This window comes from Mesorhizobium monacense, from assembly GCF_056781675.1.
Map to the genome: position 1 here is coordinate 789588 of NZ_CM165567.1, position 226755 is coordinate 1016342.

At 62.2% G+C, this 226755-nt stretch carries 202 protein-coding genes, 1 tRNA gene and 12 pseudogenes (2 of these 215 running past the window's edge); 121 read left to right on the plus strand and 94 right to left on the minus strand.

The window, feature by feature from the left end; all coding sequences use genetic code 11:
- Positions 1-601, plus strand: the 3' portion of a protein-coding gene (locus tag AC1RUK_RS03750) for a hypothetical protein (protein WP_481836730.1). 368 nt of this gene lie to the left of the window's left edge; only the last 601 of its 969 coding nucleotides appear in the window; the start codon falls outside the window, past its left edge; it ends in the stop codon at positions 599-601.
- Here AC1RUK_RS03750 and AC1RUK_RS03755 read toward each other — a convergent pair.
- A complete protein-coding gene (locus AC1RUK_RS03755) occupies positions 598-897 on the minus strand; it encodes a SemiSWEET family sugar transporter (protein WP_436173036.1) in 300 nt (99 codons plus the stop codon). The two genes, AC1RUK_RS03750 and AC1RUK_RS03755, sit on opposite strands and share 4 nt — an antisense overlap.
- A gap of 268 nt (positions 898-1165) precedes the next feature.
- Here AC1RUK_RS03755 and AC1RUK_RS03760 point away from each other — a divergent pair, with 268 nt between their 5' ends.
- Positions 1166-1792, plus strand: coding sequence for a hypothetical protein (locus tag AC1RUK_RS03760; protein WP_481836728.1), 627 nt, complete (start codon positions 1166-1168; stop codon positions 1790-1792).
- Positions 1793-1802: 10 nt separating this feature from the next.
- Here AC1RUK_RS03760 and AC1RUK_RS03765 read toward each other — a convergent pair whose 3' ends face one another.
- Complete coding sequence (locus AC1RUK_RS03765; RefSeq protein WP_481836727.1) at positions 1803-2318, minus strand: hypothetical protein; 516 nt, start codon at positions 2316-2318, stop codon at positions 1803-1805.
- Between the two features lie 893 nt (positions 2319-3211).
- Here AC1RUK_RS03765 and AC1RUK_RS03770 point away from each other — a divergent pair.
- Positions 3212-4150, plus strand: coding sequence for a diacylglycerol/lipid kinase family protein (locus AC1RUK_RS03770; protein WP_481836726.1), 939 nt, complete (start codon positions 3212-3214; stop codon positions 4148-4150).
- A gap of 92 nt (positions 4151-4242) precedes the next feature.
- On the opposite strand, the gene AC1RUK_RS03775 is transcribed toward AC1RUK_RS03770, so the two are convergent.
- The 3 genes from AC1RUK_RS03775 to AC1RUK_RS03785 are packed head-to-tail and all read right to left on the minus strand — an operon-like array spanning position 4243 to position 7981.
- The gene (locus AC1RUK_RS03775) at positions 4243-5160 is read right to left on the minus strand and encodes an NAD(P)-dependent oxidoreductase (protein WP_481836725.1); all 918 of its coding nucleotides are present in this window, start codon (positions 5158-5160) and stop codon (positions 4243-4245) included.
- Entirely contained in the window at positions 5157-6368 is a 1212-nt protein-coding gene (locus AC1RUK_RS03780) for a mandelate racemase/muconate lactonizing enzyme family protein (protein ID WP_481836724.1), read from the minus strand. The genes AC1RUK_RS03775 and AC1RUK_RS03780 overlap by 4 nt, the downstream gene beginning before the upstream one ends.
- A complete protein-coding gene (locus AC1RUK_RS03785; RefSeq protein WP_481836723.1) occupies positions 6365-7981 on the minus strand; it encodes a GMC family oxidoreductase in 1617 nt (538 codons plus the stop codon). The genes AC1RUK_RS03780 and AC1RUK_RS03785 overlap by 4 nt, the downstream gene beginning before the upstream one ends.
- Positions 7982-8193: 212 nt before the next feature.
- On the opposite strand from AC1RUK_RS03785, the gene AC1RUK_RS03790 reads away from it, so the two are divergent.
- Positions 8194-8589 (plus strand): acyl-CoA thioesterase, encoded by a 396-nt coding sequence (locus AC1RUK_RS03790; RefSeq protein WP_404280287.1) that lies wholly within the window; start codon positions 8194-8196, stop codon positions 8587-8589.
- Positions 8590-9092: 503 nt separating this feature from the next.
- Here the strand turns inward: AC1RUK_RS03790 and AC1RUK_RS03795 are convergent.
- Complete coding sequence (locus AC1RUK_RS03795) at positions 9093-9461, minus strand: winged helix-turn-helix transcriptional regulator (RefSeq protein ID WP_436173028.1); 369 nt, start codon at positions 9459-9461, stop codon at positions 9093-9095.
- Between the two features lie 93 nt (positions 9462-9554).
- Here AC1RUK_RS03795 and AC1RUK_RS03800 point away from each other — a divergent pair, with 93 nt between their 5' ends.
- Positions 9555-10160 (plus strand): NADPH-dependent FMN reductase, encoded by a 606-nt coding sequence (locus AC1RUK_RS03800; protein ID WP_481836722.1) that lies wholly within the window; start codon positions 9555-9557, stop codon positions 10158-10160.
- A gap of 54 nt (positions 10161-10214) precedes the next feature.
- On the opposite strand, the gene AC1RUK_RS03805 is transcribed toward AC1RUK_RS03800, so the two are convergent.
- Positions 10215-10616, minus strand: a complete 402-nt coding sequence (locus tag AC1RUK_RS03805; RefSeq protein WP_481836721.1) for a winged helix-turn-helix transcriptional regulator — start codon at positions 10614-10616, stop codon at positions 10215-10217.
- Positions 10617-10708: 92 nt separating this feature from the next.
- On the opposite strand from AC1RUK_RS03805, the gene AC1RUK_RS03810 reads away from it, so the two are divergent.
- A complete protein-coding gene (locus tag AC1RUK_RS03810; protein ID WP_481836720.1) occupies positions 10709-11689 on the plus strand; it encodes a quinone oxidoreductase family protein in 981 nt (326 codons plus the stop codon).
- Between the two features lie 67 nt (positions 11690-11756).
- Here AC1RUK_RS03810 and AC1RUK_RS03815 read toward each other — a convergent pair whose 3' ends face one another.
- The 4 genes and pseudogenes from AC1RUK_RS03815 to AC1RUK_RS03830 form a co-directional block, all read right to left on the minus strand.
- Positions 11757-13058: a glucoamylase family protein gene (locus AC1RUK_RS03815; RefSeq protein WP_481836719.1), complete on the minus strand. Its 1302-nt coding sequence runs from the start codon at positions 13056-13058 to the stop codon at positions 11757-11759.
- Between the two features lie 378 nt (positions 13059-13436).
- Positions 13437-13724, minus strand: a complete 288-nt coding sequence (locus AC1RUK_RS03820; protein ID WP_006201471.1) for a hypothetical protein — start codon at positions 13722-13724, stop codon at positions 13437-13439.
- A gap of 473 nt (positions 13725-14197) precedes the next feature.
- A pseudogene (locus tag AC1RUK_RS03825) lies at positions 14198-14494 on the minus strand (substrate-binding domain-containing protein); the annotation flags it as partial.
- A 30-nt stretch (positions 14495-14524) separates the two neighbouring features.
- Entirely contained in the window at positions 14525-14794 is a 270-nt protein-coding gene (locus AC1RUK_RS03830; protein ID WP_481836718.1) for a hypothetical protein, read from the minus strand.
- A 209-nt stretch (positions 14795-15003) separates the two neighbouring features.
- Between AC1RUK_RS03830 and AC1RUK_RS03835 the strand changes: the two genes are divergently transcribed.
- Complete coding sequence (locus tag AC1RUK_RS03835) at positions 15004-16179, plus strand: aminopeptidase (protein WP_481839589.1); 1176 nt, start codon at positions 15004-15006, stop codon at positions 16177-16179.
- 240 nt (positions 16180-16419) lie between these two features.
- Positions 16420-18138 (plus strand): adenylate/guanylate cyclase domain-containing protein, encoded by a 1719-nt coding sequence (locus tag AC1RUK_RS03840; RefSeq protein WP_481836717.1) that lies wholly within the window; start codon positions 16420-16422, stop codon positions 18136-18138.
- 601 nt (positions 18139-18739) lie between these two features.
- Here AC1RUK_RS03840 and AC1RUK_RS03845 read toward each other — a convergent pair.
- The 7 genes and pseudogenes from AC1RUK_RS03845 to AC1RUK_RS03875 all read right to left on the minus strand — a co-directional run bounded on the left by AC1RUK_RS03845 (position 18740) and on the right by AC1RUK_RS03875 (position 25158).
- Positions 18740-19411: an HD domain-containing protein gene (locus tag AC1RUK_RS03845; RefSeq protein ID WP_481836716.1), complete on the minus strand. Its 672-nt coding sequence runs from the start codon at positions 19409-19411 to the stop codon at positions 18740-18742.
- Between the two features lie 227 nt (positions 19412-19638).
- Positions 19639-20247, minus strand: coding sequence for a 2-hydroxychromene-2-carboxylate isomerase (locus AC1RUK_RS03850; protein ID WP_481836715.1), 609 nt, complete (start codon positions 20245-20247; stop codon positions 19639-19641).
- 372 nt (positions 20248-20619) lie between these two features.
- Entirely contained in the window at positions 20620-21930 is a 1311-nt protein-coding gene (locus AC1RUK_RS03855; RefSeq protein WP_481836714.1) for a hemolysin family protein, read from the minus strand.
- 102 nt (positions 21931-22032) lie between these two features.
- Positions 22033-22741: pseudogene (locus tag AC1RUK_RS03860) on the minus strand (LssY C-terminal domain-containing protein).
- Between the two features lie 74 nt (positions 22742-22815).
- Positions 22816-23640 carry an extensin-like domain-containing protein gene (locus tag AC1RUK_RS03865; protein ID WP_481836713.1) on the minus strand — a complete coding sequence of 275 codons (825 nt, stop codon included), beginning with the start codon at positions 23638-23640 and terminating at the stop codon, positions 22816-22818.
- 113 nt (positions 23641-23753) lie between these two features.
- Positions 23754-24656, minus strand: a complete 903-nt coding sequence (locus AC1RUK_RS03870; protein ID WP_481836712.1) for an extensin-like domain-containing protein — start codon at positions 24654-24656, stop codon at positions 23754-23756.
- Positions 24657-24732: 76 nt separating this feature from the next.
- On the minus strand, positions 24733-25158 hold the full coding sequence (locus AC1RUK_RS03875) for a DUF3775 domain-containing protein (RefSeq protein ID WP_006202487.1): 426 nt from the start codon (positions 25156-25158) through the stop codon (positions 24733-24735).
- Positions 25159-25338: 180 nt separating this feature from the next.
- On the opposite strand from AC1RUK_RS03875, the gene AC1RUK_RS03880 reads away from it, so the two are divergent.
- Positions 25339-25884: a tetratricopeptide repeat protein gene (locus AC1RUK_RS03880; RefSeq protein ID WP_481836711.1), complete on the plus strand. Its 546-nt coding sequence runs from the start codon at positions 25339-25341 to the stop codon at positions 25882-25884.
- Positions 25885-26156: 272 nt separating this feature from the next.
- On the plus strand, positions 26157-26633 hold the full coding sequence (gene greA, locus AC1RUK_RS03885; protein ID WP_436173015.1) for a transcription elongation factor GreA: 477 nt from the start codon (positions 26157-26159) through the stop codon (positions 26631-26633).
- A 269-nt stretch (positions 26634-26902) separates the two neighbouring features.
- Here greA and waaC read toward each other — a convergent pair whose 3' ends face one another.
- From waaC to rfaD, 3 genes are read right to left on the minus strand one after another with little or no spacing between them, the layout of a single operon-like run.
- Entirely contained in the window at positions 26903-27877 is a 975-nt protein-coding gene (waaC, locus tag AC1RUK_RS03890) for a lipopolysaccharide heptosyltransferase I (RefSeq protein ID WP_481836710.1), read from the minus strand.
- The gene (gene waaF / locus AC1RUK_RS03895; RefSeq protein ID WP_481836709.1) at positions 27874-28881 is read right to left on the minus strand and encodes a lipopolysaccharide heptosyltransferase II; all 1008 of its coding nucleotides are present in this window, start codon (positions 28879-28881) and stop codon (positions 27874-27876) included. The genes waaC and waaF overlap by 4 nt, the downstream gene beginning before the upstream one ends.
- Positions 28854-29804 (minus strand): ADP-glyceromanno-heptose 6-epimerase, encoded by a 951-nt coding sequence (rfaD, locus tag AC1RUK_RS03900; RefSeq protein WP_481836708.1) that lies wholly within the window; start codon positions 29802-29804, stop codon positions 28854-28856. The genes waaF and rfaD overlap by 28 nt, the downstream gene beginning before the upstream one ends.
- A 166-nt stretch (positions 29805-29970) precedes the next feature.
- On the opposite strand from rfaD, the gene AC1RUK_RS03905 reads away from it, so the two are divergent.
- The 4 genes from AC1RUK_RS03905 (at position 29971) to AC1RUK_RS03920 (ending at position 33462) form a co-directional block, all read left to right on the plus strand.
- Positions 29971-30603 (plus strand): LysE family translocator, encoded by a 633-nt coding sequence (locus AC1RUK_RS03905; protein ID WP_481836707.1) that lies wholly within the window; start codon positions 29971-29973, stop codon positions 30601-30603.
- A 147-nt stretch (positions 30604-30750) separates the two neighbouring features.
- Complete coding sequence (gene rfaE1, locus AC1RUK_RS03910) at positions 30751-32238, plus strand: D-glycero-beta-D-manno-heptose-7-phosphate kinase (RefSeq protein ID WP_481836706.1); 1488 nt, start codon at positions 30751-30753, stop codon at positions 32236-32238.
- An 8-nt stretch (positions 32239-32246) separates the two neighbouring features.
- Positions 32247-32819: a D-sedoheptulose-7-phosphate isomerase gene (locus tag AC1RUK_RS03915; RefSeq protein ID WP_481836705.1), complete on the plus strand. Its 573-nt coding sequence runs from the start codon at positions 32247-32249 to the stop codon at positions 32817-32819.
- The gene (locus AC1RUK_RS03920; protein ID WP_481836704.1) at positions 32812-33462 is read left to right on the plus strand and encodes an HAD family hydrolase; all 651 of its coding nucleotides are present in this window, start codon (positions 32812-32814) and stop codon (positions 33460-33462) included. The genes AC1RUK_RS03915 and AC1RUK_RS03920 overlap by 8 nt, the downstream gene beginning before the upstream one ends.
- Here the strand turns inward: AC1RUK_RS03920 and AC1RUK_RS03925 are convergent.
- Positions 33449-33928, minus strand: a complete 480-nt coding sequence (locus tag AC1RUK_RS03925) for an Lrp/AsnC family transcriptional regulator (protein WP_481836703.1) — start codon at positions 33926-33928, stop codon at positions 33449-33451. The genes AC1RUK_RS03920 and AC1RUK_RS03925 overlap by 14 nt on opposite strands.
- Before the next feature lie 244 nt (positions 33929-34172).
- Between AC1RUK_RS03925 and trxB the strand changes: the two genes are divergently transcribed.
- Positions 34173-35147, plus strand: a complete 975-nt coding sequence (trxB, locus tag AC1RUK_RS03930; protein WP_436173006.1) for a thioredoxin-disulfide reductase — start codon at positions 34173-34175, stop codon at positions 35145-35147.
- 72 nt (positions 35148-35219) lie between these two features.
- Positions 35220-36116, plus strand: a complete 897-nt coding sequence (locus AC1RUK_RS03935) for a LysR family transcriptional regulator (protein WP_436173005.1) — start codon at positions 35220-35222, stop codon at positions 36114-36116.
- A gap of 134 nt (positions 36117-36250) precedes the next feature.
- Here AC1RUK_RS03935 and AC1RUK_RS03940 read toward each other — a convergent pair whose 3' ends face one another.
- The 4 genes from AC1RUK_RS03940 to AC1RUK_RS03955 all read right to left on the minus strand — a co-directional run bounded on the left by AC1RUK_RS03940 (position 36251) and on the right by AC1RUK_RS03955 (position 42172).
- Positions 36251-36748 carry a methyltransferase family protein gene (locus tag AC1RUK_RS03940; protein ID WP_481836702.1) on the minus strand — a complete coding sequence of 166 codons (498 nt, stop codon included), beginning with the start codon at positions 36746-36748 and terminating at the stop codon, positions 36251-36253.
- Between the two features lie 674 nt (positions 36749-37422).
- A complete protein-coding gene (locus tag AC1RUK_RS03945) occupies positions 37423-39474 on the minus strand; it encodes an elongation factor G (RefSeq protein ID WP_481836701.1) in 2052 nt (683 codons plus the stop codon).
- Between the two features lie 158 nt (positions 39475-39632).
- Positions 39633-41162 carry a putative bifunctional diguanylate cyclase/phosphodiesterase gene (locus AC1RUK_RS03950; RefSeq protein WP_481836700.1) on the minus strand — a complete coding sequence of 510 codons (1530 nt, stop codon included), beginning with the start codon at positions 41160-41162 and terminating at the stop codon, positions 39633-39635.
- A gap of 143 nt (positions 41163-41305) precedes the next feature.
- Complete coding sequence (locus tag AC1RUK_RS03955) at positions 41306-42172, minus strand: alpha/beta fold hydrolase (protein WP_481836699.1); 867 nt, start codon at positions 42170-42172, stop codon at positions 41306-41308.
- Between the two features lie 141 nt (positions 42173-42313).
- On the opposite strand from AC1RUK_RS03955, the gene AC1RUK_RS03960 reads away from it, so the two are divergent.
- Together AC1RUK_RS03960 and AC1RUK_RS03965 are read left to right on the plus strand one after the other, a co-directional pair.
- Complete coding sequence (locus AC1RUK_RS03960) at positions 42314-42862, plus strand: methyltransferase family protein (RefSeq protein ID WP_481836698.1); 549 nt, start codon at positions 42314-42316, stop codon at positions 42860-42862.
- Between the two features lie 150 nt (positions 42863-43012).
- The gene (locus AC1RUK_RS03965; RefSeq protein ID WP_481836697.1) at positions 43013-43408 is read left to right on the plus strand and encodes a (R)-mandelonitrile lyase; all 396 of its coding nucleotides are present in this window, start codon (positions 43013-43015) and stop codon (positions 43406-43408) included.
- A gap of 73 nt (positions 43409-43481) precedes the next feature.
- Here AC1RUK_RS03965 and AC1RUK_RS03970 read toward each other — a convergent pair whose 3' ends face one another.
- A complete protein-coding gene (locus AC1RUK_RS03970) occupies positions 43482-44684 on the minus strand; it encodes a pyridoxal phosphate-dependent aminotransferase (RefSeq protein WP_481836696.1) in 1203 nt (400 codons plus the stop codon).
- A 200-nt stretch (positions 44685-44884) separates the two neighbouring features.
- On the opposite strand from AC1RUK_RS03970, the gene AC1RUK_RS03975 reads away from it, so the two are divergent.
- The 3 genes from AC1RUK_RS03975 to AC1RUK_RS03985 all read left to right on the plus strand — a co-directional run bounded on the left by AC1RUK_RS03975 (position 44885) and on the right by AC1RUK_RS03985 (position 47332).
- On the plus strand, positions 44885-45781 hold the full coding sequence (locus AC1RUK_RS03975) for an EAL domain-containing protein (RefSeq protein ID WP_481836695.1): 897 nt from the start codon (positions 44885-44887) through the stop codon (positions 45779-45781).
- A complete protein-coding gene (locus tag AC1RUK_RS03980; protein ID WP_481836694.1) occupies positions 45778-46638 on the plus strand; it encodes an EAL domain-containing protein in 861 nt (286 codons plus the stop codon). The genes AC1RUK_RS03975 and AC1RUK_RS03980 overlap by 4 nt, the downstream gene beginning before the upstream one ends.
- A gap of 85 nt (positions 46639-46723) precedes the next feature.
- Entirely contained in the window at positions 46724-47332 is a 609-nt protein-coding gene (locus AC1RUK_RS03985) for a glutathione S-transferase family protein (RefSeq protein ID WP_481836693.1), read from the plus strand.
- Positions 47333-47659: 327 nt separating this feature from the next.
- Here the strand turns inward: AC1RUK_RS03985 and AC1RUK_RS03990 are convergent, their stop codons facing one another.
- Both AC1RUK_RS03990 and AC1RUK_RS03995 read right to left on the minus strand, forming a co-directional pair.
- Complete coding sequence (locus AC1RUK_RS03990) at positions 47660-47872, minus strand: cold-shock protein (RefSeq protein ID WP_006202464.1); 213 nt, start codon at positions 47870-47872, stop codon at positions 47660-47662.
- 23 nt (positions 47873-47895) lie between these two features.
- On the minus strand, positions 47896-48219 hold the full coding sequence (locus tag AC1RUK_RS03995; RefSeq protein WP_481836692.1) for a hypothetical protein: 324 nt from the start codon (positions 48217-48219) through the stop codon (positions 47896-47898).
- Here AC1RUK_RS03995 and AC1RUK_RS04000 point away from each other — a divergent pair.
- Complete coding sequence (locus AC1RUK_RS04000) at positions 48209-48538, plus strand: hypothetical protein (protein ID WP_481836691.1); 330 nt, start codon at positions 48209-48211, stop codon at positions 48536-48538. The two genes, AC1RUK_RS03995 and AC1RUK_RS04000, sit on opposite strands and share 11 nt — an antisense overlap.
- Positions 48539-48651: 113 nt before the next feature.
- On the opposite strand, the gene AC1RUK_RS04005 is transcribed toward AC1RUK_RS04000, so the two are convergent.
- Positions 48652-49218: a methylated-DNA--[protein]-cysteine S-methyltransferase gene (locus tag AC1RUK_RS04005; protein ID WP_481836690.1), complete on the minus strand. Its 567-nt coding sequence runs from the start codon at positions 49216-49218 to the stop codon at positions 48652-48654.
- 168 nt (positions 49219-49386) lie between these two features.
- Between AC1RUK_RS04005 and AC1RUK_RS04010 the strand changes: the two genes are divergently transcribed.
- The 3 genes from AC1RUK_RS04010 to AC1RUK_RS04020 all read left to right on the plus strand — a co-directional run bounded on the left by AC1RUK_RS04010 (position 49387) and on the right by AC1RUK_RS04020 (position 52655).
- Complete coding sequence (locus AC1RUK_RS04010; protein ID WP_481836689.1) at positions 49387-50295, plus strand: transglycosylase SLT domain-containing protein; 909 nt, start codon at positions 49387-49389, stop codon at positions 50293-50295.
- Between the two features lie 5 nt (positions 50296-50300).
- Positions 50301-50789, plus strand: coding sequence for a GNAT family N-acetyltransferase (locus AC1RUK_RS04015; protein ID WP_436172991.1), 489 nt, complete (start codon positions 50301-50303; stop codon positions 50787-50789).
- Positions 50790-50972: 183 nt separating this feature from the next.
- Complete coding sequence (locus AC1RUK_RS04020; protein WP_481836688.1) at positions 50973-52655, plus strand: peroxidase family protein; 1683 nt, start codon at positions 50973-50975, stop codon at positions 52653-52655.
- Between the two features lie 295 nt (positions 52656-52950).
- Here AC1RUK_RS04020 and AC1RUK_RS04025 read toward each other — a convergent pair whose 3' ends face one another.
- On the minus strand, positions 52951-53283 hold the full coding sequence (locus tag AC1RUK_RS04025; RefSeq protein ID WP_481836687.1) for a hypothetical protein: 333 nt from the start codon (positions 53281-53283) through the stop codon (positions 52951-52953).
- 247 nt (positions 53284-53530) lie between these two features.
- On the opposite strand from AC1RUK_RS04025, the gene AC1RUK_RS04030 reads away from it, so the two are divergent.
- Positions 53531-54274: a DUF899 family protein gene (locus tag AC1RUK_RS04030; RefSeq protein WP_481839588.1), complete on the plus strand. Its 744-nt coding sequence runs from the start codon at positions 53531-53533 to the stop codon at positions 54272-54274.
- Between the two features lie 82 nt (positions 54275-54356).
- The gene (locus tag AC1RUK_RS04035) at positions 54357-54821 is read left to right on the plus strand and encodes a cupin domain-containing protein (protein WP_481836686.1); all 465 of its coding nucleotides are present in this window, start codon (positions 54357-54359) and stop codon (positions 54819-54821) included.
- A 7-nt stretch (positions 54822-54828) separates the two neighbouring features.
- Here AC1RUK_RS04035 and AC1RUK_RS04040 read toward each other — a convergent pair whose 3' ends face one another.
- Positions 54829-55149, minus strand: coding sequence for a DUF1476 domain-containing protein (locus AC1RUK_RS04040; protein ID WP_481836685.1), 321 nt, complete (start codon positions 55147-55149; stop codon positions 54829-54831).
- 275 nt (positions 55150-55424) lie between these two features.
- Here AC1RUK_RS04040 and AC1RUK_RS04045 point away from each other — a divergent pair, with 275 nt between their 5' ends.
- The 4 genes from AC1RUK_RS04045 to AC1RUK_RS04060 all read left to right on the plus strand — a co-directional run bounded on the left by AC1RUK_RS04045 (position 55425) and on the right by AC1RUK_RS04060 (position 58003).
- On the plus strand, positions 55425-55814 hold the full coding sequence (locus AC1RUK_RS04045; protein WP_481836684.1) for a DUF6152 family protein: 390 nt from the start codon (positions 55425-55427) through the stop codon (positions 55812-55814).
- Positions 55815-56282, plus strand: a complete 468-nt coding sequence (locus AC1RUK_RS04050) for a hypothetical protein (RefSeq protein ID WP_481836683.1) — start codon at positions 55815-55817, stop codon at positions 56280-56282.
- Positions 56283-56354: 72 nt separating this feature from the next.
- Complete coding sequence (locus AC1RUK_RS04055; protein ID WP_183462264.1) at positions 56355-56747, plus strand: RidA family protein; 393 nt, start codon at positions 56355-56357, stop codon at positions 56745-56747.
- A gap of 80 nt (positions 56748-56827) precedes the next feature.
- Positions 56828-58003, plus strand: a complete 1176-nt coding sequence (locus AC1RUK_RS04060) for an FAD-dependent monooxygenase (RefSeq protein ID WP_481836682.1) — start codon at positions 56828-56830, stop codon at positions 58001-58003.
- Positions 58004-58032: 29 nt separating this feature from the next.
- Here the strand turns inward: AC1RUK_RS04060 and carB are convergent, their stop codons facing one another.
- The 4 genes from carB to AC1RUK_RS04080 form a co-directional block, all read right to left on the minus strand.
- Positions 58033-61536, minus strand: a complete 3504-nt coding sequence (gene carB / locus AC1RUK_RS04065) for a carbamoyl-phosphate synthase large subunit (protein ID WP_481836681.1) — start codon at positions 61534-61536, stop codon at positions 58033-58035.
- 297 nt (positions 61537-61833) lie between these two features.
- Complete coding sequence (locus tag AC1RUK_RS04070) at positions 61834-62631, minus strand: SH3 domain-containing protein (RefSeq protein WP_481836680.1); 798 nt, start codon at positions 62629-62631, stop codon at positions 61834-61836.
- 203 nt (positions 62632-62834) lie between these two features.
- Positions 62835-63593, minus strand: a complete 759-nt coding sequence (locus tag AC1RUK_RS04075) for a metallophosphoesterase family protein (RefSeq protein WP_481836679.1) — start codon at positions 63591-63593, stop codon at positions 62835-62837.
- A 60-nt stretch (positions 63594-63653) separates the two neighbouring features.
- Positions 63654-64013, minus strand: a complete 360-nt coding sequence (locus AC1RUK_RS04080; RefSeq protein WP_006200050.1) for an ArsR/SmtB family transcription factor — start codon at positions 64011-64013, stop codon at positions 63654-63656.
- Positions 64014-64231: 218 nt separating this feature from the next.
- Here AC1RUK_RS04080 and AC1RUK_RS04085 point away from each other — a divergent pair, with 218 nt between their 5' ends.
- Complete coding sequence (locus AC1RUK_RS04085) at positions 64232-65410, plus strand: MFS transporter (protein ID WP_481836678.1); 1179 nt, start codon at positions 64232-64234, stop codon at positions 65408-65410.
- Between the two features lie 24 nt (positions 65411-65434).
- Here AC1RUK_RS04085 and AC1RUK_RS04090 read toward each other — a convergent pair whose 3' ends face one another.
- Positions 65435-65890 (minus strand): MarR family winged helix-turn-helix transcriptional regulator, encoded by a 456-nt coding sequence (locus AC1RUK_RS04090; RefSeq protein ID WP_481836677.1) that lies wholly within the window; start codon positions 65888-65890, stop codon positions 65435-65437.
- 179 nt (positions 65891-66069) lie between these two features.
- Here AC1RUK_RS04090 and AC1RUK_RS04095 point away from each other — a divergent pair, with 179 nt between their 5' ends.
- Positions 66070-66864 (plus strand): SDR family NAD(P)-dependent oxidoreductase, encoded by a 795-nt coding sequence (locus AC1RUK_RS04095; RefSeq protein WP_481836676.1) that lies wholly within the window; start codon positions 66070-66072, stop codon positions 66862-66864.
- Positions 66865-66883: 19 nt separating this feature from the next.
- Here the strand turns inward: AC1RUK_RS04095 and AC1RUK_RS04100 are convergent, their stop codons facing one another.
- A complete protein-coding gene (locus tag AC1RUK_RS04100) occupies positions 66884-67483 on the minus strand; it encodes a LysE family translocator (RefSeq protein ID WP_436172975.1) in 600 nt (199 codons plus the stop codon).
- A 58-nt stretch (positions 67484-67541) separates the two neighbouring features.
- Here AC1RUK_RS04100 and AC1RUK_RS04105 point away from each other — a divergent pair, with 58 nt between their 5' ends.
- Positions 67542-68450, plus strand: a complete 909-nt coding sequence (locus AC1RUK_RS04105; protein WP_481836675.1) for a LysR substrate-binding domain-containing protein — start codon at positions 67542-67544, stop codon at positions 68448-68450.
- Between the two features lie 34 nt (positions 68451-68484).
- Here AC1RUK_RS04105 and AC1RUK_RS04110 read toward each other — a convergent pair whose 3' ends face one another.
- From AC1RUK_RS04110 to AC1RUK_RS04120, 3 genes are all read right to left on the minus strand, one after another.
- A complete protein-coding gene (locus tag AC1RUK_RS04110; protein WP_481836674.1) occupies positions 68485-69135 on the minus strand; it encodes a dihydrofolate reductase family protein in 651 nt (216 codons plus the stop codon).
- Positions 69136-69229: 94 nt separating this feature from the next.
- Entirely contained in the window at positions 69230-70075 is an 846-nt protein-coding gene (locus AC1RUK_RS04115) for a protein-L-isoaspartate O-methyltransferase family protein (protein WP_481836673.1), read from the minus strand.
- A gap of 54 nt (positions 70076-70129) precedes the next feature.
- Positions 70130-71497, minus strand: coding sequence for an Nramp family divalent metal transporter (locus AC1RUK_RS04120; protein WP_481836672.1), 1368 nt, complete (start codon positions 71495-71497; stop codon positions 70130-70132).
- A 240-nt stretch (positions 71498-71737) separates the two neighbouring features.
- On the opposite strand from AC1RUK_RS04120, the gene mntR reads away from it, so the two are divergent.
- Positions 71738-72193 carry a manganese-binding transcriptional regulator MntR gene (gene mntR, locus AC1RUK_RS04125; RefSeq protein ID WP_481839587.1) on the plus strand — a complete coding sequence of 152 codons (456 nt, stop codon included), beginning with the start codon at positions 71738-71740 and terminating at the stop codon, positions 72191-72193.
- A 48-nt stretch (positions 72194-72241) separates the two neighbouring features.
- On the opposite strand, the gene AC1RUK_RS04130 is transcribed toward mntR, so the two are convergent.
- On the minus strand, positions 72242-74308 hold the full coding sequence (locus tag AC1RUK_RS04130; protein WP_481836671.1) for a hypothetical protein: 2067 nt from the start codon (positions 74306-74308) through the stop codon (positions 72242-72244).
- A gap of 203 nt (positions 74309-74511) precedes the next feature.
- Here AC1RUK_RS04130 and ypfJ point away from each other — a divergent pair, with 203 nt between their 5' ends.
- Positions 74512-75444: a KPN_02809 family neutral zinc metallopeptidase gene (gene ypfJ / locus AC1RUK_RS04135; protein WP_481836670.1), complete on the plus strand. Its 933-nt coding sequence runs from the start codon at positions 74512-74514 to the stop codon at positions 75442-75444.
- Between the two features lie 153 nt (positions 75445-75597).
- Entirely contained in the window at positions 75598-76866 is a 1269-nt protein-coding gene (locus AC1RUK_RS04140) for a TCR/Tet family MFS transporter (RefSeq protein ID WP_481836669.1), read from the plus strand.
- 44 nt (positions 76867-76910) lie between these two features.
- Here AC1RUK_RS04140 and carA read toward each other — a convergent pair whose 3' ends face one another.
- The gene (gene carA / locus AC1RUK_RS04145) at positions 76911-78116 is read right to left on the minus strand and encodes a glutamine-hydrolyzing carbamoyl-phosphate synthase small subunit (protein ID WP_436172967.1); all 1206 of its coding nucleotides are present in this window, start codon (positions 78114-78116) and stop codon (positions 76911-76913) included.
- Between the two features lie 261 nt (positions 78117-78377).
- On the opposite strand from carA, the gene AC1RUK_RS04150 reads away from it, so the two are divergent.
- From AC1RUK_RS04150 to AC1RUK_RS04160, 3 genes and pseudogenes are all read left to right on the plus strand, one after another.
- Entirely contained in the window at positions 78378-78827 is a 450-nt protein-coding gene (locus AC1RUK_RS04150) for a GatB/YqeY domain-containing protein (protein ID WP_481836668.1), read from the plus strand.
- 131 nt (positions 78828-78958) lie between these two features.
- Positions 78959-79666 (plus strand): annotated as a pseudogene (locus AC1RUK_RS04155) (DNA helicase).
- A gap of 47 nt (positions 79667-79713) precedes the next feature.
- Positions 79714-80271 (plus strand): GNAT family N-acetyltransferase, encoded by a 558-nt coding sequence (locus AC1RUK_RS04160; protein WP_481836667.1) that lies wholly within the window; start codon positions 79714-79716, stop codon positions 80269-80271.
- Between the two features lie 6 nt (positions 80272-80277).
- On the opposite strand, the gene AC1RUK_RS04165 is transcribed toward AC1RUK_RS04160, so the two are convergent.
- The 3 genes from AC1RUK_RS04165 to AC1RUK_RS04175 all read right to left on the minus strand — a co-directional run bounded on the left by AC1RUK_RS04165 (position 80278) and on the right by AC1RUK_RS04175 (position 83699).
- A complete protein-coding gene (locus AC1RUK_RS04165) occupies positions 80278-81459 on the minus strand; it encodes an MFS transporter (protein ID WP_481836666.1) in 1182 nt (393 codons plus the stop codon).
- A gap of 82 nt (positions 81460-81541) precedes the next feature.
- Positions 81542-81802, minus strand: a complete 261-nt coding sequence (locus tag AC1RUK_RS04170; protein ID WP_481836665.1) for a DUF2061 domain-containing protein — start codon at positions 81800-81802, stop codon at positions 81542-81544.
- A gap of 235 nt (positions 81803-82037) precedes the next feature.
- Entirely contained in the window at positions 82038-83699 is a 1662-nt protein-coding gene (locus AC1RUK_RS04175) for a Na/Pi cotransporter family protein (RefSeq protein ID WP_481836664.1), read from the minus strand.
- A 389-nt stretch (positions 83700-84088) separates the two neighbouring features.
- On the opposite strand from AC1RUK_RS04175, the gene AC1RUK_RS04180 reads away from it, so the two are divergent.
- From AC1RUK_RS04180 to AC1RUK_RS04215, 8 genes are all read left to right on the plus strand, one after another.
- Positions 84089-84460: an RcnB family protein gene (locus AC1RUK_RS04180; RefSeq protein WP_481836663.1), complete on the plus strand. Its 372-nt coding sequence runs from the start codon at positions 84089-84091 to the stop codon at positions 84458-84460.
- 141 nt (positions 84461-84601) lie between these two features.
- On the plus strand, positions 84602-86545 hold the full coding sequence (dnaG, locus tag AC1RUK_RS04185; RefSeq protein WP_481836662.1) for a DNA primase: 1944 nt from the start codon (positions 84602-84604) through the stop codon (positions 86543-86545).
- Positions 86546-86909: 364 nt separating this feature from the next.
- The gene (rpoD, locus tag AC1RUK_RS04190) at positions 86910-88937 is read left to right on the plus strand and encodes an RNA polymerase sigma factor RpoD (protein WP_436172960.1); all 2028 of its coding nucleotides are present in this window, start codon (positions 86910-86912) and stop codon (positions 88935-88937) included.
- Between the two features lie 25 nt (positions 88938-88962).
- Positions 88963-89538, plus strand: a complete 576-nt coding sequence (locus AC1RUK_RS04195) for a hypothetical protein (protein WP_481836661.1) — start codon at positions 88963-88965, stop codon at positions 89536-89538.
- Positions 89539-89716: 178 nt separating this feature from the next.
- Entirely contained in the window at positions 89717-90010 is a 294-nt protein-coding gene (locus AC1RUK_RS04200) for a GYD domain-containing protein (protein WP_120014599.1), read from the plus strand.
- Positions 90011-90163: 153 nt separating this feature from the next.
- Positions 90164-91228, plus strand: a complete 1065-nt coding sequence (locus tag AC1RUK_RS04205) for a DMT family transporter (RefSeq protein ID WP_481836660.1) — start codon at positions 90164-90166, stop codon at positions 91226-91228.
- Positions 91229-91597, plus strand: a complete 369-nt coding sequence (locus AC1RUK_RS04210) for a thiol-disulfide oxidoreductase DCC family protein (RefSeq protein WP_481836659.1) — start codon at positions 91229-91231, stop codon at positions 91595-91597. It abuts the gene before it with no gap.
- Positions 91598-91755: 158 nt separating this feature from the next.
- Positions 91756-92421: a PadR family transcriptional regulator gene (locus AC1RUK_RS04215; protein ID WP_481836658.1), complete on the plus strand. Its 666-nt coding sequence runs from the start codon at positions 91756-91758 to the stop codon at positions 92419-92421.
- 79 nt (positions 92422-92500) lie between these two features.
- Here AC1RUK_RS04215 and AC1RUK_RS04220 read toward each other — a convergent pair whose 3' ends face one another.
- Together AC1RUK_RS04220 and AC1RUK_RS04225 are read right to left on the minus strand one after the other, a co-directional pair.
- On the minus strand, positions 92501-92761 hold the full coding sequence (locus AC1RUK_RS04220) for a YiaA/YiaB family inner membrane protein (protein WP_006200022.1): 261 nt from the start codon (positions 92759-92761) through the stop codon (positions 92501-92503).
- Between the two features lie 59 nt (positions 92762-92820).
- Positions 92821-93498 (minus strand): PspA/IM30 family protein, encoded by a 678-nt coding sequence (locus AC1RUK_RS04225; protein ID WP_481836657.1) that lies wholly within the window; start codon positions 93496-93498, stop codon positions 92821-92823.
- Between the two features lie 166 nt (positions 93499-93664).
- On the opposite strand from AC1RUK_RS04225, the gene AC1RUK_RS04230 reads away from it, so the two are divergent.
- The gene (locus AC1RUK_RS04230; RefSeq protein ID WP_481836656.1) at positions 93665-94312 is read left to right on the plus strand and encodes a TetR/AcrR family transcriptional regulator; all 648 of its coding nucleotides are present in this window, start codon (positions 93665-93667) and stop codon (positions 94310-94312) included.
- A gap of 52 nt (positions 94313-94364) precedes the next feature.
- The gene (locus AC1RUK_RS04235; RefSeq protein ID WP_481836655.1) at positions 94365-94661 is read left to right on the plus strand and encodes an HlyU family transcriptional regulator; all 297 of its coding nucleotides are present in this window, start codon (positions 94365-94367) and stop codon (positions 94659-94661) included.
- Between the two features lie 7 nt (positions 94662-94668).
- Here AC1RUK_RS04235 and AC1RUK_RS04240 read toward each other — a convergent pair.
- The 3 genes and pseudogenes from AC1RUK_RS04240 to AC1RUK_RS04250 form a co-directional block, all read right to left on the minus strand.
- Positions 94669-97243, minus strand: a pseudogene (locus tag AC1RUK_RS04240) (polynucleotide kinase-phosphatase).
- Positions 97240-98571 carry a 3' terminal RNA ribose 2'-O-methyltransferase Hen1 gene (locus tag AC1RUK_RS04245; protein WP_481840326.1) on the minus strand — a complete coding sequence of 444 codons (1332 nt, stop codon included), beginning with the start codon at positions 98569-98571 and terminating at the stop codon, positions 97240-97242. Before AC1RUK_RS04245 ends, AC1RUK_RS04240 begins: the two are co-directional and overlap by 4 nt.
- Positions 98572-98817: 246 nt before the next feature.
- Positions 98818-99453, minus strand: a complete 636-nt coding sequence (locus tag AC1RUK_RS04250; protein WP_481836654.1) for an FMN-dependent NADH-azoreductase — start codon at positions 99451-99453, stop codon at positions 98818-98820.
- 108 nt (positions 99454-99561) lie between these two features.
- On the opposite strand from AC1RUK_RS04250, the gene AC1RUK_RS04255 reads away from it, so the two are divergent.
- On the plus strand, positions 99562-100509 hold the full coding sequence (locus AC1RUK_RS04255) for a LysR family transcriptional regulator (protein ID WP_436172948.1): 948 nt from the start codon (positions 99562-99564) through the stop codon (positions 100507-100509).
- On the opposite strand, the gene AC1RUK_RS04260 is transcribed toward AC1RUK_RS04255, so the two are convergent.
- Complete coding sequence (locus AC1RUK_RS04260; protein ID WP_481836653.1) at positions 100451-101077, minus strand: TetR/AcrR family transcriptional regulator; 627 nt, start codon at positions 101075-101077, stop codon at positions 100451-100453. The two genes, AC1RUK_RS04255 and AC1RUK_RS04260, sit on opposite strands and share 59 nt — an antisense overlap.
- 66 nt (positions 101078-101143) lie before the next feature.
- Here AC1RUK_RS04260 and AC1RUK_RS04265 point away from each other — a divergent pair, with 66 nt between their 5' ends.
- Entirely contained in the window at positions 101144-101566 is a 423-nt protein-coding gene (locus tag AC1RUK_RS04265; protein WP_481836652.1) for a VOC family protein, read from the plus strand.
- A 17-nt stretch (positions 101567-101583) separates the two neighbouring features.
- On the opposite strand, the gene AC1RUK_RS04270 is transcribed toward AC1RUK_RS04265, so the two are convergent.
- On the minus strand, positions 101584-102534 hold the full coding sequence (locus AC1RUK_RS04270) for a S1C family serine protease (RefSeq protein ID WP_481836651.1): 951 nt from the start codon (positions 102532-102534) through the stop codon (positions 101584-101586).
- Between the two features lie 170 nt (positions 102535-102704).
- Between AC1RUK_RS04270 and AC1RUK_RS04275 the strand changes: the two genes are divergently transcribed.
- From AC1RUK_RS04275 to AC1RUK_RS04285, 3 genes are all read left to right on the plus strand, one after another.
- The gene (locus tag AC1RUK_RS04275) at positions 102705-103577 is read left to right on the plus strand and encodes a S1C family serine protease (protein WP_481836650.1); all 873 of its coding nucleotides are present in this window, start codon (positions 102705-102707) and stop codon (positions 103575-103577) included.
- Positions 103578-103585: 8 nt separating this feature from the next.
- Positions 103586-104239: a response regulator transcription factor gene (locus AC1RUK_RS04280; RefSeq protein WP_481836649.1), complete on the plus strand. Its 654-nt coding sequence runs from the start codon at positions 103586-103588 to the stop codon at positions 104237-104239.
- Between the two features lie 268 nt (positions 104240-104507).
- Positions 104508-105374, plus strand: a complete 867-nt coding sequence (locus AC1RUK_RS04285; protein ID WP_436172942.1) for an SDR family oxidoreductase — start codon at positions 104508-104510, stop codon at positions 105372-105374.
- A gap of 16 nt (positions 105375-105390) precedes the next feature.
- On the opposite strand, the gene AC1RUK_RS04290 is transcribed toward AC1RUK_RS04285, so the two are convergent.
- Entirely contained in the window at positions 105391-105849 is a 459-nt protein-coding gene (locus AC1RUK_RS04290; RefSeq protein ID WP_481839585.1) for a TIGR00645 family protein, read from the minus strand.
- Between the two features lie 346 nt (positions 105850-106195).
- Positions 106196-108526 carry an OmpA family protein gene (locus AC1RUK_RS04295; RefSeq protein ID WP_481836648.1) on the minus strand — a complete coding sequence of 777 codons (2331 nt, stop codon included), beginning with the start codon at positions 108524-108526 and terminating at the stop codon, positions 106196-106198.
- Positions 108527-108588: 62 nt separating this feature from the next.
- Here AC1RUK_RS04295 and AC1RUK_RS04300 point away from each other — a divergent pair, with 62 nt between their 5' ends.
- Together AC1RUK_RS04300 and AC1RUK_RS04305 are read left to right on the plus strand one after the other, a co-directional pair.
- Positions 108589-109035: a YcgN family cysteine cluster protein gene (locus AC1RUK_RS04300; protein ID WP_436173944.1), complete on the plus strand. Its 447-nt coding sequence runs from the start codon at positions 108589-108591 to the stop codon at positions 109033-109035.
- Between the two features lie 221 nt (positions 109036-109256).
- Complete coding sequence (locus tag AC1RUK_RS04305) at positions 109257-109607, plus strand: hypothetical protein (RefSeq protein WP_436172940.1); 351 nt, start codon at positions 109257-109259, stop codon at positions 109605-109607.
- 241 nt (positions 109608-109848) lie between these two features.
- On the opposite strand, the gene AC1RUK_RS04310 is transcribed toward AC1RUK_RS04305, so the two are convergent.
- Positions 109849-110574, minus strand: a complete 726-nt coding sequence (locus tag AC1RUK_RS04310; protein ID WP_481836647.1) for an SIMPL domain-containing protein — start codon at positions 110572-110574, stop codon at positions 109849-109851.
- Positions 110575-110707: 133 nt separating this feature from the next.
- Between AC1RUK_RS04310 and AC1RUK_RS04315 the strand changes: the two genes are divergently transcribed.
- Positions 110708-110783, plus strand: a tRNA-Ile gene (locus AC1RUK_RS04315).
- Between the two features lie 474 nt (positions 110784-111257).
- On the opposite strand, the gene AC1RUK_RS04320 is transcribed toward AC1RUK_RS04315, so the two are convergent.
- Positions 111258-111542 (minus strand): hypothetical protein, encoded by a 285-nt coding sequence (locus AC1RUK_RS04320; protein WP_481836646.1) that lies wholly within the window; start codon positions 111540-111542, stop codon positions 111258-111260.
- A gap of 104 nt (positions 111543-111646) precedes the next feature.
- Here AC1RUK_RS04320 and AC1RUK_RS04325 point away from each other — a divergent pair.
- From AC1RUK_RS04325 to AC1RUK_RS04410, 18 genes and pseudogenes are all read left to right on the plus strand, one after another.
- A protein-coding gene (locus tag AC1RUK_RS04325) for an IS630 family transposase (protein ID WP_436173611.1) occupies positions 111647-112595 on the plus strand; the annotation gives its coding sequence in 2 pieces (ribosomal slippage) (positions 111647-111982 and positions 111984-112595; 948 coding nt in all).
- A gap of 232 nt (positions 112596-112827) precedes the next feature.
- Positions 112828-113175, plus strand: a complete 348-nt coding sequence (locus AC1RUK_RS04330) for a hypothetical protein (RefSeq protein WP_481836645.1) — start codon at positions 112828-112830, stop codon at positions 113173-113175.
- 444 nt (positions 113176-113619) lie between these two features.
- Complete coding sequence (locus tag AC1RUK_RS04335) at positions 113620-113892, plus strand: hypothetical protein (RefSeq protein ID WP_481836644.1); 273 nt, start codon at positions 113620-113622, stop codon at positions 113890-113892.
- A pseudogene (locus AC1RUK_RS04340) lies at positions 113889-114304 on the plus strand (bifunctional DNA primase/polymerase); the annotation flags it as partial. The gene AC1RUK_RS04335 and the pseudogene AC1RUK_RS04340, both read left to right, overlap by 4 nt.
- Before the next feature lie 78 nt (positions 114305-114382).
- On the plus strand, positions 114383-115771 hold the full coding sequence (locus AC1RUK_RS04345) for a DUF3631 domain-containing protein (RefSeq protein WP_481839584.1): 1389 nt from the start codon (positions 114383-114385) through the stop codon (positions 115769-115771).
- Between the two features lie 245 nt (positions 115772-116016).
- Positions 116017-116526 carry a hypothetical protein gene (locus AC1RUK_RS04350; RefSeq protein WP_481836643.1) on the plus strand — a complete coding sequence of 170 codons (510 nt, stop codon included), beginning with the start codon at positions 116017-116019 and terminating at the stop codon, positions 116524-116526.
- Between the two features lie 800 nt (positions 116527-117326).
- On the plus strand, positions 117327-119168 hold the full coding sequence (locus AC1RUK_RS04355; protein ID WP_481836642.1) for a patatin-like phospholipase family protein: 1842 nt from the start codon (positions 117327-117329) through the stop codon (positions 119166-119168).
- A gap of 207 nt (positions 119169-119375) precedes the next feature.
- On the plus strand, positions 119376-120143 hold the full coding sequence (locus AC1RUK_RS04360) for a recombinase family protein (protein WP_481836641.1): 768 nt from the start codon (positions 119376-119378) through the stop codon (positions 120141-120143).
- 1494 nt (positions 120144-121637) lie between these two features.
- Positions 121638-122087 carry a nuclear transport factor 2 family protein gene (locus tag AC1RUK_RS04365; RefSeq protein ID WP_481836640.1) on the plus strand — a complete coding sequence of 150 codons (450 nt, stop codon included), beginning with the start codon at positions 121638-121640 and terminating at the stop codon, positions 122085-122087.
- Positions 122088-122251: 164 nt separating this feature from the next.
- The gene (locus AC1RUK_RS04370; RefSeq protein ID WP_481836639.1) at positions 122252-123184 is read left to right on the plus strand and encodes an NAD(P)-dependent alcohol dehydrogenase; all 933 of its coding nucleotides are present in this window, start codon (positions 122252-122254) and stop codon (positions 123182-123184) included.
- A 44-nt stretch (positions 123185-123228) separates the two neighbouring features.
- The gene (locus tag AC1RUK_RS04375) at positions 123229-123939 is read left to right on the plus strand and encodes a helix-turn-helix transcriptional regulator (RefSeq protein WP_481836638.1); all 711 of its coding nucleotides are present in this window, start codon (positions 123229-123231) and stop codon (positions 123937-123939) included.
- A gap of 533 nt (positions 123940-124472) precedes the next feature.
- Positions 124473-125132 carry a L,D-transpeptidase gene (locus AC1RUK_RS04380; RefSeq protein ID WP_481836637.1) on the plus strand — a complete coding sequence of 220 codons (660 nt, stop codon included), beginning with the start codon at positions 124473-124475 and terminating at the stop codon, positions 125130-125132.
- A gap of 10 nt (positions 125133-125142) precedes the next feature.
- Positions 125143-125655 carry an OmpA family protein gene (locus AC1RUK_RS04385; RefSeq protein WP_481836636.1) on the plus strand — a complete coding sequence of 171 codons (513 nt, stop codon included), beginning with the start codon at positions 125143-125145 and terminating at the stop codon, positions 125653-125655.
- Positions 125656-125985: 330 nt separating this feature from the next.
- A complete protein-coding gene (locus AC1RUK_RS04390; RefSeq protein WP_481836635.1) occupies positions 125986-127449 on the plus strand; it encodes an alpha/beta fold hydrolase in 1464 nt (487 codons plus the stop codon).
- 331 nt (positions 127450-127780) lie between these two features.
- Positions 127781-129709 (plus strand): adenylate/guanylate cyclase domain-containing protein, encoded by a 1929-nt coding sequence (locus AC1RUK_RS04395; RefSeq protein ID WP_481836634.1) that lies wholly within the window; start codon positions 127781-127783, stop codon positions 129707-129709.
- A 1063-nt stretch (positions 129710-130772) separates the two neighbouring features.
- Positions 130773-131669: an alpha/beta hydrolase gene (locus AC1RUK_RS04400; RefSeq protein ID WP_481836633.1), complete on the plus strand. Its 897-nt coding sequence runs from the start codon at positions 130773-130775 to the stop codon at positions 131667-131669.
- Positions 131670-131783: 114 nt separating this feature from the next.
- On the plus strand, positions 131784-132485 hold the full coding sequence (locus AC1RUK_RS04405; RefSeq protein WP_481836632.1) for a TetR/AcrR family transcriptional regulator: 702 nt from the start codon (positions 131784-131786) through the stop codon (positions 132483-132485).
- A gap of 839 nt (positions 132486-133324) precedes the next feature.
- Positions 133325-134239 carry an alcohol dehydrogenase catalytic domain-containing protein gene (locus AC1RUK_RS04410; RefSeq protein WP_481836631.1) on the plus strand — a complete coding sequence of 305 codons (915 nt, stop codon included), beginning with the start codon at positions 133325-133327 and terminating at the stop codon, positions 134237-134239.
- 107 nt (positions 134240-134346) lie between these two features.
- Here the strand turns inward: AC1RUK_RS04410 and AC1RUK_RS04415 are convergent, their stop codons facing one another.
- On the minus strand, positions 134347-134940 hold the full coding sequence (locus AC1RUK_RS04415) for a TetR/AcrR family transcriptional regulator (protein ID WP_481836630.1): 594 nt from the start codon (positions 134938-134940) through the stop codon (positions 134347-134349).
- Between the two features lie 151 nt (positions 134941-135091).
- On the opposite strand from AC1RUK_RS04415, the gene AC1RUK_RS04420 reads away from it, so the two are divergent.
- The 8 genes from AC1RUK_RS04420 (at position 135092) to AC1RUK_RS04455 (ending at position 146478) form a co-directional block, all read left to right on the plus strand.
- Positions 135092-136264 (plus strand): patatin-like phospholipase family protein, encoded by a 1173-nt coding sequence (locus tag AC1RUK_RS04420; RefSeq protein WP_481836629.1) that lies wholly within the window; start codon positions 135092-135094, stop codon positions 136262-136264.
- A 108-nt stretch (positions 136265-136372) separates the two neighbouring features.
- Positions 136373-137158 (plus strand): acetoacetate decarboxylase, encoded by a 786-nt coding sequence (locus tag AC1RUK_RS04425; RefSeq protein ID WP_481836628.1) that lies wholly within the window; start codon positions 136373-136375, stop codon positions 137156-137158.
- Positions 137142-137972: a 3-hydroxybutyrate dehydrogenase gene (locus tag AC1RUK_RS04430; protein ID WP_481836627.1), complete on the plus strand. Its 831-nt coding sequence runs from the start codon at positions 137142-137144 to the stop codon at positions 137970-137972. The genes AC1RUK_RS04425 and AC1RUK_RS04430 overlap by 17 nt, the downstream gene beginning before the upstream one ends.
- 225 nt (positions 137973-138197) lie before the next feature.
- On the plus strand, positions 138198-139280 hold the full coding sequence (locus AC1RUK_RS04435) for an efflux RND transporter periplasmic adaptor subunit (protein WP_481836626.1): 1083 nt from the start codon (positions 138198-138200) through the stop codon (positions 139278-139280).
- Positions 139280-142381, plus strand: coding sequence for an efflux RND transporter permease subunit (locus AC1RUK_RS04440; protein ID WP_481836625.1), 3102 nt, complete (start codon positions 139280-139282; stop codon positions 142379-142381). The genes AC1RUK_RS04435 and AC1RUK_RS04440 overlap by 1 nt, the downstream gene beginning before the upstream one ends.
- A gap of 67 nt (positions 142382-142448) precedes the next feature.
- Complete coding sequence (locus AC1RUK_RS04445; protein ID WP_481836624.1) at positions 142449-142991, plus strand: hypothetical protein; 543 nt, start codon at positions 142449-142451, stop codon at positions 142989-142991.
- 169 nt (positions 142992-143160) lie between these two features.
- Positions 143161-143595 (plus strand): hypothetical protein, encoded by a 435-nt coding sequence (locus tag AC1RUK_RS04450; RefSeq protein WP_481836623.1) that lies wholly within the window; start codon positions 143161-143163, stop codon positions 143593-143595.
- A gap of 2103 nt (positions 143596-145698) precedes the next feature.
- Entirely contained in the window at positions 145699-146478 is a 780-nt protein-coding gene (locus tag AC1RUK_RS04455) for a DUF4238 domain-containing protein (protein WP_481836622.1), read from the plus strand.
- A 451-nt stretch (positions 146479-146929) separates the two neighbouring features.
- On the opposite strand, the gene AC1RUK_RS04460 is transcribed toward AC1RUK_RS04455, so the two are convergent.
- The 11 genes from AC1RUK_RS04460 to AC1RUK_RS04510 form a co-directional block, all read right to left on the minus strand.
- The gene (locus AC1RUK_RS04460) at positions 146930-147685 is read right to left on the minus strand and encodes a hypothetical protein (RefSeq protein WP_481836621.1); all 756 of its coding nucleotides are present in this window, start codon (positions 147683-147685) and stop codon (positions 146930-146932) included.
- Entirely contained in the window at positions 147682-148971 is a 1290-nt protein-coding gene (locus tag AC1RUK_RS04465) for a tyrosine-type recombinase/integrase (protein ID WP_481840186.1), read from the minus strand. Before AC1RUK_RS04465 ends, AC1RUK_RS04460 begins: the two co-directional genes overlap by 4 nt.
- A gap of 339 nt (positions 148972-149310) precedes the next feature.
- Positions 149311-150501 (minus strand): tyrosine-type recombinase/integrase, encoded by a 1191-nt coding sequence (locus tag AC1RUK_RS04470; RefSeq protein ID WP_481836620.1) that lies wholly within the window; start codon positions 150499-150501, stop codon positions 149311-149313.
- A complete protein-coding gene (locus AC1RUK_RS04475; protein ID WP_481836619.1) occupies positions 150501-150743 on the minus strand; it encodes a helix-turn-helix domain-containing protein in 243 nt (80 codons plus the stop codon). The genes AC1RUK_RS04470 and AC1RUK_RS04475 overlap by 1 nt, the downstream gene beginning before the upstream one ends.
- 66 nt (positions 150744-150809) lie before the next feature.
- On the minus strand, positions 150810-151061 hold the full coding sequence (locus AC1RUK_RS04480; RefSeq protein WP_481836618.1) for a hypothetical protein: 252 nt from the start codon (positions 151059-151061) through the stop codon (positions 150810-150812).
- Positions 151062-151371: 310 nt separating this feature from the next.
- The gene (locus tag AC1RUK_RS04485) at positions 151372-151698 is read right to left on the minus strand and encodes a hypothetical protein (RefSeq protein WP_481836617.1); all 327 of its coding nucleotides are present in this window, start codon (positions 151696-151698) and stop codon (positions 151372-151374) included.
- 85 nt (positions 151699-151783) lie between these two features.
- Positions 151784-152794: a tetratricopeptide repeat protein gene (locus tag AC1RUK_RS04490; RefSeq protein WP_481836616.1), complete on the minus strand. Its 1011-nt coding sequence runs from the start codon at positions 152792-152794 to the stop codon at positions 151784-151786.
- Between the two features lie 4 nt (positions 152795-152798).
- The gene (locus AC1RUK_RS04495; RefSeq protein WP_481836615.1) at positions 152799-152984 is read right to left on the minus strand and encodes a hypothetical protein; all 186 of its coding nucleotides are present in this window, start codon (positions 152982-152984) and stop codon (positions 152799-152801) included.
- A gap of 552 nt (positions 152985-153536) precedes the next feature.
- On the minus strand, positions 153537-154592 hold the full coding sequence (locus AC1RUK_RS04500) for a lipocalin-like domain-containing protein (protein WP_481836614.1): 1056 nt from the start codon (positions 154590-154592) through the stop codon (positions 153537-153539).
- Positions 154582-156990 (minus strand): ABC transporter permease, encoded by a 2409-nt coding sequence (locus AC1RUK_RS04505; protein WP_481839582.1) that lies wholly within the window; start codon positions 156988-156990, stop codon positions 154582-154584. Before AC1RUK_RS04505 ends, AC1RUK_RS04500 begins: the two co-directional genes overlap by 11 nt.
- Positions 156990-157646, minus strand: a complete 657-nt coding sequence (locus tag AC1RUK_RS04510; protein WP_481836613.1) for an ABC transporter ATP-binding protein — start codon at positions 157644-157646, stop codon at positions 156990-156992. The genes AC1RUK_RS04505 and AC1RUK_RS04510 overlap by 1 nt, the downstream gene beginning before the upstream one ends.
- Positions 157647-157797: 151 nt before the next feature.
- Here AC1RUK_RS04510 and AC1RUK_RS04515 point away from each other — a divergent pair, with 151 nt between their 5' ends.
- From AC1RUK_RS04515 to AC1RUK_RS04525, 3 genes and pseudogenes are all read left to right on the plus strand, one after another.
- On the plus strand, positions 157798-158472 hold the full coding sequence (locus AC1RUK_RS04515) for a protein-L-isoaspartate(D-aspartate) O-methyltransferase (RefSeq protein ID WP_481839581.1): 675 nt from the start codon (positions 157798-157800) through the stop codon (positions 158470-158472).
- A gap of 664 nt (positions 158473-159136) precedes the next feature.
- Positions 159137-159256, plus strand: a pseudogene (locus AC1RUK_RS04520) (IS6 family transposase); the annotation flags it as partial.
- Between the two features lie 302 nt (positions 159257-159558).
- Positions 159559-159996, plus strand: coding sequence for a hypothetical protein (locus AC1RUK_RS04525; protein ID WP_481836612.1), 438 nt, complete (start codon positions 159559-159561; stop codon positions 159994-159996).
- A 121-nt stretch (positions 159997-160117) separates the two neighbouring features.
- On the opposite strand, the gene AC1RUK_RS04530 is transcribed toward AC1RUK_RS04525, so the two are convergent.
- On the minus strand, positions 160118-160357 hold the full coding sequence (locus AC1RUK_RS04530; RefSeq protein ID WP_436172913.1) for a hypothetical protein: 240 nt from the start codon (positions 160355-160357) through the stop codon (positions 160118-160120).
- 556 nt (positions 160358-160913) lie between these two features.
- Between AC1RUK_RS04530 and AC1RUK_RS04535 the strand changes: the two genes are divergently transcribed.
- The 10 genes and pseudogenes from AC1RUK_RS04535 (at position 160914) to AC1RUK_RS04580 (ending at position 167563) form a co-directional block, all read left to right on the plus strand.
- The gene (locus tag AC1RUK_RS04535; protein ID WP_436172912.1) at positions 160914-161228 is read left to right on the plus strand and encodes a co-chaperone GroES; all 315 of its coding nucleotides are present in this window, start codon (positions 160914-160916) and stop codon (positions 161226-161228) included.
- 50 nt (positions 161229-161278) lie between these two features.
- A complete protein-coding gene (gene groL / locus AC1RUK_RS04540; RefSeq protein WP_481836611.1) occupies positions 161279-162922 on the plus strand; it encodes a chaperonin GroEL in 1644 nt (547 codons plus the stop codon).
- 42 nt (positions 162923-162964) lie between these two features.
- Positions 162965-163039, plus strand: a pseudogene (locus AC1RUK_RS04545) (NADH-quinone oxidoreductase subunit D-related protein); the annotation flags it as partial.
- A 49-nt stretch (positions 163040-163088) separates the two neighbouring features.
- The gene (locus tag AC1RUK_RS04550; RefSeq protein WP_481836610.1) at positions 163089-163454 is read left to right on the plus strand and encodes a 4a-hydroxytetrahydrobiopterin dehydratase; all 366 of its coding nucleotides are present in this window, start codon (positions 163089-163091) and stop codon (positions 163452-163454) included.
- 37 nt (positions 163455-163491) lie between these two features.
- Positions 163492-163818: an antibiotic biosynthesis monooxygenase family protein gene (locus tag AC1RUK_RS04555; protein ID WP_436172909.1), complete on the plus strand. Its 327-nt coding sequence runs from the start codon at positions 163492-163494 to the stop codon at positions 163816-163818.
- A gap of 76 nt (positions 163819-163894) precedes the next feature.
- Positions 163895-164806 (plus strand): complex I NDUFA9 subunit family protein, encoded by a 912-nt coding sequence (locus AC1RUK_RS04560; RefSeq protein WP_481836609.1) that lies wholly within the window; start codon positions 163895-163897, stop codon positions 164804-164806.
- A gap of 14 nt (positions 164807-164820) precedes the next feature.
- A pseudogene (locus AC1RUK_RS04565) lies at positions 164821-165337 on the plus strand (Mu transposase domain-containing protein); the annotation flags it as partial.
- A gap of 239 nt (positions 165338-165576) precedes the next feature.
- A complete protein-coding gene (locus tag AC1RUK_RS04570; RefSeq protein ID WP_481836608.1) occupies positions 165577-165777 on the plus strand; it encodes a hypothetical protein in 201 nt (66 codons plus the stop codon).
- A complete protein-coding gene (locus tag AC1RUK_RS04575; protein WP_481836607.1) occupies positions 165761-165988 on the plus strand; it encodes an RNA-binding protein in 228 nt (75 codons plus the stop codon). Before AC1RUK_RS04570 ends, AC1RUK_RS04575 begins: the two co-directional genes overlap by 17 nt.
- A gap of 369 nt (positions 165989-166357) precedes the next feature.
- A complete protein-coding gene (locus tag AC1RUK_RS04580; protein WP_481836606.1) occupies positions 166358-167563 on the plus strand; it encodes an NAD-dependent formate dehydrogenase in 1206 nt (401 codons plus the stop codon).
- Between the two features lie 1382 nt (positions 167564-168945).
- Here AC1RUK_RS04580 and AC1RUK_RS04585 read toward each other — a convergent pair.
- The 9 genes and pseudogenes from AC1RUK_RS04585 to AC1RUK_RS04625 form a co-directional block, all read right to left on the minus strand.
- Positions 168946-169206: pseudogene (locus AC1RUK_RS04585) on the minus strand (acetyl-CoA C-acetyltransferase); the annotation flags it as partial.
- Between the two features lie 120 nt (positions 169207-169326).
- Positions 169327-169551 carry a helix-turn-helix domain-containing protein gene (locus tag AC1RUK_RS04590; protein WP_031257363.1) on the minus strand — a complete coding sequence of 75 codons (225 nt, stop codon included), beginning with the start codon at positions 169549-169551 and terminating at the stop codon, positions 169327-169329.
- Positions 169552-169982: 431 nt separating this feature from the next.
- A pseudogene (locus AC1RUK_RS04595) lies at positions 169983-170097 on the minus strand (DUF3363 domain-containing protein); the annotation flags it as partial.
- Between the two features lie 218 nt (positions 170098-170315).
- A complete protein-coding gene (locus AC1RUK_RS04600; RefSeq protein WP_481836605.1) occupies positions 170316-170774 on the minus strand; it encodes a Ros/MucR family transcriptional regulator in 459 nt (152 codons plus the stop codon).
- A 513-nt stretch (positions 170775-171287) separates the two neighbouring features.
- Positions 171288-172103, minus strand: coding sequence for an oxidoreductase (locus AC1RUK_RS04605; RefSeq protein WP_481836604.1), 816 nt, complete (start codon positions 172101-172103; stop codon positions 171288-171290).
- A gap of 70 nt (positions 172104-172173) precedes the next feature.
- Complete coding sequence (fabF, locus tag AC1RUK_RS04610; protein WP_481836603.1) at positions 172174-173475, minus strand: beta-ketoacyl-ACP synthase II; 1302 nt, start codon at positions 173473-173475, stop codon at positions 172174-172176.
- 1 nt (position 173476) lies between these two features.
- Positions 173477-174736: a multidrug effflux MFS transporter gene (locus AC1RUK_RS04615; protein WP_481836602.1), complete on the minus strand. Its 1260-nt coding sequence runs from the start codon at positions 174734-174736 to the stop codon at positions 173477-173479.
- Entirely contained in the window at positions 174736-175224 is a 489-nt protein-coding gene (locus AC1RUK_RS04620; RefSeq protein ID WP_481836601.1) for a PaaI family thioesterase, read from the minus strand. The genes AC1RUK_RS04615 and AC1RUK_RS04620 overlap by 1 nt, the downstream gene beginning before the upstream one ends.
- Entirely contained in the window at positions 175224-175829 is a 606-nt protein-coding gene (locus AC1RUK_RS04625) for a TetR/AcrR family transcriptional regulator (protein WP_481839580.1), read from the minus strand. Before AC1RUK_RS04625 ends, AC1RUK_RS04620 begins: the two co-directional genes overlap by 1 nt.
- Before the next feature lie 86 nt (positions 175830-175915).
- Between AC1RUK_RS04625 and AC1RUK_RS04630 the strand changes: the two genes are divergently transcribed.
- Together AC1RUK_RS04630 and AC1RUK_RS04635 are read left to right on the plus strand one after the other, a co-directional pair.
- Positions 175916-177025: an efflux RND transporter periplasmic adaptor subunit gene (locus AC1RUK_RS04630; RefSeq protein ID WP_481836600.1), complete on the plus strand. Its 1110-nt coding sequence runs from the start codon at positions 175916-175918 to the stop codon at positions 177023-177025.
- Positions 177025-180134: pseudogene (locus AC1RUK_RS04635) on the plus strand (efflux RND transporter permease subunit). The gene AC1RUK_RS04630 and the pseudogene AC1RUK_RS04635 overlap by 1 nt, the downstream one beginning before the upstream one ends.
- Before the next feature lie 144 nt (positions 180135-180278).
- Here the strand turns inward: AC1RUK_RS04635 and AC1RUK_RS04640 are convergent.
- Positions 180279-181271, minus strand: a complete 993-nt coding sequence (locus AC1RUK_RS04640; RefSeq protein WP_481836599.1) for a LacI family DNA-binding transcriptional regulator — start codon at positions 181269-181271, stop codon at positions 180279-180281.
- Between the two features lie 207 nt (positions 181272-181478).
- Here AC1RUK_RS04640 and AC1RUK_RS04645 point away from each other — a divergent pair, with 207 nt between their 5' ends.
- From AC1RUK_RS04645 to AC1RUK_RS04680, 8 genes are all read left to right on the plus strand, one after another.
- On the plus strand, positions 181479-182426 hold the full coding sequence (locus AC1RUK_RS04645; RefSeq protein WP_481836598.1) for a sugar ABC transporter substrate-binding protein: 948 nt from the start codon (positions 181479-181481) through the stop codon (positions 182424-182426).
- 129 nt (positions 182427-182555) lie between these two features.
- On the plus strand, positions 182556-183674 hold the full coding sequence (locus tag AC1RUK_RS04650; RefSeq protein ID WP_481836597.1) for an ABC transporter permease: 1119 nt from the start codon (positions 182556-182558) through the stop codon (positions 183672-183674).
- Positions 183675-183676: 2 nt separating this feature from the next.
- On the plus strand, positions 183677-184477 hold the full coding sequence (locus tag AC1RUK_RS04655; protein ID WP_481836596.1) for an ATP-binding cassette domain-containing protein: 801 nt from the start codon (positions 183677-183679) through the stop codon (positions 184475-184477).
- 74 nt (positions 184478-184551) lie between these two features.
- Complete coding sequence (locus AC1RUK_RS04660) at positions 184552-185298, plus strand: TIM barrel protein (protein ID WP_481839579.1); 747 nt, start codon at positions 184552-184554, stop codon at positions 185296-185298.
- A gap of 27 nt (positions 185299-185325) precedes the next feature.
- The gene (locus AC1RUK_RS04665) at positions 185326-186348 is read left to right on the plus strand and encodes a Gfo/Idh/MocA family oxidoreductase (RefSeq protein WP_481836595.1); all 1023 of its coding nucleotides are present in this window, start codon (positions 185326-185328) and stop codon (positions 186346-186348) included.
- Positions 186349-186376: 28 nt separating this feature from the next.
- Entirely contained in the window at positions 186377-186661 is a 285-nt protein-coding gene (locus AC1RUK_RS04670; protein WP_481836594.1) for an RpiR family transcriptional regulator, read from the plus strand.
- A gap of 178 nt (positions 186662-186839) precedes the next feature.
- A complete protein-coding gene (locus AC1RUK_RS04675; protein ID WP_481836593.1) occupies positions 186840-186935 on the plus strand; it encodes an NAD(P)-binding domain-containing protein in 96 nt (31 codons plus the stop codon).
- Between the two features lie 884 nt (positions 186936-187819).
- On the plus strand, positions 187820-189976 hold the full coding sequence (locus tag AC1RUK_RS04680; protein WP_481836592.1) for a DUF3363 domain-containing protein: 2157 nt from the start codon (positions 187820-187822) through the stop codon (positions 189974-189976).
- A gap of 220 nt (positions 189977-190196) precedes the next feature.
- Here AC1RUK_RS04680 and AC1RUK_RS04685 read toward each other — a convergent pair whose 3' ends face one another.
- The 5 genes from AC1RUK_RS04685 to AC1RUK_RS04705 all read right to left on the minus strand — a co-directional run bounded on the left by AC1RUK_RS04685 (position 190197) and on the right by AC1RUK_RS04705 (position 197750).
- The gene (locus tag AC1RUK_RS04685; protein WP_481836591.1) at positions 190197-191330 is read right to left on the minus strand and encodes a substrate-binding protein; all 1134 of its coding nucleotides are present in this window, start codon (positions 191328-191330) and stop codon (positions 190197-190199) included.
- Positions 191331-191403: 73 nt separating this feature from the next.
- Positions 191404-191676, minus strand: a complete 273-nt coding sequence (locus tag AC1RUK_RS04690; RefSeq protein ID WP_091581466.1) for a hypothetical protein — start codon at positions 191674-191676, stop codon at positions 191404-191406.
- A 90-nt stretch (positions 191677-191766) separates the two neighbouring features.
- Positions 191767-193170 carry an HD domain-containing phosphohydrolase gene (locus tag AC1RUK_RS04695; RefSeq protein ID WP_481840187.1) on the minus strand — a complete coding sequence of 468 codons (1404 nt, stop codon included), beginning with the start codon at positions 193168-193170 and terminating at the stop codon, positions 191767-191769.
- A gap of 381 nt (positions 193171-193551) precedes the next feature.
- On the minus strand, positions 193552-195348 hold the full coding sequence (locus AC1RUK_RS04700) for an adenylate/guanylate cyclase domain-containing protein (protein ID WP_481836589.1): 1797 nt from the start codon (positions 195346-195348) through the stop codon (positions 193552-193554).
- Positions 195349-196004: 656 nt separating this feature from the next.
- Entirely contained in the window at positions 196005-197750 is a 1746-nt protein-coding gene (locus AC1RUK_RS04705; RefSeq protein ID WP_481836588.1) for an adenylate/guanylate cyclase domain-containing protein, read from the minus strand.
- 903 nt (positions 197751-198653) lie between these two features.
- Here AC1RUK_RS04705 and AC1RUK_RS04710 point away from each other — a divergent pair.
- A complete protein-coding gene (locus tag AC1RUK_RS04710) occupies positions 198654-199124 on the plus strand; it encodes a cupin domain-containing protein (RefSeq protein WP_481836587.1) in 471 nt (156 codons plus the stop codon).
- Positions 199125-199525: 401 nt separating this feature from the next.
- Here the strand turns inward: AC1RUK_RS04710 and AC1RUK_RS04715 are convergent, their stop codons facing one another.
- On the minus strand, positions 199526-200320 hold the full coding sequence (locus AC1RUK_RS04715; protein ID WP_258118459.1) for a methyltransferase domain-containing protein: 795 nt from the start codon (positions 200318-200320) through the stop codon (positions 199526-199528).
- 464 nt (positions 200321-200784) lie between these two features.
- Positions 200785-202323 (minus strand): winged helix-turn-helix domain-containing tetratricopeptide repeat protein, encoded by a 1539-nt coding sequence (locus tag AC1RUK_RS04720; RefSeq protein WP_481836586.1) that lies wholly within the window; start codon positions 202321-202323, stop codon positions 200785-200787.
- Positions 202324-202326: 3 nt separating this feature from the next.
- Between AC1RUK_RS04720 and AC1RUK_RS04725 the strand changes: the two genes are divergently transcribed.
- The 6 genes from AC1RUK_RS04725 to AC1RUK_RS04750 all read left to right on the plus strand — a co-directional run bounded on the left by AC1RUK_RS04725 (position 202327) and on the right by AC1RUK_RS04750 (position 215083).
- Positions 202327-203256 (plus strand): class II aldolase/adducin family protein, encoded by a 930-nt coding sequence (locus AC1RUK_RS04725; protein ID WP_481839578.1) that lies wholly within the window; start codon positions 202327-202329, stop codon positions 203254-203256.
- Positions 203257-203284: 28 nt separating this feature from the next.
- Positions 203285-204328 carry a methyltransferase gene (locus tag AC1RUK_RS04730; RefSeq protein WP_481836585.1) on the plus strand — a complete coding sequence of 348 codons (1044 nt, stop codon included), beginning with the start codon at positions 203285-203287 and terminating at the stop codon, positions 204326-204328.
- A 419-nt stretch (positions 204329-204747) separates the two neighbouring features.
- Positions 204748-209283: an nSTAND1 domain-containing NTPase gene (locus AC1RUK_RS04735; protein ID WP_481836584.1), complete on the plus strand. Its 4536-nt coding sequence runs from the start codon at positions 204748-204750 to the stop codon at positions 209281-209283.
- Between the two features lie 1617 nt (positions 209284-210900).
- Positions 210901-211983 carry a substrate-binding domain-containing protein gene (locus AC1RUK_RS04740; protein ID WP_481836583.1) on the plus strand — a complete coding sequence of 361 codons (1083 nt, stop codon included), beginning with the start codon at positions 210901-210903 and terminating at the stop codon, positions 211981-211983.
- 75 nt (positions 211984-212058) lie between these two features.
- Positions 212059-214308, plus strand: coding sequence for an ABC transporter permease (locus AC1RUK_RS04745; RefSeq protein ID WP_481836582.1), 2250 nt, complete (start codon positions 212059-212061; stop codon positions 214306-214308).
- Positions 214301-215083 carry an ATP-binding cassette domain-containing protein gene (locus AC1RUK_RS04750; RefSeq protein ID WP_481836581.1) on the plus strand — a complete coding sequence of 261 codons (783 nt, stop codon included), beginning with the start codon at positions 214301-214303 and terminating at the stop codon, positions 215081-215083. The genes AC1RUK_RS04745 and AC1RUK_RS04750 overlap by 8 nt, the downstream gene beginning before the upstream one ends.
- A gap of 545 nt (positions 215084-215628) precedes the next feature.
- Here AC1RUK_RS04750 and AC1RUK_RS04755 read toward each other — a convergent pair.
- Both AC1RUK_RS04755 and AC1RUK_RS04760 read right to left on the minus strand, forming a co-directional pair.
- Positions 215629-216052: pseudogene (locus tag AC1RUK_RS04755) on the minus strand (SLC13 family permease); the annotation flags it as partial.
- A gap of 122 nt (positions 216053-216174) precedes the next feature.
- On the minus strand, positions 216175-216369 hold the full coding sequence (locus AC1RUK_RS04760; RefSeq protein ID WP_481836580.1) for a hypothetical protein: 195 nt from the start codon (positions 216367-216369) through the stop codon (positions 216175-216177).
- Positions 216370-217113: 744 nt separating this feature from the next.
- On the opposite strand from AC1RUK_RS04760, the gene AC1RUK_RS04765 reads away from it, so the two are divergent.
- Positions 217114-218022, plus strand: a complete 909-nt coding sequence (locus tag AC1RUK_RS04765) for a LysR family transcriptional regulator (RefSeq protein ID WP_481836579.1) — start codon at positions 217114-217116, stop codon at positions 218020-218022.
- A 792-nt stretch (positions 218023-218814) separates the two neighbouring features.
- Here AC1RUK_RS04765 and AC1RUK_RS04770 read toward each other — a convergent pair.
- Both AC1RUK_RS04770 and AC1RUK_RS04775 read right to left on the minus strand, forming a co-directional pair.
- Positions 218815-219045, minus strand: a complete 231-nt coding sequence (locus tag AC1RUK_RS04770; RefSeq protein WP_481836578.1) for a KTSC domain-containing protein — start codon at positions 219043-219045, stop codon at positions 218815-218817.
- A 100-nt stretch (positions 219046-219145) separates the two neighbouring features.
- Complete coding sequence (locus AC1RUK_RS04775; protein WP_481836577.1) at positions 219146-219943, minus strand: hypothetical protein; 798 nt, start codon at positions 219941-219943, stop codon at positions 219146-219148.
- A 51-nt stretch (positions 219944-219994) separates the two neighbouring features.
- On the opposite strand from AC1RUK_RS04775, the gene AC1RUK_RS04780 reads away from it, so the two are divergent.
- The 3 genes from AC1RUK_RS04780 to AC1RUK_RS04790 all read left to right on the plus strand — a co-directional run bounded on the left by AC1RUK_RS04780 (position 219995) and on the right by AC1RUK_RS04790 (position 221761).
- Entirely contained in the window at positions 219995-220291 is a 297-nt protein-coding gene (locus tag AC1RUK_RS04780; protein ID WP_481836576.1) for a helix-turn-helix domain-containing protein, read from the plus strand.
- A gap of 121 nt (positions 220292-220412) precedes the next feature.
- Positions 220413-220865, plus strand: coding sequence for an adenylate/guanylate cyclase domain-containing protein (locus AC1RUK_RS04785; protein ID WP_481836575.1), 453 nt, complete (start codon positions 220413-220415; stop codon positions 220863-220865).
- A 68-nt stretch (positions 220866-220933) separates the two neighbouring features.
- Complete coding sequence (locus AC1RUK_RS04790) at positions 220934-221761, plus strand: tetratricopeptide repeat protein (RefSeq protein WP_481836574.1); 828 nt, start codon at positions 220934-220936, stop codon at positions 221759-221761.
- 88 nt (positions 221762-221849) lie between these two features.
- Here AC1RUK_RS04790 and AC1RUK_RS04795 read toward each other — a convergent pair whose 3' ends face one another.
- Positions 221850-221951: an excalibur calcium-binding domain-containing protein gene (locus tag AC1RUK_RS04795; protein WP_481840188.1), complete on the minus strand. Its 102-nt coding sequence runs from the start codon at positions 221949-221951 to the stop codon at positions 221850-221852.
- On the opposite strand from AC1RUK_RS04795, the gene AC1RUK_RS04800 reads away from it, so the two are divergent.
- Both AC1RUK_RS04800 and AC1RUK_RS04805 read left to right on the plus strand, forming a co-directional pair.
- Positions 221914-222120 carry a hypothetical protein gene (locus AC1RUK_RS04800; RefSeq protein ID WP_481839622.1) on the plus strand — a complete coding sequence of 69 codons (207 nt, stop codon included), beginning with the start codon at positions 221914-221916 and terminating at the stop codon, positions 222118-222120. The genes AC1RUK_RS04795 and AC1RUK_RS04800 overlap by 38 nt on opposite strands.
- Positions 222121-222456: 336 nt before the next feature.
- The gene (locus tag AC1RUK_RS04805; RefSeq protein ID WP_481836573.1) at positions 222457-222714 is read left to right on the plus strand and encodes a hypothetical protein; all 258 of its coding nucleotides are present in this window, start codon (positions 222457-222459) and stop codon (positions 222712-222714) included.
- Positions 222715-222915: 201 nt separating this feature from the next.
- Here the strand turns inward: AC1RUK_RS04805 and AC1RUK_RS04810 are convergent, their stop codons facing one another.
- Both AC1RUK_RS04810 and AC1RUK_RS04815 read right to left on the minus strand, forming a co-directional pair.
- A complete protein-coding gene (locus AC1RUK_RS04810; protein ID WP_481836572.1) occupies positions 222916-223701 on the minus strand; it encodes a hypothetical protein in 786 nt (261 codons plus the stop codon).
- 12 nt (positions 223702-223713) lie between these two features.
- Entirely contained in the window at positions 223714-225711 is a 1998-nt protein-coding gene (locus AC1RUK_RS04815) for a CHASE2 domain-containing protein (RefSeq protein ID WP_481836571.1), read from the minus strand.
- Positions 225712-225894: 183 nt separating this feature from the next.
- Here AC1RUK_RS04815 and AC1RUK_RS04820 point away from each other — a divergent pair, with 183 nt between their 5' ends.
- Positions 225895-226755 carry the 5' portion of a caspase family protein gene (locus AC1RUK_RS04820; RefSeq protein ID WP_481836570.1) on the plus strand. The gene runs 789 nt beyond the window's last position, so 861 of the gene's 1650 nt are visible here — the first part of the coding sequence; it begins with the start codon at positions 225895-225897; the stop codon falls past the right edge of the window.

Below are 226755 nucleotides of genomic sequence, written 5' to 3' on the forward strand. Positions count from 1 at the left end.
GAATTCGTTCGACCGGTTGCCCCGTGAGACGGTTGGTCCCTTCAACCGGCAATCGTTCGACGATGTCTTTTCCGGCCGCTACGAGGGGTTTGCGTTCGAGCTTTATGAGGCAGAGTTGCGCGAAGGGACGGGCAAGGGCTCGTCCACGGCTTTCAGAGGCGTCATCGTCGCTTTCGAGACGATCACACCATTTGCCGGCACGCTGGTGGCGACGCGCCGGGCCAATGTGGTCGTCGGCTTTTTCCGCGGCATTTTCGCCAGCAGGATGGAAGAGCTGTCCTCCGGCGTTCCGGAACTCGATGCCGCCTACGAATTCCGCACTGACAATGTCGAAGCGGCGCGGCCGCTGGTCAGCGGCCGCCTGGCGCAGGCACTGAAATGGCTCGGCGAAACCTGGCCCGACGATCCGGCGCGCGTGGCGCTCAATGGCAGCGACGGGTTCCTGCTGCTGCCGCAGCCTAAGGATTTCTTCGAGTTGCCCGATATTTCGGTGTCGCTCGACTACCAGACCCATGTCGCGCCGATGATTGCGGACATGGGCGCGATGCTGGCGACGGCGGCACTGGTGCGCAAGATCGGCGCGACGGATGAAGAGGCTTAACCGAAGCGCAGCTTCATGCCGAGGATGGCGACCACGAACAGGAAGGTGACGCCGTTGGCCAGGATGACCGGCCAGGAGCCGATCAACAGGCCGTAGAGCGTCCACAGGAAAACGCCGGTGGCGATCGAGCCGGTGGCGAACAGCGAGATGTCGCCGGCCCGGCGCTCGCGCGCCACCTTGGCGACCTGCGGAATCCAGCCAAGCGTGGTGATAAGCGCGGCAAACGCGCCGATGATTTCGATCGTGGGATGCAAGATGGCGACTTTCGAAGGAGCAGCGATTGTGCGGTGCACCATATGCCAGATCGGGTCAGCCCTGGGAAGCGGGCAGATCGGCTGGACCAATGAACAGACCAATCCGGGTCGATCGCATCGCGGATCACCTCCGGGCTACCGGTTCTGGGCATGCCGTTCCCGCAGCGGCCTGTGCTTTTCGCGAAGCGGCCACGTTATCCGTCACGAGGGGATGGTATGTAGTTGAACGAAGGCGGCTTCGGCTGTCGCGATGTTGGGCTCGGCGATCGAAGGCGTTCAGCGAAACCGCTTGAAGAGGATAGGACAAGCCATGCGAACGAGACTTGCGGCTGCAGCGCTTGCCGTGACTGTGTTTTGCGCGGTTCTGGCCCGCGCCGATGACCTGAAAGCTTTCAAGCTGACGATCGATGGCGTGGTGGTCGACATCGACCCAGGCGAGGACATGGACGTGACCTTGCCCGGCGGCAAGACGAGCAAGGTGCGGATCGACCGCAATGACTTCGCCACCTTCTCCGGCGCCACTTTTTCCTTCGTTCATCCAAGCAACATTTCGATCACCAAGAGTGATCTCAGCGACAGCATCACCCAGTATCTCATGGCTTCGGCCCTTGGCACGATCGTCCTGGTGCAGGAATACGACAAGATGAACCCGGTGTCTCTCAACCAGCTGATGCTGCAGGAGATGGCGAAGGAATCCGTTCAGGCGGGTGGAACGCTGACGCAGAAGCCGACGACCCGCAAGCTCGCCGACGGCAAGGAACTGACGGGTATCAAGGCCACCGTGAAGACACGTACCGACAGTGCCGACTTCGAGATCGTCGGCTTCGGCCTTGCCGATCAGGGGCTGCTGTTCATCACGCGAATAGGCGATCAGGACGTTGCAACCGAAAAGCCGCTGATCGACAAGTTCTGGGCGAACCTCAAGGTCAAGCTGTAGGAAAGTTGGATTACAGTCCGCTCGGCATCATCCCCGCCAGCCAGTTTGCCGACCGTTTCGCCATGCCGACCGTCGCGGAAGCGGCACGGCTGAGATCGGTCTTGACAACGGCGTAGCCGGCCTTAGTGCGGTACAGCACGGCGCGGCCGCCATCGACCGCCGCTTCATAGGCGACGGGTCTTGCGGCCTCCGTTTCCATCGCTGTCGCCGGCGATCCGACGGGAATGCTCGGCCTGTGGCTGAGTTCAGGCGGCAGCGGATCGCTCGCGGCTTGCCTCGGCGTCGTCAACTCGGGTCCTGAGGCTATCGCCGCCAACTCGGAGGACGACACCGAACCCTTGGCGCGGCAAATGCCGGAGACCAGCGGATAGTTGAAATTCTCCTGGTGCAGCATCTGGCTTTTCATCGCCGCCTCGCAGTCGGCGATGGTCGCCCACTTGGCCGGCGTCTCGCCGATATATTCGCAAAGCTTGGCGTCGCAGTCGCAGCCGACGATGGTCATGGCGACAAGGGCGGTCTTGATCACGGTCTTGTCCCTTTATGTTGCCTCCCCCCACCAGCACCAATCGCTGCGGAACAAGGCGGGAATTGGCCGCGATTGTGAAATGTGCATGACGGAATGTTTCTGAGATGCCGGCTGTGACCGAAAAACGTCAGTCGTCGTAGACGCGCTCCTGGCGCCGGCCTCGATCTTGCGCACGGCGACGGTTAGCCCGGCGTGGCGCATGGCCGAGTCGGCCGGCAGCGGGAGGCTGAACAATGTGCGTGGGGGTGGCCCAAAAAACAGTCGGCGCTGGGATTTCTCCCAGCGCCTCCCTGTCAGATCAGGACACGGTCACGGCAGCAACTTCCGCAAAGTCGTCGCGCCAAGCCGGCCTTGATTTTGACGGTCCTGCCAGTCACCGCCCGAAAGCAGTGTCCGTTCCGGACCACGCCGATCTCCACCCTTGCGAGCTTCGCTCAGCGTACCATCGAAGGTGTTTGCCGTCCTTCATGGCAGCATCGGTCCGCCGTCGGCGTTCGCACGCTTTCCGCGGCCCCGTAGGTCTCGGCTTCCGTCCCTCTAGCAGGCGAGCCTGCTATCGCTCAGGGCCGTACGGGCCTCAGGAAATCCGCCTTTTCGCTTTGCCTTTCGGCTTGGCGATCGGTAGCCGCCTGAGATGGGTTCAATGTACGCCGGGTAAGTGTCCGGGGGAACCGCCCCGGGCCTGTGGATAGCGGGATTATCGGGGACCAAGCCGGTGGCGAGGCATTTCTTCGACGGAGCGCCCCGATCGGCTAGCTGAAGTAATCCGGCCTTGTCTGCCGCAATCGTGCGTTGCCGGACAATCGGCGCTTGCTCCGCAAGGCAGCGCGGGCTTCAATGCCGGCAAAGTAGTTGAGACGCAAGCGTTTCCGAAAGCCTTTGGGGGAGGTTGCTTGAAAGTCGGGGTGGTTCTCAATCCGATTGCCGGCGGCGGCAGGCTGAAGCGGCACTGGCCGGAGGTCGCGGCATCGCTGAAAAAGCATTTCGGCGATTTCGAGATGCGTGAAACCCAGGCCGAGGGCGACGCCGAAAGGCTGGCGCTCGACCTCGCCGCCAGCGGCTTCGATCTGGTGATCGCGGCGGGCGGCGACGGCACCGCCAGCGAAGTCGCCGACGGCCTGCTGCAGGCGTTCGATGAAACCGGCCGGACGACCGAGCTTGGCCTGCTGCCCTGCGGCACCGGCATCGATTTCGCCCGCGGGCTCGGCCCGGTGCGCGAGGTCGATGCCACACTCAAGCATCTTGCCGAAGCCAAGCCGCGCAAGGTCGATGCCGGGCGCATCTGCTACATCGACGATCATGGCGCGCTGGCCAGCCGCCATTTCATCAACATCGCCAGCCTCGGCATGTCGGGCGCTACCGACCGCGCGGTCAACGCCGACAAGCGCAAGGGCAAGGTCTCGGCCAAGGCGCTGTTCTTCTGGCGCACCGTGGTGGAGTTCATCCGCTATCGGTTCCAGGACGTCAGGATCACCGTCGACGATGGCCCCGCTGTCGAGGCGCGTATGGCGCTGGTGGCGGTGGCCAACGGCAAGTTCTTCGGTGGCGGGATGATGATCGCGCCGGATGCCGAACTGGACGATGCGCAGTTCGACATCGTCATCCTGCGCGCGGCGAGCAAGCTGCAACTGATCCGGGATCTCAGGCTGCTCTATGGCGGGCGGCACCGCAACCATCCGGCAATCACCATCCTGCGCGGCAAGAAAGTGGTTGTGGAACCGCTCGGCGATGTGGAAAAGAACGGCGCGCTGGTCGACATTGACGGTGAGTCGCCAGGGCGCATACCCGCCACCTTCGAGATCCTGCCCGGCGCACTGACCTTAAGGTATTGATTCAGGCGGTTAAGGAATTGATCCAGGCAGTTGCGGACATGAGTCCGCTGGTCCGCTCAGTGGTCTGAAATCGTTTGTAAAATTTAGCCGTCTCAGATTTCCAGCTTGGCCGGAAAACCGGGGGCGCGCAGGTCGGTGCCGACCGCATCCTCGAGCAGTTTGACGATCTGGGTCGACCAGGCGTCGCCGCCATAGGCGTCTTTGCCTTGCTGAAAGATCGCTTTTACGCGCGACGCCAGGTCGAGCGGCACGCCAAATGTCTCACCCATGCTCAACGCGAAGCCGAGATCTTTCAGCGCCAGGTCCATGGTGAAGCCGATGTCGTAGGAGCCGTTCAGGACGAGCTGACTTTCGGTCTCGTGGACGAAGCTGTTGCCGGAGGAAGCGACTATGGCGTGATAGGACTGAGTGAGGTCGAGCCCGCCCTTTTTGGCCAGCATCAGCGCTTCGCCGGCGGCGACAAGATGGATGAAGGCCAGCATGTTGGTGATGACCTTGATGACCGCCGCCGAGCCGATCGGCCCCATCAGAAACGACTTCGAGCACATCGCCTCTATGGCTGGGCGATGGCGCGCGTAGAGTGCTGGATCGCCGCCGACCAGCGCCGTGATCTTGCCGACGGCCGCCAGATGGACGCCGCCGGTCACCGGGCACTCCAGCGTCTCGACGCCCTTTGCCGAAGCGAGGGCTGCGAGCCGCAGAATCTCGTCACGGCCGTTGGTCGACATCTCGATCCAGGTGCCGCCGCTGAGCAGGCCTTCGAGCAAGCCTCCGGGACCGGCCAGCACGGCTTCGCTGACCACCGGCGAGGGCAGGCACGTAATTGCATTGCCGGCGCGGGCGGCGGCCTCTGCGGGGCTCTTGGCGGCAACAGCGCCGAGCGCTACCAGGCGCTCGACGGCGGCCGGGTCGCGGTCGAAGACGGTGACGGCGAAGCCGTTGCGGACCAGGCTGGCGGCTAGGTTGCCGCCGAGATGGCCAAGGCCGATGAAGGCGTAGTTTTCGCTCACGGCATCAACGGCGTCTGCATCATCTGCAGATGCAATTCCTTGCCGTCATAGGGATGCGCCTCGCAGACGGCCTCGTCGAGCTCGACACCGAGACCGGGCTCCTTCGACGGGATGACGTTGCCGTCCTGCCATTCGATCTTCTTCTTGAGCAGCGTCGCGTGAAAACCGTCCCACTGCTTCAGCGATTCCAGGATGAGGAAGTTGGGCAGCGTCACGGCAAGCTGGATGTTGGCCGCACCGACGATCGGCCCGCAATAGCAATGCGGCGCGACCTGGATGTGGTAGGCCTCGGCCATGGCGGCGATCTTCTTGGTCTCGAGAATGCCGCCGGAGCGGCCGAGGTCGGGCTGAAGGATGGTGGCGGCGCGGTTCTCGATGACGCGGGCGAATTCGAATTTGGTCGTCAGCCGTTCGCCGGTGGCGATCGGGATCGACGTGCCGCGAGCGACCTGCGCCATCACCTCGGGCATGTCGGGCGGCACCGGCTCCTCGAACCACAGTGGATCGTAAGGCTCGATGGCGCGGGCGAGCCGCAGCGCGCCCGAAGCGGTGAACTGGCCGTGGGTGCCGAAGAGGATGTCGGCGCGCGTGCCGACCGCCTCGCGGATCGCCTTGATCATGCGGGCGGAGAGGTCGATGTCGACAAGGCGCGGCTGGTGGCCGTCGAAGGCGGTGTAGGGGCCGGCCGGGTCGAGCTTGACCGCATTGAAGCCTTGTTCGACATATTCGAGCGCGCAGGCGGCGGCGAGGTCCGGATCGTTGTAGACATTCTTGCCGTGCGCATCCTCGGAATGGACGCTGCCGGTGTGCGGATAGAGATAGGTGTAGGAGCGCAGCGTCTCGTGCACCTGGCCGCCGAGCAGCTTGTAGACCGGCTTGTCGGCCTCCTTGCCGATGATGTCCCAGCAGGCCATTTCGAGCGCCGAGAAACAGCCCATGCCGGAAACGTCGGGGCGCTGGGTGAAGCCGGACGAATAGGCGCGGCGGAAGAAGTTCTCGATGTCGTGCGGATCGCGGCCGACGAGATAGCGCTCGGCCATGTCCTCTATCATCCTGGCGGTGACATGGCCGGAGAAGGTGGCGTTGTAGGCCTCGCCATAGCCGACCACGCCGCCATCGGTGATGAGCTTGACGAAGATGAAATATTTGCCGCCGATGCCGGGCGGCGGGTTGCCGACAACCCAGGTCTTGACGTCGGTGATTTTCATTTCTGATCCTCCAGAACCAGTTCGGCGCCCTTCCATCCGGTCAGGATCGAAGCGGCGTTGGTGTTGCCGGTGATGTTGTCGGGAAAGGCCGAGGCGTCGATGACGCGAAGGCCTTCGAGACCATGCACCTTGAGGCGCGGGTCGACCACGGCGCGCGCGGCGTCCGGCCCCATGCGGCAGGTCGAGACCGGGTGATAGACGGTGCCCGAGCGCTTCCGGAAATCCGCAATCAGGTCGGCGTCCGAAGTGATTGATGGACCGGGCAAAACCTCTTCCTCGATGATCTCGGCCATCGCCGGCATCGAGGCGATCTTGCGCACGAACTTCACCGCCGCCAGCATTTCGTCGACATCGGCGTTGGTCGAATAGGCGTTGGCCGTGATCCGCGGATAGTCGCGCGGATTCTTCGAACGGATCATGATCTCACCGCGGCTCGATGGCCGGCAGTTCGACAGGCCGATGGAGAAGCCCGGCCACGGATCGGGCGTCAGGATCGGGCGCTCGCCGCTCTTCGGAATGACGGTCGAGAAGGCCTGGAAATAGAGCTGCATGTTGGGGCGTGCAGCGGTCGGGTCGGTGCGGAAGAAGCCGCCGGCATTGTTCATCGACAAGGACAGCGGCCCGGAGCGCAACAGGATGTATTGCATGCCGACCATGAGCTTGCCCCACCATGGGCGCAGGACCTGGTTGAGCGTCGGCAGCCTGCCCTTGAAGGTGTAGTTGATGCCGACATGGTCCTGCAGGTTCGCGCCGACATTCTCGTTGGCCTGAACGACCGGAATGCCCAGCCCCTTGAGCAGCGCCGAGGGGCCGATGCCGGAGAGCTGCAGAAGTTGCGGCGAGTTGATCGAACCGCCCGACAGGATCACTTCGCGGCCCGCTCGTACCGTCCTGGTCGAGCCGTTCTGCAGATATTCGACGCCGACTGCGCGCCTGCCTTCGAACAGGATCCTTGTGGCCAGCGCATTCGTCTCGACGCGGACGTTCTTGCGCTTCATCGCCGGGCGCAGGAAGGCGCGGGCGGCCGACATGCGGCGGCCGTTCCTTGTGGTGATCTGGTAGATGCCGACGCCATCCTGGGAGGCGCCGTTGAAATCGGGATTGAGTGGCAGGCCGGCCTGCTGGCCAGCGGCGAGATAGCGCCGGGTCAGTGGGTGGACGGCGTTTGAACAATCGGTGATATGCAAGGGACCGCCGACGCCGCGCCATGTGTCCGCGCCGGCCTCATTGTCTTCCAGCGCCTTGAAGGCCGGCAGCAGATCGTCATAGCCCCAGCCGGGGTTGCCGGCGGCCGCCCAGGCGTCGAAATCCTCGCGGGCGCCCCTGATATACACCATGGCGTTGATCGAGCTGGAACCACCGAGCAGTTTGCCGCGCGGCCAGTGGTCGGCATTGCCGGCGAAGCCGGGGTCGGGTTCGGCCTTGTAGTTCCAGTTGACCGCGGGATCGAAGAAGGTCTTGCCGTAGCCAAGCGGCATCTGGACATAGAAGCGCCGATCGGTGCCGCCGGCCTCGAGCACCAGCACCGAGAAGCGGCCCGAGGCCGATAGTTTGTCGGCGAGCACCGAGCCGGCCGAGCCGGAGCCGACGATGATGAAATCAAAGGTCTGCATGATGGGTTGGGCGGCTCCGGAAACTCAGGCCGCAGCCTAGACGTGGCGGCGTTCCAAAGTCGCCGTGCCTTCCGGCATTCCTTGTGAAAAAAGCGACCGCTACCGGGACGCGCTTTTCGCAATGACCGGCACTTGCGACATTTCGAGCGCGTTGACGCCTCGACGGCATGCCGATACGTGATTGGACCTGTCGATCTTGAGGGGATTTCCGCATGGTGCATTACGCTGAAGGACGGCCGATCGGCGATCTGACGCTGCGGACGCTGGCCATGCCTTCGGACGCCAATGCGGCCGGCGACATTTTCGGCGGCTGGGTGATGGCGCAGATGGACCTTGCCTGCGGCATCCGTGCCGCCGAGCGCGCCAAGGGGCGCGTGGTGACGGCGGCGGTGAAGGAGATGTCGTTCGCCAAGCCGATGAAGATCGGCGACACGCTCTGCATCTACACCCATGTCGAACGTGTCGGCCGCACCTCGATGACGCTCAAGGTCGAGGCCTGGGCGCAACGCTACCTGTCCGACCTCATGGAGAAGGTCACCCACGCCGATTTCGTCATGGTGGCGCTGGACGGCGAGGGCAAGCCGAAGGCGGTTCCGGCGGAAGGCTGACCGACGCGATTCACGCAGATACCCGACGACAGAAAAGCTCCTGCCGGGCACCACCAATGGCGACCTCGGCGCAGGTCCTTGGCGCGCTGCCCGTGAATGCGGCGAGAGCAGGGCGACGCGGTCGGAAGACAATGCGTCAACACATGCTGAACGGTGCTGTGATGAGTGCCCTTGCGACCCTGGTCTGACAGCCTGGTGCGATCTCTGTTGGCGAGGTCCAGGGAGGCTTTGCGGGGGCGCAAATTGCTCATCGGAAAACCGCGCTACCTTCGGTAGTCGGCTAAATTCTTGACTCGCATCCGTGATGGCATTTGATGCATCCGCGAAACCGCCGCGCCACCGCCATGATCAGACAGCCACCTCCGCCGTTCCGCCGAAATTGCTTGATCCGAAATCGATCCGGGAGCCGGCCGGTTCAGGAAATTTCCGCAGGGCCAGACACGACTGCAACAGCAGGGTACATCACTTGAATAGGGTGCAGAACGTCTTGCAGAGCAAGGGTTTCAGGCGTGCATCCCGTCGAACTTTTCGCGTGCTGCCCTGACTCGCTCTGTGTTCTTGCGCGCCCATTCGCCGAGCGCGCTGACCGGGATAAGCAGCTCGTGGCCAAGCTCGGTCAGCTCATAGTCGACGCGCGGCGGGATGGTCGGAAACACGGTGCGGGTGACGAAGCCGTCGCGCTCCAGCCCGCGCAGAGTGGTGGTCAGCATCTTCTGCGAAATGCCGCCCACGGCGCTGCGCAATTCGTTGAAGCGCAGCGGTCCGTCGCCGAGCTTGCCGACCACGAGCACGGTCCATTTGTCGCCGACACGCTGCAGGATTTCCGAGATGGCGCGGCAATCCTCGGAGCGGTGTGGGTGCCTCAGTAACAAAAAAGTGCCTCCTTGCGCTTCGCGCGGACAGTCACTCATATATCTCAGGTATCTAAACGATACCACTATTTCCTGACATGGAGAGCCTCCCAAATGTCCAAGCCCAAAATCGCTATTGTCGTCGGTTCGACCCGCGCTGCGCGTTTCGCCGATGTGCCCACTCAGTGGATCGCCAAGATCGCCAAGTCGCATGCCGACATCGACGTCGAAGTCGTCGATCTGCGCGATTTCCCACTGCCGTTCTTCGACGAGGTCGCCTCCTCCGCGTGGGCACCGTCGCAGAACGAAGTGGCGCAGCGTTGGCAGAAGAAGGTCGCCGAGTTCGACGGCTTCATCTTCACCGCCGCCGAGTACAATCATGGCCCGACGGCCGTGCTGAAGAACGCCATCGATTATGCCGCCAATGAGTGGAATAAGAAGCCGGCCGGCTTCGTCGGCTATGGCAGCGTCGGCGGCGCGCGCGCCGTCGAGCAGCTGCGCCTGCATGCCGTCGAACTGCAGATGGCGCCGGTCAAATCGGCGGTCCATATCGCCTGGGGCGATTTCCTTGCCGTCCGTCAAGGCGAGAAGAAGCTCGAGGAGCTGGAGCACCTGAACCAGGCTGCTGCCGCGCTCGTCAACGACGTTGCCTGGTGGGCCAAGGTCCTGAAGGCAGCGCGCAACGCCGATGCGATCGACCAGGAAGCCAAGGCGGCCTGATCGCCTCTCGAATTATCCTCCCAGGGATATGGGGCGGCGCTTGCGCCGCCCTTTTCAATTTCCGGACGCTGCCGGAGCGTGCTGCGCCTGTCTTGGCCTGATGATACAATCGGCCAAACGTTCCTGCTCGTCCAGCTCGTCGGCATGGTGCTGCCCCCATTCGCAAAGCGCCAGCAGGATGGGCTCGAGGCTGAAGCCAAGCGGCGTCGCGGAATATTCGACGCGCGAGGGGATTTCGGCAAAGATTTCACGGCTGACGAGGCCGTGCTCCTCCATTTCGCGAAGCTGCTGGATCAGCACTTTTTGGGTAATGGCGGGCACCTGTGACTTCAGCGCCGACAGCCGCCTGGGTCCATCGAAGAGATGATAGAGGATGACCGCCTTCCAGCGGCCAGAGATCACTTTCAAGGCGCGTTCGGCCGGCAGCATCGGCAGTCTCTTGATAGGGCCGGTCATGGTCACCTCTTGGTCAGCAGGGGACAAATGAGTTTGTAGTCCGAGCCTCGCAGATAGTGGCAAACAGCTGCTGTTGCCATAGCGAGGTTGCCATGCGAGCCATTCAACTCAACCGTTTCGGCGGTCCCGATATTCTTGATGTCGTGGAGCTGCCCAAGCCCGAGCCGCAGGCCGGCGAGGTGCTGGTCCGCGTTCATGCGGCCGGCGTGAATTTCTTCGAGGCGCTGATGCGTGCCGACCGCTACGCGGTCACGCCGCAACTGCCTCTCATCCTCGGCGTGGAGGCTGCAGGGATCGCCGAGGCCATTGGGCAGGGCGTGGACGCAAAGCTGCTTGGCGCACGCGTCGCGGCGCCGCTGTTTGCGTCAACCCACCCCTTTGGCGGCTACGCCGACTATGTGACGATCGATGCCGGCCTTGCCGTATCCTTGCCGGATGCGCTCTCTTTCGAGGATGCGACGGCCTTGATGGTGCAGGGGCTGACGGCCCTGCATCTGCTGCGACAAAGCCCGCCCGCCGGCAAATCGGTGCTGGTTGGCGCTGCCGCCGGCGGTGTCGGGTCGCTGCTCGTCCAGCTTGCCAAACGAAGCGGCGCCAGCACTGTGATCGCTGCCGCCGGCAGTAGGGCCAAGCTCGATCTTGCGATGTCGCTCGGCGCCGATGTTTCGGTCGACTACAGCAGGGCGGATTGGGCCGCCCAGATCCGGGAAGTGACAGGCGGGGTTGGCGTTGACATCGTCTACGACACCGTGGGCGGTGCGATGACGGCAACGGCGCTAGACGCGCTGGCACCTTGCGGCGAGCTGGTGTTTGCCGCGCTTGGAAGATACGCACTGAGAGCGGCGGAGATGGAAGCGATGATCGGCCGCAACCAGTCGCTCAGGGGGTTCGCCCTGCTGCCGCTGTTTACGCCCGCCGGGCTGCGTGAAAACCTGTCGGAGCTCTTCCAGCTCGCCGCTAGCGGCGCGCTTGTCGTGACCGCTGGCGCACGCTTCCCGCTCGCCCAGGCGAGCGACGCGCATCGCCTGCTGGAGGATCGTCGCTCCACAGGCAAGGTCGTGCTGGTGCCTTGAGTATCGCCGATCAAATCGTCCAGAGTCCGGTCGCGGAATCTGCTCTCCGTCACCAGAAGTGGACTTGCTATAGCCAACCGCCCGAAAAGCCGGCTCGGCGCAGTCCCGCGGCGATGGCCGGCACGCGGCGCATCAGTCGCCACAGGAAGTCCGATCGGTAGTTCTCGATCATCAGGGCGATCGGCCCCTGATTGATGCCGACATGGTCCGGCGATACCCAACCGCAAGAGCGGCCGTCGGCGGCGGCGATTGTCGGATTGAAGCTTGCGGTGAAACCGTAAGGGTTGCCCTGGTGCAGGTCGATCTCGTGGAAATGGCGCAGCGCCGGCAGAACGATCTCCGGCGCAAAGGGCAGTGAAGTAATCGCCGCCCACGGCGACAGCGTGCCGTCATCCGGGCCGAAAGGCGCGCCGCGCGCCAGATAGCTGTAGAAGCGGCGGCCACTAACCGTCTTTTGACGTTTTGTCGGGCCCGGGCCGTCGCTGGCGGTGATGCCCCAGCAATTCTCGCCGTAACCGCTGAAACCCTTCGGATTGCGGATGGCGTAGTCGCGCTGCAGATAGGTCGCCTGGCGGCTGTTCTCGAAATAGTCGCTGCCGTGATTGCGCATGAACGCATCGCGGATGCCGCGAAAATCGATCCAGATATGCGAGAACTGGTGGACGAACAGAGGACCGGCATAAACCAGTTCCCGGCCATAGATCTTCTTCCACTTGTAGGTGGACAGCCAGGCCGCGTAGCTCTCGGGCGGCAACGGATGGGTCGGCGAGCCGAGACCCAGCACATAAAGGATCACCGCCTCGTCGTAGCCTTGCCAGCGGTAGCGCAGGAAGCCTTTTTCAGGCCGCCAGCCATGGGTGACGGTGGCGCCGCCGTTCTGCGCCCAGCGCCAGTCGGCGCGGCGGTAAAGCGCATCGGCGAGCCGGCGGATTTCCAGTTCAGATTCGTCGTCCGCATCAAAATAGGCGCCGGCTGCCAGCATACCGGCGAGCAGAAGCGCGGTGTCGACCGTCGACAACTCACACTTCCAGACGCGGCGGCCGGTCTCCATGTCGAGGAAATGATAGTAGAAGCCCTTGTAGCCGGTGGCGTCGGGTTCTGGTCCGTGCGGCGCGTTCCAGAAGAAACGAAGCGTGGCGAGCGTCCGTGCAGCGGCGGCGGCGCGCGTCATGAAACCGCGCTCGACACCAACGGGATAGGCCGACAAAGCGAGCCCGACGGCGGCTATGCTGGCAGGCGACGCTTGCGTGTTGCGGTCGGCGACCAGGCCATTGGCCGGGTTGGCCTCCTTAAGGAAATAATCGAAGGACAGGCGCTGGGTGTTCGAGAGAAGCTCGTCATTCAGCTTGTGGTCGCTCGATGCATCCATGGCTGCCGATATAGAGGTTTTCGCTGCGCTTCCCACCTTTTTCGGTGATCAATCATAGGTGAGGAAGGCGAAGGCGGATAGCGATAGGCGTCAAAAATTCACACTGAAACACTGCTCCTTCTGTCGCAAAACATGCCGAGCCAATCATCACTGCTGAACACTTGGCGACAAGATTAGCGAAGCATCGACAACGATGGAGACGGCGAAATCGACGAGGAAGATGAAGGCTGAGCAGTCAGCGACATCGGCAGCTTCGGCCGTCCCTTCCCGACGTTTGATGGCAACGGATGACGTTCAGGGCGCTCACCACGGCGGCGGCGAGCCCGACACCATACCGCAGGCGATCGACGCGACGGGCGCCAAGGGCCGTACCTGACCCTATGTTCCCTTCACGATTCTCGGTTTAGTCGGTCGGCGGGATTGAGCCGCGCTCTCGAGGGCCAAGGCCAACCGCTTCTCGTCTTCGATGGCGCGATCGACTGCCTCAATTTCCTCCTGGAGCGCCTTCAGCTCGGCTCCGTAGCTGGAGCCGTCGCTGTCCCCGATCTGAAAGCCACTTGCCCGCATTGCGTCGCGGGTATGGTGCACGTTACGGACTCCTTCGCGTCGAGTCGCGACCAGGATTTCCCTGAACTCTCCAAGACGTTCAACGTGATTGCGAGTCATTGCGTTCTCCTATTTCGTCGTCATCCTCGCCGACGGCGATTCAGAACGGCTTACGGCGCAGAAGGTTTAAGGAGATACTCTCGACAAAGCATGAGTGCGGAAGCTCAAATTTGAACGTCTTGCAATAACGTGGAGCGCGGGAGCCGGAAATTGGCTTGGGACCCGACCGATCACCGACCAGATGCTAGACTCTTCGGCCGAGCGCGTCTGCTGCTCGGCGCGCTTGCTCGTTGGCGCGCTTGGTGGTCCTCCAGCTGCCGATTCTGGATCGCAAGGGTCCGTTTCTGAGCGCACAGCGACGCTGGTCTCAATGTCCGATAAGCGGCGCGAAGCGGCCATTCACAGTGCGCGGGACAAAGGTGTCCTTTAGCTTAAAAACGGCCATTCCGGCACAACCAGCCTTGGCCTCAAAATACAACAAGGCCCCTTCCGGGGCCTTGCGTATCAACATCAGTGCCGGGCCAGTCGCCCCCTCATTTCCCCATCATCTGCTTGGCATTCTCCGCCGTGATCGCCGTCGTTTCCACCGTCACCGTCGTGTCCACGGAGGTCGCGCAGTCGAGCAGAATCTTCTTCGACATCTCTATCGCTTCCTTGGCGCCTGTCGGGTAGGTGAAGGTCGCCGCCCAGTCGCTCTTGGCCACTGCCTCGATGCCGCCAGCCGGACCCGGCAGGCCGTCGGTGCCGATGATCTTGACGTCCTTGCCCGCGACCTTGGCGGCGATCAGCGCGCCGGCCGCCATCATGTCGTTCGAGGCATAGAGCACCTGTCCCGCACCCAGGCGGCGGGCGCGGTTCTACTAGTCCGAAAACCTCACGCTCACGCCGCGCTGGCGAAAATAAGCCTGCATCAACTTGCGGCCCGAGCGGTTGTTCTGCGCCAACTTGGTCGGATCGAACACCGCCTGTTTTATCCCTTCCAGTGCCAGCGCCGCCTTGAGCGTCGCGATATGGGCGTCGATGTCGGCATTGTCGGCCCGGAGCGAGGCATAGATGCTCTCGGTCGCCTGGGCCACGGTCGGTTCGCTCACAGCTGTCGTCCTTTGGTTGGTTGAGCGGCGGCTTAACATAGATTCGTGGCTCCGCCGATACCGCGGTGGACTTCCGTCAATCTCAGGCGAATGGCCGCATTGCCAACCCTGCCAAAGTCGAAAGTCCGACCCGCTGCCCCGCAGCTCTTGACGAAAATTGGTGCGCCTGTTTGAGAGCGGGGGATCGAGACGTTTGCTGCATGGGGAGATGAGCAAGGGGTGGGCAAACAGTGAAGCGCGTTCTTCGGATGCTTGCTGCGGTGACTATGGCGTCCGGCGTGACCGGCTGCACAAGCATTTCCTACTACGCGCAGTCGCTGGAGGGCCATGTGCAGATCATGGCGGCGCGCGAAAATGTTGGAAAACTGATTCATGATTCTTCGACGCCTGAGGCATTGCGTGCCAAGTTGACGTCGGCGAGCGCCATAAGACGGTTTGCGACATATGAACTGGCACTGCCCGAAAACAACAGCTACCGCAGCTATGTCGACATCCATCGCGACGCCGTGACCTGGGCCGTTTTTGCCGCGCCGCAATTCTCGCTCACGCCACGAACATGGTGCTTTCCGGTTTTTGGCTGCGTTCCCTACCGGGGTTACTTTGCCCGAAAATCCGCGACTGAGAGCGCTGTCGAGCTTCATAAACAGGGGCTGGACGTCTATGTCACGGGCGTCACCGCATATTCCACGCTGGGCTGGTCCAGTGACGCGCTACTAAGCACCATGCTCCGTCAGGATGACACGTATCTCGCAAGCCTCATTTTTCATGAGCTGGCGCATCAGCGCATCTATGTCGATGACGACTCAGCATTCAATGAGGCTTTCGCAGTTGCTGTCGAAACCACCGGTGTAAGGAAATGGCTCCGCGCAGCTGGCGATTACGCCGGATTGCGCCGCTACGAAGCCGATCGCAAGCGCAGCGCCGATTTTCTCGGACTGGTGTCGGAAACTCGGGACGAGTTAAGGCAGGTCTATGAAAGCTCCCGTACCTCGGAGCAGATGGCGGCTGCCAAAGCAGCTACGATCGACAAGCTGCAGATGCGCTACCGGCAAATGCGCGTCAAGCTCTGGGCAGGATACCGGGGATACGACGCCTGGTTCGATGCCCCGATCAACAACGCAAAGCTCGCCGCGACTGCTGTCTACGGCGAACAGGTTCCGGCGTTTCTTCGCTTGTTCGACTTGTGCTCCGGCGATTATCCCAGGTTCTACGCTTCTGTTCGACGGATTGCGGATATGCACGAACCTTCCCGTGCCAAAGCGCTCAAGGCTGTCGCTACGTGTGATCGACTTCAACAAGCAGGGGAGCCCTGTCTCTGGAATGCTCCGGTGTCAGATTGGGGGCCGTTGGCGGACTTGCGGCTTAGAGGCTCGGAATGTCAGAAGCGGACCCACAGTCGGGCTGCGTGCATCGACGTGAACTGACCCATTCCGGTCATCGCCTCATTCCACCTGAAGGTCGCGAAAAGGGTGCGAACCCGGGCTTCACACAAACGCCCATCGTCTCAGCGTTTAAAGGTTTGGCGATCTCCTCGAGACGTTCGCAGGGCGCGTTTCCCCATGCGGCCGGCTTTGCAATGCGCTACACTCCCAGACCGCCGCGTCCGCGACGACGGCACCGCCTGCTGGGGTGATGATTGGTCGCCCCTTGAAGGAGCTTCGCCCATGAAGCGCAGAATGGCCGCCCTGATGGTAGGCGATATCGTCGGCTATTCCGGAATGATGGAGCGAGCCGAGGAGCAAACCGCGGAACGCTTGGCTAGCTGTCAGGCCCTCATTTCAGAAAAGGTCGATCTGCTCGACGGCCGGGTTTTCAAGACGACGGGTGACGGGGCCCTCGCCGAATTTCCGAGCGCCGTAAACGCCGTGCGCAGTGCATTCGAGATCCGCAGCGCGCTTGCAGGCGCGCAAGAGCCCGACACCGAACCTTTGAGGATGCGGTTCGGTCTCCATATCGCGGATGTCGTGGTGCAGGGCGATGATCTGGTCGGAGACGGCGTCAACCTCGCGGCGCGCATACAGGCGGCAGCCGAACCAGACTCGATCTATGTGAGCGGTGCGCTCTTCGATCATGTCCGCCGCAATTCTGCGTTCATATTCGACGATATGGGCGAGCGGGCGTTCAAGAACATTACGGAATCGGTGCACCTCTATCGGGTCCGCGGCGAGATCGGAGCGCATCGGCTGCAGTCGGCGCCGACGCAACTGGTCATCACGACGGAACGGCGGCCGGCATCGGTCGCGGTGCTCCCTTTCCGGGTTTCGGGCGACGACGAGAACCAGCGCTATCTCGCTGAGGGCCTCACCGAGGAGCTTATTGTCGAACTGGGGCGGTTTCGGCGTCTTTCGGTCAGTTCGCGGAGTGCGAGCTTCGCGGTTGCGGACTCCCACCCGGATCCGGTGAGGGTCGGCGAGGCTCTGGGCGTTCGATATGTGCTTGAGGGACAGGTGCGCAAGATCGGAGAGCGGGTTTCGATCAGCCTCACGCTGTCGGAAACCGACCGGGGGACGGTGGTCTGGAGCGACAAGATCCAGCGTCCGTTCGAGGAAATTCTCGCTTTGGTTGATGGAACCGTCGCGAGGATCGCCGCGACGGTATCCGGACGGATGGAGGACGCAGCCATGGTGGCGGCGCGCCGAAAGCCGCCAGAAAACATGACCGCCTTCGACTGCCTCTTGCGCGGGCTCGATCATCACCGCCTGGGCGGCGTCACCGACGACAATGCTCGCCAGGCCGTCGGCTGGCTTTCAAAGGCGATCGAGGCCGATCCGCACTACGCGGCCGCCTATGCGTGGAGGGTCTGCGCAGCGTCAGGGCTGCCGGGTTTCGACCCCGAGCAAGGTCGACGGGACATTTGCCGCGCGCTCGAGCTTGACCCCTGCGATGCCGAGGCAAACCGGATCATGGGCGCGTTTGAACTTATGGGTGGCAACTTCGACGAGGCCCTGGCGCACAGCCGCAGAGCAATGGAATTGAACCCGACGGATGCCTACATCAAGGCAAGATGCGCCGCGGTCTTTACCTGTGTGGGCGAAGCAGGGCGTTCATTGTCCTTGCTCGACGAAGCCGAGATGCTCGACCCGTTCCTTCCTGTGTGGTGCGTTGAGGAACGGGGTGTGGCTCTTTATGCGCTGGGCCGCTATGCCGAGGCTATTGAATCCCTCCGCAAACTCACGTTTCAGACCACTCGATCGCGCCTCTATCGGGCGGCCGCGCTCGTGGCGCTCGATCGATCCGACGAAGCCGGCCGGATGGTCAGGGAAGCTGTCGGCAGCGAGGCAGCTCTAACGGCCTCCAACTTCACCAGCCGCGAGTGTTACCGCGATCCTGAGAAGGCTCGGGAGCTTGGCCGCTTGCTAAGGGAAGCAGGTTTGCCGCCATAAGATCGGTGGCGACGGTCTGCCGCTAACGACAACCCGTTCAGCACACACACTGTCGAAGTCTGCAACGGGTCGACTCCGGTCGTTTGCGATCGAAAAGGGAATGGCCGCTCATGACGCGACTACGATGTCCAGGGTGGTCGCCGGCAACGTCTGCTATCGGGCAACAGCAAAGATCACCTCAACGGCCGACATGCGGCGCAAAGCTGCCGTTCGCGTTGTGGAAGACATACGTCCGCTTCGGGTGGCGGATTCAACTGATCGGCCTCGGTCCGTTGACGGTCGGCCGGGCGAATGCCACCGGTTGGTGAGATCACCGAAAAGATCGATGAAGACTCTCGATCAAACCGTCGGCCGATCGAACTCATCGACTCGCCAGCCCGCCAGCGATCCCAAATCTCAGACCGCTGAGTTGACGAGTAGTAAATGCGACGTCTTCATGCCTCACACTCCATCTTTGACAAAAGACTAGTGTGTTGCATTCACCTGTTGAGCCCACCAACGATACCGGACATTCAAACTCCAAGGTTTGATGCTCGAACTGTTCAAAGCGGACGTGGAGGCTAGCTGATTATTCATCAGCGCACGGCGAATTGCCCCGCCATCATATCTTCGCCCCGCTTTGGGCTGCCAGTTCGCCGTCCAGCCAAGGATCGCTTTCAGCTAGCTGCCCCCCAGCGTCCGCCACGCGCCAGAAAGTGTAGTCAGCTTGGTGCAGGATGGTGTTCTCGAGGCTGCGCTGCACCAACTCGCCTTCGCCCGAATGAGCTGCGGCACAATGGGCGATCCCCTCCGGCAGTCCCATTGCCAAGCAGATGTAGAGGCCGAAGGCCGGATGGCGGATCGACGGCCTGCCGTTTGCGCGCGGATCGGCGTTCCACCGCCGCACGTTTTCGGGGTCGAACTCCCATACCTTGCCTATATCGTGGCAGAGGCAGCCGCCGATCAGGACGTCGCGGTCATAGCGGAAGCTGGGAAACAGCGCCGCCATCTCTTCGGCGATCTTTACCGCCATGCGGGTGACCGAGCGAAAATGGTCAGCCTGGGTTCCGTGGCGAAGCGGGCGCGTGTCGTAATTGCCAGAGGGCTTCATTTCTGAAATGCGAGAGAAAGGGCTGGCGGCCAGCGCCGCGGCCCAGGCGTCCGTGACGTTCTGGCGCAACGTCGAGTCGGAGATCCATTCTATCTCGGGAAGCTCAGCCACGACGTCAGCACGCATCGTATCGGTGATCGTAATGCGCTTCCCGATCAACTCAACCACACGTGGTTCGGTCATAGGATCTCGCCGCGGAAGCAGAGCAAAGGTTGCTCCAGACATACTAAGCTGCTCGTGTTCTCGCACACGAGCATTTTCAAATAGACTACCATCCACGCGAGGAACGCGCTTCGTCCCGTTCGGCGAACCTAGGGTCCGCTGATGGTGCTGTGGACCGTACTCCGACAACCGTTCATTCTGTTTGGCTGAAGAGGATGGAGGAGCCATGTAGCCTCCTCGAGTGATCGCTAGCTTTCAGCTTGCAAACGATGGCTGCCGTTGGCCCAAGCCAGAGCTTCTTCCAAACGGTCGTCTCCCCAAAACGTCTCATTGTCAACGACGAAAGCAGGTGAGCCGAAGATGCCATATTCACGAGCAGCATCCGTTTCCGACTTAAGGCGTTCGTGCGCGGCGGGTCCATTTGCCTCGGCAATTACGGTGTCGGCATCCTTTCCGAGTGAATGCAGCACGTGATCGAGCTGACGTCTATCCCCAAGCGCCATCCCTTCCAGGTACCACGATCTGAAGCTCGCAACGGTGTAGGCCTCACACCAGCCGCCTTCGGCCGCCACCATCGCGACCCGATTGGCCAACAGGTCAGGGTCGGTCGGCCAGATTGGCGGCTTCACAAAGGGGACCCCGTCAATCGAGGCACGTCTTTCGATGTCGCGCCACATGTATTTGACCTTCGCGGTCTGGGTACGAAGCGCGATGTTGTTCTCGGCCATCACGGTGCGGACGTTGAAGGGGCGCCAACTCACGGTGACGCCGACCTCTTTCGCCAGGGCTCCGATCCGCATCACCGAGAGGTACGCGTACCCGCTGCCGAAGAAATAGAAGAAGTCGACATGCTTCATCAACTGCCCCACCGCCATTCAATGGACGCTTGCGGAATTTATCATGCAAGGCGTGGAGTTCATATCATTTCGCTACAAAACGCGGTGAGCATCGCCAATCACGACAGGTTCGTTGGTGACTGGAAGGCGCGCCAAATTTATGCCGGAGACGCTGACGAGGGCTATTGGAGATGTTTCCGATACAAGGTTTCCTTCCCGTCGCGGATTTTCGCGCCAATTTTATCGGGCCCCGAAGCTGCGGCCGAAACGGTGGCGATGTCCGCTTTTGGTGAATGGACGCGACCGGGGGAATGGCTGCCACGCTGCGCAAAGCTGCCGTTCGCGTTGTGGAAGACGTACGTCTGCTTCGGTCAAAAGCCGACATTCCGAAAGTCAGCGCGCCACCTCGCGGTGGCCACTTGTAAGTCGGGTGGCGATGAGCTTGTCGATGCGGCGGCCGTCGAGGTCGACGACCTCGAAGCGCCAGCCTTGCGCGTCGACGCATTCGCCGGTCGCCGGCAGGTGATGCATGTGCGACAGCACATAGCCGGCGACGGTTTCGTAATCGCGGTTTTCCGGCAGGTCGATGCCCAGAATGTCCGCCATCTCGTCGGCCTGCATGTAGCCTGCAAGCAGCCATGAGCCGTCCTCGCGCTTGACGGCGTTTTCCTCCTCGCCGGCGTCGAGGTCGGCGCGGAAGACACCGGTGATGGCTTCCAGGATGTCGGCCGGCGTGACGATGCCTTCGAAATGGCCGTATTCGTCATGGACCAGGGCCATCGGCACATCCGATTCCTTCAGCTTCGACAGCACGTCGAGCGCATCGGCCTGGTCATGGACGATGGGGGCGGCGCGCACGTGCCGGCGCGGCTCCAGCGCCCTGCCGCCGAGGATCGCCGCCAGCACGTCGCGGGTCTGGACAACGCCGATCATGGCATCGACGCCGCCGTCGCCGGCCGGCAGGCGCGAATGCTGGGTCTCCACCAAGAGCTTGCGGATGGTGGTCTCGTCGGACTGCAGGTTGATCCAGTCGACTTCGGTGCGCGGCGTCATCACCGCGCGCACGGCGCGGTCGCCAAGCCGCATGACGCCGGCGATCATGCGCCGCTCGTCGGATTCGATGGTGCCGTGATGCTCGGCCTCGGCGACCAGCATCTTGATCTCCTCGTCGGTGACCTTCTCCTCGCTCTCGCCGCGATGGCCAAGCAGCCACAATATGGCGCGACCGGAAATGTCGAGCAGGAAGACGAGCGGTGCCGCGACCGTGGCAAGGATGGTCATCGCCGGCGCGACCCTCGCGGCAACGCGTTCTGGATCGCGTAGCGCGATCTGCTTGGGCACCAACTCTCCGACGATCAGCGAGCCAAAGGTGATGGCGGCAACGACAATGCCGACGCCGAGCGGGTCGGCAACGGTTTCACGAATACCGGTCGATGCCAGGAACTGCGCCAGCCGCGCGCCGAGCGTGGCGCCCGAGAAGGCGCCGGACAGAACGCCGACGAGGGTGATGCCGATCTGCACCGAGGACAGGAATTTGCCGGGATTGGCGCCAAGCGCCAGCGCGCGGCCGGCACCCTTGACGTTGCGGTCGATCATCGTCTTGAGGCGGGCCGGCCGTGACGAGACGATGGCAAGTTCCGACATCGACAGAAGGCCGTTCACACAGATGAGGACGACCACGGTGGCGATTTCAACGTAAAGCATGCGCGGTCAATAGCATTGCGGCGCGGTCTTCGAAAATAGTCAGCCATGATTTTTAGAAGATCACGCTCACGACCATTTCAATCCGATCCAGGACCTATGATCTCAAGGCAATTGCATGAGCACGCCGATCACTGCCTTGCCGTCGGTGAAATAGGGATCGCCGCCGCCATTGCGGCCGGTCTTTGTCGCGCCGACACCTGGTATCTCGCTGGTCGAAATCAGCATGCGGGCGGCGCGGAGGTCGCCGATCAGGAAGTTGCGCTCGGCATCGATGTCGGGACCGATATGGTGAGTTATGGCGCCGGTGTCGTGGCTGAGGCCGACACCGCGATCGAAACTGGCGGATCCGAGCCAGAGTGGTCGACCGTCGTCACCGCGGGCGTCGGCCTGCCAGAAGCGGACGTGGTGACGCCGGTCGGCGCTGTCGCCGACCGGATTCTCAAAGGCCAGATCCTGGGCGCGGCCCTCGAACAGCAGCCGGCTGACCGGCGCATCGGGGTAGGGGCGTCCAAACAGCACACTTTCGCCGATTTTGATCGCGGTCTTCAGCGTGACGGCGTCTGCCGTGTCCCAACCGGCGACGGCGAAGGCGTGGACGACCTCCTTCTCAGTGCCGACAAGGCCGATATTGATCGGGTCGCCCGGGATGCCTTGCGGCGTATGCGTGATCATCTCGAAGCGCTGCGTGCGGAAGCCGCGGTCCCGCCACGTCCAGAATTCGGGCGCTGCGAAATAGGCGAACGCCAGATAGAAGGCGCAGAACGCCCGCCAGCCAGATCGTTGCGCGTCGTCGAAGGGTGCGTTGGCTCATCCGATACCGCCAAACATGTACGGCATCATTCTATGCGGCGTTGCCAGCCTTGGGCAAAGGACATCAGCCTGGGATCAACGGCAGGCGCGGTAGCCGCTCTTGCGGTTCTTGATGTCGAAATGGAAATGGTTGCGGTGGTCGTAATTGTAGCCGGGGCCGAGCACGGTGGTGAAATACTGGCAGCCGTCGGCGCGCACGGTGTTGAGGAAGCCGCGGGTGCGGAAGGCGAACAGGCCGGGCTTGCGCACGTCGATGTCGTCGCCATTGTTGAGCTCGATGCTCATGACGTCGAGCGCATTGCCCTTGCCGTGCTCGGACAACACACCTTCGCCGGCGATGTTGCGGCAGGAATAGCTGGAGCCCTGATGGATGGTCTTGACGCCGGAGAAATAGCGCCAGCGGGCGGATGGCACGAGTTCGTTCTTCGTCCAGCTGGCGAAGGTGGCGGCCATGTCGCAGGTCAGCGTCGCGGCGGGTTTCATCTGAATGCTGCCGATGGCCGAGACCTTGACCGGATAGTCGATGCCGCATTGTCCTTCATGGATCGGCGCAACATCGGTGTATGCGACGCGGAGGCGCTTGAGCTCGCTGCGGCAATCGATCTCGCTGGCCGGCATCTGTTCGAGCGGCGACATCGGCTCATCCATGCGCGGATAGGCGGCGGTCATATAGGGGTTGGAGGGAACGAGGCGCTGCATGCCCTGGTATTCCGGGACGGCGGCGGGCACCGCGGCGGTCTGGCTCCCGACATCGACGGCGGGCTGGAGCGAGAAGACATCTCCGGTGGTGCAGGCCGACACCGCCGCGATCGCAAGCACTGTCGCCAGTCGCCCGACGGCGATGCGCGCATGTTTCTTGTACCGTGCCATGGCAAACATGGCGCCAGATCTTCCGGCCATTGAAAGGCATCCCTGTCCCCGGATGGCACAAGTCTAGTCGCCAAGAGTAAAGGAAAAATCAGCGCCGGCGTTCATCCCTGCGGCCGAATTGCGGCTTCAACGATGGGGAAGCGTTACTGGCAGAAAGTGCCGCCGCGGCGGCGCGGCTCGAGATCGAGATGAAAGTGCAGCGAATGGTCGGCGTCGCTGCCCGGGCCAAGCACGGTCTTGAACGGCCCGCAGGCCGCCTTGCGTACCGCGTTCAGGAATTTCCCCTCCTTTTCGGGCGGCGCCGGGCCAACTTCGATCTTCTTGCCGTCCGAGAGCGTGAAGCTGGCAATGTCGAGCGCGTTGCCGAAGGCGTGCTCCGACAGCTTTCCACCGTTATGGCGCGGCCGGCAGACGAAGGCGGAAGCCTGGCCGATCGACTTCAGATCGGCACCGAATTCGGCTTTCGCGGCGGGCTGGATCACATCGGCGACAAAGCGCGCCGACGCCTCGGCCATGGCGCAATTGAGCTCGGTGGCGGGGGCGATCGTGACGGATTTGCCGAGCGTCTTCAGGGTGATCGGGTAGGGGATCGAGCAGCCGATCGCTTGATCGTGCTTGGCCTTGTGTTCCTCGAAGTCGACGCCCATCGATTTCAGCCTTCTGCGGCAGGCGAGCTCCTCCTCGGGCATTTCCGGGGCGGGAACGGAAGCCGATCTCGGGTCCGGAAGGGTCTTTTTCTCCTGCGGCGGTTTCTCCGGCGGGCTCGGCGCGCTAGCCGGCGGCACTGCCTGCGCCGGCTTTTCGGCAGGCATGGGTGCCTTTGCCGGCGGTTCGGACGTGCCGGACGGCGCGTCGGTCGGGCGCGGCTCGGGAACCGGAACATCCGCCGGCTCGGGTTCCGGCGTTGGTCCCGGCTGGTTGAGTTCAGGCACCGGCACGGTTTCAGGAAGTTTCGGAGCCTTGGCGAGCGCTGGCCCCGCCAATAGCATCGCCGCCGCCAAAGGCAGCGCCAATCTGTAAAATCCTGGGAGGGTCAGCGCCGCCATCGCCCCCAAACGGCGGGGCCGTGCGGAAGTTGCCTCGGAAAGCGCATTCGGCCGATCACGATCGGTAACCGCAATGTCACGCGCCGATCACTTCCAGTCCTTCTTCCAGCCAATCGGCGAGTTGCGGCATGCCGAGCAGATATTTCGCGGTACGCTTGTTGGCGCGCTCGCGCGCCGCCGCCAGCGCATCGGCCCATTCCGAGGCGTCGTAGTCGCCTCGGCCGACCCAGGCGAGCGCGACCAGCTCGGCCGCCTCGTCGACATTGAGGTCGTTGATCAGTTCGCGAAATTCCTCCTCGGTCAGGTTTTCCGAACTTTCCTCGGCGAGACCGTCATGGTGATGGTTGTCGTGCGACTGGCCGTCGAGCTCGATCTCATGCTCGGCGCCGTCGGCATAGTCCTCATTGACGGCAGCGCTCAGCGCCTTCGCCTTGAGGATGAACAGGCGCACGGTGTCCGGGCCGATCGAAAGCTCCCATTCCCTTTCGAGGCGCTGCTGCACAGGCCTTCTCCGCATGCTCCATTGGCCGTTTGCCGGATGATAGCGGATTTACAGCATTCGTCACGTCATCTTCGGTTAGCGGGCGTCAAACTGCAAATGTTGGCGGCCGCTGTTTCTTTCCGGGATGAAACGGCATGGCACCTGCGTTAGTATCGCATTGTCATTCTCAAGGAGGCTTCGATGCGCAGACGTTTGTTGATTCAGGTCATGGCTGTTGCCGCCCTCCCGCTGTTTGCGGCGCCCGCATTCACGGCTGGTGAAGGCGGTGGCGGCGGTGGCGGTGGCGGTGGCGACACCCCCAAGTGCAAAAAGGGTGAGGTCTGGGACAAGAAGCTGAAGAAGTGTGTCACGCCGAAATACGGCATGCTGGACGACGACAACATCTATGAAGCGGGCCACGATTTGGCGATGGCCGGGCGCTATGACGAGGCGATCGCTGTGCTCAGCCTTGCCGCCAACAAGCAGGATCCGCGCATCCTCAACTATCTCGGCTATTCGCATCGCCATTCCGGCCGCATCACCGTCGGCCTCGGCTATTACGAGGAAGCGCTGCGCATCAACCCCGACTATACGCTGGTGCGCGAATATCTCGGCGAGGCGCATCTGCAGATGGGCGATCTCGCCGGCGCCCGCGAACAGCTCAGCGAGATCGAAAAGCGCACCGGCAAGGGTTCGCGTGAATACGGCATGCTGGCCGACCAGATCGACCATTTCATGCGGAGCTGATTCGACCGCGACGAATGCTTTGGGCCGGCTGTGGGCGATCGCAGCCGGTTTTTTGTTGCCTCCTGCACACTTGCCGCAGCGTCAGGTGCGGAATCAGCGGGGGATTTTTCAAAAACCCATTTTTGGGCGTGAAAAACGTGCGAAGATTGCTATATTCAGCCAAATTGCGGTGAAACGGTTCCGTTAGCCCGAGGCTGCCGGACCGTTTTCTTTTTGTACCCATCGACAAGGCTATCCCCGAAACGCGGGGCTAGCGGCAGGAAAGGTCAGGCATGATGAACATGGTCCCGATGACAGGCGAGGGGTTCGCGTCATTGAAGGAAGAACTGCGCTGGCGCCAGCAGGAAGAGCGGCCGCGCATCATCGAGGCGATCTCCGAAGCGCGCTCGCATGGCGACCTTTCCGAAAACGCCGAATACCATGCGGCGAAAGAGTCGCAGAGCCACAATGAGGGTCGCGTCAACGAGCTCGAAGACCTGATTGCGCGGGCCGAGGTGATCGACGTCACCAAGCTCAGCGGCGACAAGGTCAAGTTCGGCGCCACGGTGGTGCTGGTCGACGAGGACACCGAAGAGAAGAAGACCTACCAGATCGTCGGCGACCAGGAAGCCGACGTGAAGTCGGGCCGCATCTCGATCTCCTCGCCGATTGCCCGCGCGCTCATCGGCAAGGAAGTCGGCGACGCCATAGAGGTCAACGCGCCCGGTGGTGCCAGGGGGTACGAGATCGTCCAGGTGCAGTTCATCTAGGGAATTTGAGGGGCAGGATTTGTTTCTGAATTGCGCTATTCCAATCCAAGGATGGCGCCGCCCCTCATCGCCCTGCCGGGCAATTCTCCCCGTATAGTGGCGGGGAGAAGGACGCCTTCACCGATGATTTCGCCAAATCTTTCAACGTTGCAGTGGAGAGTGCCGGAGCTGCACGTAGCTCCCTTCTCCCCGTCGCTATACGGGGAGAAGGTGCCGGCAGGCGGATGAGGGGCAGAGCCGACCTTTCCGATTGAATTGATTGAACAAAATCAATGCGTATCGAGTGCCTGTCGCTCCATTAGCCGCTCAGCCTCCGCCATCACCTCTCCCGGCTCAACACGTCCGCCGGGCGCGGCCAGTAGCGTCGATGCGTATGGCCCGCGCGGGCCAGTCAGGCCGGGCTCGGTCGCCAGGAACACCGCGACAGTCGGCAGGCCGAAGGCGCTGGCGAGGTGGGTGAGGCCGGTGTCGGCGCCGATGACGAAGGCCGATCGGCCGATGATCGCGGCGATGACGGCGAGCGGCGATTTCGGCACCAGCACGGTCTGTGGAACAGCCTTGGCGATCGCCTCGGCCACAGCCTTTTCCGGCTCGTTCGACCAGGTGACGACCGGCGTCATCCTCTTTTCGACCATCAGCCGGGCGGTTTCGATCCAGTCCGCTACCGGCCATTTCTTGTCCTCGCGGCTGGTGCCGTGCAGCAGGACGGTGGTTTTGCCGCTGACGCCAGTCAGGCCGTCGGCCGGCGGCACGATGCCGGAGCCGAGTTCGGAAAGATCTGGCTGGTAGCCGAGCGCCATTCCGAAGAGCCGCCTTGTCCGTTCTATGGCGTGCAGGTCGCGCGGCACGGCGTAGCGGCGGTCGTAGAACCAGGTAGCCGAAGGTTCGCGCGCGCTCGAGCGGTCGAAGCCGGCGATCGGAGCTGCGGCCTGCTTCGCCACCAAGGCCGACTTGAGCAAGCCCTGCGCATCGATGACGAGGTCGTAACGGCAGGCCCGCAAGGCGCCACGCAGGTTTGAGGCCTCGCGCCAGGTGCCGCTGTTGAAAAGCCGCCTGCGCCAGCGCCTGATGGCGACAGTGTGAATCCTGCCGATCGCAGGATGCAGGCCTACTATGCCGGCAAAAGCCTCTTCCACGCACCAGTCGAACGACACGTCCGGGCGGTGACGGCGGGCATCCTCGACGGCCGGGAAGGTGTGGATGACATCGCCCATCGAAGAGGTCTTGACGATCAGCACCTTCATGCGGCGGCCGGAAGTTCCAGCAGCCGGTCTGCCGCCGCCACGACCTGTCCGACCTCAAGCGTCTTCAGGCAATTGAGGTGGCCGAGCGGGCAGATCTTCTGGTGGCAAGGCGAGCACGACAGGCCGAGCCAAACCAGTTCGGAATGTTCCGCCAGCGGCGGTGTATTCCTGGGCGACGTCGAGCCGTAGACGGCGACGATCGGCGTGCCGACGGCGGCCGCGACATGCATCAGGCCGCTGTCGTTCGACACCGCGAGCTTCGCCGCTGATATCAGGTCGATGGCGTCCTCCAGCCGCGTCTTGCCGGCCAGGTCGACAGCGCCTGGTGCAAGTGCTGCGATTTCCGCGGTCACGTCGGCGTCATTCTTCGAGCCGAACAGCGCCACCTTCAGGCCCTTGGCCATCATCTCGCGGGCGAGGCCGGCATAGCTTTCGCTCGGCCAACGCTTGGCAGGTCCGAACTCGGCGCCGGGCATCAGTGCCACGAATTTCTCCGCCTTCAGCCCGAAGCGTTCGAGCAGGGCCGCCTGGTTGCCCGCGTCCACGGTGAGCCTGGGCGCCTGGAACGCACCGCCCCTGGCAAGGCTGAAATAGGCCTGTGCCGTGCGCCGCTTCACCGCGGCGGGCAGCGGCACGATGTCGGTCAGCAGGCCGTAGCGCATTTCCCTGAGGTGGCCGACGCGGCGCGGGATGCGGGCAAAGAACGGGATCAGCGCCGATTTCCAGCTGCCCGGCAGGACATAGGCCATGTCGTAGCGACCGCGCAGCAGGCGGCCGAAGCGCCGGCGGATGCGGAATTCGAGCGCGCCGGGTTTCAGCGGGAAGTCGATCTGCTGGCGGATTTCGGGCATGCGCTTGACCAGCGGCGCGGCCCAGACCGGCGCCAGCACGTCGATCGCGGCGTTCGGATATTGCTCTCTCAGCGCCGAGAACAGGCACTGCGCCATCACCATATCACCCACCCAGCGTGGGCCGATCACGAGGATCGTTGGGCTTTCAGCCATTCGACATAGTCTCTGACGCCGGTTTCGACGGTGCGGAATTGGCCATTGTAGCCGGCTGCGCGCAAGCGGGACATATCAGCTTGCGTAAAACTCTGGTAGCTGCCCTTGAGATGGTCGGGAAATTCGATGAACTCGATCTCGCCCTTGCCCAGCGTGTCGATCACCGTCTCGGCAATGGCGCGGAACGGCTGGGCGCGGCCGGTACCGCAATTGAAGATGCCGCTTGAGCCCCGCTTCCAGAGCCACAGGTTGACGTCGGCGACATCGCCGACATGGATGAAGTCGCGGCTCTGCTCGCCGGGCCCAAACCCGCCATAGGCGCCGAACAGCTTTGGGTTCTGTCCCCGCTCGACCTGATTGAACAGATGGAAGGCGACCGAGGCCATGGCGCCCTTGTGCGCCTCGCGCGGCCCGTAGACGTTGAAATAACGCAGACCGGTCACCGGCGAATGGTCGGTGTCGAAGACCGTGCGGCGGACATAATCGTCGAACAGCTTCTTGGAATAGGCGTAGACGTTGAGCGGCCGCTCATATTGCGGCTCCTCGCGGAACTCGGCGCCGCCGCCATAGACCGAAGCCGAGGAGGCGTAGAGGAAGGGCACGCGTAGCGCCAGGCAGGCATGCAGCAGCCGCTTCGAATAGGCGTAGTTCACGTCCATCATGTATTTGCCGTTCCACTCGGTGGTGGTCGAGCAGGCGCCCTGATGGAAAACGGCCTCGATGCGACCGAGCCCGCCATCTTCGAGGCTGGCCAGGAAATCGTCCTTGTCGAGATAGTCGGCGATCTGCAAGTCGGCGAGGTTGGCGATCTTGTGGCCGTCGGTGAGGTCGTCGACGACGAGGATGTCGTCATGACCTTCGGCGTTGAGCGCGGCGACGATGGCCGAGCCGATCATGCCGGCGCCGCCTGTGACGATGATCATGCTGTTGGACCCGATGCTGGTTTCGCTCGCCGATTCCGGCCCTTATAAGGGAGGCACGTTGGGCTGTCGATAAAGCAGGCGGCTGCGGGCGCATGTCACAGTGAGGCCGCAAAGCTCCCGCTTCAGTCGGTTTCGCGCCACCCGTCGGGATCGTAGGGACAAAAGCATGCCGTCGACCGAACTGCTTATCGCCTTTTTCGCCACCACGGCGATCTTCGCCTATCTCCCCGGTCCGGCCATGCTCTATGCCGCGGCGCAGACCATGGCGCGCGGGCGCTGGTCCGGGCTGACGGCGGCGCTTGGCATCCATTTCGGCGGCTATGTGCATGTCATTGCCGCTGCCGCCGGCCTGTCCGTGCTGTTCCACGCCGTGCCGCCGCTCTACATGGCGGTCAAGCTCATCGGCGCGCTCTATCTGATCTGGCTCGGCGTTTCGCTGTTTCGCGCCAGGGCGCAAGGCGATGCGGCGTTGCCGCTCATCGAGCGGAAATCGGCCCGCCGCGCCTTCTTCGAGAGCATCACGGTCGAGGTGCTCAACCCGAAGACCGCGATCTTCTTCATGGCGTTCCTGCCGCAGTTCATCGATGCTTCGGCGGCATTTCCGGTCTGGCTGCAGTTCGTCGTGCTCGGAACCATCGTCAACCTGATGTTCTCGTCCGCCGACATCATGTGCGTGTTCCTGGCCGGTGCGATGATTGCGCGGCTGCGGCGTTCAGACCGCGCGCAGCGCATGATGCAGCGGGCGGGCGGCGCCGTCCTGGTCGGGCTGGGCGTGCACGTCGCCCTGCAGAAGAGTTGACCCATCATCAGCCACACTTGACCGTGACCCGGCCGCCGTTGCGCTGGCTCGAATTGCGGTATATCGGCTTCGCCATGAACGACCGGCCCTGCCAATCGAACTCCGAAACGTTTTCCAAACAGGCTTTTTCCGCGCGTTGCCCGTAACATGATCAAGCACAATCCGCCTTCTCCCGAACCGCTGCACCGCGCCATCGCGCGCTTTGGTGACGTCACCGTTCTGGTGGTCGGCGACTTCATCCTCGACCGTTTCGTCAGCGGCGTCATCGAGCGTATCTCGCCCGAAGCACCGATCCCCGTGCTGCACGGGCGCGGCGAGATGCTGGCGATGGGCGGTGCGGGCAATGTCGTCGCCAACATCGTTTCGCTGGGTGCCGCCGCGATCCCGGTTTCGGTCATCGGCACCGATGCGGCCGGCGACAATCTGATGCGGATGCTGGGTGAGCTTGGCACCGATACCGGCGGCCTGGCGCAGGACCGCGACCGCATGACCTCGTCGAAAAGCCGCTTCAGCGCGCTCAACCAGCAAGTGCTGCGTTTCGACGAAGAGGAAGTGAAGCCGCTGGCTGCCGCCGAGCGGGCGACGCTGATTGGGCATTTCCGCGCCGAGCTTGCGCGGGCCGACATCGTCATCCTGTCCGACTATGGCAAGGGCATGCTGCTCGACGGCGTCGCCGGCCAACTGATCGCGATCTGCCGCGAGGCGGGAAAACCGGTTCTGGTCGATCCGAAGGGCCGCGACTATGCGCGCTACGCCGGCGCGACCGCGATCACGCCCAACCGCAAGGAACTCGGCGAGGCCGTCGGCCACGCGGTGTTTGCCGATGACGAGATCGTCACCGCCGCGCGAGAATTGATCTCGGCTCACGGCTTCGACTTCGTCGTGGCGACGCGCAGTGAAAAGGGCATGAGCGTCGTCGGCCCCGACGATGCCCGCCACATCGCCACGCAGGCGCGGGAAGTGTTCGACGTTTCGGGCGCCGGCGACACCGTCATCGCGACGTTTGCGCTGGCGCTCGCGGCCGGCGCCGATCGAGTCATGGCCGCCTCCATCGCCAATGCGGCGGGCGGGGTGGTAGTGGGCAAACGCGGCACCGCCAGGCTGACTGTCGAGGAGCTTACCGGCGCGCTGTTTCGGTCGCACGGACCGACCGCCCACAAGGATGCCATCCTCGATGCCACATCGGCCGCACGCATGGTGGCGGCGTGGAAGGACGAGGGCCTGAGCGTCGGTTTCACCAATGGCTGCTTCGACATCCTGCATGCCGGCCATGTCAGCCTGCTGCACGCGGCGCGCAGCCAGTGCGACCGGCTGGTGCTTGGCCTGAACAGTGATGCCTCGGTGCGGCGGCTGAAAGGCCCGGGACGCCCGGTCAACGACCAGCACGACCGCGCCTGCGTGCTCGCGGCCCTTGCCTCGGTCGATGCCGTCGTCGTTTTCGAGGAGGACACGCCGCTGGCCCTGATCGAAGCCTTGCTGCCCGACATACTGGTCAAGGGTGCCGACTATACGGTCGACACCGTGGTTGGCGCCGACGTGGTGCAGAAGGCGGGCGGCCGCGTCGTGCTGGTCGATCTCGTCGCCGGCAAGAGCACCACCGGCACCATCGGCAGACTGCGCGCCAGTACAAACTGAGGGTATCCATGTCCGAATTGAACGACTACCTGGTCCACTCGGCGGCCGCGATATCGGCGATGGTTGAGCGCGACCTGACCGGCGAGATGGAACGGGCGGCGAGCGCCGTAGTGACCGCCCTTTCGGCGGGCAAGGCCTTGCTGATCTGTGGCAATGGCGGCTCGGCCAGCGATGCCATCCATATCGCTGGCGAACTGGTCGGCCGCTTCTTGAAAGAGCGCAAGGCCTACAACGTCATCGCGTTGCCGGCCAATACGGCGGTGCTGACCGCCTGGGGCAACGACTACGGCTTCGACACGGTCTTCTCGCGCCAGGTCGAGGCGCATGGTTCGGCGGGTGCGGTGCTGCTCGCCATCTCGACCAGCGGCAATTCGCCGAGCATCCTTGCCGCCGCCGAGCAGGCGCGCAAGATGGGCATGACGGTGATTAGCATGACCGGCGATACCGGCGGCAAGCTGAAGCCGCTGACCGACATACTGCTCAACGTGCCCTCGACCTCGACGCCGATCATCCAGCAGGGGCATCTTTGCCTTTACCACCATTTGTGCGAGGTGGTCGAAGCCCGTCTCAGCGATGGCTGAGGCCGCCGTGAATCCCTATCCGCTGGCGGAGCCGGGGCTATGGGTGGAGCGGGTCGGCAGCGCGGTCTTTGCCAAGGGCACGCCGGCGCTGTTCCTCGACCGCGACGGCACCATCAACATCGATACCGACTATCCCAGTGATCCGGCCGAGATCGTGCTGCGCGACGATATCGTGCCTGTCATCGAGACGGCCAACCGCGGTGGGATTCCAATTGTTGTCGTCACCAACCAGTCCGGTATCGCGCGCGGCTATTTCGGCTGGAGCGAGTTCGCCGCCGTCAACGGCCGTGTGCTCGACCTGCTTCGCGAAAGAGGCGTTTTCGTCGATATGGTCATTGCCTGCGCCTATCACGACGCGGGCGTCGGGCCGCTCGCCATCGCCGGCCATCCGATGCGCAAGCCCAATCCGGGCATGCTGATCGAGGCGGCGAAGCGCCTTGGCCTCGATCTCGGCCGTTCGCTGATCGTCGGCGACAAGCCGGCCGACATGGAAGCAGGCCGCCGTGCCGGGCTGTCGCGTGGCTGGCTCGTGGACGGCGAAGCGTCAGACCAGGCGGGGTTCAAGGTTTCGCCGCTGCGGGACCGCAATGACCTAGGCTGGCTGCTGACCGCCATCGAGACGCTTGGCATCAAGACGCACTGAACGCCACCAGACCCTCATCCTTGACCCGGCGGATGGTGAGCGCGGTGCGCACCGTGTCGACATTCGGCGCCGAGGCCAGTTCCTCGATGACGAAGGTCTGGAAGGTGCCGAGGTCGCTTGCCACGCAATGCAGCAGGAAATCGGATTCGCCCGACACCATCCAGGCGTCGCGCACGATCGGCCAGCCGCGCGTGCGCTCGGCAAAGGTCTTGAGCTCGGCGTCTGCCTGGTGATGCAGGCCGATCAGGCAGAAGGCGACGACATCCATGCCGAGCGCCGGCGGGTTGAGCAAAGCGCGGTAGCCGCGGATGATGCCGGTCTCCTCAAGCCGCCGGACGCGGCGCAGGCAGGGCGGCGCAGAAATGCCGACACGGCTCGACAGTTCGACATTGGTCATGCGTCCGTCGTTTTGAAGTTCGCGCAGGATTTTCCAGTCGATGGCGTCGAGGTCGGCTTTGAGCGGCATTGTCGGCTTTCCCCGCGCGCAAGAATCTTTCGTGATTTCTAATTAGACTCCGGGATGCATTCCATCCCTCTGCCGACGATTTTTGATCCGGACACGGATATTGCCGGATATGCCGGCGCCGAAGCTTTCCGGGGACGAAGGCCAACTTGCCTTGCTGGCGTCGCGGGCAGCACTTACATTACGCGCGACATCAGGCGTGATTTCCATGCCGCAATCCTTGGCTGCCCTCCCATAGAGGCTTTTCATGACCACCAAACACGCGCCTGTTCTTATCATTGGTTCCGGACCCGCAGGCTATACGGCGGCCATCTATGCCGCCCGTGCCATGCTGAAACCCATGCTGGTCGCCGGCCTGCAGCAGGGCGGTCAGCTGATGATCACCACCGATGTCGAAAACTATCCGGGCTTTGGCGATCCGATCCAGGGCCCGTGGCTGATGGAACAGATGCTGAAGCAGGCCGAGCATGTCGGCACCGATGTCATCAACGACATCATCACCGAGGTCGATCTCAATGTGCGGCCGTTCCGCGCCAAGGGCGATTCCGGCACCACCTACACCGCCGATACCCTGATCATCGCCACCGGCGCGCAGGCCAAATGGCTGGGTATCCCGACCGAACAGACCTTCATGGGCTTCGGCGTGTCGGCCTGCGCCACATGTGACGGCTTCTTCTATCGCGGCAAGGATGTCGCGGTGATCGGCGGCGGCAATTCGGCGGTCGAGGAGGCGCTCTATCTCTCCAACCTGGCGAAGAGTGTGACGGTCATTCACCGGCGCGGCGATTTCCGCGCCGAGCGCATCCTGCGCGAGCGGCTGTTCAAAAAGGAAAACGTGCGCGTCATCTGGGACACGATCGTCGACGAGATCACCGGCCAGCCCGGCAAGGCGCCGCTGCCGCCTTCGGTGGAAGGGCTGAAGCTGCGCAACATCGCGACCGGCGAGGTCACGCAGCTGAAGGTCGACGGGGTGTTCGTGGCGATCGGCCATGCGCCGGCGGTCGAACTGTTCGTCGGCAAGCTGAAGCAGAAGCCGAACGGCTATCTGTGGACGGCACCGGACTCGACACGCACCGACGTGCCCGGCGTGTTCGCGGCGGGCGACGTCACCGACGACATCTACCGCCAGGCGGTGACGGCGGCCGGGCTCGGCTGCATGGCCGCGCTCGAGGCGGAAAAGTATCTCGCCGGCATCGAGGTTCACCGCGAGGCGGCGGAGTAACGAAGCGGCTTGAGAAAAGTCGTTTAAAAGCCTGATTTTTCATTCAGACGCCAAAACGGAGCGAGGGGAATCATGGCGCTGGACTGGGACAAGCTACGCGTGTTTCACGCTGCGGCGGAGGCGGGGTCGTTCACCCATGCCGCCGAGACACTGCACCTGTCGCAGTCGGCGATCTCGCGGCAGGTCAGCGCGCTGGAGCACGATGTCGGCGTGCCGCTGTTCAACCGTCACGCGCGCGGCCTGGTGCTGACCGAACAGGGCGAGATGCTGTTCCGCACCGCGCACGACGTGCTGATGAAGCTGGAGACGATCAAGTCGCGGCTGACCGAGACCAAGGACCGGCCGTCCGGCGTGCTTCGGGTGACGACCACTGTAGGGCTGGGTGCCGGCTGGCTCACCGAGCGCGTGCAGGAATTCATCGAACTCTATCCCGAAATCAGCCTGCAGCTGATCCTCGCCAATGAGGAACTCGACCTCACCATGCGCCAGGCCGATTGCGCCATCCGGCTGCGCCAGCCGCAGCAGCCGGATCTCATCCAGCGCCGCCTGTTCACCGTGCATTTCCATCTCTATGCCTCGCCGGCCTATATCGCCAAGCACGGCCAGCCGGCCTCGGTCGCCGAGCTGAGGACGCATCGCATCGTCACCTTCGGCGTGCCGGTGCCGTCGCATCTGTCGGAGCTGAACTGGCTGGAGACGGTAGGCGATTTCGAAGGCGGGCAAAGGGTGCCGACGCTGCAGATCAACGACATATTGTCGATCAAGCGCGCCGTGCAGGGCGGCGCCGGCATCGCCATGCTGCCCGACTACGTGATCAACAAGGACTCAGGCCTGGTGCAGTTGCTGCCGGAGACCGAAGTGCCGTCCTTCGACACCTACTTCGCCTATCCGGATGCGATGAAGAACCAGGCGAAGCTTCATGTGTTTCGCGATTTCATCATTGCGAAGGCCCGAAGCTGGTCCTTCTGAGGGCATGTCGATATTCAGGTGCCGGCCTGCGAACCGGCGACTTCCTCCGCTTCCGGTACTCACGTACCAAAGTACGCTCCCGTTCTGGTTCTCTCACCGTTCTCGGCTCGGCCTGACCTGAATCTCGACACACCCTACCCGCGCCACGGTGTCAGGCGTGGCAGCCAGCCGGGGACGGCGCGGCGGTAGGCTTCGTATTCCGCGCCATAGCGGCGGGCGAGCGTCGGCTCCTCGTAGAGCTTGACGAACGAGACCATGGCCGCGGCGGCGACGACGCCGTAGGCGAAGACGGCCCAGCTTGAAAACAGCAGCGCCTGGCCGAGGACGATCGACAGCACGGCCACATACATCGGGTTGCGGACATGGCGGTAGATGCCGCCGACGACCAGTCGCTCGGTCGGCGCCACCGGTGCTGGCGTGCCCAGCCCCTCGAGCGCGAAGCGCGCGAAGGAATGAAGCAGCAGGGCCGTCGCCGCCAGCACCAGAATCCAGCCGGTGGGGACAAAGCCCGGCAGTGTCGACAGCGGCAGACGATAACGATCGGTCAGCAGCCAGGGAATCACGCCCGCGACCACGCCGGGCGCCGCGATGAAGAACAGTGCGCTGCCGGCGATTGCCTGGCGTGCGCGCATCACGATCTCCTGCCATAAAATTGAACGGGCTCTGCTCGTTTCCGCATCATCGGGCGGTTTCTGTTTTTGGGTGGCAAAATCGGGCTGGTTCGGCGTTCCGCAACGGGTTTGGCCACGAAATCGTCGCCATTTCCGGCGATTTTCCTGGTCCTATCGTGCCTGAGAATGGGTTGGACCACAGCCTGCGTCTTTTTGCATGCGTGTGTTGCAAAATAGATGCTTGTTTCTTGGGCATGATGAGCACATATATAGATCATCTCCTGGGCGCGTTCTCCTCCCATTAGCGCCCTCGAGTGTTCCCCTCTGGAGGTTAGCCTTAATCGGCACTTCCAATCAAACTCAGCCGGATCTTTATTGATCCGGCTTTTTTGTTGCCCGAAGTCCACTGACCTCGAAAAAAGTCGATCGGCATTGCCACGTAACAGTGACATGTAACCTCTGGTAACATGGCGCAGACGCGCTCCATCGATTAAGCAGATCATAGGACGCGGTTGGCTCGTCCGGGAGATGGGGGCATCACTCGGACGAACCGGGCTCAGGCGGCTACCGCGTCCGAACCATTTTTTATCCGTCAGCCAACGGCGGAGCGATCCGGCGGACCTGCCGTCTGCCTCCCAGGAGACAGTCCGCAATAGACGGCGTCCGGAACACCCGGGCGCCGTTTTTTTGCTTTCTCACGCAGCCTTGCCGCTGGTGTTCATCGCCTCGTCGGCCAGACGTCCGGTGAGTTCGGCCATATGGTCGAACACGGCGCGGTAGCTGGCCACGCCCGCCGTTGCCGAGCGCAACTCGATGATCAGATCGCCGATCTCCGCCTGCGGCATGGTTGCTTCGACGACATCCCAGCCCGGCCAGTCGGGCCGCGCGTCATAGCCGAGAATCTGGCCACGCCGCTGCGGGATCAGCGCGATGATCTTCGAGGTCGCTTCGGACGGCGTGACGATCTCGACCTTCATCACTGGCTCGAGCAACACCGGCGAGCAGGCGGCCATGCCCTCCTTCATCGCCAGCTTGGCGGCCATCTGGAAGGCCATGTCCGAGGAATCGACGGCATGGTAGGAGCCGTCGGACAGGTTGACGGCGACGTCGACCACCGGGAAGCCAAGCGGGCCGGATTTCAGATAGTCGCGTATGCCGGTCTCGACCGACTGGATGTAGGTCTTCGGTACGACGCCGCCAGTGATGGTGTCGGTGAACTGGAAACCAGAGCCGCGCGGCAGCGGCTTGATCTCGATTACCACATCGCCGAACTGGCCGTGGCCGCCGGACTGCTTCTTGTGGCGGCCGCGCTGCTGCGCCGGTTTGCGGATGGTCTCGCGGTAGGGCACGGCCGGTGTGTGGCCTTCGACCGGAATCTGGTTCTTGCCTTCGAGCCGCTCACGCACGACACGCAGATGCATCTCACCATGCCCCGACAGCACTGTCTCGGCGGAGTCCTGGTTGTGGCGCAGGCTGAGCGAGGGATCTTCCTCGGCAAGACGCTGGATGGCCGCCGACATCTTGACCTCGTCCTTGCGTTCCTTCGGCCGTAGCGCAAAGGCGAAGACCGGTTGCGGTGGCGCCAGCGTGGCCAGCGGCTTGATGCCGCCCTTGGCCGAACTCAGCGTTTCTCCGGTCTTGACGGTGTCGAGCTTGCCGAGCGCGACGGTGTCGCCGGGCTTGGCGATGGCGAACTTGGACTGGTCCTTGCCGAGCATCCTGTAGATGCCGGAGACCTTTGCCGTTTCGCCGTTCGACAGGAAGAGTTCGGCGGCGTCGGCGACCTGGCCGGAGAGCACGCGCGAGACCGACAGCTTGCCGCCATGCGCCGTATGGATGGTCTTCATCACCTGGACCACTGTCTGATTGCCGTCGGGAACAGCAAGGCGTTTGCGCGTCGCCTCCACGTCGGGCGCATCGTGGCGGATCGCCTTCAGCAGACGCAGCACGCCATTGCCCTTCTCGGCGGTGCCGATGAGCACCGGCGTTACAATGCCTTCCCGCAGGTCGGCCGCGAGGTCGTCGAAGATTTCGTCCTTCGGCGGTTCGATCTCTTCGAGTAGCTGCTCCATGAGCTGGTCGTCGTGGTCGGCAAGGGTCTCCAGCATGGAAAAGCGCGCCTCAAGCTCGCGCGCCTTGTCGTCGCTCGGGATGTCGGCGACCTCGCTTTCGGCATATTCGCGATAGATGTAGGCGCGCTCCAGCGCCAGATCGATCGAGCCGATGACGACGCTGTCCCTGCGTAGCGGAATCTGGCGCAGCAGCAGCGGCACCGAGCTTGCCGGCTGCAGCATCTTCAGCGTGTCGCGTACGCCCGCGATCGCCTTGTCGACCTTGTTCAGGAACAGGATGCGCGGCACGCCGAGATCGTCGAGCTTGCGCATGATGAGCTGCAGGGCAGGGATCTTCTTTTCATCGGCTTCGGCGACGACCACGGCGACGTCGCAGGCGGCCAGCACAGGCTCGGCCTCGAACGAGAATTCGATAGAGCCGGGACAGTCGACGAAGGTAAGCTGCTCGCCCATGAATTCGGTGGTCGCGAAGGTCGCCTCGACGCTCATGGCATGGGCGCGCGCCTCGGGCGAATGATCGGAAACGGTGCTTCCCGACGAAACGGGATTCTGGCGGGGAATGGCGCCCGTGCGGGCGAGTATGGCTTCGAGAAGTGTCGTCTTGCCGCTTGCGAAGGGACCGACTATGGCAATGCATTTCGGTCCCGTGCGTCGTCCTCCGGCGCGAGTACCCATGGCTGACCTCCACTCAGGCGTTTCCCTGGGAGCGGCGGCCGGCCTGTTCGGCCGTCGCGGGCGGGGGTTCTTTTCGTTTCGCCACCTGCCCGAGGGCATCGTCCCACGGGTTTGCGGGGAGGGCAAGGAAAATAGGAATTTCGCCGGCTTTGGTTGTCTCAGGCGGTGCGGACGAGCGATCCGGTGCGCGCGGCAAGCAGGGCGCCTGCCTTGTCGCGCGGTGCCGGCCTGCCGAAGAAGTAGCCCTGGAAGCGGTTGCAGCCGGCGGCCCTGGCGAGGGTGAACTCTTCTTCCGTCTCGATGCCTTCGGCAACGATGGTGACCTGCTGGATGCGCGCGATCTGCGCCAGCGCCGAAACGAAGATCTGGGCGACCTGATCGTGGGCCAGGCTGCGGATGTAGGATCGGTCTATCTTGATGCTGTCGATGGGCAAGGTCTTGAGATAGTTGAAACCGCAATGGCCGGTGCCGAAATCGTCGAGCGCGATGTGAAAGCCGAGGCCGCGCAGCGTTTCGAGGCGCCTCAGGATTTCGGGTGAGGCGGCGGTCGCCACCGTCTCGGTGATCTCGATGATGAATTGCTCCGCCGAGCGGCCGGTCTCACGCAACACGCGGTCGCACATCGTGACGATCTCGTCGCGTTTCAGCTGCTCGCCCGAGACGTTGATGCTGATGCGGCGCCCGTGAAAATGGGCAACGTCGGCGCAGGCGCGCTTGAACACCCATTCGCCCAGCATGTCGATCAGGGTCGAGCGTTCGGCGATCGGAATGAAGTCGGCAGGCGAGATCAGGCCACGCACAGGATGACGCCAGCGTATCAGCCCCTCCAACGCGTAGGCGGAGCCGTCGGGGTCGACAATAGGCTGATAGTGCAGTTCGAGTTCACCGAGGTAGACGGCTGCCCGCAATTCGCGCTCGATCAGGCGGCGGTAGCGTTTGTCGGATAGCATCTCCTCGTCGAACACAGTGACGCGGCCGCGGCCGCCGGCCTTGCTTTCATAGAGCGCCAGGTCGGCAAGCAGCATCAACTCCGTCGTGTTCGAGGCATGCGCCGGGGCAAGCGCCACACCGATCGAAATGGAGAGCGGGATGGTCTTGCCCTCATGCGACTTGCCGGCCCGCATTGCGTCGAGCAGGCGCCGCGCATCCTTGTTGATCTCTGCCAGATCGCCATGCGGAATGATAACGCCGAACTCGTCGCCACCCAGCCGTCCAACCACCCCGTCGGCAAAGATGCGTTCAGCGGCCTTGACCAGATGCGCCAGCGCCAGGTCGCCGAATTGATGGCCGAACGTGTCATTGAGCTGCTTGAAATGGTCGAGGTCGATCAAAAGCAGGCTCGCCTGTCGCCGGTTGCGCAAGGAACTCAGCCTGTCGCGCAGCGCCTCGATGAAATAGCGGCGGGTCATGGCGCCGGTCATCGCGTCCACGGTCAGAAAACGGTGCTTCTCCGCTTCGGCCGCCGCCGCCGACTGCAGGCGCTGGACCACGCTGCTGCGCATGTACATCAGCACCAGCAGCGCCAGGCCGGTAGCGACCATCGAAACGACGAGCGCGGCGATATAGGAGAAGTCTTCGACCCAGCCGAGCGCGCCAAGCGCGGTCGCTGCTATGCTCAGCACAAGCAGGAACTGGATGCCGCGGTAGACCCTGCCGCTATGGTCCTTGATCGTCGCCAGTATGCTCATGTCACCGTCCTCGCAACACAAGCCACGGCTAGAGCCCAGCTGTTAAGAAGACATTGAGTTTGCCGAAGGCAGCCGCGATTTTTCGTCCTGTGGCGCCGACGATCGGAAACTTCTGGGTTGGCATCGTCGCCGACGCGGTCCGTTCAACCGGCCTGGCTTCGGCGCTGCCGCACCAGGGCGCTATCCGCGCTCTGCGCCTCGACCGCGTCGGCAAAGCGCGACAGCATCGGATTGAACAGGTCCGGCCGCTCCCAGAAGGGGGCGTGCCCGACACCGGGGACGACATGGCAATGTTCCCACAGCGCGCCGTAGTGCAGCGTCTCGAAGTAACTGAGCCGGACAAACGGATCATTCTCGCCGTTGACGATCGCAACCGGGAATGCGGCCTGCTCGACCACCTGCCTCTGGTCGGCGCCGTCGCCGCTCATCATGCTGCGCGTCACCGTAGCGCGCAGCCTGCCGTCCGCGCGCAGTATGGTCTGACGGAAGGACGGATCGGCGCTGTCGCCGAAGCACAGTGTCTCGAAACGCTCGGCATCGCGTTCCGAGTAGATTTTCTTGGAGGCGAGCAGCATGTCCCAATGCGCGTGGAAGCCGCGCAGCATGCCGAACAGCCCTTTCGACACTGGCGGGGCGCCGGTCAGCATCAGTCCGCGGATTGCCGGATGGAAACCCGCGAGCTCCATGGCGACGTGGCCACCGAGCGACCAGCCGAAGACGATGGCATGGCCGATGGCCAGACGGTCGAGGAGCTCACCCGCCGATCGAGCCAGGCCGGCGATCGTGTAGGCTGTTGCCGGATCATGAGCATCCGAGGATCCGCCATGGCCGGGAAGGTCGAAGGCGATCAGCCGGTGGGCATCGGCGAGCGGGCTGTCGAACTGCCTGGCGAACACGTCGCGCGAGCTGCCCGAGCCATGGATCATCAGGATCGGCATGCCAAGGCCCGACGATTCGCTGAGGCGCAAATCGGCCTGTGATGTGCGGATCGTGCGCTCGGCAACGGCCATGCTGGATTGAACCTCCGGATTGCGTGGCCGGCAACATCTCACAGCGGGGTCTACACCTCCTTTAAGTTTCTGGTTAAGAAAGGATTTATAAGCGGCGACCGGTTATAGTGGCCGAATCCTTGGTGAACGATGGGGGTGGTGATGGAACGCGGGCTTGATCTTCTTCTCTCGATCAGCAGCATTGCAACGGTCGGCCAGTATCTCTGGTCGATGCGTGCCCATTTCCAGGCGACGACCATGTCTGCCGGCGCGATGGTGATTTCGGCGGTCGTGGCCGCGACCGCACTGTTCTTTCTGGCGATACTCTGGATCTTGCCGCAGCCGCCGGCGGCGTTGATCGCCGGGCTGGCAATCCAGTTGATCAGCTCTGCCCTGTTCTGGTGGGCGATCTCGACGTCGCGCAAGGCGCGGCTGCGCTTTGCGTTTGCCGAGGACAATCCCCATAGCCTGGTGACCGACGGTCCGTTCGGCTATATCCGCCACCCGTTCTACACATCCTACATCATCTTCTGGATCGGATGGGGCATCGCCACCTGGTCGATCCTGGCGGTGGTGCCGGTTGCCGGGATAATCGTGATCTATGTGATCGCGGCGCTGGACGAAGAGAAGAAGTTTTCGCGCACCGAACTGGCCGACGCTTATGCGGCCCATCGCAAGCGAGCCGGCCTGTTCTGGCCGCGGCTGGGGTAACGCTGCCGCAATATCCGCGCGTGCCGCTTGCCGGACGGTGTCGAGGAGGCGGTTGCGCAACAGCCGATATCGGACGAGAGTGCCGCTGGCTTCCATGATCGGCGCCACCGGATCGACGGTTGCCGCGCCATCAGCTTGAGGATCAATGCCATGAAGATCATTGCCTGCGGCAGCGTGCCGACCATTGTCGCTCCGGGCAAATATTTCACCGGCCGCGTGCTGCAGACACCGATCATCGAGAAGGAAGCGCCGGCCCGGCTCAGGGCCACCCTGGTCAGCTTCGAGCCGGGCGCACGCACCTTCTGGCACACGCACCCGCTTGGCCAGACGCTCTATGTCACATCCGGCGCCGGCCGCGCGCAGACTTGGGGCGGCCCGATCCAGGAGATCAAGGCCGGCGACGTCATCTCGTTCGATCCCGGCGAAAAGCACTGGCATGGCGCCGGGGCGCAAACAGCGATGACTCATGTCGCCATGCAGGAGGCTGTCGACGGCGTCCATGCCGACTGGCTGGAACAGGTCACCGACGAGCAGTTTGGCGGTTGATATCTTTGTGGTTTTGAAACAAAAAACCCGGCCGCGTGCGGCCGGGTTTTCATTGCAACAATGCCGTGCGCGATCAGGTCAGCGAGGCGGTGAAACGCTGGATGCGGGTGCAGGCCTCTTCAAGCAGTGTTTCCGAGGTGGCATAGGAGATGCGGAAGTTCGGGCCGAGGCCGAAGGCCGAGCCAAACACCACCGCTACGCCTTCCGCCTCGAGCAGTTCCGAGCAGAAGGTCTCGTCGGTGTCGATGACCTTGCCGCCCTTGGTCGTCTTGCCGATCAGCTGCGCACAGGACGGGTAGACATAGAAGGCGCCTTCCGGCGACGGGCACGTGATGCCGCGCGCCTGGTTAAGCATCGAGACGACGAGGTCGCGCCGGCCCTGGAAGATCGCCTTGTTCCTGGCGATGAAATCCTGCGGACCGTTCAGCGCCTCGACCGAGGCCCATTGCGCGATGGTGCAGGCGCCCGAGGTCTGCTGGCCCTGGATCATGTCCATGGCTTTGATCAGTGCCACCGGGCCCGCCGCATAGCCGATGCGCCAGCCGGTCATGGCATAGGCCTTCGACACGCCGTTCATGGTCAGCGTGCGCTCGTAGAGCTTCGGCTCGACCTCGGCGATGGTCTTGAAGACGAAGTCGCCGTAGGTCAGGTGCTCGTACATGTCGTCGGTCAGCGTCCAGACATGGGGATGCTTCAGCAGCACGTCGGCCAGTGCCCTGAGTTCGGCTTCCGTGTAGGCGGCGCCGGACGGGTTCGACGGTGAGTTCATCAGCAGCCATTTGGTCTTCGGCGTGATCGCCTTTTCCAGCACGTCCGCCGTCAGCTTGAAGCCGTTGTCTATCGAGGTGTCGGCAAACACAGACGTGCCGCCGCAGATCGCCACCATTTCGGGGTAGCTGACCCAGTAGGGGCGGGGGATGATGACCTCGTCGCCGGGGTTCAGCGTCGCCATGAAGGCATTGAACAGGATCTGCTTGCCGCCGGTGCCGACGATGGTCTGCTCCGGCCGGTAGTCGAGATTGTTCTCGCGCTTGAATTTCTTCGAGATCGCCTCGCGCAGCGGCACGATGCCGGAAACCGGCGGATACTTCGTCTCGCCGCGGCGGATCGCCTCGATCGCCGCGTTCTTGATGTTGTCGGGCGTGTCGAAATCCGGCTCGCCGGCGCCCAGCCCGATCACGTCGCGGCCGGCATTTTTCAGCTCACGCGCTTTCTGCGTCACCGCGATGGTCGCGGAAGGCTTTACGCGGGAAAGGGCGTCGGCAAGAAAGGCCATGACCAGATATCTCCAGGGACGGTCGGCGCGGCCAGGAGCGGCCGCGGCGCTTCTCTTGTCGCATCATGCCGGCAAGCGCAAGCATTGTCGGATGAGCCAGACCTCAAATCCGCAGCAACAATAAATTCATCAACGGCCGGTAGAACCTTGAGCGGCAGGATCGCAACCCAAATTCCGCCAGTCTTGCGGAGCGAGGAACCGTGTCGCGTAGCATCGGGCTTGCCCACATCATCCGTCATGATGACGGCACCTCCAGCGGTGTCTGGGGCATCTATACGCTGCAGAGCGCCTTCCAGCCGATTTTCGCCTTCAAGGAAGGCAAGTTGTCGGTCGTCGCATTCGAGGGGCTTATCCGGCCGTTTCGTGACGGCGAGCCGCAGCCGCCGATGAACTTCTTCAGCACCTGTCCGGCAGCCGACCGCCTGCACATCGAAGCGCTGACCAGGACGCTGCATCTGCTCAATGCCGGCGCCTGCCTGCCGGAAGAGGCATCGATTTTCATCAATTTCGATCCATCGGTGTTCAGCGACCGCGCCATTGTCGACATGGCGCTGCGCGAAATGAGGCTGGTGCTGCACGAGGCCGGCATCGATCCGCGCCGCATCGTCTGCGAGGTCACCGAGCAGAAGTCGGCATCGCAGGAAACCCTCTACAGTTTCGTCGAGGCGCTGAGGGCCAATGGCTTCCGCATCGCGGTCGACGACTACGGCGCCGACGATTCCGACATCAACCGCATCAAGGAACTCAGGCCCGACATCGTCAAGTTCGACGCGCACTGGATCACGCAGCTGATGGAGTCCGGCGCCGGCTTTGCGCTGTTGACCGCCATGGTAACGAGCTTCGAACGGCAAGGCATCCGCACGGTGTTCGAAGGCATCGAGGAAGGCTGGCAGCTCGAGCTGGCCGAAAAATCCGGCGCTTCGATGGTGCAGGGTTTCGTGCTGGCGCGGCCGGAACTCGCGCCGACCAGCTTTCGCGTCTTCGGCAAGGACGTGCAGCCGCAGGCGGCAGACAGCACGGCCAAGGTGTCCGCCGGCCCGGCCGTCGCGGCTTCGGGCCGTCCGGCGAAAGCGTTCGGACGCAGGACCGCGCCATGAGCGGGCGGCCGGACAGGCGGCGCAATGCCGCTGATGCGATCTTTGCCGACGAGGTCGGCATCGAATATGGCGTCCACAACGCGTTCCGGCTGAGAAGCGCCTATCAGCCGATCTTCACGCCGCGCAGTGGAACGCTGACGGCGGTCGCCGTCGAAGGACTGATCGAGCCGCATCGCGCCGGCAGGCCGGTTGCCCCGCCGGTGTTCTTCGATGGCATTGCGGCGCCGGATCGCCTGTTCGTCGAGACGATGTGCCGGATGCTGCATCTCAGGAACTTCCGCAACATCGGCGTCGAAGGGCTCGACCTGTTCTTCAACTACAATCCGCTGATCAACGACCATCCCGGTCGCGCACTGGCCGAAATCCGGCTGATGACCAGGCATCTCGGCGACTTCGACCTCCATCCAGGCATGCTGGTCTGCGAGATCACCGAGCAGGCGGCGGACGACAAGGTGCTTGTTGGCCTGGTCCATGAAATGCGCCGCCACGGCATCCGCATCGCCATTGATGATTTCGGCACAGGACACTCGACCGAGGAGAGGATTGCGCTGCTTTCGCCCGATATCGTCAAGATCGACGGTACGTGGTTTGCGCAATTCTGCCGCCATGCCGCCGCCGAACGCTTCTTCCGGCCGCTTGTCTCGATGCTGCACGATCGCGGCGCCAAGGTGCTGGTCGAAGGCATCGAGCAATCGGTGCATCTGCGCGTGGCGCTCGACGGTGGTGTGGATCTGCTGCAGGGCTTTCACCTCGCTCGTCCGGCGCTGGCCGGCACGATCTTCAACGAAGAGCCGCTGTCCATCGAGGCGCTGCTCGGCATGGACAACAAGGTCGTGCCGTTGCATCAGCGGCGCTGATGGGAACGCCAAAACAAATCACTGGATGATCTCATCTGCGTCGCGATAGAGCCTTGCAGCGGGCTGAACGCGCGAGGGAGCGGCGATGATACTCTACGGAATGATCGACAGCGGCAATTGCTACAAGCCGCGCCTGCTGATGGCTAAGCTCGGCATCGCCTTCACCAATGTCGAGGTGAGCTCGCACACCGGCGACACCCGCAAGGCCGAATATGTCGCCAAGAACCCGAATGCCATGGTGCCCCTGCTCGAGCTCGACGATGGCAGGCGGCTCGCCGAATCCAACGCCATCCTGCTTTATCTTGCCGAAGGCACGCGCTTCCTGCCGGCCGACCGCTACCAGCGGGCGCTGGCCTATCAGTGGCTGTTCTTCGAGCAGTACAGCCACGAGCCCTACATCGCGGTGCGCAAGGCGCTGCTGACCTTCCCTGAAAGAGCCAAGGATGCCACACCGGAGCGGCTGGCGTCGACGCTGGAGCGCGGCAACAAGGCGCTCGGCGTGATGAACCGGCATCTGGAGGAAAACGCCTTCTTCGCGGGCAGTGCGTTCAGCGTCGCCGACATCGCGCTCTATGCCTATACGCACGCGGCCGAGATGGGCGGCTTCCAGCTCGACGCCTATCCGGCGGTGTCGGCCTGGCTTAGCCGAGTGGAGGCGGATCCGGAGCATGTTCCGATGGAATGGCTGGGGTAGTTTTGTCCTCACGCCGTCGCCGCTACGCGGCTGCTCGGGACGGGGCGCGCCAACAGGCGCAACGCTCGGTCGGGCTTGCGGCCTCCGGCCCGGGTGTCAAATCCGAATACGTCCAGACTGAAGGAATCCGGGCAAATAAAAAGGCGGGATAAATCCCGCCTTCCCATTCCGGTAGCCTGATCGGGAGCGTTGGGGCCGGGCCGGCAGCAATCCGCTGCTTCGGCTTGTCGGGATCCTTCCGCTCCGGCGCGCTTCTCGCGCGACCGTCAGTACATCCGTGACTTGCCGCGCGCCCCGAACCTTCGTCCGGCGCGCGCTATCGCCAAATCAGGCTGCCTTGCTCAGAGATCCAGCAGCGGACTTGCCGGTGCGGCGGTCCTGCTCGATCTCGAAGTTGATCTTCTGGCCTTCGACCAGGGTCGACAGTCCAGCGCGCTCGACTGCGGAGATGTGGACGAAAACGTCCGCGCCGCCCGCGTCAGGCTGGATGAAGCCGAAGCCCTTGGTGGCGTTGAACCACTTGACCGTACCAGTTGCCATTTCGATAGTCCTTCACATTTGCTTTAGTTTGACCGGACCAAGGTCCAGCCGGTGGTATCGAGATTTTGGGGATAGACGTCAGCAAACGCGAAGATCGCGAGGCCCGATCGATCGGCCGAAATATCAATGGGAGGCATATAGGCTGTTTCCGCACCGAAAACAAGACTGTGTGAGAAGAGCGTGATTGCGGTATTGTCCAACGGCCGCCCCAATCGCGTGGAAGCGTGGCGGCAGGATCGCGTGGCCTCTAGAGGCTGGGCATCGTGCTTTCCCGAAAAATCGATTGCGATTTTCGGGCCGATGCGCCGGGCATCCGATCGGGTTTGGGAGAGGGTCATGAAAACCATTCTGCTTGCCGCCTGCCTGACGCTGGTGGCCGCCGGGGCGCAGGCGGCTTCGCGCTATGACCCGACACGCATGAGCTGCGGCAAGGTGCAGGCGACGATCGCGCGCCTGGGCGCGGTCATCCTGCGCTACCAGTCGGCGCACGTGCCGGGCCTGCCGCTCTACAATCGCTATGTGCAGAGCGAACGCTTCTGCGACATCGGCGAGATCAGGGCTCGCGCCTACGTGCCGAGCGCCGACACGAAATCCTGCCCGGTCTATGTCTGCAAGCGACCGGATTTCGACCGCCACTTCCGCCGCCGCATCCTCAAGCCTCTCTGAGCCTAGAGCGGTTGAGCTTTTGATAGAATCGCTGAACCGCTCTAACTCTTTGTTTTTACGCAATTCCGGACGGAAAGCCGCTACGCACTTTTCCTGGAATTGCTCTGGGGAAATCAGAACCCGAACGAAGCCTGCGCGGCCGGCGGCGGACCGACGCGCACGCCTTCCATGGCCAGCATCTTTTCCTTGGTGGCCGAGCCGCCGGGCGCCGAAAAGCCGCCGATCTTGCCGCCGGCGGCAAGGATGCGGTGGCAGGGGATGACCAGTGGCACCGGATTGGCACCGAGTGCCGCCCCGGTTTCGCGGGGCAAGCCGGCATGGCCGGCGCGCTTGGCCAGTTCGCCATATGTGGTGGTTTCGCCGTAGCTGAGTTTTCGTGCCGCGTCATAGATGGCGAGGCGGAAATCGTCGACACCGGCGAGATCGACCGGCACACCGGAGAAATCGACGTCCTCGCCCGCGGCATAGGCCTTGATCGAGGCGATCAGCTCGACGACCCAGCGTGGCTCCTCACTCGATGCGGCAACGCCGGGATGGCGCAGCAGCCGGCGCTCCACCGTGTCGCGGTTGCGCTCCGGCAGGCAGAGCCGCATCAGGCCCGCCTCGCTCCAGGCGATGCCCATGAAGCCGAGCACGGTTTCGAAGACCGCATGGCCGGCGGGGTGAGAGGTGGTTCCCATGACATGCTCCTTTCCGTGAAGGGAGGGAATTCAGCACAAATCAGGAACAATATGGCAGTTCCCGGTCGCTCCGACCACCCGAAAACCATCTGCTGGCCCGGATTGCCGGGGGAAAGGCGCTGGTGTAAGGACTTCTTAACAATCCGATGAACCGGACCCGTGCGCGGCTTGCCAGCAAAATTCATCTTTTCTGCGATCGGCGTGCTCATCGTCGCGGCCGCCCTGAGCGGCTGCACCTCGACGTCGCAGATGAAGGCGGCGCCGGCGCTTGCGGAAGCAGCGCCCGCAGTTGCCAGCGATGACAGCCCGACGCTGGCGCTGCCCGATACGGTGGCGGTGCTGCCGGAATCGTCCGGCCTGGTCCCGGTGCAGACGGCAGCACTTCCCGCCGATGGCAGCGCCGCGGTGACGGCCGGTGAGCCGTTCCCGGCACCCGCGCAGCCGGCGGCCTTTGCCGGGCCGACGCCGCTGGCCGCCCAGCCCGCGATGATGGCTGGAACCTCTCCGGCCAGCCCCGGTTCGGTCGAGACGGCGCCCGTCTATGCAACGGCAGCGATGGCCATGCCGGTCACCGGACAGACGGTCAAGACAGGCGCTATGCCCGGCGTCCAACAGGTCGCCTATGTCGTGCCTGAGAACCCGGCCCTGCTTGCCCCGGCCGGCCCACCGGTCGAGCACGCGACGGGCCCCCGCGGCGAGATCGAGCAGCTGATCGAGAAATATTCCGCGCTCTACCAGGTGCCGGTCGACCTGGTGCGCCATGTCGTCAACCGCGAGAGCACCTTCAACCCGAAGGCCTACAATCGCGGCCATTGGGGGCTGATGCAGATCAAGCACGCCACGGCGCGCGGCATGGGCTATCTCGGGCCGGCAGCCGGCCTGTTCGATGCCGAGACCAATCTGAAATACGCGGTGAAGTATCTGCGCGGCGCCTGGCTGGTGTCGGGCGGCAACGCCAAGCGCGCCGACCAGCTCTACCAGAGCGGCTATTATTACGACGCCAAGCGCAAGGGCCTGCTCGAAGCGACCGGCCTCGGCAGTGACCGTGCGCGCCGACGCATGCAGCCCGATGCCTGAGCGCGATGCCTGAACCGCGTCCGCCGGCACCAGACGACATCCGGCTGCGCAAGATCCTCGACGACACGCTGCTGCCGCCGCGCTGGCCCGAAGGCTTCGTCATGCGCGGCTTCGCGGCGACCGATGCGCTGCCGCTGCACGCCCTGCTGACGGAAGTCTTCGACGATGGCGCCGATGGGCCGTTCGACGAGTGGTGGCCACGAATTTCCGATGATGCGGAGTTCGACCCCGCTTTGTGTTTCCTCGTCATCGATGGCAAAGGGCGGCTGGCGGCTGCTGCACTTTGCTGGACAAGGGCGTTCGTGAAAGACCTCGCCGTCCATCCCGAGGCGCGAGGTCTGGGCATCGGCGAGGCGCTGATGCGGCACGCCTTCCTCGCCTTTCGCGACCGCGGCGCCACCCATGTCGACCTGAAGACCAACACGGTGGAGAATGCCGCCGCCGTCCGCCTCTATGAGCGGCTGGGCATGATCCCGGTCGCCTGGGAAGGTTAAGTCCCCGTTTACCAAGATTTCGGCGCTGTCTTGTCATCGCGACGCTTCGCGGTGGGAAGCACGGCGGCTTTGTGAACCGCTTCACAGCGTCCGGCAAAAAGTAACTGCTAATAGATTTTCGTCACGCAGTGCATCTGACCAAATATTTTGGATAGTCGAATTTCAAAATGGAGGGACGAGACTATGGCAGGACCAAACCTTCGACAGAGAATTGGGCACGGCTTTGTCAGCCGGCAAGTGTTCGCCGAAAAGGCGATTGAACAGGTCGCGATGGCCGCCAAGACGGCGGCCGCGCCCGCGGCCAAGAAGGCCAAGGCCGGCGCCGCGGCGGCCATCGTGCCCGGCGGCAAGCTGGGTGCGGGCTTCTTCGATTTCATGTTCAAGAATTTGCCCCCTTTCACCGCCAGCGATGCCGACCTTGATACGCTGGCAAAAGCCATGAAGGATCCGGCGCCGGTCGACCAGCCCAATCCCGATCCGCACGACAACAAGAACATCCCGTCCGGGTTCACCTATCTCGGCCAGTTCGTCGATCACGACATCACGCTCGACATGACGCCGCTCAGCCGCGCGCTGGCCGATCCGGGGATGGTGAAGAACTTCCGCTCGCCGAGCCTCGACCTCGACTGTGTCTACGGTGCAGGCCCCGGTCCGCATCGCTTCCTGTTCGCGCGCGAGCCGGCCCCTGGCGGCAATGGTGCGGTGGATTCGCCGAAGCTGCTGATCGGCACCGCCCAGGCTTCGCAAGAAAACAGCGACCGGGTGGCCCAGACGCCGCAAGTACCGGAATTGCCCAACGATCTGCCGCGCAACATGCAGGGCGTCGCGCTGATCGGCGATCATCGCAATGACGAGAACCTGCTTGTGGCGCAGATCCACCTGGCGTTCCTGAAATTCCACAATGCGGTGATCGACCATCTGAAGGCCAAGGGGGTGCCGGATGACACGCTGTTCGAAGACGCGGCGCGCACCGTCCGCTGGCACTATCAATGGCTGGTGCTGCACGACTGGGTCGAGCGGCTGACCGAGAAGGGCTTCGTGGCGAAGATCCTGCAGGAGGGCCGCAAGTTCTACCGCTTCAAGACCAAACCGTTTATGCCGTGGGAGTTCTCGGCCGCAGCCTATCGCATGGGGCATTCGATGGTGCGCGAGAAATACAGCCACAACCGCATCTTCAGGACACCCAATCCGCATATCGCGGAAGCCAGGCTCGCGACTCTTTTCCGCTTCAGCAACCTCTCCGGCGCTCTGTCCAGCAGCGTGCCTGGTCAAGGCACCTTGCCGAGCAACTGGGTGATCGACTGGCGGCGCTTCTTCGAACTGCCGCCGCCGGCCAACACCGCGCAGTTCGAGTTCAATTTCTCGCATCAGCTCGACCCATTGCTGACCGATGCCCTGCACAAGCTGCCCGGCGCCACCGGTCCGGAGGCGAGTCTCGCCTTCCGCAACCTGAAGCGCGGCGTGCGCCTTGGCCTACCTTCGGGCCAGGCTGTGGCCAAGGAAATGCGCAAGAAGATCACCTTCACGCCGATCACTCCGGAGGAGATCGCGTCCGGCCCCGACGGTGTGGTGGCGAAGTCGCTGGGTTTCCACACCAACACGCCGCTCTGGTACTACATCCTGAAGGAAGCGCAGGTGAAGGGCGGCGGCGAGCGGCTCGGACCGGTGGGCGCGCGCATCGTCGGCGAGGTCTTTGTCGGCCTCGTCCAGGGTGACGAGGAGTCCTTCCTGTCGAAGCCGGGCTGGAAGCCAGACCTGCCCGCGGCGAAGCCAGGCACGTTCTTCATGACCGACCTGTTGAAGTTCGTCGCCAAGGCGGCCGATCCGGCCAATCCCGACAAGGGGCTCAATCCGATCGGCGATTGATCAGCGTGTTCGTGCCCCGACTGAAACGTTCCGTTTCGGCCGGGGCACGAATTTTCGGCCCGGCGCACGAATTTTCGGCCCTGGCGTGGAATCCTCCGGCTTAGCAGCGGCTTTGTGAACTGCTTCACATAGGCCGCCGCGCCCAGATGCTACCCCTGCGTCATGCCACGTGGGGCGCCGATCGGGGGATCGAGGGCTTGCAAGGCATCGGAGGCGGCTGCGCCGGCATGTGTCAGCCACTCCACGGCGGGTCCCGGGGCGGGTTCGGGGCCCGCTTGTTGCGTGTACTTCACTGTCAGATGTCCGGCGCGTTGCCGATCTTCTTCTTGAGGTCGAGCGCCCAGGCGCGGCCTTCGTCGCCGCCCCACAGCAGCCAGGCGATGTAGCCGGCCGACGGGTTTTTGCCGTTGCCGTAATTCTTGCCACGCTTGTCGACCTCGTGGCGGGCGAAATAGCTGACCATGCGCCCTATGGTCGACGGCGAGAGCTTTTCCCGATTCTTCAGTTCGGTCGCACGGGCCACGCCGATCTCGGTGCCGCCACGGCCGAACTGCTTGCGCAGCTCGAGCCCCCTGGCGGCATTGTCGGCGACGATCTGCGGGCAGCGCAGGTCGATCTCTTCGTGCATTTTTCTCCCCAGGCCCGGAAGCCTTAGCCTGCGGACGGAATGCGGGGAAGCGAAACCGGTTCCAGAAGTACCACCCTTCGATACCATATTGCCGATTGCCGCTCGGTTCCTAAGTTCGAAGCGGACGCGTCGTCCTCCTCGCTGTTTCGGCCGTGCAAAAAATGTCGGAACCATGCCGCGCCGTGCGTCCTTGAGAGGCAAGGCGCGTCGCCGGCAACGGCCGCGTCGTCAGGAGATGGAGATGACGATGATCAGCTTTCCCAACGAATCCAGCGAATACCGCGCTGCCCGCGAAAAACTGCTGCAGAAGGAAATCGAGTTGCGCCGCGTCATGGAGGACGTTGCGGTCGCCCGGCGCGCGCTGCCCAAGGGCGGGCTGGTGCCGCAGGATTATGTGTTCGACGGGCTTGGGCCGGACGGCAAGCCGGCGCGGATAAAGCTGTCGGAGTTGTTTGCGCCCGGCAAGGACACGCTGATCCTCTACAGCATGATGTTCCCGCGTCATCCGCAGGAGACGCGCGAGGTGGCGACCAGCGGCGGCACGGCGAAGCTCGCCCGGGCCGACCAGCCATGCCCGTCCTGCACGGCGCTGCTCGACCAGTTCGACGGCGCCGTCGGCCATCTCGAGGCTGCCGGCTTCAACTTCGTCGTGGTGGCCAAGACCGCGCTCGACAACCTGCTGACGCTCGGCCGCGACCGTGGCTGGAAGAACATGCGGCTCATCTCCTCGGCCGGCAACAACTTCAAGCGCGACTATCAGGCCGAGGCCGAGGACGGCGCGCAACTGCCGGTGCTGTCGGTGTTCCACCGCGACGGCGATGGTGTCAGGCATTTCTGGTCGTCGGAGCTCGGCTTCGCGCCGGCCGAACCCGGCCAGGACCCGCGCGCCATCGGTACCTGTGAGATCCTGTGGAACCTGATGGATTTTACCCCGGCGGGCCGACCGAACTGGAATGAACAGCTGCAGTATGGCGAGGCGTGCTGTCACTAGGGAGTTAGGGCGAAGCGAAGGCGCTTCGACGGCAGTCGTCGTCTAAATTAGAATGCCGACACAGAGACTTACGGAGGAGTGCATGCCCAAGATCGACCTATCCGCCGTGCCCGCTCGCAAGGGCTCGCCCTATCCGCCGCCTTTCGATGAACCCTGCGCCAGCCGCATCAGGCGTCGCCTCGGCGATGCGGGCGGGCTCAGCGATTTCGGCGTCAATTTGATGACCTTGCCGCCCGGCGGCTGGTCCAGCCAGCGCCACTGGCACAGCCATGAGGACGAATTCGTCTATGTGCTGGAAGGCGAACTGACGCTGGTCGAGGACAGCGACGAGACAGTGCTGCGCGCCGGCGATTGCGCGACCTTCGCCAAGAACAGCGGCAATGGCCATCACCTGATCAACAGGTCCGCCGCGACGGCGCTCTATCTGGAAGTCGGCTCGCGCAATCCTCTGGACCTCACCACCTGCTCGGACATCGACATGATGAGTTCCAACGCCGACGGACGGTTCGTGCACAAGGACGGAATGCCCTATCCAGGGCAGCGCTGAGCGGTGCTCAAATCGTTCTGATCTGCTCGACCGCGGTCGCCAGCAGGTCTTCCATGGCGGTGCGGATCTGAGAATCCGACTGGGCGATGCCTGCCGCGTCGAAGTCGGCGCGTACCTTGCGGAATACGTCGTTGTCGCCGGCCTCTTCGAAGTCCGCGCGCACCACCTCTTTCGCATAGGCGTCGGCATCCTCACCGGATTTGCCGAGCTTTTCGGCGGCCCACAGGCCGAGCAGCTTGTTGCGGCGCGCCATGGCCTTGAACTTGGTTTCCTCGTCCATCGCGAACTTCTTTTCGAAGCCTTCCTGACGGTCTCTCATGCTGCTCATGGTTTGCCTCGTTCAGATGTGAGACCGACCTTAACCCGATGTCTGGGGGAAGAGCGGCCAGAAGAGGCGAGAGTGGCGCGCATGGATGTCATTAGCAAGGCAGGATCGTTCATGCCGGAGATCGAGCCGGTCCTGGGTGAGCGGCACCGCACCGATCTTGATTGGATTGCGATGCAATTCTCGCAATGCCAGAGGTTTTCGTCCCCGATGTGATTGACGTTGCCGCGCCGTGACCTACTCTCGAAGGCCTGCTGGATGAACCGAGGAGACGAGCGATGCAGTCACCTTTCAACCAGGTTCGGAGCGTCGCGCTGACTGCGGCAGTGATGATTGCCGCCGGCACCGCGGCCTATGCCCATCACGGCTGGTCGTGGACGCAGGACGGGTTCTTCGAACTCAGGGGCAAGATCACCGCCATCTATATCGGCAATCCGCACGCCACGCTGGATGTCGACGCGGAGGGCGAGGCCTGGCGCGTGGAGATGGCGCCGCCCGCCCGCACGATCGCCGCCGGCTTCACGGAGGAGGTCGCCAAGGTCGGCGACGAGGTCACCGCGATCGGCAACCGCTCGCTCGACGAGACCGAAAAGCGGATGAAGGCGGTCCGCATTATCGTCGGCGGCAAGACGTATGATGTCTATCCCGACCGCGTGCCGCCGGCGTAAATGGCCGAGTTCCTCGCCGGCATCGAGCAACTCGCCTTCGTGCGGGGGCTGAAGGCCTCCTTCGTCGCCTATCCGATCGTCAATGCGCTCCACATCATGGCGACCGGCGCGCTGCTGACCAGCGTCCTGCTCATGGACTTGCGGGTCTGCGGCGCCTTCCGCTCGCTGCCCTACGCGGCCTTCGTCGCGCTGCTGCGCCGCACCGCGTTGGGGGCGTTCGCCGGCGCTTTGGTCACCGGCTCGCTGCTGTTTTCGGTCAAGGCGAGCACCTATGCGGCAATGCCGATTTTCCTCGCCAAGATGGCGCTCATCCTGCTCGCCGGCGTCAATTTTTTCGCCTTCATGCGCCTTAGCCACGCAACAGGCAGTGACGTACCGGTCGGCGGAGCCGCCACCATCCTGGCCGTGCTCTCGATGGTGCTGTGGACTTCGGTGCTTTTCGTCGGACGGTTCATCGGGTTTCTCTGATCAAACCGGGCGAGGGGCACTGGTCTTCCCGAGGCGGCCAGATAAGCTCCCTGCAACAAAGGGAGGATTGCCATGAAGAAGGAAGTCATCGAGGTGCCTGTCATGTCGGACAAGGTGCGGTCGCTCGGCCTGCCGTGCTCGACGGCGGTGAAGGCCAACGGCTTCGTGTTCATCTCGGCGACGCCGCCGGTGGACATGGTGACCGGCGAGATGGTGCGCGGCGACATCGAAACGCAGACCGAGGCATCGCTGAAGGCGCTGAAACATTGCCTGGAAGCGGCGGGCACCTCGCTGGACAACGTGGTGATGGTGCGCATCTATGCCGTCAATTCCGGCTTCTACAACGCCATCAACCGGGTTTATGCGAAGTACTTTTCGACCAACCCGCCGGCGCGCAGCTTCGTGCCGGTGGCATCATGGCCGATGGAGTTCGATATCGAGATCGAGTGTGTGGCGGTGGCGTAAGAGGGCCTTCTTTCTTTTCCCAAGGCCGGCTGCGTTGACGGCACGCGCCAAGGACTGACAATGCTTGTGGAGCCGGAGCAATGACCATGAGCCCACTTAGCGTGGCGATCGTTGGCGGCGGCATTGGCGGCGCCGCCACTGCTTGCGCCCTGCTTCAGCGCGGCATGGACGTTCGTATCTACGAGCAGGCGGCAGCCCTGGCCGAGGTCGGCGCCGGCGTCGCGATCCAACCGAACGGTGTCCGGATGCTGCTGCGGCTCGGCCTCGGAGACGAGCTGATCCGCTCGGGGGCCAGATGGATCGACCCACAGTTTCGTCGCGCCGATGGTTCCTATGCCGCGGCGATGTGGCCCCCCGAACTCGCCGGCCAAATCGAGTTCTACGGCATGCACCGGGCCGATTTGCTGGCAATGTTCGTCGACCGGCTACCTGCCGACATTGTGAAGGTTGGCCACAGATGCGTCGGCTTCGAACAGGATGATGAGCAGGCTGTCATCACTTTCGCCAATGGTTTGCGCACCACGGCTGACGTCGTGATCGCGGCTGACGGGATCCATTCAACTCTTCAGCGGTTCGTAGTCGCCCCATCCGCCCCGCTCTATTCGGGATCGGTCGCTTATCGAGGGGTGATCCCGGCGGCGAGCGTCTCGTGGCCGCCGGGAGCAATGCGCAACTGGCTCGGTGCAGGCAGGCATTTTCTGGTCTTTCCAGTGCGCGCCGGCCTGCTCATCAATTACGTCGGCTTTGTCACAACTGATGAACCGATGAAAGAGTCATGGTCGGCACGGGGCGATCCCTACGCGCTCGCTCGCGAGTTCGCCGGCTGGGACCCAATGGTTGAGACGATTATTGCCCAAGTGAAAGCGACGTTTCGCTGGGGCCTGTTCGATCGCGAGCCGCTCGCAGCCTGGACTCGCGGGCGCCTGACCCTGCTGGGTGACGCCGCCCACCCTATGCTGCCGCACATCGGACAAGGAGCCAATCAGGCCATCGAAGACGCCGTTGCTTTGGCGACCGTGCTGAGCCACGCAGACCGCAAGTCAGTCCCTCCGGCACTGCTGATCTACGAGCAGCTACGGCGCGAGCGGACTGCCGGCGTCCAGCGCATGTCGCGCGTGAGTGGTGCCCGCTATGACGCATCCAGCGGCGACTTGCATACCCGCGACCGCAAACTTGACGCCCAGCGGCAGGAACGCGCCTGGGTCTGGAATTACGACGCTTATGCCGAAGCCGAGGCCGCCGCCGCTTCGCTCTGATCGCACCTCGCTTTGCGGGCACACGCGCCCTAAGCAAAATACTCCTGCAGCGGCCTGACCTCCAAGCTCCCCGCCCTCAGCGCCGCAATCGCCTCGGCCACGGCAGCCGCACCCGAGAGCGTCGTGTAATACGGCACCTTCTGCATCAGCGTGGCGCGACGGAGTGACTTCGAGTCCGACACCGCCTTCTGGCCGTCCGTGGTGTTGAAGACGATCTGAACTTGGCGGTTGCGGATGGCGTCTTCGATGTGCGGGCGGCCTTCGAGCACCTTGTTGATCTTTTCGGCGACGACGCCGTTCTCGGCGAGGAAGCGGGCGGTGCCTGACGTGGCCATAACTTTAAAACCCTGGCCGGCGAGACGTTTCACCGCCGGCAGGATGCCCTTCTTGTCCTCGTCGCGCACCGAGACGAACAGCGTGCCGGAGCGCGGCAGGTCGACGCCGGCGCCGAGCTGGCTCTTGGCGAAGGCCAAAGCGAAGTCGCGGTCGAGGCCCATGACCTCGCCGGTAGAGCGCATTTCCGGTCCGAGCAGGATGTCGACGCCGGGGAAGCGGGCGAAGGGGAACACCGCTTCCTTGACCGCGATGTGGCCGGGATTGCGCGGATCGGGCATCGGGCCGTAATGGGCGAAGGCGTCTTCCAGCGTCTCGCCGGCCATGATGCGGGCCGCGATCTTCGCAATGGGACGGCCGATGGTCTTGGCGACGAAGGGCACGGTGCGCGACGCGCGCGGGTTGACCTCCAGCACATAGACCGTGCCGTCCTTGATCGCGTACTGCACGTTCATCAACCCGCCGACATTGAGCGCGCGGGCCAGCGCCGCGGTCTGGCGCTCCAGCTCGTCCACCAGGTCCGAAGGCAGGCCGTGCACCGGCAGCGAGCAGGCACTGTCGCCGGAGTGGATGCCGGCCTCCTCGATGTGCTCCAATATGCCGGAGACGAAGGTCGACTTGCCGTCGCAGAGGCAGTCGACGTCGACCTCGATGGCGCCCGACAGATAGGTGTCGAACAGCAGCGGGTTCTTGCCCAGCAGCGTGTTGATCTGGCCGGTCTTGTCGTTGGGATATTTCTGCTTGATGTCCTCCGGCACCAGACCGGGCACGGTGTCGAGCAGGTAGGTCTGCAGCATGCCCTCGTCATGGATGATCTGCATGGCGCGGCCGCCGAGCACATAGGAAGGGCGCACCACCAGCGGGAAGCCGAGCTCGCCGGCGACGAGGCGGGCCTGCTCGACCGAATAGGCGATGCCGTTCTTCGGCTGGGTGAGGTTGAGCTTGTGCAGCAGCTTCTGGAAGCGGTCGCGGTCTTCGGCCAGATCGATCATGTCGGGCGAGGTGCCGAGGATCGGGATGCCGGCCTGCTCCAGCGCATCGGCGAGCTTCAGCGGCGTCTGGCCGCCGAACTGGACGATGACGCCGACCAGCTCGCCCGACGCCTGCTCGGCGCGCAGGATCTCCAGCACGTCTTCCGCCGTCAGTGGATCGAAATAGAGGCGGTCGGAGGTGTCATAGTCGGTCGACACGGTCTCCGGGTTGCAGTTGATCATGATCGCTTCGTAGCCGGCGTCGCGCAGCGCGAAGGCGGCATGGCAGCAGCAATAGTCGAACTCGATGCCCTGGCCGATGCGGTTCGGGCCGCCGCCGAGGATGACGACTTTCTTGCGTGACGACACCTTTGCCTCGTTGGCTAAAGCGCCGGCGAAGGGCACTTCGTAGGTCGAGTACATGTAGGCGGTCGGCGAAGCGAACTCGGCGGCGCAGGTGTCGATGCGCTTATAAACCGGATGAACGTCGAGCTTTTCGCGAATCTTCTGGATCACTTCGGCGTCGGTCTTGGTCAGCGACGCGAGGCGGGCGTCGGAGAAACCCATCGCCTTCAGCATGCGCAGATTGGCGGCGTCGGCGGGCAAGCCGTGCTCGCGGATGCGCTCTTCCATGGCGAGGATGCCGGCGATCTGCTCGAGGAACCACGGGTCGATCTTGCACATTGCGTGCACGTCTTCCAGCGAAGTGCCCATGCGGATGGCCTGCGCCACCATGCGCAGCCGGTCCGGCGTCGGCGTGCCGAGTGCGGCGCGGATGGCGTTGCGGTCGTCGACATGGCTGGCGGGCGCGGTCCCATGGCCGAGGCCGGGGATCTCGATCTCGTCCAGACCGGTCAGGCCGGTTTCGAGACCGCGCAAAGCCTTCTGCAGCGATTCCTGAAAAGTGCGGCCGATGGCCATGACTTCGCCGACCGACTTCATGGCGGTGGTCAGCACCGGCTCGGCGCCGGGGAATTTTTCGAAGGCGAAGCGCGGAATTTTTGTCACCACGTAGTCGATGCTCGGCTCGAACGAGGCGGGCGTGGCGCCACCGGTGATGTCGTTCTCCAGCTCGTCCAGCGTGTAGCCGACGGCGAGCTTCGCCGCGATCTTGGCGATCGGGAAACCGGTCGCCTTGGAGGCCAGGGCGGACGAGCGCGAGACGCGCGGGTTCATCTCGATCACCACCAGGCGGCCGTCGGCCGGGTTGACGGCGAACTGCACGTTGGAGCCGCCGGTCTCGACGCCGATCTCGCGCAGCACTGCGATCGAGGCGTTGCGCATCATCTGGTATTCTTTGTCGGTCAGCGTGAGCGCTGGGGCGACGGTGATCGAGTCTCCGGTGTGCACGCCCATCGGGTCGATGTTTTCGATCGAGCAGACGATGATGCAATTGTCCGCCTTGTCGCGGACGACCTCCATCTCATACTCCTTCCAGCCGAGCACGCTCTCCTCGATCAGCACTTCGGTGGTCGGCGAGGCGTCGAGGCCGGACTGGACGATCTCGTAGAATTCGGCGCGGTTGTAGGCGATGCCGCCGCCGGTGCCGCCCATGGTGAAGGACGGGCGGATGATGGCGGGCAGGCCGACATGGTCGAGCGCCTGGGCGGCGATCGCCATGGCGTGGCTGATGTAGCGCTGCTTGCGGTCGCCTTCGCCGAGGTTCCAGCGGGTTTCCAGCGCATCCAGCGCGGCGTCGAGGTTCTCGGGCTTCTCGGCCTTGAGTGCTGAGCGCTCGGCCTCATGCGTCTTGCGGTCGGCGTTCTTGACGTCGGTGGCGTTGGCCAGCATCGACTTCGGCGTTTCGAGGCCGATCTTGCTCATCGCCTCGCGAAACAGCGCCCGGTCCTCGGCCTTGTCGATGGCATGCGCGTCAGCGCCGATCATCTCGACATTGTAGCGTTCGAGCACGCCCATGCGGCGCAGCGACAAAGCGGTGTTGAGCGCGGTCTGTCCGCCCATCGTCGGCAGTAGCGCATCGGGTCGCTCCTTGGCGATGATCTTGGCCACCACTTCCGGCGTGATCGGCTCGATATAGGTGGCGTCGGCCAGTTCCGGATCGGTCATGATGGTGGCCGGGTTGGAATTGACCAGGATGACCCTGAAACCCTCTTCCTTCAGCGCTTTGCAGGCCTGGGTGCCGGAATAGTCGAACTCGCAGGCCTGGCCGATGACGATGGGGCCGGCCCCGATGATCAGGATCGACTTGATGTCGGTGCGTCTTGGCATGGTCGAGGCGTTCCGTTCGGCGAGCGGCTTGCACGAAAAACCGGGCGGGAAGACCCGGCCGGTTGTGCTTGCGATTCTGGTATCAGGCTAGGAGGGCCTTATAGGGAAGAGTTTTGCCGGATGTAACCCCGAAAATGCGGGTAGGCCAGTAGGGCAGTAGGGCAGTAGGGCAGTAGGGCAGTAGGGCAGTAGGGCAGTAGGGCAGTAGGGCAGTAGGGCAGTAGGGCAGTAGGGAGAGGTTCGAGCGCCCCTTCAAACATATTGCCCTACTGCCCTACTGCCTTATTCCCCTAACCACTAATCCCCCAGCGCCAGCTGATCCGTGATCTCGAAGCGTTCCGAAACGCCAACACGGATCATGTTGAGGCTGCCTTCGCGGGTGAAGCGGAACTCGTCTGACGAGTCCGAGCCGGTCGGCAGGCCGCCGTGAAAGCTGATGATGCGCGTGCCGCCATCCGGCCATGTCACGGTCACGGCGCTGTCGCCGCCCGTATGGGCGACGCTTATCTCGCAGCGGGTCATTGGCTGGCCGACATGGCGCGCGCAGGGGATTTCGGTGGTGCCGGGTGCCTCTCCGGTCGAGGCGGTTTCAACGGTCGCGAATGCCAGGCCATAGGCATCTTGCATGGCGGTCTTGCCGATTGCCTCGGCGGATTTCGGCGCGCCGTCGGTATCGGTCGTCTGGTCCGCGCCCAGGCGTGCTGTCAGGTCGGGCGGCGGCGTCGCGGCGTTTGGGCTTGATTGGTCGGACATATCGGCTTCCGTCAGCACCACCGCGCTGGCGGGGTTGAGGTAGCGCGCCGGAGCCCACCCGCGCACTTGCGGGTTTTCGACCTCTTCGACCTTGCACCACGGATTGCCGTTGACGTCGGCGCAGCCGAAGTTCTTGACGGGTGAGCCGACCGGCAGGCGCGCCTCGGTCTTGCCGATCGCCGACGGCGTGGCGCGGATGTTGAGGAGATCGTCGGGCGCGAGGCCGCTGACATAGGAGACGACAGGTGCCGGCTCCTCGGCCCTGACCGGCAGTGCCGCCAGCAGGAACGGAGCGGCAATCATGAGGTGCAGCGTCTTCGGGAGCGTAATCGTGCGCCTCATCACCTGGCCGTGGGCGTGCGTTAGAGCGCGGCTCGACTCAGACGTCGTCGCCGCTTGCCGGAGCGTTTTATAAGGGACGACGCGATGCCATGTCATCCCGAAAAGATGCTGCTGCCTACTCAGCGGGGGCATGAACGCGTACCGCGTTCAGCCCTGAGGCATGAGCGCATTCTGCGTTCAGCCTTGAGGCATGACCAGTAGGTTCAGCCTGACATAAACCCTGTCCTGAGCGCGTGCGCCCATTCCGGCCTGCCGGCCTGCTCGGCCTGCCGCGCCGCCGCCTCATGGTCGTAGTCGACGGCAAACGCCTCGAAACGGTCGGGACGGCCGGGCACATCCAGCTCGACAATGCCGTAGCGCGCATGCGGCGAGCCCTGCTCGGAGACATGCGCCGGCGGCGTCGAATCGTCATAGGCCGGGCAGCCGACGCTGCCAGGATTGAAGATCACCGGTCCGCCGGGAATGCAGATCAGCTCGCTGCGGTGGCTGTGGCCGCAGAGCACGATGCGGCAGGCGGGATCGAGCGGCTTCAGCCTTCGCCTGATGGCGGCGAGTGGCGCGCGCACCAGCTGGCCGTCGGTAATGGCATCGGCCAGGTATTTCTCGTCATGGTCGGGCCGCGCGTGGAAGGCGATCACGCCGGGCACGATCTCCAGCATGAAGGGCAAGGCAAGCAGCGCCTCGCGCTGCGTTGCCGTCAGCCGCTCCTGCGCATAGCGGTCGGAGGGCCACATGGTTTCGTCGGCCGGGTCGACGGCGACGCGGCGGTCGTGGTTGCCGCGCACCGTCGGCAGGTCGAGCGCCTGCAGTCGCTCAAAAGTCTCGCGCGGCCAGAGCGGGCCGGAGACGCAGTCGCCGAGATTGACGGTGAGATCAGCGCCGCCGCGGCGCCTGAGATCGTCGAGCACGGCATCCAATGCCAGGACGTTGCCATGGATGTCGGCGAGGACGGCGATGCGCATGGAAAGCTCCGGTGGTGAGTCAGTGTTTCCTCGGCCCCCGCAAAGCGGGGAGGAATAGCCCTAGGCCTGGATTTCGATCTCGTCGGCGCCGCCGACTGCCGGCAGCGCCTTGTCTTCGCCGGCGGCTGCAATGACGCTGTCGAGCAGGCCGGGGAAGCGGGCATCGAGATCGGCGCGGCGCAGCGTAATCATCCGGTTGGTGCCGACCACTTCGGCACGGGTGACGCCAGCCTCGCGCAACTTGGCCAGATGGTAGCTGAGATTGGTCTTGGAGCCGAGATCGAGGAACTGGCTGCAGTTCAGAGCGACGCCTTCCTTGCTGGCGAGATAGCGCACGATGGCGAGCCTGGTCGGATCGCCGAGCACAGCGAGCACGATTGGCAGGCTGATCTGGTCAGCGTTGGGGTGAGGCAGTGTCATGCGCAGGAATTAAGCATAATCGGGGCCGATTTCAACGCGTCTCCTCCGTCAGTGGCACCACACAGCGTCTCATGGCGGGTGCAAAGAGTTTATTCAATCCACCGCTTGTCCTGACACAGGGCTGTCAGCAGGCTTCAGCTATTTTTCCGTGGCTTCATTGACACGATGCCCTTTTATGTCCAATTGTTCAATAACTTTTGAACTAAGGACATCCCGTCATGGACAAGCGCCTCTTCTGGCTCGCGCTCGGATCGTTCACGATCTCGACCGAAGGCTTCGTCATCTCCAGCCTTCTGCCCGACATCGCAACCGATGCCGGAATCTCCATTCCGCTCGCCGGCACGCTGATCACCGCTTTCGCGCTCGCCTATGCGGTCGGCACGCCGATCCTGGCGACGCTGACCGGCGAATGGGACCGGCGGCGTGTCATCCTGTGGACGCTGGTGTTTTTCGTGCTCGGCAATCTGGTGGCGGCGCTGAGCTCGTCCTTCGAGTTGCTGCTGATCGCCCGCATCATCATGGCGCTGTCGTCGGGCCTGTTCGCCGCGACCGCGCAAGGCACGGCGGTGGCGCTGGTCGATGATCATCACCGGGCGCGCGCCATTGCCGTCGTCGTCGGCGGCACCACGGTGGCCGTTGCCCTCGGCGCGCCGCTGGGCGCGCTTGTCGCGACCGTTGCCGGCTGGCGCGGCACCTTCTTTGCCATCGCCGGTCTCGGCGCGCTCGCCGGCGCGATCCTGTGGCACCGGCTGCCGCGCGGCATCGTTGGCACCAGGCTGCCGCTGAAGCGCAGGCTGGCGGCCGCGCTGCGTCCCGGCGTGATGCCGATCCTGCTGACGACGATGTTGGCACTGATCGGCGCCTTCACTGTCTTTTCCTATGTTGCGCCTCTGGCCATCGAAGGTGGCGGCCTGAGCTCGCTGGCGCTGCCAGGCATGCTGCTCGCCTTCGGTGTCGGCGCCGTCATCGGCAACATCGCCGGCGGGCAGGCTGCGGACCGTTTCGGCGCGACGCGCACCGTCGGCTGGTCGCTGGCGCTGAGCGCGGCCATGCTGGTCATGCTGTCGGTCATCCCGACCTTCCTGCCGCACCATATTTCCGGGCCGGCGCTGATGGCGATGATGGTGCCGTGGGGCATCGTCGGCTGGGCCTTCCCTCCGGCGCAGGCCAGCCGCATCATCAAGCTCGCGCCTGATGCCGCTCCGATCGTGCTGTCGCTCAATGCCTCGGCGCTCTATCTCGGCGTGGCGCTGGGCGCTGTGGTCGGCGGTGCCGTGCTGCGCTATGGCGCGCCGGCCGATCTCGGCCTGATCGCCGCGGCGTTCCCGTTGATCGGACTCGGCGTCCTGTTGGCCGGGAGGATGCTGACGCGGCCGGTCGCGGTTCCGGCGGAGTAGTCTTCCAGAAAGTCCGCCGGCCGCTTATCTGGCCGGCGGCATATCGAAATCCAGCGCGGCGATTGCATCAAGCGCCGCGCGCAGCTTCGCCGCCTCGTCCTTGCCGACTATCGCTTCGAAACGCTGCTGGGCGATGCGCCACAGTTTCATCGCTTCGTCGAGCTTGGCCCGGCCCTGCGGCGTCAGCCGCACGCGCTTGACGCGGCGGTCGTCCTTGTCGGCGAAGGTCTCGACATAGCCGTCGCGGATCAGCGGCTTCAGCGTGTGGCCGAGCGCCGACAGGTCCATGATCAGCGCCTCGGCTATGGCGCCCATCGCCGGCTCGCTGCCGATATGGATCTGGTAGAGCAGGCCGTATTGCGTGCCCTTCAGGCCCGAAGGCGCCAACACATCGTCGTAAAACCGACCGAGCTTGCGCCCGGCGCGCCGCAGCGTGGCGTTGTTGCAAAGGGTGAGGCCGGGCAGGGCGGCTTTGGTCATGACAACTCCTTGCCGGCGAATGGATCCGCCGACCTGCCGCAGAAATAGTTTTTGCCGCCGCCGTTGACAAGATAGTGGCATATACCTACTTGGCGAAAGTGGCATATGCCACTAATTGAAATCTGACACGGACGAGCGCCGTGGGGCTCGTCGCGCTCGGTAGCAAAAGGAACACGACAATGAGCACGAAGGACAACAAGGGCACGGCCGTCATCACCGGCGCTTCATCGGGCATCGGCGCGGTCTATGCGGATCGGCTGGCCGCACAGGGCTACGACCTGGTGTTGGTGGCGCGGCGCGCCGACCGGCTGCAGGAACTGGCGGACAGACTGAGCTATGCCTATGGTCGCAAGGCCAGGGTGATCGGCGCCGATCTCTCCAACGATGGCGATGTTCGCCGGGTCGAGCAGGCGATCGCCACCGATGAGAGCGTGACGCTGCTCGTCAACAATGCCGGCCTCGGCGGCCAGCAGGTCGTGGCAGACGCCGATGCCGACGCGACCGAGCGCATGATCAAGGTCAATGTCGTGGCGCTGACCAGGCTCACACGAGCGGTGCTGCCGGGGCTGCTCGCACGCAATCGCGGCGCCATCGTCAACATTGCCTCCGTGGCCGCCTATGGCACGGCAATCGGCGGCATCTACAGCGGCACCAAGGCTTATGTCGTCAACTTCACCGAGGCGCTGCAGCGCGAGGTCGCCGACACCGAGGTGAAGGTGCAGGTCGTGCTGCCCGGACCGATCCGCACCGACTTCTGGGAATTGGCCGGCGCCGATCTCAACTCTCTCAACCAGGACTGGGTGATGACCGTTGACGATCTGGTCGATGCCGCGCTTGCCGGCTTTGCCCAGGGCGAGACGGTCACCGCGCCGGGGCTCGCCGATCCGGCCAAGCTCGATGCATTCATCGACGCCAGGGACAGTTTTTATGTCAGCCTGATCGCCGGCAAGCCGGCGGCGCGCTACGCGGCTTGAGGCCTCATGGCGGCCGGTCTCAGGCCGGCCGCCACATCGGCACGATCGAGGCGGCGAGCACCAGACCAAGCAGGATGTTGAGCGCCCGCCACTGCCGCTCCGTCTTGAGCAGCCGCGCAAGCAGCGTGCCGGCCACGCACCACAGCGACAGCGACAACGCGGCCGCCAGGCCGAAGACGGCGCCGAGCAGGAGTGCGAGCTGCAGCGGTCCATCGGCGAGCGCCGCAAAGGATGCGGCCGCACCAAGCCCCATGGCCCAGCCTTTCGGGTTCATCCATTGCACGCTCGCACCGCCGAAGAAGCTGTTGGGCTTTGCCATCGACACATCGAGATTGGGCGGGCCGCTGCGGCCGATCTTGAAGGCAAGCCAGACAAGATAGGCCGATCCGGCGATCTTCATAGCCAGTTGCAGCGACGGCACGGCAGCGAGCAGGCCGGCAAGCCCGGCGGCACCGGCGGCCGCCACCGAAGCGAGGCCAGCGGCGCTGCCGGCCATCAGCGGAATGGAACGGCGAAAGCCGAACTGCGCGCCGGATGCCGTCGACAAGGTCGTGGCGATCCCGGGAGTCGAGGTGGAGACCAATGCGAACAGGATGAGGGGAAAGATGGCCTCAAGCATACTGTTTCCCTTTGTGGAAACCAGCATTTCTAGGGATTGTCATGCATCAGTAAATGCAATGTTTGTCATGGATGACATTAGCATTTATAATGCAAGCATGATCCGCAATCTCGACACCGCCCTGATCCGCACCTTCGTCACCGTCGCCGACAAGGCCAGCATGACGGCGGCGGCGAATGCGCTGCATCTGACGCAAGGCGCCGTCAGCCAGCAGGTCAAGCGGCTGGAAGAAGTTCTCGGCTGCAGCCTGTTCGAACGCGACCGGCGCGGATTGCGACTGACGCGCACCGGCGAACGGTTGTTCGGCAAAGGCAAGCGCCTGCTGTCGCTCAATGACGAGATCTGGACGGAGATGGTGGGCAATGCGGTAGCCGGACAGGTGCGGCTCGGCGTGCCTTACGACCTTGTCGGCACACTTTTGGCGCCGGTGCTGAAGGCCTATGCCGGGGCGTATCCGCAGATCGAGATATCGCTGTCCTGCGCCTCCTCGCCCGAGCTTGCGGCGGCTTTGGTAGCCGGGACGATCGACCTCGCCGTTATCGAGGAACGGGTCGGCTCGTCCGCCGGCGAATGCCTTCTCATCGACCGATTGGTCTGGGTCGGTGCCAGAGGCGGTGTCGCCCGCCAAAAGCGTCCCTTGCCGGTGTCGATGGTGGCCGACACCTGCGCCTTCCGCCAGGCGGTGATTTCAGCGCTCGACGAACATGGGCTGGAATGGCGCACCGTGTTCGAAAACGGCAATATCGACGCGACGACGGCAACGGTGCGCTCGGACCTCGCCGTTACCACTTGGCTGGCCTCGACGGTGCCGGCGGACCTCGAGATTTTGTCTGCCGATGCCGACCTGCCGGCCTTGCCGAATTTCGCGATCAACTTGCATCTGCCCAGGCACGGCATCGCGCCTGCCGCGCGGGAGTTTGCCGCCCACATCCGCGACGGGTTGGCGCGGCGGCAACAGGCGGCGTGACCAAGCAGAACCCAGGTTCTGCAAGTCCGATCCGCTACTTCCAGTTCTTGCGTCTCTCGAGTTCGGCCTCCGAAGGCTTGTCCTGAGCGAACGAGCCGGTGCGGATTTCGCCTGATCGTTCATAGCTTGCCATGATGACGCCGGTGCTCGACGCCTGCGACTTGGTGAGCTTGAAGGCGGCGGGTATCGTGCCGCTGCTGAACAGCCGCTTGCCTTTGCCCAGCACCAGCGGGAAGATCAGCAGGCTGATCTCATCGATCAAATCGTTGGTGAGCAGGGTCTGGATCAACTCGCTCGATCCCTGGATGAGCAGATCCGGACCGTCCTCCTGCTTGAGTTGGCGCAGCGTCGCCACGACGTCGTCGCCGAGCGACTGGGTGTTCTGCCAGGTGAGCGTCTCCGGCCGGTGCGTCGCCACATATTTGGTGACGGCATTGAAGCTGTCGGCGATCGGGCCGGTACTATAGGGCCAATGCGCGGCGAAGATGTCGTAGGTCTTGCGGCCGAGCAGCAGCGCAAAGGGCTTGGCGAATGTTTCGTCCATGGCGGCGCCCATCAAATCGTCCCAGTAGTGGAACGTCCAGCCGCCGAATTCGAAGCCGCCGATCGGGTCCTCTTCCGGCCCGCCGGGTGCCTGCATGACGCCGTCCAGGCTGACGAAGGTGGCGGCGATGATCTTTCTCATTGGACTTCTCCCTTCTTTCGTATCCGTGCCGTCAGGGTCGGATTTCAGCCTAAGGACGAGCGGCAAGGCTCCTTTCCGACACGGCACAAATTTTCTAACGTTTGCTGCCAGTGCCAGCGCGAATGTTCCGCGACGAGAACCAGACATCACCGATGATGGCGGTGGCCGTGCGGTCCGGCTTCTTGTCGGCCGTCAACCAGATCGAGCGGCTGCTCGCGGCCTTTTCTCGGTCGGGGATCTTCGCCGCCGGGCCAGTAAGCGAGGCGCCGACGCAAGGGATGAACCATGAGCCCATGAACGGATCGCAGGCCAAACCCTGCGCGGTGCGGGTCACTACCATCGCCAGGCCGACGCGCTCGGCTGGACGCCATGGGAAGATCAAGCGGCCGCCGGGCTTGAGCGCCTTCAGCCAGGGAGAAGGCGGCGCCACGACACCGGCATTGACATAGATTATGTCGGAAGGCGGCAGTTCGCTTTCGACGGCGTTGCCATGGACAACCGAAACATTTCCATAGGGTTCGAGGTTTTTCTTCGCCCGGGCGGCGAGGCCGGCATTCAGCTCGATGGCGGTGACGGTGCCTGGCGCCACCAGCTTCGCCAAGATGGTGGTGTAATAGCCGGTGCCAGCACCGATATGGGTGACGGCCTCGCCAGGCTTTGGCGCGATCCTGCCGATCCACATGGCGTGCAGGAACGGTTCGCCATTGTTGATGCCCTTGTCGGCGTCGAGCACCACCAGCACGTTCTGGTAGATGTGAACCGGATCGGCACTCGGCGTTTCGACCTTGCCGTCACCGGCGATGATGGTCCATGGCCCGGGACCGAGAAAGGCCTCGCGCGGCACTGCGGCGATCACCTCTTCGAGACGCGGATCGGCCGATGCGGCATGGGCCGCCATCAGCCGTGCGTAGAACCTCCTGGCGTCCTCGATCCTGTTCATGGCGCTGCAGAAGATAGCGCAGGCCGCAGGTTTGTCGCGATCGCTGGAAGAAACTCAGCCGAAGCCGACGACGGTGTCGTAGAGCAGCTTGAAGTTGAGCACCAGGATGATGGCGGCGACCACCCAGGCAAGGGCGGCGACGCTGCGGGGGATGGCGAGATTGCCCATCTTCTTCTTGTCGGACACGAACTGCACCAGCGGCACCACCGCGAAGGGCAACTGCATCGACAGGATCACCTGGCTGAGAACCAGAAGTTGGCCGGTTCCCTTTTCGCCATAGAGCGCGGTGACGATCACCACCGGAATGATGGCGATGCCGCGCGTCAACAGGCGACGCGCCCATTGCGGGATGCGCAGGCGTAGGAACCCTTCCATGACGATCTGGCCGGCAAGCGTTGCGGTGACCGTCGAGTTGAGGCCGGAAGCCAGCAGCGCCACGGCGAACAGGATCGAGGCGATGCCGAGGCCGAGCAGCGGCGACAGCAATTCGAAGGCCTGGCCGATCTCGGCGACGTCCTGGTGGCCGGTGTTGTGGAAGGCCACCGCGGCCACGATCAGGATGGAGGCGTTGACGAACAGCGCCAGGATGAGCGCGATGGTCGAGTCCGTGGTCGCCCATTTGATGGCGTCGCGCTTGCCGGCCTCGGTACGCTCATAGGCGCGGGTCTGCACGATCGAGGAGTGCAGATAGAGGTTATGCGGCATCACGGTGGCGCCGATGATGCCGATGGCGATGTAGAGCATCTCCGGGTTGGTGACGATTGCGGACGACGGCACGAACATCGAATGCAGGATCGAGCCGACCGGCGGCGCGGCGGCAAAGATCTGGATGGCGAAGCAGCCGAAGATGATGATCAATAGCGCAATGATGAAGGCTTCGAGGAAACGGAAGCCCTTGTTCATCAAGAGAAGCAGCAGGAAGGCGTCGAGCGCGGTGATGATGGCGCCGCCGATCAGCGGAATGCCGAACAGAAGCTGCAGGGCGATCGCCGTGCCGATGACTTCGGCGAGGTCGCAGGCGATGATGGCCAGTTCACAGGCGATCCACAGCAGGAAATTGACAGGTCGGGGATAGTAGGCGCGGCAGGCTTGGGCAAGGTCGCGGCCGGTGGCGATGCCGAGCCTGGCGGCAAGCGCCTGCAGCAGTATCGCCATCAGGTTCGACAGCATGATGATGAAGAGCAGCGTGTAGCCGAACTGAGCGCCGCCGGCGAGGTCGGTCGCCCAATTGCCGGGGTCCATGTAACCGACCGAAACCATGTAGCCCGGTCCCATGAAGGCGAACAGCCGGCGCAGCCAGAAGCCGGACTGCGGCACGGCGATCGAGGCGTTGACCTCGCGCAGGCTCGGCTGGTCGTCTTCGTCCGGCCTGGCAAATCGCCACGCGGATCGGGGTTCTATGGTGGCTTCGGCGTCTGACATGGAGGGGGTCCGCTTGAATGGATGGCTGTGCTTCCTACCTATGCCGAGGCTCAACATTATGCAATATGCTATGTTTCATTGATCATGCTTTTGTGATGTGCCGATCAATGCCCCCGGACGGATAACCGCAAACGCCGGTTGCGCCCGCCATGGAATGCAAATAAACGGCCGGAACAGTTAAGCCCGTGCTATGAATGCCAAAGGCAGATTCATTTGTCGAAAGCCAAGGAGGAGCGCGTATTGGCGCTGAGGAACAGACCGGTTCGACGCGAAAAGCCGCTTCCCGATGCCGACGTTCATTCGCAAGGGTTTCGGCAGACGCGTGAAGCACGCCGCAGCGCGCTCGTCGAAGATTATGTCGAACTGATCGCCGACCTGATCGAGGACGGCAACGAGGCACGGCAGGTCGACATCGCGGCCAGGCTCGGCGTCGCTCAACCGACCGTGGCCAAAATGCTCACCAGGCTCTGCACCGAGGGACTGGTTTCCAGAAAACCCTATCGTGGCGTGTTCCTGACCGAGACCGGCCGCAAGGTTGCCGAGGAGAGCCGGATCCGCCACCAGACCGTGGAAGCCTTTCTGCGCTCGCTCGGCGTCAGCGCCGAAACCGCGCGCATCGATGCCGAGGGCATCGAGCACCATGTCAGCGCCGAGACACTCGAGGCGTTTCGTAAGGCGATGACGGCGGCGCGCTGATTGCGGTTTGCCAAAAGCGTTTCCCCTGATTGAGCTTCTCGCGGGCGGCTAGTCCACGTACTGATCCTGCGTGTCCTGGACCCAGCTGCGCGGGTGGCCGTCGACGCGGAACTGGAAGATGAAATAGGGCGGGATGCAGGTGCCCTTGCCGGGCTTTGCTTCCGCCAGATCGTCATAGCCGGCGGTGCAGATATAGTCCTCGCGACAGGGATGCGCCTTGTCGCAGGCGCGCAGGCCGGCGGTCTTGGTGAATTCCCTGGTGCAGAATTTGTGATCCTTGCCGGAGCCGATGCAGTCGTTGAAGCCGGTCTTGGCAAGCCGGCCGCACGTTGCTTCCTCGGGTAGCTTGTCACAGCTCGCCTTGCGCAGCATGCCGCCTGGAAAACCGCCCGTCTTCTGTTCGGGATTGTCGTAGCGCTGGCGCGCCGCGCCATAGCCGGCGACCTTCACCAGCGGCTTCTTGTCCCTGGCCGGGTCGATGGCGCAGGCCTTCGCGGTGGCCGGCGACAGGCGGCAATACTGGTCGCTGCCCCATTTCGACATTTTTATCTCGCCGAACTCGACCGGGTCGCCGACCGCGGTCCCTGCTTCGCTGACGCAAGTGCCGAAGCCAGGATGGATGGCGCTCTCATGGACACCGGCACAACGCAGGCCTTCGCCGCAGCTCCAGTCCTTGAAGCTGGCATCGGTGCCGCGATAGCAGATCGAGCCCCAGCCATTGTAGAGGTCGGTGCCCTTCAGCGCTTCGGCGTATTTCTGATCCGGACGGGCGGCGAAGCCTCGACTGAAATCGGGATGCCTGCCGGCGGCGAACTGTTCGACGATAGCGCGCCTTCGCGGCAGATCGGCGAAGAAGACGGCCGAGCCCGGTACGAAGACAGCGTTGCGGCGCGGTTCGCTGGCCGGATCGGCGCCGGTATAGTGGAAGCCGGCAATGCCGTGCGTCTGATGGCAGCCGGTACAGGTCATCTCGTTGAGACGCAGATTGAAGCCGGCCACCGATTTCACGGTGCGCAGCGTATTGCCCCTGGCGACATAGTCCTTCAGCGCCTTGTCGACAGCATCGTCATCAAGCAATCCGTAGGCGATGTTGTTCTGGGAGCGGCTCATGCTGCCCGGCGCCACCGAGACGGCGCTGGTCGTCAGGAATTTCTCGTCGATGACCAGCCGGCCGCGATCGAGGTCGTAGATGTTGCGGTCGGTGAGCAGCCATTTCGAGAAAGCCTGCCTGTCGGCGAGCACCAGCCTGCGGTCGATCTGGTTCTCCATCCGCGATTCCTGGAAGGTGGAAGTCGCCGGATCCCATTTGAAGATCTTGAGCAGATACTCGGCGTGGCCGCCGAAGTCGCGGCGGGTCGAGGCCGACAGGCGCAGCACCTGCATGTTGAGTTCAAGCCGCATGATCTGCGAGGAATTGAGGATCGCGCCGGAGAGCGGACCTTCGTCGGAGCGCAGCCAGGCCGCCAACTGGTCGGGCGGAAGGTCCTTCTGTCCGGCAGCCAGCCAGCGCTTTGCCACATCCGAGCAGGAGACCCTGGTCGAGCGCGGCCGGTCCTTCGAAGCGCGATCCGCGGCAGCCGTGGGCTTGGCGTTGAAGACCAGGCTCATGGTCAGCGGCAGGCGGGACGAGATGCGTTGCCCAGGCTTTTCCTCGACCGAATAGTGGAAGCGGTAGATCAGCCTGATCTCGCCGCATTCGGTGTGGCCGAGATAGCCGCGATCCATGCGGTTGACTACGCCGGCGAGGTCGAGCGTCGAGCCGTTGTCGTCGATGTATTTCGGGTTGAATTTCTGGCTGGTGTCCTTCGACTTTGCCAGTGCCGCGACATAGGGGTCGGGGCTGCTGCCGGGCTCGTCGGCGATCTGCTGTTTGACGGCATTCCTGACCGGGGTCAGCGCGCGCACCGAAAACAGGCCGCGATTGTCGACGTCACGCGTCAGCCCAAGCGCCGGCCCGAGCAGGCGGCTGATCGAAAGGCCGCCGCGCTCGAGAGCCTGCAGCGTCTCGGGGTCGGTGACGGCGACGCTGGAATCGAGGATGACGGCACGGGCTGCCCCGATGCCTGGACCCATCAATGCCGCCAGCAACAGCAGGAACCGGCCAATTGTCCGCAAGCGCCCCTCGCAACCCCTTGTTGACACGCATGCTACAGACCTTGCGCCGTCTCGGCCAGAGCGGTGAAGCCGCCAGGCCGGCACGCCATCCGGCGCGAAAAATGCTGTGACTTGCTGCAACCATTGGGATAATTGTTGTTGGGTGTGGCCGGCATCGGGATGCCGTCCTGATCGTTTGGAAATTCGCATCGCAGGGAGTTGCCATGCTCTGGAGAGGCCGTCGTCAGAGTGACAATGTCGAGGACCAGCGTAGCGACAGCGGTGGCGGCGGTGGATTGGGCGGCGGCGGCAGCCCCGGGCAGTTCCGCATCCCGATCGGCGGACGCACCGGCGGTGGTTCGAGCATCTTTATCGTAATCCTGGTAGTGCTGGCCGGGTGGTATTTCGGCTTCGATCCGTCGCAGATACTGGGAGGCGGCGACAGCGGCGCGCCGGGTGGCGGCGGCCAGATCACCGACAACAGCGGCTCGCAGGATGGTGGCACCGGCGCCCCGGCTTCGGACGAGATGAAGCAGTTCGTATCGACCGTGCTTGCCGAAACCGAGGACACCTGGAAAGGCATTTTCCAGGCCAACGGCCTGACCTATGAGGATCCGAAACTGGTGCTGTTCAGCAGCCAGATCCGCTCGGCCTGCGGCTTTGCATCGTCGGCCGCCGGGCCGTTCTATTGTCCCGGCGACCACAAGGTCTATCTCGACATGACGTTCTTCCAGCAGCTCGACCAGCAGTTCGGCGCTTCCGGGGAGTTTGCCCGGGCCTATGTGATCGCGCATGAGGTCGGCCACCACGTGCAGAACCTCACCGGCATCCTGCCCAAGTTCAACAAGATGCAGCAAGGCATGAGCGAGGCCGACGCCAACCACATGTCAATGCAGGTCGAGCTCCAGGCCGACTGCTTCGCCGGCGTGTGGGCGCATTTCACCGCGCAAAAGGGCATTCTCGAACAGGGCGACATGGAATCGGCGTTGAACGCCGCCAGGCAGATCGGCGACGACACGCTGCAGAAGAAGATGCAGGGCTATGTCGTGCCGGAAAGCTTCAACCACGGCACCTCGCAGCAGCGGCAGACCTGGCTGGCGCGCGGCTACAAGAGCGGCAAGCTTTCGGATTGTGATACCTTCAACAATCCGATCTGAAGCGCCCGGTTTTCTCGCTGATCTGACCGCGGCATTGCCGTCAGGGGATGTCAGGATGGAAGCATCCTCCTCGTTCCCTTATTGTTCCCGGCCGGGCGCTCGCCTATAAAGTGCGTCCGCCTTTGCCCCGGGGCGGCCCGAGGAGATGCCATCATGATCGACCCCAAAACCGCCAAGCGGGGCCTTGCGCTCGTTTTCACCACGCTGCTGCTCGACATCATCGGCTTCGGCATCATCATGCCGGTACTCCCAGCCTATCTGCAGGAGCTGACCGGCGTCGGCGTCAGCGAGGCCGCGATCGAGGGTGGCTGGCTGCTCTTCGCCTATGCAGCGATGCAGTTCGTTTTCGCGCCCGTCATGGGAGGCTTGAGCGACCGGTTCGGGCGGCGGCCGATCCTGCTCGCCTCAGTTCTCACCTTCTCCATCGACAATTTGATCTGCGCCGTCGCCTGGTCGTACCCGATGCTGTTCATCGGGCGCGTGCTGGCCGGTGTTTCCGGCGCGAGCTATTCGACAACGTCCGCCTTCATCGCCGACATCTCGAACGATGAGAACCGGGCGAAGAATTTCGGCCTGCTCGGCATCGCCTTCGGCGTCGGCTTCGTCATCGGACCGGTTCTGGGCGGGCTGCTCGGCACGTTCGGGCCGCGCGTGCCGTTCTATTTCGCCGCCGGGCTGGCTTTCGTGAACTTTATGATTGCGCTGTTTTTCTTGCCGGAGACGCTCGATGACAAGCACCGCCGCCGCTTCGAGTGGAAACGCGCGAACCCGGTCGGCACGCTCATCCAGATGCGCAACTACCAGGGCATCGGCTGGATCGGACTTGTCTTTTTCCTGATGACGCTCGGCCACATGATGTATCCGGCGGTCTGGTCGTTCGTCTCCAATTACCGCTATGGCTGGAGCGAGCAGCAGATCGGCTTTTCGCTCGGTGCCTTCGGCCTGTGCGGGGCGATCATCATGGCGACGGTCCTGCCGCGCGTGATCCCGAGGCTTGGCGAGTGGCGGACGGCGGTCATCGGCCTTGCGTTCACCGCGCTCAGCGCCTTCGGCTACGCCTTCGCATGGCAAGGCTGGATGATCTATGCGGTTATCGTCGCCGGCTGCCTCGAAGCGTTGGCCGATCCGCCGCTCAGGAGCCTCGCCGCCGCCAAGGTGCCGCCGTCGGCGCAGGGCGAACTCCAGGGCGCGATGACGTCGATCTTCTCGATCACCTCGATCATCACGCCGCTGCTTTATACGGGGATCTTTTCCTGGTTCACAGGGCCGAACGCACCGGTGACCTTCGGTGGCGCGCCTTATCTGCTCGGTGCGATTTTCCTCACGCTGGCACTCATCGTGTTCGTCACCAAAGTGGCCAGGCCGACGCCGAAGGAAGTCGAGCGCATGCATGCGCAGGAGACGGCGACCGACGCGGTTTGAGATTCGCGAAGCGCGCAGAGAAGCCGAAGGCGGCGCGTCCGGCTTTAAGCGCGCTCGGCCAGCAATTCTTCGCCGCGCTTTTCGCGGATCAGATTGACGAAGCGGCGGAACAGGTAGTGCGAATCCTGCGGGCCCGGCGAGGCCTCGGGATGGTGCTGGACCGAGAACACGGGACGGCCGGTCAGCGCGATGCCGCAATTCGAACCGTCGAACAGCGAGACGTGGGTTTCCTCGACGCCTTCCGGCAGCGAGTCGGCATCGACGGCAAAGCCGTGGTTCATCGAGACGATCTCGACCTTGCCCGTCGTATGGTCCTTGACCGGATGGTTAGCGCCGTGGTGGCCCTGATGCATCTTCGCCGTCTTGCCGCCGAGCGCCAGCGCCAGCATCTGGTGACCGAGGCAGATGCCGAACACCGGGATGTCGGTCTTCAGCAGGTCCTGGATCACCGGCACGGCATAGTCGCCGGTGGCCTCCGGATCGCCGGGGCCGTTGGAGAGGAAGATGCCGTCGGGCTGCATGGCGAGGATCTCCTCGGCGCCGGTCTTTGCCGGTACCACGGTGACCTTGGCGCCGAGACCCGCGAGCAGGCGCAATATGTTGCGCTTGACGCCGTAGTCGATGGCGACGACATGCAGGGACGGCTCGACCTGTTCGCCAAAGCCTTCGTTCCAGACCCAGGACGTCTCGCGCCAGACCGAGGATTGGCCTGACGTGACCTCCTTGGCGAGGTCGAGCCCGATCAGGCCCGACCAGGCGGCGGCGCGGCGCTTCAAATCGTCGAGGTCGAAGACGCCATCGGGCGCGTGCGCGATGACGGCGTTGGGCATGCCCTTTTCGCGGATCAGCGCGGTGAGTGCGCGCGTGTCGATGCCCGACAGGGCGACGATGCCGCGCTTCTTCAACCACTGGTCGAGATGACCGGCGGCACGGTAGTTGGACGGGTTGGTGACATCGGCCTTGAACACGGCGCCGACGGCGCCGGCGCGGGCGACCGGGTTGAGGTCTTCGATGTCCTCGTCATTGGTGCCGATATTGCCGATATGCGGAAAGGTGAAGGTGACGATCTGGCCGGCATAGGATGGGTCGGTGAGGATTTCCTGGTAGCCGGTCAGCGCCGTGTTGAAGCAGACCTCGGCGACGGCGGAACCTGTGGCGCCCAGGCCGCGGCCCTCGATGACGGTGCCGTCGGCCAGCACCAAAAGGGCGGTCGGCTTCTCGGTGGCCCAGGGGGCGGTCATCGTCGCCATCGCGGCACTCCTAAAGGCTGCTTGCGGATTGTCCTGCGCAGCAAACAGCGCGGCAGCGATTTCTCGAGCCTCCGCGCATCAATTCATTGTCTTATGCAAGGCCGAGTACATAGGGGAAGGCGCCAGAACGGTCAATGATACAGCCAGTGACCGGCATAGATTTATTTCGTCGAACAATATCAGTGACTTGCCGGAATCCCTGGGATTTGCCTTGCGCATTCGCCGGGGCTATTGTCCGCGCCGATCGAAGGAGAAAGCATCATGCGCGCAAAAATCGCCGAATCCCTGAAGAGCGCGATGAAGGCGCAGGACAAGCAGCGGCTGCCGACGCTACGGCTGATCCAGGCCGCCATCCACGACCGCGACATCGCCAATCGCGGCGCCGGCAAGGAGCCGGCGAGCGACGAGGAGATCCTGCAGATCCTTGCCAAGATGGTGAAGCAGCGCGAGGAATCGGCCAAGGCCTTCGAAGACGGCAAGCGGCCCGAGCTTGCCGCGCAGGAGCGCGGCGAGATGGAGATCATCCGCGGCTTCCTGCCGATGCAGTTGGACGATGCCGCGGTGACGGCCGCGGCGCGCGAAGCGATCGCGGCGACCGGCGCTGCCAGCCAGAAGGACATGGGCAAGGTGATCGCCGCGCTCAAGCAGAAATATGCCGGCCAAATGGATTTCGGCAAGGCAAGCGGTATCGTCAAGAGCCTGCTGCAGTAGGGATTTTGGCAGCCAGCTTTCAGGCTGCGGCGTTTTCCATGTGGCGGCCGCATTTTCGATCCGCGAGGATTCGGCTATCATCTGATTCTGGCGTGCCCACGCCTCCTCCCTCCATCGGGAAAGCATTGTTCATGCGGGGCCTTTTGATCACCGAACGGACTTTTATCCCGCAAGAGAACGTCCCCCTTCACGAAGCGCTCGACCGTGTCGCGGCACAAGAAGGCTCGCCGGCTGGGGCCTGCTTTTGGCCAAGGCATCCGCGACAACGCCTGCCGGCAAATTGCTCGCGCGGCTGATGCCCGGCGATCTGGTTCTGGTTGGTGCGCGGCCGGGCCACGGCAAAACCCTGATGAGCCTTTGAGCTTGCGGTGGAAGCCATGAAGTCCGGCAATCGGGGTGTTTTCTTCACGCTGGAATACACGCATGCAGACCTCATGGATCGATTTCGCGCCATCGGGGTGGAGCCGGCGAATTTCGATGCCTTGTTTGAATTCGACAACTCCGACGCCATCAGCGCCGACTACATCATCCGCAGGCTCGGATCGGCGCCGCGCGGAACGCTGGTGGTCATCGATTACCTGCAACTGCTCGATCAGAGGCGGGAGAACCCGGAGTTGATGGTCCAGGTTCGCAGGCTGCGGTTGTTTGCACGCGAGAGAGGACTGATCCTGGTCTTCATCTCGCAGATCGACCGGTCGTACGATCCGTCGAAGAAGCCGTTTCCCGATATCGGCGATGTCCGGCTGCCGAACCCATTGGATTTGGCGCTGTTCGACAAGACATGTTTCCTGAACAAGGGTGAAATCCGGTTCGAGACGGCAATATCTTCCCGGCAATGAGCGCTGACATGGCCCTGCAGGTTCAAGGGTCTCGAGCAAAACAGATCATGATCGAAATCGTCAAACCCGCGCTTAAACATCTGCCGTCCTACAAGGCTGCGCTGGAGCGCGGCTGGTCGCCGGACAATGTGCGGCTTGAGGAGGCCACGCGCGAGCAGCTTGCTGCTATCGCGGAGGATCCGGTCGCTTTCCTCGCCGACCTCGATGACCCCGAGGGTAAGGGACCGCCGATTACTTTGCCCGACGGCAGGACAGTACCGCGGCTGCCCGGATTCCGGCGCTGGATCTGGGACGGCGATGTCGCCGGCTCGATCGGCTTTCGCTGGCAGCCCGGAACAGCGGCGCTGCCGCCGCATGTGCTTGGCCATATCGGCTACGCCGTAGTGCCGTGGAAGCGCGGGCGCGGCTATGCGACAGAGGCGGTGCGGCTGATGCTGAACGAGGCGAGGGCGGTCGGCCTGCCTTATGTGGAAATCACCGCCAAGCCGCACAATCCGGCCTCGCACAAGGTGATCCTGGCCAACGGCGGCAAGCTCGTCGGCCGCTTCTTCGAGGATGCCGCCTATGGCGGAGCGGAGAGCCTGCGGTTCCGGATTGACTTGTAGGCTGCGCTATTCTGCTGCTGCCGGCAGCGGCGGCGTGGCGCGGCTACGTCCTTCCCAGACATAGGAGGCCAGCGCCACCACCACTGCTACCAGCATGGCCATGGCGCCAACCACCGGCAAGGCTCGATAGCCGTAACCGGCGTTGAGCATGGCGGCGCCGAGTGACGCGGCAAGCGCAATGCCGACATTGAAGCCGGAGGGAATGAGCGAGGAGGCGAGGTTCGATGCATCCGCCGTCCAGGCCAGGATGCGGGTCTGGATCGGCGTGCCGATGGAGAAGTTGAGGCCGCCCCAGATGACGATCGCAACGATCATCGGCAGGGGATAGGGGCTGACGGCATAGATCACCGCAAGCGTGACCGCCTGCAGGCAGAGCAAGGTGATGAGCGACGGCATCAGCTTCCAGTCGGAGAGTTTGCCGCCGACGAAAACGCCGATCGTGGCGCCGACGCCGTTGAGCAGAAGCACCCAGGGCACCAGGCCCTTGTCGAGGCCGGTAACTTCAAGCAGCGTCGGCGTGATGTAGGTGAACAGGGTGAACTGGCCGATCATCAGCATCAGCATCAGGATCAGCGAGGTCCAGACCTGCTGGCGGGCCAGCACGCGCACCTCGCGGGCAAAGCCTGCCTGTTGGTTCGATGCACCTGCCGTGCGCGGCAAAAGCGCCAGCATGGCCAAGGTCGCCACCACGCCCAGCGCGCACATCACCCAGAAGGTGGCGCGCCAGCCCCACAGAGTGCCGATCGCGGTGCCGGCCGGCACGCCGATGACGTTGGAGACGGTGAGGCCGGACAGGATGACCGCCACGGCCATGCCGCGCTTGTCCTCGGGGACGAGGCCGACCGCGACCACCATGGCGACACCGAAATAGGCGCCGTGCGCCACGGCGACCGCAATGCGCAAAAGCAGCATGGAGGCAAAGTCGGGCGCCAGCGCGCATGCGGCCTGGCCGATCGTGAACGCTACCGAAAGGCCAAGCAACAGGGCCTTGCGGGAAAAGCTCTTGGTGGCGAGCGTCAGCAGTGGGCCGCCGAACGCGATGCCGCAGGCGTAGCCCGAGACGAGGTAGCCCGACGTGGGGATGGACACGCCGAGGCCATCCGCCACCTGCGGCAGCACGCCGGCAATGACGAATTCCGTGGTGCCGAAGGCGAAGGCGGCAATGAACAGGGCGAATAAAGGAAGCATGGCGCAGCAAGCGATCCCAGGATGAGTTGGCCTCAAACCACGGATAGACGCCGCCGGCAATGCAGAAATTGTCGACGCCGCTTTAGCTTTTCTTGACTGGGTTCAATCCGGTTCCGGCCGCGTGCCAATCAGGCTCGGCGACGGTCTTCCTTCCATAAGGAATTTTCAGCCACGCCCGCTCGTGAAGGTAATAGAGCAGCGACTTGGTGACGACCTCGGTGGCGCCGATGGCCGCGGCAAGCTTGATGCTGCCGGTGACGACGAGCGAGATGATCATCGTATCGATGGTGCCGGTGGCGCGCCACGAAAGCGCCTTGGCGAAGCTGCGCGAATGGGTATCCAAACCTATCCTCCCGATGGACCTGGTCCGATGCTTAGAGCGGTTGACCGTTTCAAGGAAACGCAGAACCGCTCGATCTGTTTGTTTTGACGCAATTCCGGACGGAAAACCGTTTCACACTTTTCCTGAAATTGCTCTAGCCGACGGATGGCTGGAGGCGCAAAGACTAATCTTCCCGCTTTGGCGCCGATGGCGGAACCTTGTTCCCAAGTTGATATCGGTGCAGCAATTTTTTCGGCTATCCGGCCTTCAGCCGGGAACCGCCGAGCAGGCCGCGTTCCTCCAGCACCGGGTAGGCCATGGACGCCAGCAGCGAGTTGATCTGCTTGAGGTCGCGGATTGTGTCGAGGTGGATGGAACTGGTCTCGACGCTCTTGGCGGTGCCGTCGCGCAGCCGCAAGAAATGGCTGGCGCTGGTTTCCTTCTCGCGGTCACGCAGGCGGTCCTTTTCCAGCACAAGCTGGCGCGCCGTCTCGGCATCGCGCGACACCAGCACGTTGAAGGCAAGCCTGGCATTGGCGAGCACCGAGGCGTGGAAGGCACAAAGCTCGCGCCAGCCTTCGGGCGTGAACTCCAGGCCGCGCTCGAGCTTCTTCCTGACATGCACCAGCATGTTGCGCACGATGATGTCGCCGACCTGCTCCAGCTTGACGCAGGCGCCGATCAATTCCTGGCAGCGCAGCGCTTCGTCCTCGGAGAGCGGGTTCTTGGTCACCTTGGCCAGATAGAGCTTTATCGCCGCATGCTTCTTGTCGACGCGATCGTCGAGTGCCGCCAGCGCCTTGATCTTGTCGGCGTCGGCGCTCTCATAGAGCTCGATGATGCGCTTCAGCATGATCTCGACCGTCTCGCAGACCCGCACCACCTCGCGAGTGGCATTGGCCAGCGCTTGGCTCGGTGTGTCGAGAGCGCTTTCGTTGAGCGCCGACAGTTCGATGACGTCGAGCGCGGCCGGCTCGGACTTGGCGCCGAGGGCCACGATCTTCTCCGAAGCGAGGTAGACGAGCCCGGCGAGCGGCAGGCCGGCGAGCAGGATCAGCACGTTGAACAGGATATGGGCATTGACGATCTGGTCGGGCACGCCGGCGCCGAGGAAGGCGACCGGTGGCTTGAAGGTCAGGAACAGGATCAGCATGACCAGCGAGCCCATGCCGCGCATCAGGAGATTGCCGATAGGCACGACACGAACGCCGGGCTCGGCATTGCGGGTGAGCAACGGCGCTATGATCGAGGAGCCGAGATTGACGCCGAGCACCAGCACGATGCCAAGCTCGGGCGGGATGAAGCCACGGCCGGCCAGCGTGACCATCAAAAGCACGGCGGCAATCGAGGAATGGAACAGCCAGGTGATCAGCGCCGCCAGAAGGTAGGCGGTGACCGGGTCGCCAGAGAAGTAGTTGACGATGACCGGCATCAGCGTGCTCTGGCGCAGCGGTTCCGATGCCTGGCCGATCATTTCCAGCGACAGGATCAGGAGGCCGATGCCGATCAGGATGCGGCCGAACTGGCGCCAGTCGCGCCGCTCGGTGGCCATGAACATGACGGTACCGGCGACAAGGCAGACCGGCACCAGCAGCGACAGGTCGAAGGTGAGAAGCTTGACCACCAGCGCCGAGCCGATCTCGGCGCCGCGCACTGCCAATTGGCCGGACATGCCGGAGACGATGCCCGCCCCGGCGAACGAGCCGACGAGCAAGGTGACCGCGGTGGAACTCTGCAGCGCGATCGACAGGCCGCAGCCGGCAAGGACCGCCATCAGCGGATTGCGCATGGTGGCGCGCAGCCGGTGGCGCAGCACGTCGCCATAGGCACGCTCGACACCCGTTTTCACCAGGCGAGTGGCGAACAGCATCAGCGCCACTGCGCCGGCAAGATGCAAAAGGACGACCGAACCGCTCATGACTGGCCCCGCGATCCAACCAGTGCCGGCGGCGTGGTCACCGTGGCGTCGAATAAGCAGGAGAGGGCGCGAATCATGGACATCGTGGAGGCCTAGATTATTCCAATTTATTTTAGCCGGGTAATAAATTCCGACCGATTCTGACGCCGGTTGCCGCGCGACAGGGCGTGTCGGAAATGGATGACCGCAATTTGGTTGCATGGCGGGCCGGCGCCTGGACAAGCGTGCCGCCCGGCGCTCGCATCCGTTTCCAGCCAAGTCTAAGCGTGGCGTTGAAATTAGATCATGTAAATATTGGAAATCATTACAGAAACGTAATCTTGGCGTTCAGTTTCGGTTCATCCTTGGCACCCTATTGCTTGGGCATCGACAACCAAGGAGTAGCTGTCATGAAACGTCTCGTTCTTTCCGCTGTCGCCGCTTCGATGCTGGCTGCCACGTCCTTCTCGGGCCAGGCCGCGCCGCTCAACGCGCCCGTCGCGCCGCAGTCGAATTACAGCCAGGTCGACTGGCAGAAGCCCGACAGGCATGTCGTGAAGAAGAAAGTCGTGGTGAGGAAGAAGGTCGTTGTGGTGAAGCGGAACCATTGGCGCAACGGCCAGAGATATTCGAACTGGAAGCGCCACCAGGCGATCCGCGACTACGGCCGCTATGGCCTGCGTCGTCCTGGCCCCGGCCAGGAGTGGATCCGCGTCGGCAACGACTATGTGCTGGTCAGTATCCTGTCGGGCATCGTCTTCGGCGCCATCGCCGCGCACTGATCTATCTCGAATTGTACCGCAAGAAGGCGGCCGGCAGGGCCGCCTTCCTTTTTTGCCCTGTGAAAACCGGGTACGGTCGGCATTAGGAGTCGTCGTGTTCCGCCTGCGTGATTATATGGAGAACAAACGAGCCGTTCCCTGATGCGCTTTCCGCCCGCCTTCCTCGACGAGATCCGCGACCGCGTGCCGATTTCATCGGTCATCGGTCAGCGCGTCGCGTGGGACAGGAAGAAGACCAACGCGCCGCGCGGTGACTATTGGGCGTGCTGCCCGTTCCATGGCGAGAAGAGCCCGTCCTTCCACTGCGAGGACAAGAAGGGCCGCTACCATTGTTTCGGTTGCTCGGTGTCGGGCGACCATTTCAAGTTCCTGACCGAGCTCGACGGGATGAGTTTTCCCGAAGCCGTCGAGAAGATCGCCGACATGGCCGGCGTGCCGATGCCGGTGCGCGACGAACAGGAGGAACGGCGCGAAAAGGAACGTGCCAGCCTGACAGACGTCATGGAGATGGCGACCACCTTCTTCCAGGAGCGACTGCAGGGACCGGAAGGCGCAAAGGCGCGCGCCTATCTGCGCGAGCGTGGGCTGACATCGGCGACGCAGCAGTCGTTTCGCCTCGGCTATGCGCCGGACAGCCGCAACGCATTGAAGGAGCATCTTGCTGCCAGGGGCGTTCCAAAAGCCGATATCGAGGCCTGCGGGCTGGTACGCCATGGCGACGACATCCCGGTCTCTTACGACTGGTTCCGCGACCGCATCATGTTTCCGATCCCGGACTCCAGGGGCAAGATCATCGCCTTTGGTGGCCGGGCGCTGGCGCCGGATGCGCTGGCCAAATACATGAACTCGCCCGACACGGAGCTCTTCCACAAGGGCAATGTGCTCTACAATTTCGCCCGTGCCCGAAAGGCGCTGGCCAAGGGCGGCACGGTCGTCGCCGTCGAAGGCTATATGGACGTGATCGCGCTGGCGCAGGCCGGCTTCGAAAATGTCGTGGCGCCTCTCGGCACCGCGCTCACCGAAAACCAGCTCGAGCTTTTGTGGCGCATGGCCGGCGAGCCAATCTTATGCTTCGACGGCGACCAGGCCGGGCTGAAGGCAGCGTGGCGCGTCGCCGATCTGGCGCTGCCGGCGGTCCAGCCGGGACGCTCGGCGCGTTTCGCGCTGCTGCCCGAAGGCAAGGATCCCGACGATCTGGTCAAGGGCGAAGGTGCGGACGCCTTCCGCGTCGTGCTCTCCGAAGCGCGGCCGCTCGCCGACCTGTTGTGGATGCGCGAGACGTCGGGCGGCGTCTTCGACACGCCGGAGCGACGGGCGGAACTGGAAAAGACGCTGCGCGAACTGACCAGCCGTATCCGCGACGAGAGCCTGCGCTACCACTATCAGCAAGAGATGCGCGAGCGGGTCCTGAGCTTCTTCGGCGCCCAGCGCGGCGCCCGGCAAGGTCATCAGGGCGGGCGGCCCGGCGAGCGCGGCAAAGGTGCGGGGGCTGGAGGGCAGTTCGCGCGCGGCGGCAATGCCGGCGGACGCACCGCGATCACCGAAAGCCTCGGACGTTCGGCGCTGGTCAAGCGCGGCGCCGAAGGCATGTCGGTGCGCGAGGCGACGATCATCGTGGCGCTGATCAACCACCCGGCGCTGATCGACGAGAACTTTGCCCACGTCGAATTCCTCGATCTCGCCAACGCCGACCTGAAGCGGCTGCACGCCGCGATCCTCGATGCGATGGCGCATGACATGGCCAACGACCGCGGCGCGGTGATCGCGACCGTCGAAAGGGCCGGCTGCGGCGATATCTGGGAACGCGCTGTGGCGCTGATCAAGCGCGCACGGCAATGGCCGGCGCTGGAAATGGCCGCCCTTGAGGATGCCCGCGACGCCTTCAACCAGGCGCTGCACTTGCAGCGCAGCGCGCGCACCTTACATAGAGAGCTGAAACAGGCGCAGGCAGCGCTCGATCAGGATCCCTCGGACGAAAACTTCCGGCATCTGGTCGAGATTCAGGCGCAATTCAACGATGTGCAAGCAACGGAAGCGCTGATCGAAGGGTTTGGCGTGTCCTCGGGCAGGGCTGGTCGCGTATAGGTGGAATCCTGCGCCAAGAATGAAGTGGGAATGTGCCGCGCGTCGAATCGACGCCCCTAAGTCGGGTAATTGATTCGCTTTTTTCATGCGAATCATGCGAGAGGCGCTTGACCTTCAGGCAGAATGGCGGAATCAGGACGATTCGAAACGTTAACCCGTGCCCGGCGTCGACGGGAAATGAGCGATGTGAGGGTACTGGTCACTGGACAGGCGGCAGGCCTGCCACAGATACCAGGGTTAATCTGGACTTAACGAGAGATGCGGTTACTGGCCCGGTGACGTGCGTTTGAAGCGAGCGCATCCGATTTGACCGGCCCGGCAGCTTACGCGGCTTCGACACAGAGCCGCTTGGAGACGATAGAGAATGGCGACAAAGGAAAAGGAAGAGGTCGAGACCGAACGTGAAGGCGCCACCGATGGCCCTCTGCTCGACCTTTCCGATGATGCTGTCAAGAAGATGATCAAGGCCGCCAAGAAGCGCGGCTATGTGACCATGGACGAGTTGAATTCGGTGCTGCCTTCGGAGGAAGTGACCTCCGAGCAGATCGAGGACACGATGGCCATGCTTTCCGACATGGGCATCAACGTGGTCGAGGACGACGAGCAGGGCGAGGAGTCCGAAGCCGCCGACACCAGCGCCGATGCCGAGGAAGACGCCAACGAACTGGCCGAGCAGACCGGCACTGCGGTTGCCGCCACGACCACCAAGAAAGAGCCGACCGATCGCACCGACGATCCGGTCCGCATGTATCTGCGCGAGATGGGCTCGGTCGAGCTTCTGTCGCGCGAGGGCGAAATCGCCATCGCCAAGCGCATCGAGGCCGGCCGCGAGACGATGATCGCGGGCCTGTGCGAAAGCCCGCTGACCTTCCAGGCCATCATCATCTGGCGCGACGAGCTCAACGAATCGAAGATCCTGCTGCGCGAGATCATCGATCTGGAAGCCACCTATGCCGGGCCGGAGGCCAAGCAGGCGCCGGTGGTCGAGCGCATCGAGGAAGCCCCCAAGACCGAGGACAAGCCGCGCCGCGCCAGCCGCGAAGACGAGGACGACATCACCAATGTCGGCGGCGACACCCGCGGCCTGACGGACGACGACGAGGAAGACGAGGACGAGGCGAGCCTGTCGCTGGCGGCGATGGAAGCCGAACTGCGTCCGCAGGTGATGGAGACGCTCGACGTCATCGCCGACACCTACAAGAAGCTCAGGAAGCTGCAGGATCAGCAGGTCGAGAACCGGCTCGCCGCCGCCGGCACGCTGTCGCCCAGCCAGGACCGCCGGCTGAAGGAGCTGAAGGACCAACTGATCAAGGCGGTGAAGTCGCTGTCGCTCAACACGGCGCGCATCGAGGCGCTGGTCGAGCAGCTCTACGACATCAACAAGCGCCTGGTGCAGAACGAAGGCAAGCTTTTGCGGCTCGCCGAAAGCTATGGCGTGCGCCGCGAGGAGTTCCTCAAGGAATACCAGGGCTCAGAGCTCGACCCGAACTGGACACGCTCGATCGCCAATCTGACGTCGCGCGGCTGGAAGGAATTCACCAAGAACGAGAAGGACGCGATCCGCGACCTGCGCGCCGAAATCCAGCATCTGGCCACCGAAACGGCGATCTCGATCCTGGAATTCCGCAAGATCGTCAACCAGGTGCAGAAGGGCGAACGCGAAGCGGCGATCGCCAAGAAGGAAATGGTCGAGGCCAATCTGCGCCTCGTCATCTCCATCGCCAAGAAGTACACCAATCGCGGCCTGCAGTTCCTCGACCTGATCCAGGAAGGCAATATCGGCCTGATGAAGGCGGTCGACAAATTCGAGTACCGTCGCGGCTACAAGTTCTCGACCTACGCGACATGGTGGATCCGGCAGGCAATCACCCGCTCGATCGCCGACCAGGCGCGCACCATCCGCATCCCGGTGCACATGATCGAGACGATCAACAAGATCGTGCGCACCTCGCGCCAGATGCTGCACGAGATCGGCCGCGAGCCGACACCGGAGGAATTGGCGGAAAAGCTCGCCATGCCGCTCGAAAAAGTGCGCAAGGTGCTGAAGATCGCCAAGGAGCCGATCTCGCTCGAAACGCCGGTCGGCGACGAGGAGGATTCGCATCTCGGCGATTTCATCGAGGACAAGATGGCGATCCTGCCGATCGACGCGGCGATCCAGGCCAATCTGCGCGAGACCACCACGCGCGTGCTGGCCTCGCTGACGCCGCGCGAGGAGCGTGTTCTGCGCATGCGTTTCGGCATCGGCATGAACACCGATCACACGCTGGAAGAAGTCGGCCAGCAGTTCTCGGTCACCCGCGAGCGCATCCGCCAGATCGAAGCCAAGGCGCTGCGCAAGCTCAAGCACCCGAGCCGCTCGCGCAAGCTCAGGAGCTTCCTGGATAGCTGAGGCAATCCTTTTTCAGGATTTTGGTGTGGGCGCGACTTACGGAACCGTCAGCATTAAGGGGCCAACGCAAGAAGCGTTGGCCGGCTGGCTAAGATCGAAGACCATCGGCGCCTTCGTCACGGCCGAGCAAAACGGTTGGACCACTTTCTCGGATCGTCACACAGACCAGCTCGACCCGCGCTGGATTGAGCCTTTGCTCCAGAGCCTGACTCTCGATCTGACTTGCGTCGGCATCGCGATCACCGTCTACGACGAGGAACAGTTTCAGCTCTGGGCGGCAAAGCACGGTGTTCTTCAATCGCGCTACAATTCCTGTCCTGGCATGGAGATGAGCGACCCTGGCGACGAGGATATGCGTCCTCGGCTCGAAGACGCTCCCGCCTTGCTGGCCACGATCGGCAAGCCGGCGGCGCCTGACGATTTGCTTCGGATCCTTGGAATGGATGGATCGAAAGAGTACATAGATCCGCTCGACCTCCATGAGGAACTCGGCATCTATCTAGGACTTCCGGAAAATTCTGTTGGCCTTAGCCACAGATACATTCTGAAGGATAAGATCGATCTTTCAGAGCAGGGTTTGATCAGGACGGTCGAAAGCTAACGATTTGAAGGGCGCTGATGGCGCCCTTTTTGTTGCCGGCGCGACGGCTCTTGTCGTCCATCTCTGTCGGGAGGATACTTCCCAGGTCGGATGCATGTTCTGGGCGATAACCCGGATGCCCGCCCCGGCGGAGGCCACGACCTACCGCCGTGCTCCGTGGCCCGGAGGGAGGTGTGCCATGACGACTTACATCGTGCTTATCAACTGGACCGAGCAGGGCGCCAAGAACGTGCGCGACTCTCCGAAGCGGCTCGATGCCGCCAAGAAGCTCTTGGGGGACATGGGCGGATCGTTCAAATCGTTCTACCTGACCATGGGCGAATGCGACATGGTGGCGGTGGTCGAAGCCCCCGATGACGCCGTGCTCGCCCGTTTTGCGCTGATGCTGGCGACCGGCGGCAACGTCAAGACGCGGACGCTGAAGGCCTTCCCGGAATTCGCCTATCGCGAAATCATCTCCTCGCTCGGATAGGCGCCCGCCAGAGGCAAGATATTGCTCGACAACCGACGATCGGGCGCCGCCTGACGGCGCCCGATGTCTGCCGACGCCGACGAGAAGTGCTCCTCCCACCGACGAAGAGCTTTTTTCATCCACATCCCGAAGGCGTCCGGTTAGGATCGAGCCATGTCCGAACCGCATTCACATTCGCATCTGTGGCCTGGGGTACCGCTCGCACTCGGCTCCGCCGCCTTGTTCGGCGCGACGCCTCCGCTTTCCAAGCTGCTGCTCGATGCCGTCGAGCCGTTCATGCTGGCCGGCCTGCTCTACCTTGGCGCCGGCATTGGCCTTGGCTTGTACACCTTGCTTCGGGGTGCCGGGGCTGGAGGCGGCGAAGCGCAGCTGAGCTACAAGGACATTCCATGGCTGGCGCTGGCAATCGGCATGGGGGGCATCGTCGCGCCCGTCCTGCTGATGTTCGGCCTGACCCTCAACACGGCGTCGAGTTCGGCGCTGCTGCTCAACCTGGAAGGGCTGGCGACGATGGCAATCGCGTGGCTGGTCTACCGCGAGAATGTCGACCGGCGCCTGCTCCTCGGAGCGTTCGCCATTCTTGGCGGCGCGGTGCTGCTGTCATGGGAAGGCAAGGGTGTCGCCTTCAACCTTGGCGCGCTGCTCGTCGCCGGGGCCTGCCTCGCCTGGGGAATAGACAACAATTTCACGCGCAAGATCTCGGCAACCGACCCGGTTGTCATTGCCATGCTCAAGGGATTGGTGGCGGGCGTCGTCAATGTCGGGCTGGCCGTCATCGCCGGCGCCTCGTTTCCAGCGGCACCCATCATCGTGGCCACGGCCGCCGTCGGCTTCTTCGGCATCGGCGTCAGCCTGGTGATGTTCATCCTGGCCCTGCGCCATCTCGGCACGGCGCGGACTGGAGCCTACTATTCGATCGCTCCCTTTATCGGCGCGCTGCTGGCAATCCTTTTCCTCGGTGATCCGCTGACGCTCAAACTGGCGATTGCCGGGTTCTTGATGGGGCTCGGCCTCTGGCTCCATCTTTCGGAGCGGCACGATCACGAACACGACCACGAGGCGCTGGAACACGAGCACAGCCATGTGCATGACGAACATCACCAGCACCATTACGACGGACCGGTGAGCGAGCTGCATTCACACTGGCACCGGCATGCGCCGATGCGCCACAAGCATCCTCACTATCCCGACCTGCATCACCGGCACGGCCACGGCTAGATGCTGACTGTCTGGTACAACACGCGCTGCCCGGTCTGTGATGCCGGCATTGCCAGGCAGAAACGGCGGCTGATCGAGGCGGTCAAATCAGGCCGGATCGAGTTCCGCGACATCAATCTCGAGCCGGCGGCGCTCGCCGGCCACGGCGCCTCGCTGGAAGACATCCGCCGCCGTCTGCATGCAACCGACGCCGACGGCAGATTGCTGGTCGGTGCCGATGTCGCGATTGCGGTCTGGAGGGCGACGCCGGGCGAGGGCTGGCTGGCGGCGCTGTTCGGCAATCCGGTTCTCCTGCCGCTGACGCGCTTTGCCTATGATCGTTTCGCCGATCTTCTCTATGCCTGGAATCGGCGCAAGGGCCGCTGGTAGCCGCGCTTTGCTCGCAAGCTCAGTCAGGCATTCTTGGCGCATATCCGTCCACTTCAATCACTGGCGCCGTGGTCAGATATATCGTAAGATATATCTTGACTCAATCAGTGCTGACGCTTGATTAGATATATCGTAAGACATAACTCAAGGAGCAATCCATGCACAGACATCATCATTTCGGCGAGCACCCGTTGCGGGCTTTCATGCATATGGCCGGCAAGTTCGGTGGCCGTGGCGGCGGTTTTGGACCGTTCGGTCAGGGCATGAGGGGCGGCGGCCGCGGCGGCCCGGGCGACATGTTCCGCGCCGGGCGCATGCTGGCCGACGGCGACCTCAAGCTGATCACGCTGTCGCTGCTGGCCGAGGCGCCACGCCATGGCTACGAAATCATCAAGGCGCTGGAAGAGCGCACCAGCGGCGTCTACAGCCCGAGCCCGGGCGTGGTCTATCCGACGCTGACCTTCTTGGAAGAGGCCGGCTATGCCACCTCCTCGGCGGAAGGCAACAAGAAGGTGTTTTCGATCACCGAGGCCGGCCAGGCGCATCTCGAGGAAAACCGCGAGATGATCGACCATGTGCTCGACCATCTCGAGCGCTTCGGCCGCAAGATGGCAAAGGCGCGTGACTGGTTCGGCTGGAACGACGACGGCGAGGAGGGTGGCCGGCGTGGCCGCCACGAAAAGCGTGATGCGTTCCGCGCCGTACGCCACCGACTGCGCGCCGCTCTCAGCGACATCGTCGATGCGCCTGAAGACACGCAGGCCCAGGCGATGAGCATCCTGCAAGACGCCGCCGAAGCTCTCGAGGCGCTGTCGCGCCGCTGAAGGCGTTAGCTTCTCCATCGCCGCAAGCGAAAAAAGCCCGGAAGATCCGGGCTTTTTTCGTTGCTGGGCATGCCGGCCGTTATTCCTTGCCGACATATTCGCTGATCAGCTTTTCATTGCGCGCCTTTTCGATCTTGGCGGTCATTTCGGCCGAAAGGCGCTCGTCGGTGCGGTACTTGACCAGGTTCACCAGGCTGCCGGTGAGCAGCAGGATGCCCATGCCCCAGTAGCCCTTGGTCGACAGGTCGACCGGGGCCAGCCACAGCGACAGGCCGAGCATGAAATAGGCGGCGCCGACCGATATGCTGTTGAACATGATGTAGGTCTGATTGGCGTTCATGGTCTTTCTCCGTTGGTTGGTGAAGAATTGGGTGTTGGTGAGGAATCGGTTTTCGTGGGTCAGTGGGTGGATTTCAGTCGGTCGAGCACATCTTGTGCCCGCACCTTGGTCGAGGGGCCGTGGCCGGCGTCCTCCAGCCTGCTGCGAATGGCTTCCTGGCTGAGACCTGCGTCGATCTCGTCCAGAATGCTTGCTTCTTCGAGCGGATCGCTGCGCTCCCTGATGCGGGCCAGCAGCGCCTCGGCCTCGTTGAGGGTCGCCGTCCGGCCGATGGACCGGTTCAGCCTGCGCTGCGCCTTCTGTTCGGCGTCGATGGCGCGGGCCGAGATCATGCCCTGGTTGAGGTCGACGATGCGCCGGTGCGCCTGTTCCAGCGACATGCGCATACGCAAGGTCTTTTCGACCAGGCTGCGCACGGTGGCACGGCGGACCTCGCGTTCGTTCTCCAGTTCGGCGATGGCGCCGGCGCCATCGTGGGCGAGGGGCTCATTGCTAGCGGCAAGGGCGCTGCAGGTGCGCTCCTCTAGATCGGCGATGCGGCGGTCGAGCTGGTCGAGGCTGGCCTGTTCGGCCCGCTGACGCACGATCAGCGAGGCGAGCGTCTGCTTGGCCGAAGCGAGGCCGGCTTCGGCATCGCGGATGCGCTGAGCGAGAAGATCGACCGCGAACTGGTCCTTCAGCCGGTCTTCGGCCTTGGCGCTCGCGCCGTCCAGCAATGTCCTGATAAGACTGAGCATTTGTTTGTTCCTCCGGTTATGAACGTTGTTCACAAATGCACTGTAGCAGAAAATGAACAGTGTTCAAGAAGAATTTTGAACACTGTTCACCACTGCTGGATCATGGTAAACACGGGCAGCCTTGCCGCCTTGGCGCGCGGGTTGACAGGATTTACGGAGAGCAGGTTTGGCACTGGACAAGGAAGAGATGAGCGAGCGTGTCATCGCCATCGCCGAGGATCTGATCGAGGCGGGCGGGGCGGAGAACCTGAAGGCCAGGACCATCGCCACGCAGGCCGGGATCGCGGTCGGCTCCATCTACAATCTGTTCCGCGACATCGACGATCTGCACCGCGCGGTGAACATGCGCCTGCTCGGTCGGCTGGGCGAGGCCGGCGCCGTGGCAATGGCTGAGTTGGAGAAAGCCGGCGTGACCGACACGCGCCAACGCCTGCTGGCGCTGGCGCGCGCCTATGCCGGGTTCGTGGCGGCGCATCCGGCGAGTTGGCCGGCCCTGCTCGCCTTCAATCGTCGTCAGCTGCCGCATGCGGAGCCGGATGCCTACGAGGCGCGGCTCAGCGCCTTGCTGCAGATCATCGCCGGGGTGCTTGCCGATGGCCGCTTCGGCCTCGACGAAACCAGGCTGCGGATCGCCGCCCGAACCTTGTGGTCAAGCGTGCATGGCATCGTGACCAGCGGTTATGCCGCCAATTCCGCCGGCCGGCAGGCCGATGAAACCTGGGAGCAGGTCGAACTGCTGGTCGCCGTCTTCATCAAGGGGCTGGAACGCGGCGGGACATTCGATCATGCTGAGACAGCACGTCGTGAATCGTGACGGTCGGCGCCGGCGATGCCATGGCGCCGGGGCGAAAGTGGAGATTTGAATCATGTCTTTTCTGAAACGTCTTTTCGGCGGTGGCGGCGGTGCGGATGCGGGCGAGCCAAAAAGCGCCGCGCCGGCAAAGCAGGTCGAGCACAAGGGCTTCCTGATCAGCGCCACGCCCTACAAGGCCGAAGGCCAGTACCAGACCTGCGGCGTGGTTTCGAAGGAAGTTGACGGCGTGTTGAAGGAGCACAAATTCATCCGCGCCGACCGCTTCGCCGGGCTCGACGACGCCATCGACATCTCGATCAAGAAGGGCATCCAGCTGGTCGACGAACAGGGCGAGAGGATGTTCGGGTAGACCGTCGCTACAGCCTTGGGTCGATCGGCTCGCTTTCCAGTGCCAGCACGCCGAAGACACATTCGTGTACCCGCCGCAGCGGTTCCTTTGCGACAAACCGCTTCAGCGCCTCGTGACCAAGCGCGAACTCCCTCAGCGCCAGGCTGCGCTTGCCGCCCAAGCCACGCTCCCGCAGACGAACGAGGTTGTCCGGCGCATCGTATTCGGGGCCATAAATGATGCGCAGATATTCCCGGCCGCGCACTTTCAAAGCCGGCTGGATGAGCCCCTTTTTGCCGCGGCTGACGAAGTCTCGCGGTTTGACCACCATGCCTTCGCCACCCGAGCCGGTCAGCGCCTCCCACCAGGCGATTGCTTCCGCACAGGCACTAGCGTCCCCCAGATCGACCGTACGCCATTGTGTGCGCGTGACCACGCCATCGTCGGCAGCTAGGCGGCCTGCAAGCGTCATGTGCCAATCATGGTCCTGGTCGAACCGGACTTGTCCTTCACTGGCGAGCAGGTGAAACGGCGCGACCTTCAGGTCGTCGATATCGGAGACTGGCCATACGTAGGGCGCCCAGGCGCTGGCATATTTGGTCGCGCGCGAAGCCCTGTCATCGAAGCGGGCATTCAGGCCGGCTGCGTCGACGCCGCGCGCCATCGCCCGGGCCAACGCCTCGCGGCTGGCCTGGAAGCCGGCCGCCGAGGACGTTGCCACCGGCGCGTACTGGCTTTCAATCAAGCTGCCGGCCTTGGCCGACCAAGGCATGATCTCGGTGTCCAGCAGCAGCCAATCGCTGTTCAATTCGTTCCACAAATCGGCTGCTTCGACGCTGGCGCGGAGACGGGCAAGCAGGCCCTCCGTCATGGCGGCCTCCTTGAAGAAGGAGCGTCCCGTCCGGGTCCAGATTGCGCCGGTCTCGTCTCTTGATACACCGAAGCGGGCGCGCGCCGTCTGCGCGTTTCGGCACAGCGCGACGACTGCCCGCGAACCCATGTGCTTCTCCTCGCACACGACCTCAGCGACGCCGCGTTCGCGGAAGTATGCGAAAGCGTCTTCGGGGCGTTCCAGCCAACCGCTCTCGCTGCTCGTCTCGGATGGCGACATCGTCGGCGGCAGATAGATCAGCCATTGCGGCGACAGCGCGAAGCGGCTCATCACCTCCAGTGCGGCCGACGCATTCTCCTCGGCCACCACGATGCGGCCCCTCAGTTCGGTATCGATCCAGCGGCGCCCAGAGACATCCTGGTAGTCGAGCACGCCGTCGGCGTCGGCCTGTGCCGATTTGCCGATACCGGATCCACCCAATGGACGCGCGGATTCGGACCAGGTCCGGATTGCCGGCACCTCGACAAGTTCGCGCTCGGGCCAGCGCAAGGCGGTCAGCTTGCCGCCGAACACGCAGCCGGTGTCGATGCAAAGGGTGTTGTTGACCCATTCGGCCGACAGCACAGGCGTATGCCCATAGATGACGGCCGTCTTGCCGCGGTAGGCTGTCGCCCAGTCGGCACGGACGGGCAGGCCAAATTCGTCGATCTCGCCTGTCGTCTCGCCATAGAGAGCGAATTCGCGGACTGCGCCGGAGCCGCGCCCGATCATCTCTTCCTTGAGCCCGGCATGGGCGATGGCGAGGCGTCCGCCGTCCAGCCAGACATGACTACGCAGGCTATCGAGGAAGGCCGGCAGGGCCTCTCGCAGGCCGCGATCTTGAGTGTCCAACTGGTCGATGGTCTGCTGCAGGCCGTGAGCGACCGTGACCTTGCGGCCTTCCAACCAGCGGCCAAGTTTGCGTTCGTGGTTGCCCTGGACACAGTAAGCGGTACCCGCCGCAACCATGCTCATGACGATACGCAGGGCGTCGGGCGAGTTGGGGCCGCGATCGATGATGTCGCCGACAAGGACGATCTTGCGGCCTGCCGGCGGTATGACGACGACCGTTCGGTCGCCGCGCTCCTCGGACCAGGCGATGCTGTAGCCGAGTTGGCCGAGCAGGGTCTGAAGTTCGTCGGCGCAGCCGTGGATGTCGCCTATGATGTCGAACGGACCGCCATCGTCCCGCTTATCGGTCCACAGCGGTTGACGCGAGACCTTGGCCGCGTCGATGCTGGCCTCGCTGGTAAGTTTCCAGACCTGGCGGAAGCCCTCGCGTTGCAGGCCACCGAGACCCTTGCGGATTTCAGTCGTCATGCGTTGGGCCACGCCGGCACCGAACTGTCGGTCGGATCGAGCCGCGTTGCGTGCGACGCAGATGTCGACGCCTGGATCGATGACCACGGCGACCGGCAGAGCATGCCATTTGCGTGCCAGCTCGATCCAGGCCTTGCGGTCAGCGGCTCGCACATTGGTGGCGTCGATGACCGCCAGCTTACGATGCTTAAGCCGTTTGCTGGCGATCTCGCGTACCAGCTCGAAGGCGTCGGCCGAAACGTCCTGATCGGTCTCGTTGTCGCAGACGAGCGCGGCAGCGATCCGAGGAGATGATCTCGGTCGGCAGGAAATGCTTGGCGGCGAAGGTCGATTTGCCCGATCCCGTCGAGCCGATCAGCACGACGAGGGCGAAGTCAGGGATGGCGAGATCGGTCTTGTCGGGCTCTCTCATCGTGTGAACACCGCCATCTGCGTCGGCGCGCCGAGGATAGGGTCCACGGTCCCGATGCCGCTGAAGGGCGCGGCATAGCCATAGGTCTCGCCGATTTTGGCTGCCCAGGCTTCGAACTCAGCCCGGCTCCATTCGAAGCGATGATCTGGGTGGCGAAAAGCGCCGGGGGCCAGGTTGGGAAACAGGGTATTGTACTCCGCATTCGGAGTGGTGACGATCACGGATTTGGGCGCCGTCTCACCGAAGACGATGCGTTCGACCAGGGGCAGCCTATCTTCGTCGAGATGCTCGATGACCTCGACCAACACGGCTACGTCGGCTGCGGCCCAGCGGCTGTCCCGGTATGTCAGCGACCCGTGCAACAGTGCGACCCGACCCTCGGGCGGTCCGCCGAACTCGTTCAGCTTGAGACGTTTGGCGGCCCATTCCAGTTCGCGGACTGCGGGATCGAGTCCGAACAGCCTGTGGACCCATCGTTCGCGCACGAGCCGGTATAGCAGCTTGCCCTCGCCGCATCCCAAATCCGCAATGCTGGTTCCGCCAGTCGCCCGAATGGCCTCGACCACAGCGTCCAAACGCAGGTCGTTCAGTCGAATAGGCCTCTCCAGAGCTTCCTCAGGCGCGCTCCGGGCTTCGGGAGGCAGTGCCTCGCCGGCAGTCTCCGGGGCCAGCCAATCAAGGGCGATGCGGGCCAACGCGCCGCGATTGCGCAGGTAGCGGCGCACGATCAGGTCGTTGGCGGGATGGTTTTCCAGCCAACCCTCGCCCTTGGACAGCAGCTTGTCGATCTCGTCTTCGCCGACCCAGTAGTGCTTTGCGTCATCCAACACCGGGATCAGGACATAGAGGTGGTTCAGCAGACCACTTAGACGGCCTGTGCCGGTCAGCTTCAGATGGCCGTATCGCCGGTCGCCTGCACCAGGCCCGACGTTCTCGATCGGCGTCAGTTCGACGGTCCATCCCAGGGGCTCGAACAGGCTGCGAACCAGAGCCTCACCACCATGCATCGGCAGCGGCGTCACCACGGCCTCCAATGGTAGCTCGCTGGAGGCCAATTCTTGGCGCTCCTTCGATATGCCGGTCATTGCGGTCCGCAGTGTCTTGTTGAGCGCCACCGACAGGAAGGACGATGCCGCATAGGGTCGGTCGTTTACATACTGGTCCAGCAGGCCTTCTGCCTGGCCCTTGCCCCGCACCAGCCCGATCGGGTCGACGTCGAGGAGAAGTGCAACCTCGCAACGCTCTTCGGTTGCCTCCGGATAGAACAGCCACGCCTTGCCGAAGGCCAGGTCGGTCTCGTGCAGACGATCGGGATGCTTGTGCAGCAGGAAGCCGAGATCTGGTAGCGACGGACAGGAACATCAGCGACCGATAGCGCAGACAAGCAGAATAACCAATGGCGTTGCACGGCTATCTACTGAGTCTCGACTGGATCGCCGTTCGTCTGTTCAAGTGCGTGAAGATATCCAAAGCCAGAACTTTGACTCGAAGGCTCAGTTGCGGCAACGGGCAAGAAAAAGGCAGGCGCCGTGCTGGCGCCTGCCTTTTGTTTTCGGCCAGGGGTGGCGCGTGCGTTACGCGGCGACACGCTCGCCTGCAGTCGCCGCCACCACGGCGTCGACCTTGGCCGTCGCCTTGGCGAGAGCCTCGGTCGCCGCATCGGCGCCCATGGCGACGCCTTCGATGCGGATGACGTCGACATCGGTCATGCCGATGAAGCCGAGCACGCTGCGCAGGTAAGGAATGGCGTGATCGAACTGCACGGCCGCACCTTCGGAATAGATGCCGCCCGAAGCCAGCACGATATAGACCTTCTTGCCGGTGACGAGACCCTTGGGGCCGTTCTCGCCATAGGCAAAGCTCTTGCCGGAGCGGGCAACGTGATCGACCCAGGACTTCAGCGTCGAGGAGATGTTGAAGTTGATGAAGCCGGTGGCGAGGATCACCGTGTCGGCGGCAAACAGCTCGTCCAGCACGGCATCGGAAACACTGACGACTTCCGCCTGGCGCGGGGTGCGGGATTCAGCCGGCGTATAGATGCCGGTCGAATAGTCGGCGTCGATGTGCGGCAGCGGGTTGGCGACGAGGTCGCGCACGACCAACGTGTTGGACGGATCGGCGGCGACGAGCTTCTCGGCGAATTCGGTGGCGATACGGGTCGAGTGCGAGGCGGCGCCGCGCGGGCTTGACGTAACAAGAAGAATGGACATGGCGGTGTCTCCAGTGGAAGTGAATTGTCCCGCCAGATATGGGACTATCGATCCATTCGAAAAACTGGCATATTTTCTATATGATCCATCCATAAAGTGGATACTGCGATGCAACCCAATCCGACACTCGACCAACTTCAGATTTTTGTGACGGTCGCTGAAACCGGTAGTTTCTCGGCCGCTGGCCGCAAGCTCAACCGGGCGCAGTCCGTCATCAGTTATGGCATCGCCAATCTCGAGGCGCAGCTTGGACTGAAACTGTTCGAGCGCGAGGGTACGCGCGAGCCGCAACTGACCGAGATCGGCCGGGCGATGCTGGAGGACGCGCGGCGCATGGTCGGCGTGCTGCAGCGGATCCGCTCGCGTGTCGATGGCCATCATCAGGGGCTGGAGGCCGAAATCGCGCTGTCGGTCGACGCGACGCTGCCCTCGCCGGTGCTGGTGCGGGTGCTGAAGGCGTTCGAGGCACAGTTTCCGACCGTGATGTTGCGCCTGCATATCGGCACGCTGGGCATCATTCCCGATCATGTCCTCAGCGGGCAGGCCGATCTTGGTGTCGGCGGCATGCTGGGCGAGGCCGACGTCCATCTCGTGCGCATCGGCTTCATGTCGATCGTGCTGGCCGCTGCGCCCAGCCACCCGCTGGCCCAGCTGCCAAAACCGCTGGCGATCGAGGATGTGCGCGAACACACCCAGCTTGTCGTCACCGACCAGTCCGAACGCACCAAGGGACGCGACTTCGGTGTCTTTGCCTACCGAACCTGGCGCCTCACGGATGTGCGCACCAAGCATATTCTGATGCGCGAGGGGCTGGGCTGGGGCGGGCTGCCGCGCTGGCTGATCGCCGATGATTTGGCAAGCGGCCGGCTGGTGGAACTCGACCTTGAACCGTTCAGCGAGGCACGCTCGCCGCTGTTTGCCATGCATCGCAACGACAGCAGCCCGAAGCCGGCGGCGGCCTGGCTGATCGACCGGTTCAAGCGAGGGCTCGGCTGCTTCAACGAGTTCGAGCCGGGCGAGGTGCCGGAGGAAGAGCTGGAGACAGCCCATCGATAAGCGCGACGAGGACGCCACGATGGTCTTCGATCGAGCCTCCGGCTTCGATGGCAAGGGCTGCACGGTCGAAGGCGGATGCAAGCAGTGCGGTAAGCGCATCCACCGGTAGTCTCGTCATCGATTGCTCTCGCATCGCCGCGACGAGGCCTTCGCGCAGCGAGCGGTTGCCGTGCCGGTTGTCGATCTCGTCCATCCCGGCGCGGCCGAGCACGGCCGGCCCGTCGAGCAGCAACAGCCGCGTGCGGCCAGGCGTGCGCATGGCGGCGAGATAGGCGTCCGACCCGGCGATCAGCGCGTCGCGGGCAAACAGCGAGGGCGGCGAAGCGCGATCTACCTCTGCCGCGACGGCCTCCGCCTCCTGCTCGACGACGGCGGCGAACAGCGCCTGCTTGTCGGCGAAATGGTGGTAGAGCGCGCCGCGGGTGACGCCGGCGGCGGCGACGATCTCGGGCGTGCCGGTCTCGGCGTAGGGTTTTTCGATAAACAGTTTTCGCGCCGCTGCGATCAGGTCGGCACGCGTCGCTTCGGTTCGATCACGATTGGAGCGGCGCGCGGTTTCTCGTTGCATACATGCAGCCTGTATGTTATTTCAATTTACATGCAGACTGTATGTTATCTGACGGGAGAAAGAAAGATGAAGACGACGAGCTATTATCCGGTGCTGATGACGGGCGACGTTGCCGGCACGAAAGCCTTCTATATCAAGCACTTAAGCTTCAAGCCGCTGTTCGAAAGCGACTGGTATGTGCATCTGCAGTCGGCCGAGGATCTCCGCGTCAATCTCGGCATCGTCCAGGGCGACCACGAGACGATCCCCGAGGAGGGGCGGGGGCGGACGTCGGGCCTGCTGATCAATTTCGAGGTCAGGGATCCGGGCGCGGTCTATGAGCGGATTGTTGCCGCCGGCCTGCCGATCCTGTGCAGCCTGCGCGACGAACCCTTCGGCCAGCGCCATTTCATCACCAAGGACCCCAACGGGGTGCTGATCGACGTGATCAAGCCGATCCCGCTCAGCCCGGAGTTTCAGGCGCAATTTGTTGAAGGGCCGACTGCCTAGGCGGAGAAACGAAGGCCTCAACTTGCCCTTGCCACCGGTGTCACCGTCACTTGGCTGATGCCAGTCCGCCGCACCACGGTGCACAGCGTCTCGCGGCCGATGCGCTCGGCGTCGAGTATGCGCACGAGATCGTCGACGCCGGTGACCGGACGGCCGTCGATGGCGGCGATGATGTCGCCTTCCTTCAGGCCGGCCTTGGCCGCCGGGCCGTTCTTCTCGACGCTGCGAAGGCGCACCGCCGTGTTGCTCGACACTTGCGACAGAAGGGCAGCGCGGCGCGGCAGGTTGGTGGTGTCGGCCGAGACGCCGATGAAGGCGCGGCGCACGCGGCCGAAGCGGATGATTTCGGAGATGACGAAATTGGCGGTGTTGGAGGCAACCGCGAAGGCGATGCCCTGTGCGCCGTGGATCATGGCGGTGTTGACGCCGATCACCTCGCCTGCCGAAGACACCAGCGGTCCGCCTGAGTTGCCAGGGTTCAACGCTGCGTCGGTCTGGATGACGTCGTCGATCAGCCGGCCGGTGGAGGCGCGCATCGAGCGGCCGAGCGCCGAGACGACGCCGGACGTGACGGTCCATTCGAAGCCGAGCGGATTGCCGATGGCGATCGCGATCTGGCCGCGCCGCAGACGCTTGGAATCGCCCAGCGGCGCCACATCGGCAAAGCTTCCGTCGGCGCGCACCAGCGCGATGTCGGTGTCGGGGTCGCGGCCGAGCACGCGGCCTTCGCGCGAGGCGCCGTCCGGCATCGACACGCGCACCGTCTTCGCATCGCCGACGACGTGGAAATTGGTGACGACCAGCCCGTCCTGCGCGATGACGAAGCCGGAGCCATGGCCGCCCTGACCGCCGATGCGCTCGATGCGGCAGACGGCCGGGCCGATGCGGTCGACGGCGTCGGCGACGGTCGCCGAATAGGCATCGAGAAGCGTGTCGTCGGGTTGCAGTTTCTGGGCAGGCAGGGCCATTTTCCGGAGCTCCGTGTCATCAGGCACAAGGATGACTATATGTGCGGAGCGGCCTGTTCGGCCGCGACCTGACCAGATGGCCAGTCGAACCGCCAACTAGCCGTCAGGCGAGTACCAACCCTCGCGCAAGGCAGCGATATCTGGGACATGAGAAACCCAGGAGACCAATCATGAGCGACTTCAATCTGAGCGCGTTTTCCGACGCCATCGCCGATGTCGCGGCAATTGCGGCGCCGGCCATGGCGAGCCTTGCCACGCATCACCATCGCACAGTGAGTGCCTTCCACTGGCGTGACGGCTATTTCGTCACCGCCGAGGAGGCCGTGGAGGCGGGCGAGGAGATCGAACTGACGCTGGCTTCGGGCGTGACGGTGAAGGCCGAACTGGTCGGCCGCGATCCTTCGACCGGCGTCGCGCTGCTGAAACCGGCCGAAGCGGTCAACACCGCGCCGCTGGCCAAGGCCGATGCCGTGCGGCCGGGCAATCTGGCCGTCACCGTCGGCAACAGCGAAGGTGCGGCACTTGCCGTGTTCGGAACTGTCGGCGAGGTCGGCCCGGCCTGGCGCTCGATGCGCGGCGGCGCGATCGACCGGCGCATCAATCTCGCCGTCAATGCCGGCGGACGCTTCGAGGGCGGCCCGGTGCTCGATGCCAAGGGCGGGCTGATCGGCATGCTTCTGTTCGGGCCGCGCCGGCGGGCATTGGTCATGCCCTATGAGACGATCGAGCGGGCGGTGTCGACGCTGCGTGAAAAGGGCCATGTCGCGCGCGGCTATCTCGGCGCCGGCCTGCACCCGGTACACAACAGCGACACGCATGGCGCGATGGTGATGAGCCTCGACGACAGCGGTCCGGCCAAGGCCGCCGGCCTCTATGTTGGTGACATCATCGTCTCCTGGAATGGCGAGGCCGTACATGGTCCGCGCGATCTGATCCGCAAGCTCGGGCCGGACAGCGCCGGCGCCTCGGTGACGCTTGGCGTGGTGCGCGGCGGTGAACAGCGCGATGTCGCGGTGACCATTGGCGAGAAGCCGCTGAGCTGAGAGGACGGATGGCAGACAGCGCAAGCCACACCATCGCGAGAGGCGACCTGGCGGGCCACCGGTTGACGGTGCTGATCGCGCTCGGCGACGCTGTGCGCGCCGAACGACTGTCCGCGGCCCTTGCCGCGACCGGCGACCTGCTGCCGGTCATGGCCGGCAGCAATTCCAGCTTGGCGGCGGATGTGGCTGTCGTCGATGAGGGCGGCCTGGAAGGCGGCATCGACCTCGCGATACCTCGGGTGCTGCTGTCCCGTCGGGCTACCCAGGAGCGGGTGGCCGACAACCTGCTTGCCGTGCTGCCGGCGGCGGCCGACGCCCTGCTGATTGCCGCTGCCGTGCGTCTTGCGGCGGCGGGCTACCGGATTTCCGGAGGCGGCGGCTCCTTGTCCGACCGGCATGACGATTTCGCTTTCCATGACGGGGATCTGTTCGACGAGGAACCGGCGGACGACAAAGTCGGCCGGCCGGCGCTGTCGCCACGCGAGGCGGAAGTGTTGGCGCTGCTCGCTGAAGGCGCGCCCAACAAGGTGATCGCCAGGCGGCTGAACATTTCCGTGCACACGGCGAAATTCCACGTCGCCGCGATCCTGATCAAGCTGGGTGCTGCCAACCGTACCGACGCCATCGCCATCGCCATGCGGCAGGGCCTGGTGCTCGTTTAGGGTCTATCGATATTCAGGTGATGCCGGTCTGCAAACACCAGCTTCCTGCGCTTCCGGTGCTCACGTACCCAAAAGTACGCTCCGCTCCGGTTCTCGGAACCCGCTGTTTTCGACTCGGCCTGACCTGAATCTCAACAGACCCTGGTCCGGCTTCACCAGTTTCCCGACCCTACGCAGGGTAACCAGCTTTGCATGCTTTCGGCTCTTGCGCTGCGGTTGCCTGCCGCGCAAAGGTTCGCACCTGTCGTGCTGCAAGGGAGGCGGAAAAATGTCGCTCAAGGGAAAGACGCTGTTCATCTCCGGCGGATCGCGCGGCATTGGGCTTGCAATCGCGCTGCGCGCGGCGCGTGACGGCGCCAATGTGACGATCGCCGCCAAGACCGCCGAACCGCACCCCAAGCTGCCGGGCACGATCTATACGGCTGCCGAGGAGATCGAGCAGGCGGGCGGCAAGGGGCTGCCCGTTTTGTGCGACATTCGCGAGGAAGCGCAGGTTGCCGAAGCTGTCGCCAAGACGGTCGAAAAGTTCGGCGGCATCGACATCTGCGTCAACAATGCCAGCGCCATCCAGCTCACCGGCACGCTGGAGACCGACATGAAGCGTTACGATCTGATGCACCAGATCAACACGCGCGGCACCTTTCTGGTGTCCAAAATGTGCATTCCGCACCTGAAGTTGGCTAAGAATCCTCACATCCTGAATCTGGCGCCGCCACTCGACATGAAGGCCAAATGGTTCAAGAACCACGTCGCCTACACGATGGCCAAGTTCGGCATGTCGATGTGCACGCTGGGCATGAGCGCGGAGTTCGCCAGGGACGGCATCGCCGTCAACTCGCTGTGGCCGATCTCGACCATCGACACGGCGGCGGTGCGCAATCTGCTCGGTGGCGCGACGGTTGTGGCCATGAGCCGTTCGCCCGACATCATGGCAGATGCCGCGCATGCGATCTTCATGCGGCCGTCGCGCGAGGCGACCGGCAATTTCTACATCGACGAGGAGGTGCTGCGCGCCGAGGGCGTCAGCGATTTCTCCGTCTATTCGCCAGGGGCGACCGGACCGCTCGCCGGCGACTTTTTTGTTCCCGACGAGGTGTTCGCCCGGACCGATACCAACATCAAAAGCATCTACTGAAGGGCGCTGCGCGCCCTTATTCCGCGGCCTTCTTGGCCTTTCCCAGACCCATCAGCCGGTCGATGTAGGCCAGCATGAAGGCCGACAGCACGAAGGCGAGGTGGATGATGGTCAGCCACATCAACTGATCGGTCGTGTAGGAGACCGAGTTCAGGAAGACCTGCAGCAGGTGGATGGACAAGATGGCGACGATGGTCGAGGCGACCTTGACCTTCAGCGAGCCGACATCGATCGTGCCCAGCCAGTGCACCTCGCCGTCATTCTCATCGAAACGGCTGACGAAATTTTCGTAGCCCGAGATGATCACCATCACCACGAGCGAGGCGACAAGTGCCGCATCGATCAGGCCGAGCATCTTGAGGATGGTGTCGGTATCGCCAAGCGTGAACGCCACGGTGACGAACTCGTAGAGTTTCTTGCCGAAGGACAGGGCATAGATGGCAAGTGCCAGGCCCAGCCCGATGTAGAACACGATTCGATGGCGAGTTCGAGACGTTTCATATTTGGTTCCGGTCTTTTTGGCACTGTCGTATTTCGGGCAGGCAGCCGCGGTTTGCAAGGGCGGTTGGCGAGGGAAACAAAAACCCCGCCGGAGGGGACCGGCGGGGCTCATGTGTCCCGCTGGAGTCGGGACAGGGCAGGGAACGCCCTTCCGAAATCTGGGGTTGTCAATGCGGCTATTCAATGATCTCCACCGAATCGCCGGCTACAATTCTTTTTGAGTGTGCTTCTTCGCGAGCAGGCCCATGCCATCAAAACGGGATGGGCCTGCTCTTGCCTTCGCGATTCCGGAAACTCGCTCAGGCTTCTGGAATCATGCACTAATTCGTGCTGGCCACCGGCGCCACCAGCGAGGTGATGCGGCGGATGGCGACGCGGCGGTTCTCCCTGTTGGGGCCCGATGTGTCGACCTTGAGGTACTCCTCGCCATACCCCTGCGTCGTCAGATTCTCCGGCGGGATGCCGAAGGCATTGGTGAGCGCCTCGGCGACGGCTTCGGCGCGCCGGTCGGACAGAGCAAGGTTGGCCTCCGGCTTGCCGACGGCGTCGGTATGGCCTTCGATCAGGAAGGTTTCCGCCGGGTTCTTCTGCAACAGCTTCTCCATGGCGCTGGCGACGCCGTCGAGCTTCTGCACTTCGGTATCGGAGATGGAGGCCGAACCGAATTCGAAGTTCAACGTGTCGAGATCGACGCGGCGGGCAATGTCGCGCACGCGGGCCGAACGCTTGACCTCGTCGATCGAGTAGAGGCGCTGCACCCGCTCCACCGGCGGCTGTTCGAGGAAGGTGTAGTAGTCGTCCGGATCTTCGACATTCTCGGAGTCCAGGATGTACTCCTCGCGCGAGATCGTGAGTCGCATCGGCGGCAGGTCGTCGCCGGGATCGCGCCAGTAGCCATCATCCTCATAGTGCCGCTCGTCGACATAGCTCAGCACATATTCGCGGCCATCCGGCGTGATGCGCGAACGCTGGATGACGTCGCCGTAACGGTTGCGGATGGTGACGATCTGGACGCCATTGTCACGCTCGACGATTTCCCGGGTGCGATCGCCCGACAGATCCTCATAGTACACGTTCCTGGCGCCGCGGTGCATGCGTGGAGCGTCGTTGCTTTCCACGATCGTCTGGTTGTTGAACTGCAGGATGACGCGGTCGCCGAGTTCCCTGACGACGTCGACGCCTTTCGGACGCCGGCGGTCGCGGACGTTCTCATCGGGTGCACGCTCGACGCGCGTGCCCTTTTCCTCCGTCACCGGGGCGATCTTTTCAGGCTGGATTGCCTGCTGGGCCGACTTGTCGTCGGTGGGCGGCGGTCCCTGGTCGACCGGGGCGGGCTTTGGAGCCTGCGCCTGCTCGTCAGTCTGCTGGGCGGGCTGGTTGGCCTGCTCGCCACTCGCATTCTCGCCTCCCTGCTGGCCGTTTTTGCCCTTGCGCTTGCGCAGGACGTCCTTCTGGCTGTCGAGGATGGGGGCTGCGTTCTTGTCGGCCGGGACTTCACCCTGGGCCGCATTTTCACCCTGGGCCGGCTGTTCGCCGGTCACCGGCTGCTGGCCATTGGCGGGTTGTTCGGCCGTCGACGGCTGTTCTCCGGTGGCCGGCTGCTCTCCCGTCACCGGCTGTTCGATGGCAGGCTTCTTGCCGCGCTTCTTCTTGTCCTGAGGCTGTTCGCCCTCGGCGGGCGCCGCCTGCTGCTCGGGCTGAGGCGGTTCGGCCTGCGGAACCGGCTCGCCAGCGGGCGCTTGCTTCTTGGCCGGCGCCTGCTCGGCGGGTGCGGCTTCGATCTGCTGATCCTGCTTGCGCTTCTTGCGCAGGGGCTGCGGGTTGTTGTCGTTTGCCGGGGCCACTTGCTCGGCGGGCTGTTCGGCGGGTGCGGCCTCGATCTGCTGCTGCTGGTCGCGCTTCTTCCTGCGCGGCTTGATCGGCTGCTCTTCGTTTGCCGGGGCCACTTGCTCGGCGGGCTGTTCGGCGGGTGCGGCCTCGATCTGCTGCTGCCGGTCGCGCTTCTTCCTGCGCGGCTTGATCGGCTGCTCTTCGTTTGCCGGAGCCGCCTGCTCGGCAGGTGCGGCCTCGATCTGCTGTTGCTGGTCTCGTTTCTTCCTGCGCGGCAACTGCTCCTCAGCGGCAGGCGCGGCCTGTTCGACCGGAGCCTGTTCGGTTTGCTGCTGTTGATCGCGCTTCTTCCTGCGCGGCTGCTGTTCCTGTTCGCCGTGCGCCGGCGCAGCCTGCTCCGCTGGCGCGGATTCTGTTTGCTGCTGCTGGTCGCGCTTCTTTCTCTTGGGCTGCTCCGGCTCCCCCTGCTGTTTCTGCGCGCAGGCCTCTGCCGATTCGCCCTCGGCACAGGCTGCTTGCGCCAGGATCAGCGGCGCGGCGGTGTGCTGCAAGGGGCCGAAAGCGGCGCCGCCCTGCAGCGGGTACGCGCCCAACGGCGCGGATGCCATCAGCAGGCCAATTGCTGTGCCTGCCAGAATCCGTGGTTGGCGTTTCATCTCAAATTTCTCCTTGTGGGGTCCCATCCCTGCCCAAACTTTCATCATCCGGATTGGTTCCGGCTTGCGGGCATTACTGGCAACGAAGGACGATTGACCGGCCTTTTGAAGGCAACTTCGTGTTTTTCGTATGGTGCCGGCCGCATTTGCGGCATCGCGCGGCACAAGCCGCTTTTGCGTCCATCGCGGCGCTTGACCTTGGCGTCGGTGAGGGCCACATCGGCACAATGGACGCGCCATTCTGGAAAACCAAGACGCTCGAGGCGATGACGCCGGCCGAGTGGGAATCGCTCTGCGACGGCTGCGGCAAATGCTGCCTGTCGAAGCTCGAGGACGAGGACACCGGCGAAATCTACTGGACAAGCGTCGGCTGCAGGCTGTTCGACGCCGAAAGCTGCCGCTGCGCCGACTATGCCAACCGGCTGGCGCGCGTTCCCGATTGTGTCGGGCTGACGCCGCAGAATGTGCGCACGATCACCTGGCTGCCCAGGACCTGCGCCTACCGGCTGGTGGCGGAGGGGCATGATCTCTACTGGTGGCACAGGCTGGTTTCGGGAAGTGCCGAGACCGTGCACGAAGCCGGCATCTCGATCCGCGGCCGGGTCAAGGCCACGGAGACCGACCTGGCCGAACCGGACGATTATTTCGACTATATGCTCGACGACGAGCCCTGACACGATTTTCGCCGCAAAGCGGTAGCAAATACCACGCGCCGACCCGGCTTCGCCCGGAACCGGCAAGGCGATCGGGCGTTTGAGTTTCGATCGCCAACCGATGATTTGCCACATGAACCGAAGATGAATGGACGGTTCGCAAAGAGTTCAGACTGGCAAGCGCATTGTTCCCCCATCGGTTCACGAGGACGGGCGAGAGCCCGCAACAAGGAGAGAAAGACATGTTCAACATCAAGACGGCAGCCCTTTCGGCTCTGGTCGGTCTCGGCACGCTGGCCGCCATCCCGGTCACTGCCCATGCCGATAGCATCTATCTCGGCTTCGGCAACAACAATGAACCTCGCATCGGTGTCTACAGCGGGGATGAAGATGGCTATCGCCGTCAACGCGACTGGCGCCGCCGTGGCTGTTCGCCGGACCGCGCCCTCGACAAGGCCGAGCGCATGGGCCTGCACCGTGTCCGCATCGCCGATATCAGCCGCCGCACCGTGAAAGTTGCGGGCCGCCAGTATGGCGACCGCGTGGTGGTCGTGTTCGCCAACGAGCGCGGTTGCCCGGTGATCTATCGCTAGGTTCCGGCCGAAGATCGGCTTGGGCATGATCCTCTGCGAAGATCAGCCTTGAAGCACGATCTTCTACGAAAGATCTGCGAAGATCAGCCTTGAGTAGCAGAGCCCCTTTCCGTGAGAACGGACGGGCGCGGCTCAAAAAACCCCGGAGGATCAGTCCCCCGGGGTTTTTCATGTCTTGCGCCGATCCGAACTGATCAGCCCGCGACCTGGCCTCCACGGATCAGGCGGGGTCGGGTGGCGGTCACTTCAGCTCGAAGGTGACGGTGACCTGCACCGCATAGAAATTTTCGCCGGCCTGCACCGGAACCGCCGCGCCCGCGGCATCGAAGGCCTTGGCGTTGATCGGCATCGGTGGCGGGGCGATGTTCTGGTCGGTGATCTCAAGCACCCGCCCGATGCTGACGCCCGCGGCTTCAGCCAGGGTCTTGGCCTTGGTCATGGCGTTGGCGACCGCCTTCTTGCGGGCCTCGGTCACGGCGGCGGACGGATCCTCGTTGGAGAAGGCGATGCCGCCGCCCTGGTTGACGCCGAGCGACACCGCCTTGTCGAGGATATCGCCGGTCTTGTCGATGTCGCGGATACGCACCGACAGCGTGTTGGTCACCTGGTAGGCGACGAGCTCGGCCTCCTGGCTGCCGTCCGGCTTGTTGGTGTAGTTGTAGCGCGGGTTGATCTGGATGCCGGCCGTCTGCAGGTCGCGATCCTTGATGCCGGCCGATTTCATCGCCGCGATCACCGCGGCCATGGCATCGTTGTTGGCATCGAGTGCGGCGCGCGCCGTCTTGGCCTCGCGCATGACGCTGAGCGTCAGCAGCGCCAGATCGGGCGCCGCGGTCGCCTGGCCTTCGCCCGATACGATGATGCGGGGCGCAGGCTGCGAATCGGCGGCGCCGGCCATCGCCGGAAAAGCAAGCGCGGCGGCGAGCGCCAAGGGCATGAGTGTCAGCGGCAAAAGATGTCTGGTCATCAAAATCTCCTCGGTCTGCGATCCAGTCGCATCTGGCAACTAGGGCGCGAATATGGGCTGATTTGGGCGATCGCGGCCAGCCCGCCCGGAAAGCCTTGTGCCGGCCGGGGAAAAACACTAATCCAGCCGCGTGGGGCCTGTAGCTCAATGGTTAGAGCCGGCGGCTCATAACCGCTTGGTTGGGGGTTCGAGTCCCTCCGGGCCCACCATATTAATCAATCAGTTACCCCGCAAAATGTAACGCAGTTTTGCTACAAAAGGTACGGAATAGGTACGGCGAGCGCGTTTGCTTGAAGCAAGCAAAGAAGCTTGCTGAAGCCGCGAACAACAAGATGCGGTGGCCGTCGGTTCGCACCACCAAGCGCTTGAAATCAAACGTTGCCGGATCGGCAGCCGCGATTCTCAACTAACCATCTCAGTCCGCCATGTCCGGCGTCGGTAAGAAAGATCAGCTCATCTTGGTTCCTACGACTTGGCTTTCGTCTGATGCCATCCTGCACGTCGCATTCTGACGCAAGGAAGCCCACCATGGCGAACAATCTCATTGCAGAACCGGTCGACAATCTGAAAGCTGACGACCCGGCCGACTACTTGGTAAATGAAGCGGAAGCCTGCGCAATAATTGGCGGCAGGAAGACGCCCATTCATCGTTCGACATTCTGGAGAGGCATCGTATCCGGGCGCTATCCGCGCCCAGTAAAGGTGGGACCAAATACCAATCGGTGGGACAGGCGCAAACTTGCAAGGGTTGTTGAGAACGCTGCTTCCACCGGCATCCGTCCGGCAATAAACGCCGGATAGCCGAGACCGTCTGCCAAGGCATACGCGACGATCTCGGTGAAGAGTGGTTCCGGGAAGGTAAGATAGCCCGGAAGATATTTCTTTCCTTCGTTCCGCGCAAGTTTCGGCCCGACGGTCTCTGTCGCCAAGGAGAATACGCCATGGCCGATTTTTTTCTGCAGGGCCAACTCACCGACGCTTCTAGAGCGTTTCATTTCTTGAGAGAATCGTAGGATTCCCAAAGCAGCTGGTTTGTGATTCAAGATGCTGGCTGGACGGAGGCCAGCGTCTGATGACACGAGCCCTTTCGAACGATCTTCGTGAGCGTGTTGTTGAAGCCGTCGGCACCGGCGAGAGCTGCCGTGTGGTGGCGTCGCGTTTTGGCGTCGCAGTGTCCTCGGTGGTGAAGTGGTCGCAGCGTTACCGTGCCACCGGCTCGGTTGCGCCGGGCAAGATGGGTGGACACCGCAAGCGTATTCTGGAGCCGCATCGGGCCTTCATCGTGGAGCGGATCAACCAGACCTCTGATCTGACGCTGCATCGGCTGAAGGATGAGTTGGCCGCACGCGGGGTGATGGTCTCGCACAACGCGGTCTGGGTGTTCTTGAGGCGCGAGGGCCTGAGCTTCAAAAAAAACGCTGTTCGCTCTTGAGCAGGCCCGAGCCGACATCGCTCGTCGCCGCCAGCGCTGGAGGTCGTGGCAGGGTCGCCTCGATCCGGCGCGTCTGGTCTTCATCGACGAGACGTGGATCAAGACCAACATGGCCCCACTTCGCGGCTGGGGGCCAAGGGGACAGCGCCTGCGCGGCTTTGCCCCACATGGCCATTGGCGAACCCTGACCTTCCTGGGCGCATTGCGCTGCGACGAACTCACCGCGCCATGCGTCTTCGACGGCCCGATCAACGGTGAATGCTTCCGCGCTTATGTCCGTCAGCAACTGCTCCCGACCCTGCGGCCAGGCGACATCGTGATCATGGACAATCTGGGCAGCCATAAATCTGCAGCCATCCGTCACGCCATCAAGGCCGCCGGCGCAAGGCTCTGGTTCCTGCCGCCCTATTCACCCGATCTCAACCCGATCGAGCAGACCTTCGCCAAGATCAAACATTGGATGCGCCACGCCCAGAAGCGAACTATCGAAGACACCTGGCGCCATCTCGGCACCCTCGTCGGAACAATCAAGCCAGACGAATGCGCAAACTACTTCAACAACGCTGGATACGCTTCCGTCAAAACATGAAGGAGTCTAGCGTCGCTCGCGGGGACTTGGCGCGAACTGTCCCCGGCATGGCCCATTTCGCTGGCACTGGACTGGTGGCCACCACCTGCGCCCGCTGCATCTACTGGCAGCCTCCGTCAACAAGCCCGCGCAAGCACATCTGCCGGAAATATCAGGAACTGATGCCAAAAGGCCGTGCCAAACAGGTACCCGGCTCAACCCCCTCCTGCCGGTACTTCGACCGGAGGAACCCATGATCATACTCGCGAACCGCCCGCGACCTGCCCCAATGGCCGATCGGGGTCTCGATCTCTACGAAACCCCGGACGCGGCGACGATCGCGTTGCTGTCGGCCGAATCCAACCTGCAAGGGAAGTTCGTCTTCGAACCGTGTTGCGGCAGGAATGCCATCACTGGCGTCCTGCGCCGGGCTGGCGTTCCAGTCTACGCCTCAGACATTGTCGACTACGGCACCGCCGGTCAGGACGGGCAGGCCGACTTCTTCACGACAACCAAGCTGCCCGATCCACGCATCACCGCGATCGTGAGAACCCACCTTACGGTCGAAAGCTGGATGCGCGCTTCATCCGCCACGCGCTGACCTTGGTTCCGGATGTCTATGCACTCCTGCCTCTAACATTTCTCGAATCCGTGGACCGCGAGGATATCCTTCGTGAGGGATCAGGGTTTTGTCGACTCTTTGTGTTTGCTGATCGGCTGCCACGCATGCATCGGGACCGTTGGACCGGTCAACGGGCGAGCGCCACCCAGGCGTTTGCCTGGATGTGCTGGCGAACAGGATTTGCCGGGCCTGCAACGATCGGTCGGATATACGCAAAGGATCACCGAACGTCCAATGACCGGACGGGCGCGCGTCTCAAGGCAAGGGAGCTAGGCGCGGCACGGCCACACGAGCCCAGGTCGTCGGAGAACCTCTCCAACCCAGGCGTCGGAGGGTGAGGTGGCATCACTCCGCCAGCTAGTACTGCTTTTGAGCAGCGACCGGGACGGGGAGGTTGTGGCCGCTGTCCGTGCAATCGACAGAATGCTCAGAAAGGAGGGCTCTGATTGGCACCAACTCGCTGCCAAGCTCGACGCCCCGGTTACGCCAGCGGAACCGGAACCCAAGCCTGAAGCAGATTGGGATAATCTCGATGCTTGGCAAATCGGCGAGGCGTTGCTCAAGGCTGGCGTGGGTCGGCTGTCGACGTGGGAGATCGATTTCCTCAACAATATGACTTGTTGGAATGGCCCGGCCACCGAGCGCCAGGATGCGGTGCTGCGGCGGATTGCCGATAAGCTGCAGTGGCGGCCATGAACAATCAGGTTTTGGCTGCAGCGCTCAAGTATGCCGCCGCAGGGATTCCCGTGTTCCCAACCCAGCCGGACAAGCGGCCGTACAAAGGGACCGCCGGTTTCAAGGATGCTACCTGCGATCCCGATCAGATCAACGCATGGTGGCAGGCGCATCCCGAGGCGATGATCGGCACCCCATGTGGCGAGCAATCCGATTTCTTTATCGTTGACCTCGACAACAAGCCTGACCGTAACGGTCTGGCCGCTTGGAGAAGGTTGAGGATCGAAGACCATGCCCCGGAAGTGCGCACGCCATCCGGCGGCATTCACCGCTACTACCATTTCGGCAACTTTGGACTGCGCAACACCCAGTCAAAGATCGGCCCGGCATCGATACCCGCGGCGCCGGCGGCTACTGGGTGTTGCCGCCAAGCCGCAATGGTGATGGCGGCTGCTATCAATGGACGAACGGCCAGGACTATCGCGACCGAGTTGAGATTCCGCCGGAACTCTTGGTCAAGTTGAAGAGTGATCCGGACCTCGACGCTCTGGTCGAGGCTTGCGAACGGATTCGCAAAACGACTGAAGGCGAGCGCAACGGTGTACTTAATAGCGAGGCCTTCCAGATCGCGAAGCAGGGAAAAGTCGACCCATCGGTGGCCAGGAAAGCGCTACGCGAGGCGGCGTTGGACTGCGGTCTCGATCCGCGTGAGATCGAAGCCACGCTGAACAGCGCCTTCAGCAGTGGCGAACGAGAATGGCGGAAAGGCAAGAAGCCGACGGCAGCGGCTCATAAGATCGTGCTGCGGTCGATCGAGCCATGGCCGCATCAAGTAGCCGGCGACCAGCTGCTCGCCGATATTAAGCAAGCGATTAAGCGCCACGTTGTCTTAACGGATGACCAAGCACGCGCTGTCGCGCTCTGGGTCGTGCACGCGCATTGCATCGGTTTCGTCCGGTTGTCGCCGCGGCTGTCCATCTCCGGGCCGACCAAGCGGACCGGCAAGAGCACATTGCTTTCCGTGATCGAAGATCTTGTGCCGAAGCCGCTGGCCACCAGCAACATCACCATGGCGGCGATGTTCCGGATCGTGGACCTCGAACAGCCGACAGTGCTCATCGACGAGATTGACAGCTTCATCACCGCCAGAGACGCACCGGCTGGTCGAGAAATGCGCGGGCTGCTCAACGAGGGCTACACAGCGCGTGGCCGCTATCACCGTACAGCCGGTGACGATCATACCGTGACGGCCTTCAACGTCTATGCCGCAACAGTGTTGGCCGGGATTGGCCGGCTTCCGGACACGGTAGCGGATCGCTCAATCACGATCCAGCTGCAGCGCAAACTACCATCCGAGACGGTCGAGCGACTGGAATTTGGCAACACGGGACATCTCGAGCAACTGGCGTCGCAGGCAGCGCGCTGGGCCGCCGACAATGGCGAGCGGCTGAAGACCCTGCGGCCGGCATTGCCCGAGATTCTGAACGATCGCCAGCGCGACAACTGGAAGCCGTTGTTACAGATCGCCGAAGCCGTGTCGCCTCAGTTCCTGGCGGCGGCGCAGAAGGCCGCAGTAGCGCTGTCTGAAACTGCCGACGCCGACGAAGATGACCTCGGTGTCCTGCTGCTGCAGGACATCGCGACGATCCACGGCGCCATGAGCAATCCTGGAGAGTTCATCGCAACGTCGACCCTGATCGGGGCGCTCATTGCGATGGATGACGCGCCGTGGGCCACGATGATGCGTGGCGACAAACCTATCACCGGACAGCGGCTACGTCGTCTCTTGCGCCGCTTCGTTCTCATCAACCCAGGTCGAGATAGCACGGGAAAAACACGCGGCTACCATTGGAAGGACTTCAAGAAAGTTTGGCCGCACTTCCCGAGAAAGGAGCAATGACACGCTACGTCTGGCGTACACCTCCGTTTTGTGTGTCAGTGCGTCAGAAATGAAGCAATTTCAATAAGTTAACCATTCCAATACGCGTCAGAAACGGGCGTCGTTCTGGCAGAGAAAATGGAGGTTAAGTCATTGAAATCACTTAAAGACTGACGCGCTGACACCTGGCAAGGAAGGATAGGCCTTACTAACGGCGATTGCGGCACCTGCCGAACCTGGAGCCGTACGACATAGGAAGCACTACAATGCGTGTAAGCGAAGACTATGCCGGCAATTTCATGTCAGCCACATGGCTGGCGAAGTTGCTGAAGGAGAACAGCCTGAAGCAGCTGACGGCAACCATCAAAAGCGTACGTTCGCACGAGTTCAAAAAAGGTGAAAAGCCCAAATATGTTTTGTCCTTCGTCGGCAAGGATATGGAAGCTCCGGTCAGCAAGACTAACGCATACGCCCTGGCCAACGATCTCGGTGACGACACGAGCAACTGGCCGGGCAACAAGGTGATAATGACGACCAGCTGGGGCCAGACGCCCAATGGCATGGGCGACATTATGCACATGCGCGGCGACCTCGGCGGGGAGCAGGCCGTGCGTGAGGCGACCCCCGCGCCGTTGTCGCCAACGCACCACCCACAGCCAACGCAAGGTAACGGCGCCAGCAGTGCCTATGCGGCGGCATCCCAGCCGGCCAGCGGCCGGTCACCGGAGCAGAACAGCAGCACAGCCTCTGCCCTAAACGACGAAATCCCCTTCTAATGGGATATTTGAAACGCGTGGCCGCACGTCACCGCGGCCACGCGGGAGGATCGGCCAGCGTTGACGATCCGCCGTACCATCTTCGGACCTCGCAGACACCCAGCGTGCGTGGCATCGAAGACGGGCGAGATATCTGCCTGATGGCCGAGATGGTCGACGCACCATTCAAGCAGACAGCAATCGACAGACGCATGCGAGCATTGACTCATCGGCATCAGCTACAGGACTGACCAACACCACCTCGACGAGATATCGCATCTGGAACCGAGGATCGAATTTCGGTCCCGACTGGAACGCACTAATTGGCTCCAGGATCACTTTGAACAGACGAACCCAGCTGAACCATTTCACTATGGAGTATGCGCCGGCGACGTGATGCCCTGCATCACGCGGTTCTTGCTGCATGCGGGCTAACGCTGGCGGACCGTCAAGGACGTCTCAATCAGGGTGGAAAGCCGTCATTCCCTGCTCAGGAAGATAGGTCCCAGTAGCGCCAAAAGCGGTCATCCGCCGCCAGTTCTCGAATGACCGCAGTTGGGCCGGGAGCAGACCGGCAGCTTCGGGCTCCGAATATTCAAGAGCGGACATTCAGGTTGGTGTGGCGATAGTCGTGACCTGACGCAAGGCAGCCATACCCAATGAAGCAGTGAACGTCTCCACAATAATCCTCGGGCTCGCGCATATCTGTGTCGTCTTGAGCCGAATAGTAGCCTAAGATTTGGACCATGCGGACCGAGCGCAAAAACGATTGGCCGCAGGTTACAATTGCCGGGGGAGAACGCCTCCCGAGGGATGGCTAGATGTCCTCCGTCGATTCTGTCGCAGCGAGATTACTGTCGGCGACATTGATGTTCGATCGGGCGTCGTTGCTGGCGCTTGAGACCTTAGCTGCCGAATCCGATCGTCGCGTGCTGAGACGCGGCGAGGTTCTGGTTCGCGAAGGCGATCCATCGGACAGGTTTTTCATCGTCCTGTCGGGTCGCTTTACGGTCCACAAACGAGATTCAACTGGCTCGGTAGCGGAAATCGCTCAGGGTGAACTGGTCGGTGAAATCGGCTTCTTCGCAGACCTGCCCCGGATGGCCACCGTCCGCGCAGCGCGCGATTCGATCGTCCTTGAGATCAGTCGCAATCATTTCGAGAAGGCGGCCGAGACCTTGCCAGGCCTGAGAGAGGCCGTCACGACATTTCTGGCACGCCGCTTTGCGAACCAATCTCCAAGTTTGTCACGTCTCGAGAAACCTGCCAGGATCCGAACGCTTGCGATCATTGCAGCTGGCGGAAGTCACAATGTCTCGTCAACCTTTGTCGGGCACCTGCGGCAAGCATTCGGCTCCGTTGCGCACGCTCAGTTCGTAAGCCGGTTGGATATAGACGCTAGATTTTCCGGTCTTCCGGCCGACGACCCGTCGATCCTCAACTGGTTGAATGAATTGGAGTCGGAAACCGAATTCATCGTCTATGTAGCCGATGAAGAGCCGAGTGAATGGACAGGTGTCTGCATTCGCCAGGCGGATTCAGTCCTGTTCCTTGCCAACGCGTCGTGCTCGCCTCAGGTGAACCCATCCGAGGAACTGGCGCTTTCGGTGCATTCACCATCGACCGGGCGGCTCGTCCTCGTTCACGAAAGTCGCTCAGCAGTTGTCTCGGGTACCTCTGCATGGCTGGATAGGCGTCCCGATATTGGCCATCATCATCATGTTGCATTGCTGGACGGCTCTGACGTCGAACGCCTCGTCCGATTTGTTTCCGGCAAGGCACTAGGCTTTTTAGCGGCCGGGGGTGGGTCCCTCGGTAGCGCTCATGTGGGCGTCTACAAGGCTTTCGTCGAGGCGGGGGCGCGCTTCGACTATCTTGGCGGCACGAGTTCCGGAGCAGCGATGATGGCCGGCTTCGCCAGAGGATTGGATGCGAAGCAGATCGATCGGGGCACACACAACATATTCATCAAGAGTCGGGCACTTCGCCGTCCAACATTACCGCGCTTCGCACTTCTGGATCACAAGGCGTTCGATCGGGCGCTTCGGGCGGAATACGGCGACGTTCTGATCGAGGATCTTTGGCTTCCGTTCTTTGCGCTTTCGACCGATCTGAGCGGCCGTGCGCCCTATGTCCACCGTCGGGGAAAGCTCTGGCAGGCGGTTCGGGCATCAGGTTCCCTCCCGGGCGTCCTGCCGCCGTTCTTCACGGCTGACGGCGATATGCTGGTGGACGGCGCCATCACGAACAACTTGCCGCTTGATCAGATGAAGGAACTGAAGACCGGTCCCAATGTTGTGGTGAGCTTGGGGTCGAATGCACCGCAGAAATACTACGTCGACTATGAGCGCATCCCCGGGGCTTCCGAACTGGCGGTCGCCATGCTGAACCCTTTCGGTCGTGCTCGATTGCCCAAGATCCCCAGCATGTTTCAGGTCATTGCGGCGAGCATGTTGGCACACGGGCCGCAAGACATTGCCCTGGGCGAAGAGGATGTGCTTGTCTGCCCCCAGATTTCCAGCGCGATCAGCTTCATGGATTGGAGTCGGCATTCCGAGTTGTTCTCCGACGCCTACGACACCACGACCCGGTGGATCGAGGAACATCTCCGCCAGAACGATCCCAAACTCCTAGAGGTGCTCGGCAATGTGCCTACTTGTTAGAGGCGGCAAACCCATCGGGTTTGGTGACAAACTTGATGAGATAACCGAGATCGCGACAATCGCAGATCCGCTCTCGGTTGACGAATGACGTCGCTCCATTCGATCGTACGCCGCGGGACTAACGTGCAATTAGGAGGTTGCGATGAAGCATTTCGGAGGTGTGGACATCCGTTGACTTTTTACACATAGCTCGGTACACCGGCGTTTATGAAGCGCTTTGTCATCTACACGCGGGTATCGACGCAGGAGCAGGGCCGCAGCGGCCTGGGGTTGGAGGCTCAACGGCGCGACATCGACATCTTCCTGCACGCGTTCTCCCAGGTCCCTTGGAAGATCGTTGGCGAGTTCTGCGATATCCAGTCGGGCAAGGACGATACCCGGCCTGAACTGGCGAAGGCGCTCGACCTCGCAAAGCGGGAAGGGGCCGAGCTTCTGATTTCCAAGCTTGATCGGCTTTCCCGCGACGTCGAGTTTATCGCTGGGACCATGAAGCGCGCCAATATCAAGGTTGCGACCATGCCGAACGCTGATCCCTTCCAACTTCACATTTATGCGGCGCTAGCCGAGAAGGAGCGCAAGTTTATCGGCGAGCGGACCAAGGCCGCTCTGGCGGCTGCCAAGGCGCGAGGCGTCAAGCTGGGGGGCTATCGCGAAGGCAGCCTCGACCGACGGATAGCCGCCTTAAAGCAGATGGCAGACGATGATGCGCGGCGCGTCATGGGCGTCGTGCAGCCTCTCAGGCAGGCGGGAAATTCGCTTAGGCAAATCGCCCAAGAACTTGAGAAGCAGCGTATCCGAACGCCGCGGGGAGGCGCTTGGACTGCGAAGCAGGTCAGTCTGACGCTCGCCCGGCTGACGAGGTTGGCTTCGGCGCCGGTAGACAGAGCGGCCGTGCCGACAGAGGCCAAACGTGCCGAGCCTGTCGATCGCTCTGAACCTGCAGCAGGTCGCGCGCCGCTAGCCAGTCGCTGGTAGGTCGGAGGTCGGGGCATCCGCCCCCCCGGCTTTGTCGGCGGCGGGGGGTGGGGGTGGCCTGGGGGGCCCTGCAAGACATGCGTTTTACGTGCCTGGGCAGACTTCCGTCAGCGTGGCGCCGCGATGGAAACAAGCCGGAAACAGGCTCCGGCGGCCGGTGGCGTTTGTCGGTTACGAGATCGAGCTATTCCTAGACCATCGGGGCTTCGCCTCACGTCAAAGGCGGCTGATGCCTAATTTGGAAAGGCGCTGTCGCCCTAGGTTCATACGAGAGGGATTAGCCATGCGGTCCGCAACGGTTCTGTCATCGTTGCTCGCGCCGGCTCTATGGGCGGCTCATCTCTTGCTCGTCGTCTGGGGACTTCATACGGCAGCCCGGTCCGATCCGGTGTTTTGTTCCAGCGATTCATCAATCCGAACGACATCGACATCGAACCAGACAACGGGGACCGCCACGGCATGTCCGTTCGTGCTCGCGGGATCATCAAGCAATGGATCGGGGTGAATGGACTTTGGCTTTGCGAACTCACAGCGCCGAGCATCGGCCTGTACTCTTGGCCAGCGTGGCCCAGGCTCGGCTAGGTGCGCCGCTGCCGTAGCTCAGGTGACGAAGTCACGCCATCCCTGCTGCAGGACGACGATGCAAACGGCAGAAGTCGATTGTCAGCGTCGAAACTTATCGAGCCCTAGAAACCGGGCAGGCAGGGAGGCCGTCCCCACGTAACCTACGCGGCGCGTCGTTGAGTGAGGTGGAGACCCGAACGGGCTCGACGAGGGTCGACGGCGGTGACAATGCTGTGGTGGTGATCGCAGTAGACGCGATCCGGCGAAGTTGGCCCAGCACAAAAACGGTAACCGCCGGGTACTGCCGGGTCTTCGCTCACCGGGAAGCGGCACTGATAGAGGCCCAGCTGAATGAGGGGGACGTCTCGCGAAGTCGGTCTGTTATTTTCAGGCATGATGGTTTCAGTTCCTGTTTCATGGCCATTGCCGGCTGATAGCCACAGTGCGACCGCGTCAGGGCGAGCTTCTCTCATTTTGGAGGCTATGGATCACCATATGGTGTTGGTCGCAGCGTCAATGAAGCCCGTCGCCCTGCTTCTGAAGCCAATAGTTTGCGACCTAAGGCCACACTTGCTGCTGGCGTGCAGTTGACAGCGCGAAGGCGCTCGGCGCGATGTTGTCGTCCCTCTGATCGTGGCGGTCACTCCGTCCCCGGGGTTTGTCGGCGGCGGGGGTGGGGTGGCTTATGAGGCCCCTATCAGGCGCGCCCAGCCGACACTCTCGTTTAGGTTCATCATAGCCGCCTCTCTCGCCCCCAAAACTTCCGAAAGACGGAATTTCGAACCCAACGGTGACCTTTCGTTGTCCGCGTTGCGAATGCCGCATCTCGGCCATTTAGACCAGCTTCGCCATTGCCAAGACCGGACACCGAGTTTGAATACTCGGAGGTCCTTGTCGCGGCTAACTCCTGGAGGAAGACCATGCCTCCTGATGACCTTGGCTGCGTCGCGCATCATGCTGACAAAATCTGTCACTGCCATGCGCTATCTATTGTTCATCACAACCAACAAAGGACAAGGTAAGATGAGCAATAACCCCAGCCCCGCACTCCAGGTCGCTCTGGCCTACCACGATGCCTGGAAGAACCACGATCATGCGACGGCGATGAAAGTCGTCGCGGACAACGTGGTGTCTGAAACGCCGTTCGGGCTCATCGAAGGCGGCGCCGCTCTGCACGAATCCGAATCGCAGTTCGCCGGCATGCTCAAGGGGGCGACGATGGTCGCCGCGTTCGGCGACGAGAAGACGGCGCTTCTCATGTATTACACACACACCCATCCCATCCCCAGCGTCCTCTCAGCGAAGTACTTCACGGTCGAGAACGGGAAAGTCACCGGGATCAAGGCGCTCTTCGACAAGAGCGTATTCGGCGCGCTGTGAATGCGGCCCAGCCGCACTGACGCACACAATTTTACAGAAAGTACTCTCATGATTACCAACAATGCTGCGACGGGCCGCTATGGGCGGCTCGTCGCTGAGGCCTTGCTGTGCCCGGCTGGTGCCAGCGATGTCGCAACCGCCACGCTCAAGGGGAGCGGCGTGCGATGAAACGGATCCAGTACCATCAATATGGCGGCCCGGAAGTGATGCGGCTCGAGGATTTCGGGCTTCGCGCGCCGAGGAAGGGCGAGGTTGCCGTGAAGGTCAGCTTCGCTGCCATCAACCCGATCGACTGGAAGGTGCGCAACGGTCACCTGAAGTTGGTGACCGGGAAGAAGTTCCCGCGTGCTCTGGGCAGCGACATCTCGGGCATCGTGATTGCGATCGGCCCGGGTGTCACCCGCTTCAAGATGGGCGATGCCGTGTTCGGATCCGTCCAGATCAAGGAGGGTGGCGCTTTCGGTCACGGTGCGATCGCGCCAGAGACTTTTCTCGCCAAAAAACCGGCCTCCGTGTCCTTCGAGAAGGCTGCGTGCCTCGGCACACCTGGGGTAACGGCTTGGAATGGCCTCATCGACAAGGCCAACATCAAGCCGGGCGCCCAGGTTTTCATCAACGGCTGCACCGGCGCTGTCGGCGAATCCGCCGTTCAGATCGCACGAATTCTCGGGGCCGAGGTCTCGGGGAGTTGCAGTTTGCAACAGATGCAGCGTGCCCAGGAGATGGGCGTCAGCCGCGTCTACGACTATCGCACGACCGATCTGTCGCAGATCAAGGATCGGTTCGATGTCGTCTACGACACAGCCGGCACCATGATGGTGGGAACCGGGCTGGGGCTGCTCCGCAAGGGTGGCGTGTATCTCGACATCAACCCGACGCCAGGCAAGTTCATCCGAGCGATGTTCGACAGCAGGCTCAAGCCGATCGTCTGCACCGCGCGGGCCGACATCCTGGACGGACTTGCCCGCGCGGCCGCCGACGCAAAGCTCCGGCTTCCGGTCGCCGAGATCGTTCCGCTTGAGGACGCGATCGCGCTGGTGGCTGCCATTGAGCATGGGCGCAAGTTCAACGGCAAGGCGCTCGTGTCGATGTCTTGAGCAACTCCCTGCCAAACTTTGTCATTGGCTGGTAAGGTTGTGTCATGTCCAAGAGCAATCGGCTTTTCGATCTGATGCAGATGCTGCGCCGGCACAATGGTCCTGTGCCGGGCACTGAGCTCGCGCGGGAAGCCGGCGTTTCCTTGCGTACCATCTACCGCGACATCGGCACCCTTCAGGCAATGGGCGCGGATATCGAGGGAGAGCCAGGCTTCGGCTACGTCCTGAAGCCTGGCTTTCTGCTGCCGCCGCTCATGTTCTCGCAGGAAGAGCTCCAGGCGCTTGCGCTCGGCGCGCAATGGGTCGGCCGCCAGACGGACGACGGCCTTGCGTTCGCGGCCCAAAACGCAATCGCCAAGATTGGTGCGGTCCTGCCGGTGGAATTGCGCCACCTGCTGACGGATAACGCTTTTCATGTCGGGCGCAGCAGACCAGAAGCGCCGGCAGTGGATCTGCGGGTGCTTCGTCAAGCCATGCGCGAACAGCTCAAGCTACACATTGCCTACAAGGATCCGTGGGGCGCTGTCACTCAGCGCATCATCTGGCCCATCATGCTTGGCTTCATTGAAGACAAACGATTCATAGCGGGCTGGTGCGAACTGCGACAGGATTTTCGGACGTTTCGCGTTGATCGAACCGCGCGTGTCCAGCTTCTCGAGGAGCGCTATCCCGGCCGTCGGCGCGACCTCGCCAAACGCTGGCGCGCCGTTGCGGACGAGCAACGGGCGAGCGCGGCCGATAACATCAACTCGTAGGCTCAAGGGACGATTCCGCTGGCTAGCTGGTGCCGGAAGGCGTCCACACTACGCTGGATGCAAAGGTCGGCTAACTAGCCAATCATCCCGACAGCTGCCGATCCGCGTCCGGCCCGTCCCGGTCGTACAGAAATGCACGTCCGAACGGCTACTGCTGGTGCTTTCCTGACCTCCTGTCCGTAGACGCTTTGGGTCAGTCCGCTCCCTTTGTGACGGCCATGCAAAGGGCCTGATGGTGACTACGTCACTCTCGGTCCACGTCGCCTGGCATCGAAATCCCCGAATCAAGAAATCAGGCCGGAGGCGGGGATTAGGCGTGCATTGACGTTCGTCGCGGCGAGCGGCGAGTCAAATTTCACTGACTATCTTTTTGTTGAAGTCGGTGCCGATAGGAGAACGTCTGCAATCTTGGGTTCGGACCCAAAAGTGGACAGACCGTTAACGGCGGACTGAAGCAACGCAGCATTTTCCACTTTGTGGCGAAATAATTCTCAACTATGGTCCGCCAGGCTTAAGGCATGGGGGGATTGCCGATGGTTTTATCACGCAGGGGTGTCGTGCTCGGCGGCCTGGCGCTGGTCGCGGTCGGTGCAACCGGCAATATTGTTCAAGCCGCGACGGCAAAATCCTTTTTCGCCGGCACTGCCAGCGACAACAATTTTGTCTATCGCAAGACCAACTTCGCCAAGATCGACAAGAGATGGCATCGCCAGATCGTCAAGTATTTCAGCAGCGAGCCGGTCGGCACCGTCGTGGTGGATACCCGCCACCACTTCCTCTACCTCATCATGGAAAACAAGACCGCCATCCGCTACGGCGTCGGCGTCGGCAAGGACGGCTTCAAATGGTACGGCCGCGCGACGATCGACCGCCGCGCGCTGTGGCCGCAATGGGTCCCGCCCCCCGAAATGCGTAAGCGCAAGCCTGACCTACCGCACATGGTCGCAGGCGGCGCGTCCAACAATCCGCTCGGGCCGCGCGCGCTCTATCTGCACCGCAACGGCGCCGACACCGGCTACCGCCTGCATGGCACGCTGGAGCCATGGAGCATCGGCACCGACGCTTCCAGCGGCTGCATCCGCATGTTCCCGGAAGACATCATCGACCTCTACCAGCGGTGCCCGATCGGCACCGCGGTGGAGGTCCTGCCGCACATCGCCGACCAGGCGCCCGCTTCCACCACTGTCGAATGATTGGCACCTCATGAACCGCATGATTGAAAACACGCGCCGGCTGCTCGCCGCCGGCCTGCTGGTGCTGGCCGCATCCTGCTCGACCAGCAACACGCTGGCCCCGTCCACGCCCGACATCACCAACACCGAGATTGCCGGCTTCCAGAACGTGCAGCCGGGCAGCGAGGAGGATTTTATCCTCAATGTCGGCCGCCGCACCTATTTCACGCAAGGTTCGGCCGCGCTCGATTCTGTCGCCAAGGCCACCCTCGACACCCAGATCGCCTGGTTAGCAAAGCATCCGCGCTGGCTGCTCAAGCTGCAGGGTTTCGCCGACGATCCCGGCGCAAGCGAAACGGCGCTGTCGCAGCAGCGCGCCGATGCGGTGATGGACTACCTCGCCGCCGGCGGCATAGACCGCAGCCGCATGTGGGCCAAGGGCTACGGCAAGGACAGGCTCGTCCGCGACTGCCCCGACGCCGCCTGCAGGTCGCAGAACCGCCGCGTTGTGTCTAATTTGCGCGATGAGAGGAACGAGTCGTAGGGGGCTGCTGTTTTGCTTGTCACCAAATCAGAGTCTCACACGCGACGGCGGCATGGCTGCTTTGCGCCGCATCTCGGACGCTGAGAGCGGTTTGGCCACTTCCTGAAAGCCGACGTTCCAAGCGACCACGCTGACAGCCGCGGTTGTGCCGTTTGCGGACACTGGCAAATCGCCGACTTGGAGATCAGCCTCACTATCATCGGACCGCTGCCATGATGAACTCGAACCAGAAACCAGCGTCGGCCTAACGCCACGCCACTCACCCTGTCGATCGATCTCGTACGGTCTTGGTATCTGAACACTGCAGCGCATCGAAGCGCGTGGCTAGGAATGCAGCTCGACAAAAGGGCTGCGCGACCCGTACGCTGCGGTATGGTTGACGTAGCCGACCCTTTCGAGCGGAAGCTTGCGGCGATCCTTGCCGCGGATGTTTCCGGCTATAGCCGGATGATGGAAGTGGACGAAGCCGGCACGCTTGCGCGCATGAAGGCACATATTGGTGAGGTCGTCAGGCCCAGGATCGCGGCGCATCGGGGCAATATCGTCAAGACCACGGGGGACGGCCTGCTCGTCGAGTTTGCGAGCGTCGTCGAGGCGGTTGAGAGCGCTGTCGAAATCCAACGATCGATGGCGGAGCGGAACATTGGTGAGCCTGAGAACACCCAAATCCTTTACCGTGTCGGGATCAATCTCGGTGACGTCTTCTTCGAGAACGGAGATGTGTTCGGCGACGGCGTAAACGTGGCCTCGCGGCTAGAGGGGCTCGCCAAGCCGGGCGGCGTGTGCGTCTCGGACATTGTGCATCAGGCAGTCGAGGACCGGATCCAGGTCCCCTTCCGTGACATGGGCAACCAGCGGGTAAAGAACATCTCCCGACCCATCCGTGTCTGGCAGTGGACGCCCGACGCGGCGCTGCAGACGACTCGACCTGTCGAGGCGGCGCTGCATCAGAGGGTGCAGTTCGCGACGGCGTCGGACGGTGTGCAACTGGCTTGGGCCAGCATTGGCCAGGGAGCGTCGGTGCTGAAGGGTCCGAACTGGCTAAACCATCTTGAGTATGAATGGCACAGTCCAATTTGGCGTCCGATGCTCTCGAAGCTCGCCAAGTTTTGCCATCTCGTGCGGTTCGATCAACGCGGAAACGGCCTCTCGGACTGGGAGGTTGAGACTATATCGGAAGATGCAATGGCCGGTGACATGTCCACAGTCGCGACCGCTGCACAGGTGGATCGGTTCGCGCTTCTCGGCATCTCGCAAGCCTGCGCCTTTTCCGTGCGCTATGCTGTGGAGCATCCGGAGCAAGTGACATGTCTCGTCCTGCTGGGTGGGTTTGTCCGAGGTCGGCTAAAGCGACCGGGTCTCGACCAAAGGAAGCTATATGAAGCCGGGGCGATGATGATCCGCGACGGCTGGGGCTCGCCGAATCCTGTTTTCAGGCATTTCTTCACTTCGACGTTCATCCCCGACGCCCCACATGAGATTATGGCGAGCTTTGACGAACTACAGCGCATTGCCACGAGCCCCGAGGCGGCGATGCGACTTTGGCAAATGAACAGCAAAGTTGAGGTGACAGAGCTGGCAAAGAGGGTCCGTGTGCCAACGCTCGTGCTGCATTGCGTGGGTGATCGCGTCGTGCCGATCGAGGAGGGCCGCCTGATGGCAAAACTCATTCCGGGGGCGATGTTCGTCGAACTGCCGGGAAATAACCACGTGCTCATTGAAGGCACGTCAGCCTACGACCAGTTTTTCGAGGAAACGGCTGTCTTCCTGGCGATGCACAATCCGGTCGCGTAGCTTACGACCGGTGATCCACTTTGGAACTGCCAGTGCTACGGCAAGCCTTTGACCCGTTTGAGACCTTCATTTGCGACCATGGAATAGCAGCAATGCGCCTCGTTTCGGCCGTTAAGGTTAGCATTGCCACCGCCTGGAAGCGGACATAGCCGGCGACCACTCTGGAAGTTGCGGTCGCGCCATGAGCAGAAATTGAGAACATTTTTCCGAAGTGGACATTCGGTTGATGCGTTAGGCACCGAAGCAAGGAGGCTCGTGCATTCGGGGCGCGCCCTCTCTTTAAAGCCGTCACCGGGCTTGCAATTCGGTGGCGCATTGCGACATTGGCTGCATGAGCACCTCCGCACAACCAGTGCGTCTGGCCCGCCCGGAAAAGAAGCGGCGTCGCATCCCCATTGCAGTCATCATGGCGTTGAGTTTTGGCAGCCTCGTATTCCTGTCGGTCGGCGGCGTGCTCGCATTGTCGGTCGGCGCCAATTTTCGCAACACGTTCGACTTGCTCGGCGCCCGGTCGACACTCCTGATCGATGCGATGGAGGACTCGCTGCGCGCCGAGATGGGAGACGCCGAGAACGCGGTGGACGGCATCGCGCAGCTGTATGCCCAGGGCGAGTTCCAGATCGACGACGAGGCGATGTCTGCAGCCGTTGCCGGTGCTCTGGCTGCCGCTTCGGGGGTCGAGGCGACGCTGATCTGCACCCCCGACCTCGTCTGCCGCGGCGCCGCGCGGTCCGTCGAAAACAACGTTTCAACGGGCGCGATCGAGCATTTTCCGGCCGAGCCCGAGAAGTCGTCCCAAGTCCGCGCCGCCCTCGAGCAACGCAGACAGGTCGACGGACGCCAATGGGGTGCGTTCGTGGCCAACGAGTTCGGCCTGTACGCGCATGTCTCCGTGCCGCTGGCACGTGATGGCGTGACGCAGGCCTGGGTGATCGCGGCGGTCGAATTGCAGAAACTGTCCGATATCACGCGGGAACTGTCATCGCGATTTGGCACGCATGCCTTCATTCTCGATGGCGAAGATCGCGTGCTCGCCGACCAAAGGCTGGCCGATCCCGACGCTCTGAAGAATGGCGTCCTGCCACTGACGCCGCTGGCCACGTATGGCGATCCGGTATTGGCCGCATATAGCTCGCGCAAGGTAGAGCGGCAGTTCGACACGCGCCACGCCCGCGACATAGAAATCGCCGAGATCGACCCCAGCGTGGACAATGCGTCCGAGTGGAGCGGCGACACCACGTACATCGCCATTACCCGCAAGATCGCAGGCTATGGCGACGAGCCCTGGACGCTCGGCGCGTATTTCGAGACCAGCCAGATCAGCGACGAGATCGAGCGCGTCATGGGATCGGCCCTGCTCGGTCTTGGGGCGATGGCCGTGGCGGTCATAGTCGCGATCCTGCTTGGCAGGCGCCTGTCGCGACCGATCCAGGCGATCGCCGGCCAGGCCACGCGCGTCGCCGATTTCGATCTCGACGGCGTGACCCCGCTGCCGCGCAGCAGGGTGCTGGAGTTGGACAACCAGGCTTTGGCCTTCAATGCTATGCTGATCGGTCTGCGTGCATTCTCGACCTATATTCCGCGCTCGCTGGTGGCCAAGCTGGTGCGCACCGGAGAGATCGGCATCGCCGAACCGCGCGAGGCGGTCGTGACTGTCATGTTCACCGATATCGCCGGTTTCACCACGCTGTCGGAGCGGATGGACGCTGCCGCTGCGGCCAGGCTCCTCAACCATCATTTTGAAATCCTGTGCCGCGCGGTCGACACGCATGGCGGCACGGTTGACAAGTTCTTGGGCGACGGCATGCTGGCATTCTTCGGCGCGCCGGACCGTCTGAAGGGCCATGCCGCCGCGGCCGTCCGCGCCGCCGCGGCCATTCGCGAGGAGCTGGAGAAAGACAATCTGGAAGCGGCCGGCGAAGGCCGGCCTCCGCTTCATGTCCGCATCGGCATCCATACGGGCTCCGTCATCGTCGGCAACATTGGCGCATCCGACCGCGTCAACTATACGATAGTCGGCGACACCGTGAACGTCAGCCAGCGGCTGCAGGATCTCGGCAAGCAGCTCGAACCGGATGCCGCGACCGCCATCGCGATTTCCGGCGAGACCGCGTCGCGGCTCGACGAAAAGTTCGAAACGATCCCGGCGGGCAAGCACAGGTTGCGGGGGCGCGGCGAAGCGACGGAGGTCTTCCAGCTTGGCAAAGTCGCGACGTCAGAATCGCCCCGTCTGGACGTTCATCGCGCTCAAGCAGGCTAAGGGACATGCCACTTCCATGCCGCTGATCGGCGGCTTGGAGAAGCCCACGGCTTTGGCATTGACTGGAGCGGGGTCACCTAGTGCCGTAGTCGATTTCAATTGGAGCGACAAGAACGCGGCAAAGTCGCTGGTTCCAGTCAACATCCGCTTACGAGCCGCCCAATCGGCTCTGCAAGCGCGCCGGTTTGGGTCAGATCACGTCGGTACTCGCGGGGGCCCGAAGGTCCGCTTTTTATGATCCGAACCTCAAAGCTGCCAGTCAGCATTCGGCCCCACAGCTGCCGGGCGGCAATGCGCCGCATGTCGGTCATAGCGGCGGGATTTGCCGTTCCCTGAAAGCGGACGTCCCAGGTGCCAAGGGGCAGTCGCGGTTGCGCCAAAAGCGGTGTTCGATGGTGCACACGCACGGTTTGAACAGGGCGGATTCAGACCTTGCGGGTTGTCAGCTTCTGACACAGTTCTAATCGCCCAATTCCCTAAGACGTTATCCCTGCGGCCCGGTGAGCAAATCCGGATAACGCAAGCGCTAGGAATCGGCAGGTTTGGACGGCTCGCACCGTCTTAGTCACAAAACATAAGTTCATATTGACTTTATGGTCGTTTTGACTATGCTGTATGCAGTGCGTCGACGACCGCGTCTTCCAGGGTAGCGGGATTGACAGTTTCTTGGCGATGAAACGGCCCAGCTGCGCGCGTATAGAAATGGGTTAGATCCACAATGCCAACCTGTGCCTGCCGACGTCAGCCCGGGAATTTCGGAAGCTCTCGCTTGGTGCTTTCGATTTTGGTGACGCTTTGCTTGGTCGCAAATGGCTGCGCGACCCGGGCTGGAAACGTGCTTCAACCTCCCGCGGTCACCACGAGCGAGGCCACGCGGGTTAACCTACTGGTCGCCACAACACGCAAACCGTCGACGGACCCTGACCAACTTTATTCAGGAGAGCGCGGGACGGCGATCTCGTTGGACAGCGTCACTGTCACCATTCCTCCGGATCGAAACCGAAAGATCAGTCAGATCCAGCGGCCTTCACACCGTCCTCCTGATCCCACTCGGGAGTTCGCCATGGTCGAGGTCGACAAAGTCGCAACGGAGAGGCAGGTCTTCGATTGGTTCCGCAAGAACCGAAATGCAAAGCGTCAGGTGCTCATTTTTGTGCACGGCTACAACAACTCTTATGCCGACGCCGTCTTTCGTTTCGCTCAGATCGTTCATGACGCGGGAACCGACGCAGCGCCTATTCTCTTCGCTTGGCCATCGCGGGCCAAGGTCTTCGACTATCTTTACGACAAGGAGAGCGCGAACTACTCGCGCCGGGCCCTGGAAGACTTGATCCTCCAGGCCTCCATGAGTCCCGACGTCGACGACGTCACCATTCTCGCTCATTCGATGGGGACGTGGCTTGCCGCGGAAGCGTTACGCGGTGTTGCTATGCGTAAAAACTCGATCCCGGCTAAGGTCAGGAATGTCGTCTTAGCGTCTCCGGATATCGACATCGACGTGTTTCGCCGTCAATTTGTCGAAATGGGGCCAAATAAGCCGCGTTTCACAATCGTCACGTCGACGCGGGACAAGGCCCTTGAGTTTTCGCGATTGTTGTCGGGTGGAATTTTGCGTGTCGGCGGTACCGATCTCACGCCATATACGGCGGTTCTTGAAGAACTCGGAGTTACCGTTATCGACACGAGCGCGATCGCATCGGGAGATCCACTCGGCCACAATGCGTATACCGACAGCCCCGAGATTGTTCGGCTGCTGGCGCACCGTCTAGGCGGTCGATCGGTGACGGCAGGCGAGGCTAAGTTCTCGGATCGCGTAACTGCGGCAGCAGCCAGTCTCGGCCAGCCGGCGAAGCGCAAAACTGCTAAGGGCCCGGTTGACAGCAGCGAGGCACGCAAATTGCTGAAACGCGAGCCTGTCACGTCGACCGGACAGATCGTTGATGGTCAGATCTCGTACTAAGATATCTGTGTAGACTGGCTACGACCAAACGAACGACAGGGGCTAACAGCTGCGCCTGGACGTTGCGGTCAATATGACCTAATGTACAATTCGCAACTGGAGATTGGGCCACTGATGGCGAACATTAATCCCGCGCGTAGAGCTGAAATTGGGCGCGAAAAGCGCGCGCGAACCCGTGCAGAGCTCGTCGCCGCGGCCAACTCGTTGTTCGCCAGACAGGCCGTGGAATCGGTAACAGTCGACGATGTGGTCAGGGAGGCCGGCGTCGCCAAGGGTACGTTCTACGTTCATTTCGATGGCCTAGACGGTTTGACGGCGGCGGTCGCGGAGGAACTGGTCCAATCTTTCGACGAAATGCTGCAGTCCGACCGGCTCTCACTCGACGATCCTGCCCTTCGGATTGCGTTTGGGTGCAGCTCATTCATCGACAAGGCGCTCATTGATCCTCGATGGGCCAGCCTTGTCGCCAGGATGGCGGCGGCAGACCCCAAGGGTGGCGAGCTCCTCCGCAGCAGGATTTTCGAAGACCTGCAACGGTTCTCGAAGAGCTTGCCGGGCAGTGGGGCATCCGCTGAGCTGAACCTGGAGATCGTCGTTGGGATCATGCTCCAGCTCATGCGCGCGCTTGGCGAGCGCAGGCTGTCGTCGCTCTATCGTGACGCGGCCATAAGCGCCATCCTGCGCGCGATCGGCCTCAATGCCCGGGAGGCGAAGTCGGTCCTTGCGCGCTTGTCTACATCTGCCGACGGGGCAATGCCTGATGGGCCGCGGCAACGGAAGTCTCAGCGCCCAGGTGCGGCGAGCAGCGGGGCCTGACCTTGGACTGACGCCCCTTCCGCGGCGATCTCCGTTATCTGTTCGTCGAGATTGAGTGCTTTGTCACAACTCCAGATCTGGGCGTATATCCGGTCATCAGAGTGCGGCGGGCGCCGTTCCAACGGGCGCTCGAGCAGTAGCTGAAGCAAAAAAGTAAGCGCCGCAAGTGCGGGGGCACTCGCAGCGCGCAGCCGCTCGGCGTGACGGTCAAGACGACATCCCCGAGATCGACGTTGGCGAAGGTGGACAATTCCGAGATTGCCTCGGCAGGCTTGAACACGACAGCTCAAGTTTTGTCGCCCGGTCGCACCGTCCCCTTGATTGTGAGCTGGAGCTATCACCACAAGCGGCGTGAATACGTACCCCAGAACAAACGCCTCATTGCACCCGCCCCTGTCTCGACGCGAATGAGATTGGCCGCCATTCGGCTTCGCCTTTCTCTCGAAGCGCCCGTGTGCTGCCACGCAGCCATTGAATTCACGCCACCGCTCAATTCATATTGACTATTTAGTCGTTTTGACTATAAAGTACAAAGTCGTATCGTGTGGCCTTTGCCAGAAGGAAGAAAAGCTAGTGACAATCGTAATTGAAGCTCCAGGGTCGCACGTGCTCTGCACCCGGTGCCACGGGCTCGCATCTCAGTTGCAGCGCGCCCTCGAACGGTGTGCATTCAAATCGGAGGTGTTGGAGTGTGACGGCGCCGACCTCGGCAAGGCAGGGAGGTCCAGGGCATGAGGTCAGGCGCTGCAGCTCTGTGCCTTGGGCCTGGCGGCTCGGGCGGATTTACGGTTCGGCAATTTACTAGGCGAGGGCCGGCCGCAGATGAAATCGAAGTCGCGGTGACCGCAGCTTCGGTCAACCCGATCGATGTGCGCCGCTCCGAAGGCTACGGCAGTAGGCTGCTGTCGCTGTTGGGAGCCGGCAAGTTTCCTTTGATCCTCGGCAACGACCTCGCGGGCATCGTGACCGCCGTGGGATCAGGGGTGTCGACCTTCAAGACCGGCGACCGGGTTTACGGAGTGAAGCCCGCGTCGGCGGAAGGGGCCCACGCCAGCCACGTGTTGGTCAAAGCTGTCCACATGCTGGCCGCCCCTGGGGATCGGGACCTTAATGCGCTCGCCGCAATTCCCTACAGCTTCACGACGATGTGGCTCGCCGTACGCGGAGCGGGCCTTACCCGGGAGAACACTGTCGGAAAAAATGTGCTGATCCACGGTGCGGCCGGCGCACTAGGAACGTTAGCAACGCAGATGCTCTCCTCGTGGGGCGCGAGAGTTACGGCGATTGCCCGGAAGTCAAACAGTAAGGTGTGTCTTGAGGCGGGTGCCACCGAGGTGGTCGAGCGAACAGACGAGCTGTTCGTCTCCCTGTCACGCTCTTTCGACGCAACTCTCAACTTCGCCACCTGGGAAGATGATCGCGCGTTGCTAGGCTGTCTGCGCGACGGTGCGCTCGGTCACGCAACCACCGTCCACCCAATGTTAGGGAACTTCGACCGGCTTGGCTGGCTGCGCGGTATGCTAAAGACAATCTCGCAAAAGAAGGATCACCGACGCGCGCTGCCGAAGGGCGCCAGCAATTACGCATGGGTCCTCTTCAAGCCGGACAAGGCAGCACTGGATGATTTGCGCCAGTTCGTCGAACACAACCATGTCAGCCTCCCGATCGGGCTGTGCAAGCCGCTCGCCGCAGCAGGCTTGGCTTTCGACCACGTCAGGAAAAGACAGCCGGGGCGCGTGTTGCTGCTGCCCTGACACCACAGTCGAAACGCTAGGTCCGGCCCGACGGGGCGAACCCCCGCTTTCACAAGGTGTGCTGTGCAGCAAAGCGCGCTGCCTGCTGACATGCTTATCCACACCAGTTAGCGCTGACTGAGACCGAGAGCTCGAAGCGTCGCGTCGAGCGCTTGGCCGGTCGTTCCGGGTCGGGGACCTCGCTCAATAAATCCGCGCGTCACCTCCAGCCATATTCCAATTACGATGTCGGCTGCCAACTCTACGTCGTGCACTTTGGGCCGGCCCTGGGCAATCGCTTCCCCGATGTCCGCCTTAAGATTCGCACGGATCCCCCAGCCGAATTCAATGGGTGATTGCGAGCTTTGAATGACGAGGCGGGCCCAGTCTGTGTCCGCACTCGCTCTCTCCAGGAATTTCATGAACGCGAAGGAGAAACGCTCGACCGGATCCAGCCGCTCGAGCCGGGCAGGCGTCAGCAACTCATCAAAGCTCTGACTGAGGCCGGCACCTACCGCAGCGGCCAGCTCTCCGATGCCTTTGAAATGGTAGTAAAACGTCCCTTTGGCAACACCTGCTGCCTCGACGACAGCATCTACCGTGGGCGTCTCGTGCGTACGCCCTCCAAGGAGCGTCGCGCCTGCTTCCACGATCTGCGCGCGCGTTCGCGCCCGCTTCTCACGCCCTATTTCCGCTCTGCGCGCCAAATCGACTTTTGCCATTAGTCATGTCCTTTTTGCATTGCACCATTACGCGATTATCGCATTGACTATATAGTCGTTTTGACCTATAGGTGCAAATTGAAATTCGGCCGATCCCGATGCGAACGGCGAAGGGCCGCGAGGTCACACTCGGTGAGAAGGAAAGCATTCGATGAACTTTCAGTCCCAGAAGAATTTCCAAAGGGCAGAACGGCGTCTCCCTTTCGAATGCATTGCATTGGTGTTGCAAGGCGGCGGTGCGCTCGGAGTCTATCAGGCCGGCGTCTACGAAGCCCTTGCGGAAGCCGACATTCATCCAGATTGGGTTGCCGGCGTCTCCATCGGGGCTATCAACTCCGCGATCATCGCTGGAAACGAGCCGGCCGAACGGGTTGAGAAACTGCGGTCCTTCTGGCGGGAGATCACCGCCAATCCAGTTCTCGACTGGACTGCCGCCGCCGATGCTTTCGCTCCGAAGGGCAATCTCCCGCGCGCGCTCTTCAATCAATTCAGTGCAGCCTGCGCGCTCGTCGCCGGCGCCCCAGGCTTTTTCAGCCTGCGGCAGCCCGCGCCCTGGCTGCACTCGGATGGCTCGCTCCAAGGTACAAGCTTCTACGACACCAGCCGCCTGAAGAGCACTCTGGAGCGGCTTGTGGACTTCGACCGGATCAACGCGGGCGGCATGCGTTTCAGTGTCGGCGCGGTGAACGTGCGGACAGGAAATCTCGTCTACTTCGACAATGAGACGCATACGATCCGGCCCGAGCACGTGATGGCCAGCGGCTCGCTTCCGCCCGGCTTCCCTGCGGTAGAGATCGAGGGCGAGCTCTACTGGGACGGCGGCCTCGTTTCCAACACGCCGCTGCAGTGGGTCGTCGAGCACGGGACGCGGCAAGACACGATTGCCTTCCAGGTCGACTTGTGGAGCGCGCGCGGTGAGATTCCCCGCAACCTGGCCGACGTCGCGGCGCGGCAAAAAGACATCCAGTATTCGAGCCGCACGCGCGCCCATACCGACCAGTTCAAGCAGTACCAGCGCGCCCGGCACGCTCTCGCCAGCCTGCTTTCGAAGCTGCCGGCCGACTTGCTCGCCAGCGAAGAGGCAAGAATGCTGGGCGGGATTGCAGACCACAAGGTCTACAAGCTCGTGCACCTCATCTACCGCGCAAAACAGTATGAAGACCACTCGAAGGACTACGAGTTCTCGCGCTTGTCGATGGAGGAGCATTGGCGGGCCGGTTACTTCGATGCCGTTCGCACATTGCGCCATCCTGAGGCACTGAGTCGGCCTGACAATCTGGACGGGGTCAGCACCTATGACCTTGCCATCGACGGGCGGGAATAGAGGTCAGCCACCGCAAAGATGACTGACGTCCCCTGCCGGTCGGGAAGGCGACCCGGCTTCTCCTGAACGCAAACGAACCGCTCGATCCAGCCCAAAGGAATTTCATACATGCACCAAGACACCGTCCGGGCGAGGGCTTTCGCCATGCCCCTGACCAGCCCGGCCTATCCGGCCGGGCCATATCGCTTCCGAAACCGGGAGTATCTGATCATCACATATCGGACCGATCCGCAGAAGCTGCGCGACCTGGTGCCGGAGCCACTTCAGGTCCGCGAGCCGCTCGTGAAATTCGAGTTCATTCGCATGCCGGACTCGACGGGCTTCGGCGACTACACGGAAAGCGGACAGGTCATCCCGGTCTCGTTTCGCGGACGCAAGGGCAGCTACACCCACTGCATGTTTCTCAACGACCACCCGCCGATTGCCGGCGGACGTGAGCTTTGGGGCTTTCCCAAGAAGCTCGCAAGTCCGACGCTCCGAACGGAGACGGACACCCTGGTGGGCACGCTCGACTACGGCCCGGTCCGCGTTGCGACCGGTACGATGGGCTACAAGCACCGAGCCGCCGACCTCGCGAGCGTGAAGGCCTCGCTCGCCGAACCGAACTTCCTCCTCAAAATCATCCCGCATGTCGACGGCACGCCGCGCATCTGCGAACTCGTGGAATACCGCTTGGAGGAAATCAATCTGCAGGGCGCCTGGAGCGGCCCGGCAGCTCTGAACCTCTGGTCCCACGCCCTGGCCCCGGTTGCCGAGCTGCCGGTCCTGGAAATTGTCTCGGCCGTACACATCGTCGCCGACCTCACGCTGGCGCTCGGGAAGGTCGTGCATGACTATCTCGCGGAAGCCGAGCCTCACCATCGGAAAGGAAGAATCCATGAATTTGCAAAGTGAAGTCTTGTCGAACCAGCGGGTAGGTAGCGGCGGTGGCCGGCTTCTCGACAAGGTGGCGGTAATCACCGGAGCCGCGAGCGGCATCGGCAAAGAGATTGCGATTAGCTTCGCCCGCGAGGGCGCAAAGGTGGTCATCGCGGATCTTGATCAGAACGCTGCGCAAAAAGCCGCGTCCGAGATCGATCCGATGGGTAGACGCTCGCTCGGGGTTGGCATGGATGTCAGCAGCGAGGAGCAGGTGGAAAGCGGAATGGCGCAGGCGATCGAAACCTTCGGGCGCCTCGACATCCTGGTCAGCAACGCTGGCGTCCAGATCGTGGCGCCGCTTGTCGACTTCGATTTCGACAAATGGAAGAAGATGCTTTCCATCCACCTGGACGGCGCCTTCCTCACGACCCGCGCCGCCTTGCGCCAGATGTACAGCCAAAAGCGCGGCAGCATCATCTACATGGGATCCGTGCATTCCAAGGAGGCATCGCCGCTCAAGGCTCCTTACGTCACCGCCAAACATGGCCTGATCGGCTTGGCAAAGGTCGTGGCCAAGGAGGGTGCCGCCCACGGGGTGCGCACCAACGTGATCTGCCCCGGCTTTGTACGCACGCCGCTAGTCGGAAAACAGATTCCGGAGCAGGCGCGCGAACTTGGGATCTCCGAGGCGGACGTGATCAAGACCGTGATGTTAAGGGAGACGGTCGACGGCGAGTTCACGACCGTTCAGGACGTGGCGGAAGCAGCGCTGTTCCTGGCAGCCTTCCCATCGAACGCGCTGACTGGCCAGTCGATGGTGGTCAGCCATGGATGGTTCATGCAGTAGCAGGTTCGGAGACGCGCGCCTTCGCGCGCGCGCTCCCTCCTTATGCAGGATCAATCTCCGCTATTCGTCATATTTTTTTGCATTACACAATTGCACAATTCTCATATTGACTATGTAGTCGTTTTGACATACAAGTCCAAAATGAAATCGAGCCTCGGCCGCTGAGCCGGAGCTCCTTCATCATCAGTTCCCTGCAACCTCGATCCCTTTCGAGCGGAGGCTTTCATGCGCCTATCATACGGCCAATTCCTTTGTGTCTGTGTCGCCGGCCTTTGTCTTGCCGGCTGTTCCGAAGAGGAGAAGACAGCATTAGCAGCGCCAAGGCAGGCGCGCGTCGTGGTGGTGACACCTCACAAGCTCGCCACGGTCGCTGAGGGCGCCGGTCGCGTCCAGTCGCGTTATGTCAGCGAAGTCGGTTTCGAGGTCGGCGGCCGGGTCATCTCGCGCGATGTCGACATAGGCGCCATCGTCAAGAAGGGTCAGAAGCTTGCAGAGCTCAGTGCCGTCGATTACCGCAACAAGGTGACCGCCGCAGAGGCCGATCTCACGGCGGCCAAGGCCACGCTCGTCCAGGTCGTGGCCCAGGAGGAACGCTTCCGCATTCTGCTCGGCAAGGGCTTTACCACCCGTTCCCAGTACGATGAGGCGCTGAAGTCGCTGCAGAGCGCACAAGCTGCCGTCCAGGCGGCCGAAGCCAATCTCCGCATCGCTCAAAACCAGCTCGGCTACACGCAGCTGCTTGCACCCGACGACGGCATCGTGACGGCAACGGCGGCGGACCCCGGTCAGGTCGTCGTCGCGGGCCAGATGGTTGTCGAAGTCTCCCGCAATGACGCGCGCGAGGCGGTGTTCGCTGTCGCCGGCGCAGACATCACCGGGGCAAAGCTCGGCATGGCGGTGAACGTTTCGATCCAGGGCCGGCCCGATATCGCGGTCACCGGCACGATCCGCGAGATTTCCCCGGAGGCCGATAGTACGACCGGCACTTATCAGGTGAAGGTGGCGCTGGCTTCGCCGCCGCCAGAGATGCGGCTGGGGGCAGTCGTCGTAGGCCGCGTCGAAAACGAAGGAGGCCAGGAGGTCACCACGCTACCCCCGACCGCACTGCTGCAGTCCGGAGACGAGCCGCAGGTCTGGGTGATTGGCGGTGACGGCAAGGTTCAGCGCCGGAACGTCCAGGTGTTTCAATTCGATACGGACTCCGTCGTGGTCAGCCACGGGCTTTCGGCAGGAGAGAAGGTCGTGACCGCCGGCGTCAATTCGCTAGCAGACGGTGAGTTGGTCAACGCTGAGACGGAGGTGGAGTGATGACACGCTTTAATCTTTCAGAATGGGCCGTCCACAACCGGGCCATCGTCGTATTCCTCATGCTCGTCTGCGTCATCGGTGGCATCAACGCCTATGAGCGACTCGGCCGGCAGGAGGATCCGGACTTCACCGTGCAAACCATGGTGGTCCAGGCGGTCTGGCCCGGGGCCACCGCGGCCGATATGCTCACGCAGGTGACCGACAGACTGGAGAAGAAGCTCGAAGAAGCTCCCAAGCTGGATTACCTCAAGAGCTACACCAAACCCGGCCAGGCAACGATTTTCGTCTACCTCAAGGAGTCGACGCCAAAGGGCGAGCTCGACGACATCTGGTACCAAGTCCGCAAGAAGGTCAGCGACGTTCAGGCGACGCTTCCCCCTGGCGTGATCGGCCCCTTCTTCAACGACGAGTTTGGCGACGTCTTCGGCGTCATCTACGGGATCACCTACGACGGCTTCACGCCGCGAGAGGCCCGCGACTTCGCCGAGACGGCGCGGACCGAGTTCCTGCGTTCGTCCGATGTCGGCAAGGTCGAGATTTTTGGCGACCAGGACGAGAAGATCTATCTCAGCTTCTCACCCCAGAAGCTCGCCAATCTCAAGCTCAACCTCGACGAAGTGCTGACGGCGATCGCCCGCCAGAACGCCGTTGTGCCCTCCGGCGTCATCAACACGCCGCACGAGGACATGCTTGTCGACGTTACGGGCTCGCTCCTGACGCCCGAGAGTGTTGCCAACCTCAACCTCTGGATCGATGGGCGCTTCTACAAACTCACTGACATCGCCAAGGTTCAGCGCGGTTACGGCGACCCGCCCACGAAGATGTTCCGCGTCAACGGCAAGCCGGCCATCGGCATCGGCGTGAACATGCGCGAGGGCGGCAATAACCTCGACTTTGGTGAAGGCCTGCACGAGGCGGCCGAGCGACTGATGCATCGCTTTCCCGTCGGCATCAAGCTCAACCTGGTTTCGGACCAGCCCGAGGTCGTGCGCGAAGCCATCGGTGAATTCACCAAGGCGCTGTTCGAGGCGATCGTCATCGTGCTCGCTGTCAGCTTTCTCAGCCTCGGCTTCAGGGCAGGGCTCGTGGTTGCCCTGTCGATCCCACTGGTGCTTGCCATCGTCTTTATCGCCATGGAAGCGATGGGCATCAGCTTGCAACGCATCTCGCTTGGCGCGCTCATCATCGCGCTCGGCCTACTGGTGGATGATGCGATGATCACCATCGAAATGATGATCTCGAAGATCGAGGAAGGCATGGAAAAAATCAAGGCGGCTACCTTCGCCTATACTTCTACCGCCTTCCCCATGTTATCGGGAACTCTGATCACGATCCTCGGCTTCCTGCCAATAGGATTCGCCGACAACAACACCGGACAGTATACGTTTTCGCTGTTTGCGGTCATCGCGGTTGCGCTCGTGGCCTCCTGGTTCGTGGCCGTGATCTTCGCGCCGGTAATCGGCCTTTCCTTGTTGCCTTCCCGCATGAAGGCGCATGGCACTCATGGGCCTGGCCGCTTCATGCGCGCTTTCATTGGCTTGCTCGGTTTCAGCATGCGGCACCGCTGGCTCACCATCGCCGCCTCGCTTGCTGCCTTCAGTGCCTCCCTCTACGGCATGGGTTTCGTGCAGCAGCAATTCTTCCCCGCGTCGAACCGGCCCGAGCTTGTGGTAACGATGACGCTGCCGAAAAATGCCTCGATCGCGGCGACCGAGACCGAAACGAAGCGGCTGGAAGAGTCGCTTGCCAGCGACCCGGACATCGCCGCCTTCTCTTCCTATGTGGGCGGCGGCGCCATCCGCTTCTACCTGCCGCTCGACGTCCAGCTCGACAACGACTTCTTGGCGGAGACCGTGGTCGTCGCGAAAGACCTCGAGGCGCGAGACCGCGTCCAGGCGAGGCTCGAGTCGCTGTTTGCCGACAGCTTCCCGGACGTGAGGGCCCGCATCTCGCGCCTGGAGCTTGGCCCGCCCGTCGGCTGGCCGGTGCAATACCGCGTGAGCGCACCGACGACCGATGAGGCAAGGGACCGCGCGGAGGAGCTCGCAACGATTCTTCGGTCATCCGGCCTCGTGCGCAACGTCAACTACGATTGGGCCGAGAAGAGCAAGGAGCTGCGCATCGTGGTCGATCAGGATCGCGTGCGTCAGGCTGGCCTAAGCTCGGAACAGCTCGCGCAGGCGCTCGACCGCGTGATCAGCGGCTCGACGGTCACCCAGCTTCGCGACTCGATCTATCTGGTCGATGTCGTGGCCCGGGCCGAGAGCAGCGAGCGCTCCAGCGTTGAGGCCTTACGCAATCTTCAAATCCCCACTCCGACAGGCGCCTCGGTACCCCTGCGCGAGCTTGCCGAGTTCCAGTATGATCTCGACGACGGCTATGTCTGGCGTCGCGATCGACTACCCACCATCACAGTCCAAGCTGAGCCGCTACCGGGGCTGCAGCCCGCTTCTGTTCACGAGCGACTCGCAGGCGCGATCGAAGAGTACACCAAGTCGCTGCCGGCGGGCACTCTGCTGGAAACCGGCGGCACAGTCGAGAAGAGCGGCCAAAGCAACGCCGCGCTACTGGCCCAGTTTCCGCTGATGATCACGCTGATGCTTACCGTACTCATCGTGCAGCTAGGCAGCTTCCGCCGGATGGCGATGGTGATCAGCGTGGCGCCGCTCGGCCTCATTGGGGTCGCGATCGCGCTGCTGACCACGAGCACGCCGATGGGCTTCATCGCTATCCTCGGGATCATCGCACTTGCAGGCATGATCATCCGCAACTCCGTTATCCTCGTCGATCAAATCGAGCATGAGCGGGCGCGCGGCATCGATCCGTGGCAGGCGGTGATCGACGCGACCACGCACAGGTTCCGGCCGATCATGCTGACCGCGGCTGCAGCCATCCTTGGCATGATCCCCATAATGCACGACGTGTTCTGGGGGCCGATGGCCTACGCCATTGTCGGCGGGCTCGCCGTGGCCACGGTGCTGACCCTGGTCTTCCTCCCGGCCCTCTATGTCGCGGTCAATCGTATCCGGGAGAAGGACGAGCCGACGGCATCGCCCGAGCCGGATGCGATTGCTGCGCCCATTCTCGCACCTCAGCACTGAGAAGGGGATCGGCATGCCGGAAACGTCGTCCTCTCTCCTTCATCGCTACTTCGGATCGGATGCCACGATGTACGCCGGATCAGGTGAGACCGCCCGCGAGTATGTCGACAAGATGCTGCTCTCAGCGCTGCAGGAAGCGCAATCGGCGGCGCGCTCCTACGACACAAGGGCCCAGATCGTCGGCGTGGGCTACATCCTCGCCCTCAACCTAGTGCTGCGGTTCGGCGATCTCTTGCCGATCCATGCGCCAATCGGGCCGCTGTTTTATTCGGTCGTTTGGGGGATCGTGATCATGCCGATCATGCAGTTCGGCCACGTGCTTTATCCGAGCCGGATACGCGCGGAAAAGGAATTCAATGGCCAGGTGTCCGGGGCTTCCGCCCTCGCGCCGGTCTACTATGTCGACCCCGGCTCCTTCGCTGATGTCCGTACCCTGGTCCACCAGGCGTTGAGGTCCGATTGGACCTCGGTGCTGGCCACCGAATTGCTGAAGACCTCGCGTGTCCGGACCATCAAGCAGGCGCGCTTCCACCGCGGCCTGCTGATGGCCGTTTTGTCCTTCATCGTGCTGGGTGGCGAGCAGTTTCTTCGAAGTTTCACGCTGGCCTAATGAGCAACATGACAAATTTGAACGAGACCACGAGCTATCAGGCCGGGGAGTGGAGCAGCCGGCCTCACCTCCTTTTCCGCTACCCCAAGGGAGAGCTTCGGCTCGGCAAGGATCAACTCCTCCGCCAGGCCGGCGCCCGACCGGAAAGTCCAAGAAGAGTCGCATAACTATGGACCCAGCAACAATCACCGCCGTCTCCGCACTGGCCGGTTCCGCCATTGTCGCCTTGGCATCCGTCGCCACGAGCTGGCTCACCCAGCATCGTCAGAATCGTATGCAGCGGCTCGAGCAGGAGGCCTCGCGTCGCGAGCGGCTGTTCGGCGAGTTCATCGACCAAGCATCGAGGGCCTATGCTGACGGAGTGGTCCAGGAACGCCTGGATGACCCGGCCAAGCTGGTCCCGATGTACACCGCCATCAGCAAGCTTCGCCTATTTGCGATGCCAGGCACCATCGGGGCTGCCGAGGCAGTGCTGGAACACGTCGTCACGACATACGAGACGACTTCGTCCGCCTTGGCGGCCCGGAGCTCGCGCGTGGCCGCCCATGACATTCTGCGCGCGTTTGCAGAGGCCTGCCGCGCGGAGCTGACGTCCGTGCGCTAACTCCGGGAAGACTTGCACGCTGAACAAGTTCATCAGCGCCGCGCCTGTACCAAAAGAAGCCAGCTCGCCGTCCAATATTGCGGGGATGGGAAGGGCAGAAACGCTCGCCGTCCCCAGGCCCCGTCACGGACGAACGCGGATGATCGTCTTCCCCGTGCGTCGGTCGATCGGGTTGAAGGCGGCGACACGGTCCACGCGTCAATTCGGGCGCCATTGCCTCAACCTCTTCGATCGAGGGGGTTGCTAGCGCTTTTGGCGATTTCATCAGAAACCCGTCTCCTTTGGAAAGCGAGATGGACATTCGCAATTTGCGGATGGGATACACGATATTCTTCTACACGCCAAAGCAGTCGGCATCAGCAGCACGGAGATCGAGGAAGATACCGCTAGCGTCTATGGCGGAGAGGCTGTCCGCCGTGGGCCGCCACCAAGCTGTTGTAACAGCGACAAGTTTATCCAGGCGACAAACTTGTCCCCACTTGCTTCCCCACTTTTTCGCGCTTGCTGGCCCCTCCTAGCTGCAGGCCCCCACATCCAGGCTTCAGACTGCAGACGCGATGAAATGACCGCCGCCAGCAAGGTCTGTCGAACCGACCTGTTCGCGAACATTTGCGATGCAGTCCTCCATGCCCACAATCAGGTCCGCGTGGAACCGCGCAGTGTCGGGAGAAGTGTCGGAAGGTTCGGATCCACTGACACCCGGCCGGCATTTCGGCGACGCTGCTCAGGATTTCATCCCGATCCGAATGTCGGGCGATAAGTGCTGCAACTAATGCCTGGAGAACAACCACCGTCCCCGCCGTCTTGACGTAGGAGTCGGTCGAAAGCATCTGCGTAGCCATGACTTCGATATCCCCGTTAACAACGGATCATCGAAGCATGGCGGCGGCAACTTCACTATAGGTATCCAAAAAGACCAGAACCGCGGCCAGCGCCGGTCGATCTACATCGCTCTGTGAACTTCGTACTGAGATGCCGCCCCTACTGCTGCGCAGATCTGTCCGCGCGAGCGTTTTCCTCCGCTAGCCCCGCTAGCGCCTGCTCGACCTTCTCTCCTGCGGCGTCTGTAAGTTCGATGTGATGGATAACCTGGTGCGTCAGAAGCGCCAGCCTTGCAGCGCGATAGATGCTGCTATGCTTCACAGTGTCGATGTCAAGGGTGGCCATCATCGCGCGGTCGCTGCCCTCAGTGCATGCTCGTCTGAGCGATCTTCTCAAAGCGTGCTCTTGCATCGACCACGCGTCGTCGCGCCGACCTAATCCGGCAGCAAAGGGCTAGGTTGATACCGACGCCGCAATCAAGGGCGCGCTTGACGATTTCGGGGAATGGGCGGCCCGCCTACATCTCGTTGTTCTCGATGATGCCGGCTTCGCTGTCGGGCAACTGAGCAGCAGTTGGCGCCGGGGATTTCCTCAGCTCACCCCAAGCGCCGCCGCCGTTTTCGGGGATGAAACTCGACGCAGGTGGATTCGAGAGCAGCGCGGACTTCGTTCTTTGAATTTCTCCAGGGGCCGGGCGACGTCACTGATCGAACTGCAAAAGACCGAGCCCGGCTGGGAAACTGGCCGGGCTTTTTTAGCTCACTTTGAGTCGGTGCGAAGCACAGTGTACGACGACGTTGTCGCCGCGCCGGAACTGTTACCACGCGTTACGCGCACTGTAGTAGGTCCGCTCTTTGCAGGGGCAGGCGCAACGGTCGCGGTCGAGGCTACTGTCTCGGTCACGTCTGTCGCTCTGGCATAGAATAGCTCGCCATTCGGCGAGACGCCCCATCTCGCGATATCATTCTCATCTCTGATCGCCTGGCAACGTCCAACCGTTTTTTGACCAGCGCGCGGAACTCTCGATATCTGATCAGTCAGCGCTTGTTCGCATTGGGACGTGGTCGAAAAGATCGTGGGCTTTGCGGTCGGCGCTCGACATAGCATCAAATCGGGAGTGCACGACAACAGCACCATAATGGCAGACGTTACCGTATCCATCGCCCTTGGCCTCCGCGACGTAACATAGCTCCAAAGCTGAGGCTGCGGAATGGTTCAAAACAGAATCGAACCCACTACCTCACGGTGGCGGGCTTTTCTTCGCCTGCTACTTACCGTGATATGGCCAAGAACAAGCCGCCAGCCGACCATCATTTCGTACCGCAGTTTCTTCTCCGAAACTTCGTTGACGATGCTGGCACTTTGCACGTCTTTGATCGGCGAACGCCTGCTCGAGGCGTGTTCAACAATCCACCTGGTAAGGTCTTCTTTGAACGCCAGCTTTACACCTCGGTTGAAAAAGACCTGTCTAAAAACGTCGACCTTGAGCTCGCTTTTGCCCATCTGGAGGGCATTGTAGCGCCTCTGATAGCGCGCATCGTGGAGATGGCGAAACAGAACCGAGGGGTCGCACTGCATTCATACGAACGTCAGTTGCTTGCGATCTATACCTACTATCAATGGAAGCGGGTGCCGGACAATTTTAGGCAGTTTTCCAGCCTCGCAACCTTCCGAATGGATGGAGAGAAGGCGCTTCGTGAGTACGAGGCTCGATATCGCCCCTTGGACGACCACGAAAGAGAGTACTTCGGCAAGGATGAGACCTGGCGCCGGATGCTCCAAAACGTCCGTAGCGACGTGATCGCCAAAGGGAACTTGTCCATTGTCGCTACCGTCGAATCAATGAACCTCTGCATCGTGAAGATCTCGAACCCAAAGAAGGCCTTCATCATATCGAGCTATCCGGTCTACAAACTCAGTTTTCCAGGCAGAGCCGCACTCACCGACCCCACCGTTGAATGGTGGTTTCCTATTTCCTCCGAGGTCTCGCTGGTTTGGACAGGAAGAGGTCGAGAGACCTTTTTCGATCCCTCGCCGGCGGGGACGAGATACGACGTCTAAATCAGGCAGCGGCGGCAAAAAGCAATTTGATCGCCTCGCGGTCTTCGGCACTGACGCGGTCACTTACCGCATATGCCGGCGTTCAAATAGGCACGGAAGGCAGCCAGAACAGCCGGTGAACACGCTGCTACCATTTTGCTACCGAACTCGGTAGCACGCCAAGGACGAGACGGGATCAAAGACGCAAGATGCCGCTTATCCCATTGATAATACGAGACAGAGCGGGACAGCGCAGGATTGGGCGGTACGCGAATTTCAAGACCGGTACCTGGGCTGGCCAGCCAACCCGCAGATGGCACCTTGGGCGTGACGATCCGCTGACATCCGCGCCAAATCGACCGTCACACGCGACCCCGTCATTACAAATTTTTCGGCATCTTCTAGAACTATTCAGCTGAGACCCTTGAAACCGCAAATGCTTCTGTAGCGGTTTTGCAAATGCGAGGCAGGACTAGTTAACCATCACACGCTTCTCGCACTCGGCGTGCAGGGCGGCGATGTCATCCTCGCTCCACTGGCCGTCAGCATTCGGGCACCGAGCCAACTCGGCAAGAATGCCGTCGCCCTGCACTTGCATGAGGGTCGAAACCAAGTCCTCGCGTTGGCGACTACGCCATTCTTTGACAGTGCCGGGTCTCGCCTTTCGGGCCGTGGCACTGGGTTTCAAAGCGCCAAGCAGATCGTCGGATTTTTGCCAGATTTTCTCGATCAAGTCTTCTGACAGGTTCATCCCTACCCTCCCGAGTGCGGCGCGCACGATCGAGCATGCCGATTCGGTTTCCCCGCCTGGCGACGTGACATTCCGGGTCGGCCGAAATCCTTCCTCAACCAGAAGCTTGATGCAGAAACAGATCTCCTTGTTGCGTTGTCGATTGGCCAGCCTGTGCTTCCGAGGAAGAGCCCTCCGAAGGATGCCGGCCACATGCTGGCTCAACGCGAACGGCAAGCGCGTTCCAGCCGCGAGCAATGTGATCGCAGCGACAAGCAATTGCTCTTCGGCTTTGGCGTCACCATTCTGCGCCCGCTGGACCAGACGCCCGACCTGGATTCCGTCGCATGCTTCTGGAAACACCGGCTCTAGCAGACCGCTCGTCAATAGCTCGAGCAGAATTTGGATCTCTACTTGCGACTCCTGCGTCGCGCGAGGGAGAATCTTCTCAAGGCGCATCATGGCGACCTCAATAGCCGCCTCGGTTTCGGAAGTCATTGCGTAGCCCCCCTTTCCGCTAGCCGCACAACGTCCGCGCCACCCTCAAGGATGGCCAAGAGCCGACCGGCCCATCGGTCCAGCGTTTCGCGCTTCTCCTTGTCGTAGCTATATCGGGCATAGACGCGGCTGGTGACTGAGGCCCTCGTAACTGAAACGTGGTTGAGAACGTGGCCGATGATGAAGGGTGAGATCCCGATCTCTTCCATGTGCGTCGCGGCGGTGCGGCGAAGGTCGTGCGGCGTGAATGGCCCGACGCCTAGAATGGTCGCCAAGCCACGCTTCCTCACCTCGGCCTTCTTGATGGCCTTGGCAGCCGCAGCGCCAGCCATAGATGGCTTTGAACCGCGAGGAGCGGGGAAGATGCACTCCGACGTCTCGCGCTTCTTGCGCCGCGACTGCAACTCGGCTGCGGCCATCTGCTCGCGGATGATACCCACTGCCATGTCGGACAGCGGCACCATGTGCTCGCGCCCGTTCTTCGATCGCGCTGGCGGGATCGTCCAAACCTTCGCCTCGACGTCGAGTTCGTCGACGGTCATGCCGGCGACTTCCCCAACACGCTGAGCCGTCACTAGGCAGAGGCGAATGATCCGCCGCGTGGAATCTCGCATGTCTGCAGCGGGGAGGGCACCCCACACGGTCCTGATCTCGTCGGCCGACAGGACCCGGTTACGTTCGGTTGTTTCCGAAGGCTTGCGCATTCCGTCCATGATGTTCTGGTCGAGGTCGCCGCGGCTGCGGGCCCAGCGGATCATTGCGCGCACGTCCTCAAAGACGCGATTCGCTTCGACGTCGGCCCCGCGGTCCTTGATCGCGTCGAGGCACCCCGTGATGTCTCGCCGATGGAGTTCGGAAAGTTTGATGCCTCCGATCTGGGAGGTCACGTTGTACCGAAGGCGACGAGCAATTGCCGGGCCGGTCCGCTTGGTCGAGGCGTGCCGAGCGACATAGTTCTCAACGAGGTCGGCCAGGCTCTGTGAGGCGGCCTGTGCCTTTTTGTCGGCGATCGGGTCGCTTCCGTCACCCACTGCCGCCCGGGCATTCTTCGCCCTCTGGCGGGCCCCTTCGTCGCCCCCGAGCTTGATTTCGGGATAGCGGCCAATCTTCATTCTGGCGCGCTTGCCATCGACCGGCCTAGTGTAAAGTAAGTTCCATGTGCGAGCGCCTGCGGGTGACACACGCAGGCAAAGGCCCCTGACGACGGTGTCGAAGTAATCGGTCTGTCGGCCGCCCATGGCTTTGGCAGACTGGCAGAATTTGTCGGTAAGCTCGACAGTCGACACGACGTTCCCCAACCAAGCGGTTTCGTCTAGGTACGGAAATAGGTACGCCAAACCCAGCGCTCTGTCGATACGAGGTGCAACAAGCCGGAACGTTGTGGACCAGAAAATGCCATACGGACCAAGGGTTTCAGCGTTGCAGGCTGTAGCACGCCAATGCTGCAGGCTCCGCCGGCAAGCCTCTCATAACCGCTTGGTTGGGGGTTCGAGTCCCTCCGGGCCCACCTTGACCATTGATTTTGTTGCGAAAAAGTGGCCTCGGCCCAAAACGTTTTGGGCCCATTATGGGCCCAACAAAAAGGGCGGCCTGCGACGCCCTGTGCCTGATCGTAGTGAGGTCAGTCATTTGATGACGCGGAGGGGTGTCCGCTGCTTCATCGCGTCGCGTCTATTCTCGCGCTCGTTGATGGCGCGGGCGATATCGACAGCCATTCGTTTCTTGTTGGCCTCACGTACATATGCGTCGGTGACCGTCATGGAAGAATGACCCATCGCCTCCATGATGGCGCGCGCCTGGATGTTGCATTCTGCGAGATACGTACCGAACGTGCGCCGGAGCCCATGCAGGGTGTAGCCCTCTGGAATGCCGGCTTGCCTGTTCCAGTGTGCCATCATGCCGGTGAGGCTTTTCTCCGCAAACGGACGCCCATAGGCAGTCTTCAACACGGCGCCACCTTTGGAACGGTCTAGCGGGTCCAATGCCTGCGCCAGCTTGTCGACGATGGGAATAAACATTTCCCGCCCGCCATGCCGGTTCCGGTTCTTTTTCTGCCGAAACTCGAAGGCTTCAATCAAAACCAGCGAGCCATCGAACAGTTCGATTTCTTCGAGGACCAGATCGTCCCATTCCAACGCGGCGATATCTCCGCGTCTGTTCCCGAGCCAGAAGCCGAGGGCGTAGCAGGTGCGCGCCGCCGAGCCGACCATATGGTGCGCCTCGAACTTTTCGCGAATGGCGATTGGCCACCCGGGATTGGCGGTCGATTTGGGGATGCGGACGCGGATTGACAGCGACGGATCGTCCTGCGGTTTGATCCACTTCTCGATGTCGATCGCCACCCAAAGGAGCTTCTTGATCGCTACCAGCAGATGTTTTGCAACTGTCCGTCTCGTGCCAAAGACGCCTTCCACAATCGCTCGCAGATGGTCGGCATCGAGATGCTCGACCGGCGTGTCGCGCCAAGTCAGAGGGAAGGCGGGATCGACCTTCATCTGCAGGAAGCGTTCAATCAACCGAGCATTCTTCAGCTGCGTGGCCTGGTCAAAGTCCAGCCATTCCATAGTCGTTTCAAGTCGGCGGGCAGCGTGACCGAAAGTCTTTGGCAACGCCCGTCCAGGCAAGTCGATGATGATGGCCTTTTGACCCTGGCCTTGCGTTGCCTGTTCATAGGCGGCTTCGAACTCCGGATCACCGGGCAGGCCCGGAAGCCGAATTTCGGGGATTCCTTTGCCGCGATAACGATAGAGGAGCTTTCCGCTCTTGATACGTGATGAAACACCAGGGTAGCGGGCATCTTTGAATGGCCTGGCCATTAGATCTCCCTTCGAGTTTTCCGCTGACTTTGCCCCGCTAGCGGAGCAGCCTCCTGAAGCGGAATGGCCTTGCTTTCCATGGCAATGCGAAGGAGCAGCGGGTAGGGAAAGCCTCGACCTTGTTCTATACCCTCAAAGGTGCGTTTCGGGATCCCGAGTATCTCGGCTGCACTCTCGGCCGTGAGTCCTTCCTTTACCCGCCAGGCTTTCAAGTCTCGCGCCAGCTTTTCACGTTCGTTCACGTCGCGTCTTCCGCACAGGCGTACGAGTTTACTACGCCAATAGCGTATACGCAAGGCGCGTATTCTCTATGATCTGCCTGCTTCCCTTTTGCTCCGCTCCAAAAGCTCTTTCAGACCATTGTTTTTGTCGGGCAACGAGGTGAACGCGATATCCAGCGCTACACGGTCCCAAACAGCGCGACTGTTGATCTGCTTTGGTCTTGGCATGCGCCCATCCGCAACCATCTCGTCAAAAAGGGTCAATCCAACACCAACATAACGTGCCGCCTCATCGTGAGAGAGACCTCGAGGAGGGTAGGAGATTGCGTCACTCTTCATTAGCCCCACCTTGAGACTATCGGGCGCGCGGCGCGACCTTGCGGCAAATATTGGTCCCCAGGTACGGCATCGTGGTGCTGCCCCACCAACAAACTTCATGCAGATGCGCCTGAACTGCGAATGTGTGTTGCCACACTCAGGGAACATTGCGTTGGGTGGAAGCCCTCTCAACAGTTCGTTCGGCAAAAGGGAGCTGTGGAGTGCAAATCGGACAAATGACACGCCACAGAACGTGCCGAGGAAACGTCGGGGGTTCGAGTCGCTAGAGCGCTACCGCCTTTCCCCACATTCGGAAACCCTGCGATATTTTCTACGGTGTTGGCCATGATAGGCTTGGCTCGGTGCTGCAAAGTCCGGTGGGGAACGGAAAGTCTAACCCGAAGCCGACGTACGTTTTCACGACGCGAACGACAGCTTTGCGCCGCAACTCGGTCGTTCGAGGTCTCTTGAGGCTGTCCCGAAAGCTGCCGGTAGGAGATGGGCGTATTGTGCGCGAGTGGTGACCTTGGTTGCGCAAAGAGGCTGCGCATTGGCTTGGGGCAAGCGAACCCGCCGCCGAGACGGTCGGCATCGCCAAAAGCAGCGCAAGACGAGCCAAAAGTGGACGGTCGAAGCCGAAAAGCCGGCCGCCCGTCATCGTGATGCCGGACCGGCTGACGCCGGGGACGATTGCTAAGCACCGCAGAGAAAGGCGATTGTCTTGCGCATGATGGCTGTAAAGTTCAAGGCGTCATCTTCGAAGCAACTTCCCAAAGCGCCCAGGCTTTGCGGCGCGGGTCCTCCACCGCCTGCGTAAATCGCAGCGCTTCGGACGGTTTGCCCGTTTCCGCAAGCGCGGCGGCGGCGAAGGTGATCAGCGTTTCCTTGTCGTAGTCGTTCGTCGCAGAATCGATGAAGGTTTGCGCAACCGGCAGGTAGCCGGACAAGGTCAGCGCTCGAACCAGGCCACTGGCCATACGGTCGCGGTTGAAGTTGGCAGGGTCGTCGCGCATCGCCTTCTCGATGACCGCGAAGACTTCCCGCTGGCGGGCATGTTCCGCAACGTTGATGAAGGCATATGCCCGGTCGGACGCAGGAAGTGTCTGTGCAAGATCGATTGCCTTTTGCCACTGCCCCGTGGCGGCCAGTGCATAGATCACGTCCAGTGCGATGTAGGGGTAGTCGCCGGGTGGCACCTGCGCCAATGAGACAAGGACCTCGTCGGCAGCCGCCTTGTCCTTCGTTTTCGTCGCAATGTAGGCCTTGCGGCGAATGGCGCTGGGATCGGATGAGGTCAGGTAAGGCAGCATCGGTTTGGCGCGCTCGGTCTCGCCGCCGAAATAGAGCGTTTCCGCAGCCGCCCCGGCCAACTCCTCCTGCTCGGTCTCTGGCACGTCGCCCAGATGCTTCACCGCTTCCGCCGCACGGCCGGCACGCAAATGGCCGAGCACCTGCCAATAGCCAAGCTGGAACGGATCCGGCGGCGGCTGGATGGCTCTCAGCAAGGCGGCGAGTTTTTCCTCGCGACCCAGTTCAACAAGGACCGGGCCGATGACGAAGGCATATTGCGTCTCCGACGTTTCGAGGCGTGAAAGGGTCGCTTGCAGATCGGCCAGACGGTCGGCGCGGGCAAAAGCGGCGACCAGGTCGGCTGACGCGATCGAGTCCGTCTTCTTCAACTGGGCAGCGAATTCGAGCGCCAGATCGAGTCGCCCGGCGCGAGACGCGGCCTCGACCATGCTACCGTAGGGCAAGTTCTCAGTCGTCAGCGGTGCCCAAGTTCTCAGTCGTCAGCGGTGCCGCAGTGCGGATCGCGTCCGCAGCCATGTCGAGCGCGCAGGATTGTGTCGGCTTGGCCTGGCACATGAGCGCGGGCAGGCTTTCCTGGGCTACGCCGGCGCTGGGCGCGGCAAGCAGCAGAGCGGCAAGAACCAAACGACGCATCGAATGCCTCCGGAAAGTGCGCTTTCACCGCATTGGGCTTTGGCCCGACTGGATTGCGCGCGACGATACACCTAAGCAGAGATTCGTTGGTTGGCCAACGGATCGCGGTTTCGTTCTGAATTCAAGGCAGCGACGGCGTGATTCAGGGAGAGCATCTTCGATTTCGTGCAAGGCATGCCCGCACATGCCCGCACCAAGGCGCATCAGGATAGCCGACTGGAGCCTGAAGGCAGGGCTAAGGCCCTGTTGGAAAGGGTGGCATGAACGAACGAAAGGCCGCGCGGCGAACGTACCGCCGCGCGGCCATTCAGGTCCGCCTCATCAACGAGGCTGTCATATCATAAGAACAACAGTCGACCAGTAAGTCAGGATCGGCGGAATCGAAGTGGAAATCGCCGGGCGTCTAACGGCGCTCCTAGGCGAGAATGCCTTCCCCACGGCGTCAAAGGAGTGGGGGGAAGGTGGTAGAGGGAAGGGCGCTGGAAACTAACCTTCTCCATTTTCGGCAATTCGCCAACCGTCGCGATCTCGCGATCGAGCAGCGTCCTCCAGTCACTCATAGCCTGTCATCTCGAGATAGCCGCGCCCGGCATGGGTGCCCTCAAATCGGATCGGGCCTTCCCAATAGGGAAAGCGTGTGTCCATCCAGGCTTGCGGGTTCAGCGCCCGCGTGGTCACATCCACCCCTTTTTCCGGCAATTGCACCCGCCAACGGATCGGCACGCTACGTCCCGCGACTGCCGCCGTTTCGAGCGGCGTCACCCTTAGCGCGCCGGGGCCTTGCGGCTGCGGCCTGCCGTCGGCCTTGATCCATGTGGCCGATGTGAAGCCCGCGCCTCCGTCGCGCAGGCGAAAGCCCATCATCTTTTCGCCGCTGTCGAAATGCAGCGAGAACCAGTCCCACCCGGTTTGATCCTCAGCCAGCGGCTGCGAGGACCATTCGTGGTCCAACCATGCCTGACCGGTCACCGCAATCGCGCCTGCCGAAAGGGTCAGCGTGCCGGTCACGTGGTAGAATGGTTGCGAGTAATAATAGCTCGCCTGCCCCTTCTCGGATTTCACCGAATAGCCTTGCACTCCCTGCGGCACCAGAGGGCCTTTGGCGTCCAGCGCCAGTTCGTAGGAAAACGCCTGCCCCGCCGCACGCAGATCGAGCGCCGACAGCGCATCCGCCTCTGGCAGGGCCCGGCCTGCCATCTGCCAGTTGTCAATCCAGGCCGCAAAGGGCGCAGCCGTAACCCCCGCCTGGCTGATGCCGCCCCGTGCCATCCGTTCGGCCACGAATTGGTGCGTTTGCGTCGTCAGCCCCGCATGGCCCATCCAAAGCTGCGGACTGGACCAGCCGGACCGCTCCACCGGGGCAAGGGCGGATCGGAAAAGAGTCCATTGCACGCCATAGTCCGCTCCATCCGCAGCTTGCAGGTTGGCGGTCAAATACCACCATTCGATCCGGTAACCGGGGTGCGGACCGTGGTCTGCCGGAAAGTTGAATACAGTCCCCGGCTGCGGCACTGAAAACCCGTCAGCCTCTGTGCCAAGCCCAGCAAAACCCTGGCCAAAGGCAGGTGCGGCCAAGCACATGTAGATCAGCAATGCTCTAACGCTCATGTGCAAATACCTTCAGCAAATCCGATGGCGAAAGACGCGCCAGCCGCCAGGCAGGCACGGCGGCTGCAAGTCCGGCCGCCAGCAACGCGAGCGCCGCCAGCCGCGCCCAGTCACCAGGAAAAAGATGCATCGGCAGGCGCCAGCCAAAAGCCTCCACATTCACCACCGCCAGTAGAACAAAGGCGAGCGCAATACCCACAGGCACGGCGGCCAGCATAGTCAAGGCTGCCAACAGCAAGCCGCGCGAAAGCTCCAACCATGCGAGGTGGCGGCGGGACAGACCCATGGCCCAGACCGGCGCCAGTTGGGGCAGGCGCATCCCCGACAAGGTTATGAGGCTCGCAAACATCGCCAGCCCCGCGACTCCCAGCGTCAGAAAATTCAGCGCGGCTGTCACGTTGAATGTGCGCTCAAACACTTTGAGCGAAAAGGCCTTGATCCCGGCCTGGTCAATCACGTTCTGCGCTGGCAGCCCGAATTCCGCCCGCAAATCCCTTCCCAGTGCTTCGGCCTTGCCGGGGGCAATTCGAATGGCATAGCGCAGGCGGGGGACGTCAGGGTAGTGCTGGACCAGTGTGTCGATCCCGATGATTATCTGGCCAATCGGGTTGCCATAGTCGGCATAGACGCCGGCGATGCTGGCCCGCCAGCCACCGGGCAGCGTGATCTGGTCTCCCAGGCCCAACCGTCGGCGCCGCGCCAGTTGTTCGTTGATCAGGGCGCCCTCGCCTGTGGCGATTCGGTCCCACACATCCGGGACTGCAGTTAGGATCGGCCAGTTGTCGCGATAGGTGGCATGATCGGCCACGCCGTATATTGCTGCGGGCTGGCCTGCGACCCGGCCCTCAATGCTCCAAATCGGCAGGACCGCGTCGCTGCGCTGGGCCAGCCAGTCGTGTATCAGCGTGGCCTCTGTTTCAGTGCGCGCGGTCACGTAAAGCTCGGAGGCGAGACGCTGATCGAGCCAGCCGATGAAGGTCAACCGAAAGCTCCCCACCATCGTGCTGACGCCCACATTGGCGGCCAGCGCAAGCAGCAGTGCCATTAGCGCCAATGACAGGCCGGGAAGCTGTTGACGCGTGTCGGCCCAAAACCATTCGGCCAGTGGACCACGTGCCATGCGGCTGCCAAGGTGCAATATCCCCGTCAGCACGAGCGGCAGCATCAGTGCCGCCCCCAACAGCAGTGCCGCCAGAAGCGCAAAGCCCGCCTCGAGGCCGGATCCGAAGTGTGCAATTCCCGCCGCCGTCAACAGGAGCACCATCGCAGCCACGCCTTGCGCGCGCAGTGCCCGTTCCGAAGCCCGCGCCCAGGCCCGAGGCTGGGCCGGTGCAAGCAGTGGCAGGTGCCATAAGCGCCAGAGGCTCTGCGCGGCCGCCACCAGCGTGCCGATTACCGCGATGGCCAGCCCCGCTGCCCACACTGCGGGGCGGATCGACAGCGTTCCCGGCACATCGGCCCCGTAAAGCCCGCGCAGGGTGGCGGCGACGTCGGGCAAAAGGGCCGAGGCGACTACATAGCCAAGTGCCACGCCCACCAGCCCCGCGAGGAGGGCGAAGAACAGCAGCTCGGCGATCAGCAAAAGGACCAGCACGCGGGCCGGCAAGCCCAGTGCGCGCAGCGTACGAAATACCGGGCGGCGCTGTTCAAATGCCAGACCGATGGCGGAATGCTCGATGAAGAGCCCCACTGCAAAGGCAAGAAAACCGAAAGCCGTCAGGTTCAAGTGAAAACTGTCGGTCAGCCTGGCGAGATCCCCCGTTTCGCTCGGCTCGCGCAGGGTCAGGCCGGGAACTGTCACCTTTAGAGGGGCACGGCCAATCGGTTGGTCCGGCCAGAGCAAAAGACGAGAGATCTTGTCCTTTGCCCCAAGCAGGACCTGCGCCTGCCCGATGTCGGTGAAGACTGTGCCAGGCGGCAAACCCTCGGCCACGCGCACGGGAGGTGTTGCTTGCTCGGTTAGTCGTGCCGCGGTTTCCGGAGCTGCATAGAGCACACCGGGCGCCGTGATGAACGGCAATAGCTCATCACCCACCGCAACATCCACCTGCTGCGCCTGCGGCGGCAAAGTCAGTGGGTCAATGCCAAGGACGCGCAACCGCACATCCCCAAACCGCATTTCACCTTCAATCACCGGCGAAACCAGCCAGCCTGCTCGCCGCAGTCTCACAAACACCTGTTGATCCATCCGGGCCCCGTCCTCACGCACCAGTTGCGCGAGCCGGTCCTGCCCTAGGATCGCCGCTGCACGGTCATAGCTCGCCCGCGCCTCACCGTTGATCGCCTGAACCGCTGACCACAGCGCCGTTGCCAGCGATAGCCCCAAAAGCAGCATCGCCAGTTGGACAGGCCGCCTGCGCCAATGCGACAAGAGCGCTGACAACCCGGTCCACACCATCAAGCCAGCCGTCCCGCGTGCAGGTGAACGCAGGCGTCCAGTCGAGTTGCCAGACGGTTGGAATGGGTAACCATCAACAGCGCGGCACCCGTTTCGGTCACCAGCGATAGTATCAGATCGAGGACGGAATCCCCTGTTGCTTCATCGAGATTGCCCGTGGGCTCATCGGCCAAGACCAGCCGGGGCCGAGCGGCTAGGGTCCGCCCAATCGCCACCCGCTGTTGTTGCCCACTCGACAGCTGTTCAGGGTAGCGCGTTAGGACCTTGGCCAGGCCCAGCCGTTCAGCAAGGACCTTCAGCCACGCCGGATCAGGACGGCCGGCAAGTCGAGCCTGAAAGGCAAGGTTGGCTGCCACATTAAGCGAAGGGATCAGGTTGAACTGCTGGAACACAAGTCCGACCGTTCCCCGCCGCAGGGCGGCAAGGGCCGTATCGTCCAGCCCCACGATATTGGTACCGCCAAGGTGGATTTCTCCCGCATCAGGGCTGTCGAGCCCTGCAACGAGGTGCAAAAGCGTGCTCTTGCCGCTGCCCGACTCGCCGGTCAGCGCAAGGCTCTTGCCCGCATCCAGCGAAAGATCGATCCCGTGCAGAATATGCAACGGCCCCTCGCCAGTGGAGTAGAATTTGTCGATCTGGTGCAGCCTCAGCAGCATGTTACTATTTTACTCCCCGGAGGTCCGCGTGCATCTGACACGGCGGGTGGATCGAGTGAGTGGTCGAACCACGGTGGCGGGCGTTACTGTGACAGACGAACAAGGCATAACGCTATCTGGCAGCAGACTGGTTGAGGAAAGCCCCACCGTCATGAAGCCGATGAAAGAAGAGCATCTCGCGGTTCTACGCAGGCACATGGTCGAGGTGATTGCGATCCATGCCGACCTTGCAAGCGAAGAACTCGGCAAGGCAACGCTCGATGAGCGGGTGATGGCAGCGATGCGGCGGGTCCCGCGGCATCTCTTCGTGCCAGCCCCGGTCGCGCCTTATGCCTACCAGGACATGCCGCTGCCGATCGGTTTCGATAAGACCGTCTCGCAGCCCTTCATTGTCGCTCTGATGACCGATCTCCTTGCTCCCCAACCGCACGAGGCAGTGCTCGAGATCGGCACCGGCCTGGGCTACCAAACCGCAATCCTCGCGGAACTTGCCGGACAAGTTTGGAGCGTCGAGATCATCGAGGAATTCGCAAGCCTTGCCGAGGCTTTGCTGCAGGGCCTTGGCTTTTCCAATATCGCCATTCGTGTCGGAGACGGGTCTCGCGGCTGGTCCGAGCACGCCCCGTTCGACAAGATCCTGGTTAGCGTGGCAGCTGAGCGGACGCCGCCGGCTTTGCTGAAGCAGCTCAAGCCGGCGGGACGTCTGGTTCTGCCTGTGGGATCTGAAGAAGTGCAGTTGCTGACGGCCATCGACAAGGATGCGGCAGGGCAACTCAAGGCTCGGAAACTCATCCCGGTTCGGTTCAGTCGGCTCGAAACGGTCTAATGAGGGGTGCGGCTGCGCGGAGCCGTGCCGGAAGATCAGGATAACGCGCGCCGCATCGATCACACGGGCGCTGGATGGCATCGCCGATCTTTTGACATCCATGCCGCGACGCTAAGTCGTCGAGCAGGCCTGCAGCCGCCGGTCGTAGCCGCTGGCGATCATGCCGGCGCGGTCGTATTGCGCGCTTCTCAAAGACCCTTATGCAGCCTACTGTGTGCCTACCAGAGGGCAAATGGGTCGCTCATCTGGGAAATGACGGCCAAAGGCTCAAGGAATTCGCCCAGTGGCCAACACGTAGCGGGCAGGAGGTAACGATGGATCTCAAAGACAGGCGCCTCTGGTACGGCGTGGTAGCCGTGATCGTGGTATTGGTCGTGATTGCGTATGCGGCTGGTTGGTTTGGCGGCACACCGATACCAGCGCCGCAGCAGTGAGAGCGATCGTCATTCTCGCTTGGCGGCAGCTGACTGCTCAGTCTCTAAAAGTCGAAGGAAGGGATCCCTGATTGGCTGTCTCGCTGGTTTGGCTGCCATCCTGACGACGCACAGCCTGGACCGTTTTTGAGATGGCTTCCGCTCAACCTGTTGGACGGACCGGTCCCTGGATCGCGCGCAATCCGCAACACTCCGCCATCGGGCCGGGTAACTTCGATAATGGTTTCGACACGGACAAACTGCGATCCTACGGAGTAGCCAGGCGCCAGGTCATGCCGGAAGTCGTATACTGGAGCCACAACGGCCCCAACGACCGGGCGGAGAACTCGCATCGGCCCGGCCTTCGGCGGCTCATCTGCCACTCGCTTGATCCCGCTGCCCCGGCCAGCAATGGGGCCGGGGCACTCCAGTACAGACTCTGCCCATCGATCACCTCGATCGGCACGGACTCCAGACCGGCATTGTCGAACAGCCGCGCATTTGACCGCGTTCGCCAAATTAATGGCCGGATCTTTGCGAAGCCTCCACATGTTCGTGAACGAAGCCCTCCAGGGATCATCGTGATTGGACTTCACGATCCGTTGGAGTCACGCTCGCCTCACGTAGTAGTAGGAAATGGGTGGACCAACTATTGTCCGAATAGGAGGCCAACATGAAGCACCAAACTCTGGAGCAATTGCAGGTCGTGGCCGAGGTGGATCAGGGCTACTCGCGCCAGGCCATGTCGCGCGGCGAACGTCTTGAACGCTGGGCGCAGCTCCTTGAACGGAACCCTGGCCGGCCCCTCTCGACGCTGCACCAGACCGAGTATCAGCCGGTTAGGGCACGCGCGGCCATGCGCGGCGACGGCTCGCCGATCTCAGTCGCTTTCGAAGATCCTGTCCTCCGTGCCGCCGGGTTGGAAAACGACAACTACGGCGAAGCGAAGCGGTTCTTCGAACTGACCGACAGGCAATTGCATGAGATCATCTGCTATTGCCATTTCGGCGCGACGGTGAGCGCCGCAATGGCCGCCCGTCACATCCGTGCGGCGATTGCCGGGAGACAGCCCGGCATGTTCGCTCGGATGCGTGAGGCGTTCGTCGGATAAAGCCGGCGCCGTTTCGCAGCATCATTTTTGAAGCGGCTCGCATGGAAAGCCGCCGCCGTAGCGCAGGCAAGCGCTCCCCACGCGGGGAGGCTGCGTTGCATGAGGGATGGTGCGGTCATGATTATCCAAGGTCCTTTTCGCGAGCGGCGTCGAGGTCTGCTGGGCTGAGCTGCACCGTTGCGCCGAACTCTGCAGGGCGATTGCCGGCAGGTGAATGAACGCGCCGACGCGTCGCCAGGCAAGCCTGGAGGATCCCCTCAATCGATTCCTCGTCGTGATCAACGCGGTAGTCTCCTGCAGGTTGCCACGCCTCAAAACCCGGCAGCCGGAACGCGACGGTCTGCGTGGTGCGAGTGGCCATGGGTGCGGCTTTTCGCAGGAGCACGCCGACGCCCCTCCTGCATCTCTTCCATCCGAACCGGAAAGATCCCAATGCCAGTATATCCGTGGTCAGCGCTGCCAATACATCCGTGGCCAGCGCCGTGGTTCAAAGGCTCGAACAGAGGGACATGCGCGCCGGATAAGCGCTATACATTCGCTGTCGAAAATTCGGTGCTTCATGGCGGGTCGAAGGTCGCGGACCTATGTCGATCGGGACCGCGAAAGCAAAATCGGCCAAATCCTCACGATCAGTATATATGTCTCGGTGCACATTCAATCGAGACTCAATAGGTTTGGTTCGTAATTGCGCATTAATATAGTCTGTTGTCGGAAAAATTAAGAGGGATGAATTACAATAAAATTGCTTATAGCTCCCCCTTTCTGATGGCCAAAAGTGCCGGTACCAATGACTGATTTACATTTCAAATATTTTAGGTTTGAGGAATTAAAAATTTGGCACTCCTATCAATCGAGTGCCAAAGGGGCTATGTTAAGTGTTGCAGTCGCTCTATGTGCGGCGGCAGAAAGAACCCCCAATGAAATTCCGACCACTCCACGACCGCGTCGTCATTCGGCGCGCTGAAGGCGACAACAAATCCAAGGGCGGAATCATCATTCCCGACACCGCTAAGGAAAAGCCTCAGGAAGGCGAAGTGATCGCCGTCGGCCCAGGCTCACGTGACGAAAGCGGCAAGCTGATCCCGCTCGACGTCAAGGCCGGCGACTTCATCCTGTTCGGCAAATGGTCCGGCACCGAGGTCAAGATCGACGGCGAGGATCTCCTGATCATGAAGGAGAGCGACATTATGGGCATCGTCGAGAAGACCAAAGCGGCCAAGAAAGCCGCCTGACCGGGCGATTTCCGATCCCGCAATTTCAAGACTGAACTGGACGTAAAATCGTGTCTGCCAAGGAAATCAAATTCGCTACCGATGCCCGCGACCGGATGCTGCGCGGCGTCGAGATTCTGAATAACGCCGTCAAGGTGACGCTCGGCCCGAAGGGCCGCAACGTCGTCATCGACAAGGCCTATGGCGCGCCGCGTATTACCAAGGACGGCGTTGCCGTCGCCAAGGAAATCGAGCTTGCTGACAAGTTCGAGAACATGGGCGCGCAAATGGTGCGTGAGGTTGCTTCGAAAACCAACGACATCGCCGGCGACGGCACCACGACCGCGACCGTGCTTGCCGCGTCCATCCTGCGTGAAGGAACGAAGTTCGTGGCCGCCGGTATGAATCCGATGGATTTGAAACGCGGCATCGACCTCGCTGTTGCCGCAGTGGTCAAGGACATCCAAGCCCGCGCCAAGAAGGTCAAGTCATCGGACGAGATCGCCCAAGTCGGTACGATCGCCGCCAATGGCGACGCAACGGTTGGCGAGATGATCGCCAACGCGATGAAGAAGGTCGGCAATGAAGGCGTCATTACGGTGGAGGAAGCCAAGACCGCCGACACCGAACTCGACGTCGTCGAGGGCATGCAGTTCGACCGTGGCTATCTCTCGCCCTACTTCGTCACCAATGCCGAAAAGATGCGCGTCGAGATGGAGGACCCTTACGTCCTCATCCATGAAAAGAAGCTCGGCAACCTGCAGGCGCTGCTGCCGATCCTCGAAGCGGTCGTGCAAAGCGGCAAGCCGCTGCTGATCATCTCCGAGGACGTCGAAGGCGAAGCGCTGGCGACACTGGTGGTCAACAAGCTGCGGGGCGGCCTCAAGGTCGCGGCGGTCAAGGCGCCGGGCTTCGGCGACCGCCGCAAGGCGATGCTGGAAGACATCGCGGTGCTCACCGCCGGCCAGATGATTTCCGAGGATCTCGGCATCAAACTGGAGAACGTCACGATCGACATGCTCGGCCGAGCCAAGCGCGTGCTCATCGAGAAGGATACGACCACGATCATCGACGGCGCCGGCGAGAAAGCCACCATCCAGGCGCGCGTCCAGCAGATCAAGTTGCAGATCGAGGAAACGACCTCGGATTACGACAAGGAGAAACTCCAGGAGCGGCTGGCGAAGCTGGCCGGCGGCGTTGCCGTCATTCGCGTCGGCGGCGCGACCGAGACGGAAGTCAAGGAAAAGAAGGACCGCATCGACGACGCGCTGAACGCCACGCGCGCGGCCGTGGAGGAAGGCATCGTTCCCGGCGGCGGTGTTGCGCTTTTGCGCGCCAAGGCAGTTTTGACTGAGCTTACTGGCGCGAATGCTGACATGACGGCAGGTATTTCGATTGTGCTGAGAGCGCTTGAGGCCCCCATTCGGCAGATTGCCGAGAATTCCGGCGTCGAAGGTTCGATCGTCGTGGGAAAACTGATGGACACAAAGGACCCCAATCAGGGCTTCGATGCGCAGACCGAGCGTTACGTCGACATGGTCCAAGCCGGCATCGTCGATCCCGCCAAGGTTGTTCGAACGGCCCTTGAGGACGCCGGTTCCATCGCCGGGCTTCTGATCACCGCCGAGGTAATGGTCGCGGACATTCCGCGGAAGGATGCGCCAGCTATGGGTGGCGCAGGAGGTATGGGCGGAATGGGCGGAATGGACTACTGAGCGGCGCCTGAAACTATAGCCAGGACGACGGAAGGCCAGCGACGCGGGCACATGCTCGCCGATATCTCGGCGATCATCAGTTCGCTCGACATCGTGTTCGGGGAGATCGATCGATAGGCTCGTCGCTGTCGTATTTGCTGCTAAAAATGGTCGTGGAGACAAGAACATGACCGACACTCTTGCCGAGAAAACATGTACGCCTTGTCGCGGCGGCGTCCCGCCGCTCACGCGTGATGAAGCCCAACGCTTCCAGGCTCAGGCTCCCGATTGGGAGCTGGATGACGATGCCCACCGCATCCAGCGGAGCTTTCGATGCCGCAATTTCCGGGACGCGCTCGCCCTTGTTCAGGAGATCGGTGAGCTCGCCGAAACCGAAAGCCATCACCCCGACGTCAGCTTCGGCTGGGGTTGTGTGACGGTTTCCCTGAGCATCAAGAAGATAAAAGGACTGCACGAGAACGATTTCATCATGGCGAGCAAGATCGATCGGGTGTTCGATCGCTCGGGCCAGCCCCTCGACCGCCAGCGGTGACACGGCAAAATCCATTGCCAATCAAGCGAGGTCGTTTATGCCACACATCCGAACCGACAATCAGCCCGTAACTCAGATCACGGTTATCGAGCCCGAGCCGGGAAAGCAGGCCGAGGCGTTGTCATTGATGACTGAGCGGGCCCGCTTCATGGCGCGCCAGCCCGGGTTCATCTCCGTCAGCCTGCATCGCAGCCTCGACGGGCGTCGCATCGTCAACTACATCCAATGGCAGAGTCGCGATCTCTTGCGATCGGCTCATAAATCGCCGGAATTCCGCAAGGAGTGGGACCACTTCGATCAGCTAACGGACGAGATCGATCCCAATCTGTACGAGGTAGCCCAGGTGATAGATAGTGGTCAGTAGGCGTGCTGTTCACGTGACCTGAACCTTACGGCCGAGACAGCTCGACATAAGCTGGCGAATTTGAGCCACGACGGCCATGAACGATCGCATTGTAACCGTTTTCGGCGGAACCGGCTTTCTCGGCCGCCGCGTCGTTCGGCATCTCTGCAAGCGCGGGTTTTCCGTTCGGATTGCATCAAGGCATCCGGATCGGGGGCACAGGCTGTTCGCTCTTGACGATCCGCAACTTCAATCGGTCGCGGCCAACATTCACGACGAGCGGTCGGTCGCCGATGCCCTTGCCGGCACTTTTGGTGTGGTAAATGCGGTCAGTCTTTACGTCGAGCACGGACGGGAGACGTTTCATTCCGTGCACGTCGAGTCTGCCCAACGGGTAGCAGCTCAAGCACACCTAGCCGGAACCGAACGGCTCGTTCACGTTTCAGGAATCGGCTCCGACGCTGCCTCGCCCTCGCTCTATATCCGCAACCGTGGCGAAGGCGAACTGGCGGTCCGGGCCGCGTTTGCAGACGCCACACTCATCCGCCCCGCAGTGATGTTCGGGCCGGACGACGCGTTCCTCACCACCATCCTCAAGCTGCTCGGCCGGCTTCCAATCTATCCGATGTTCGGCCGCGGCCTGACGAGATTGCAGCCGGCCTATGTGGAAGATGTGGCGGAGGCGACCGCAAGGGCGCTCCAGGGTACGGAAACGCATGCGATCACATTCGAGTGCGGCGGCCCTCGCGTCTACTCTTACGAGGAATTTCTCAAAGTCGTCGCGCACGAAGCCGGTCTTAGGCCCAAACTGATTCCAATCCCATTTGCCGCTTGGCACGCGCTGGCTTGGTTCGCCGAAATGCTCCCGAGCCCGCCCGTCACTCGGAATCAAGTGGAACTGATGCAGGTCGACAACATGTCATCGCCGGAGATGCCGGGATTTGGAGAACTTGGAATTTCGCCGTACTCGGTCGAGGAAATGCTCCAGGAGATATTGTGGGATCACTGATCAAAGAGCTTCTTCGTCTAGTACGCTCCCGCCAAGGGGGAACGATAGGCAAGGTCGAGGGCATGGTGAAGTATGCCCGCTCGAACTTCATGACGCCGATACCGGCGGCGGCGAGCGTCGATGATCTCAATGCCAGGCTGGACCAGCGATGCCGGGCACGGCAGGCGGAAAGAGCCGGCCGTCATGCCGGGCGATCGGCGAGTGGCTTGTCGCCGATCTTGAAGCGTTCAGGGAACTGCCTGCCGTAGCGCTGGAGCCATGCGAGAAGCGGGCTGACCGCGTCTCGTCGACGGCGCTGGTTATCGCGGCAACGACTACTCGGTTCCGAAGCCATGGCTTCCAGAGGTGATGGTGAAGGGGTTAGTGGATCAGGTGGTCATCCTGTGCGGCGGCGAGGCGATTGCCCGGCATCAGCGCTCCTATGGTCCGGGCGCGTTCGTCTTCGATCCGCTGCATTATCTGCCGCTGATCGAGACGAAGCCGAACGCGCTCGATCGGGCAGCACCCTTGAAGAACCGGGATGTGCCCGAGGGCGGCGCTTCCCGACCTCTTACTTTGTGACAAACGATTGTGGCTTGGACAATTTGTTGTCTGGCTGCCTCCGGAGTCTTGCCGGCAGCATTGCGCGCTTCTTTTAACGTTGTAACGTGCGTTGAAGTTCGATGATAGAAGTGGGTAGTGTCTCAGTTTGACGTCTCAGTTTGACGCCGCGCTTGTCGCGATCCGCACCGAACTCGTTATGCTTAGCGGAAAGCATAGGAGCAGGGGCAATGAGTTATTCCATAAAACTCGGTAAGGAGCCGAACGTCCTGATGGTCAATGACTTGTCCAGCAGGCAGGCCGTAAACCAGGCACGCGAACTCAAAGCGGGGAATATCAAATTCCACATCTATGCCAGCGACGGCACTTTGACCGAACTGGATGATCTTGAGCGTGCCGTGGAGGGCGACGACGTTGCCGACCGGACCTGAAGGCCAGAAGCGCCCCGCCGACGTGATCGGCAATGCCGTCCGCGTCATGCGCATTGCTACCGGCGAGGAAGCCGACCACGTTATTGACGACGGCGAGGACCCTACTGCGAAGGCTCTTGGCGCCGAGGGCGGCAAGAAGCGCTCTGAGAACATGACACCAGAGAGGCGCGCCGAAATCGCTAAAAAGGCGGCGGCGCGGTGGAAACGCTAGGCCATAGATCGAGTTCCTGCCGCCCTCCGAATCGTTCCACGATCCTGCGCTCATAGGTCCATCGGTCAGCTGATGACTCTGCCATTTCAAGAACGCGCCCAAGCTGAAATTCTTTAGCGCGCGCACCGTGAAGTCTGAAAACGAAGGAAATCGAACGCGGCACCACTGCGGCCCGCACTTGAAACCGTGTCCGGCACCTCCATCTAATTCAAAACGGCGCGCAATTTTCCGAATGAGGAAGCGCTAGGCTACGTGCCTGCTTGCCACAGACATTCAACCGGGCGGTCGCCCTGCTGCTCGTCGATTTCGACAGGCAGCATCAACAATAGAGCGACTTCCTCTTCGTTTTCAAACGAAGGGAGATACAAAATGGCAAAGGTCGTTTGCGTCCTCTATGACGATCCGGTCGACGGTTATCCGACAAGATACGCGCGGGACGGCCTGCCGAAGCTTGACCGCTATCCGGGCGGCCAGACCCTTCCCGCGCCGAAGGCCATTGACTTTGAACCGGGGATCCTGCTCGGCAGCGTGTCCGGCGAACTGGGTCTCCGGAAATTCCTCCAAAGCCACGGGCACAGCCTGGTTGTAACCTCGGACAAGGACGGTCCAGACAGCGTTTTTGAGTACGAACTCGTCGACGCCGAAATCGTGATCTCGCAGCCCTTCTGGCCGGCATACCTTACCGAGGAACGAATAGCCAAGGCAAACAAGCTGAAGCTTGCGATCACGGCCGGCATCGGATCCGACCATGTCGATTTGCAGGCCGCAATGGACCGCGGGATCACGGTGGCCGAAGTGACCTACTGCAACTCGATCAGCGTATCCGAACATGTGGTCATGATGATCCTCGGCCTCGTGCGCAATTACATCCCCTCCTACCAGTGGGTCATGAAGGGTGGCTGGAATATCGCCGACTGCGTCGCACGCTCCTATGATGTGGAAGGAATGGATGTCGGCACGGTTGCGGCAGGACGCATCGGCCTGGCGGTGCTTCGCCGCCTCAAACCGTTCGACTTGAAGCTCCACTACACCGACCGCCATCGCCTTCCAGAGGCGGTCGAGAAAGAACTAGGGGTCACCTTCCACAAGACGGCGGCGGAAATGGTGCCCGTCTGCGATGTCGTCACCATCAACGCACCGCTGCACCCGGAGACGGAAAATCTCTTCGATGAGGCGATGATCGCCAGGATGAAACGCGGCGCCTATCTGGTGAACACGGCGCGCGGCAAGATCTGCAATCGCGACGCCATCGCCCGCGCGCTGGAGAGCGGCCAACTCGCAGGTTATGCCGGCGACGTCTGGTTCCCGCAGCCGGCGCCCAAGGACCATCCATGGCGATCAATGCCGCATCACGGCATGACGCCGCACATTTCGGGATCGTCGCTCTCCGCCCAGGCGCGCTACGCCGCCGGCACCCGCGAGATTCTGGAGTGCTGGTTCGAAGGCAGGCCAATCCGTGAGGAATATCTGATCGTCGACGGCGGCAAGCTCGCCGGCGCCGGCGCACATTCCTACAGCGCGGGAGACGCCACGGGCGGTTCGGAAGAAGCGGCACGCTTCAAGGCCAAGACGTGAGGCAAAGACGGAACAAGTCGAGCCGGACGGCATGAAACCTGGCTGAAGCGGCTTAGCGGCCAAAACAGGATCTTTCAGAGATCACGAATATCCCGCACAATAGACGTTGCTCAGCGCATCGCCTGTGGGTCCGTATGACGGAACAGCAGACTACGCGCCGGCTCGCCGCCATCCTCGCCGCCGACGTTGCCGGTTACTCCAGCATGATGGACCGACGAGGCGGGCACGCTTGCAGCGCTGCGGCAGATTTGGAGCCAGACGTCGCGCCCCGGCCCAAACTCCTAGATGCTCAGTGCAATGCATAGGTGGTTTCATGGCGCAGTTCTGCCGATTTGTTGACGTGGATACACAAACCATCGTTTGGGTGAACCCCGAACAAATTCGGTTTATGCGACCGGACGCGACACATACGATTACGCACATAATCTTCGATGAGGGACATGCCCTCAAGGTCGACGGAACTATCGAAAGCACTATGAAGGCCCTCAAAGATGCCGACCGGACCTAAGGGCCAGAAGCGCCCAGCCGATGTAATCGGCAATGCCCTCCGCGTCATGCGCATTGCTACCGGCGAGGAAGCCGACGACGTGATTGACGACGGCAGAGACCCCGCTGCGCGAGCTCTCTAGGCGCGTAGGGCGGAAAGAAACGTGCCGAGAGCATGACGCCAGAGCGCCGTGCCGAGATCGCAAAGAAGGCGGCTGCTGCCTAACTTTGGCATCCAAACCTTGGCGATTCACAAGCGACTTGGCCTCGACGAGGGACAAAGGCCAGATGTCGAGAACCTGGCTCGGCTATTCCACTGGTCGGGTCTGAGTGCCGACACATTTATGGGCGCTGGACAGGGACACCGTCTTTTTACTGAGCCGTTCAGCCAAATCGCCATGGTCATCTGTTCGGACAACTATCGTGCCAACAATGGCGGCAGCACGGTGCTTGGCACCATCACTGGCATTTGTGTGCGCCTCCGAGACAAACTCCCCCACGGCTAGTGGGACAAGGTGTCTGATGAGTAGGTTCATTCCTCCTTGTTGTCCTTGGGTTCGCCAGACCATACGAGAACATACGAAGGATACTGCGTGGCGAACCACCCGCTAACTGATTGATTTTGTTGAAAAGACGACGTCCCTCCGCGACCAACATGATCGTTATCTATCAATAACTTAAGAAGCGGTTCGCCAATGTAGATTCAAGAGGTGGTCCAGCTCCTCGCCGATCGCATTTGTCTTCTACTGAATGGCAGCTTTGCGCCGCAAGTCGGTCGTAGAGTTGAGCTTTGCCGTTGACCCAAAGCTGCCGTTCGTCGGATTATGACGTCAGTAGGCGGCGTGGCCAAGACCATGCCCAGTTCTCTCAGCCTAAAACTGCGCAGAGATTCAGCCTCATCGCTCCAAGCATATCGCCACGCCCTGGCCGCCGCCGATGCAGAGCGAGGCCAAGCCCTTGCGTGCCTTGCGCCTCGTCATCTCGTGGAGCAGCGTCACCACGATGCGGCAGCCGGATCCGGCGAGCGGATGGCCGAGCGCGATGGCGCCGCCGCTGATGTTGATGATCTCCTCGTTCCAGCCCATCTCGCGGTTGACCGCGATGGCCTGCGCGGCAAAGGCCTCATTGATCTCCATGACGTCGAGCTCGGATGGCTGTGCAACTTCCTCTCGCCGTAAGCTATCTTGTTGAAAGGTATTGCAAAAATCCCTATCTCCGGGAACGTGAGGAGCGGCTTCTGGGGGCGGTATTGGATGCTCCTCCGTCACTAATCACGCTCACTCACCGCCGTTCATGCTGAATCGCTTTGACGCACGGCACGCCACTGTATTCTTTTGATCCCACGTCTCGAGTTCCTCAATTGGGTACAACACGGCTTTGCCAAGCTTGACGTACGCCGGTCCAATCCTCTTGGCTCGCCAATTTCGCAGCGTTCCAAGAGAGATGCTGCCGCGATAGCGTTCCGACACTTCCTCAGCTGTCAAAAACTTCCTGTTGTCCATCAAGCTCTCCAAATGTCCGACGTCAGGAACATGTGAGCAGGCTCAAGCACGCTCCCAAACCCTTGGTCATGCAGTTGCGCGGCCATGAGTGGGTATGTGCATCGGAAATAAAAGCCGCTGAGTGAGGGAGTAGAAGCAGGGGATATGTCTGGATAGAAATCGGATCAACTGCCAACAAAGTGTGCAAGGTCGGTCGACCCGGGCCAACCGGAAAATGAGGAGTGCGATCTCCGGTACCATCGCCTCGACCCGTTAGTGCTTGGGGTTGACGTCGGAGTCGACGAATTGGAATGAGGCGACGCTTGTCGGCGAGTTTGAGCCAGCCAAGAAGGCTGAGCGGGGCGAGCGCAAGAAACGCGAGGCGAACTACTCTCAAAATCTCATCCCCATGTCGCAACGTAGGAGTGACGGGATAATCAGAGGATGAACGCACGGTGACCACGGCACGAGTTGGAAGCCGAGGCCGTCGTCGATCATCGCGAAGCGGCCCGATGACAGTATCAGACGCTGGCGACAGGTGCCTGAGACGTGTTCGCCGGCGGTAGCCGCAGGCAGTGACCAGGTACTAGAGTCACCACCAAACCGGCACTGCCGCAGATTGACTGACCGACAATTGAAGTAATCATCGATTGCCGCCCCGCTAGGAAAAAAGGCCGGCGCCCTCGCTGGGAGGTTGCCCGAATGGCGCCGGCCAGACGGTCCTTTTCAGGTCCGCCGCTCTCCAGACATAGCTGAGTCTTTCCGTTGCGTCAGGTGGTGGCGGACTATGCTTTGGCTTTCCGCTTGGCAGGTGCCTTCTTGGCTGGTGCGACGGGTTCAGCCTTGCGGCCAAGCCCGATGGACTTCGCCAATTGCGAGCGCTGAGCGGCGTAATTCGGAGCTGTCATAGGGTAGTCGTGCGGCAAGTTCCATTTGGCGCGATAGGCGTCCGGTGTCAGGCCGAAGTCCGTGCTAAGATGCCGCTTCAGGGATTTGAACTTCTTGCCGTCTTCGAGGCAGATAATGAAGTCCGGCGTCACCGACCTCTTCGGGTTGACCGCGGGAGTTTGCGGCTCAACGACAGGCGGGATCGGCGTGCCAAGTCCGGACAGCGAAGCATGAACCGATGCTATCATGTCCGGCAAGCCAGACACCGGCAATGGATTGTTGCTGACATACGCTGAGACAATGTCGGCGGTTAACTCAGCTAGTTCGGCAGAGCGGGTATCGGATTCGTTGGTCATTGGTGGTCCTTTTGTCTGATTTATCCCCTCTCTATGGGTTGATGATCAACGACGCAACCGCCCTCCTAAGCCTGGTCTATCGAACTGCAGTGGAGCCGACGCAGAATTCGTAAGGTCTTCGGACAACTCTTTGATGTTATTTCAGAAGTAGTCGCTACCGTAGAACGAAAGACGCTCGTCGAGCGAAGTTGCCTGCCCAGCATCCGGTTTGGCTGGGGTTCCTGGAAGCATTTCGAACTTTCTGCCTTGCGCCTCCAGCCGAATTGCGCGCGCTTGTGAAGGAAATTGGGATGTCTGGATCCGCACTGGTGCAAACTTGATCGAGCACCCGTTCTGGGGTTCGAGTCGGTAGAGCGCTACCGCCTTTCCCCACACTCATCAGATCGGCGGTTCCTGCTCCGTTGTCTTGGATGAGGATTCATTTTGAATTGCCCCCTCTACTCAATGTACACGTTGGTTATCTAGTACCCGCATTTGGATACGAAGACCTCGTTTTGTCTGCAGCCGAAATCGTCAGACCGGCAGCCCGAGCTGCTTTCGCAGGCTTTTGTCGAATGCGGACGCGGGGACGAAACGGCGCAGGAAACTGACCTGGCGCGCCATTTTTCCCGCCGCATAGCGCCTCTTCGGAGCGGGATCGATCGCAGCGGCCAAAACGGTCTTGGCTACCACTTCGGGCGCATCGCCTTTTTCCATCGATTTCCGAACGGACATAGTCATGCCGGCGCGCGCGGAGTCGTAGATATCGAGCAACTGGTCGGGGGCGGCGAGATTGTCCTCGAATGACGTACGGGTATAGGCGGGCTCCACCAACGAAACGCGAATGCCGAACGGGCGCAATTCGTGATCGAGCGATTCGGAATAACCCTCGATGGCATGTTTGGTCGACGCGTAAAGCGCGAAATAGGGAGCCGGGATGAACCCCTGTACCGAACTCAAATTGACGATTCTGCCTTTCCCTTGGCGTCGCATTGCCGGCAACACCGCGTTGGTCACGCGCAAAACGCCGAAGACGTTCACGTCGAACAGCGCCTGGGCCTGGGCGGTCGAGGACTCCTCCGCGCCGCCAAACAGACCCATGCCGGCATTGTTGACAAGCAGGTCGATGCGCCCGGCCTTGGCCAGAACGTCATCGACCATTTTCGCAACGGACGCGTCGTCGGTCACGTCGCAGGTCAGCATGGTAACGCCATCGGATTGCTTGGAGGCCGTGCGACGGCTGGTTCCGAATACGCGATAGCCCGCGCTTAGCAAGGAATCAGCCGTAGCGCGGCCGATGCCGGAGGATGCCCCTGTCACGATGGCGACGCCAGGATTGGTCTTGTTCATGGAAATCATATCTTTCTTTGTGTTGGAACGGAGTTGGAGAAGCATGAAAGGTCGGTGTGAGGGGTGCCAATCATGAGCGCCCCTGACCCTCACGTCGGGCAGCCGGAGCGCTCCAGCGCCTGAACAAGGCGCTGGCATTCACGCCGCCAAAGCCGAAGCCATTGGCGATCGCGTACTCCATCTTCATTGGCCGGGGCTCGTTTGCAACGAAGTCGATACCGTCGGCGGCCGGATCGGGAGCGCTCAAATTGAGTGTCGGCGGGGCGACCTGGTCCCTGAGCGCCAGGATCGAGAAGATGGCACCAAGCCCGCCGGCCGCGCCGAGCAGGTGTCCGGTCGCCGATTTCGTTGCGCTGACAGCTATGGCGAAGTCGCGGCCGAACACGCTCTTGATCGCTTCGATCTCACCCAGGTCGCCGACTGGCGTGGAGGTCGCATGCGCATTGAGATGACGAACCTCGCGCGGTGAAATCCCTGCTTGCGCAATCGCGATCTCCATAGCCCGGCGCGCACCGCCGCCGTCCTCGGGACCAGAGGTGACGTGATGAGCATCCGCCGTCGTACCGTAGCCGACGAGCTCGGCGAGCGGTTTTGCGCCGCGTGCCAGCGCGTGGCTCAACGCCTCGATGACCAGCACGCCGGCTCCTTCGCCCATGACGAATCCGTCCCGCGATATGTCGAAGGGACGCGAGGCTTGAGCCGGTGCCCAATTGAAGCCGGTTGAAAGCGAGCGTGCGGCGGCAAACCCACCGAGACTGACGATGTTCATGCAGGCTTCCGTGCCCCCGCATACGGCAATATCAGCTTCGTTCGCGCGGATAAGACGGGCCGCGTCGCCGATCGCCTGGATACCGGCCGCGCACGCCGTTACCGGTGCGCCGAGGGGACCTTTGAAGCCATGACGGATCGAGATCTGGCCCGCCGCGAGGTTCACCAGGAAGGACGGCACAGTAAAGGGCGACAGGCGGCGGACGCCACGCTGATCGACCGTGCGCACCGCCTCGGTGATGGCATGAAAGCCGCCGATGCCCGAGGCGATGATCGTTGCCGTGCGCAGGCGATCCGTTTCCAAGGCAGGCTTCCATTTCGCCTGCGTAAGCGCCTCTTCTGCCGCCGCCAGCGCAAAGAGAATGAACCGATCCACCTTGCGCTGATCCTTCGCGGACAGGATGCCATCAGGATTGAAGCCAGCGTCGGGGTCTTCCTTCAAGGAGGGAACCACGCCGCCAATCTTCGCCGGCAGGTCTCCCACCGCATCGTCCGGAAGCCTACGGATGCCCGAACGACCGGCCAGCAGGCGCGACCAGGACGCTTCAACATTGGCGGCAAGGGGCGTGACCGCCCCCATGCCTGTGACCACAATCCGTCGCATTCTATTCTCCTATCGATTCGGGTGCGCCGCCAGATCCGCTCGGCTGCGCCTGGGGCCGGCGTAGAGCGACCGGAAGAAAAACCAGAAGGGCAAGCGCCGAAGACGTGGTCAGGATGACGGCAAGGGAAGCGGATGGCTCTAGAGGCAAGACACTGGCAATCGACGAGCCGACGGCTGCGCAGCCCATCTGCAGAAAACCGAGCAGCGCGGATGCCAGCCCGGCCTGCTGCCCAAAAGGATGAAGTGCGATCGCGGTGCCGATCGGATTGATCAATCCCATGCCGAAAAGATACAGCGCAATAGCCATGGTGAAGGTCACGAAGGTCGGTGCTGCGGCGAACGCGAACATGAAGAGGCCGCCAGCGAGAGCGACGACGAGGCCTATCGTGCCAACACTACACTGGCCCCAGCGGCGAGCTAGGCGCGGCGCGAGAAACCCCGCCGCGATGACGATCAGAACCGTTGTCGCGAAGGACAGTCCGAGTTCGAAGGCGGTAAGGCCCAACTCGCTCATCAGGACGGCGGGCGCTGCGGCGAAAAAGGTATAGAGCCCGCCGATGATAAGGCTGACTGAGAGGGCGGGAAGCAGAAAGCGCGGGTCGACGGCTAGGCGGCCGTAAGACGATGCCGCGGTCGAAGCCGCCAGGGACGACCTGCGATCCGCCGGATGCGTCTCGCCGATACGCCTGGAATAGTGCACCGCGAGGGCCACGGCGAATGCCGCAACGACAAGGAAGGTGATCCGCCAGCCGAAAAGGCCATCGAGCGCGCTTCCGAGCAGAGGCGAAAAGCCAGGCGCAGCTGCCCCAGCAATCATGGTTAGCGCCAGAGCCCGTGCGAGCGCCTCGCCGTCGAACAGGTCACGTGCGATGGCCCGAGACAAGACCGAGGCTGCGCAAGCCCCTAGCGCTTGGATTACACGGCCGAGAACCATGAAGGACAAGGTGTTGGCGAAGGCACAAACGACGCTGCCCGCGACAAAGATTGCAAGGCCCCCGAGTACCAGCCAACTCCGGCCGAAGCGATCTGAAAGTGGTCCGGCCAGAACCTGTCCGAATGCGAAAGCAACGAAGAAGCTGCTCAATGTCAGGGCGAGTTGCTGGGAGGAAACGCCGAGATCGGCACCAATCCGCGGAAAGGAAGGAAGGATGATGTTGGTGGCGAACGCGCCGAGCGCGGCCAGACCGGCAAGCAGGAACAGAATTCCGCTGGTCAGGTGTCGCTCGGAAGGCGTGGGGTTCGCGATTGAAAGCGCCGACATCACGGCTTCCTGCTCACGACCAAGCATGTTGACGTGCCATGCGCGTGGAGTCTGCGCTGAGCGTCCTCGATCCTGCCTTCCAGCGTGATGACCGTCCGGCCGCGCGAGACCACGTGGCCGATCACTCGCATCTCGCCGGAATCGACGAGGACCGGGCGGACAAACTTGGCACTGGTTTCATGGGACGGACAGGTTTCACCGGGCGAAAGCGTCGTCTGCGCGGCAAGTGCCATTGCGGTGTCGAGCATCGTCATGATCCAGCCGCCGTGAACCGTATTCGTCAGGTTGGCAAAGCGCGGCTCTGGGGAGGCCAGGAGTTCGACCTTGCCATCCTCGGGAGGAAGCAAAGTGAAAGGGAGAGTCTCAGCCATCGGAGGGCGGGGAATGCTCCCCTCCGCAAGCCTCGCAACCAGCTCAAGTCCGGACCAGCCTGCCATGTCGGCCATTGAAGCAGTTGCGCTGCGCGTTTTGGCCAGATGCATCCTCATTAGCGGGCTCCCGGCCGGGCATCGACAACGACAGGCGACCCTACCAGCACGTACTCGGCCGCCGATTGCAGGAATTGCCTCGACAACTGCTCGTCGTTGACGACCCGCGAGAGGAGCACCGCGCCGACCATTGTCGAGAGAATGGCCATGGGCTTGCCGCCGGCCTCGTCGGCATTGGCCTCGGCAATGAAACGGCCGAGGATCTCGAGATGCTCCTTGATGCCGGCTTCGAACGACGCTTTTACGTCCGAGCCCTGTCTGGCGGCATCCGAACCAAGCGCCACGATTGGGCAACCGTCCCTCTTTTCTCCGCTATGGTCCATGCTGAGGTAGAACGCGGTCACCGCGCCGAGCGGATCCTCAGGGCTTGCCGCAGTCGCGACTGACCATCGGTGCGTGGCGCTCTCCATTGCCCGCCTGGACGCCTGCGCCGCCAGGTCGTCCTTTGACTCGAATTGCTTGTAAAAAGCGCCCTGGGTCAGCCCGGCACCCTTCATCAGATCCTTGAGGCCAATGCCGTCAAAGCCGCGCTCCCGAAAAAGCCGGCTTGCCACATTGATCACGGTTTCGCGGTTTTCCGCAGCCTGACTACGACTCACACGCATCATCAATCTCCTTTTTTAGATTGCATTCGTAATCTATAATCGATATAGAGGATGAACGCAATCTATTTTGAGATGAGGCGACCAGCATGAAAAAGAGAACCGTTATCGTATTGGGATCGACCCTGATGGCGATGTCATGTGCGGCGGCATTCGCCACGTTTGCTACTCCTGCGCAGGAAGCCCCTTTGGTGACCGACCCGAGGCAGGAAGCACCATTCGTCAGATTGGTGTCGGCAGCGCCGGTGACCGGATCAGAACGCGGCTTCACCGGCATCATCGGGGCGAGGGTGCAGAGCAATCTCGGCTTTCGGGTTCCTGGAAAGATCTTGGAACGGCTGGTGGACGTCGGTCAGGCGGTCAAAACCGGTCAGCCGCTGATGCGGATTGACGATACCGATCTGCGCCTTGCGCTTTCGGCGAAGCGCAATGCCGTTGCCGCAGCGCGGGCAACCGTCGTCCAGACGCAGCCGGATGAACGGCGATACGCCAGCTTGCTCGGCAGTGGGTGGGTTACACCCCAGCGCTACGAGCAGGCGAAGGCTGCGATGGATACCGCCCAGGCGCAACTTGCCGCCGCCGAGGCCGACGCACGGGTCGCCGAAAACGAGGCGGCCTATGCAGTCCTTTTGGCCGACGCGGATGGAACAGTGGTTGAAACGCTCGGCGAGCCGGGGCAGGTCGTCGCTGCCGGCCAGCCAATAATCCGGATCGCCAAGGCCGGCCCCCGCGAAGCGGTGGTCACGCTTCCCGAAACGATCCGGCCGGCGATCGGCTCTGCGGCCGAGGCTAGCGTGTATGGGGGCGATGAGCGTCGTTACTCAGCGCATCTGCGGCAGCTGTCGGACTCCGCCGATGCCCAGACCCGCACTTATGAGGCCCGCTATGTGCTCGACGGCGAGGCTGCTGCAGCACCGCTTGGCGCTACGGTAACCATTCGGCTTGCAAGCCAGGTGAAACAGCCGGAGGTCCAGGTGCCATTGGGAGCCGTGCTCGACGACGGCCGGAAGACCGGCGTTTGGGTGTTGGACAGCGCCACCTCGACCGTACACTTTCAGCCCGTGCAGCTTGTTCGTGTAACCAGCGAAACCGCTGTGATCTCCGGATTGAACTCCAACGTTCCCATTGTGTCGCTCGGCGCCCACCTCCTACGGGAGGGCGCTCTCGTCCGGACTGAGTCCGAAAGCGGGAGCAACTGATGAGCTTCAATCTTTCCGCGATCGCCGTTCGCGAACGCGCCGTCACCTTTTTTTCATCCTTCTGCTGGTGGCTGCCGGTGCCTACGCCTTCCTCATGCTCGGCCGGGCGGAGGACCCGAGCTTCACCATCAAGACCCTGACTGTCACGACGGCATGGCCGGGCGCGACGGCGCGCGAGATGCAGGACCTCGTCGCCGAACCGTTGGAGAAGCGGCTTCAGGAACTGACCTGGTACGACCGGGTGGAGACGACCACACGGCCGGGTTATGCGTATATGACGGTCACGCTCAAGGACAGCACACCGTCGTCCGTCGTGCAGGAGGAGTTCTACCAGGCTCGCAAGAAGCTCGGCGATGAAGCCCGCAACCTGCCGCCCGGCGTCTTTGGCCCCTTCGTCAACGACGAATATTCGGATGTGAGCTTCGCCCTTTATGCGCTGAAGGCCAGTGGCATGCCGATGCGGGAACTGGCGAGGCAGGCGGAGGTGATCCGCCAGGACCTCCTGCACGTGCCCGGCGTCAAGAAGATCAACATCCTTGGTGAACGTCCCGAACAGATATTCGTCGAGTTTTCCTACGCCAAGCTGGCAACCCTCGGCGTGTCGGCACAGGACATCGTCGCTGCCTTGCAGCGGCAGAACACCGTCACGCCCGCGGGCTCGATCGACACAATGGGGCCGCGGCTCTTCATTCGGGTCGACGGCGCCTATAACAGCGTTCAGGCGATCGCCGACACGCCGATTGTCGCTGCGGGGCGGACGCTGAAGCTCTCCGATATTGCCGAGGTCAGCCGCGGCTATGAAGACCCTCCCACATACCTCATCCGGCGTCAGGGCGAGCCCACCATCATGCTCGCAGCGGTTATGCAGGAGGGCTGGGATGGGCGCGCGCTCGGCAAGGCACTGGAGGACAAGACTGCCGCGATCGCGCAGACACTGCCGCTTGGGATGACGTTGGACAAGGTGTCAGATCAGGCTGTCAACATCACTTCGGCGGTTGACGAATTCATGTTGAAGTTCGCGATGGCGCTCGGCGTCGTGCTGCTGATCAGCCTGCTCAGCATGGGCTGGCGCGTCGGCATCGTCGTGGCAGCTGCCGTCCCTCTGACGCTCGCCGTCGTGTTCCTCATCATGCTGGAAACCGGCCGGTTCTTCGACCGCATAACGCTCGGCGCCCTCATTCTGGCGCTTGGTCTTCTCGTGGACGACGCCATCATCGCCATCGAGGTGATGGTGGTGAAGATGGAAGAGGGCATGGACCGCATCAAGGCGGCGGCCTATGCGTGGAGCCACACCGCGGCGCCGATGCTATCCGGAACGCTGGTGACGATCGCCGGCTTCGTGCCGGTGGGTTTTGCGCGCTCGACGGCCGGCGAATACGCCGGCAACATCTTCTGGGTCGTGGGGTTCGCCCTCATCGTCTCATGGGTCGTAGCGGTGGTCTTCACGCCCTATCTCGGCGTCAAGATGCTGCCCGCGATCAAACCGGTCGAGGGCGGTCACCACGCCATTTACAACACGCCTAACTATCGACGTTTGCGGCGGCTCATCACCTTTGCCGTGCGGCATAAGTTCGTAACCTGCGGTATCGTTGGCATCGCCTTCGCGCTTTCCGTCGTCGGTATGGGGGGCATCAAACAGCAGTTCTTCCCGACATCCGACCGCCCCGAAGTGTTGGTGGAGGTTCGCCTGCCGGAAGGTGCCAGCATCGAGACAACGACCGCCGCGGTCGAGAAGCTCGAACATTGGCTGGATAGCCAGCCCGAGGCCAAGATCGTGACGAGCTATGTCGGTCAGGGTGCTCCGCGCTTCTTCTTCGCGATGGCCCCGGAACTGCCTGATCCTGCCTTCGCGAAGATCGTCGTGCTGACCCCGGACGCCGAGGCGCGTGAGGCGTTGAAGCACCGGCTCCGGGAGGCCGTGGCGCAGGGGCTTGCACCCGAGGCGTATGTCCGCGTTACACAGCTCGTGTTCGGCCCCTACACGCCGTTCCCGGTCGAGTTCCGGGTCATGGGACCTGATACCACTCAACTCTACAGCATTTCCGAAAAGGCCCTCGACATCATGCGGGGCGTCCCGGACGTGCGACAGGCCAACCGTGACTGGGGCAATCGCACGCCCGTGCTTCGCTTTGTCCCCGATCAGGATCGACTGAACCTCATCGGCCTCTCGCCGGCGGAGGTGGCCCAGCAACTGCAATTCCTCCTCACCGGCATCCCCGTTACGCAGGTCCGCGAGGACATTCGCAACGTACCCATCGTGGCGCGCAGCGCCGGCGGCGAGCGACTGGATCCGGCGCGTCTGGCGGATTTCTCGCTGATAAGCCGGGATGGCCGCTCGATTCCGCTCGACCAGATCGGGCATTCGGAAATCCGTCAGGAAGAGCCAATCCTGAAGCGCCGCGATCGCACGCCCGTTGTCACGATCCGCGCGGACATCAATGAGGCGACCCAGCCTCCGGAGGTCTCCAAGCAGATCATGAAGGCCCTTCAGCCGCTGATTGCGTCCCTTCCGGTCGGCTATCGAATCGAAACGGGCGGATCGATCGAAGAGGCTGAAAAGGCCAACACCGCGCTGGGCAAGGTCTTTCCGGCCATGATAGCCGCCATGTTGATCGTCATCATGCTGCAGGTGCGGTCCTTCTCAACGATGTTCATGGTCGTGCTGACGGCACCGCTCGGCCTTGTCGGCGTCGTGCCGATGCTGCTCACCTTCCACCAGCCCTTCGGCTTCAACGCCATTCTGGGCATGATAGGACTGGCCGGCATCCTGATGCGCAATACGCTGATCCTGACCGAACAGATCAAGGAAAACCGCGCTGCCGGCATTGACGACTATCACGCCGTCATCGAGGCCACGGTGCAACGCACACGGCCCGTCATTTTGACCGCACTTGCCGCCGTACTGGCCTTCATCCCCCTCACGCACTCCGTCTTCTGGGGTTCAATGGCCTATACGCTGATCGGCGGAACGGCGGCCGGTACGGTGTTGATCCTGCTCTTCCTTCCCGCGCTCTACATCGCGTGGTTCCGGATCAAGCCGACCGCGGATGAGATCCATGAGGTTTCGACGCAGGAACTGGAACTGCGACCAGCTATGGCTGCCGAGTAGGGCACTGGTGTCGAGCCTCGTTTGTCTGCACAGGGCGACTGGCGGGTTCGTGTCGTCGATGCCAGTAAGAGTAATCAGTGTAGCTGACGGCGGGACATCAAGGGAGTGCTGATGATTTTTGAGCGCTGCCTCGCACGCCTCCAGTCAGCTGGATGTCCGCACAACCAGTCGGCCCGGCAAATAGGCTGTGACTTTCTCTCGGTGGCCCAGAAGCATGGCGATCATGGCTTCGACCATTTCGGACTCCGGCTGCTCATATGTCGTGAGGTCGTAGGCCGGGGATCCTGAAAACGCCGTATTGTCGAAACCGACGACGGCGATGTCTTGCGGTATTCGCAACGCGTACTCGCTTCGGATCACGTCCATGGCGCCGAAGGCCAGCGCATCGTTCTCGCACATCAGCACATCGATGCGTTCTCCCGCCGGTGTCCTCTCGAGATAGGCACGCGCCGCTTCCGCGCCGGCATCGACGCTGTAGCGCTCGGCCGAAATTTCCACGAGGTCGACATCGCGCTCCCGACGCCAGAATTCCTTGAATTTGCGGCGTCGTCCGAGCGCCGTCGACAATGTTTTCCGCCCCGCCATGAAACCCGGTCGCTGGTAGCCCCGCGCCAGAAGATGGCGGCCGATTTCCTCCATGGCGATATCGGTGTCGCAGGTAATCGCCGGCACGCCCTCGATCTGGCAATCCCTGGCCACGACGAAAAGCGGAGCGCCGTCGCGTCCGAGTTTTCGATCGTTCAAGGTCTCGTCACGAAAAGCGGTCCCGAACAAAACGATCGCGTCGACCTGGCGCTGATCGGCGTTGAGGATTGCGTGGATGTGATTGTAGTGGTCGTTGATGTTGATCAGGACCGCCAGCAACCCTTCGGCCTGCAGCCCTAGTGTCAGCTTTGCCAGGAAGGGAAGCTTGTGGGGGTTCTCGAAGTCGTCGACGAGAACCGCGACCTGATGCGTCAGGTTGGTGGCGAGACTGCGTGCCAGAAGATTCGGGCGGTAGTTGAGTTTCTCGGCGGCGGCCAGCACCTTCGCCTTGCTCGCCTCCGTGATCGATGCGCCCTGCGTGAAGGCCCGTATCACGGTCCATTTGGATACGCCCGCCTCCGCTGCCACGTTCTGAGCCGTCGCCCGCTTCATGTCCGAGTCTCCTGCTTTCGGAATGTATATTCCATATTCTCGAAACTCGAAATGAACAGTTGATTTTTCGACAGGGCGATTTTATAACGCAGCTAGTTTGCTACCGGTAGCAAGAAAGTTGCACCCGGTAGCAGACGCGCCGTGTGGGGCGCAACAATCGTGCTCGTGCCAAGAGGCGCGGGGCATTCTTTTGGGAGGAGTTCTGAAATGAAGTCGTTTCTTCGTAACATCATGCTTGGTGTGGCGTTCGCGGGCGCTCTTGGCGCCGCTTCGAGTGCCGCCTCTGCCAAGGACATTTCCATCATCGCCGTGACTCACGGCCAGGCCAACGATCCCTTCTGGTCCGTGGTCAAGAACGGCATGGCGGCTGGCGCCAAGGATGCCGCCGTCCATATCGACTACCGTGCACCGGAAACCTTCGACATGGTGGCCATGAGCCAGCTCATCGACGCGGCGGTCAACCAGAAGCCTGACGGCCTGATCGTCTCGATCCCGGATTCTTCGGCATTAGGGCCGTCTATCCAGAAAGCTGTTGCCGCCGGCATTCCGGTCATCTCGATCAACTCGGGCTCCGATGTTTCGAAGTCGCTGGGTGCGCTCATGCATGTCGGCCAGGACGAATACAGTGCCGGCAAGGCGGCCGGCGAAAAGCTGAAGGAAATGGGTGGCAAGGTCGCAATCTGCGTCAATCAGGAAGTCGGTAACGTAGCGCTCGACCTGCGCTGCAAGGGTTTCTCCGATGGTTTTGCTGGCAGTGCCACGGTGTTGCCGGTTTCCAATGATCCGGCTGACGTTCGTGCCAAGGTGAAGGCCGCGCTCAGCGCGAATGCTGAAGTCGACACCATCATGGCACTCGGTGCCAGCACCGCAGGCGAGCCGTCTCTGGCTGCTGTTGCCGAGGCCGGCATGACCGGCAAGGTCAAGGTGGCCACGTTCGACCTTTCGGCAGACTTCCTGAAAGCTGTCGCGGCCGGCGATGCTGCCTTTGCCATCGATCAGCAGCAGTTTCTGCAGGGCTATCTGCCCGTGGTCTTCCTCGCAAACTATGCCAAGTATGGTCTGATCCCCGGCGGCAACGTGCCTTCTGGTCCGAACCTGATCACCAAGGACAAGGCGGCGCAGGTCGTCGAGCTGTCGGCTCAGGGCATCCGCTAACCCAAGACTGCTGAACGCGTGATCGTCGGCAATCCCTCCCCGGTTTCGGGGAGGGCCTTCGGCTGGCGAGGCGGGCGATGAGGGCTGCCCCGCGATGCTTCGGCAAACTGCAATCCATTGGGAGGTATCATGGCTGCGGAACAGAAAACTGCGGATGCGGCAAAATCCGACGAACGCCTCAGGCAGGTGGGAATTCTCACACAGCTGATGCGTCGCCCCGAACTCGGTGCTGTTGCCGGTCTCGTCCTGGTGGTGATCTTCTTCTTTTTCACCGCCGATCGTTCGATGTTTTCGCTCTCGGGCGCAATGACGATCCTGGCTCCTGCGTCGCAGTTGGGAATTCTCGCCATCGCCGCCGCCTTGCTGATGATCGGTGGCGAGTTCGACCTGTCCATCGGTTCGATGGTGGCTTTCTCTGGTCTGATCTTCGGTTCTGCATTGACCAATTTCGGTCAGCCCGCCTGGATGGCCATCATCTTGACGATGCTGCTGGCCGGTGCCATGGGCGCGGTCAATGGGCAGATCGTCATCAGAACCCGATTGCCTTCGTTCATCGTGACGCTTGCATTCCTCTTCATTCTGCGCGGCTTGACCCTCGTTGGCCTCAAATGGGCGACCGGCGGCTCGACACAGCTTCGCGGGATAAATGACCTCGTTGGCGACGGACCTCTGAGGCGCCTGTTCTCCGGTGTTGCTTTTCAGGATCTCTTCAGCTGGCTTGCTGAACACGGCTTGATCGAAAAATTCGACAATGGGGTGCCGAAAGTAACCGGCGTACCGGTGTCCGTCGTCTGGTTCGTGGTCATTGCCGGCGTCGCAACATGGGTGCTTTTGCGCACTCGTGTCGGCAACTGGATCTTCGCCGCCGGTGGTGATCCCAATGCCGCGAGAAACTCCGGTGTGCCGGTCGATCGCGTGAAGACCGGGCTTTTCGCCCTGACGGCATGCGCCGCAGCGCTCGTCGCTATTATCACCGTGCTCGATGCCGGCTCGACCGACGCGCGCCGCGGCTTCCAGAAGGAATTCGAGGCGATCATCGCCGCCGTGATTGGCGGATGCCTGCTGACGGGCGGCTATGGCTCGGCGATCGGCGCCTTCTTCGGCGCCATCATCTTCGGCCTTGTCTCAATCGGCCTGACCTACACCAAGTTCGACTCCGACTGGTTCCAGGTGTTCCTCGGCTCGATGCTGCTACTGGCCGTCCTCTTCAACAGTTTCATCCGCCGCAAGGTGACAGGGGAGCGTTGATCATGGCTGAGAGCAAAGCTGAAACTGTGCCCCCGGTCATCGAAGTCCGGGACATCGTAAAGCACTATGGTTCCGTTATCGCGCTTTCGGGCGTCTCGATGAAGGTATCGCAAGGCGAAGTCCTGTGTCTGCTCGGCGACAACGGCGCCGGAAAATCCACCTTGATCAAGACCCTTTCGGGCGTGGTCCGCCCATCCAGCGGCGATTTCCTGGTCGATGGCAAACCCGTCGCGTTCTCCAGCCCACGGGACGCGCTCGATGCCGGCATCGCAACCGTCTACCAGGACCTGGCGATGATCCCGCTAATGTCGATAACGCGCAATTTCTTCATGGGTCGCGAGCCGCTCAGGGGGTTTCCGCCGTTCCGCAACATCGATTTCCGCCACTGCGACCAGGTAACTCGCGAGGAAATGCACAAGATCGGCATTGATGTTCGTGATCCGAGCCAAGCGGTCGGTACACTTTCGGGCGGCGAGCGGCAGTGCGTGGCAATCGCGCGGGCCGTCTATTTCGGGGCCAAGATCCTGATCCTCGACGAGCCGACATCGGCGCTCGGCGTCGCGCAGACCTCCATGGTTCTGAAGTATATCCATCAGGTGCAACAAAAAGGCCTGGGCGTGATTTTCATCACCCACAACGTCCGCCACGCCTTCGCGGTCGGCGATCGCTTCACGGTTCTCAACCGCGGCAAGACGCTGGGCACTTTCGACAAAGGCGCGGTCTCCATCGAGGAACTGCAGAACCTCATGGCCGGCGGCAAGGAACTGCAGGTGCTCGCCGGCGAACTCGGCGGCACAGTCTGACCCGCAAAAATCAGGAATCGACTTTGACCACGCCAGCCACATCCTCGCCATTCACGCTCGCAGTTTGCGCCGAAATGGTGTTTCGCTCCCTGCCGGTGCTCGAGCGTCTGAACCGGATCACCGAGCTCGGCTTTCAGGCTGAGATCTGGGACTGGACGAAGCACGACATCGCCGCGATCGCGAAGTCCGGTGCCACCTTCTCCTCGATGACCGGCTATGTGACGGGCACGCTTGCCGACGATGCCGGCGCGGACGAGCTTCTGCGCACAGCACGGCTGTCGATCCCCGTTGCCAGGGAACTGAACTGCCCGCGTCTCAATCTGCACGGCACCGGGCTCGGCGGGCAGGGCCTGCCCATCGTCAAGTCCGAGGTTGTTTCCGGGGCCATGTGGTTGAAAGCCGCCGACACGCTCAGGCGAATCGCCGATCTCGGAGAAGAGAAAGGTGTCACCTTCGTCCTCGAAAACCTCAACGAGGCCGTCGACCACCCGAAGACGCCGTTCGCCAAGGCTGCCGACACGATTGCGCTGGTGGCCGCTGTCAACAGGCCGTCGTTGAAGCTCAATCTCGACCTCTATCACGCGCAGATCGGGGAGGGGAATCTCATCGAGCTGTGCCGCCAGGCGTTGCCTCACATCGGCGAGATCCAGGTTGCCGACGTCCCCGGCCGCAAGGAGCCGGGAACCGGCGAGATCAACTATCCGGCGATCGCCCGGGCTCTCAACGAAATGGGCTACCGCGGAACGATCGGAATGGAGGCCTGGCCTTCGGCCGACGACGAACTCGCGCTCTCGCGCTTCCGCAATGCCTTCTCAATCTAGCCAGACGACAGAATTCAGGAGTATCCCATGCCCAACCATCGTCCCGTCAACATCGGCCTCATCGGGGCCGGGCGCATAGGATCTTTCCATGCCGAGAGCATCGCCCGTCGCCTCGTCGATGCCGATCTCGTCGCCATTGCCGACCCGGCCCCCGGCGCCGCCGAGAAGCTGGCCACCAGCCTTGGTGCGCCAAATGCCTATACGAGTGTGTCGGAACTTCTCGCCAATCCCGAGATTGAAGGCGTCGTCATCGCGACGCCGGCGCGCTTCCATACCAGCGTCGTCGTCGAGGCGGCGAAGGCCGGCAAGGCCGTGTTCTGCGAAAAGCCGATGGCCCTGACGCTCGCGGAAGCGGACCAGGCGATTGCCGCCACCACGGCTGCGAAGGTACCGCTTCAGGTCGGCTTCAACCGGCGCTGGGACCAGGCTTTTCACGAGGGGCGCGCCGCCATCGACGTCGGCAAGGTCGGCTCGGTCCAGCTGTTGCGCTCACTCACGCGAGACCCCGGCCCTTACGGCGGCGACCCGGCGAAAACGCCGCTGTGGACGATCTTCTACGAAACGCTGATCCACGACTTCGACACGCTTTTGTGGCTCAATCCGGCGGCAAAGCCAGTCGAGGTCACCGCGATTGCCGACGCGCTGGTGCGCCCGGACTTCGCCGGCAAGGGTTTTCACGACACCGCCGTCGTCACCATTCGCTTCGACAATGGCTCGATCGCAGTCGCGGAAGCGAACTTCTGCGCCATGTACGGCTACGACATCCGCGGCGAGGTCTTCGGTTCGGGCGGCATGGTGATGATGGGTGATGTGCGTCGCTCCTCCATGACGCTCTACGACAACAATGGCGTCTCTAACGACACCTGGCGGCGCGACACCGATCACTTCGTACACGGGTATACGGCGCAGCTCGCGTCCTTCGTCGAAGCGACGAGGACCGGCACCGTTACCGGCCCTACCGGCAAAGACGCCCGCAACGCGCTCGCCGTTGCGCTTGCCAGCATCAAGTCGGTTTCGGAGCGGCGGACAGTCCAACTTTCAGATGTCTGACGGACAGAGAAGAGGCGGAGTGAAACGAATGCCAAGACATTTGCACGTTCTGGACACTCCGCCTTTGAGTCTCGAGGAACTGAGGCGAGCAATCGCCACACGTCAGGTAACCTTTTCTCATCACGTTGAGAGTGTGGCGAGGAGGGTTCTGGCCGAGCCGGAACTCATGGCCTTCGAAAGTGCTCCCCGGATCGCCAAGCGTATCGGCGTATCTACCTCCACCGTGATCCGCTTCGTCACCGATATTGGGTTCCGCAACTTTGCCCAGGCACGCGGAATTTTTCAGACAGAGCTTCGGCGTCGTTTCAACTAGATTCGAAGACATATGCACGGTGCTCGCCAATTACTGACGCTGCTCTTCGACGCGTTTCGGAGAAGTTCAAGGCTGCCGCTTGCGCGCTTAAATTCCTGGTCGAAAAGGCCGCATAAGCTCGGGCTGCCGGTCTGATGTCGGCATCAGCAACATGTAACAGTCGCGAAAGGACATACGCATGAAGATCGGAATCATCGGCGCCGGAAACATCGGCGCCACGTTGGCGCGAAAGCTTGCCGTCAGCGGCCTTTCCCACGCGCATCCATTCCGATGAGATGGAAGCTGTTCTTGCCGAGATCCATACCGATCGTAGCGACACTTTCGTCATACCGAGTGATGTCAGTCATGGTGTGCTCCTTTCGCGATTGCGCTTCTACAGCGTTGCCGTCGCGCCGACAGAGCGCGGCCGGTCCATACCATTATGTGGAGCGATGGCACGTTCTACGTCGGCGATCCGGCCGCGGGTGAGGGCGCCGCCGCGCAGCGCGCCCATGTCAAGGACCGCAAGCTGCTGGGAGCGCATCGATGAGCGGTGCGGCGGCAAATGAAACGCATGGTGGCCGCACGGTGACGGGCGCCTTCTGAACAAGGAGATCCGCTCCGGCGGATGAGGACCGATGCAGACCAGGAACGGCGGAACGCACGTTATCCTGCCTGCGGCCGCGCCGATCGACAGACGGCCGGACCGCGCTCGATTGCCTGTGACGATGCTCCTTCAGTCCGATGGAAAAGTGCGCCACGACGGTCGAGCGCTGCATTCGTGCAGCCAAAACACCCCGTCGCAGAGCGCGGAAGATTGCACGGCGCATCGGAACTCGACGCCCTAAAGCGGAATCGTAGCAAAGAGAATAGAGTCGTATATTATCGTAGCCGAAAGGAGGCACGACGATGGTTACAAAGTATCGCCAAACACAACAGATTAAGACGGCAAGATAAAGCGAGATTGCGCTCGCTCCTCGCTTTGCTCGGTAAGTCATTGTCTGCACGTTGTTTTCGTGTGCGAAAACGGAGCTCCTTCAGGACTTTGAGATGTGTGAGCAGCGGCGGTAGTGCCGTTAACGCACTGGTGGTGCTCGCAAATCCATTATGCCGCCGAAATGTGTGATCCGACGTTTCTGCGCCTCAGCCTGTCTTTGCACGCAGGAGCACGATGAGCGCTTGCGGCGTCTTGCCGAGCCTCAATCCGCCGCCGATCCTGCCGCCATGGTGGACCGAGACGACAGAGATTTCCGTGTCAGGCCTGGGCGCGTCCGAAGCGGCGGCACGCGCATCAATCCGCGCTCGATGCCGTTCGTGACGCAGGTGAAGATCGCCGTCCGCAAGGCCGGCGGCAACCCGGGCAGTATCGGCGGTTCGGTGGGGAGCAAGAAAGGCGGCCGGTTCAACACCAGAGGCCGCGGCGCCAGCATCGCCGCCGGCCTGGCGCGCGACGGCGGCGCCTGGGGCCGGGAAGGGGGTGGTGGACGCTTCCGGGCGCGGCGGGTGATGGTCAAGGCACGCGTGGTCAAGTTCACGTCCCAGCGTGGTGCGCGTGGCCCGAAGATGCGTGGCGTCTCGACCCGGGCGGTCGATGCGCATCTGCGCTATCTTGAGCGCGACGGGGTGGCGCGCGACGGCGCGAAGGGCCGGGTTTATTCCGCGCTAGAGGACGGTCGCGGCAGCGACGAGGGCAGGGCGTTCATCGAGCGCTGTCGTGGCGACCGGCATCAGTTCCGTTTCATCGTCGCTCCGGAAGATGCCGTCGAGATGGAGGACCTGCGCTCCTTCACCCGCGATCTCATGCGACAGATGGAGAGCGATCTCGGAACCCGGCTCGACTGGATCGCCGTCGACCACCACAACACCGGCCACCCGCACACCCACATCTTGGTGCGCGGCGTGACCGATCAGGGCAGGGTGCTCAACATCGCCGGCGACTACATCGCCCAAGGTATTCGCCATCGCGCCGGCGAGCTGGTGACGCTGGAGCTAGGCCCACAGACCGACATCGACATTGCCCGCAAGCTGAGAGCCGAGGTGGAGGCAGAACGGCTGACCCGCCTCGACCGGATGCTACTTGCCGAGCAGGAAGAGCGTGGCATCGTCGACCTACGGCCCGGCTCAAGCGAGAGCTACATGCTGCGCGCCAATCGCCATCTCCTGGTTGATCGGGCCAGGCGTCTGGAACGTTACGGCCTCGCCTCCGAGACTGAGCCCGGCCGTTGGATGATTGTCGATGACGCCGAGCACGTCCTACGCGACCTCGGCACACGCAACGATATCATCAAGACCATGCATCAGGCACTCGCCGACCATGGCATCGCCGAGGAGCGCGGCCCCAGCCAGTATGTCATCCATGGCAGAGAGATCACCGAGCCGGTGATTGGACGAGTTCTGGGCAAGGGGCTTGCCGGCGACGGGATCGATGGCGAACTCTATGTCGTCATCGACGGCGTCGACGGACGCACCCACTATGTTGAGACTGGCGACGACACCAAGCTCGACGAGGTTAGGCGCGGCCACATCGTCGCCCTCGAGCCGGTCCCCACAAAGGCAGAGCCACGCGCGGCCGATCTCAACATTCGCGATATGGGAGCCGAGCACGGCGGCATCTACCGGCCGAGCGAGCATCTGGAAGCGGCACGGCCGCGGATCGAGCGAGTGAAGGGCGATCCCGATGCTTTCATCCGCGCGCATGTGCGCCGCCTTGAAGCGCTGCGGCGGGCCGGCATCGTCGATCGGATCGATGCCGACCGCTGGAAGATCCCGGACGACATCGCCGAGCGCGGTTCAGCCTACGACGCCCGCAGCCGGGGTAGGGATTTTACTGTCCGCACGCTCTCCTTCCTCGACCTCGACAGCCAAGTGATGAGCGACGGCGCTACCTGGCTCGACCGGGAACTGGCGTCGGCAAATCGGACACCGCTCGCACAGATCGGGTTCGGCCGGGAAGTCACTGACGCGGCGGATCGCCGTCGCCAAAGTCTCGTCGACATGGGCCATGCCACTCGCCTGGAAGACGGCCGTATCCGGGCGCCGAAGGATTTGATCAGTCGTCTCGAGCAAACCGAGGTCGCCCGCAGCCGTGTGATGGCGGCCGAGCGCGGGCTCAGCTTTATCAAGGCTCAGGCTGGCGAATATGTCAGCGGCCGGCTGATCGGAGCGGCTGATCTCGCCTCCGGCCGCTTCGCCATGATTGACGACGGTGCTGGCTTCCAGCTCGTGCCCTGGCAGACGGTTCTCGAAAAGCGCATTGGTCAGCACATCAGCGGGCTCGCCCGTGACAGCGGCGGCATCGAATGGACCTTAGGCAGAAAGCGGGGGCTGGGGTTGTGATGGCTTTGAGATGACTAGTTTCTCAGCCACCTCGTCCATGTAGGTTCACTTCGAATAGTCGCCCGTCAGCGATTTCAAGTCTCGCGGCACAGATAGCGCGTCCTGATTTGCCGGTCGCTCTCGTGGGTGTGGCTGGTACAACCACCATCGGCCCGGTTGATGGCGGAGGCATTATCTAGCCGCCCCCGCCACTTGGAAGAAAAGTGATTGACGCCGCCAGTTACCCCGCGTTGCCTATTTGGAATTCGTCGCTAAGCGCGCGCTCGTTGGGATCGATCGGACCCAGGTTCTTCACGACATGGAATCGACCGCCCTGCGCCTGCGCGATGTACATGTTCATGCGAACATGGTGCTGGCCGGGAACCATTTCGGCCGGGCCGCCCGGTCCCTCGCTGATCCGAGCGTGATCGAGCGCGCGGATGACCGCGTCGCGCTCCACCGTGCCGGCTTCGGTCACCGCCGCCTCCCACATCTTGATCGCCCGGTAGTGGCCGGTGCACCCGCTGCCTGCAGTCAACATGGCACTGCCGGAGAACCGTTCGCCGTAGCGACGCAAGAGCGCGCGGCCAAACGGATCGTCGAGTTCCTGGTAGTAGTCGAGGCAGCTGTAGAGGCCCTCGATCTGCTCGAACGGCACCAGATTGAAGAAGTTCTCGTCGAAGTAGGTGCAGACGATCTTGCCGCCGCGTTTGCCGAAACCGGCCTTGTGCAGTTCTTCGAGGAACGGTGTCAGGCCCGGCGGAACGATGGTATTGAAAACCACGTCGGTGCCGCTCGCCATGATCTGCTGCACCGTCCGCCGGAAATCGACGGTATCCAGCGGAAAATACTCCTCGCCGACGATATCGCCGCCATTGGCGCGCACCACCCGGCTCGCGGCCTTGTTCAGCAAATGGGGCCAGATGTAGTCGGCCGACGGCAAGTAGAACGTCTTCGCCCCGGCGCTCTTCATCAGCCATGGGATCAGCGGTTCGACCTGCTGCGCGGGCACGGGACCCGTGCAGAAGATCAGCGGATCGTTTTCCTGTCCCTCATACTGCTCGGTGTAGATGTAGAGCGTCCTGCCCCGCGTAACCGCCTCGCTCTTGATGGCCTGGCGGGTCGAGCTGTAGATGCCGCCGACGACCAGGTCGACCTTGTCGACGTCGATCAGTTTCGCAGTCCTTGCCTTGGCGACGGCGTCGGTGGTTTCGCCATCCTCGATGACAAGCTCCAGCGGCCGGCCGAGCAAGCCGCCTTTGGCGTTGATGTCGTCGACGAGCATGGTGGTGAGGTTCGCATTTGCGATGCCCATGAAAGACAATGGGCCGGTGAGTTCGGCGACAAGGCCGATCTTGATGGGTTTCGGATCCATTTGATTTCTCCAAATCTGGGGGTTCGTCGGGGCGCGCCGCCGCCGGGCGGCAGGCGGCGCGCAGTGCGGGACCTCAGGCCTCATAGTGGCCGAGCAGCAGTGCCGCCTGCGGCTTGCCGACATGGCCGGCTTCCTGCAGGATCGCGGGCACCTCCGGATCCGACACGAAATTCTTCCAGCCCTCGGCATCCCAGTCGAAGATCGCCCAGACGCGGTCGGGCTCGCTGGGGTCGCGGAAGACGGTTGCGCCGTTCGAGCCGTGCAGCCGGCGCTTGTCGGCGCCCTTGGTCGAAAAGATACGGATGAAGCGGTCGACGTCCGCTACCTTGGTCGTTGCGAGAAGCATCTGATTTCCTCCTGTCGGTCGCGGGCACCATTGGTCCGTCGACAGGATCACGATGCGCGCCCCGGAGCGGGTGCACATGGGGTGGATTCCCTATGCCTGCGTTTCGCCCGGTCGGATAAGGCCGTGCTCGACCGCATAGAGTGCTGCGGCGGCACGGGTGGTCACGCCGATCTTGGAATAGACGCTCTGGATATGGTGGTCCGCGGTCTTGGGCGAGATATCGAGCTTGCGTGCCGCCTCTTTCACCGTGAGTCCGGTGGCGATCAGGCGCAGCACCTCGATTTCGCGCGGCGTCATGCCGGCCAGGGCCCGCGGCAAAGCCCGGCGCGACTGCTGACCGGCGAAAGACAACACGGCCTCTGCGGCGTCAGGGCAGATACAACCGTCACGCACAGCGGCGCGCAGCTGTGCCGCCGCCGCCTCGCTGGACAGCGCCTTGCGGTGCGGACGTTCCTCTCGCGATGTCTGGAAGGCTTCGGCAGCGGCCAGGATCCTTGCCGCCGGGGACAGGTCTGAGCCGCCGACCTTGCGGTGATAGCCCGAGCCATCCAGGCGCTCGTGATGGCGAAGCACGAGGGCGGCCATCGCATCGCCCTCGCGGCCGAACGAGGCCAACGCCCGTTCGCCGTAATAGGCGTGAAGCTGCGCCGCGTCGCGCTCGCGCACCGACAGCGGACCGTTCCGCATCCAGGTCGCTACCGGCACCACGAGTTCGCCGATGTCATGGATGCAGCCCGACCAGCGCAGCGCGCGAACGTCAGGGTCGGGCAGCCCGATCCGTCTGCCCGCACCCGTGGCCAGTTCCGACACCATCCTCGAATGGCCCTGCGTAAACGGCATGCGCATGTCGATCATGTCGGCTATGGCCAGGAACGCCTCATCGCAAGCCCTCTCATCCAGCGTCACCGGCGGATCGGGCTCAAGCGCCAAAATGGTCTCGCGGTCGACCGTCGCGCCGATGCCCTCCATCAGGACCACCGCGTTAGCCGAGACGAGCCGGGCCAGACCCGCTTCGTATGGGCCATCTCCGCGGCTGGCGATGGTTTCGGCCATCCCTTCGATACCGACCGCATCGCTGAGCGCAATGGCATCCTGCGCCAATGTGATCAGGCGCACGGCGGGCAGGACATCCTCACCACTCAGCCCACGCGGCAGGCCTTTGCCGTCCCAGCGTTCGTAGATCTGTCCAAGATTGCGCCGGATCTCGTCGGACAGGCCAAGCCGCTCGCCGATCCGCTGCGCGACCTCGCAATGCGCGGTGAGCACCGGGCGGGCCACCGCGAGCGCCTGCGACATCGCGGCCTCAATCGCTTTGGCCTGCGCGTCTGGCTCGAGATCGTAGTAGAACCGTTTGAAGGCCTGCACGAAGACCCTGCCCAGTTCCGCACGATTGCCCATGTCGAGACCGACAAGATCCTGGCGGAGCGCGATTTCGTCGCCGAAGGTGGCCGACAGAAGGTCCGTGTCGGCATTGCAGCCGACATAGCGCAGCATCGACTGATGGTAGGCATTGCGCCGAATCTCATCGGAAACACCCGCAAGATCGGCGATCCGCATTGCAAGCACGCAGGATTTCAGCGCGAAGTCGCGAGAATGGCCAGTTGCAAGGTCCGAAGCATACGCCAGGACCATCATGAAGTCCGCCCGGCGTATCGAGACGCCTGTCATCGCCCACCCCCAGTGAGCCCCATGCTAGCCCCGTGTGCCGTCAATACCTAGGGGAAAAATCTCAAGCCGGATGTAGATCCTGCAAGAAACAGAGCGTCCTGTTTGGGCCGGAAGTGGAAGATCCGCTTCGGGGTGATTGGACTGAAAAGCCGACCTTCGCGTCCAGCATATCGCGGGCGGCTTTGCGCCAATATCCGAGATCATCGTTCAGTCCGGCAATCCAGCTTTTCGTAGACCCTCGACCAGACAATCAAGCGCTCCGACGTCCGCGATCGGCCAATAGTCGCGGACGAATGCCAGATCTATGTCGGGGCGCAGAGCCCTCAGCCCATCGACGCTACGCTGCGCCTCGTCCATTCGCCCGAGGTGTGCTTGAGCGGCGGACAAAATGGCCCAACGCGACCATTGGACATTGGGCTCGCGGAGTGACCGTTCGGCCCATTCAACCGCGTCATCCAGCCTTCCCAGAAAGAGGTAGGCTTCCGCCTTTCGCAACAAGAACTGGCCATAATATGCGTCTTGCGGGCTGAGTCGCATCGCGATGTCTATATGCGGCAACGCTTGCTCCGGGTGTCCGCTGGTGGAAAGCGCCATGCCGAGCGCGTAGTGGGCCTGTGCAAAGCTTGGGTCCAGTTCGGTCGCCTTGCGAAGCTCAAATATGGCCGCGTCGTGGCGACGCACCATTGTTAGCGCTCGTCCCAGAGCGTAGCGGTTGAACGCGTCTTGGCCATCGAGTTCGACCGCCCTCCCTGCGAACCGAAGTGCATTGGCTTTCGCATCCACCGAGTCGACGTAGCCGCCTATGATCTGAAAGAAACAGGCTTCCTCGGCACCGGCGTAGGCACGAGCTAGGCCGGAATCGACTTCTATCGCTTGGCGGAAAAAATGCTGCGCCTGAGCAAGGTCCGCTTCGGTACGTCTGTAGATGTGCCAGAAGCCGCGCTGGCAAAAATCCCACGCTCGCAGGTCGTCCGGGCGTTTGGCCCTTGCCCGCTCCCGGTCGGCCCGGCCAAGTTCCGGCTCAATCGCGCCGACCAATGTCGTTGTGATCTCGTCCTGGACGGTGAAGATGTCTTTCAGGTCTCGGTCGTAGCGTTGCGCCCAGACATGATTGCCCGAGGCGCCCTCGATCAATTGCGCAGTGACACGAACGCGGTTGCCTGCTTTACGCACACTGCCTTCGAGCACATATGCCACCCCGAGCTCGCGGGCCACCGCGCGGATGTCCGGGGACTTCCCCTTGTAGGCGAAGCAGGAGTTGCGGGCGATCACGAAGAACCACCGAATTCGCGACAGCGCAGTGATCAGGTCCTCAGTGACCCCATCGGCAAAGTATTCCTGCTCGGGATCGCCACTCATGTTCGTGAATGGCAGAACGGCAATCGAAGGCTTTTCTGGAAGCTCTATCTGGGCAGCCGGACTGGTGGCGGTAGGTCGGGCGGGCGCGGCCAGGGGCGTGATAGCGCCCGCCTTCGCCGAGGCGCCGACCTCGAGCGAATAGATCCGCATCGGCTCGGCGATGTTCTTGAGTTTGGTTTGGCCGAGATCACTGACCAAGAGGTCGAGCCTCGACCGGACCTGCCGATATGCATCCTCCGAAAGGCAGATGGCGCCGGGGGCAGCGACGCCTTCCAGACGCGCCGCGATGTTGACTCCGTCACCCATGAGGTCGCCGTCGCTCTCCTCAACGACGTCTCCTATGTGGATTCCGATGCGAAACTCAATACGGCGCTCGAGTGAAACACCTGCATTGCGTTCGAGCATGGCGGTCTGCACCTCGATGGCGCAGCGCACCGCGTCGACCACACTGCGGAACTCGACGAGGGCTCCGTCCCCGGTGCGCTTGACCACGCGACCGTGATGCACGGCGATCGTGGGATCGATCAGGTCGCTTCGAAGTGCCCGCAGCCGCGCCAAGATGCGATCCTCGTCCGCGCCGGCGAGCCGGCTGTAGCCAACGACGTCGGCGGCCAGGATTGCAGCAAGCTTTCGGGACTCGCTCATTCCGTCCTTCCCTGTCCAGCCGAGCACCATAGCCCGATCAGAGCCGCCCCGTCTCAGCATAGAGCGGTCAAGTCAACGCACGATAGCCCGAACCCTGGTCGAATGTCCGCATCTGGGTGCAACCCCGACCACGAGCATTATTCGCGCAAAGGCGCCCTCGACGGCTGAGGCGCGGCGCTAAGCTGCCATTCGCGCCGTTGAAGATGTATGTCGGTTTCGGTCAGAGGCGACCTTATCCGGTGGACGATTCATGCTAACGTCGTGGCTAATTAAACGCGGGCTGCCATCGCGGCGAAAACCGCCCGTTAAGCGCCAAGCGCTTCGTCCGAACTTCGATCCGGAATGACCGCAGTGGGCCGGAAACGGACTGGCGGGTTCTGATCTCCCGATCTAGCAGAGCAGACATTCATTTCCGCACACCCATTGTCGTGACCTGACCCAACGGCGACATTTGTCTGGACCGTCGGTAGGTCTCGTCAGGATGGAAACCGGAAGTTCGACGCGAACCCAACAGAGAGTTCGCCGGCTGTTCACGGCTGCTCTACGCGACGGACAAGCCGGTCAGAGAACTATCCTTCCAGAAGCAACGTGGGATCAAGAGACGTCGCCTGGCCGGACGTGACGCGCAGGAGAGGGCATCTTTGCAACCGCGACGATCACTCCGGCACGCCGGCGATGCCAAGCGCCTCGACGTAACGCTCGGCGAACACCTTGTCCAGCCACGGGTTGATCTGTCTTTGCAGGGTGAGCGTGAAGGTCGGGAACGCCTCCATCAGCCGCCGCGCCGCCGCCTGCGCCTCGTCCAGCCGGTTGAGTTCGACCAGCGCCATGATCACCACCCGGTGCGAGGAGCCGTAGTTCGGCATCTCGTGCAGCGCGCGTTCTCCCCATGCCAGCGCTTCCTCGTAGCGCTCGAGCATCAGGTAGCTCATCCCGATGCCGGAGAGCGCGATGCCCTTCTCGGGGTCGACCGGGCTCAGCCGCATTGCCCTGTGAAAGTGCTCGATCGCGACGAGCGGGCGGCTGGAATGTGCGTTCACCCAGCCGCTGCCCGTATGGCCCTGCGCCGAATTGGGGTTGAGTAGCAGGGATCGTTCGATCGTGCCCAGCGCCATCTCGTAGTCCTTCGCGCTGTAGGCGATCACCTGCGCGGCGAAGCGTAGGCTCGTGGGGTCGTCGCGCGCTTCCGCGAGTACCTCGCGCGCCATGCGCGCGGCGACTCGGATATCGTCGGGCTCGTGCCAGCACTGGCTTACGGATAGGCTGCGGATATAGGCGCCGAGTGCCTTCGCCAAGTTGAAGCCAGGGTCGATGCTGAGCGCCTCGTTGGTGAGTCGGCGCACGTCGGCAAAGCCTTCGCGCGTCATGCTGTAGAAGCGCGGCAGCGCGCGAAGGTAAAGGTCGTAGGCGCTGATGTAGTCGGTCGGCTTCATGCGCGCCTGCTTGATCTCCTCCAGCCGGATGCTCGGTTCGACAGCGCCGACGACGCTCTCGGTCACCTTGTCCTGCAGGTCGAAGATGTCGCTCACGTCGCCCTCGAAGCGGTTGGCCCAGACATGGTGTCCGCTGATCGCGTCCACCAACTGCCCACTGATGCGCACCCGCGATCCTGCTCTGCGGATGCTGCCTTCGAGCACGTAGCGGACGCCCAGCTCGCGCCCGACCTGGCGCAGGTCCACCGCCCGGCCCTTGTAGGTGAAGGACGAGTTGCGGGCGATCACGAAGAAGGAGTTCACCCGGCTCAATCCCGTGATGATGTCCTCCACCAGCCCGTCGGCGAAGTATTCCTGGTCGGGGTCGCCGCTCATGTTGGTGAAAGGCAGAACCGCGATCGAGGGTTTCTCGGGCAGGGGAGGCGGTGCAGCCACCGAGGCGCTGGCGTCGGTCTCGACGCGGTAGGCGCGCACAGGCCGCTCGATGTTCTTGAGGCGCAGGTCGCCGAGCGGCGTGAAGCCGCAGTCGAGCTTGCCCTGAAGGTGGTCGTAGGCGGTGCCCGAGACGACCACGGTGCCGGGATCGGCGATGCTTTCGAGGCGGGCGGCAATGTTGACCCCGTCGCCGTAGAGGTCGCCGTCCTCCTCGCAGACCACGTCGCCGAGATTGACGCCGATGCGGAAGCGAATCCGCTTTTCCTCGGGCGTCGCCGCCTCGTGTACTGCCAGGGCCTGCTGGATCGCCATCGCCGAGGTCACCGCGTTAACGACGCTCGCGAACTCGCACAGCATGCCGTCGCCGGTGAGCTTGACGATCCGACCCTGGTGCTCGGAGACCAGCGGTTCGAGGAGGTCCTTGCGGTAGATCTTCAGCCGCTCGAGCGTGCCGCGCTCGTCGCGCTCCGTCAGGCGCGAATAGCCGACCACGTCGCAAGCCAGGATCGCTGCGAGGTGGCGCTGCGTGGTCATTGCACCGCCGCCCCGCGTCCATGTCCTGCCAACTTCCAGACGCCCCACGTGCATGGTATCCATCTCTCCCAGTCGCCGCCCGTCGCCGATACAACGGAGAACGCAGCTTGACCTTGCCTTCACGAGATTTCGCTATCCCGCTTGCGAGGCGTGGAGCGTTCCAGTCGCCTCGCTAACGGCCAACCAATGACACGCCCACGCAGCCTTCGGGGACGCTGACTCGCCACTCCCAGAAGGCCGGAGATATTTCCTGCCCTCTGTAACCGGTTGACGCCACCGTGGCGGTGCTTTTGTCACCGCGATGTAACAGTGAGATGCCCTATGTACGGGCGCATCGGGCACCACACCAGACGTTCGCGCTTAGAGGTGCTGAGGTCGGCAAGTGGCGCATCGGCGGACTTCCGAATCCGGTTGTCGAATGTCTGCTATTGAGCAAGGCTTAATATAGTCTCTACGGCGTCCATGCGGCGCACTACTGCCATTCGCAACGCGGACAATGAAGGTCACCGTTGGGTTCGAAATTCCGTCTTTCGGAGCTATTTGGGTTTGGGGGCGAGAGAGGCGGCTATGATGAACCTGAACCTGAACGAAGTGTCGGCCGGGCGCGGCTGATAGGGGCCCCTGCAGCCACCCCCGCCCCCGCCGTCGGGTAAACGGCCCCCGGACTGCCCCCCTCGCCAGCCACTCGGATGCTCCAGTCCTGCAGGCTCTCGGAGATTTCGCCCTCGTCCCACTCTTCGGGCAGTTCGCCGAGCCAGCGTGCGAGTTCTCCCGTGCCCATGCCACGCCGCACGCCTTGATCAAGCGCTTGCTCAGATGTGGTCGCGGACTTATTCTGGACGGTTCGCGGGCCTGCCCCAGCGCGCAACAGGGTGGAAGGCCCGGCGACACAGGGAGGTTATCATGAAAATCGCATCGATACTTGCAATCGGCCTGATTGGTTTCTGCGGCATCGCTTCCCTTGCCTCGGCAGAGGATGCGCACACAATGGTCGCTCCCAATGATATCAAGTGGGCCCCGGCCCCCAAAGTGCTTCCTGCCGGAGCAGAAGCTGCGGTCCTGTTCGGCGATCCCACTAAGGAAGGTTTGTTTGCCCTTCGGCTCAAAGTACCGTCTGGGTATGCGATCCCACCGCACACACATCCTGCGGATGAGGTGGTCACCGTCATATCAGGGACTACTAATCTTGGAATGGGCGAAACCGCCGATCGGAGCGCCGCCAAGGCACTGCCTGCGGGGAGTTTCTTCGCGTTGCCGCCCGGCACGGCGCATTTCGTTTACTTCGACGAGGAGACTGTCGTCCAAATCACCACCAATGGCCCGTGGGGCCTCAAGTATGTCAATCCGGCGGACGATCCTTCAAAGACGCAATAGCCAGCCGCTTGCTTGAAGGCCAACTGCCCCCCCGCCGCCGAGCGCGGCGGGGCGCCAGTGCCAACAACCGTGAGGCGGCCAATGTGCAGCCAAAACGAATCTACGTTCTGCCGCTGTTGCGAAGACGAATGAGCGACAGCCCGAGCCTATCGTGCAGGAATTTGAAAAATCAGGCTCTGTGAACTTCCGCATTCCACCCCGGCCGGACCTTCTCGAGCCTCATCAGGCAATCTGAAGTCTGAACGCACCAACCGACCACGTGCGCCAATTGCCGACCTTCCTGGCGCTTCTCCAGAGCCGCCGTTCGCGCTTGAGTTGACCCAATCCGGCCATCCGCGATCGAGCAGGGTACGACGGAAGTTGACCGCTAACGCGACATTGATTCCACTGAACATCGCCGGTCATGTAACCGCAACCTTGTCCGCGACAAAAAGGTACCGATTGAGGCTGAAGAAGAACTTTCCCTGCTTGCCAAGTTCAGAAAACTCCGCAAGCCAAGCGTTTGCTTCCTCCTGGGACACGCCTCTGCGCCCGACTACAAAGGACGCCATGATAGCCAGCATGCGTCTGGCGTAGGTATTGTCGTGGTACTCGGGATTGAACATCGGAATCACATCGCGTTGTCGAATCGTGAACCCGGCGTCGCGGAGCTGCCCCGACAAGGTCCGGGGTAGCCCGCCGTGTACAAAATGTTCGTCCCAAGCCGAAAGCACCCGCTCCATGCGCGGCTGATCGCCCGTGTAAATTACCAACGAATCGTAGTCCGTATCCAGAGCAACCACGCGACCGCCCGGGCGCGTTACCCGGTAAAGCTCCGCGAGCGCTGCCGGAATATCGGCAACATATTCGTAGACCTGAGTTGATACGGCAGCATCGAAATCATCGTCCGGATAGGGCAGTTTGGTTGCCTCCGCCCGCAGGAATTCGGCCCAAGGCCGATTGGCGCAACGTTTTCTGGACATGGCCAACATGTCGTCGCTGATGTCGATACCGCACACACGGCCGTCGGGCCCGACGGAAGCTGCCATGTCATAAGCCAGGAGTCCGGGGCCAGAACCGATGTCGAGAATCCGTTCGCCCTCCCTCAGCTGCAGTGCCTTCAGCACTTGGCACCGCTGTTCGACCACGTCGGGAGTCAAATAGAGCGCTTCGACCTTTCGGCTGGTCTCTTCGTCAAATTCCAGCCCGCCGCTCATTTTTGATGTGCCCTCTCTCCACTGGGCGCTAGCCGCCGCGAAAAGCATGTGGCTTCAGATTATCACGTCCGCTTTCCGACGATGAGTCTCTTTGAGAGCATTGCAGTCCCATGGCAGCGGGAGCAACTCGCCGTAAAAAGCGGCTCGAGCATTGCCAGCTATCCGGGAACAATCCGGTAATTGGAGATTGATGGCTGCTTTTCCGCTTGCCACCCGATTGAGACGTAGAACGCTCCATCGCGGCATAATCCGAGCCCATGTGCCGGCCGTCTCGGCCGCGCCAGTTCCGGACCTTCCTGGCGCTTCTCCAGAGCCGCCGTTCGCCCTACGGCTTGAGTCGACCCTTTCCAGTCATTGTTTGGTGAAGGGCGAATGTCTCGGAACCGCGAGAATGCGGATGTCTGGACGAACATGGCTGAAGTGGCCCAGACGACGAGCGGCAGGCGCGCGTTCAGCCTTTGGAGCTATCTCAGCCCCGCGATGCATAACCCCTCGATGTACAGGGCCCTATCCCGTTCATGTACGATCGGGTGATATTTCTCGATCCACTCAACGGAAAGAGAGGGATGCAGCCGCCGAGCCTGCAAGAGCGCTTGGCCAGCGAGGGCACGGTCACCCGCCATGCCCGCCGACGCCGCGAGCGTACGCCAGGCGGTCCCGAAATGGGGCCGAAGCTCCACCGCCCGGCGCTCGTATTCCGCCGCCTCGGCGAAGCGTTTAGCCACGAAATGGCACAGCCCGGCCGTCGAGAGGTTCGCCGCCTGCATGAAGTCTCGGGGGCTAAGCCGCTCTGCGATAGCAAGGTGGTGCAGGCCATCATCAGGCATGCCGCCATAGCCATAGGTGCATCCAAGGAATACGTGAGCGAAGGCAAAGCTCGGGTTGAGGATAATCGCTTCGGTCAGTGCTGCCACAGCCTGGTCGAAATGTCGCGATGCCATGTGCACAAAACCCGCGGCGAAGTGCGTCCAGGGGTCTTCCGGGTCGCTGCGGATCGCCCGTTGGGCCATATCGCGTGCGGTCGGAAGAGCGTCTGCAGGGTCGGCCAGTCCGAGCATCATCCGCGCTGCGAGCGCCCAAGCAAGCAGGCAGTTCGCACGGGGATAGTCGGGGTCGATGTCTGTGGCCTTAGTCAGCAGCCGCTCGGCGAGCTCGAGCTCCGCCGCGGAACCCCATGTCCAGACATAGGGCATCGCCTTCATCGCGAAGCCCCAGGCGTTAAGACTGCCGGGCGCCCGGCTCTGGAAACGTTCGTGCTCGGCTGCATAGAGCCTCGGCTCAATCGCGCCGATCACGCTTTGCACTATCTGGTCCTGGAGTGCGAAGAAATCCGCCATCTCCACATCGTAGCGTTCAGCCCATATCTGGCCCCCGTTATGGGCGTCGCTCGCCCTGGCAGTTATCCTCAGACGCTGTCCGGAGCGGCGTACGCTTCCATCGAGGACATAGCGGACGCCGAGCTCGCGCCCGACCTGCTTCACGTCCACTGCCTTGGCGCCGTATGTGAAGGATGAATTGCGGGCGGAAACGAACAGCCAGCGCAAGCGCGCAAGACGCGTGATGATGTCTTCCGCAAGGCCGTCACCGAAATATTGCTGATGGACGTCGTCGCTGAGGTTGGCGAACGGGAGGACGGCAATGGAAGGGCCGGGCTCGACCGCCTCGCGGTGATGGGTGGCGCCGTCTAGCCTCTCGATCTCTCCGGTGAAGCGATAGCCGACCCGAGGAACCGTCGCTATCCAGTCCTCGCCATCGGGGGTGGGGCCGAGAAGTTTTCTGAGCGATGCGATCTGCACCGACAGGTTACCCTCCTCGACCGCCGTCCCCGGCCATGCCGCATCGATCAGATCTGATTTGGTGAGCACTTCGCCGTGCCGCTTCACCAATGCCTCAAGCAGGAGCAGCGCGCGATAGCCGACGGGAACCGGAATCTTTTGCCGAAGCAGCGTTCCTGTCTCAGCATTGAGGACGAAAGGACCGAAGACGAAACGACATCCTTGCATACGATGAATTTTATAGCCGCCTTGAGACTTTTTGTAACTCTTAAGCTGAGCTTAGGGACGCCGCCCGTCGATTCCTTCAACGTTGTTCGAGCTAGTCAGGAGGAGACAATGAGTGCAAGTGTTAGATCGACGGCCCGCTCCGATCTCGAACGCGCCAAGAAGGACGCCTATGACCCGATCTTCAGGCGCATCGCCGTCCCGAGCTTTGCCAGCCTTTCCGAGGAGCGACAGCACCGCAAAGAGCGCCTTGCCGGCGGTTTCCGCATCTTCGCCGCGCTCGGCTTCAGCGAAGGCGTCGCAGGCCACATCACCGCGCGCGATCCGGAGTTCACCGACACGTTCTGGGTCAATCCGTTCGGCATGCATTTTGGGCAAATTAGGGCCCGCGACCTGATCCGGGTTGACCGCGAGGGCAACGTGGTCGAGGGCGAAAGCCCGGTCAATGTCTCCGCCTTCGCTATCCACGCAGCAATTCACGAGGCCCGCCCGGAGGTCGTCGCCGCGGCGCATGCCCATTCTATCTATGGCAAAGCCTGGTCCGCGGTCGGTCGCCTGCTCGATCCGATTACCCAGGATGCCTGCGCCTTTTACGAGGACCACATTTTCTTCGACGATGCGCGAGTGCTCATTACGGAGGTGAGCGAAGGTGCCGAGCTCGCGCGCTGCCTCGGCCCGCACAAGGCTGCGATTCTGCGTAACCACGGCCTGCTAACCGTCGGCCAGACGGTCGAGGAGGCTGTCTGGTGGTTCGTCGCGATGGAGCGCTGCTGTCAGGCGCAGTTTCTTGCCGAGTCGGTCGGCCAGCCACTCCAGATCGACCGCTCGAACGCTCGCGCCGCCCAGGCTGTGAACGGAACTCCCTTCACCGGCTGGTTCCAGTGCCAGCCGCTATGGGACCAAGTCGTGAGAATACAGCCGGACTTGCTGAAATAGCTGCGGCAAACGTGTGAGAGGCCAAATAATGTCAGCGAACACCGCGTGCGACAGCAATACGTCAGCGACCATGGCGCTGCTTCACATGGCTGCCGGAGGATGGATAGGCCAGTCGGTGCATGTCGCCGCGAAGCTTGGGATTGCGGATATTCTGGAGAGCGGACCAAAAACTCCATCTGAGATCGCAACGACTACGGGGTCTCACCCTGAGGCTCTCCATCGGCTCCTGCGGACGCTAGCGAGTCTGGGCATCTTTGCGGAGGATGAACAGGGCCGTTTCGGTCTTACGGCGCTCGCCGATGGGTTGCGGTCACAGGCGCCCGTCTCCCTGCGTGCCTTTGCGATCTTGTTGGGCGAGGAGATGCTTTGGCGCCCTTGGGGCGCGCTTCACCATGCCGTGCAGACCGGTGAGGCGGCCTTCGCTCATGTTTTTGGCGGAGGACTGTACGACTACCTCGGCACGCACCCGGCAGCAGCGGCCATTTTCGACGCGGCAATCACCGATCGCGCCCGCCAGGAGAACAGGGCGGTCGTCGAAGCCTACACCTGGTGGCCGGCTACGATCGTCGATGTCGGAGGTGGGCAGGGTTCGCTGCTCACCCTGATCCTTGCTCAGGCCCCCAATGCCCATGGCGTGCTCTTCGAGACGCCTGATGTAGCCAATGGCGCGAAAGCAATGATCGAGAAGGCTGGCCTCGCGCACAGATGTGCGGTGGTCGGCGGCGACTTTTTTCAAAGCGTGCCCACAGCGGGCGATCTCTACCTGATGCGGCGTGTGATGCACGGCTGGAGCGATGAAGGAGCAATCGTCATCTTGCGGAACTGTCGGAAGGCCATGAGTCAACATGGCCGGCTTCTCATCATCGAACATGTTCTTGCTCCGGGAAATGCGCCGTCCTGGGGAAAGATGCTGGATCTGCAACAGCTCGTTCTGAGTGCCGGAGGACGCGAGCGGTCCGAAGAGGAGTATGCGAGCCTGCTTGCCGCAGCGGGGTTCAAGCTGGAACGCGTGATCCCGACGTCCTCGACGGCAAGCCTCATCGAGGCAATCCCCGTTGCGGAAGCCAGCTGATCCATCGTTGCTATGGGTCCGCACTCCACCCGCCGCGCACCAGGATCATACTGTGAAACTCCCATTGCATTTCTCCTTCCGCCACCATTGGCAAGAGAAAACGAGCAATGGGACGGCTTGGGGCCGTTAGCGGACTGACAGCTTGCGTTTGCCAAAGACAGAAAAGCGGACATTCAGCTCGGCGTCAGCATCCATCGTCGTCAACTTACCCGTCATTGCCGCCACACAAGCCTAAATCACAGTCTGGCGCTGCTGTGCCTCGAGCACCTGTGGCACTGCGGCGAACGCGGCGAGGAATTTAGCATGCCTAGCGCTCCTTAAGATCAATTTCGGTGCCTCTCTCCTCTTTAGGTGCCATTTCCACTAGGATGTTCCGAGATCGCAGGAAGGTAATGACCCAGGATCGCGTTCATCGCAGAATGGCTACCATCCTCGCTGCCGATGCAGTTGGCTACAGCCGACTGACAAGCAGAGACGAGGAAGCGACACTTGCGACCCTCAGGGGGCATCGCCGGATCATTGACCGACTTATCGAGCAACATGGGGGGCGGGTGTTCGGAAGCGCTGGCGACAGCGTCGTCGCCGATTTCACGAGCCCCGTCGAAGCGGTCCGGTGCGCCACGGAAATACAGGTTGAAGTCGACAGGCGGAATGCCGGTCTTCCCGAGGCGAACTGTCTGCGCTTTCGTATCGGCATCAATCTCGGCGATGTCGTCGTAGAGGGCGATAATCTCATGGGCGATGGGGTGAACGTCGCCGCCCGTCTTGAAGCGCTGTCACGACCGGGCGGGATATGCATTTCGGACGCCGTCTATGCGCAGGCTCGCGATCGGCTCTCGCTCGACTTCATCGATCTTGGCGAGCACCGCCTGAAGAACATCGCCCGGCCTGTGCGCGCCTATCGTGTGCCGCTCGCTTCGGAGCAACAGGTCAGCTCGCCGTTTCGCGGTCTCGACGTCTTCGAATTTGAGAATGCAGATCTGTTCTTCGGCAGATCGCGGGCGATCGCTGCTTGCACCGAAAGGCTGCAACAGCTGGCGGCCAGTGGCAAGGCCTTCTTGCTTGTCTACGGGATGAGCGGGTCTGGAAAATCTTCTCTTCTGCGGGCCGGGTTGCTGCCTTCAATCACTCGACCTGGCTGGGTAGCAGGTATCAGTTTGTGGCGCCGCTGCCTAATCCGCCCGTCCGAAGGTCCTGACGCCGTCGCCTCCCTGACCGCAGGACTGTTTCGCGAGGGCGCTCTGCCCGAGCTGGCGCTCGAACTGACAGCAGCAGAGCTGACCCAACTCTGTCGGAGCACTCCGGATCGTGCTCTGGCACAGATCCGTCAAGCGCTTGGCAAAGCAGCCGCCGCTTCAGGTTCAGTTCCCTCTCAGCTGCGATTGATAATTGCCATCGATCAGATGGAGGAGTTGTTCACGACGGAGAAGGAACCGGCGTCGCGCGAAGCGCTTGTGCGGCTCTTGACGGCGTTGGCCGGCAGCGGACTGGTCTGGGTGATCGCTACGATCCGGTCGGATTTCTTTCACCGCTGCGGCGAGGTCCCAGGCTTCTCGGCGTTGAAGGACGGTCTGGGCAGCTATGAACTCTTGCCGCCGACCGGCCCTGAGGTCGCCCAGATCATCCGGGAGCCGGCGCGCGCTGCCGGGCTCCGCTTCGAGGAAACCGCCGATCGGGGGTGGCTCAATGACGTACTGCAGGAGGCGGCAGCTGCCGATCCCGGCTCATTGCCGCTTCTCGAATTTATGCTCGATGCATTGTACGAGGCGGGACGAGAGCATCGGACTCTTACCTTTGCTGCGTATCGCGCGCTCGGCGGTCTCGAAGGGGCGATCGCACGCCGCGCCGACGAAGTCGTCGACGCGCTGCCGCCCGACATCCAGGAGGCGTTGCCGCCGGTGCTGCGTGCCCTCACCACGGTGCGTCCGGGTGAGGAAACCGTTACGGCACGTCCGGCCTTGCTCACCGAAGTTGCAGGCACGCCGGCACGACTGGCTCTAGTTGATGCGCTGATCGCCGCTCGGCTCATCGTCAGCGACGAGGATGCTGCGGGGCATGTCTTCGTCCGCGTGGCACATGAAGCTCTGTTGAGCCGCTGGCCGCGTGCCAGCGACATCGTCAATTCAAATAAGAACTTCCTCGAGACACGCGCTCGGCTCAGGGCCGACGCCCACCGATGGCGCGCGGACAACAAGAACTACGAGCTGCTCCTGCCATCCGGCAAGCGACTGGCCGAGGGCGAAGAGCTACTGCTGTCGAGACGGGAGGAAGTCGACGATGAAGTCGTCGAATACATCGAGGCATCTTCATTGGCCGAGAAGGAAAGGAAGGACGCGGAGCGACAGGCAGAGCGGGCCCTGATCGAGGCTGCCGAAGCAGCGAAACGTGAACGCCTGGAGCGCCAAGCTGAACGCGCGCGACGCACGCGCTTCGCCGCCATAGTTGCGTCGGCATTGGCTCTCCTGGCTGGCGCAGGCGCGTTCGTCGGGTTCAGAGGACAGCAAGAAGCAATGCGGCAGGCGGAGTTGGCGCAACTGAGCGCAGATAAGGCCAGGTCCGCTGAGAGTGAGGCGCTTGATGCCCGAGACCAGGCTCTTCGCAACCAGTCTCTTTCGCTTTCGTTTCTTTCGCAACAATCCGCAGCGAAGGGCGACACCGAGGCCGCGATCCTGCTGGCGCTGGAAGCGCTTCCGAAATTTGGGTCTGGATCAGCACGGCCATATCTCTTCGAAGCCGAGACCGCGCTTTTCAAGGCGTTGCTGGCGCACCATCAGACCGCAGTTTTCAGTCACGACGCTGGAGTGACAGATGCAGCTTTCAACCGGACCGGCGATCTCATCGTCACCTCGTCCTACGACAAGACCGCGCGCATATGGGACGTCTCGAACCGTACCGAAAAAGCAGTTCTGAGGGGCCATCAGGGACCTGTGGAGAGAGCCGATTTCAGTCCTGACGGAAGCCGTGTCATTACAGCCGCCAGAGACGGCACCGCGCGCATCTGGGACGCTAGCACTGGGGAGCAGCTTTTTGTGCTTCGGCCGGTCGGCAATTTTCCAACAGCCGTTTTTGATACAAAAGGAAACCGAGTACTGACAGCGGGTGACGAGACCTATGCTTCGCTCTGGGATGCCCGGACCGGAATAAGACTTTTGGGTGTAAAGACGAATTTTGGTGGTTATATTGGTTCGCTAGCTACCTTCAGTCCGGATGGTCGCACCTTTGCAACCTCACAAAAACGCGCCGTTTTTATCTGGAACGCGGACGATGGCACGCTGGCTCAAGAATGGCAGGTTGGCACCTGGCCCTACCGCGTCATGTTCAGCCCGGACGGTAGTCGGCTCCTGATAGGCTCGTGGGGCACGTTTTCATTCTACAGCTTTTCCGCCCTTTGGGACGTGTCGAAAGGAACGCAAATCGCGAAACTGGACGGCCACAAGAGCGACACGCAACTGGACGGCGCGTCGTTCAGCCACGACGGCCGACGAATCGCTACGGTATCGCTCGACGGCAGCGCACGGCTTTGGGACGGCGAGTCGGGAAGATTGCTTGACGTGCTCGGCCAGGAGTCAGCGGGTCTCAAACTGAACGACGTGGCCTCGGACAACCGTGATCAGGAAATGAATACCTCTTTCAGCCGGGACGATCGTTTTCTGGCGACCACTTCCCTCGATGGAACCACCAGGGTATGGGACATCAACCACGCATCGCTGCTTGCCAGTATAGTGGGCCAGGGCCCCCTAGTTGAGCACTTGGAGTTCAGCCCGGTTGACACCAATATTCTCCTTACTGCGTCGCACGACGGGACAGCTCGCCTCTGGGACGTCAATGGGATTTTGACGACGGTGCTGCCCCATAAGTCCCCGCCGACCTTTGCGGTTTTCAGTCCCGACAATCTGCACTTGCTGACTGGAGGTGGGGACGCAGCCGTGCACCTCTGGGATATCGCTACTGAGCGTGAGATAGCCGAGCTTGACACACACGAAATTACCCGCAGCGCCACGTTCAGCCCCGATGGAAGTCGGCTGGCAACCGCGTCTCTCGCGGGGCAAATTCTCATTTGGGACGTTGCGAGCAGGCGGGAGGTTGTGCGGCTCGCATCTGGGCGCGGCCTACTCCAAGTTCGGTTCAGTCCCAAAGGGGACCTGCTGATGGCTGCTTCGGCTAAGGGAATGACGCAGTTATGGGACGCGGCGACCGGCGCCGAAGTGGCCGTGATAACGACCAGTGCGAAGTTGCCGCAGGTTGTTTTCAGCCGGGGCGGAGATCTCGTCCTTGCCGCCACCAGCGACAATGCCGCCCACATAATGAAGACCGACGGAACTGAATTGAAGGTTCTCGTCGGGCATAAGAGCAAGATCACCTCGGCGGATTTCAGTCCGGACGGCCAACTGGTAGCCACGGCTTCGCAGGACCGCACGGCACGGATCTGGTCGGTCAATGACGGAAGCATGGTCGCGACGCTGACGGGGCACAGTGACGAGCTGACGGCGGTGGCATTCAGCCCAGATGGTCAATCTCTACTGACTTCCTCACGCGATGGCACCGTGAGAATCTGGAGCGTTTCCGGCCGATCGGAGAAGGCCGTTCTTAGGGGGCAGAGCAGCGGTGTAACCAGCGCCCAATTCAGTCCTGGCGGTCAGTACATCGTGACAACATCGTTCCAGGATCGCACTGTTCGGCTCTGGGCCACCCAGTCGGGGCGCCAGATAGCGGAACTTGCCGGCGAGGGGGAGGCAGCTAGGCGATTTTTCTTGAGACGTGCGGTTTTCAGTTCGGATGGAGCGAGGATCGCAATCGTCTCCGGTGAAGAAAGCGTCCGAGTATTTCGCGTCTTCCAGAATACCGAGGATCTCATCGACTTTGCAAAGAAAACCATTCCTCGCGAACTGACCGCCTGCGAACGGCGACGTTTCTTCCTTCCTGTCGAAGGCGAGGTTGGCGATTGTCCGAACTAATGTCGGCCCAACCTCGACGGCTGGTGTCGCTGCCGTTACGACTATACGCCTGAACCCCCATAACGGTCATTTGCGGAGTCGTTCTCAAACGACTGCATGTGGCGCAACCGCGACCTCTAGCGTCGTTGCCGGCAATGTCCGCTTTCAGGAGGTATCAAAGGCGCCTGCAACGGCCGACATTGGGCGCAAAGCGGACGTCCTGAGCGTGTCATCAATTCTTGGAACCAGAAGCGGATGTTGATCACGCCGAGCCAGAGAAGGTTGGTCTCGGGTTCGTGTCCCTCTACCACCTTCAAAGTCCAAACAATTCTCCGGTCCCTCATGGCTTCCCGGAAGCCCAGCGTTTGCGGGATTTACGGCCAAAAGCCGGGGACAGCAGAAACACCATTCTCCCCGAACTGCTCTCCGAACGCCATTATTCTCCGAAGCTGGGGAGTAGCTCCAAGAATCCCCAGCTTTTGACAACGGCAATATCAATGCCTTAGCGCCGGCCTTGCCGCTGCCAGTTTTGCGGTTCGCTCGCCTGTCAAAGGGACAATGTTTCGGCTCACGACCCGGAGCGGGGTTTGGCAAGGCTCCCGGAATCGAGGTGGTCCGCTTTCATGTTCGTGGCTGAGATCATTCCGCGAAGCAGGAAGCTACTGCCTCGTTTAGCGGCGACTTTCTGCTTTGTTTCACTGACCTTGTGAGCAAACGGGCGACGAGAGGACCGGAACCTGGCTTTTACAAACCATGCCGTGACACCGGACAAGCGGCGCTAGGCGACGCGACGTCGTGCTGCACCGTCATTCGAACCCAGCCAGATAATTGCGTATTTGCTAATTTAGTGAAACGATGACGCAGGGACATAGGGCAAAGTGGCGCCGATTCTCGAACCGGGAGGTTTGGGATAGGCTGGGGAACAGAGAATGTATTTTCCGCAGTTTCTGGTCGGGATGTCTGCCACGACAGTCGTTGTGGCGATCTGGGCCTACATAGAAGCCAGTTTCAATCTGGACCGCGCTCGGCTGGGCAATCCTTGCCATGGTCGTCCTGCAGGTCGGGTACGTCGGCCTGGTCGTTCGCTTGATAGTCAGGCGATCGGAAGCCGAGGACGCGGGGACGGCGTCGGTCGACAGCACGTCACCGTTGGTGTTCCGGGATTTCTATTAGCAACAAAAACCCCAGCGCGAGGTCCGTGTCACGCATCGCCAAGTGCTCGACCTGGTGATGCTCCTCGATCGGTTCTGCCCGGATGCGCCGGCGATGGCGGACGACCTCATTCCGAGGCTGAAATGCGCGCTAAGTGCGCCGCAAGCAAGGGCTGATCTGCAATTCGGACACCAGGCCGAATGCCTATGGCAAGGCGAAGGTGGGGCGATCAGAGGCTCTAAGGGCTGGACGTTTCAATCTAGGGTGATGAGAACCTTTAATTGCGTCCGGCCTGGCTGAAAACAACCGTCCCGTCGTCTTTGCGAACTTCCACCGCTACGATACCGTGGATGCAGCGGACTATTTACTTGGACACGCATTGAGCAGACAATTGCAAAATGGGCGGAAGCGGATCGGAGATTTCCCGAGTTCCTGAATAATTGCGCCCGAATGGCTTCCGACCCTTGGATGCAAGGGAGGAAAATCATGAGACTTACTTTTCCGCTCGCGGCGTGCACCGCGGCGCTGTTGCTCGGCGTTCCATCCGCATTCGCACAATCCGGCGGCGTCGAGAAAGCAGTCGGCGGCTACAGCTTCGAAGAAGCTGCAAAGGAAGCCGCCACCACGAAGGATTTCCATTCGGCCGATGGTCACCTCACTTTTGCGATCGTGACCCACACGGCCGGCAATGGCTTCTTCGATCCGGTCTATGTCGGCGCACTGGCCGCCGGCAATCTGATCGGCGCCAAGATACTGCTGCTCGGCTCGGAATCTCCGACCGACGACCCGGCCCGCGAGATCGAAATCCTGAACCAGATCGTGCAGGATCCGACGATCGACGGGCTGATCATAACGACGCCCCAGGTCGGCGCCTATAACGATATCGTCAAGGCCGCCGAGGCTAGCGGCATACCGGTAGCCACAACCAATTCCTTCGACGGCACGATCCTCAACCGAAGCGGCATCAGCCACACTGGCCAGGACGCCTCCGCTGCGGCGATCGCCGGCGAGGCGCTGGTCAAGTGCCTGGCGGACAAGGGCATCGAGAAGGGCTCGATCGTCCTGCCTTCATCGACGGCGATGGGCAACATCGAGGTGAACAATCGCGTCACCTCGGCCTTCAACGCTATCGTCAAAGGCCTGAAGGACGCCGGCAAGCTTGACGCTTTCAGGGTCGACGCGGGTCCCGAGAACACCGGCATCGACACCAATCCGAACGATCCGGTGAACGGCATCGTGACGCTGTTCGAATCGCGCGGTGACGTCGTCGGCGCGTTCGCCGGCAACAACGTGTTCACGCCGGCGCTCGCCAAGGCCGTCGCCCAGACCGGAAAGGCCGGCAAGATCTGCGCCTACGGCTTCGATCTCGGCCCGGCTCAGCAGGATGCGTTGAAGAGCGGCGACCTGACCGGAGCTCTTGGACAGCAGCCCTTCTTGCAGGGCTTCTATCCGGTCATGCAGCTTTATCTGCAGATCGATCGCGGGATCGCGGCAGCCAATCTCGACACGCGTGCCCAACTGGTGACGCAGGAAACTGTGGGAAAGGTTGGCAAGCGCTTCGAGAACTGAGGAAGCGATCCTGAACCCGTCGCGGGAGGGCTGGTATCCTCCCGCGCATCTTGTCCCCGGGACCCTTTGATCAGCATGGCCGCCGAAGCTCTTGCCCGTCGCCTTCCACCCCAGCTCGTCGGAGGCTGGGAAATGGGATTGCTCACCCTGCTGGTGCTGATCTATCTCGGCGGCGCTGTGGTCAATCCGACGTTCTTCGGCTCGTCGGACGCGTTCCATGCACTGCTTCGCGACACCTCGCGGGTCGCCATCATCGCCGTCGGAATGACGTTCGTTATCGTCAACAAGGACCTCGACCTTTCGGTCGGCTCCATCTACGGCCTGGTGGCCGTGGTCTTTGCCAGGCTGTTTGCGCCAAGCTTCGCCGATCTCGACATCGTCACATCGGTAATCGTCTGCGTCCTTCTTGGCGTGCTGATCGGCTTGGTCAATGGCGTGCTCGTTACCGTCCTCAAAGTGCCGGCGTTCATCGCCACCTTGACCACGCTATTGATCGGCCGCGGTTTCGTGCTCGCGTTGACGCACGGGCAGGCGATCTATTATCCGGCCAAGGCGAAGGAAGCCCCGCTCTTCTTCCATCTCGGCGAGACGAACCTCTTCGGCTTCAACAACCAGATCGCGATCTTCGCGGTCGTTGCTGTGGTCGGCGCCTACGCGCTCGCCAACACCCGCTGGGGCTACGAGACCTTCGCAACAGGTGGCAACGAGCAGGCAGCGGTCTATGCCGGCATACCGACGAACTGGGTGCGCATCCGCGCCTATTTGCTCTCGTCGCTCTGCGCCACCGTCGCGGGCCTTCTGTCGGCCGCCCAGGACAAGGGCGTGACCCCGCTTTACGGCGTCAGCGGCGAACTGACCGTCATCGCAGCGGTAATCATTGGCGGCGCTTCGATTCTCGGCGGTCGCGGTCGCGTCGTTGGGTCCTGCCTCGGCGCCATGCTGGTCGTGCTACTCGACAAGGTGCTGCGCGAGGGTTTGCCGATCACGCGCACGATCAAGATTGGCGAGGAAGAGGTGACGGTCAACGCCGTCTACTCCCTGCCGGTGGGCGCGGTGCCGGTCTTCCTCGGGCTGCTGCTTGTCATCGCCGTGCTGATCGAGCCCTACCTCATCCGCCGCCAGGTCGCGGCGCGCCTCTGGGCATGGCTGCGTGGCAGGCCGCCGCCGCCCGCCTATGAGATCGGCGGCGTCGCGCTCGAGGGCGTCGTGACCAAGGGCGCAATGGCGACCGACATCGCACTGTCGGCGACCGGCTTCGGCAAGTTCCTCGCCCGGCGCGATGCGCTTGCCGTCATCCTGACCGTTGTGCTTTGGCTCACCGGTCTTTTCCTCAGGCCGGATTACTGGTGGAACCTGTCCAACACTTTCGCGATCCTGCTCAACTATACCGAGTTGGCGCTGATCACGGTGGGGCTCACTTACGTCATTGCAGCCGGCGATATCGACCTCTCCGTCGGAGCGGTCCTCGCTTTGGCGGGCAGCGCGGCAGCCTATTTCCTGAAGGTCCTGGGCGCCGACCCCATCACCGCTGTCGCGATGGGCCTGCTTGCGGGAATGATCGCCGGCCTCGTCAACGCCGTCATCGCCGTCGGCTTGAAGCTCCCGGCCTTCATCGCCACGCTGGGCATGTTTTACATCGCCCGCGGCCTCGCGGCGTGGTTCGTCGCCGGCCAGCAGCTTACCGGCTGGCCGGAGGGCTACAACCTGCTCGGCCGCAAGGTGAACGACATCCTCCTTCATTTCGGCATCATGCTTCCGGACGGCATCTTCAGAACACTCGCCGAGGTGGTCAGCGTGCAGACGATCTGGATGCTCTTCGTCGCCCTGATTGCCGGCATCGTGCTCGCCTATACGCCGTTTGGGCAGAAGGTTTATGCGACCGGCGGTAACATCCGCGCCGCCGCCTATGCCGGCATCAACACCAACCGGGCGCGCTTCATCGCGCTCATGCTGTCGGCGTTCTGCGCGACCATGGCCGGGATCATCAACGTCGCCTACTTCCGAAGCTTCAATCCCGTTGCGGGCCAGTTCCGCGAACTTGACGCCATCGCCTCCGTGATCATCGGCGGCGGGTCGATCTTCGGCGGTTACGGCACCATGTTGGGTTCTCTCGCCGGCGCGGCCGTGATCACCCTTGTCCGGGCGCTGCTGCAGCTCAATGTCCAGGGCTTCAGCATGCCGCAGCATTGGATCAACGTCTTCATTGGCGTCATCCTCATCGCCGCCGTCCTTATCGACATCTGGGCGCGCCAGGCCAACCTCTTCGGCCGCCTGCGAGCCCGCCTCGGGAGACGCGCACGAACCCCGGAGACGACCCATGCCTGATACTGCGTTACCTCAACCGATCGTGGAAATGCGGGGCATCGAAAAGGCCTTCGGGGCCGTGCAGGCGCTTCGCAAGGTCGATCTGGTGCTCTATCCGGGCGAGATCCTTGGCCTGGTCGGCGACAACTCGGCCGGCAAATCGACGCTCATGAAAATCCTGACCGGCGCCTATCAACGCGATGCCGGCGAAATCTTCGTTGCCAGACAACCGGTGCGCTTCAAGAGCCCGCATGAGAGCCGCGATGCGGGCATCGAGATGATCTATCAGGATTTCGCTCTTTGCGGGAACATGGATGTCGGCCAGAACATCTTTCTTGGCCGATGGCCGCGCAAGGGCCCCTTTGTCAATCGCCGGAAAATGTACGCGGAAGCCGACAGCGTGCTGAAGCGGCTCAAGGTCGACGTGAACTCCGTCTTCCAGAAGGTCGAGAGCCTGTCGGGCGGGCGCCAGCAATCGGTGGCGATTGCCCGCGCGATCTCGTTCGAGCCACGTGTCGTGATCCTCGACGAACCGACAGCCAACCTCTCGGTGATGGCGACCGAGCGGCTGCTCGAGACCATGCTGGAACTGAAAAAGCAAGGCGTTGCGCAGATCATCATCTCGCATCGGCTGGTCGACATTTTCGCAGTGGGCGACCGTGTGATGGTGCTCAAGCGCGGCGAGAATGTCGGCGACCGTCACGTCAAGAACACCGACGAGCATGAGGTGCTGGAGATCATCGTCTCCGGCACGCGAGAACAGGCCCGTACGGCCGATCAGGCGAGGGCAGTTTGATTGATCGTGGTTACTTGTCATATACGAAATCGGCTAAGCCGCGTTACGTTGGCCCGGCAGGCGTCCCGACTCGCTGGCTTTCGTGTTTTCTCAAACGATATTGACGCGCCGCCTCACCTGGCCCCCGATCTGCAGTTCGCTGGAACCCATGAAAAGCCATGGATTGGATAAATCGGCCTAAGTCCATGCAAGTGACGAAGGGCGATCCGGTGGCCGCTTCTGGCGCATAGTTGCAATAGCGCTCCACGGCTCGTGGCATTTGATACCGAATACCGGAATTATCTGCTCAGGTGTGAGCGGCACGCCGCTTACGCTTTGCTGAGATCGCACAGGACAGACACAATGCCGGAGAGAGCCCATGTGCCGTCTTCGCGAGTTTTATACTGTTCTACGAGGTACAGACCGGTCGCCTCGGCGCGCGCGTCTCCGCCCCGACGAGGTTCCAATACAAGGCATGCATCCTTGATCTCGCGGCCGGGTTTCTCGTTCCGAATCTGGCAAGACCCGGCTCGCGTTCGGGCATTTGGAGCAAACTTTATGCGACGTCAGTGCATCGCTAGCCAAGCGGTGCCTGCAACAAGCGTGATCAGTGTCAGCGGCAGTCCGACCTTGAAGAACGCCCCGAAGGACAGTGGCGTGCCTGCGCGCCGCGCCTGCTCGGCGACGATCAGATTGGCGACGGATCCCAGCAGCGTGAAATTGCCGGCCAGCGTCGAGCTCATGGCCACCACCAGCCAGGCACGCTCCGGATTTTCCAGACCCGGGATGAACGGCCGCAGTGCCAGAACGGCCGGCACATTGCTCATGATGTTGGACAGCACCGCGGTGAAGCCGGAGAGCCGCCAGACGTCGTCCAGACCAAGGCCTTTTGGCCGAGGCGATCATGTCTGATGTCAGCAGCGTCTTTTCGGCACCGGCAACGACGATGAACAGGCCAGCGAACATGAACAGCAGCGGCCCGTCGATCTCGGCCGCTGGCACGAGAATTGCGAAGCTAGCAACGCCGGGTGTTGGGGCCCGGCGCTCGGGGGGCGAGCGGGGCCCTCGCCGCTTCGCAAATGGAGCGGCGGGGCTTTTTTGCATTTCAGCCATCAGCCTTCAGCGGGCTGGTCGTCAACAGGCGGCTCGCCCGGGAGTCCAAGCCGAATCCGCTCAACTTCGGCAAACCCTTCGGCGAGACGTTTCGACATGAAGAGCTGCCGCGTTACCACGCCGTCTTCGGCAATTCGCACCATCCATTTGCCGAGTGCATATTTGACCCGCACATCGTTCGGTTCGCCTTCCACCTCTCCCATCCCCTTTGCCGGCTCAGAACCGTCGATGAGAGATGTGCTGATGAGGAGTTGGCGTCATCGCCTACGCGCGCCCTCAGCAGTGCATCAAGGCGGCAGCGGTCCGCGGGCGAAACAGTGATGGTAATTTCGGCGCGCATACGCCCGACCCGCGCACTAAACGCCCAACAAGAATTCCGCACAAGAGATTTCAAATGTCGGGTTTTCTTTACTAGCGAATCGTTATTGCCGCACCAAAGACGCATTTCCAAGAACAGGTTTTGTATTCTTGGCGACAGTCTCTACCCCTGCTGGTCTTGCACAGACTGTAGACTTGCGCACAATCCGAACCGCAGCTATGCTCGCCGACGTCCGCTAGAACGCTTTCATCGATGCTGGCCTTGGAGGTCACACTACATTGATGAGTATAACCTGGTAGGCCCGATGACGCGGTCACGTCGCCGCATTGTTCGGCGGCAATCGCCGATACATTTGCAAGGGCAACAATACCGAGAGAAGCTAAGCTTACAATTGATATGTAGCGCATGGTTGCTCCTTTCAATTAATGAATTAACTGAAGAAAGTGGGATAAGTACATTATTCCATCTTTCATTGTCTTTAAACAATCAATGTCGCTTGAAGATACTTCTTCACCCATGTATCGACAGGATTAATTATCTCGATTACGGTGCTGCTGTCTTGTGCTATGTTTTGTTCAGCCTGCTGCAAAAATTGCAGCGGTGATGCCGGAGGCTGCCAATGCGTTACCTGAACTCCGCTCACTATATCAATGTGGTGGCCAAGACCGGTTCGATCCGCGCCGCCGCGGAATTGCTCGCCATAACCTCGACGGCGCTCAACCGGCGTATATTGGCGATGGAGGCCGAACTCGGCGTTGCGATTTTCGAGCGACTGCCTCACGGCGTGCGATTGTCCAGCGCCGGCGAACTACTAGTGCAGCACATGCGCAACCAGTTATCCGATATGGAGCACGTGAAATCGCAGATTTCAGACCTTGCTGGCGCCCGGCGCGGCCATGTGGCGATCGCCTGCAGCCAGGCGCTATTGCCCTACCATCTGCCGATGCAGATCTCACTCTACCGCAAGGAACATCCGAATGTGACCTTCGGAGTGCACCTGCGCGACCGGGAGGAGGCCGAGCGTGCCTTGGTCGATCACACGGCCGACATCGCCATCGTCTACGAGCCAACCCGGCTGGCTGCTTTCATGACGCTGATGCGGGTGCACCAGCCGGTGCATGCGGTTATGCGGCCCGATCATCCGCTGGCTTCTCACGAGACGGTGCGCTTGCGCGCTTGCCTCGACTATCCAATCGCGCTTCCCACATCAAGTTACGGCGTGCGCTACCTGCTCGACATCGGGGCGCAATCGTCATCGCTGCAGCTGGAGCCGGTGATTCAATCGGACAGCTTCGAATTCCTGCGCAACCACGCTATCTCGGAGGATATCATCACCTTCCATTTCCCAATTGGCCTGTCCCACCAGACGATGACCGGTGACATGATCTCCCGGCCGCTCGACCCGCGCGACGTGCCAGCTGGCATGCTCTATGTCGGCCAACTCAAGGGCCGCACCCTACCGGTGGCCGCTGCCCGTTTCGCCGACCAGCTTTCCGCCTCGCTGGCGCAGCAGTATGACGTGTCGTGATGGCACCTGCCACTCAGCTTGATGCACCTGGATATAAGGCTGTCGGGGTAGCTGTCTAGCGTTGCCGGTATAGGCGCACCCGTCAGGCGCGCAGCGGCACTGTCCGGGCATTTGTCGGCCCAAGACAAAGCTAACAGCCGGCTAAGCCCACCTGTGCGGGTATCTGTCCTTTCTAGAGCCGAGCGGCGGTCACAACGAAAAGAGCATTATTCAATGCCGGCTTCGGCGGGTGCGTGAGATGGGGCAATCTCCAACGATAAGGGTACTTCGCCTTTCAATGGATGTTTCTTTTCCTTGGAAGGGGCTATTCCCATATGCCACATCCCTAGGAAAACCCAGTTGTCGGTTTAACAGGCAACGATCAACGGTGAGTGGGGGTCTTGTCAGCGAGCCTTTGTGTGGCCGCCGGACACCGCAATTCCTCCGGGCCAAAAGTGGGGAAAACGGCTGCAACTGGGTTTTGTTGCAGAATCGCCAATAGGTTCGTCTTAGCCGGCTCGCCCCCAAGCCGGTCAGGCCCGGCGTCAGTCGAACCTTACCCCCAACAGATTGTCGGGCCGCCTGGGAGCCTCGCGAGTGCGCGTTTCTGTCGGCCGCTGTCTGTGCCCAGCGCTTCGCTTGCCGCGTCCTGGCGGGCGCTGGTTGCCTGGGCTGGGCCACTTTTTATGTCGGGAAGATCACGCGCATCGATGATGAAGCTGGCAAGGTCACGGTGAACCTTCCGGCCGCTGGTGACTGTCGATCTGGACAAAGTCAAATTGGTGACCGGGATCGCGCCTCCGCACCGCCGAGCTACTGCCGGCGACGCTGATTGACTCCCGATGTGGGCACTAGGCGATAGCTGAAGTGATTGCGGATATGATCGTTGAAGAACCGGCCTTTTGCGAAGGCATCTCGGAGCGCAGCAACGGTCTCTGGCGGCACTCCCTCGAACTCATATTGTTTACCGCTGGCCACGAACCAGACTGAGAGAACTCTGCTGGCCGGGTCATACTCTGTCTTGCTTATCGAGGTCGACGGCATGGCGCACCCGAAAAAGCCCGCCGGCCGAAGCCAGCGGGAGGGTCTGAGGTAGCCAGAGTGTGGTCTGGCAGATTGCCAACGGTCTGCAGGGGCTTTTGTTTCAGGATTTGCTAAAACGGCTATTGGCCCGCAGCGCGACCGCAGCAAAAGCGGCAGTTGCGCTTCCTGAAAACCTAGCAGTCACGGATTGACGGAAGTTCGAGTTTTTTGATGCATGGATGCCAAGGAAGTCCTTACCGCAAAGAGCGTTGAAGTCCTCGGTGACATTGCTCAACGAGCCGGAGGTGGTCCCGGGAGCAATCAGCGATATGAGGGCGACGCCCTTGTTCGGAATGGTGATGGAAATGCTGAAATCCCTTCCTGCGGCAGTGCTCATAGCCGGTATCTCTGAAGCTCCAATCACGCGATAGACTTGAGTCGTGACCGACGGGTTGCCGCCGTCGAAAGTGAACGCGATATCTACCGATATGGTGTTTTCCAAAGCATCGCCGGACCCAGCGGAAACCATCCAGATCTCAGAATTGGCGCTATCGGGCACCTCATTGCTGCGCACCAGGCGCCTTGCGGGAACGCCTCCAACCGTGACGGCATTCAGCATTCGCGCTTCGCCGGAAAATTTCCAGCTAATTGCGAGCCAGATATCGCGATTGGCAGCGACAGCGCCCAGGCTCTTCGAAGGCGCTGTAACCGTGGGGCCAGGAACCAGACCGCCGGAATTGAAGGACGAGACAGCCGAGACCGTGATCCGCGGCGAGGCGCGTCGCGGCTTCTCAAAGCTGAAGCTAAAGATCGCCGCCGTGATAGCTAACGCCGCCAGGAGAAGGGCAACGGCTTTCCAAACAACTGACTGCCTTCGATTTCGTCCCGAACGCATGTCGTCACCATCTGGAAACATCATGGAGGCGATACAGTATTTTGTCGAATCCTGGCGGATTTGCCGACCTCGCACATGATGATGAGGACCGAGGACGCCTTCACCGGGCGCATGTTCGACGCCATCAATGGAATGCTGCTCGACATGCTCGCTGCCATTGACCGCAAGGACTATGACGACCGACGCCGCAGGCAGGCTCAGGGCATCGCCAAGGCCAAGGCTGAAGGGCGCATGAAGGGCCGGCCCGAGGACGCAGAACGCAACGAGGCCATCTTGGACATGCTGCGGAAGGGGCAGAGCTGGAACACCGTCGTGACGGCCACCAACTGCTCACGCTCGACGCTCGCGAAGCTGGCGAAGCGCCTACCTTGAACCCATTACCGTTCGGATTGCGGGTCGTACCTGAAGCTGCGAAGATTGGGCGTTCGCTTAGCGATGTACTGGAAGGCATCTTATGCCAGTTGTTCGGGTGGAGCGGCGGCTCGCTGCGATCATGGCCGCCGACATCGTGGCCTATTCACGCCTGATCGAAGCAGATGAGGCCCGTACGCTCGCGTCGATCAAGACCCTTCGCTCCCAAGTGGTAGACCCGCTGATCGCAGACCACAGGGGCCGTGTTGCCAAACTAATGGGCGATGGCGCAATCGTGGAGTTTGGCTCCGTTGTTGAGGCCGTGGCCTGTGCCGTCGCAATGCAGGAAGGGACGGTGGCGCATCAGCGGGAGGTCCCGCCCGAGAGCCGCATCGTGTTCCGCATCGGCATCAACGTCGGTGACGTTGTCGTGGAGGACGGCGACCTGCTCGGGGATGGCGTCAACATCGCGGCACGGCTTGAGGCACTGGCGGAGCCTGGGGGCATTTGCATTGCCGATGCGGTGCAGAAGCAGCTGGCCGGCAAGACTGACTTCGCCTTCGAAGACACCGGCGAGCGCAAGCCGCTCAGCTAATTGAGGCGGCAACCGGGGCACATCTTTGGGCCGAACGCTACGACCGCAGTCTCGACGACATCTTCAGGGTGCAGGACGAAGTTGCGCAGACCATTGTGTCGACGCTGGTCGGGCGAATTGAGGATGCGAGACTTCAGCAATCGCTCCGAAAGCCGACAACCAGCCTTGTCGCCTACGACTGCTTCCTGCGCGGCATGGCCCACTTTAACACTGCCAATCAGCAAGCCCTCGAGATGTTTGAGAAGGCGATTGCCCTCGATCCCAGGTATGCCGTGGCGCATTCGTATCGTGCATTCGTGAAGGTGGCACAGAACGGTCACGCCGCCGCACCGACCGAGGTGCTGGATGCGGCGTTCACCGAGGCAAAGCACGCGCTCGAACTTGACCCCCTGGAGAGCCGCTGCCACCGAATACTGTCGACCATCTGTCTCTACCGTCGTGAGTACGACATGGCCGAGCAATATCTCCGGCGGGCATTCGACCTGAACCCCAATGATGCAGACGGACTGATCATGAAGGGCCGCTTGCTGGCCTTTCGTGGCAGGCCGGAAGAAGCACTGGTTTGCTTGGAAGCTGCTGGTCGCCTGAACCCACTACACTTTCGCTGGTACGATGTTCACTTCGGCGTCGCCCTTTATTCGCTTCGGCGCTTTGCAGAGGCCGCTCAAGCGTTCAAACAAATGCACCTGCCAAGCTCGTGGTCGAGTGCACGGCTGGCGGCCTGCTACGCCCAGCTCGAACGGACCGAAGCGGCACAGGCAGCAGTGGCGGAGGTCCTGCGGTTGCAGCCTGATTTCTCTACGGCTGAATACATGCGCGAGGGCGTCCTCCTTGAACACGCCGAAGACCGGGAGCTTCTCCGGGAAGGGCTCATCAAGGCCGGATTGCCGGCGTGAGTTGGCCGTGCCAGAGCAGTTGGTGGCTACCGTGGTAACGGTCGTTCCCTCGCGCAGCGTAGCCCCCTCCCCACGCTCGATTAGCCCTCTAGCAAAGCGTCTCGCACGCCACCCCGTCGCCGTCGCGGTCAAGCTTGCCGCCCCAAGGACAGTTGGCCAAATACCAGCTAATAGCGGAGGAGTTGCTCAAGGTATTGTCCGAAACGCCCGCCACTACCCTTGCCGGTGTGGCAGCCAAGCTTGATGCCGTGCTTAAGGAAGGTCAGTCGTCGGAGGACGACGCCAAGTTTCCCTGGCCTCAAATCCGCTCGGCCTTCGAGGATATTGCTGGGATTACCCGGCAGAGGGAGCCGAGCTGAAGGAGTCCATGCCGTTTCGCGCCGTTTGCAACTCCCCAAGCATTCGGAAATTTGCTGAGTTCCTGGCGGCGTACCGCGACAGACTCACATTCCGGGGAGCGATAGATGCAACAGCGAGAGGCCTTGTCGGAATCGAAACGGTTTCCTGCCGTTACGGCGTGGGCAAAGCCCATACCTCAAATGAGCCCTCATCCCGCGGATCAGCATGTCGGCAGGCAGATCGCGATCGTTCGCGTCCAGTCGGACGTATCGCAAGCCCAGCTTGCCCGATCCAGAGGCATCAGCTTCCAGCAGCTCCAGAAATAGGAGATTGCTAAGAACCGCGTAAGCGCCTCCATGATCTTCGAGATCGCCGGGCCGCTGGGCGTTCCTGTCAGCCGCTTCTTCGAAGGCCTGCCAGGAAACGACGAGAATAGCGCGAAACTCCGCCTCTGCCGGTCGATGAGCGCATCGATTTCATTGCCAGTGCCGAGGGTCGACGCCATAACTCACAACCGCAGTCACAGCCAAGGCTACAATAGCGTTGAAACGCGGATGGAGCATCGCACCCTCCTCTCGATTTTCCAGCGCGTCCGGGCTTTACCATTCAATTAGACATCGGCCAATTCGTTCGCCTGATACAGTGCTCATGTGCAGAAATCGACAAGCTCGGATCATCGTCAGCGCACTGACAGACCATCCAAACCCAAGGCTTTGCAGTTTATCTGATGCCTGGCGATGGCGACTCTGAGAATGGCGCCGCTATGCCGTTAGCCAGTCGCTCCGTCATTCGCGGCGCGGATCCTGGCTGACAACCTATTGCTGTTTCGTCACAAGTTGACGCACAAAGGCCAACGCTTGGCGTTTGCAACCGCTGCTCACCATCCATCCAAGAACATCCAGCGGATTTTCGAGAACGGCGTTCTCCGGAAACACCTTGATTTCGATCAACGCCGATGTCTTGTTGGTCTCGACGACAAAAGATCTTACCTCGGCAGGAATAGGGTCCGGAAGAGAGTAAGTGGGTTTGCCGGCGCTCCAGACCAAGCCGTTCAACGGCTCTCCATCGCCAAGGCGAACCGAGAACACCGCACTCTCACCCATCCCCTGTCGCGCCAGAACCACCTCGCCATTGCGGATGCAGCCAGGAGCGGATTCTTCGATGGAAATCGCCCAGGGATCGTCAAGTGCACTCGGTTTGGATTGGTCGGCGGTCGTGCGTGCGCTACCGATGGACTCGGTTCTCTGGCGTTCGTTCGTCAGAATGCTCGCTATCAGGGCTAGGTTTGAAGGTCCTGCCTGCCTGTCGGTGACCCGCTGTGAACTGTCGGACACCAAGGCATCCTCAGTGACCACGAAGGCTCCAGGACCTGAAATGGGATTCACGCTGCCGTCCTCGCCGAGCAAGGTGACGACCGTACCGGCTGGCACGTTGATGACGTCGCTTGGCATAAAGAGCTTGCCTGGCGGCAGTTCATCCACCACCGGCTCAGATGACAGGACCACATACTGGCCGCCGGCCACCGCGCGTTGCGCCGTCACAAGAACGGCCGCGGCGAGGATCAGAGAGGCGATTTGCGAGATCGGACGCATGAGGCTCATGTCATGATGGCCCTATTTGTCGGCAAGATGAATGTCTGCTCGGAAGCGTCCGCTTGCAAGACGGCTATGGTGAAAAGCGATCAGAGCGTCTTGCGGGTAGTTTGTGACCAACAGCTCAAATGCCGCTGTCGCGAGCTTATCGTCGGTGGCAAGCAGGGCGTACGCCTTTGCATATTCCTCGCAAAGTATCGTATTTTCTGACGTACGGCTCATTGCCTCGAAAGCCTCGATGCCTTGGTTTTTGCCCTTAAGGTGCAGAACTCCCGCAGGGCGCAGCAAGAAGCGCGTTGCTTGTTTCGCGACTTCCGAACTTATGCAATTTTTCGTGCCGATGTACTTGTTTGCGCCCTCCAATCGGGCCGCAGTGTTTACCGTGTCTCCAATAGCTGTGTAGTTGAAGAACCGATTTCCCCCGAAGTTGCCGACGATTGCCGGCCCGCCATGAATACCTATGCGGGTGGTGCCGAATGAATGGCCTCGTCTCGCCGATCTTTCTCGCAGCCGCTGCGCCAGGTCCTGCACAGCCAGTGCCAGGGACACCGCCCGCTCCGCCTGGTCATTTTGCGCAGCCGGAGCCCCGAAGAAGCCGACCACCGCATCGCCGATGACCTTGTCGATGGTTGCACCATGCTCGATGAACAACTCGCAGATCCCGTCCAGATATTCGTTCAATACGTCTGCGAGCACCTCTGGCGCGAGTTTCTCGCTGAGTGACGTAAATCCCTCGACATCCGTGAATACACAGGTGATCTCACGCCTCTCGCCACCAAGATGGAGAGCGTCGGGCTCCTTGACGATCGCTGCAACAACGGCCGGACTGACATATTTCGAGAACGCGTTTTGAATGAAGTGGCGAGCCTCCGCATCCCGTCTCCAAGCCAGGAAGCCAACGAATGCCGACAGACCGAGCACAAGCAATGCAGGGGCGACCATCGGAACGAGTATTGCGAACCTCGCGAAGGCCCACGCCTCACCGATCCACACCAGCAGCACCGCACCGGCGACCGCGACAGGTTTGAAGACCACCGGGTTCGGCCGCGAAACGATCCACAAACAGAACAGCCCGACAAGAAGCATTGGCGCGTAACCCACTGCAGGCCAAGGGATCGTTATTCTGTCCCCGGACAAGAGTCTGGCTAACGAGTGGGCGTGGATGGCGACGCCAGGGAGAACACCGATTTCCGCACCTCTCAACAACGCGAAGGGTGTCGGATGATGGTCTATTTGCTGTAGGTCCATGCCGATAAGAACATATTTCCCCTCGAACCAGCTGAGCGGTGCCAGCGGAACGGCCTGTGCCGGATAGGTTGGAAAATTGAAGGGCAAGCTGTTCGCCGTGCGATAGTAGACCATTTCCTCCGGCCAGTGGCCGCGACTAATGCCGGTTGATGCTGCGATCGCAGCAGCAAAGCTTTGCGTCCAGCCCCCGTCCGCTTCTCGACCGGGAAAGGCTCCACGGACCACGCCGTCGAGATTGTCATGCGACAATGCGGCAAGGCCCCGCTTTGCCGACGGAGCGAACGCGTTGAGATAGTCGGATTGCCTTTGGGTAAGGCCGTCAGTGCGCGACGCCGAGGCGATCACCACAGGCACACTGGCGGTTTCGATAACAGTTTCGAGGCGGGCATCCTTTTGCGACTCTGTTGCCTGGTCGAACAATAGGTCGATACCGATGACAAGAGGGTGGGCCGACTCGATCCGGGCCACGATGTCGGCCAAGAAGCCACGGTCCAGTGGTGAGCGGTATGGAAAATTCGCCAGGGTCTGTTCTGATATTGAGACCACAACGATGTTGGGTGGAGCTTGGGTGAACGGCGATATCGAGACCATCATCACGTCGCGCAGGATATTCTCCAACGGCGGTGACACGAGAGCAGTCGAGAGGCCCAGCAGAACCAGATAGGCGAGCGATGCGGCGATGCCACCTCGCTGCCGGCTGACGATCCGGCCAAGTGTCCGCACGCCGAAATAGACCCCTAAGCCAGTGGAAGCGCTACTCGCTGCCAGCATACCCGTTCAGGCGCATCAAGCAAATTATCGCCCGTTTGCATGGGAATGCACGGCCCCAGTACCGAAACGGTGTCCGCCAACAACCATCTCGGAGCCGCAGGCCACTCGTCCGCAGCCCGGGGGCATAGCTCTTTTCGGTTGCATTAGCCTCTGCTACAGTTCCCTTGGGGAGCCGTTTCTGCCATGCGCAGCGCTTTCATTCTCTTGGTTTTATTGTTTGCCGCTGTTTCGGGACGGGCAGTCGCCGAGAAACGCGTGGCGTTGGTTGTTGGCAATTCGGCCTACCAGCATGCCGTTCAACTCGCCAATCCGAAGAACGATTCGTCCGACATGAATGCCAAGCTTGAAAGCCTTGGCTTCGAGGTTGTCAGCGGCCAGGACCTCGACCTCGCGGGAATGCGTCGCACGGTGCGCGAGTTCTTGGAAAAGCTCGACGGTGCCGATATGGCGCTGTTCTTCTATGCCGGGCACGGCCTGCAGGTGAATGGCAACAACTACATGGTGCCGGTCGATGCCCAGTTATCCGGTTACAATGATCTCGACTTCGAGGCCCTTCCGATGGACCTCGTACTTTCAGCGATGGAGCGCAGCGCCAAGGTCAACCTCATCTTCCTAGATGCGTGCCGGGACAATCCGTTTGCCGAGAAGCTTTCCCGCTCGATGGGGACGCGCTCCGGTTCCGTGAGTCGGGGTCTGGCCAAGCTTGGCAGCGGAGTCGGCTCGCTGATAGCATTCGCAACGCAACCGGGTAATGTCGCCATTGACGGAGCAGGGCGGAATTCTCCATTCACGACTGCACTGCTCGCTCACCTCGGCACGCCGGGGCAGGATATCACGCGCGACCTCATCGATGTGCGCCGCGATGTGCTGGCTGCGACGGATGGCAAGCAAGTGCCGTGGGAGAACTCTTCGCTCACGGGCGAGGTTGTGTTGAAGCCTCTCGCAACGGAACCGAAGGCGGTATCTGTCCCCACTCCACAGTCGACCTCGCCGGACAATGCAGTCGAACTTGCATATTGGGCGACTATCAAGGACTCGACCGAC

What these genes read in the sequence shown, in the direction of transcription:
- AC1RUK_RS03755 (WP_436173036.1), bottom strand. Translation starts at nt 897, where the DNA reads ATGGTGCACCGCACAATCGCTGCTCCTTCGAAAGTCGCCATCTTGCAT.
- AC1RUK_RS03760 (WP_481836728.1), top strand. Translation starts at nt 1,166, where the DNA reads ATGCGAACGAGACTTGCGGCTGCAGCGCTTGCCGTGACTGTGTTTTGC.
- AC1RUK_RS03780 (WP_481836724.1), bottom strand. Translation starts at nt 6,368, where the DNA reads ATGAAAATCACCGACGTCAAGACCTGGGTTGTCGGCAACCCGCCGCCC.
- AC1RUK_RS03785 (WP_481836723.1), bottom strand. Translation starts at nt 7,981, where the DNA reads ATGCAGACCTTTGATTTCATCATCGTCGGCTCCGGCTCGGCCGGCTCG.
- AC1RUK_RS03790 (WP_404280287.1), top strand. Translation starts at nt 8,194, where the DNA reads ATGGTGCATTACGCTGAAGGACGGCCGATCGGCGATCTGACGCTGCGG.
- AC1RUK_RS03800 (WP_481836722.1), top strand. Translation starts at nt 9,555, where the DNA reads ATGTCCAAGCCCAAAATCGCTATTGTCGTCGGTTCGACCCGCGCTGCG.
- AC1RUK_RS03805 (WP_481836721.1), bottom strand. Translation starts at nt 10,616, where the DNA reads ATGACCGGCCCTATCAAGAGACTGCCGATGCTGCCGGCCGAACGCGCC.
- AC1RUK_RS03810 (WP_481836720.1), top strand. Translation starts at nt 10,709, where the DNA reads ATGCGAGCCATTCAACTCAACCGTTTCGGCGGTCCCGATATTCTTGAT.
- AC1RUK_RS03815 (WP_481836719.1), bottom strand. Translation starts at nt 13,058, where the DNA reads ATGGATGCATCGAGCGACCACAAGCTGAATGACGAGCTTCTCTCGAAC.
- AC1RUK_RS03820 (WP_006201471.1), bottom strand. Translation starts at nt 13,724, where the DNA reads ATGACTCGCAATCACGTTGAACGTCTTGGAGAGTTCAGGGAAATCCTG.
- AC1RUK_RS03830 (WP_481836718.1), bottom strand. Translation starts at nt 14,794, where the DNA reads ATGTTAAGCCGCCGCTCAACCAACCAAAGGACGACAGCTGTGAGCGAA.
- AC1RUK_RS03835 (WP_481839589.1), top strand. Translation starts at nt 15,004, where the DNA reads ATGCTTGCTGCGGTGACTATGGCGTCCGGCGTGACCGGCTGCACAAGC.
- AC1RUK_RS03840 (WP_481836717.1), top strand. Translation starts at nt 16,420, where the DNA reads ATGAAGCGCAGAATGGCCGCCCTGATGGTAGGCGATATCGTCGGCTAT.
- AC1RUK_RS03845 (WP_481836716.1), bottom strand. Translation starts at nt 19,411, where the DNA reads ATGACCGAACCACGTGTGGTTGAGTTGATCGGGAAGCGCATTACGATC.
- AC1RUK_RS03850 (WP_481836715.1), bottom strand. Translation starts at nt 20,247, where the DNA reads ATGAAGCATGTCGACTTCTTCTATTTCTTCGGCAGCGGGTACGCGTAC.
- AC1RUK_RS03855 (WP_481836714.1), bottom strand. Translation starts at nt 21,930, where the DNA reads ATGCTTTACGTTGAAATCGCCACCGTGGTCGTCCTCATCTGTGTGAAC.
- AC1RUK_RS03865 (WP_481836713.1), bottom strand. Translation starts at nt 23,640, where the DNA reads ATGGCCGGAAGATCTGGCGCCATGTTTGCCATGGCACGGTACAAGAAA.
- AC1RUK_RS03870 (WP_481836712.1), bottom strand. Translation starts at nt 24,656, where the DNA reads ATGGCGGCGCTGACCCTCCCAGGATTTTACAGATTGGCGCTGCCTTTG.
- AC1RUK_RS03880 (WP_481836711.1), top strand. Translation starts at nt 25,339, where the DNA reads ATGCGCAGACGTTTGTTGATTCAGGTCATGGCTGTTGCCGCCCTCCCG.
- greA (WP_436173015.1), top strand. Translation starts at nt 26,157, where the DNA reads ATGATGAACATGGTCCCGATGACAGGCGAGGGGTTCGCGTCATTGAAG.
- waaC (WP_481836710.1), bottom strand. Translation starts at nt 27,877, where the DNA reads ATGAAGGTGCTGATCGTCAAGACCTCTTCGATGGGCGATGTCATCCAC.
- waaF (WP_481836709.1), bottom strand. Translation starts at nt 28,881, where the DNA reads ATGGCTGAAAGCCCAACGATCCTCGTGATCGGCCCACGCTGGGTGGGT.
- rfaD (WP_481836708.1), bottom strand. Translation starts at nt 29,804, where the DNA reads ATGATCATCGTCACAGGCGGCGCCGGCATGATCGGCTCGGCCATCGTC.
- AC1RUK_RS03905 (WP_481836707.1), top strand. Translation starts at nt 29,971, where the DNA reads ATGCCGTCGACCGAACTGCTTATCGCCTTTTTCGCCACCACGGCGATC.
- rfaE1 (WP_481836706.1), top strand. Translation starts at nt 30,751, where the DNA reads ATGATCAAGCACAATCCGCCTTCTCCCGAACCGCTGCACCGCGCCATC.
- AC1RUK_RS03915 (WP_481836705.1), top strand. Translation starts at nt 32,247, where the DNA reads ATGTCCGAATTGAACGACTACCTGGTCCACTCGGCGGCCGCGATATCG.
- AC1RUK_RS03920 (WP_481836704.1), top strand. Translation starts at nt 32,812, where the DNA reads ATGGCTGAGGCCGCCGTGAATCCCTATCCGCTGGCGGAGCCGGGGCTA.
- AC1RUK_RS03925 (WP_481836703.1), bottom strand. Translation starts at nt 33,928, where the DNA reads ATGCCGCTCAAAGCCGACCTCGACGCCATCGACTGGAAAATCCTGCGC.
- trxB (WP_436173006.1), top strand. Translation starts at nt 34,173, where the DNA reads ATGACCACCAAACACGCGCCTGTTCTTATCATTGGTTCCGGACCCGCA.
- AC1RUK_RS03935 (WP_436173005.1), top strand. Translation starts at nt 35,220, where the DNA reads ATGGCGCTGGACTGGGACAAGCTACGCGTGTTTCACGCTGCGGCGGAG.
- AC1RUK_RS03940 (WP_481836702.1), bottom strand. Translation starts at nt 36,748, where the DNA reads ATGCGCGCACGCCAGGCAATCGCCGGCAGCGCACTGTTCTTCATCGCG.
- AC1RUK_RS03945 (WP_481836701.1), bottom strand. Translation starts at nt 39,474, where the DNA reads ATGGGTACTCGCGCCGGAGGACGACGCACGGGACCGAAATGCATTGCC.
- AC1RUK_RS03950 (WP_481836700.1), bottom strand. Translation starts at nt 41,162, where the DNA reads ATGAGCATACTGGCGACGATCAAGGACCATAGCGGCAGGGTCTACCGC.
- AC1RUK_RS03955 (WP_481836699.1), bottom strand. Translation starts at nt 42,172, where the DNA reads ATGGCCGTTGCCGAGCGCACGATCCGCACATCACAGGCCGATTTGCGC.
- AC1RUK_RS03960 (WP_481836698.1), top strand. Translation starts at nt 42,314, where the DNA reads ATGGAACGCGGGCTTGATCTTCTTCTCTCGATCAGCAGCATTGCAACG.
- AC1RUK_RS03965 (WP_481836697.1), top strand. Translation starts at nt 43,013, where the DNA reads ATGAAGATCATTGCCTGCGGCAGCGTGCCGACCATTGTCGCTCCGGGC.
- AC1RUK_RS03970 (WP_481836696.1), bottom strand. Translation starts at nt 44,684, where the DNA reads ATGGCCTTTCTTGCCGACGCCCTTTCCCGCGTAAAGCCTTCCGCGACC.
- AC1RUK_RS03980 (WP_481836694.1), top strand. Translation starts at nt 45,778, where the DNA reads ATGAGCGGGCGGCCGGACAGGCGGCGCAATGCCGCTGATGCGATCTTT.
- AC1RUK_RS03985 (WP_481836693.1), top strand. Translation starts at nt 46,724, where the DNA reads ATGATACTCTACGGAATGATCGACAGCGGCAATTGCTACAAGCCGCGC.
- AC1RUK_RS03990 (WP_006202464.1), bottom strand. Translation starts at nt 47,872, where the DNA reads ATGGCAACTGGTACGGTCAAGTGGTTCAACGCCACCAAGGGCTTCGGC.
- AC1RUK_RS04000 (WP_481836691.1), top strand. Translation starts at nt 48,209, where the DNA reads ATGAAAACCATTCTGCTTGCCGCCTGCCTGACGCTGGTGGCCGCCGGG.
- AC1RUK_RS03995 (WP_481836692.1), bottom strand. Translation starts at nt 48,219, where the DNA reads ATGGTTTTCATGACCCTCTCCCAAACCCGATCGGATGCCCGGCGCATC.
- AC1RUK_RS04005 (WP_481836690.1), bottom strand. Translation starts at nt 49,218, where the DNA reads ATGGGAACCACCTCTCACCCCGCCGGCCATGCGGTCTTCGAAACCGTG.
- AC1RUK_RS04015 (WP_436172991.1), top strand. Translation starts at nt 50,301, where the DNA reads ATGCCTGAACCGCGTCCGCCGGCACCAGACGACATCCGGCTGCGCAAG.
- AC1RUK_RS04020 (WP_481836688.1), top strand. Translation starts at nt 50,973, where the DNA reads ATGGCAGGACCAAACCTTCGACAGAGAATTGGGCACGGCTTTGTCAGC.
- AC1RUK_RS04025 (WP_481836687.1), bottom strand. Translation starts at nt 53,283, where the DNA reads ATGCACGAAGAGATCGACCTGCGCTGCCCGCAGATCGTCGCCGACAAT.
- AC1RUK_RS04030 (WP_481839588.1), top strand. Translation starts at nt 53,531, where the DNA reads ATGATCAGCTTTCCCAACGAATCCAGCGAATACCGCGCTGCCCGCGAA.
- AC1RUK_RS04035 (WP_481836686.1), top strand. Translation starts at nt 54,357, where the DNA reads ATGCCCAAGATCGACCTATCCGCCGTGCCCGCTCGCAAGGGCTCGCCC.
- AC1RUK_RS04040 (WP_481836685.1), bottom strand. Translation starts at nt 55,149, where the DNA reads ATGAGCAGCATGAGAGACCGTCAGGAAGGCTTCGAAAAGAAGTTCGCG.
- AC1RUK_RS04045 (WP_481836684.1), top strand. Translation starts at nt 55,425, where the DNA reads ATGCAGTCACCTTTCAACCAGGTTCGGAGCGTCGCGCTGACTGCGGCA.
- AC1RUK_RS04050 (WP_481836683.1), top strand. Translation starts at nt 55,815, where the DNA reads ATGGCCGAGTTCCTCGCCGGCATCGAGCAACTCGCCTTCGTGCGGGGG.
- AC1RUK_RS04055 (WP_183462264.1), top strand. Translation starts at nt 56,355, where the DNA reads ATGAAGAAGGAAGTCATCGAGGTGCCTGTCATGTCGGACAAGGTGCGG.
- AC1RUK_RS04060 (WP_481836682.1), top strand. Translation starts at nt 56,828, where the DNA reads ATGACCATGAGCCCACTTAGCGTGGCGATCGTTGGCGGCGGCATTGGC.
- carB (WP_481836681.1), bottom strand. Translation starts at nt 61,536, where the DNA reads ATGCCAAGACGCACCGACATCAAGTCGATCCTGATCATCGGGGCCGGC.
- AC1RUK_RS04070 (WP_481836680.1), bottom strand. Translation starts at nt 62,631, where the DNA reads ATGAGGCGCACGATTACGCTCCCGAAGACGCTGCACCTCATGATTGCC.
- AC1RUK_RS04075 (WP_481836679.1), bottom strand. Translation starts at nt 63,593, where the DNA reads ATGCGCATCGCCGTCCTCGCCGACATCCATGGCAACGTCCTGGCATTG.
- AC1RUK_RS04080 (WP_006200050.1), bottom strand. Translation starts at nt 64,013, where the DNA reads ATGACACTGCCTCACCCCAACGCTGACCAGATCAGCCTGCCAATCGTG.
- AC1RUK_RS04085 (WP_481836678.1), top strand. Translation starts at nt 64,232, where the DNA reads ATGGACAAGCGCCTCTTCTGGCTCGCGCTCGGATCGTTCACGATCTCG.
- AC1RUK_RS04090 (WP_481836677.1), bottom strand. Translation starts at nt 65,890, where the DNA reads ATGACCAAAGCCGCCCTGCCCGGCCTCACCCTTTGCAACAACGCCACG.
- AC1RUK_RS04095 (WP_481836676.1), top strand. Translation starts at nt 66,070, where the DNA reads ATGAGCACGAAGGACAACAAGGGCACGGCCGTCATCACCGGCGCTTCA.
- AC1RUK_RS04100 (WP_436172975.1), bottom strand. Translation starts at nt 67,483, where the DNA reads ATGCTTGAGGCCATCTTTCCCCTCATCCTGTTCGCATTGGTCTCCACC.
- AC1RUK_RS04105 (WP_481836675.1), top strand. Translation starts at nt 67,542, where the DNA reads ATGTTTGTCATGGATGACATTAGCATTTATAATGCAAGCATGATCCGC.
- AC1RUK_RS04110 (WP_481836674.1), bottom strand. Translation starts at nt 69,135, where the DNA reads ATGAGAAAGATCATCGCCGCCACCTTCGTCAGCCTGGACGGCGTCATG.
- AC1RUK_RS04115 (WP_481836673.1), bottom strand. Translation starts at nt 70,075, where the DNA reads ATGAACAGGATCGAGGACGCCAGGAGGTTCTACGCACGGCTGATGGCG.
- AC1RUK_RS04120 (WP_481836672.1), bottom strand. Translation starts at nt 71,497, where the DNA reads ATGTCAGACGCCGAAGCCACCATAGAACCCCGATCCGCGTGGCGATTT.
- ypfJ (WP_481836670.1), top strand. Translation starts at nt 74,512, where the DNA reads ATGCTCTGGAGAGGCCGTCGTCAGAGTGACAATGTCGAGGACCAGCGT.
- AC1RUK_RS04140 (WP_481836669.1), top strand. Translation starts at nt 75,598, where the DNA reads ATGATCGACCCCAAAACCGCCAAGCGGGGCCTTGCGCTCGTTTTCACC.
- carA (WP_436172967.1), bottom strand. Translation starts at nt 78,116, where the DNA reads ATGGCGACGATGACCGCCCCCTGGGCCACCGAGAAGCCGACCGCCCTT.
- AC1RUK_RS04150 (WP_481836668.1), top strand. Translation starts at nt 78,378, where the DNA reads ATGCGCGCAAAAATCGCCGAATCCCTGAAGAGCGCGATGAAGGCGCAG.
- AC1RUK_RS04160 (WP_481836667.1), top strand. Translation starts at nt 79,714, where the DNA reads ATGATCGAAATCGTCAAACCCGCGCTTAAACATCTGCCGTCCTACAAG.
- AC1RUK_RS04165 (WP_481836666.1), bottom strand. Translation starts at nt 81,459, where the DNA reads ATGCTTCCTTTATTCGCCCTGTTCATTGCCGCCTTCGCCTTCGGCACC.
- AC1RUK_RS04175 (WP_481836664.1), bottom strand. Translation starts at nt 83,699, where the DNA reads ATGAGCGGTTCGGTCGTCCTTTTGCATCTTGCCGGCGCAGTGGCGCTG.
- AC1RUK_RS04180 (WP_481836663.1), top strand. Translation starts at nt 84,089, where the DNA reads ATGAAACGTCTCGTTCTTTCCGCTGTCGCCGCTTCGATGCTGGCTGCC.
- dnaG (WP_481836662.1), top strand. Translation starts at nt 84,602, where the DNA reads ATGCGCTTTCCGCCCGCCTTCCTCGACGAGATCCGCGACCGCGTGCCG.
- rpoD (WP_436172960.1), top strand. Translation starts at nt 86,910, where the DNA reads ATGGCGACAAAGGAAAAGGAAGAGGTCGAGACCGAACGTGAAGGCGCC.
- AC1RUK_RS04200 (WP_120014599.1), top strand. Translation starts at nt 89,717, where the DNA reads ATGACGACTTACATCGTGCTTATCAACTGGACCGAGCAGGGCGCCAAG.
- AC1RUK_RS04205 (WP_481836660.1), top strand. Translation starts at nt 90,164, where the DNA reads ATGTCCGAACCGCATTCACATTCGCATCTGTGGCCTGGGGTACCGCTC.
- AC1RUK_RS04210 (WP_481836659.1), top strand. Translation starts at nt 91,229, where the DNA reads ATGCTGACTGTCTGGTACAACACGCGCTGCCCGGTCTGTGATGCCGGC.
- AC1RUK_RS04215 (WP_481836658.1), top strand. Translation starts at nt 91,756, where the DNA reads ATGCACAGACATCATCATTTCGGCGAGCACCCGTTGCGGGCTTTCATG.
- AC1RUK_RS04220 (WP_006200022.1), bottom strand. Translation starts at nt 92,761, where the DNA reads ATGAACGCCAATCAGACCTACATCATGTTCAACAGCATATCGGTCGGC.
- AC1RUK_RS04225 (WP_481836657.1), bottom strand. Translation starts at nt 93,498, where the DNA reads ATGCTCAGTCTTATCAGGACATTGCTGGACGGCGCGAGCGCCAAGGCC.
- AC1RUK_RS04235 (WP_481836655.1), top strand. Translation starts at nt 94,365, where the DNA reads ATGTCTTTTCTGAAACGTCTTTTCGGCGGTGGCGGCGGTGCGGATGCG.
- AC1RUK_RS04250 (WP_481836654.1), bottom strand. Translation starts at nt 99,453, where the DNA reads ATGTCCATTCTTCTTGTTACGTCAAGCCCGCGCGGCGCCGCCTCGCAC.
- AC1RUK_RS04255 (WP_436172948.1), top strand. Translation starts at nt 99,562, where the DNA reads ATGCAACCCAATCCGACACTCGACCAACTTCAGATTTTTGTGACGGTC.
- AC1RUK_RS04260 (WP_481836653.1), bottom strand. Translation starts at nt 101,077, where the DNA reads ATGCAACGAGAAACCGCGCGCCGCTCCAATCGTGATCGAACCGAAGCG.
- AC1RUK_RS04265 (WP_481836652.1), top strand. Translation starts at nt 101,144, where the DNA reads ATGAAGACGACGAGCTATTATCCGGTGCTGATGACGGGCGACGTTGCC.
- AC1RUK_RS04270 (WP_481836651.1), bottom strand. Translation starts at nt 102,534, where the DNA reads ATGGCCCTGCCTGCCCAGAAACTGCAACCCGACGACACGCTTCTCGAT.
- AC1RUK_RS04275 (WP_481836650.1), top strand. Translation starts at nt 102,705, where the DNA reads ATGAGCGACTTCAATCTGAGCGCGTTTTCCGACGCCATCGCCGATGTC.
- AC1RUK_RS04280 (WP_481836649.1), top strand. Translation starts at nt 103,586, where the DNA reads ATGGCAGACAGCGCAAGCCACACCATCGCGAGAGGCGACCTGGCGGGC.
- AC1RUK_RS04285 (WP_436172942.1), top strand. Translation starts at nt 104,508, where the DNA reads ATGTCGCTCAAGGGAAAGACGCTGTTCATCTCCGGCGGATCGCGCGGC.
- AC1RUK_RS04300 (WP_436173944.1), top strand. Translation starts at nt 108,589, where the DNA reads ATGGACGCGCCATTCTGGAAAACCAAGACGCTCGAGGCGATGACGCCG.
- AC1RUK_RS04305 (WP_436172940.1), top strand. Translation starts at nt 109,257, where the DNA reads ATGTTCAACATCAAGACGGCAGCCCTTTCGGCTCTGGTCGGTCTCGGC.
- AC1RUK_RS04310 (WP_481836647.1), bottom strand. Translation starts at nt 110,574, where the DNA reads ATGACCAGACATCTTTTGCCGCTGACACTCATGCCCTTGGCGCTCGCC.
- AC1RUK_RS04330 (WP_481836645.1), top strand. Translation starts at nt 112,828, where the DNA reads ATGATCATACTCGCGAACCGCCCGCGACCTGCCCCAATGGCCGATCGG.
- AC1RUK_RS04335 (WP_481836644.1), top strand. Translation starts at nt 113,620, where the DNA reads ATGCTCAGAAAGGAGGGCTCTGATTGGCACCAACTCGCTGCCAAGCTC.
- AC1RUK_RS04350 (WP_481836643.1), top strand. Translation starts at nt 116,017, where the DNA reads ATGCGTGTAAGCGAAGACTATGCCGGCAATTTCATGTCAGCCACATGG.
- AC1RUK_RS04355 (WP_481836642.1), top strand. Translation starts at nt 117,327, where the DNA reads ATGTCCTCCGTCGATTCTGTCGCAGCGAGATTACTGTCGGCGACATTG.
- AC1RUK_RS04360 (WP_481836641.1), top strand. Translation starts at nt 119,376, where the DNA reads ATGAAGCGCTTTGTCATCTACACGCGGGTATCGACGCAGGAGCAGGGC.
- AC1RUK_RS04365 (WP_481836640.1), top strand. Translation starts at nt 121,638, where the DNA reads ATGACCTTGGCTGCGTCGCGCATCATGCTGACAAAATCTGTCACTGCC.
- AC1RUK_RS04370 (WP_481836639.1), top strand. Translation starts at nt 122,252, where the DNA reads ATGAAACGGATCCAGTACCATCAATATGGCGGCCCGGAAGTGATGCGG.
- AC1RUK_RS04375 (WP_481836638.1), top strand. Translation starts at nt 123,229, where the DNA reads ATGTCCAAGAGCAATCGGCTTTTCGATCTGATGCAGATGCTGCGCCGG.
- AC1RUK_RS04380 (WP_481836637.1), top strand. Translation starts at nt 124,473, where the DNA reads ATGGTTTTATCACGCAGGGGTGTCGTGCTCGGCGGCCTGGCGCTGGTC.
- AC1RUK_RS04385 (WP_481836636.1), top strand. Translation starts at nt 125,143, where the DNA reads ATGAACCGCATGATTGAAAACACGCGCCGGCTGCTCGCCGCCGGCCTG.
- AC1RUK_RS04390 (WP_481836635.1), top strand. Translation starts at nt 125,986, where the DNA reads ATGCAGCTCGACAAAAGGGCTGCGCGACCCGTACGCTGCGGTATGGTT.
- AC1RUK_RS04395 (WP_481836634.1), top strand. Translation starts at nt 127,781, where the DNA reads ATGAGCACCTCCGCACAACCAGTGCGTCTGGCCCGCCCGGAAAAGAAG.
- AC1RUK_RS04400 (WP_481836633.1), top strand. Translation starts at nt 130,773, where the DNA reads ATGGTCGAGGTCGACAAAGTCGCAACGGAGAGGCAGGTCTTCGATTGG.
- AC1RUK_RS04405 (WP_481836632.1), top strand. Translation starts at nt 131,784, where the DNA reads ATGGCGAACATTAATCCCGCGCGTAGAGCTGAAATTGGGCGCGAAAAG.
- AC1RUK_RS04415 (WP_481836630.1), bottom strand. Translation starts at nt 134,940, where the DNA reads ATGGCAAAAGTCGATTTGGCGCGCAGAGCGGAAATAGGGCGTGAGAAG.
- AC1RUK_RS04420 (WP_481836629.1), top strand. Translation starts at nt 135,092, where the DNA reads ATGAACTTTCAGTCCCAGAAGAATTTCCAAAGGGCAGAACGGCGTCTC.
- AC1RUK_RS04425 (WP_481836628.1), top strand. Translation starts at nt 136,373, where the DNA reads ATGCACCAAGACACCGTCCGGGCGAGGGCTTTCGCCATGCCCCTGACC.
- AC1RUK_RS04430 (WP_481836627.1), top strand. Translation starts at nt 137,142, where the DNA reads ATGAATTTGCAAAGTGAAGTCTTGTCGAACCAGCGGGTAGGTAGCGGC.
- AC1RUK_RS04435 (WP_481836626.1), top strand. Translation starts at nt 138,198, where the DNA reads ATGCGCCTATCATACGGCCAATTCCTTTGTGTCTGTGTCGCCGGCCTT.
- AC1RUK_RS04440 (WP_481836625.1), top strand. Translation starts at nt 139,280, where the DNA reads ATGACACGCTTTAATCTTTCAGAATGGGCCGTCCACAACCGGGCCATC.
- AC1RUK_RS04445 (WP_481836624.1), top strand. Translation starts at nt 142,449, where the DNA reads ATGTACGCCGGATCAGGTGAGACCGCCCGCGAGTATGTCGACAAGATG.
- AC1RUK_RS04450 (WP_481836623.1), top strand. Translation starts at nt 143,161, where the DNA reads ATGGACCCAGCAACAATCACCGCCGTCTCCGCACTGGCCGGTTCCGCC.
- AC1RUK_RS04455 (WP_481836622.1), top strand. Translation starts at nt 145,699, where the DNA reads ATGGCCAAGAACAAGCCGCCAGCCGACCATCATTTCGTACCGCAGTTT.
- AC1RUK_RS04460 (WP_481836621.1), bottom strand. Translation starts at nt 147,685, where the DNA reads ATGACTTCCGAAACCGAGGCGGCTATTGAGGTCGCCATGATGCGCCTT.
- AC1RUK_RS04470 (WP_481836620.1), bottom strand. Translation starts at nt 150,501, where the DNA reads ATGGCCAGGCCATTCAAAGATGCCCGCTACCCTGGTGTTTCATCACGT.
- AC1RUK_RS04480 (WP_481836618.1), bottom strand. Translation starts at nt 151,061, where the DNA reads ATGAAGAGTGACGCAATCTCCTACCCTCCTCGAGGTCTCTCTCACGAT.
- AC1RUK_RS04485 (WP_481836617.1), bottom strand. Translation starts at nt 151,698, where the DNA reads ATGACGGGCGGCCGGCTTTTCGGCTTCGACCGTCCACTTTTGGCTCGT.
- AC1RUK_RS04495 (WP_481836615.1), bottom strand. Translation starts at nt 152,984, where the DNA reads ATGCGTCGTTTGGTTCTTGCCGCTCTGCTGCTTGCCGCGCCCAGCGCC.
- AC1RUK_RS04500 (WP_481836614.1), bottom strand. Translation starts at nt 154,592, where the DNA reads ATGAGCGTTAGAGCATTGCTGATCTACATGTGCTTGGCCGCACCTGCC.
- AC1RUK_RS04505 (WP_481839582.1), bottom strand. Translation starts at nt 156,990, where the DNA reads ATGGTGTGGACCGGGTTGTCAGCGCTCTTGTCGCATTGGCGCAGGCGG.
- AC1RUK_RS04510 (WP_481836613.1), bottom strand. Translation starts at nt 157,646, where the DNA reads ATGCTGCTGAGGCTGCACCAGATCGACAAATTCTACTCCACTGGCGAG.
- AC1RUK_RS04515 (WP_481839581.1), top strand. Translation starts at nt 157,798, where the DNA reads ATGAAGCCGATGAAAGAAGAGCATCTCGCGGTTCTACGCAGGCACATG.
- AC1RUK_RS04525 (WP_481836612.1), top strand. Translation starts at nt 159,559, where the DNA reads ATGAAGCACCAAACTCTGGAGCAATTGCAGGTCGTGGCCGAGGTGGAT.
- AC1RUK_RS04530 (WP_436172913.1), bottom strand. Translation starts at nt 160,357, where the DNA reads ATGGCCACTCGCACCACGCAGACCGTCGCGTTCCGGCTGCCGGGTTTT.
- AC1RUK_RS04535 (WP_436172912.1), top strand. Translation starts at nt 160,914, where the DNA reads ATGAAATTCCGACCACTCCACGACCGCGTCGTCATTCGGCGCGCTGAA.
- AC1RUK_RS04550 (WP_481836610.1), top strand. Translation starts at nt 163,089, where the DNA reads ATGACCGACACTCTTGCCGAGAAAACATGTACGCCTTGTCGCGGCGGC.
- AC1RUK_RS04555 (WP_436172909.1), top strand. Translation starts at nt 163,492, where the DNA reads ATGCCACACATCCGAACCGACAATCAGCCCGTAACTCAGATCACGGTT.
- AC1RUK_RS04560 (WP_481836609.1), top strand. Translation starts at nt 163,895, where the DNA reads ATGAACGATCGCATTGTAACCGTTTTCGGCGGAACCGGCTTTCTCGGC.
- AC1RUK_RS04570 (WP_481836608.1), top strand. Translation starts at nt 165,577, where the DNA reads ATGAGTTATTCCATAAAACTCGGTAAGGAGCCGAACGTCCTGATGGTC.
- AC1RUK_RS04580 (WP_481836606.1), top strand. Translation starts at nt 166,358, where the DNA reads ATGGCAAAGGTCGTTTGCGTCCTCTATGACGATCCGGTCGACGGTTAT.
- AC1RUK_RS04590 (WP_031257363.1), bottom strand. Translation starts at nt 169,551, where the DNA reads ATGGACAACAGGAAGTTTTTGACAGCTGAGGAAGTGTCGGAACGCTAT.
- AC1RUK_RS04600 (WP_481836605.1), bottom strand. Translation starts at nt 170,774, where the DNA reads ATGACCAACGAATCCGATACCCGCTCTGCCGAACTAGCTGAGTTAACC.
- AC1RUK_RS04605 (WP_481836604.1), bottom strand. Translation starts at nt 172,103, where the DNA reads ATGAACAAGACCAATCCTGGCGTCGCCATCGTGACAGGGGCATCCTCC.
- fabF (WP_481836603.1), bottom strand. Translation starts at nt 173,475, where the DNA reads ATGCGACGGATTGTGGTCACAGGCATGGGGGCGGTCACGCCCCTTGCC.
- AC1RUK_RS04615 (WP_481836602.1), bottom strand. Translation starts at nt 174,736, where the DNA reads ATGTCGGCGCTTTCAATCGCGAACCCCACGCCTTCCGAGCGACACCTG.
- AC1RUK_RS04620 (WP_481836601.1), bottom strand. Translation starts at nt 175,224, where the DNA reads ATGAGGATGCATCTGGCCAAAACGCGCAGCGCAACTGCTTCAATGGCC.
- AC1RUK_RS04625 (WP_481839580.1), bottom strand. Translation starts at nt 175,829, where the DNA reads ATGCGTGTGAGTCGTAGTCAGGCTGCGGAAAACCGCGAAACCGTGATC.
- AC1RUK_RS04630 (WP_481836600.1), top strand. Translation starts at nt 175,916, where the DNA reads ATGAAAAAGAGAACCGTTATCGTATTGGGATCGACCCTGATGGCGATG.
- AC1RUK_RS04640 (WP_481836599.1), bottom strand. Translation starts at nt 181,271, where the DNA reads ATGAAGCGGGCGACGGCTCAGAACGTGGCAGCGGAGGCGGGCGTATCC.
- AC1RUK_RS04645 (WP_481836598.1), top strand. Translation starts at nt 181,479, where the DNA reads ATGAAGTCGTTTCTTCGTAACATCATGCTTGGTGTGGCGTTCGCGGGC.
- AC1RUK_RS04650 (WP_481836597.1), top strand. Translation starts at nt 182,556, where the DNA reads ATGGCTGCGGAACAGAAAACTGCGGATGCGGCAAAATCCGACGAACGC.
- AC1RUK_RS04655 (WP_481836596.1), top strand. Translation starts at nt 183,677, where the DNA reads ATGGCTGAGAGCAAAGCTGAAACTGTGCCCCCGGTCATCGAAGTCCGG.
- AC1RUK_RS04660 (WP_481839579.1), top strand. Translation starts at nt 184,552, where the DNA reads ATGGTGTTTCGCTCCCTGCCGGTGCTCGAGCGTCTGAACCGGATCACC.
- AC1RUK_RS04665 (WP_481836595.1), top strand. Translation starts at nt 185,326, where the DNA reads ATGCCCAACCATCGTCCCGTCAACATCGGCCTCATCGGGGCCGGGCGC.
- AC1RUK_RS04670 (WP_481836594.1), top strand. Translation starts at nt 186,377, where the DNA reads ATGCCAAGACATTTGCACGTTCTGGACACTCCGCCTTTGAGTCTCGAG.
- AC1RUK_RS04675 (WP_481836593.1), top strand. Translation starts at nt 186,840, where the DNA reads ATGAAGATCGGAATCATCGGCGCCGGAAACATCGGCGCCACGTTGGCG.
- AC1RUK_RS04685 (WP_481836591.1), bottom strand. Translation starts at nt 191,330, where the DNA reads ATGGATCCGAAACCCATCAAGATCGGCCTTGTCGCCGAACTCACCGGC.
- AC1RUK_RS04690 (WP_091581466.1), bottom strand. Translation starts at nt 191,676, where the DNA reads ATGCTTCTCGCAACGACCAAGGTAGCGGACGTCGACCGCTTCATCCGT.
- AC1RUK_RS04695 (WP_481840187.1), bottom strand. Translation starts at nt 193,170, where the DNA reads ATGCTGCGCTATGTCGGCTGCAATGCCGACACGGACCTTCTGTCGGCC.
- AC1RUK_RS04700 (WP_481836589.1), bottom strand. Translation starts at nt 195,348, where the DNA reads ATGAGCGAGTCCCGAAAGCTTGCTGCAATCCTGGCCGCCGACGTCGTT.
- AC1RUK_RS04705 (WP_481836588.1), bottom strand. Translation starts at nt 197,750, where the DNA reads ATGACCACGCAGCGCCACCTCGCAGCGATCCTGGCTTGCGACGTGGTC.
- AC1RUK_RS04710 (WP_481836587.1), top strand. Translation starts at nt 198,654, where the DNA reads ATGAAAATCGCATCGATACTTGCAATCGGCCTGATTGGTTTCTGCGGC.
- AC1RUK_RS04715 (WP_258118459.1), bottom strand. Translation starts at nt 200,320, where the DNA reads ATGAGCGGCGGGCTGGAATTTGACGAAGAGACCAGCCGAAAGGTCGAA.
- AC1RUK_RS04720 (WP_481836586.1), bottom strand. Translation starts at nt 202,323, where the DNA reads ATGCAAGGATGTCGTTTCGTCTTCGGTCCTTTCGTCCTCAATGCTGAG.
- AC1RUK_RS04725 (WP_481839578.1), top strand. Translation starts at nt 202,327, where the DNA reads ATGAATTTTATAGCCGCCTTGAGACTTTTTGTAACTCTTAAGCTGAGC.
- AC1RUK_RS04730 (WP_481836585.1), top strand. Translation starts at nt 203,285, where the DNA reads ATGTCAGCGAACACCGCGTGCGACAGCAATACGTCAGCGACCATGGCG.
- AC1RUK_RS04735 (WP_481836584.1), top strand. Translation starts at nt 204,748, where the DNA reads ATGGCTACCATCCTCGCTGCCGATGCAGTTGGCTACAGCCGACTGACA.
- AC1RUK_RS04740 (WP_481836583.1), top strand. Translation starts at nt 210,901, where the DNA reads ATGAGACTTACTTTTCCGCTCGCGGCGTGCACCGCGGCGCTGTTGCTC.
- AC1RUK_RS04745 (WP_481836582.1), top strand. Translation starts at nt 212,059, where the DNA reads ATGGCCGCCGAAGCTCTTGCCCGTCGCCTTCCACCCCAGCTCGTCGGA.
- AC1RUK_RS04750 (WP_481836581.1), top strand. Translation starts at nt 214,301, where the DNA reads ATGCCTGATACTGCGTTACCTCAACCGATCGTGGAAATGCGGGGCATC.
- AC1RUK_RS04765 (WP_481836579.1), top strand. Translation starts at nt 217,114, where the DNA reads ATGCGTTACCTGAACTCCGCTCACTATATCAATGTGGTGGCCAAGACC.
- AC1RUK_RS04770 (WP_481836578.1), bottom strand. Translation starts at nt 219,045, where the DNA reads ATGCCGTCGACCTCGATAAGCAAGACAGAGTATGACCCGGCCAGCAGA.
- AC1RUK_RS04775 (WP_481836577.1), bottom strand. Translation starts at nt 219,943, where the DNA reads ATGATGTTTCCAGATGGTGACGACATGCGTTCGGGACGAAATCGAAGG.
- AC1RUK_RS04780 (WP_481836576.1), top strand. Translation starts at nt 219,995, where the DNA reads ATGATGATGAGGACCGAGGACGCCTTCACCGGGCGCATGTTCGACGCC.
- AC1RUK_RS04785 (WP_481836575.1), top strand. Translation starts at nt 220,413, where the DNA reads ATGGCCGCCGACATCGTGGCCTATTCACGCCTGATCGAAGCAGATGAG.
- AC1RUK_RS04805 (WP_481836573.1), top strand. Translation starts at nt 222,457, where the DNA reads ATGATCTTCGAGATCGCCGGGCCGCTGGGCGTTCCTGTCAGCCGCTTC.
- AC1RUK_RS04810 (WP_481836572.1), bottom strand. Translation starts at nt 223,701, where the DNA reads ATGAGCCTCATGCGTCCGATCTCGCAAATCGCCTCTCTGATCCTCGCC.
- AC1RUK_RS04815 (WP_481836571.1), bottom strand. Translation starts at nt 225,711, where the DNA reads ATGCTGGCAGCGAGTAGCGCTTCCACTGGCTTAGGGGTCTATTTCGGC.